198 protein-coding genes, 2 tRNA genes and 1 pseudogene (1 of these 201 cut by a window edge) are annotated in these 225,057 nt (G+C 71.1%); 69 read left to right on the top strand and 132 right to left on the bottom strand.

Annotation, left to right across the window (positions count from 1 at the left end; genetic code table 11):
* Window positions 1–92: 92 nt before the first annotated feature.
* Window positions 93–716 (bottom strand): annotated as a pseudogene (locus ACZ601_RS12820) (helix-turn-helix domain-containing protein); the annotation flags it as partial.
* Between the two features lie 104 nt (window positions 717–820).
* On the opposite strand from ACZ601_RS12820, the gene ACZ601_RS12815 reads away from it, so the two are divergent.
* The gene (locus ACZ601_RS12815; RefSeq protein ID WP_440577552.1) at window positions 821–1,060 is read left to right on the top strand and encodes a hypothetical protein; all 240 of its coding nucleotides are present in this window, start codon (window positions 821–823) and stop codon (window positions 1,058–1,060) included.
* Window positions 1,057–1,209 (top strand): hypothetical protein, encoded by a 153-nt coding sequence (locus ACZ601_RS12810; RefSeq protein WP_469536436.1) that lies wholly within the window; start codon window positions 1,057–1,059, stop codon window positions 1,207–1,209. The genes ACZ601_RS12815 and ACZ601_RS12810 overlap by 4 nt, the downstream gene beginning before the upstream one ends.
* A gap of 489 nt (window positions 1,210–1,698) precedes the next feature.
* Here ACZ601_RS12810 and ACZ601_RS12805 read toward each other — a convergent pair whose 3' ends face one another.
* Entirely contained in the window at window positions 1,699–3,093 is a 1,395-nt protein-coding gene (locus ACZ601_RS12805) for a DUF3616 domain-containing protein (RefSeq protein ID WP_469536433.1), read from the bottom strand.
* Window positions 3,094–3,416: 323 nt separating this feature from the next.
* On the opposite strand from ACZ601_RS12805, the gene ACZ601_RS12800 reads away from it, so the two are divergent.
* The 3 genes from ACZ601_RS12800 to ACZ601_RS12790 all read left to right on the top strand — a co-directional run bounded on the left by ACZ601_RS12800 (window position 3,417) and on the right by ACZ601_RS12790 (window position 6,180).
* Window positions 3,417–3,878, top strand: a complete 462-nt coding sequence (locus ACZ601_RS12800) for a hypothetical protein (protein ID WP_469536431.1) — start codon at window positions 3,417–3,419, stop codon at window positions 3,876–3,878.
* A 9-nt stretch (window positions 3,879–3,887) separates the two neighbouring features.
* A complete protein-coding gene (locus tag ACZ601_RS12795; RefSeq protein ID WP_469536428.1) occupies window positions 3,888–5,684 on the top strand; it encodes an alpha/beta hydrolase in 1,797 nt (598 codons plus the stop codon).
* Between the two features lie 76 nt (window positions 5,685–5,760).
* Entirely contained in the window at window positions 5,761–6,180 is a 420-nt protein-coding gene (locus ACZ601_RS12790; protein ID WP_469536426.1) for a hypothetical protein, read from the top strand.
* Window positions 6,181–6,483: 303 nt separating this feature from the next.
* On the opposite strand, the gene ACZ601_RS12785 is transcribed toward ACZ601_RS12790, so the two are convergent.
* The 8 genes from ACZ601_RS12785 to ACZ601_RS12750 all read right to left on the bottom strand — a co-directional run bounded on the left by ACZ601_RS12785 (window position 6,484) and on the right by ACZ601_RS12750 (window position 13,054).
* On the bottom strand, window positions 6,484–6,822 hold the full coding sequence (locus ACZ601_RS12785; RefSeq protein ID WP_056783575.1) for a metal-sulfur cluster assembly factor: 339 nt from the start codon (window positions 6,820–6,822) through the stop codon (window positions 6,484–6,486).
* A complete protein-coding gene (gene sufU, locus ACZ601_RS12780) occupies window positions 6,819–7,274 on the bottom strand; it encodes a Fe-S cluster assembly sulfur transfer protein SufU (RefSeq protein WP_469536423.1) in 456 nt (151 codons plus the stop codon). The genes ACZ601_RS12785 and sufU overlap by 4 nt, the downstream gene beginning before the upstream one ends.
* Before the next feature lie 20 nt (window positions 7,275–7,294).
* Window positions 7,295–8,563: a cysteine desulfurase gene (locus tag ACZ601_RS12775; RefSeq protein WP_440576220.1), complete on the bottom strand. Its 1,269-nt coding sequence runs from the start codon at window positions 8,561–8,563 to the stop codon at window positions 7,295–7,297.
* Window positions 8,560–9,324, bottom strand: a complete 765-nt coding sequence (gene sufC, locus ACZ601_RS12770) for a Fe-S cluster assembly ATPase SufC (RefSeq protein ID WP_327336326.1) — start codon at window positions 9,322–9,324, stop codon at window positions 8,560–8,562. The genes ACZ601_RS12775 and sufC overlap by 4 nt, the downstream gene beginning before the upstream one ends.
* Window positions 9,325–9,331: 7 nt before the next feature.
* A complete protein-coding gene (locus ACZ601_RS12765) occupies window positions 9,332–9,649 on the bottom strand; it encodes a bifunctional 3-phenylpropionate/cinnamic acid dioxygenase ferredoxin subunit (RefSeq protein WP_024492618.1) in 318 nt (105 codons plus the stop codon).
* A complete protein-coding gene (gene sufD / locus ACZ601_RS12760; protein WP_469536418.1) occupies window positions 9,649–10,830 on the bottom strand; it encodes a Fe-S cluster assembly protein SufD in 1,182 nt (393 codons plus the stop codon). Before sufD ends, ACZ601_RS12765 begins: the two co-directional genes overlap by 1 nt.
* A 65-nt stretch (window positions 10,831–10,895) precedes the next feature.
* Window positions 10,896–12,317: a Fe-S cluster assembly protein SufB gene (gene sufB / locus ACZ601_RS12755; protein ID WP_073735375.1), complete on the bottom strand. Its 1,422-nt coding sequence runs from the start codon at window positions 12,315–12,317 to the stop codon at window positions 10,896–10,898.
* Entirely contained in the window at window positions 12,314–13,054 is a 741-nt protein-coding gene (locus tag ACZ601_RS12750) for a helix-turn-helix transcriptional regulator (protein WP_440576218.1), read from the bottom strand. Before ACZ601_RS12750 ends, sufB begins: the two co-directional genes overlap by 4 nt.
* A gap of 136 nt (window positions 13,055–13,190) precedes the next feature.
* Here ACZ601_RS12750 and ACZ601_RS12745 point away from each other — a divergent pair, with 136 nt between their 5' ends.
* From ACZ601_RS12745 to ACZ601_RS12735, 3 genes are all read left to right on the top strand, one after another.
* Window positions 13,191–14,138 carry an ABC transporter ATP-binding protein gene (locus tag ACZ601_RS12745; protein ID WP_469536415.1) on the top strand — a complete coding sequence of 316 codons (948 nt, stop codon included), beginning with the start codon at window positions 13,191–13,193 and terminating at the stop codon, window positions 14,136–14,138.
* Complete coding sequence (locus ACZ601_RS12740) at window positions 14,135–14,902, top strand: ABC transporter permease (protein WP_440576216.1); 768 nt, start codon at window positions 14,135–14,137, stop codon at window positions 14,900–14,902. The genes ACZ601_RS12745 and ACZ601_RS12740 overlap by 4 nt, the downstream gene beginning before the upstream one ends.
* Before the next feature lie 84 nt (window positions 14,903–14,986).
* Complete coding sequence (locus ACZ601_RS12735) at window positions 14,987–15,997, top strand: COX15/CtaA family protein (protein WP_469536413.1); 1,011 nt, start codon at window positions 14,987–14,989, stop codon at window positions 15,995–15,997.
* Window positions 15,998–16,022: 25 nt separating this feature from the next.
* On the opposite strand, the gene ACZ601_RS12730 is transcribed toward ACZ601_RS12735, so the two are convergent.
* The 14 genes from ACZ601_RS12730 to ACZ601_RS12665 all read right to left on the bottom strand — a co-directional run bounded on the left by ACZ601_RS12730 (window position 16,023) and on the right by ACZ601_RS12665 (window position 31,331).
* Complete coding sequence (locus ACZ601_RS12730) at window positions 16,023–17,018, bottom strand: sugar kinase (protein WP_469536410.1); 996 nt, start codon at window positions 17,016–17,018, stop codon at window positions 16,023–16,025.
* Window positions 17,015–17,884, bottom strand: a complete 870-nt coding sequence (locus ACZ601_RS12725) for an SMP-30/gluconolactonase/LRE family protein (RefSeq protein WP_469536407.1) — start codon at window positions 17,882–17,884, stop codon at window positions 17,015–17,017. The genes ACZ601_RS12730 and ACZ601_RS12725 overlap by 4 nt, the downstream gene beginning before the upstream one ends.
* On the bottom strand, window positions 17,881–18,543 hold the full coding sequence (locus ACZ601_RS12720) for a bifunctional 4-hydroxy-2-oxoglutarate aldolase/2-dehydro-3-deoxy-phosphogluconate aldolase (RefSeq protein ID WP_469536514.1): 663 nt from the start codon (window positions 18,541–18,543) through the stop codon (window positions 17,881–17,883). The genes ACZ601_RS12725 and ACZ601_RS12720 overlap by 4 nt, the downstream gene beginning before the upstream one ends.
* 15 nt (window positions 18,544–18,558) lie before the next feature.
* Window positions 18,559–19,371 (bottom strand): hypothetical protein, encoded by an 813-nt coding sequence (locus ACZ601_RS12715; protein WP_469536404.1) that lies wholly within the window; start codon window positions 19,369–19,371, stop codon window positions 18,559–18,561.
* Window positions 19,365–20,510, bottom strand: a complete 1,146-nt coding sequence (gene dgoD, locus ACZ601_RS12710; protein WP_469536402.1) for a galactonate dehydratase — start codon at window positions 20,508–20,510, stop codon at window positions 19,365–19,367. Before dgoD ends, ACZ601_RS12715 begins: the two co-directional genes overlap by 7 nt.
* Entirely contained in the window at window positions 20,507–21,268 is a 762-nt protein-coding gene (locus ACZ601_RS12705) for a FadR/GntR family transcriptional regulator (RefSeq protein ID WP_469536400.1), read from the bottom strand. The genes dgoD and ACZ601_RS12705 overlap by 4 nt, the downstream gene beginning before the upstream one ends.
* Window positions 21,269–21,324: 56 nt before the next feature.
* Window positions 21,325–22,083, bottom strand: a complete 759-nt coding sequence (locus ACZ601_RS12700; RefSeq protein ID WP_469536397.1) for an SDR family NAD(P)-dependent oxidoreductase — start codon at window positions 22,081–22,083, stop codon at window positions 21,325–21,327.
* A gap of 70 nt (window positions 22,084–22,153) precedes the next feature.
* Window positions 22,154–24,286: an alpha-galactosidase gene (locus tag ACZ601_RS12695; RefSeq protein WP_469536394.1), complete on the bottom strand. Its 2,133-nt coding sequence runs from the start codon at window positions 24,284–24,286 to the stop codon at window positions 22,154–22,156.
* Entirely contained in the window at window positions 24,283–25,149 is an 867-nt protein-coding gene (locus tag ACZ601_RS12690) for a carbohydrate ABC transporter permease (RefSeq protein ID WP_469536392.1), read from the bottom strand. The genes ACZ601_RS12695 and ACZ601_RS12690 overlap by 4 nt, the downstream gene beginning before the upstream one ends.
* The gene (locus ACZ601_RS12685; protein WP_469536390.1) at window positions 25,146–26,084 is read right to left on the bottom strand and encodes a carbohydrate ABC transporter permease; all 939 of its coding nucleotides are present in this window, start codon (window positions 26,082–26,084) and stop codon (window positions 25,146–25,148) included. The genes ACZ601_RS12690 and ACZ601_RS12685 overlap by 4 nt, the downstream gene beginning before the upstream one ends.
* A 1-nt stretch (window position 26,085) precedes the next feature.
* Window positions 26,086–27,375, bottom strand: coding sequence for an ABC transporter substrate-binding protein (locus ACZ601_RS12680; RefSeq protein ID WP_469536388.1), 1,290 nt, complete (start codon window positions 27,373–27,375; stop codon window positions 26,086–26,088).
* Between the two features lie 122 nt (window positions 27,376–27,497).
* A complete protein-coding gene (locus ACZ601_RS12675) occupies window positions 27,498–29,600 on the bottom strand; it encodes a DUF8189 domain-containing protein (RefSeq protein WP_469536386.1) in 2,103 nt (700 codons plus the stop codon).
* A 283-nt stretch (window positions 29,601–29,883) separates the two neighbouring features.
* Window positions 29,884–30,270: a hypothetical protein gene (locus ACZ601_RS12670; RefSeq protein ID WP_469536384.1), complete on the bottom strand. Its 387-nt coding sequence runs from the start codon at window positions 30,268–30,270 to the stop codon at window positions 29,884–29,886.
* 107 nt (window positions 30,271–30,377) lie between these two features.
* Window positions 30,378–31,331, bottom strand: a complete 954-nt coding sequence (locus ACZ601_RS12665; RefSeq protein WP_469536381.1) for a heme o synthase — start codon at window positions 31,329–31,331, stop codon at window positions 30,378–30,380.
* A gap of 434 nt (window positions 31,332–31,765) precedes the next feature.
* Between ACZ601_RS12665 and tkt the strand changes: the two genes are divergently transcribed.
* The 5 genes from tkt to pgl are packed head-to-tail and all read left to right on the top strand — an operon-like array spanning window position 31,766 to window position 38,342.
* The gene (gene tkt, locus ACZ601_RS12660) at window positions 31,766–33,853 is read left to right on the top strand and encodes a transketolase (RefSeq protein ID WP_469536379.1); all 2,088 of its coding nucleotides are present in this window, start codon (window positions 31,766–31,768) and stop codon (window positions 33,851–33,853) included.
* A gap of 34 nt (window positions 33,854–33,887) precedes the next feature.
* Window positions 33,888–35,006 (top strand): transaldolase, encoded by a 1,119-nt coding sequence (gene tal / locus ACZ601_RS12655; protein WP_469536376.1) that lies wholly within the window; start codon window positions 33,888–33,890, stop codon window positions 35,004–35,006.
* Between the two features lie 5 nt (window positions 35,007–35,011).
* Window positions 35,012–36,544: a glucose-6-phosphate dehydrogenase gene (gene zwf / locus ACZ601_RS12650; RefSeq protein WP_440575041.1), complete on the top strand. Its 1,533-nt coding sequence runs from the start codon at window positions 35,012–35,014 to the stop codon at window positions 36,542–36,544.
* Window positions 36,541–37,560 carry a glucose-6-phosphate dehydrogenase assembly protein OpcA gene (gene opcA / locus ACZ601_RS12645; RefSeq protein WP_469536374.1) on the top strand — a complete coding sequence of 340 codons (1,020 nt, stop codon included), beginning with the start codon at window positions 36,541–36,543 and terminating at the stop codon, window positions 37,558–37,560. The genes zwf and opcA overlap by 4 nt, the downstream gene beginning before the upstream one ends.
* Window positions 37,557–38,342, top strand: coding sequence for a 6-phosphogluconolactonase (gene pgl, locus ACZ601_RS12640; RefSeq protein WP_469536372.1), 786 nt, complete (start codon window positions 37,557–37,559; stop codon window positions 38,340–38,342). Before opcA ends, pgl begins: the two co-directional genes overlap by 4 nt.
* Window positions 38,343–38,445: 103 nt before the next feature.
* Here the strand turns inward: pgl and ACZ601_RS12635 are convergent, their stop codons facing one another.
* The 14 genes from ACZ601_RS12635 to ACZ601_RS12570 form a co-directional block, all read right to left on the bottom strand.
* Window positions 38,446–39,993 carry a PH domain-containing protein gene (locus ACZ601_RS12635; RefSeq protein WP_469536370.1) on the bottom strand — a complete coding sequence of 516 codons (1,548 nt, stop codon included), beginning with the start codon at window positions 39,991–39,993 and terminating at the stop codon, window positions 38,446–38,448.
* Window positions 39,990–40,493 carry a PH domain-containing protein gene (locus ACZ601_RS12630; protein ID WP_469536367.1) on the bottom strand — a complete coding sequence of 168 codons (504 nt, stop codon included), beginning with the start codon at window positions 40,491–40,493 and terminating at the stop codon, window positions 39,990–39,992. Before ACZ601_RS12630 ends, ACZ601_RS12635 begins: the two co-directional genes overlap by 4 nt.
* A 4-nt stretch (window positions 40,494–40,497) precedes the next feature.
* Complete coding sequence (gene pgi, locus ACZ601_RS12625; RefSeq protein WP_469536364.1) at window positions 40,498–42,150, bottom strand: glucose-6-phosphate isomerase; 1,653 nt, start codon at window positions 42,148–42,150, stop codon at window positions 40,498–40,500.
* A 150-nt stretch (window positions 42,151–42,300) separates the two neighbouring features.
* The gene (locus ACZ601_RS12620; RefSeq protein ID WP_440575035.1) at window positions 42,301–42,636 is read right to left on the bottom strand and encodes an RNA polymerase-binding protein RbpA; all 336 of its coding nucleotides are present in this window, start codon (window positions 42,634–42,636) and stop codon (window positions 42,301–42,303) included.
* A gap of 108 nt (window positions 42,637–42,744) precedes the next feature.
* Window positions 42,745–42,981, bottom strand: coding sequence for a preprotein translocase subunit SecG (gene secG / locus ACZ601_RS12615; RefSeq protein ID WP_311306347.1), 237 nt, complete (start codon window positions 42,979–42,981; stop codon window positions 42,745–42,747).
* 126 nt (window positions 42,982–43,107) lie between these two features.
* Entirely contained in the window at window positions 43,108–43,884 is a 777-nt protein-coding gene (gene tpiA, locus ACZ601_RS12610; RefSeq protein WP_469536361.1) for a triose-phosphate isomerase, read from the bottom strand.
* A 6-nt stretch (window positions 43,885–43,890) separates the two neighbouring features.
* Window positions 43,891–45,102, bottom strand: a complete 1,212-nt coding sequence (locus tag ACZ601_RS12605; protein ID WP_469536358.1) for a phosphoglycerate kinase — start codon at window positions 45,100–45,102, stop codon at window positions 43,891–43,893.
* 108 nt (window positions 45,103–45,210) lie between these two features.
* Window positions 45,211–46,221 (bottom strand): type I glyceraldehyde-3-phosphate dehydrogenase, encoded by a 1,011-nt coding sequence (gene gap / locus ACZ601_RS12600; RefSeq protein WP_390090689.1) that lies wholly within the window; start codon window positions 46,219–46,221, stop codon window positions 45,211–45,213.
* Window positions 46,222–46,481: 260 nt separating this feature from the next.
* Window positions 46,482–47,471 carry a DNA-binding protein WhiA gene (whiA, locus tag ACZ601_RS12595; RefSeq protein WP_024494235.1) on the bottom strand — a complete coding sequence of 330 codons (990 nt, stop codon included), beginning with the start codon at window positions 47,469–47,471 and terminating at the stop codon, window positions 46,482–46,484.
* Entirely contained in the window at window positions 47,462–48,496 is a 1,035-nt protein-coding gene (locus tag ACZ601_RS12590) for a gluconeogenesis factor YvcK family protein (protein ID WP_469536354.1), read from the bottom strand. Before ACZ601_RS12590 ends, whiA begins: the two co-directional genes overlap by 10 nt.
* Complete coding sequence (gene rapZ, locus ACZ601_RS12585) at window positions 48,493–49,494, bottom strand: RNase adapter RapZ (RefSeq protein WP_469536351.1); 1,002 nt, start codon at window positions 49,492–49,494, stop codon at window positions 48,493–48,495. The genes ACZ601_RS12590 and rapZ overlap by 4 nt, the downstream gene beginning before the upstream one ends.
* The gene (gene uvrC, locus ACZ601_RS12580) at window positions 49,491–51,584 is read right to left on the bottom strand and encodes an excinuclease ABC subunit UvrC (protein WP_469536350.1); all 2,094 of its coding nucleotides are present in this window, start codon (window positions 51,582–51,584) and stop codon (window positions 49,491–49,493) included. The genes rapZ and uvrC overlap by 4 nt, the downstream gene beginning before the upstream one ends.
* Window positions 51,585–51,709: 125 nt before the next feature.
* Window positions 51,710–52,597 carry a hypothetical protein gene (locus ACZ601_RS12575; protein WP_469536347.1) on the bottom strand — a complete coding sequence of 296 codons (888 nt, stop codon included), beginning with the start codon at window positions 52,595–52,597 and terminating at the stop codon, window positions 51,710–51,712.
* 4 nt (window positions 52,598–52,601) lie between these two features.
* On the bottom strand, window positions 52,602–53,234 hold the full coding sequence (locus ACZ601_RS12570) for a papain-like cysteine protease family protein (protein ID WP_469536344.1): 633 nt from the start codon (window positions 53,232–53,234) through the stop codon (window positions 52,602–52,604).
* 225 nt (window positions 53,235–53,459) lie between these two features.
* Between ACZ601_RS12570 and ACZ601_RS12565 the strand changes: the two genes are divergently transcribed.
* Window positions 53,460–54,386 (top strand): hypothetical protein, encoded by a 927-nt coding sequence (locus ACZ601_RS12565; protein WP_469536341.1) that lies wholly within the window; start codon window positions 53,460–53,462, stop codon window positions 54,384–54,386.
* 147 nt (window positions 54,387–54,533) lie between these two features.
* Here ACZ601_RS12565 and ACZ601_RS12560 read toward each other — a convergent pair whose 3' ends face one another.
* Both ACZ601_RS12560 and uvrA read right to left on the bottom strand, forming a co-directional pair.
* The gene (locus ACZ601_RS12560; protein ID WP_390090676.1) at window positions 54,534–54,962 is read right to left on the bottom strand and encodes a Rieske (2Fe-2S) protein; all 429 of its coding nucleotides are present in this window, start codon (window positions 54,960–54,962) and stop codon (window positions 54,534–54,536) included.
* Between the two features lie 269 nt (window positions 54,963–55,231).
* On the bottom strand, window positions 55,232–58,291 hold the full coding sequence (uvrA, locus tag ACZ601_RS12555; RefSeq protein WP_469536338.1) for an excinuclease ABC subunit UvrA: 3,060 nt from the start codon (window positions 58,289–58,291) through the stop codon (window positions 55,232–55,234).
* Window positions 58,292–58,466: 175 nt separating this feature from the next.
* Here uvrA and ACZ601_RS12550 point away from each other — a divergent pair, with 175 nt between their 5' ends.
* Window positions 58,467–59,159, top strand: coding sequence for a maleylpyruvate isomerase family mycothiol-dependent enzyme (locus ACZ601_RS12550; RefSeq protein ID WP_469536335.1), 693 nt, complete (start codon window positions 58,467–58,469; stop codon window positions 59,157–59,159).
* 10 nt (window positions 59,160–59,169) lie between these two features.
* Window positions 59,170–59,826: an MBL fold metallo-hydrolase gene (locus ACZ601_RS12545; RefSeq protein ID WP_469536333.1), complete on the top strand. Its 657-nt coding sequence runs from the start codon at window positions 59,170–59,172 to the stop codon at window positions 59,824–59,826.
* A 78-nt stretch (window positions 59,827–59,904) separates the two neighbouring features.
* Here ACZ601_RS12545 and ACZ601_RS12540 read toward each other — a convergent pair whose 3' ends face one another.
* The 5 genes from ACZ601_RS12540 to ACZ601_RS12520 all read right to left on the bottom strand — a co-directional run bounded on the left by ACZ601_RS12540 (window position 59,905) and on the right by ACZ601_RS12520 (window position 67,060).
* Window positions 59,905–60,906: a TerC family protein gene (locus ACZ601_RS12540; RefSeq protein ID WP_469536331.1), complete on the bottom strand. Its 1,002-nt coding sequence runs from the start codon at window positions 60,904–60,906 to the stop codon at window positions 59,905–59,907.
* Between the two features lie 259 nt (window positions 60,907–61,165).
* On the bottom strand, window positions 61,166–63,151 hold the full coding sequence (locus tag ACZ601_RS12535; protein WP_469536328.1) for a TerD family protein: 1,986 nt from the start codon (window positions 63,149–63,151) through the stop codon (window positions 61,166–61,168).
* Window positions 63,152–63,317: 166 nt separating this feature from the next.
* Window positions 63,318–63,896 carry a TerD family protein gene (locus ACZ601_RS12530; RefSeq protein WP_136328667.1) on the bottom strand — a complete coding sequence of 193 codons (579 nt, stop codon included), beginning with the start codon at window positions 63,894–63,896 and terminating at the stop codon, window positions 63,318–63,320.
* Between the two features lie 132 nt (window positions 63,897–64,028).
* The gene (uvrB, locus tag ACZ601_RS12525; RefSeq protein ID WP_469536326.1) at window positions 64,029–66,146 is read right to left on the bottom strand and encodes an excinuclease ABC subunit UvrB; all 2,118 of its coding nucleotides are present in this window, start codon (window positions 66,144–66,146) and stop codon (window positions 64,029–64,031) included.
* A 38-nt stretch (window positions 66,147–66,184) separates the two neighbouring features.
* Window positions 66,185–67,060, bottom strand: coding sequence for an MHYT domain-containing protein (locus tag ACZ601_RS12520; protein WP_469536323.1), 876 nt, complete (start codon window positions 67,058–67,060; stop codon window positions 66,185–66,187).
* Between the two features lie 362 nt (window positions 67,061–67,422).
* Between ACZ601_RS12520 and ACZ601_RS12515 the strand changes: the two genes are divergently transcribed.
* The 3 genes from ACZ601_RS12515 (at window position 67,423) to ACZ601_RS12505 (ending at window position 70,288) form a co-directional block, all read left to right on the top strand.
* A complete protein-coding gene (locus ACZ601_RS12515) occupies window positions 67,423–68,253 on the top strand; it encodes a glycerophosphodiester phosphodiesterase (RefSeq protein WP_469536511.1) in 831 nt (276 codons plus the stop codon).
* A 121-nt stretch (window positions 68,254–68,374) separates the two neighbouring features.
* Complete coding sequence (locus tag ACZ601_RS12510; protein WP_469536321.1) at window positions 68,375–68,917, top strand: methylated-DNA--[protein]-cysteine S-methyltransferase; 543 nt, start codon at window positions 68,375–68,377, stop codon at window positions 68,915–68,917.
* A 66-nt stretch (window positions 68,918–68,983) separates the two neighbouring features.
* Window positions 68,984–70,288 carry an MFS transporter gene (locus tag ACZ601_RS12505; RefSeq protein ID WP_469536318.1) on the top strand — a complete coding sequence of 435 codons (1,305 nt, stop codon included), beginning with the start codon at window positions 68,984–68,986 and terminating at the stop codon, window positions 70,286–70,288.
* A 98-nt stretch (window positions 70,289–70,386) separates the two neighbouring features.
* Here the strand turns inward: ACZ601_RS12505 and ACZ601_RS12500 are convergent, their stop codons facing one another.
* The 9 genes from ACZ601_RS12500 to ACZ601_RS12460 all read right to left on the bottom strand — a co-directional run bounded on the left by ACZ601_RS12500 (window position 70,387) and on the right by ACZ601_RS12460 (window position 79,961).
* The gene (locus ACZ601_RS12500) at window positions 70,387–70,749 is read right to left on the bottom strand and encodes a cupin domain-containing protein (RefSeq protein ID WP_311306326.1); all 363 of its coding nucleotides are present in this window, start codon (window positions 70,747–70,749) and stop codon (window positions 70,387–70,389) included.
* A gap of 45 nt (window positions 70,750–70,794) precedes the next feature.
* Entirely contained in the window at window positions 70,795–71,439 is a 645-nt protein-coding gene (locus ACZ601_RS12495; RefSeq protein WP_469536315.1) for an SGNH/GDSL hydrolase family protein, read from the bottom strand.
* An 83-nt stretch (window positions 71,440–71,522) separates the two neighbouring features.
* Window positions 71,523–72,311: a sugar phosphate isomerase/epimerase family protein gene (locus tag ACZ601_RS12490; protein WP_469536313.1), complete on the bottom strand. Its 789-nt coding sequence runs from the start codon at window positions 72,309–72,311 to the stop codon at window positions 71,523–71,525.
* Window positions 72,312–72,439: 128 nt separating this feature from the next.
* Window positions 72,440–73,867: a polysaccharide lyase 6 family protein gene (locus ACZ601_RS12485; RefSeq protein ID WP_469536310.1), complete on the bottom strand. Its 1,428-nt coding sequence runs from the start codon at window positions 73,865–73,867 to the stop codon at window positions 72,440–72,442.
* A 32-nt stretch (window positions 73,868–73,899) separates the two neighbouring features.
* Entirely contained in the window at window positions 73,900–75,336 is a 1,437-nt protein-coding gene (locus ACZ601_RS12480) for a polysaccharide lyase 6 family protein (RefSeq protein WP_469536308.1), read from the bottom strand.
* Window positions 75,337–75,433: 97 nt separating this feature from the next.
* Complete coding sequence (locus ACZ601_RS12475; protein ID WP_469536299.1) at window positions 75,434–76,738, bottom strand: alpha-L-fucosidase; 1,305 nt, start codon at window positions 76,736–76,738, stop codon at window positions 75,434–75,436.
* Window positions 76,739–76,795: 57 nt separating this feature from the next.
* On the bottom strand, window positions 76,796–77,662 hold the full coding sequence (locus ACZ601_RS12470; RefSeq protein ID WP_469536296.1) for a carbohydrate ABC transporter permease: 867 nt from the start codon (window positions 77,660–77,662) through the stop codon (window positions 76,796–76,798).
* A complete protein-coding gene (locus ACZ601_RS12465) occupies window positions 77,659–78,630 on the bottom strand; it encodes a carbohydrate ABC transporter permease (protein ID WP_469536293.1) in 972 nt (323 codons plus the stop codon). The genes ACZ601_RS12470 and ACZ601_RS12465 overlap by 4 nt, the downstream gene beginning before the upstream one ends.
* Window positions 78,627–79,961: a sugar ABC transporter substrate-binding protein gene (locus ACZ601_RS12460; RefSeq protein WP_469536291.1), complete on the bottom strand. Its 1,335-nt coding sequence runs from the start codon at window positions 79,959–79,961 to the stop codon at window positions 78,627–78,629. The genes ACZ601_RS12465 and ACZ601_RS12460 overlap by 4 nt, the downstream gene beginning before the upstream one ends.
* A gap of 416 nt (window positions 79,962–80,377) precedes the next feature.
* Here ACZ601_RS12460 and ACZ601_RS12455 point away from each other — a divergent pair, with 416 nt between their 5' ends.
* From ACZ601_RS12455 to ACZ601_RS12445, 3 genes are all read left to right on the top strand, one after another.
* Complete coding sequence (locus ACZ601_RS12455) at window positions 80,378–81,388, top strand: hydroxyacid dehydrogenase (protein WP_469536288.1); 1,011 nt, start codon at window positions 80,378–80,380, stop codon at window positions 81,386–81,388.
* A 456-nt stretch (window positions 81,389–81,844) separates the two neighbouring features.
* Window positions 81,845–82,801, top strand: coding sequence for a pseudouridine-5'-phosphate glycosidase (locus ACZ601_RS12450; RefSeq protein WP_469536286.1), 957 nt, complete (start codon window positions 81,845–81,847; stop codon window positions 82,799–82,801).
* Window positions 82,798–83,703: a carbohydrate kinase family protein gene (locus ACZ601_RS12445; protein WP_469536283.1), complete on the top strand. Its 906-nt coding sequence runs from the start codon at window positions 82,798–82,800 to the stop codon at window positions 83,701–83,703. The genes ACZ601_RS12450 and ACZ601_RS12445 overlap by 4 nt, the downstream gene beginning before the upstream one ends.
* A 5-nt stretch (window positions 83,704–83,708) precedes the next feature.
* On the opposite strand, the gene ACZ601_RS12440 is transcribed toward ACZ601_RS12445, so the two are convergent.
* Both ACZ601_RS12440 and ACZ601_RS12435 read right to left on the bottom strand, forming a co-directional pair.
* Entirely contained in the window at window positions 83,709–84,362 is a 654-nt protein-coding gene (locus tag ACZ601_RS12440) for a nucleoside/nucleotide kinase family protein (protein ID WP_440577917.1), read from the bottom strand.
* Between the two features lie 7 nt (window positions 84,363–84,369).
* On the bottom strand, window positions 84,370–85,059 hold the full coding sequence (locus ACZ601_RS12435; RefSeq protein WP_469536281.1) for a hypothetical protein: 690 nt from the start codon (window positions 85,057–85,059) through the stop codon (window positions 84,370–84,372).
* 41 nt (window positions 85,060–85,100) lie between these two features.
* Here ACZ601_RS12435 and ACZ601_RS12430 point away from each other — a divergent pair, with 41 nt between their 5' ends.
* The gene (locus ACZ601_RS12430) at window positions 85,101–85,466 is read left to right on the top strand and encodes a nuclear transport factor 2 family protein (RefSeq protein ID WP_469536280.1); all 366 of its coding nucleotides are present in this window, start codon (window positions 85,101–85,103) and stop codon (window positions 85,464–85,466) included.
* 23 nt (window positions 85,467–85,489) lie between these two features.
* Here the strand turns inward: ACZ601_RS12430 and ACZ601_RS12425 are convergent, their stop codons facing one another.
* Together ACZ601_RS12425 and ACZ601_RS12420 are read right to left on the bottom strand one after the other, a co-directional pair.
* The gene (locus tag ACZ601_RS12425) at window positions 85,490–85,969 is read right to left on the bottom strand and encodes a cupin domain-containing protein (RefSeq protein ID WP_469536277.1); all 480 of its coding nucleotides are present in this window, start codon (window positions 85,967–85,969) and stop codon (window positions 85,490–85,492) included.
* A 105-nt stretch (window positions 85,970–86,074) separates the two neighbouring features.
* A complete protein-coding gene (locus ACZ601_RS12420) occupies window positions 86,075–86,752 on the bottom strand; it encodes a winged helix-turn-helix transcriptional regulator (protein ID WP_469536274.1) in 678 nt (225 codons plus the stop codon).
* Between the two features lie 85 nt (window positions 86,753–86,837).
* Here ACZ601_RS12420 and ACZ601_RS12415 point away from each other — a divergent pair, with 85 nt between their 5' ends.
* Complete coding sequence (locus tag ACZ601_RS12415; protein ID WP_469536272.1) at window positions 86,838–88,049, top strand: pyridoxal phosphate-dependent aminotransferase; 1,212 nt, start codon at window positions 86,838–86,840, stop codon at window positions 88,047–88,049.
* A 144-nt stretch (window positions 88,050–88,193) separates the two neighbouring features.
* Window positions 88,194–88,826, top strand: coding sequence for a cysteine peptidase family C39 domain-containing protein (locus ACZ601_RS12410; RefSeq protein ID WP_469536269.1), 633 nt, complete (start codon window positions 88,194–88,196; stop codon window positions 88,824–88,826).
* A 314-nt stretch (window positions 88,827–89,140) separates the two neighbouring features.
* Here ACZ601_RS12410 and ACZ601_RS12405 read toward each other — a convergent pair.
* Both ACZ601_RS12405 and ACZ601_RS12400 read right to left on the bottom strand, forming a co-directional pair.
* Window positions 89,141–89,227: transfer RNA gene (locus tag ACZ601_RS12405), tRNA-OTHER, on the bottom strand.
* A gap of 33 nt (window positions 89,228–89,260) precedes the next feature.
* Complete coding sequence (locus ACZ601_RS12400) at window positions 89,261–89,992, bottom strand: DUF7873 family protein (RefSeq protein WP_440578921.1); 732 nt, start codon at window positions 89,990–89,992, stop codon at window positions 89,261–89,263.
* Window positions 89,993–90,226: 234 nt separating this feature from the next.
* Between ACZ601_RS12400 and ACZ601_RS12395 the strand changes: the two genes are divergently transcribed.
* Together ACZ601_RS12395 and ACZ601_RS12390 are read left to right on the top strand one after the other, a co-directional pair.
* Window positions 90,227–90,757, top strand: coding sequence for a DUF3574 domain-containing protein (locus ACZ601_RS12395; protein ID WP_440578920.1), 531 nt, complete (start codon window positions 90,227–90,229; stop codon window positions 90,755–90,757).
* A gap of 110 nt (window positions 90,758–90,867) precedes the next feature.
* Window positions 90,868–91,176, top strand: a complete 309-nt coding sequence (locus ACZ601_RS12390) for a hypothetical protein (protein WP_469536265.1) — start codon at window positions 90,868–90,870, stop codon at window positions 91,174–91,176.
* Between the two features lie 125 nt (window positions 91,177–91,301).
* On the opposite strand, the gene ACZ601_RS12385 is transcribed toward ACZ601_RS12390, so the two are convergent.
* The 3 genes from ACZ601_RS12385 to ACZ601_RS12375 form a co-directional block, all read right to left on the bottom strand.
* Complete coding sequence (locus tag ACZ601_RS12385; RefSeq protein WP_469536264.1) at window positions 91,302–92,615, bottom strand: SWIM zinc finger family protein; 1,314 nt, start codon at window positions 92,613–92,615, stop codon at window positions 91,302–91,304.
* Complete coding sequence (locus ACZ601_RS12380) at window positions 92,612–95,584, bottom strand: DEAD/DEAH box helicase (protein WP_469536262.1); 2,973 nt, start codon at window positions 95,582–95,584, stop codon at window positions 92,612–92,614. Before ACZ601_RS12380 ends, ACZ601_RS12385 begins: the two co-directional genes overlap by 4 nt.
* A gap of 181 nt (window positions 95,585–95,765) precedes the next feature.
* Window positions 95,766–96,776: a slipin family protein gene (locus ACZ601_RS12375; protein ID WP_469536261.1), complete on the bottom strand. Its 1,011-nt coding sequence runs from the start codon at window positions 96,774–96,776 to the stop codon at window positions 95,766–95,768.
* Window positions 96,777–97,052: 276 nt separating this feature from the next.
* Between ACZ601_RS12375 and ACZ601_RS12370 the strand changes: the two genes are divergently transcribed.
* A complete protein-coding gene (locus ACZ601_RS12370) occupies window positions 97,053–97,400 on the top strand; it encodes a hypothetical protein (protein WP_469536259.1) in 348 nt (115 codons plus the stop codon).
* Between the two features lie 51 nt (window positions 97,401–97,451).
* Here the strand turns inward: ACZ601_RS12370 and ACZ601_RS12365 are convergent, their stop codons facing one another.
* Both ACZ601_RS12365 and ACZ601_RS12360 read right to left on the bottom strand, forming a co-directional pair.
* A complete protein-coding gene (locus ACZ601_RS12365; protein ID WP_469536257.1) occupies window positions 97,452–98,147 on the bottom strand; it encodes a class I SAM-dependent methyltransferase in 696 nt (231 codons plus the stop codon).
* A gap of 37 nt (window positions 98,148–98,184) precedes the next feature.
* Window positions 98,185–99,396, bottom strand: a complete 1,212-nt coding sequence (locus ACZ601_RS12360; RefSeq protein ID WP_469536508.1) for a PucR family transcriptional regulator — start codon at window positions 99,394–99,396, stop codon at window positions 98,185–98,187.
* A gap of 187 nt (window positions 99,397–99,583) precedes the next feature.
* Here ACZ601_RS12360 and ACZ601_RS12355 point away from each other — a divergent pair, with 187 nt between their 5' ends.
* From ACZ601_RS12355 to ACZ601_RS12345, 3 genes are read left to right on the top strand one after another with little or no spacing between them, the layout of a single operon-like run.
* A complete protein-coding gene (locus ACZ601_RS12355) occupies window positions 99,584–100,483 on the top strand; it encodes an SGNH/GDSL hydrolase family protein (protein ID WP_469536255.1) in 900 nt (299 codons plus the stop codon).
* 3 nt (window positions 100,484–100,486) lie between these two features.
* Window positions 100,487–102,478 (top strand): hypothetical protein, encoded by a 1,992-nt coding sequence (locus ACZ601_RS12350; RefSeq protein ID WP_469536252.1) that lies wholly within the window; start codon window positions 100,487–100,489, stop codon window positions 102,476–102,478.
* Between the two features lie 41 nt (window positions 102,479–102,519).
* Entirely contained in the window at window positions 102,520–103,602 is a 1,083-nt protein-coding gene (locus ACZ601_RS12345) for a tyrosine-protein phosphatase (protein ID WP_469536249.1), read from the top strand.
* A 13-nt stretch (window positions 103,603–103,615) separates the two neighbouring features.
* Here the strand turns inward: ACZ601_RS12345 and ACZ601_RS12340 are convergent, their stop codons facing one another.
* From ACZ601_RS12340 to ACZ601_RS12320, 5 genes are all read right to left on the bottom strand, one after another.
* A complete protein-coding gene (locus ACZ601_RS12340) occupies window positions 103,616–104,734 on the bottom strand; it encodes an ADP-ribosylglycohydrolase family protein (protein WP_469536246.1) in 1,119 nt (372 codons plus the stop codon).
* Window positions 104,735–104,943: 209 nt separating this feature from the next.
* Window positions 104,944–105,306: a tetratricopeptide repeat protein gene (locus ACZ601_RS12335; RefSeq protein WP_024492382.1), complete on the bottom strand. Its 363-nt coding sequence runs from the start codon at window positions 105,304–105,306 to the stop codon at window positions 104,944–104,946.
* A 107-nt stretch (window positions 105,307–105,413) separates the two neighbouring features.
* Window positions 105,414–106,016, bottom strand: coding sequence for a dephospho-CoA kinase (gene coaE / locus ACZ601_RS12330; protein WP_469536242.1), 603 nt, complete (start codon window positions 106,014–106,016; stop codon window positions 105,414–105,416).
* A 146-nt stretch (window positions 106,017–106,162) separates the two neighbouring features.
* The gene (locus tag ACZ601_RS12325) at window positions 106,163–107,101 is read right to left on the bottom strand and encodes a PAC2 family protein (RefSeq protein ID WP_390090569.1); all 939 of its coding nucleotides are present in this window, start codon (window positions 107,099–107,101) and stop codon (window positions 106,163–106,165) included.
* Between the two features lie 82 nt (window positions 107,102–107,183).
* Window positions 107,184–108,707 (bottom strand): flavin monoamine oxidase family protein, encoded by a 1,524-nt coding sequence (locus ACZ601_RS12320; protein ID WP_469536505.1) that lies wholly within the window; start codon window positions 108,705–108,707, stop codon window positions 107,184–107,186.
* A 368-nt stretch (window positions 108,708–109,075) separates the two neighbouring features.
* On the opposite strand from ACZ601_RS12320, the gene ACZ601_RS12315 reads away from it, so the two are divergent.
* Window positions 109,076–110,038: a right-handed parallel beta-helix repeat-containing protein gene (locus ACZ601_RS12315; RefSeq protein ID WP_469536239.1), complete on the top strand. Its 963-nt coding sequence runs from the start codon at window positions 109,076–109,078 to the stop codon at window positions 110,036–110,038.
* A gap of 95 nt (window positions 110,039–110,133) precedes the next feature.
* Here the strand turns inward: ACZ601_RS12315 and rpsA are convergent, their stop codons facing one another.
* Window positions 110,134–111,654: a 30S ribosomal protein S1 gene (gene rpsA / locus ACZ601_RS12310; protein ID WP_024493912.1), complete on the bottom strand. Its 1,521-nt coding sequence runs from the start codon at window positions 111,652–111,654 to the stop codon at window positions 110,134–110,136.
* A gap of 399 nt (window positions 111,655–112,053) precedes the next feature.
* On the opposite strand from rpsA, the gene ACZ601_RS12305 reads away from it, so the two are divergent.
* Together ACZ601_RS12305 and hrpB are read left to right on the top strand one after the other, a co-directional pair.
* Window positions 112,054–112,908 (top strand): class I SAM-dependent methyltransferase, encoded by an 855-nt coding sequence (locus ACZ601_RS12305; RefSeq protein ID WP_440575426.1) that lies wholly within the window; start codon window positions 112,054–112,056, stop codon window positions 112,906–112,908.
* Window positions 112,909–112,995: 87 nt separating this feature from the next.
* Complete coding sequence (gene hrpB / locus ACZ601_RS12300) at window positions 112,996–115,497, top strand: ATP-dependent helicase HrpB (protein ID WP_469536236.1); 2,502 nt, start codon at window positions 112,996–112,998, stop codon at window positions 115,495–115,497.
* On the opposite strand, the gene pgfA is transcribed toward hrpB, so the two are convergent.
* From pgfA to ACZ601_RS12285, 3 genes are all read right to left on the bottom strand, one after another.
* Window positions 115,484–116,491, bottom strand: coding sequence for a cell envelope lipid trafficking protein PgfA (gene pgfA, locus ACZ601_RS12295; RefSeq protein ID WP_469536233.1), 1,008 nt, complete (start codon window positions 116,489–116,491; stop codon window positions 115,484–115,486). The genes hrpB and pgfA overlap by 14 nt on opposite strands.
* 45 nt (window positions 116,492–116,536) lie before the next feature.
* Window positions 116,537–116,674, bottom strand: a complete 138-nt coding sequence (locus ACZ601_RS12290) for an SPW_0924 family protein (RefSeq protein ID WP_123469382.1) — start codon at window positions 116,672–116,674, stop codon at window positions 116,537–116,539.
* A 217-nt stretch (window positions 116,675–116,891) separates the two neighbouring features.
* Entirely contained in the window at window positions 116,892–118,667 is a 1,776-nt protein-coding gene (locus ACZ601_RS12285) for a lytic transglycosylase domain-containing protein (RefSeq protein ID WP_469536230.1), read from the bottom strand.
* A gap of 185 nt (window positions 118,668–118,852) precedes the next feature.
* On the opposite strand from ACZ601_RS12285, the gene ACZ601_RS12280 reads away from it, so the two are divergent.
* A complete protein-coding gene (locus ACZ601_RS12280) occupies window positions 118,853–119,728 on the top strand; it encodes a DUF4184 family protein (protein WP_469536227.1) in 876 nt (291 codons plus the stop codon).
* 43 nt (window positions 119,729–119,771) lie between these two features.
* Here ACZ601_RS12280 and polA read toward each other — a convergent pair whose 3' ends face one another.
* Entirely contained in the window at window positions 119,772–122,483 is a 2,712-nt protein-coding gene (polA, locus tag ACZ601_RS12275; protein ID WP_469536225.1) for a DNA polymerase I, read from the bottom strand.
* 168 nt (window positions 122,484–122,651) lie between these two features.
* On the opposite strand from polA, the gene ACZ601_RS12270 reads away from it, so the two are divergent.
* From ACZ601_RS12270 to ACZ601_RS12240, 7 genes are all read left to right on the top strand, one after another.
* Window positions 122,652–124,925: an FdhF/YdeP family oxidoreductase gene (locus ACZ601_RS12270; protein WP_469536222.1), complete on the top strand. Its 2,274-nt coding sequence runs from the start codon at window positions 122,652–122,654 to the stop codon at window positions 124,923–124,925.
* A gap of 114 nt (window positions 124,926–125,039) precedes the next feature.
* Window positions 125,040–125,546 carry a PaaI family thioesterase gene (locus tag ACZ601_RS12265; RefSeq protein WP_469536219.1) on the top strand — a complete coding sequence of 169 codons (507 nt, stop codon included), beginning with the start codon at window positions 125,040–125,042 and terminating at the stop codon, window positions 125,544–125,546.
* 646 nt (window positions 125,547–126,192) lie between these two features.
* A complete protein-coding gene (locus ACZ601_RS12260; RefSeq protein WP_440579305.1) occupies window positions 126,193–127,404 on the top strand; it encodes a branched-chain amino acid ABC transporter substrate-binding protein in 1,212 nt (403 codons plus the stop codon).
* 100 nt (window positions 127,405–127,504) lie between these two features.
* Window positions 127,505–128,434, top strand: a complete 930-nt coding sequence (locus ACZ601_RS12255; RefSeq protein WP_024492782.1) for a branched-chain amino acid ABC transporter permease — start codon at window positions 127,505–127,507, stop codon at window positions 128,432–128,434.
* 5 nt (window positions 128,435–128,439) lie between these two features.
* Window positions 128,440–130,236: a branched-chain amino acid ABC transporter permease gene (locus tag ACZ601_RS12250; RefSeq protein ID WP_469536217.1), complete on the top strand. Its 1,797-nt coding sequence runs from the start codon at window positions 128,440–128,442 to the stop codon at window positions 130,234–130,236.
* Between the two features lie 5 nt (window positions 130,237–130,241).
* Window positions 130,242–131,138, top strand: coding sequence for an ABC transporter ATP-binding protein (locus ACZ601_RS12245; protein ID WP_440579210.1), 897 nt, complete (start codon window positions 130,242–130,244; stop codon window positions 131,136–131,138).
* Entirely contained in the window at window positions 131,135–131,851 is a 717-nt protein-coding gene (locus tag ACZ601_RS12240; protein ID WP_469536214.1) for an ABC transporter ATP-binding protein, read from the top strand. Before ACZ601_RS12245 ends, ACZ601_RS12240 begins: the two co-directional genes overlap by 4 nt.
* Window positions 131,852–131,931: 80 nt before the next feature.
* Here the strand turns inward: ACZ601_RS12240 and ACZ601_RS12235 are convergent, their stop codons facing one another.
* Window positions 131,932–132,588, bottom strand: a complete 657-nt coding sequence (locus ACZ601_RS12235) for an ANTAR domain-containing response regulator (RefSeq protein ID WP_024492786.1) — start codon at window positions 132,586–132,588, stop codon at window positions 131,932–131,934.
* A 98-nt stretch (window positions 132,589–132,686) separates the two neighbouring features.
* On the opposite strand from ACZ601_RS12235, the gene ACZ601_RS12230 reads away from it, so the two are divergent.
* A tRNA-Leu gene (locus tag ACZ601_RS12230) sits at window positions 132,687–132,762 on the top strand.
* Window positions 132,763–132,870: 108 nt separating this feature from the next.
* The gene (locus ACZ601_RS12225) at window positions 132,871–133,635 is read left to right on the top strand and encodes a transcriptional regulator (RefSeq protein ID WP_469536211.1); all 765 of its coding nucleotides are present in this window, start codon (window positions 132,871–132,873) and stop codon (window positions 133,633–133,635) included.
* Window positions 133,636–133,643: 8 nt separating this feature from the next.
* Here ACZ601_RS12225 and pyk read toward each other — a convergent pair whose 3' ends face one another.
* Both pyk and ACZ601_RS12215 read right to left on the bottom strand, forming a co-directional pair.
* Window positions 133,644–135,077 (bottom strand): pyruvate kinase, encoded by a 1,434-nt coding sequence (pyk, locus tag ACZ601_RS12220; RefSeq protein ID WP_440579200.1) that lies wholly within the window; start codon window positions 135,075–135,077, stop codon window positions 133,644–133,646.
* A gap of 125 nt (window positions 135,078–135,202) precedes the next feature.
* Window positions 135,203–135,904: an SIMPL domain-containing protein gene (locus ACZ601_RS12215; RefSeq protein WP_469536208.1), complete on the bottom strand. Its 702-nt coding sequence runs from the start codon at window positions 135,902–135,904 to the stop codon at window positions 135,203–135,205.
* A gap of 182 nt (window positions 135,905–136,086) precedes the next feature.
* Between ACZ601_RS12215 and ACZ601_RS12210 the strand changes: the two genes are divergently transcribed.
* On the top strand, window positions 136,087–137,904 hold the full coding sequence (locus ACZ601_RS12210) for a bifunctional metallophosphatase/5'-nucleotidase (protein ID WP_469536205.1): 1,818 nt from the start codon (window positions 136,087–136,089) through the stop codon (window positions 137,902–137,904).
* A gap of 80 nt (window positions 137,905–137,984) precedes the next feature.
* Here the strand turns inward: ACZ601_RS12210 and ACZ601_RS12205 are convergent, their stop codons facing one another.
* The 3 genes from ACZ601_RS12205 to ACZ601_RS12195 all read right to left on the bottom strand — a co-directional run bounded on the left by ACZ601_RS12205 (window position 137,985) and on the right by ACZ601_RS12195 (window position 142,324).
* Entirely contained in the window at window positions 137,985–139,421 is a 1,437-nt protein-coding gene (locus ACZ601_RS12205; protein ID WP_469536202.1) for a lysine N(6)-hydroxylase/L-ornithine N(5)-oxygenase family protein, read from the bottom strand.
* Entirely contained in the window at window positions 139,418–140,893 is a 1,476-nt protein-coding gene (locus tag ACZ601_RS12200) for a pyridoxal phosphate-dependent decarboxylase family protein (RefSeq protein WP_469536501.1), read from the bottom strand. The genes ACZ601_RS12205 and ACZ601_RS12200 overlap by 4 nt, the downstream gene beginning before the upstream one ends.
* Before the next feature lie 312 nt (window positions 140,894–141,205).
* On the bottom strand, window positions 141,206–142,324 hold the full coding sequence (locus ACZ601_RS12195) for a serine hydrolase domain-containing protein (protein WP_469536200.1): 1,119 nt from the start codon (window positions 142,322–142,324) through the stop codon (window positions 141,206–141,208).
* A gap of 192 nt (window positions 142,325–142,516) precedes the next feature.
* On the opposite strand from ACZ601_RS12195, the gene ACZ601_RS12190 reads away from it, so the two are divergent.
* Window positions 142,517–143,179: a TetR/AcrR family transcriptional regulator gene (locus ACZ601_RS12190; RefSeq protein ID WP_469536197.1), complete on the top strand. Its 663-nt coding sequence runs from the start codon at window positions 142,517–142,519 to the stop codon at window positions 143,177–143,179.
* 49 nt (window positions 143,180–143,228) lie between these two features.
* Here the strand turns inward: ACZ601_RS12190 and ACZ601_RS12185 are convergent, their stop codons facing one another.
* From ACZ601_RS12185 to ACZ601_RS12165, 5 genes are all read right to left on the bottom strand, one after another.
* Entirely contained in the window at window positions 143,229–144,266 is a 1,038-nt protein-coding gene (locus tag ACZ601_RS12185; protein WP_469536194.1) for a CU044_5270 family protein, read from the bottom strand.
* Window positions 144,263–144,919, bottom strand: a complete 657-nt coding sequence (locus tag ACZ601_RS12180) for an RNA polymerase sigma factor (protein ID WP_469536191.1) — start codon at window positions 144,917–144,919, stop codon at window positions 144,263–144,265. Before ACZ601_RS12180 ends, ACZ601_RS12185 begins: the two co-directional genes overlap by 4 nt.
* Window positions 144,920–145,085: 166 nt before the next feature.
* Entirely contained in the window at window positions 145,086–147,590 is a 2,505-nt protein-coding gene (pepN, locus tag ACZ601_RS12175; RefSeq protein ID WP_469536188.1) for an aminopeptidase N, read from the bottom strand.
* Between the two features lie 125 nt (window positions 147,591–147,715).
* Entirely contained in the window at window positions 147,716–148,048 is a 333-nt protein-coding gene (locus tag ACZ601_RS12170; protein WP_469536185.1) for a chorismate mutase, read from the bottom strand.
* Between the two features lie 35 nt (window positions 148,049–148,083).
* Entirely contained in the window at window positions 148,084–148,962 is an 879-nt protein-coding gene (locus ACZ601_RS12165) for a helix-turn-helix domain-containing protein (RefSeq protein WP_440574337.1), read from the bottom strand.
* A 243-nt stretch (window positions 148,963–149,205) separates the two neighbouring features.
* Here ACZ601_RS12165 and ACZ601_RS12160 point away from each other — a divergent pair, with 243 nt between their 5' ends.
* The 3 genes from ACZ601_RS12160 to ACZ601_RS12150 are packed head-to-tail and all read left to right on the top strand — an operon-like array spanning window position 149,206 to window position 153,003.
* On the top strand, window positions 149,206–151,017 hold the full coding sequence (locus ACZ601_RS12160) for a beta-galactosidase (RefSeq protein ID WP_469536182.1): 1,812 nt from the start codon (window positions 149,206–149,208) through the stop codon (window positions 151,015–151,017).
* Window positions 151,018–151,068: 51 nt separating this feature from the next.
* Window positions 151,069–151,977 (top strand): hypothetical protein, encoded by a 909-nt coding sequence (locus ACZ601_RS12155; protein ID WP_440574339.1) that lies wholly within the window; start codon window positions 151,069–151,071, stop codon window positions 151,975–151,977.
* A gap of 51 nt (window positions 151,978–152,028) precedes the next feature.
* Complete coding sequence (locus tag ACZ601_RS12150; protein WP_469536179.1) at window positions 152,029–153,003, top strand: ankyrin repeat domain-containing protein; 975 nt, start codon at window positions 152,029–152,031, stop codon at window positions 153,001–153,003.
* A 129-nt stretch (window positions 153,004–153,132) separates the two neighbouring features.
* On the opposite strand, the gene ACZ601_RS12145 is transcribed toward ACZ601_RS12150, so the two are convergent.
* The 5 genes from ACZ601_RS12145 to ACZ601_RS12125 form a co-directional block, all read right to left on the bottom strand.
* Window positions 153,133–154,710: a DEAD/DEAH box helicase gene (locus tag ACZ601_RS12145; RefSeq protein WP_469536176.1), complete on the bottom strand. Its 1,578-nt coding sequence runs from the start codon at window positions 154,708–154,710 to the stop codon at window positions 153,133–153,135.
* A gap of 244 nt (window positions 154,711–154,954) precedes the next feature.
* On the bottom strand, window positions 154,955–155,158 hold the full coding sequence (locus ACZ601_RS12140; RefSeq protein WP_015607926.1) for a cold-shock protein: 204 nt from the start codon (window positions 155,156–155,158) through the stop codon (window positions 154,955–154,957).
* 304 nt (window positions 155,159–155,462) lie between these two features.
* Window positions 155,463–156,074, bottom strand: coding sequence for a TetR/AcrR family transcriptional regulator (locus ACZ601_RS12135; protein ID WP_311306257.1), 612 nt, complete (start codon window positions 156,072–156,074; stop codon window positions 155,463–155,465).
* Between the two features lie 61 nt (window positions 156,075–156,135).
* Entirely contained in the window at window positions 156,136–156,642 is a 507-nt protein-coding gene (locus ACZ601_RS12130; RefSeq protein WP_469536173.1) for a pyridoxamine 5'-phosphate oxidase family protein, read from the bottom strand.
* Between the two features lie 81 nt (window positions 156,643–156,723).
* Window positions 156,724–157,332, bottom strand: a complete 609-nt coding sequence (locus ACZ601_RS12125; protein ID WP_469536170.1) for a HutD/Ves family protein — start codon at window positions 157,330–157,332, stop codon at window positions 156,724–156,726.
* A 144-nt stretch (window positions 157,333–157,476) separates the two neighbouring features.
* Here ACZ601_RS12125 and ACZ601_RS12120 point away from each other — a divergent pair, with 144 nt between their 5' ends.
* Window positions 157,477–158,400 carry a rhomboid family intramembrane serine protease gene (locus ACZ601_RS12120; RefSeq protein ID WP_469536167.1) on the top strand — a complete coding sequence of 308 codons (924 nt, stop codon included), beginning with the start codon at window positions 157,477–157,479 and terminating at the stop codon, window positions 158,398–158,400.
* 144 nt (window positions 158,401–158,544) lie between these two features.
* On the opposite strand, the gene ACZ601_RS12115 is transcribed toward ACZ601_RS12120, so the two are convergent.
* The 3 genes from ACZ601_RS12115 to ACZ601_RS12105 form a co-directional block, all read right to left on the bottom strand.
* Entirely contained in the window at window positions 158,545–160,005 is a 1,461-nt protein-coding gene (locus ACZ601_RS12115) for a glutamate synthase subunit beta (protein ID WP_440574345.1), read from the bottom strand.
* Window positions 159,998–164,557, bottom strand: a complete 4,560-nt coding sequence (gene gltB, locus ACZ601_RS12110) for a glutamate synthase large subunit (RefSeq protein ID WP_469536164.1) — start codon at window positions 164,555–164,557, stop codon at window positions 159,998–160,000. Before gltB ends, ACZ601_RS12115 begins: the two co-directional genes overlap by 8 nt.
* A gap of 413 nt (window positions 164,558–164,970) precedes the next feature.
* Entirely contained in the window at window positions 164,971–165,705 is a 735-nt protein-coding gene (locus ACZ601_RS12105) for a VIT1/CCC1 transporter family protein (protein ID WP_440574347.1), read from the bottom strand.
* Window positions 165,706–166,122: 417 nt separating this feature from the next.
* Between ACZ601_RS12105 and ACZ601_RS12100 the strand changes: the two genes are divergently transcribed.
* The 7 genes from ACZ601_RS12100 to ACZ601_RS12070 are packed head-to-tail and all read left to right on the top strand — an operon-like array spanning window position 166,123 to window position 174,011.
* On the top strand, window positions 166,123–167,385 hold the full coding sequence (locus tag ACZ601_RS12100) for an ADP-ribosylglycohydrolase family protein (RefSeq protein ID WP_469536498.1): 1,263 nt from the start codon (window positions 166,123–166,125) through the stop codon (window positions 167,383–167,385).
* Complete coding sequence (locus tag ACZ601_RS12095) at window positions 167,382–168,602, top strand: ADP-ribosylglycohydrolase family protein (RefSeq protein WP_469536161.1); 1,221 nt, start codon at window positions 167,382–167,384, stop codon at window positions 168,600–168,602. Before ACZ601_RS12100 ends, ACZ601_RS12095 begins: the two co-directional genes overlap by 4 nt.
* Window positions 168,529–169,731 carry an ADP-ribosylglycohydrolase family protein gene (locus ACZ601_RS12090; RefSeq protein WP_469536159.1) on the top strand — a complete coding sequence of 401 codons (1,203 nt, stop codon included), beginning with the start codon at window positions 168,529–168,531 and terminating at the stop codon, window positions 169,729–169,731. Before ACZ601_RS12095 ends, ACZ601_RS12090 begins: the two co-directional genes overlap by 74 nt.
* The gene (locus ACZ601_RS12085; RefSeq protein WP_469536156.1) at window positions 169,728–171,110 is read left to right on the top strand and encodes an ADP-ribosylglycohydrolase family protein; all 1,383 of its coding nucleotides are present in this window, start codon (window positions 169,728–169,730) and stop codon (window positions 171,108–171,110) included. The genes ACZ601_RS12090 and ACZ601_RS12085 overlap by 4 nt, the downstream gene beginning before the upstream one ends.
* Window positions 171,107–171,991, top strand: coding sequence for a ribokinase (gene rbsK / locus ACZ601_RS12080; protein WP_469536155.1), 885 nt, complete (start codon window positions 171,107–171,109; stop codon window positions 171,989–171,991). Before ACZ601_RS12085 ends, rbsK begins: the two co-directional genes overlap by 4 nt.
* On the top strand, window positions 171,988–173,187 hold the full coding sequence (locus ACZ601_RS12075) for a CaiB/BaiF CoA transferase family protein (RefSeq protein ID WP_469536152.1): 1,200 nt from the start codon (window positions 171,988–171,990) through the stop codon (window positions 173,185–173,187). The genes rbsK and ACZ601_RS12075 overlap by 4 nt, the downstream gene beginning before the upstream one ends.
* The gene (locus ACZ601_RS12070) at window positions 173,184–174,011 is read left to right on the top strand and encodes an HpcH/HpaI aldolase/citrate lyase family protein (RefSeq protein ID WP_469536150.1); all 828 of its coding nucleotides are present in this window, start codon (window positions 173,184–173,186) and stop codon (window positions 174,009–174,011) included. The genes ACZ601_RS12075 and ACZ601_RS12070 overlap by 4 nt, the downstream gene beginning before the upstream one ends.
* A 239-nt stretch (window positions 174,012–174,250) precedes the next feature.
* On the opposite strand, the gene lgt is transcribed toward ACZ601_RS12070, so the two are convergent.
* The 11 genes from lgt to hisI form a co-directional block, all read right to left on the bottom strand.
* Entirely contained in the window at window positions 174,251–175,219 is a 969-nt protein-coding gene (gene lgt, locus ACZ601_RS12065) for a prolipoprotein diacylglyceryl transferase (RefSeq protein WP_469536147.1), read from the bottom strand.
* 98 nt (window positions 175,220–175,317) lie between these two features.
* Window positions 175,318–176,145 carry a DsbA family protein gene (locus ACZ601_RS12060; protein WP_469536144.1) on the bottom strand — a complete coding sequence of 276 codons (828 nt, stop codon included), beginning with the start codon at window positions 176,143–176,145 and terminating at the stop codon, window positions 175,318–175,320.
* Between the two features lie 75 nt (window positions 176,146–176,220).
* Window positions 176,221–177,033 (bottom strand): tryptophan synthase subunit alpha, encoded by an 813-nt coding sequence (gene trpA / locus ACZ601_RS12055; RefSeq protein ID WP_469536141.1) that lies wholly within the window; start codon window positions 177,031–177,033, stop codon window positions 176,221–176,223.
* Window positions 177,030–178,316: a tryptophan synthase subunit beta gene (gene trpB, locus ACZ601_RS12050; protein WP_440574357.1), complete on the bottom strand. Its 1,287-nt coding sequence runs from the start codon at window positions 178,314–178,316 to the stop codon at window positions 177,030–177,032. Before trpB ends, trpA begins: the two co-directional genes overlap by 4 nt.
* Before the next feature lie 148 nt (window positions 178,317–178,464).
* Window positions 178,465–178,680, bottom strand: a complete 216-nt coding sequence (gene trpM / locus ACZ601_RS12045; protein ID WP_393614625.1) for a tryptophan biosynthesis modulator TrpM — start codon at window positions 178,678–178,680, stop codon at window positions 178,465–178,467.
* A gap of 8 nt (window positions 178,681–178,688) precedes the next feature.
* Complete coding sequence (gene trpC, locus ACZ601_RS12040) at window positions 178,689–179,498, bottom strand: indole-3-glycerol phosphate synthase TrpC (RefSeq protein ID WP_123526624.1); 810 nt, start codon at window positions 179,496–179,498, stop codon at window positions 178,689–178,691.
* A 138-nt stretch (window positions 179,499–179,636) separates the two neighbouring features.
* Window positions 179,637–180,248, bottom strand: a complete 612-nt coding sequence (locus ACZ601_RS12035) for a DUF2752 domain-containing protein (RefSeq protein ID WP_469536136.1) — start codon at window positions 180,246–180,248, stop codon at window positions 179,637–179,639.
* Window positions 180,249–180,328: 80 nt separating this feature from the next.
* Window positions 180,329–180,577 carry an HGxxPAAW family protein gene (locus tag ACZ601_RS12030; protein WP_469536495.1) on the bottom strand — a complete coding sequence of 83 codons (249 nt, stop codon included), beginning with the start codon at window positions 180,575–180,577 and terminating at the stop codon, window positions 180,329–180,331.
* A gap of 137 nt (window positions 180,578–180,714) precedes the next feature.
* On the bottom strand, window positions 180,715–181,374 hold the full coding sequence (locus ACZ601_RS12025; RefSeq protein WP_469536134.1) for a TIGR02234 family membrane protein: 660 nt from the start codon (window positions 181,372–181,374) through the stop codon (window positions 180,715–180,717).
* Between the two features lie 118 nt (window positions 181,375–181,492).
* Complete coding sequence (locus tag ACZ601_RS12020; RefSeq protein ID WP_440577089.1) at window positions 181,493–182,980, bottom strand: anthranilate synthase component I; 1,488 nt, start codon at window positions 182,978–182,980, stop codon at window positions 181,493–181,495.
* 11 nt (window positions 182,981–182,991) lie between these two features.
* Window positions 182,992–183,375, bottom strand: coding sequence for a phosphoribosyl-AMP cyclohydrolase (hisI, locus tag ACZ601_RS12015; RefSeq protein WP_469536131.1), 384 nt, complete (start codon window positions 183,373–183,375; stop codon window positions 182,992–182,994).
* Window positions 183,376–183,459: 84 nt separating this feature from the next.
* Between hisI and ACZ601_RS12010 the strand changes: the two genes are divergently transcribed.
* Complete coding sequence (locus tag ACZ601_RS12010; RefSeq protein ID WP_440577091.1) at window positions 183,460–184,092, top strand: TIGR03085 family metal-binding protein; 633 nt, start codon at window positions 183,460–183,462, stop codon at window positions 184,090–184,092.
* 15 nt (window positions 184,093–184,107) lie between these two features.
* Here the strand turns inward: ACZ601_RS12010 and ACZ601_RS12005 are convergent, their stop codons facing one another.
* The 10 genes from ACZ601_RS12005 to hisD form a co-directional block, all read right to left on the bottom strand.
* Window positions 184,108–185,358 (bottom strand): MFS transporter, encoded by a 1,251-nt coding sequence (locus tag ACZ601_RS12005; protein ID WP_469536127.1) that lies wholly within the window; start codon window positions 185,356–185,358, stop codon window positions 184,108–184,110.
* 27 nt (window positions 185,359–185,385) lie between these two features.
* Window positions 185,386–185,973, bottom strand: a complete 588-nt coding sequence (locus ACZ601_RS12000) for an ArsR/SmtB family transcription factor (protein WP_469536125.1) — start codon at window positions 185,971–185,973, stop codon at window positions 185,386–185,388.
* A 141-nt stretch (window positions 185,974–186,114) separates the two neighbouring features.
* Window positions 186,115–186,870: an imidazole glycerol phosphate synthase subunit HisF gene (gene hisF / locus ACZ601_RS11995; RefSeq protein WP_469536122.1), complete on the bottom strand. Its 756-nt coding sequence runs from the start codon at window positions 186,868–186,870 to the stop codon at window positions 186,115–186,117.
* A complete protein-coding gene (locus ACZ601_RS11990) occupies window positions 186,867–187,265 on the bottom strand; it encodes a RidA family protein (protein WP_469536119.1) in 399 nt (132 codons plus the stop codon). The genes hisF and ACZ601_RS11990 overlap by 4 nt, the downstream gene beginning before the upstream one ends.
* On the bottom strand, window positions 187,262–187,987 hold the full coding sequence (gene priA / locus ACZ601_RS11985) for a bifunctional 1-(5-phosphoribosyl)-5-((5-phosphoribosylamino)methylideneamino)imidazole-4-carboxamide isomerase/phosphoribosylanthranilate isomerase PriA (protein ID WP_311306229.1): 726 nt from the start codon (window positions 187,985–187,987) through the stop codon (window positions 187,262–187,264). The genes ACZ601_RS11990 and priA overlap by 4 nt, the downstream gene beginning before the upstream one ends.
* A complete protein-coding gene (gene hisH / locus ACZ601_RS11980; protein WP_440577097.1) occupies window positions 187,987–188,628 on the bottom strand; it encodes an imidazole glycerol phosphate synthase subunit HisH in 642 nt (213 codons plus the stop codon). The genes priA and hisH overlap by 1 nt, the downstream gene beginning before the upstream one ends.
* 9 nt (window positions 188,629–188,637) lie before the next feature.
* On the bottom strand, window positions 188,638–188,805 hold the full coding sequence (locus ACZ601_RS11975) for a hypothetical protein (protein ID WP_199884395.1): 168 nt from the start codon (window positions 188,803–188,805) through the stop codon (window positions 188,638–188,640).
* Entirely contained in the window at window positions 188,802–189,404 is a 603-nt protein-coding gene (hisB, locus tag ACZ601_RS11970; protein WP_311306228.1) for an imidazoleglycerol-phosphate dehydratase HisB, read from the bottom strand. Before hisB ends, ACZ601_RS11975 begins: the two co-directional genes overlap by 4 nt.
* Window positions 189,401–190,528, bottom strand: a complete 1,128-nt coding sequence (locus ACZ601_RS11965) for a histidinol-phosphate transaminase (RefSeq protein WP_469536113.1) — start codon at window positions 190,526–190,528, stop codon at window positions 189,401–189,403. The genes hisB and ACZ601_RS11965 overlap by 4 nt, the downstream gene beginning before the upstream one ends.
* Window positions 190,525–191,847, bottom strand: coding sequence for a histidinol dehydrogenase (gene hisD, locus ACZ601_RS11960; protein WP_469536111.1), 1,323 nt, complete (start codon window positions 191,845–191,847; stop codon window positions 190,525–190,527). The genes ACZ601_RS11965 and hisD overlap by 4 nt, the downstream gene beginning before the upstream one ends.
* Before the next feature lie 177 nt (window positions 191,848–192,024).
* Here hisD and ACZ601_RS11955 point away from each other — a divergent pair, with 177 nt between their 5' ends.
* The 4 genes from ACZ601_RS11955 (at window position 192,025) to ybaK (ending at window position 196,197) form a co-directional block, all read left to right on the top strand.
* Window positions 192,025–193,626, top strand: a complete 1,602-nt coding sequence (locus tag ACZ601_RS11955) for an oxidoreductase (protein WP_469536109.1) — start codon at window positions 192,025–192,027, stop codon at window positions 193,624–193,626.
* 255 nt (window positions 193,627–193,881) lie between these two features.
* Complete coding sequence (locus ACZ601_RS11950) at window positions 193,882–194,919, top strand: hypothetical protein (protein ID WP_469536107.1); 1,038 nt, start codon at window positions 193,882–193,884, stop codon at window positions 194,917–194,919.
* A gap of 5 nt (window positions 194,920–194,924) precedes the next feature.
* On the top strand, window positions 194,925–195,668 hold the full coding sequence (locus tag ACZ601_RS11945) for an LON peptidase substrate-binding domain-containing protein (protein WP_469536106.1): 744 nt from the start codon (window positions 194,925–194,927) through the stop codon (window positions 195,666–195,668).
* Window positions 195,669–195,690: 22 nt separating this feature from the next.
* The gene (gene ybaK, locus ACZ601_RS11940; protein ID WP_440578725.1) at window positions 195,691–196,197 is read left to right on the top strand and encodes a Cys-tRNA(Pro) deacylase; all 507 of its coding nucleotides are present in this window, start codon (window positions 195,691–195,693) and stop codon (window positions 196,195–196,197) included.
* A gap of 289 nt (window positions 196,198–196,486) precedes the next feature.
* Here ybaK and ACZ601_RS11935 read toward each other — a convergent pair whose 3' ends face one another.
* The 4 genes from ACZ601_RS11935 to ACZ601_RS11920 all read right to left on the bottom strand — a co-directional run bounded on the left by ACZ601_RS11935 (window position 196,487) and on the right by ACZ601_RS11920 (window position 200,701).
* Complete coding sequence (locus ACZ601_RS11935) at window positions 196,487–197,251, bottom strand: ABC transporter permease (protein WP_469536102.1); 765 nt, start codon at window positions 197,249–197,251, stop codon at window positions 196,487–196,489.
* A gap of 34 nt (window positions 197,252–197,285) precedes the next feature.
* The gene (locus ACZ601_RS11930; protein ID WP_469536100.1) at window positions 197,286–198,155 is read right to left on the bottom strand and encodes an ABC transporter permease; all 870 of its coding nucleotides are present in this window, start codon (window positions 198,153–198,155) and stop codon (window positions 197,286–197,288) included.
* Between the two features lie 85 nt (window positions 198,156–198,240).
* Window positions 198,241–199,215, bottom strand: coding sequence for an ABC transporter ATP-binding protein (locus ACZ601_RS11925; RefSeq protein ID WP_440578728.1), 975 nt, complete (start codon window positions 199,213–199,215; stop codon window positions 198,241–198,243).
* A 154-nt stretch (window positions 199,216–199,369) separates the two neighbouring features.
* Window positions 199,370–200,701 (bottom strand): NYN domain-containing protein, encoded by a 1,332-nt coding sequence (locus tag ACZ601_RS11920; RefSeq protein WP_469536097.1) that lies wholly within the window; start codon window positions 200,699–200,701, stop codon window positions 199,370–199,372.
* Window positions 200,702–200,930: 229 nt separating this feature from the next.
* On the opposite strand from ACZ601_RS11920, the gene ACZ601_RS11915 reads away from it, so the two are divergent.
* Window positions 200,931–201,110, top strand: a complete 180-nt coding sequence (locus ACZ601_RS11915) for a hypothetical protein (RefSeq protein WP_440575570.1) — start codon at window positions 200,931–200,933, stop codon at window positions 201,108–201,110.
* A gap of 146 nt (window positions 201,111–201,256) precedes the next feature.
* Here ACZ601_RS11915 and dnaE read toward each other — a convergent pair whose 3' ends face one another.
* Window positions 201,257–204,793, bottom strand: a complete 3,537-nt coding sequence (gene dnaE, locus ACZ601_RS11910) for a DNA polymerase III subunit alpha (protein ID WP_440575571.1) — start codon at window positions 204,791–204,793, stop codon at window positions 201,257–201,259.
* 181 nt (window positions 204,794–204,974) lie between these two features.
* On the opposite strand from dnaE, the gene ACZ601_RS11905 reads away from it, so the two are divergent.
* The 3 genes from ACZ601_RS11905 to ACZ601_RS11895 are packed head-to-tail and all read left to right on the top strand — an operon-like array spanning window position 204,975 to window position 207,957.
* Window positions 204,975–206,300 (top strand): DUF2252 domain-containing protein, encoded by a 1,326-nt coding sequence (locus ACZ601_RS11905; protein WP_469536092.1) that lies wholly within the window; start codon window positions 204,975–204,977, stop codon window positions 206,298–206,300.
* A gap of 60 nt (window positions 206,301–206,360) precedes the next feature.
* The gene (locus ACZ601_RS11900; RefSeq protein WP_440575573.1) at window positions 206,361–207,092 is read left to right on the top strand and encodes a hypothetical protein; all 732 of its coding nucleotides are present in this window, start codon (window positions 206,361–206,363) and stop codon (window positions 207,090–207,092) included.
* A 49-nt stretch (window positions 207,093–207,141) separates the two neighbouring features.
* Window positions 207,142–207,957, top strand: coding sequence for a DsbA family protein (locus ACZ601_RS11895; protein WP_440575574.1), 816 nt, complete (start codon window positions 207,142–207,144; stop codon window positions 207,955–207,957).
* A gap of 94 nt (window positions 207,958–208,051) precedes the next feature.
* On the opposite strand, the gene ACZ601_RS11890 is transcribed toward ACZ601_RS11895, so the two are convergent.
* Entirely contained in the window at window positions 208,052–208,630 is a 579-nt protein-coding gene (locus ACZ601_RS11890; protein WP_024492661.1) for a dienelactone hydrolase family protein, read from the bottom strand.
* Window positions 208,631–208,667: 37 nt separating this feature from the next.
* Here ACZ601_RS11890 and ACZ601_RS11885 point away from each other — a divergent pair, with 37 nt between their 5' ends.
* Complete coding sequence (locus ACZ601_RS11885; RefSeq protein ID WP_469536492.1) at window positions 208,668–209,792, top strand: mechanosensitive ion channel family protein; 1,125 nt, start codon at window positions 208,668–208,670, stop codon at window positions 209,790–209,792.
* Between the two features lie 110 nt (window positions 209,793–209,902).
* On the opposite strand, the gene ACZ601_RS11880 is transcribed toward ACZ601_RS11885, so the two are convergent.
* Window positions 209,903–211,489, bottom strand: a complete 1,587-nt coding sequence (locus ACZ601_RS11880; RefSeq protein WP_469536088.1) for a Na+/H+ antiporter — start codon at window positions 211,487–211,489, stop codon at window positions 209,903–209,905.
* Between the two features lie 239 nt (window positions 211,490–211,728).
* Between ACZ601_RS11880 and ACZ601_RS11875 the strand changes: the two genes are divergently transcribed.
* A complete protein-coding gene (locus ACZ601_RS11875; protein ID WP_469536086.1) occupies window positions 211,729–214,074 on the top strand; it encodes a glycosyl hydrolase family 95 catalytic domain-containing protein in 2,346 nt (781 codons plus the stop codon).
* A 35-nt stretch (window positions 214,075–214,109) separates the two neighbouring features.
* On the opposite strand, the gene ACZ601_RS11870 is transcribed toward ACZ601_RS11875, so the two are convergent.
* From ACZ601_RS11870 to ACZ601_RS11855, 4 genes are read right to left on the bottom strand one after another with little or no spacing between them, the layout of a single operon-like run.
* Window positions 214,110–214,580, bottom strand: coding sequence for a GNAT family N-acetyltransferase (locus ACZ601_RS11870; protein ID WP_469536083.1), 471 nt, complete (start codon window positions 214,578–214,580; stop codon window positions 214,110–214,112).
* Window positions 214,577–215,518: an RluA family pseudouridine synthase gene (locus tag ACZ601_RS11865; protein WP_073735516.1), complete on the bottom strand. Its 942-nt coding sequence runs from the start codon at window positions 215,516–215,518 to the stop codon at window positions 214,577–214,579. The genes ACZ601_RS11870 and ACZ601_RS11865 overlap by 4 nt, the downstream gene beginning before the upstream one ends.
* Before the next feature lie 23 nt (window positions 215,519–215,541).
* A complete protein-coding gene (gene lspA / locus ACZ601_RS11860) occupies window positions 215,542–216,201 on the bottom strand; it encodes a signal peptidase II (RefSeq protein ID WP_469536080.1) in 660 nt (219 codons plus the stop codon).
* Between the two features lie 57 nt (window positions 216,202–216,258).
* On the bottom strand, window positions 216,259–217,029 hold the full coding sequence (locus ACZ601_RS11855) for a TraR/DksA family transcriptional regulator (RefSeq protein WP_469536077.1): 771 nt from the start codon (window positions 217,027–217,029) through the stop codon (window positions 216,259–216,261).
* 575 nt (window positions 217,030–217,604) lie between these two features.
* Between ACZ601_RS11855 and ileS the strand changes: the two genes are divergently transcribed.
* Window positions 217,605–220,754: an isoleucine--tRNA ligase gene (gene ileS / locus ACZ601_RS11850; protein ID WP_469536075.1), complete on the top strand. Its 3,150-nt coding sequence runs from the start codon at window positions 217,605–217,607 to the stop codon at window positions 220,752–220,754.
* A 249-nt stretch (window positions 220,755–221,003) separates the two neighbouring features.
* Here ileS and ACZ601_RS11845 read toward each other — a convergent pair whose 3' ends face one another.
* From ACZ601_RS11845 to ftsZ, 6 genes are all read right to left on the bottom strand, one after another.
* Window positions 221,004–222,152: a DivIVA domain-containing protein gene (locus ACZ601_RS11845; protein ID WP_469536072.1), complete on the bottom strand. Its 1,149-nt coding sequence runs from the start codon at window positions 222,150–222,152 to the stop codon at window positions 221,004–221,006.
* A 49-nt stretch (window positions 222,153–222,201) separates the two neighbouring features.
* Window positions 222,202–222,486 (bottom strand): YggT family protein, encoded by a 285-nt coding sequence (locus tag ACZ601_RS11840; RefSeq protein ID WP_073735521.1) that lies wholly within the window; start codon window positions 222,484–222,486, stop codon window positions 222,202–222,204.
* A 71-nt stretch (window positions 222,487–222,557) separates the two neighbouring features.
* Entirely contained in the window at window positions 222,558–223,169 is a 612-nt protein-coding gene (locus tag ACZ601_RS11835) for a cell division protein SepF (RefSeq protein ID WP_073735522.1), read from the bottom strand.
* Window positions 223,170–223,294: 125 nt separating this feature from the next.
* Window positions 223,295–224,023 carry a YggS family pyridoxal phosphate-dependent enzyme gene (locus ACZ601_RS11830; protein WP_469536069.1) on the bottom strand — a complete coding sequence of 243 codons (729 nt, stop codon included), beginning with the start codon at window positions 224,021–224,023 and terminating at the stop codon, window positions 223,295–223,297.
* 3 nt (window positions 224,024–224,026) lie between these two features.
* Window positions 224,027–224,767: a peptidoglycan editing factor PgeF gene (gene pgeF, locus ACZ601_RS11825; RefSeq protein ID WP_469536066.1), complete on the bottom strand. Its 741-nt coding sequence runs from the start codon at window positions 224,765–224,767 to the stop codon at window positions 224,027–224,029.
* 17 nt (window positions 224,768–224,784) lie between these two features.
* On the bottom strand, window positions 224,785–225,057 hold the 3' portion of the coding sequence (gene ftsZ / locus ACZ601_RS11820) for a cell division protein FtsZ (RefSeq protein ID WP_311306201.1). The gene runs 942 nt beyond the window's last position; the window shows 273 of its 1,215 coding nt (coding positions 943–1,215); its start codon lies beyond the right edge, outside the window; it ends in the stop codon at window positions 224,785–224,787.

The following is a 225,057-nucleotide window of genomic DNA, read 5'->3' as shown; positions in this document are numbered from 1 at the left end:
GGCATCGCCCGGATGCACAACCTCGCCCTCGCCGGATAAGCAAGGCGGCCGCCATGCCCGAGGCGGCTTCAAGATCTTTGCGGGACAGCCCTTAGGGCGAACGGAGCCACTTGAAAGACGGTGTTCGGTTGTCGAGCGAACTCCACCAAGCGATCCAACTGCGCGTCCATGACCGCAGCGTCCCCGATGGCCCGACGGATGCAGCTCTCGTCCAAGACAACGAACACCAGCGGCAGGGGCATGCGGACAAGAGCAGCCTGCCGATCCACGACCAGCGCCACGCGTTCGTCTGCTTGCTCGGGCGTGATGGCGCCCCGCTTCACCGCGTTAGCGGCCAGGACCGCCGCGTACTCGGGTGTTTGGAGCAGCCCAGGGATGATGCCGACTTCGTACAGCCTGATCTCTGCGGCTCGCCCCTCATGCGCCACGTACTCCGGGAAGCCTTCCAGCAGGCTGCCGTGCCGGATCTCGCGCCACTTGTTTTCGAGTGAATCGTCCCCTCCGACGGTCCCGAAGACCGCATCCGCCTTACGCGAAAACCGGAGGGTTGGCGGTTTGCGACCAGTTTCGACGGCGGAAATGTGCTGGCTGGAATATCCCATGCGCGTGGCCAGGTCTTCCTGACTCCACCCGCGAGCCTCACGCAACCTGCGCACGTGCGCCCCGTAGGCCGCCTGCGGGCTGCTTTCAGGGGCTAACTCCTTGCGATTGACCATGCCGCAGCTGAACCCTTCCTTCGCATCTGCCTAGTTGAAGACACTCAAACCCTAGGCCACGCTGAACGCCCTTGGTAGTGGAACGACTACAGAGAGGTGCGGCGATGCCTGAACAGAAGCGCGCCCAACTCCCGCCCGCCGGGGCAATCCTGGTGGACCGGGGCCGTAACGACCGCGTCGGGGAGTTCCGAGGGGTCTCCGGGCCCTACTGGTCACTGCGGCCGATCGGCGGGGGGCCCGAGTGGGAAGCCCTCCCCGAGTACGTCCGGCCCGCCACCCGCGACGAGCGGCTCCGCGCCCGTACCGCATACGAGAACGCCAGGAGCCGGGGGGAAGTGGCATGAACTCCAACAGCGACGCCGAGTGCCGTGAGTGCCAGGATCTCGATGCGGCCGAGGCCGAGGCCCGGCGCGTGAGGGACGAGAGCCGGGCGACCGACTGTCGGGTGCTGCGTAGGCGGCATCTCGCGGCCGAGCACGGGGAACGGCCGTGATTCCACGCCCGGGTGGGGAGCGTGCCGCGTGACCGGCGCGGGCTATGCGGTGGAGGTCACCGCGACGACGGGGCAGCGCGCGGTGTCGCTCGGCGGGGCCGTGGTGAGGAATCGCCGGCTCGCCCTGCGGTGGATGCGGCGGCAGGCGCACCGGCTCGGGGACTGGGTTGACGCCGCGTGCCCTTCCGTACGGTCCGGCGGCGGTAGGGACGTGCGGACTGCTATCCGTCAGAGCTCCGGTATCCGGGACACGCTCCGGGCCTGGGGCGACGACCTTGGCCAGCAGGATCACGCGATGGCTCGGCTGGAGTCCGGGTGCCCCGACGTGTTCACCGTGGTCGACCCTGCCCTCGGCCTGCTGGTGACGTTCGCCGGGCGGCGCCTGCGGTCGGGGCGCGACGCCGACGGCAGACGAAACGGCCGTGCTCGCCGGGCGGACCGGCGGGCACGGCCGTGTGGAGGGCGGACCCTGGGGTTCGGTGCTCCGGATCAGCCGTTGACGGTGAACCAGGTGGCGCGGGACTTCTTCCACTCGTCGTGGTCGAGGTCCTTGGCCTCCGTGCCGTCGCCGTACAGGTCGGCAGAGCCCGCGTCCGTGATCAGCTGGGCGCGTGCGCCGGGCGTGTTCAGGTCGGGGACGGTGACGACGGCCTCCCAGCCGCCCGGGTCGGCGGTCGGCAGGTCGAGCCGCTTGACCGGTGCGTGGCCCGCGATGCCGTCCCAGGAGTAGAGGGCGTACGGGTCGGAGTTGTCGTCCGCCGCCCAGGAACCGGCCACGATCAGGTACTGGTCGGCGGAGTTCTTGCGGATGTCGCGGATGCTGAGGCCACCGAGGTCCAGCTCGATCGGGGTGCCGATCGTCGCCTTCGCTCCTGAGCCGGCCACCTTGTCGAAGTTGGTGACGGGCACGATCAGCGCCTTGCCGCCGCCCTTCGGCGGGACGAGCGGGGCGCGGAAGCCGATGTAGGCGGTGGTCGTGGAGCCGGGGGCGAACTCCAGGCCCTCGACGTTGAACCCGTCGATCTGCTTGGGGACTTCGCCGTCCTTGGTGCCCGCCGCGAAGCCGTAGCGGTTGTCGTTCGACTTGTCCCAGGCGACCAGGTCGTCGCGGAGCTTCTTGTACTTCCCGCCGACGGTCAGCTGAGTGGCGGCGCCGGAGCCGCTCACCGTGGTCGTGAAGACGGTGTTGCGGTCGGACTTGTACTCGCCGTCCTTGTTGTTGCCCAGCGAACCGGTCCAGTAGATCGTGTTCCCGACCCGGGCCGCGCCCTCGATGTCGACCTCCTTGGAGACGCCCAGCTTCGAGGCGACGTCCCAGGTGCGGACGGGGGCGCCTGACACCGAACTGTCGTAGAGGCGCAGGGTGTTGGTCTCGTCGTCCGCCACCACCACGTAGCCGCCGCCCACGTCGACGGCGGCCGAGGCGTCCGAGGAGCCGGTGAGGTAGCGGGTGTCGGCCGCGTTCTGGACTGCGGCGGACGCCGCGTAGTGCAGGGACTTGGTGGCGGTCTTGCCGCCGAGGCCGGTGACCTTGATCGTGAGGTCGGTGTAGCCGCGGGCGTGCGCGGCGACCCGGAGCTGACGGGTGGCGCCCGTGCCGGTCACCGTCACATCGCCGGTCGCGGCGACGGACGACTTGGAGCTGGCGGATGCCGCCACACCGAGGGCGGACACATCGGCGCCGCTCTGCCCGACCGTGACCGTCACCACGGGGTCGGCGGTCGCGCCGACGGCCCCGGAGAGGTAGCCGGACGACAGCGTGATCGTCGGCGTCCCGTAGCTCGCGGCGTGCGCGGGTGCGCCGAGCCCGAGGGCGGCCAGCGCCAGCGCACCTCCCGCGGCGGCGACGGTCCGGCGGTGAGGGAGGACAAGCTGATGCAGCACGGTGTGCCTCTCGTCGGCGTGGTGTCGAGAAGTAGGTTCCGATTCTCCCGCCAACGGCAGGCGGACGCCGGGGGTACGGCAGGCGAACAACGCCGGACGGCCGTCGGCTCGTGGCGGTGTCTGTCGTGGGGCCGGGGCGTCGTCGTGATGTTGCGTCATATTGCGTTTCAACAAAAGGAGTTGGCGGGTGCGAATGAGCCCGCCCCGAGTAGACATGTGTTTGATTGCGCTCGCCGATCCGGGAATGATGTCGCTCGTTGGTCCCTCGGGCAGCCCTAACGCGGGAACAGGCCCAGGGGATACGGGGACACGGGGAGGACGCAGTGACGACACGGGCCGAGTGGGAGCAGCTCAAGTCCGGTGGGGCAACACCGCCGACGCACATGCAGTTGAACCATCTTCAGGACGGCGTCGGGGGCGGCACGCCCGGAGCCAACACGTCGGCGGACCTGAAGTCGGCCAAGAGGGCATGGACCCAGGCGGGCGACTCCACCAAGGGCCTCGCGGTGCCGGTCGGTTCCGCGCTGACGAAACTTGAGGACGGGCAGGAGGGGCTGGGCGAAGCGGCCGGCTGCCTGAGCGCGGCGGCCCAGCGGGAGCTGTACACCTCCTGGCACAAGTACGTGGCGAATGTGCGCAAGCGCTGCACGTCCCTGGGTGAGCTTCTCGCGTCTTCGGGGCGTGACCTGTCGAAGACCGACGAGTCACTGAAGACTGAGCTGGACGCGCTCAAGAGCAAGTACACGGACACCCCGGCCGTCGGCGGCCAGCCGAAGGGGAAGTGATCCGGGCACATGGACTTTGCGACGCTGAAGGCGCTCAAGCCGTCGGAGTTCGAGGACGCCGCGGACGCGTACCGGGCGACGGACGAGATGGCCAACGCGGCCAAGGACACCGTCGACAACCAGATCTCCGCGGGGATACGAAACCAGCTCGCGGGCGCGACGGCGAAGGCAGCCCTTGGGGAACTGGCCGGGCTGTCCAAGAACTTCCAGTACGTACAGACCGAGTGCGGGCTGGTGAGCACCGCACTGAACGGCTTCGCGTTCGATATGGCTTCGGCCAAACGGAAGCTGGAAGCGGCGATCGAGGACGCGCAGGCTGACCACTGCACGGTGCACGCGGACGGTTCGGTCGGCTTTCCGGCAGGCAGGAAGCCTGGCGAGGAGAAGGACGCCGCGGGCGGCACCGTGACCGGCAGCGCCGGAGGCAATCCGACATCCGACGCCCTGGACCGCCAGGCGGCGAGCATTCACCCGAACCCGCACTACGGTGCGGCCATCGGCTATGCCGACCGGATAGCGGATGCGTTGCAGGAAGCCACGGAAGCGGACGCCAAGTGGGCACCGAAGCTCCGTGCCCTCCAGGCCGACGACGACCTGGTGGTCTCGAACCGGGACTGGACGGACGTGACGTCCGACCGGGGTGGGGTGCTCAAGGCCGCCGACCCTTACCTGGACAGCATCAAGGGCCCGCCGAAGGAGGCCACCCCCGAGGAGAACGCGGAGTGGTGGAAGAACCTCACCCCGGAGCAGCGGGCCGACTATCTGGCCGTCCATCCGAATGCCATCGGGTCGATGAACGGCCTCCCGTCCGACATTCGTGACGACGCGAACAGAATGGTTCTGGACGAGACGACGGCGAAATACCAGCTGGATCTGAACGCCATTCCGAAGGAGCCGGCCAAGTACACCCCCAATACCAGCGGAGGCTACCCCGCTGTCCTCATCAGCCCGGAATGGCAGCGTTGGCACGAAAAATACGCGGACAAGAAGGCCAGGATCGAGGGCGTACTGAAGGGAGCAGTCGCCATCCAGGACCGCTTTGACCGGACGGGGCAGGGCGGGCTTCCCGAGGCGTATCTGCTCGGCTTCGATCCCACCGGCCTCGGGGACGGGAAAATCATTCTCGCCAACGGGAATCCGGACACCGCCGATCATGTGGGCGTCTGGGTGCCCGGTACGAAAGCGAGCCTGGAATCCGTCGAAGGGGACCTCGGTCGTGTCGAACGACTCTGGGCCCAGAGTCACCGCCTCAATCCTGACCAGAACGTCTCCACCGTCTTATGGCTCGACTACAACGTGCCGGACAACGTCATTCCGCAGGCGACACGCGGGGAGTACGCGGCAGAGGGCGGCCCACGACTCCACGACTTCCTGCAGGGGAACGGCGTCGCGCAGCAGGCGGACGACGGCAATCGCGCGCACACCACTGTCGTCGGGCACAGCTACGGCAGCACGGTGGTCGGCGTCTCGGCGCAGTCGGGAAGCTGGGACGACCCCCAGGCCGCCGACGACTACGTCTTCGCGGGCAGTCCCGGTGTCCAGGCGGATCGCGCGGCGGACCTGGGCGCCGGAGCCGACCACGTGTGGGCCATGGGTGCCCCCTGGGACGATCAGATGGTCCGGCAGGGCGGTCGATTTATGGGACTCGGTGACAACGGGATCATTCCCACCGACGAGTCCTTCGGCGGGAAGATCATGGCGAGCGACGCCGGCGGGCACACCGGATTCTACGACGACAACTCCCTCAGCCTGCGTAATCAGGCAGCCGTCATCGCCGGTAAATATGACAAGGTGATACTTGAATAGGCGAATTTCGAAACTTGGATTCATTGTCACCATATGCGCCCTGGCGATGGCGTGTTCGAACGGAAAGGAGGCGGCGGTGAAGACGCGGGACAGCGATACCGTGAAGGCGGACACCGAGAGAACATCCAGCCGGATTCTTGAGATGCTCGACGTCAAGGGGAAGGTCACGGAGACGGGTGCGATGACGTCACCTTGTTCGGACTACGACTCCGCAGAAGAGGTGTACCGCGAAAGTCACCCCTGGAGCATTTACAAGGCATCCTTTGCCGATATGCAAAAGGGCGTGGAACGTCTGCGGGTTGAGCTCCCGAAAGATGGCTGGAAGATCGTGAAGGATGGCAGGGACGGATCTCAGCTCAACAGTCCGCAGATCATCGCGGAGTCCAGGGGGCGTGAATTCGCAGTCGACGTACGACTGCACAAAGCGAGCAAAGTCGGCAACTCCCCGCCCCTGTTGGAGGTCACCGTCGAATCAGCTTGCTATCGACCAAAATAGGTGACCGCCCAGGGCGGGCGAGGCGCGAGAGGCCCTGCTGTGCCGATCGGTTCCGCGCCATGGACAGCGCGGGGACGGTCACGGAGCCGGGGCCGATGACGATGCCCTGCTCGGAGGACTACCACGAGGAAGAAGTCAAGGCCGAAGAGTCCCCGGCCATGCTGGAGGTCACCGTCCAATCGCGTTGCTACCGATTGCCGGCCACCTCGACGGCAACGCAGGACGACCCGCCGGCGTAGCTGTAACTCCGAACGGCCCCCGGCAAATTCGCGCCGGGGGCCGTTCGGGTCGTACGGGTGGGACTCAGACGTTGAAGCCCAGCGCGCGCAGCTGCTCGCGGCCGTCGTCGGTGATCTTGTCCGGGCCCCACGGCGGCATCCAGACCCAGTTGATCCGGAGCTCGTTGACGATGCCGTCGGTGGCGGACTTCGCCTGGTCCTCGATGACGTCGGTCAGCGGGCAGGCCGCGGACGTCAGGGTCATGTCGAGGGTGGCGATGTTGGCGTCGTCCACGTGGATGCCGTAGATCAGGCCCAGGTTGACGACGTCGATGCCCAGCTCGGGGTCGACGACGTCGTACAGCGCCTCGCGGACCTCCTCCTCGGAGGCCGGCTTGGTGGTGAGAGTCTCGTTGTCGCTCATGCCGTCTTCCCTTCGGACAGCGCCTTCGCCGTCGCGTCCTTCCACGCCATCCAGCTGAGCAGCGCGCACTTGACCCGGGCCGGGTACTTGGAGACACCGGCGAACGCGACCGCGTCCTCCAGCACCTCCTCCATCGCGTCGTCCGGCTCCAGCTGTCCCTTGGACTGCATCAGCTCCAGGAACGCGGCCTGGATCTTCTGGGCCTGGCCCAGTTCCTTGCCGACCAGCAGTTCGTTCAGCACGGAGGCGCTGGCCTGGCTGATGGAGCAGCCCTGGCCCTCGTAACTCACATCGGCGATGGTCTCGCCGTCGTACCGCACACGCAGCGTGATCTCGTCACCGCACGTCGGATTGACGTGATGCACCTCGGCGTCGCCGTCCCGCAGGCCGCGCCCGCGGGGGTGCTTGTAGTGGTCCAGGATCACTTCCTGGTACATGGAATCAAGCTTCACCAGTCAACCCTCGCCGCTGTCTAACCGAAAAAGTTCCGGACGTGTTCCAGGCCGTCCACCAGGGCGTCGACCTCGGCGGGCGTGGAGTACAGATAGAACGACGCTCGCGTCGTCGCAGGAATTCCGTACCGCAGGCAGACCGGCCGTGCGCAGTGGTGTCCGACCCGGACGGCGATGCCCTGCTCGTCGAGTACCTGGCCCACGTCGTGCGGGTGGATGTCACCCAGAGTGAAGGAGATCGTGGCCCCGCGGTCCTCCGCGGTGGCCGGACCGATGATCCTGAGGTCCGGGACCTCCAGGAGCCGCTTCACCGCGTACTCGGTGATCGCCTGCTCGTGGCGGTGGATGTTCTCCATGCCGATCGCCGAGAGGTAGTCCACGGCCGCGCCGAGGCCGACGGCCTGGGCGATCGGGGGCGTACCGGCCTCGAACTTGTGCGGCGCGGGGGCGTAGGTCGACGAGTGCATCGACACGGTCTCGATCATCTCGCCGCCGCCGAGGAAGGGCGGCAGGTCCTCCAGGAGCTCCTGCCGTCCCCAGAGCACGCCGATGCCGGTCGGGCCGACCATCTTGTGGCCGGTGAAGGCCACGAAGTCGGCCTGGAGCGCCTGCACGTCGAGCACCATGTGCGGGGCGGCCTGCGAGGCGTCGATGCAGACCAGCGCGCCGACTTCCTGGGCGCGCCGGACGATCTGCTCGACCGGGTTGATCGTGCCCATGATGTTCGAGACCAGCGTGAAGGAGACGATCTTCGTCTTCTCGGTGATGATCTCGTTGATGTTGGACAGGTCGAGCCGGCCGTCGTCGGTGATGCCGAACCACTTCAGCTTCGCGCCGGTGCGCTGCGAGAGCAGCTGCCACGGCACGATGTTGGAGTGGTGCTCCATCTCCGTGGTGACGATCTCGGTCTCGTGGTCGACCCGGTAGGGCTCGTCGGCCCAGCCGAGCATGTTCGCCACGAGGTTGAGCGACTCCGAGGCGTTCTTGGTGAAGATCACCTCGTCGCGGCTGGGTGCGTTGATGAACGCGGCGACCTTGTCACGGGCGCCTTCGTACAGCGCCGTGGCCTCTTCCGCGATCGTGTACACGCCGCGGTGCACATTGGCGTTGTGCCGCTCGTAGTACTCGTTGAGGGCATCGAGCACCTGGCGCGGCTTCTGCGAGGTCGCCGCGCTGTCCAGGTACACGATCTTCTTGCCGTCGTGGACCGTGCGGTCCAGGATCGGGAAGTCCTTGCGGATCGCCTCGGTGTCGAGGAGGCCGGAGAGCCCCTGTCGGGCGTCAGTCACGCGGAAGCGCCACCCTTCGTGTAGGCCTCGTAGCCCTCGTTCTCCAGCTTGTCGGCCAGCTCCGCGCCGCCGGACGCGGCGATGCGGCCGTTGGCGAAGACGTGCACGAAGTCGGGCTTGATGTACTTGAGGATGCGCGTGTAGTGCGTGATCAGCAGCGTGCCGACCTCGCCGGACTCACGGACCCGGTTGACGCCCTCGGAGACGGTCTTCAGCGCGTCGACGTCCAGACCGGAGTCCGTCTCGTCGAGGATCGCCATCTTCGGCTTGAGGAGCTCCAGCTGGAGGATCTCGTGGCGCTTCTTCTCGCCGCCGGAGAAGCCCTCGTTGACGTTGCGCTCGGCGAAGGCGGGGTCCATCTGGAGCTCGGACATGGCCTCCTTGACCTCCTTCACCCAGGTACGCAGCTTGGGCGCCTCGCCGCGGACGGCGGTGGCGGAGGTGCGCAGGAAGTTGGAGACCGAGACGCCGGGGATCTCGACCGGGTACTGCATGGCGAGGAACAGACCGGCGCGGGCGCGCTCGTCGACGGTCATCTCCAGGACGTCCTCGCCGTCCAGGGTCACCGTGCCGCTGGTGACCGTGTACTTGGGGTGGCCTGCGAGGGAGTAGGCGAGGGTGGACTTGCCGGACCCGTTGGGGCCCATGATGGCGTGGGTCTCGCCCTGCTTCACGGTCAGGTCGACGCCCTTGAGGATCTCCTTCGTGGCGTTGTCGGCCTCGACGGTGACGTGCAGGTCGCGGATTTCAAGCGTTGCCATGGGTGACTCAGGTCTCCTGGGTGACGGAGACGAGCACATCGTCCCCTTGGATCTTGACGGGGTATACGGGGACGGGGCGCGTCGCGGGAAGGCCGGACGGCTTGCCGGTGCGCAGGTCGAAGCTCGATCCGTGCAGCCAGCACTCGATCATGCAGTCCTCGACCTCTCCCTCGGACAGTGAGACGTTCGCGTGCGAGCAGATGTCGTTGATCGCGAACACCTCGCCCTCGGTGCGGACGACGGACACCGGCGTGCCGTCGAGCTCCACCCGCTTGGGGGTGTCGTCCTCCAGCTCGCTCAGCGCACAGGCTTTGACGAAGGCCATCAGACCGAAGCCTTCAGCTCGGTCTCGATCTTGTCGAGGAGCCGGGCCTCGACGTCCGGGAGGCCGATCTGCTGCACCAGCTCCGCGAAGAAGCCGCGCACGACGAGGCGGCGGGCCTCTTCTGCGGGGATGCCCCGGGACTGGAGGTAGAACAGCTGCTCGTCGTCGAAGCGGCCGGTCGCGGAGGCGTGGCCGGCGCCGACGATCTCGCCGGTCTCGATCTCCAGGTTCGGCACCGAGTCGACCCGCGCACCGTCGGTGAGAACCAGGTTGCGGTTCATCTCGTAGGTGTCGGTGCCCTCGGCGGCGGCCTGGATCAGGACGTCTCCGATCCACACGGCGTGCGCGCCGTCGCCCTGGAGCGCGCCCTTGTAGGCCACGTTGGACTTGCAGTGCGGGGTGTTGTGGTCGACCAGGAGGCGGTGCTCCTGGTGCTGGCCCTTGTCGGTGAAGTACAGGCCGAAGAGCTCGGCCTCGCCGCCGGGGCCCGCGTAGGCGATCCGCGGGTGGATCCGGACGACGTCGCCGCCGAAGGTCACCACGATGGACTTGAAGGAGGCGTCCCGTCCGACCAGCGCGTTGTGCTGGCCGACGTGGACGGCGCTCTCGTCCCAGTCCTGGACGGAGACGACGGTCAGCTTCGCGCCGTCGCCCAGCACGTAGTCGACGTTGGCGGCGAGCACCGCGTCACCGGTGTGGTCGATGACGACGACGGCCTCGGCGAAGGCGCCCAGCGTGATGACCTGGTGTCCGTAGGCCACCCCGCCCTCGCCGTGCACCGCGATCCGGATCGGCTCGGTGAGCACGGCTTCCTTGTCGACGGTGACGACGGAGGCCTGCTCGAAGGAGGAGTAGGCCTGTGCGGCCACCCGGTCCACCGGCGTACCGGCCTTGCCCAGGCGGGCGTCGTCCCGGCCGACGGTCTCGACCGTGACACCCGAGGGGGCCTCGATGGCGACCTTCACACCGCTGCCGGTGGCGACGGCCGTGCCGTCGTGCAGTCCACGCAGCCGATCCAGCGGCGTGAACCGCCATTCCTCCTCGCGGCCGTGCGGGACCGGGAAGTCCGCGACGTCGAAGGACGGGGGCGCGCTCATGCGCGTGGCGACGGTCGACTCGGCGGCCACCGCGATAGAGCCGGTGGTGGTGGAGCCCACCGGGATGTTCTGAGCCTCAGCCATGGCTGTCGTAGTGCTCGCTTTCTCAGGTCGGACAGATGTCGGGGGTTCGGTTGGTTGCCGGCGTACTAGCCGACCGAACCCTCCATCTGCAGCTCGATCAGCCGGTTGAGCTCAAGGGCGTACTCCATCGGCAGCTCCTTCGCGATCGGCTCCACGAAGCCGCGCACGATCATCGCCATCGCCTCGAACTCGGTCATGCCCCGGCTCATCAGGTAGAAGAGCTGGTCCTCGGAGACCTTGGAGACGGTCGCCTCGTGACCCATCGACACGTCGTCCTCGCGTACGTCGACGTAGGGATAGGTGTCGGAGCGGGAGATCGTGTCGACCAGCAGCGCGTCACACAGGACGTTGGACTTCGCGCCCGGCGCGCCCTCACCGATCTCGATGAGACCTCGGTAGGAGGTACGGCCGCCGCCTCGTGCCACCGACTTGGAGACGATGTTGGACGAGGTGTTCGGGGCCATGTGGACCATCTTGGCGCCGGCGTCCTGGTGCTGGCCCTCGCCCGCGAAGGCGATGGACAGGGTCTCGCCCTTGGCGTGCTCGCCCATCAGGTAGATGGCCGGGTACTTCATGGTGACCTTGGAGCCGATGTTGCCGTCGACCCACTCCATGGTCGCGCCCTCGTAGGCGACGGCGCGCTTGGTCACCAGGTTGTAGACGTTGTTCGACCAGTTCTGGATCGTCGTGTAGCGGCAGCGGCCGCCCTTCTTCACGATGATCTCGACGACCGCGGAGTGCAGCGAGTCCGAGGAGTAGATCGGCGCGGTGCAGCCCTCGACGTAGTGGACGTAGGCGTCCTCGTCGACGATGATCAGCGTCCGCTCGAACTGGCCCATGTTCTCCGTGTTGATACGGAAGTAGGCCTGGAGCGGGATCTCGACGTGCACGCCCTTCGGCACGTAGATGAACGAGCCGCCGGACCACACGGCCGAGTTCAGCGAGGCGAACTTGTTGTCACCGACGGGGATGACGGTGCCGAAGTACTCCTTGAAGAGCTCCGGGTGCTCCTTCAGCGCGGTGTCGGTGTCCATGAAGATGACACCCTGCGCCTCCAGCTCCTCGTTGATCTGGTGGTAGACGACCTCGGACTCGTACTGAGCGGCGACACCGGCGACCAGGCGCTGCTTCTCCGCCTCGGGGATGCCGAGCTTGTCGTAGGTGTTCTTGATGTCCTCGGGCAGGTCCTCCCAGGACTCCGCCTGCTTCTCCGTGGAACGCACGAAGTACTTGATGTTGTCGAAGTCGATGCCCGACAGGTCGGAGCCCCAGTTCGGCATGGGCTTCTTGCCGAAGAGCTTGAGGCCCTTGAGCCGCAGCTTCAGCATCCACTCGGGCTCGTTCTTCTTGTCCGAGATGTCGCGGACGACAGCCTCGGAGAGGCCGCGCTTGGCCGCCGCGCCTGCCGCGTCGGAGTCGGCCCAGCCGAATTCGTACGTGCCCAGGCCATCGAGCTCAGGGTGGGCAGTCTCCGTAGGGAGCGTCATGCGGGGTTCCTCCCGGACTTGCTGGTGGATGCTGAATCAGTGGTTTGCGTGGTGGGGTGACCGCTGCGCGGGATGTAGGTCGTACACACCCCGTCGCCGTGGGCGATCGTGGCGAGACGCTGCACATGGGTCCCCAGGAGGCTGGAGAAGATCTCCGTCTCCGCCTCGCACAGCTGCGGATACTGCTCGGCGACGTGTGCGACCGGGCAGTGGTGCTGGCACAACTGCTCACCCTGCTGCGGGTCCGGCGCGCTGCGCGCCGTAGCAGCGTACCCGTCGGCGGACAAGGCCTTGGCCAGCGCATCCGTACGGGTGCCGGGCTCCGCGGCCTCGATCGCCGCGCGGTAGGCCTCGGACTGGCCGGCCACCCTGGCACGGGCGAACGCCATGACCGCTTCCTCGCCCGCGCTCTCGGCGATCCAGCGCAGGGCGTCCGCGGCCAGCTCGTCGTAGGACTGGTCGAAGGCGTCCCGGCCGCAGTCGGTCAGGGCGAACACCTTGGCCGGGCGGCCACGGGTCCGTGCGCCGTACACCCGCTGCTCGCGGGCCTCGACGACACCGTCGGAGACGAGGGCGTCGAGCTGACGGCGGACAGCCGCCTGGGTGAGGCCCAGGCGCTTCGCGAGATCGGCGGCGGTGGACGGGCCGTGGTCCAGGACGGAGCGCGCGATCCGGTTGCGCGTCGAGCGCTCACCGGTCGCGAGTTCCTCCTGCGGAGCCTCGCCAACGTATTTCACAACGCCATTGTTGCGTAATTCCCTCGGCCCTGACAACCACGGTCCGAAACGATCAAGGGTGGAATCCGTCACTTAGGGTTACCTAATCAAGCCCCGCGGCAGGGGACTGCCGGACGGCTGCCTAGACTTACCGCTCATGAAGAGCGAGCCCGCCCCACCCCCGTCCGGCCCGGCTGTCCAGGTCCGTGGCCTGGTGAAGCGGTACGGCGCGAAGACCGCGGTGGACGGCCTCGACCTGTGCATGGCGGCCGGCGCGGTCACCGCGGTCCTCGGCCCCAACGGCGCGGGCAAGACCACCACGATCGAGACCTGCGAGGGATACCGCCGTCCGGACGAAGGCACGGTCCGGGTCCTCGGTCTGGACCCCGTCACCGACTCGGCGCGCCTGCGCCCCCGGATCGGCGTGATGCTCCAGTCCGGCGGCGTCTACTCCGGCGCCCGCGCCGACGAGATGCTCCGCCACATGGCGAAACTGCACGCCCACCCGCTCGACGTGGACGCCCTGATCGAGCGTCTCGGGCTCGGCGGCTGCGGTCGCACGAGCTACCGGCGGCTCTCCGGCGGCCAGCAGCAGCGGCTCGCCCTCGCGATGGCCGTCGTCGGCCGCCCCGAACTGGTCTTCCTCGACGAGCCGACCGCCGGCCTCGACCCGCAGGCCCGCCGCTCCACCTGGGACCTCGTGAAGGAGCTGCGCACCGACGGCGTGTCGGTCGTGCTCACCACCCACTTCATGGACGAGGCGGAGGAGCTCGCCGACGACGTCGCGATCATCGACGCGGGCCGGATCGTCGCCCAGGGCAGCCCGGAGACGCTCTGTCGCGGCGGCGCCGAGAACACCCTGCGCTTCACCGGCCGCCCCGGCCTCGACCTCGGCTCCCTGCTCAAAGCGCTGCCCGACGGCTCGGAGGCGGTCGAGCTCAGCACGGGCACGTACCGGATCACCGGCGACGTCGACCCGCAGCTGCTGGCCACCGTCACCTCCTGGTGCGCGCAGAACGGTGTGATGCCCTCCGGCATCTCCGTGGAGCGCCACACCCTGGAGGACGTCTTCCTGGAACTGACCGGCAAGGAGCTGCGCGCATGAGCGCCGGTACGTACACCCCCCGGCCGGGCGCCGCCCCGCTGTCCCGGATGATCGCCGCGCAGACCGCGCTGGAGACCCGGATGCTGCTGCGCAACGGCGAACAGCTGCTGCTGACGGTGGTCATCCCGACCCTGCTGCTCGTGCTGTTCAGCGCGGTCGACATCGTGGACACCGGCTCGGGCGAGTCGGTCGACTTCCTGACCCCCGGCATCCTCGCGCTCGCCGTGATGTCCACCGCCTTCACCGGCCAGGCCATCGCCACCGGTTTCGAGCGGCGGTACGGGGTACTCAAGCGGCTCGGCGCGTCCCCGCTCCCCCGCTGGGCGCTGATGACCGCCAAGACCCTGGCCGTGCTGGTCACCGAGGTGCTGCAGGTGGTGCTGCTGACGGTGATCGCCTTCGCGCTGGGCTGGTCGCCGCACGGCAACCCGTTCGCCGTCCTGCTGCTGCTCGTACTCGGCACCGCCGCGTTCTCCGGTCTCGGTCTGCTGATGGCGGGGACACTGAAGGCGGAGGCGACCCTCGCCGCGGCCAACCTGGTCTTCCTGCTGCTGCTGGTCGGCGGCGGGGTCATCGTGCCGCTCGACAAGTTCCCGGACGCGGTCCAGTCGGTGCTGGGGCTGCTGCCGATCGCGGCCCTGTCGGACGGGCTGCGCGACGTGCTCCAGCACGGTGCGGCGATGCCGTGGGGCGACCTCGGGATCCTGGCCGTCTGGGCGGTGCTGGGGCTCGGCGCGGCGGCGCGGTTCTTCCGCTGGGAGTGACCCCGGGCCGCTGGGAGTGACCCCGGACACCCACAGGTCACGATTCGTCCCCCTCGTGAAAGCTTGCACAAGCGGCCGCCTACGATGGTGCGCGTGCCCAAGCTGACCCGAGCCGAAGTCGCTCAAGCCGTGCGGAACCCGCTTCAGTACATCGCCGAACGCTGGACGCCGTCCCCCCGGACCGTCCGGCGCGCCGCCATGACGTCCGTCGTGCTGGCCGTGGTGATCATCGTGGCCGGCGGTGCGGTCCGGCTGACCGGTTCCGGTCTCGGCTGCCCGACCTGGCCCAAGTGCTCCGACGACTCGCTGACGGCGACGAGCGAGATGGGCCTGCACGGCGCCATCGAGTTCGGCAACCGCATGCTCACCTATGTCCTGTGCGCCGTGGTCGGCTGGACGATCATCGCCGCCCGCTCCGCGAAGCCCTGGCGGCGCGGCGTCACCCGGCTCGGCTGGGCGCAGTTCTGGGTGGTGATGGGCAACGCCGTCCTCGGTGGTGTCGTCGTGCTGGTCGGCCTGAACCCGTACACCGTCGCCGCGCACTTCCTGCTGGCCACGGCTCTGCTCACGATCGCCCTGCTGACCTGGCAGCGGATCCGGGAGGGCGACACGGCGCCCCGTCCGCTGGTCGGCAAGGCCGTCTCGCAGCTGACCTGGCTGCTGGTGGTCGCGGCCGGGCTGCTGATCGCCGTCGGCACCGTCGTCACCGGGGCCGGGCGGCACGCCGGGGACTCCAGCGACGTCCACCGCATCCCGATCGACTGGAAGACGATCGCGCAGCTGCACGCCGATCTCGCCTGGGTCGTGGTGGCGCTGACCGTCGCGCTCTGGTTCGTCCTGAAAGCCGTCGACGCGCCCGTCGGACCGCTGCACCGCGCCCGGGACCTCTTCCTGATCCTGATGGCGCAGGGTGTGATCGGCTACGTCCAGTACTTCACCGACACCCCGGAGATCCTGGTCGGGCTGCACATGTTCGGCTCGTGCCTGGTGTGGATCGGCGTGGTGCGCGTCCTGCTCTCGCAGCGCGAGCGGCCGGTGGACATCCCGCAGGTGCCCGGCCCGGCGGCCGAGCAGCCGGAACCCGCCACGGCCTGAGCCCGGCGCCGCGCGTCGTGCCCCGTCATCCTCCCGCGGCCCACTCCTCCTCCCCCGCGTCCAGCAGCGCGGCCAGCCGGTCCGGGTCCGGCAGCGGCCCGTGGTCTCCGGTGACCCGCAGCGCCGCGCCGGCGGTGAGGTGCCCGAGCCGCAGCGCCCGTACGGTGTCCTCGCCGCGCAGCAGCCCGGCGAGGAACCCGGCGGCGAAGGCGTCGCCCGCGCCGACCGGTTCGACGACCGCGACCCTGGGCGCGGGCACGGTGTGCGCCCGGTCGCCCTCGAACGCGGTGGCGGCCCGTCCGCCGTCCTTGACCACCAGGACGCCCGGCTGGGGCAGCAGTGCGCGCACGGCGGCCGCGTCGGTGAGCCCGGCGCCCCACAGGGCCTGCGCCTCGTCCAGGCCGACGAAGGTGATGTCCGCCTGCCGGGCGAAGCCGAGCAGCACCCCGGGCGCCGAGCCGTCCGGCCACAGGGCGGGCCGGTGGTTGACGTCGAAGCTGACCGGCCGTGGCCGTTCCTCGGCGGGGACCTCCAGCAGGGCCGCGACCAGTTCGTGGCAGTCCGGGGAGAGCGCCGGGGTGATGCCGCTGAGGTGGACGAGCCCGGCGGTGCGGACCGCGTCGTCGTCCAGCACGTCAGCGGTCAGGGCGGAGGCCGCCGAGCCGCGCCGGTAGTAGTGGACCCGGGTGGACTCGGTGCCGGGGTCCTTGACCAGCAGCCCGGTCGGACGGTGCGGGTCGGTGCGGACCCCGCTGACGTCGACCCCGGACGCGGCCACCTCGGCGCGGATCCGGCGGCCGAAGGGGTCGTCGCCCAGGGCGGAGACCCAGCGGGCGGGCACCCCGTGGTCCGCGAGGTAGACGGCCACGTTGGACTCGGCGCCCGCGATCCGGACGCCGAGCCGCGCGGCGTCCTCCAGCGGGGCGACGGGGTCCGGGACCAGCGCGGCCATCGTCTCCCCGACGCAGGCCACCGGGGGGCGGGCGGGCTGTCCGGCCCGGATACGGGACGGGGCGCTCATGCGGGGCTCCCCTGCCGGTAGGCGGCGGTGGGCAGGCCCGGGACGTCGACCCGTACGGAGAACACCGCACCGTCCAGCGGACCGGGCGCGGCGAGCCCGGTCCGGGCACTGGTGACGTACAGGGTGTCGCCGTCCAGGCAGAGCCCGGCGGGCTGGACGGCGGGGAGCCGGATCTGCCGGTCCGGAGCGCCGTCGGGGCGCAGCCGGTGAACGGTTCCGGTGCCCCAGACGGCGGTCCACAGGCCGCCCTCCGCGTCGACCGCCATACCGTCCGGGCTGCCCCCGTCGAACACGGCGAAGGTCTCCGGCGCACCGGGCAGCCCGCTGTCCGGGTCCACGGGATAGCGGCGGATGACGCCCTTCGCGCTGTCCGCGAGGTACATCGCGGAGCCGTCCGCCGTGAACGCCGGGCCGTTGGGCACGGTCAGCCCCTCCAGCACCCGGTCCACGGTGCCGTCGTGGCCGACCCGGTAGAGGGAAGCGGCGCCCTCCACCGCGTCGTACGCCATGCTCCCCGCCCAGAACCGGCCGCTCGGATCGGCGGCGGCGTCGTTCATCCGCGTCGCGTGCGCCGCCCCCTCCTCGGGACGGGCCAGCCACTGGGCGGCGCCGTCCGGGGCGATCAGGCAGATGCCGGTTCCGGCGGCGGCGATCCAGTGCCCCGGGCGCCCGTGGACGGGGGCGACCGCGCCGAGCGGTTCGTCGAGCCGGGCCAGCTGGGTCAGCGGCGCGGTGCGGTCTGCGGGGCCGGTCAGCAGCCGGCCGGTCAGGATGTCGACGAGGACGATGCGGCCGTCGACCGCCCGGATGCCCTCGCCGAGCCCGAGCCGGTCGGCCCACTGGACGGCCGGTGTGCCGGCGCTCATCGCCCGGCGTCCGACGGGAGGCGTACCGCGTCCGACGGGAGGCGTACCGCGTCCAGGAAGGCGCGGGTGCGCTCGCGCAGCGCGTCGGTGCTGCCGCCGTCGGCCGCGTCGCCGATCAGCGGGGAGCCGACGCCCACGGCGGTGGCGCCCTGGGCGAGGTAGTCGCGGGCCGCTTCGGCGTCCACTCCGCCGACCGGCACGAACGGCAGGCCGGGGAAGGGGCCGCGCAGCGCCTTCAGGTAGCCGGGGCCGCCGGCCTGCGCGGCCGGGAAGAGCTTGTAGGCGTCGGCGCCGAGCCGCTGGGCGGCGACGACATCGCTCGGGGTCATGACCCCGGCCAGCACCGGCAGTCCGAGGCGCTTGGACTCGGTGACGCCCTCGCAGACGGCCGGGGTGACGACGAAGTCGGCTCCCGCGTCACGGACCGCCTGGGCGTCCTCGGCGGTCAGGACGGTGCCGGCGCCGAGCGGTGCGTCGGGGCCGAGGGCGGCTCGGGCGCGGCGGATGACGCCGAGCGCGTCCTGTCCGCTGAGGGAGACCTCGATGAGCGGGAGTCCCTCCTCTGCCAGGGCGATGACGGTCCTGAGCGCGGCGTCCGCGTCGGCGCCGCGCACGATGGCGACGATCCGGTGGGTGCGCAGTTCGGTCAGCAACTCCACGTGCGGGTTCACTTCCTATCGGTTCTGTTCGGTGGTCGTGGTGTGCGCCGTCACGGTGAGGCGCCAGCGGACCTCGCCGCAGGCCGGTACGACCGCGGCGTCGCCCTCCCCCGCGGCGGCCAGTCCGAAGACCCGGCCGAGCATCGGTTCGACGCCGACCGAGCGGTACGGGTCCCGGTCGGGGAACCCGCCGAGGTTGCGCCACAGCGCGACGGACACCGGCTGGTCCGCCGCCTCGACGGCCAGCCGCAGCACGGCCGTCCCGTCGTGGACGGAGACCTGCCCGGTGCCGACGACCGCGCCGGTGGCCGTCCCGTCGTCCGGACCGATCCGGTCCAGTCCCGAGGGCCAGGCGCGGGTGGTGTACCCGTCGCCACCGTCCGGGTAGTGGCGGACCGGGGTGCCGTCCGCGATCCCGAGGCGGGCGCCCGGCGCCAGGTCGAGCAGGGCGTGGGCGGCCCACAGGAAACGGTAACCGGGCTCTGCGGTGAGCCGGTACTCGGCCACCGCCCGGTCCCCTTCGGCGCGGATCAGCCGGCTGATCCGGAAGTCGGGGCAGTCGGCGGACTCGGTGCCGTCGGCCGCACGGTGCCAGGGCCGGGCCCAGGCGTCACCGTGGTCGGGGGTGCCGCGTACCGTCGGCACGCACTCCTCCAGACCGCCCGCGTCGGCGAAGGCGTCGCCGGGACGGACTCCGGGGCGGCGCGGTTCCGGCCGGTGCCAGAGCCATTCGCGCCCGGCCGCCCACAGGGACGTCCAGCGGCCGCCGTGCGCCGGGTCGGTCTCGATGCGTACCGGGGACGGTGCCGGGGCCGGGGTGCTCACCACTCCGCGAACGATCCGTCGTCGTGCCGCCACACCGGGTTGCGCCATGCGTGGCCGGAGCGGTCGGCCGCCCGGACGGCGTTCTCGTCGACGGTGATGCCGAGCCCCGGCAGGGCGGTGCGCCGGGCGTGGCCCGCATCGAAGCGGAACGGCTCGGTGTCCACCACGTAACTCAGCAGGTCGGCGTCCTTGTTGTAGTGGATGCCCCGGCTCTGCTCCTGGATGAGGAAGTTGGGGGTGGCGAAGGCGATCTGGAGGCTGGCCGCAAGCGCGATGGGGCCGAGCGGGCAGTGCGGGGCGAGCTGCACGCCGAAGGTATCGGCGAGGGAGCCGATGCGGTGGACCTCCGAGATGCCCCCGGCGTGCGACAGGTCCGGCTGGGCGACCGCGATCCCGGCCGTCAGCACGGGCAGGAAGTCGGCCCGCCCGTAGAGCCGTTCGCCGGTGGCGATGGGGACGCAGGTGGCGGCGGTGAGGGCGGGCAGCAGATGCCCCTGCTCGGGCAGGAGGGGTTCCTCCACGAACAGCGGGTGCAGCGGTTCGATGGCGTGCAGCACCCGGCGGGCGCCCGCCGGTCCGAACCGGCCGTGCATGTCGATGGCGACGTCGCGGCCGGGTCCGAGCACATCGCGGACGGCGGCGACCCGTTCGACCACGGCGGCGGTCTCCGCAGGGCTGGCCAGCGGTGAGGTGCGTCCGGCCGCGTTCATCTTGACGGCGGTGAAGCCCGCCTCGACCTGGGCGGTGACCTCCTCCGCGAGGCGGGCGGGTTCGTCGCCGCCGACCCAGGCGTAGACCCGGACCCGGTCGCGCACGGGGCCGCCGAGCAGGGCGTGGACGGGGGCGCCGTACGTCTTCCCGGCAATGTCCCACAGGGCTTGGTCGATTCCGGCGACGGCGCTGGAGAGCACCGGGCCGCCCCGGTAGAAGCCGCCCTTGCTGAGCACCTGCCAGTGGTCCTGGACGCGCAACGGGTCCTGGCCGATCAGGTATTCGGCCAGCACGTCGACGGCGGACCTGACGATCTCCGCGCGGCCCTCGACGACGGGTTCGCCCCAGCCGACGACGCCCTCGTCGGTCTCGATCCGGCAGAAGAGCCAGCGCGGCGGTACGAGAAAGGTCTCGATACGGGTGATCTTCACCGGTTCACGGTCCCTTCGCCGGTGCCGGGCGCGTCCTCCGGGTCCGGGACGGTGCCGTGCACCCGGTCGAGGTCGCGGACGGCCTGGTCGAGCAGGGCGCGCATGGCGTGCTCCGCGGCGGCCGGGTCCCGGTCGCGGACGGCGTCCAGAACGGCCCGGTGGCTCGGGACCGGGTCCTCGCCGGCCTGCGAGCTGTGCACGATCTCGTCCCGGTGGGCGAGGCCGGACTCGATGACCATCTCCAGGCGTTCCAGCAGTTCGTTGTGGGTGGCCGCGAGGAGGGCGCGGTGGAAGGCGAGGTCCGCCTCGACCGCGTGGGCGGGCCCGCCCTCCTGCTCGCCCATCGCAGTGATCGCGGCTTCGAGGACGCCCAGGTCCGCGTCCGTGCGGCGCTCTGCGGCCAGCCGGACGGCGGCCGGTTCGATGATGCCCCGGACCTCCCCGAGGTTGCGCAGGAGTGCCAGGTCGGCGCCCGACTCGGTGCCGCCGGCGAACTGCCAGCGCAGCACGTCCGCGTCGAGCAGGTTCCAGTCCGCGCGGGCCCTGACGAAGGTGCCGCGCTTCTGGCGGGCGTCGACGATCCCCTTGGCCGCGAGGACCTTGAGGGATTCGCGCAGGGCGGTCAGGCTGACGTCAAGCTCGCCCTGCAGCGCCACGAGGTCGAGTGTCGCCCCTTCGGGGATCTCGCCGCTCAGGACCCGGCGCGCGAGAGTCTCCACGGTCTGGCCGTGCACTCCGCGGCGCGCGTATGGCGTCATGTCTGTGTGCCTTTCTGCTGTGCTGTGCTGTGCGACAGGGTGGGGCCGGGCAACGGTCAGGCCGAGGCCTTGACGACGGACCAGCCGCCGTCCACGAGCAGGCTCGATCCGGTGATGTAGGACGCTTCGTCGGCGGCGAGGAACGCGATGGCGGCGGCCGCCTCCGCGGGGGTGCCGAACCGGCGCGCGGCGGTCTCCGCGACGCTCTTGCGGCGGTCCTCCTCGCCCACCCGGTCCCAGGCCCCGGTGAGGATGGGTCCGGGCAGTACGGCGTTGACCCGTACCTCGGGCCCGTACTCCACCGCGAGCTGTCCGCACAGCGAGAGCAGCGCGCCCTTGGACGCGGCGTAGGCGGGGTGTCCGGGGATGCCCTTGTGGGCGTGGACCGAGGAGGTCAGTACGGCGGCACCGTGCTGGGCGCGCAGGTCGGGCAGGACCGCCCGGAAGCCGAGGAAGGCCCCGGTGAGGTTGACCGACAGCTGGCGCTCCCAGGAGGCGACGGTCATCTCGTGGGCGGGGGTGACGTCGACCGTGTAGGCGTTGCTCACCAGGACGCCGACGGGTCCGAAGGTGTGCGCGGCGTCCACCGCCCGCTGCCAGTCGCCCTCGTCCGAGACGTCCGTGCGTACGAAGCGGGCCCGGCCGCCGGCGGCCCGGATGGCTGCGGCGACGCTCTCGCCGGGGCCTTCCGAGATGTCCGCGAGGATCACCGCCGCGCCCTCCGCGGCGAGCCTTTCCGCAGTGGCCGCGCCGATGCCGGAGGCGGCTCCGGTGACCACGGCCACCTTGTCTGCGAAGCGGGGGATTCCGTTCATGGTGCGGGTCGACTCCTCGGGTTCAGCGGTGCTGTCGTGACTCTAGTGACGGTGGCTCGGGCTGGGCGGTTTACTGCCGGACGAGTACGACGAGTTCCGCGTCGTACCGCGCGGTCCAGGCGAACGGCAGTCCGTAGTGCAGCAGATGGGCGCCGCTGTACTCGGCCGCGCTCCGCTGATCCGTGTAGCGGGCCGCCGGGTCCAGTCCGCGCAGCCGGAGCCGGGCGGGACGTCCCGGGACGAGCGGCGCCCCGTCCAGGCGTCCGGTGTTCCAGGCGGTGACGGCGATGCGGGCACCGCTCCCCTCCTCGTACTGGACGCCGCAGGTGGCGTCGGCCGGGGAGCCCAGCAGCCGGATCTCGCCGTGGTGCAGGAGGTCGCGGATCTCCTTGTAGCGGTGCACCCAGCCGGCCGCCTCCGTCCGCTGTTCGGCGGACCAGGTGCGGATGTCGGCGCCGATGCCCAGCACCCCGGACATCGCCAGGACGAAGCGGAAGCCGAGCGAGCGGGGTCGCGGGTCGAAGACGCCGGGCGCGTCCGTGACCCAGGAGCTCATGGTGTGCGGGGCGTGCGCGTGCAGGTAGCCGTACTGGATGGCGAGGCGGTCCAGGGGCGCGGTGTTGTCGCTGGGCCACATCACATCGGTGCGGGCGAGGGTGGCGTGCTCGACGCGGCCGCCGCCCCCGGCGCAGCCCTCGACGGTGACGTGCGGGTGGTGCGCGCGCAGGTGGTCCAGGACCCGCAGGTACCCGGCGACGTGCTCGGCGTCCAGGTCCTGTTCCGTGGGCGGTGCGCCGCCGGGCCGGCCGCGTTCGGTGGGCGGGCGGTTCATGTCCCACTTGAGGTAGCTGATGGCGTGGTCACCGAGCAGCCGGTCGAGGGTGGCGATGACGAAGTCCTGGACGTCCTCGCGGCCGAGGTCGAGGAGGAGTTGTTCGCGCACCAGCGTGGCGGGGCGGCCGTCGATCCGGTAGACCCACTCGGGGTGTTCGGCATACAGCTGGGACGCCGGGCTGACCGCCTCGGGTTCGACCCAGAGGCCGAAGTCCATGCCGGTGGCGCGGATCTCGCCGATGAACGCGTCGAAGCCGTCCGGGAAGTTCGCCGGGTCGGGGTGCCAGTCACCGAGGCCGCCCTTCTCGCCGTGCCGTCCGGTGAACCAGCCGTCGTCCACGACGAAGAGTTCGGCGCCCATGTCCGCGGCGATCCGGGCCAGTTCGAGCTGGGCGGACGCCTCGACGTCGAAGCCGGTCGCCTCCCAGGAGTTGTAGAGGACCTTGCGGGTGCGGTCCATCCGGTCGCCGCTCAGCAGGCGCTCGTAGCGGTGCCAGACCCGGGCCAGGCCCTCCAGACCTTCGGGGCTGAAGGCGCAGGCCAGCCGGGGGGTGGTGAGGGTGGCCCCGGGGGCGAGCCGGACGGCGCCCTCGTGGGGCACCCGGCCGGCCGCGACCCGTACCGCGCCGCCGGGTTCGGCGTCGGCGGTCAGGTGCCAGTTGCCGGACCACTCCAGGGCGACGCCGTACGTCGGGGTGGTGGGCCCGTCCGGCGCTGCGGCGTCCTGGACGGCGAGCCAGGGGGCGTAGGCGTGGCCCGCGACGCCCTGGGTGGAGGCCATCTCGTAGCGGCCCCGGGTCAGTTCGTGCTGGGTGCGGGTGAACTCCTGGGACCACTGCCCGGTGAGGGAGGTGAACCGGGCGCCGCCCGTGACGGGGACGTTGACGGCCGCCGAGTCGAGGCGCTCCAGGCGCAGTTCGTCCTCACCCGTGCAGGTCAGCTCGGTCCAGCGGAGGATCACGTCGGTGCCGGGCACGGTCTCGTAGCACAGGACCGCGCGCAGCCCCTGGAGCTCGTCGGTAAAGGCGAGGCGCAGCGCCCGGTCGCCGTCGGCGGTGGCGGAGTCGAAGGTCCACCAGGTGCCCCGGTCCTGTCCGGCGCGCCGGACGACGAGTTCCGCGCCGGTGAAGGGGCGCATCCCGTACGGGAGGTATTCGGCGGGGGCGGCGTCGGCGGGGGTGAGGAAGTGAGTGCGCAGCGGTCGCTCGAAGGGCGATTCGCCGGTCTCGACGCCGTGCGGGCCCCAGGCGGTGAGTTCGGCCCAGCGGCCCTCGCCGGCGATCCGTACCGCGTAGGTGGTGTGTTCGGTGCGCAGCAGCCAACGGTTGTGCGGGGCCCGGTCTTGCGGGGCCCGGTCGTGCGGGGTCACTTCACTGCTCCCAGGTTGAGGCCGGCCACGAAGTGGCGCTGGAACTTGAGGAAGACGATGACGGTCGGGGCCGCCGCGATGACGGAACCGGCCGCGATGACGTTCCACATGGAGACGTACTGGCCCTGGAGTCCGATGAGGGACGCGGTGATGGGCATCTGGGTGTCGGTGCGCAGCACGGTGATGGCCCACAGCAGATCGTTGAAGATCCAGGTGAACGACAGGGCGCTGAGCGCGGCCATGGCGGGCTTGGCGAGCGGCAGGATGATCCGGGTGTAGATCTGCCAGGGTCCGGCGCCGTCGATGACCGCGGCCTGCTGGATCTCCGGCGGGATGGACCGCATGAAGCCGTGCAGGACGAAGACGTAGAAGCCGATACCGAAGCCGACCTGGACGCCGATGAGGGCGTACAGCGAGTCGTACAGGCCCAGCATCTCGCTGAGTTTGGAGACCGGGACCAGCAGGATCTGCGGGGGCAGCAGGTTGCCGCCGAGCATCAGCAGCAGGAGGGTGCGGCGCAGCGGTACGTCGTAGCGGCTGAGCGCGAACGCGGCCGTCGAGGCGAGCAGCAGCGAGAGCAGCACGGTCGGGATGGTGACCAGGAGGCTGTTGATCAGTGCGCGCTGCTGGCCGCCGTCGACCCAGGCCTGGCGGAATCCGTCCAGGGTGAAGGAGCGCGGCAGGCTGCCGACCCCGTGGGCGGCGACGTCGTCGAAGGACCGGACGCTGGTGACGAGGACCAGGGCGATGGGCAGCAGCCAGAGCACGGAGAGCAGTCCGGCACTGGCGTGGAAGCCGGCGGTGCCCCAGATCCGGCGCCGTCCGGGGCGGGGGCGCGGGGTGGGGGTGTGGGTGGCGGTCATGCGTCGGCCTCCCGGAAGGCGCGGACGAGGTAGGACGCGATCACGCCGAAGGCGAGTACGAAGATCACGACCGCGAGGGCGGAGCCGTAGCCGAGCCGCAGGGACTGGAAGGCGGTGGAGTACATGTAGGTGCTGAGGAGTTCGGAGGAGTGGTACGGGCCGCCTCTGGTGAGCGCCCAGACGACGTCGAAGGAGCGCAGCGAGTCGATGACGATGACCGAGATGACGACGGCGTTGACGCTGCTGAGCTGCGGCACGGTGATGTGGCGGAACTGCTGCCAGCGGCTGGCGCCGTCGACCTTGGCGGCTTCGTAGAGCACCGGGTCGATGCCCTTGAGCCCGGCCAGGTACAGCACCATCACGTAGCCGATCTGGCGCCACAGCGCAGGCACGATCACGGCGTACAGGGCGGTGTCCTGGTCGGCGAGCCAGGCGTGGGTGAGTCCGGAGAGGCCGACCGCTTCGAGGGCCTTGTTGATCAGCCCGTCGGGCTGGTACATCGCCTGCCAGACGAGTGCGGTGGCGACGAGCGAGAACACCACGGGCAGGAAGAGCGCGGCCCGGTAGAAGCCGACGCCGCGGCGCTCCTGCTGGAGCAGCAGCGCCGCGCCGAGCCCGAGTGCGATGGAGAGGCCGCCGAAGAGCAGCAGCCAGATGACGGTGTCCAGGGCGGCGGTCCGGAAGACGGCGTCCCCGAACATCTCGCGGAAGTTGCCCAGTCCGATGAACTCGGGGGCGGAGACCCCGTCCCATTTGGTGAAGGCGAGGTAGAAGCCCTGGAGGGCCGGCCAGAACACCCAGAAGGCCTCGGCGAGCAGCGGCACCAGCACGAAGGCCAGGACGAGGGGCGGGACCCGGGTCGCCCGCTTGCGGGCCGGGGGCCGGTCCGCGTTCCGCTTCCGGGTCTCCTTCCGGGGCGCGGTCAGTACCGCCATGTCACTGGCTCCAGATCTTCTGCGCGTCCCGCTGCCACGTGGTGAGGATCGAGCCGATCTCCTTGGGCTTGGACAGGAAGTGGGTGAGCGCGGTGTCGGCGGTCGGGGAGAGGGCGTCGCTGGAGTCGCGGTTGAAGAACTGCGTGATGTCCGCGGCGCCCTCGATGAGCTTGCGGCCCTTGGTGACCAGCGGGGTCCCGCTGTCCTTGGCGTCGGGGTGGGTGGGCAGCGAGGTGCCGGAGGAACCCTTGAGGTAGATCTCCTGGGCCTCGGCGGTGGCGAGGTAGCGGAGCAGCTCCTTGGTCTCGTCCTTGCGGCCGGTGCGGGCGCTGGCGAAGTAGCCGTCGGTCGGGGCCTCTTCGGCGAGCGGGACCTTCGGGTCGATGACGGGGAACCGGAAGAAGTCGACGTCGTGAAGCTGGTCCTTGGGCGTGGCGTCCGCGAAGAAGGTGCCGATGAGCATCATTCCGGTGCGGCCCTGGAGCAGCGCGGTGGTGGCGTCCTGGAAGGGCAGCGCGGTGGAGTTGGGGTCGAAGAAGGGCAGCGCCTCGCTCCACCGGTCGAAGACCTTGCGGACCTCGGGGTCGTCGAAGCGGTGCTTTCCGGCGAGCAGGTCGCGGTGGTACTTCGCGCCGTTGATCCGGATGTTGAGGTAGTCGAACCAGGAGGAGGCGACCCAGGGGGTGCCGCCGCCCGCGCCGAGACCGATCGGGGCGACGCCCTTGCTCTTGAGCTTGTCGCACAGGTCGAGGAACTCGTCCCATGTCTTGGGCTCCTTGACACCCCACTTGGCGAAGTTGGACTTCCGGTAGAAGACGCCCCACCAGTAGTAGGTGGTGGGTACGAAGACCTTCTTGCCGGCCGAGTCGGTGCAGAGCTTCTTCAGGGCGTCGGAGTAGTTGGAGAGTTCGGGCCCGTCCCAGATGTCGCTGACGTCGAGCAGCAGGTTCTTCTTGGCGTACGACTCCGCCACGGAGCCGGGGTACCAGGTGTAGAGGTCCGGCGGGGTGGCCGAGGTGAGGTAGGTCGGCAGCTGGGTGCGGAAGGTCTCAGAGGCGACGGTGTTCAGCGAACCCTTCGCCCCGCCGCGCTTGTTGAAGGCGTCGATCACTTCCTTCATGGCGGACTTGGCCTGGGGTGCGGAGAGGTTGGACTGGAGGGTGACCGCACCACCCGAGCTCCCCTTCCCGCCGCTGGACGACGAGGCGACGCAGCCGCTCGCGAACGCGGTGGCGCCGACGGCCGCGGCTCCGGCGAGGAAGGTACGGCGGCTCTGTGCTGAGGTGTTCATGGGACTCCCTATGCGCCCACGGAACGGGGCCCGGCCCTCTGACGGCCGGGCCCTCGTTCGGCTGATACAGAGTGACGGTGCGAGTGATCCACCGTCAAGATTAATTACTAATTTATTTTTTATTAAGCCTGGCGGATGGCGCCGGCCACGCTGCGGAAGGCCGTCAGGACTCCGCCGTCGGGCCCGGCCACAGCGGCGAGTTCACCGTCGAAGGAGCCGCTGGGGAAGCTCTTCTCCTGGGACCAGTCGCCCCAGCTCCCGGCCGCGAGGGTGCGCTGCCACAGCGTGTAGTCACCGGCGCGGACGTAGAGCCGCACCTGTCCCCCGGTGGCGACGAGCGTGGGACCGCCGCTCACGGTGCCGCCCAGCGAGGACCAGTCCGACCAGCTCCCGGAGGCGTCCCGGACCCGCAGCCGCACGGAGTCGTCGGCGGCGCGCACCGCCAGCTGGGTGCGCCCTGCCGCGTCGGTGACCGCGGCGGGCCGCCCGTACAGCCCGATCCCGTCCGGCCCCTGGAGGGCGCTCCAGCCGGTCCGCTCGCCGCGCGTGTGGATCCGGCCGTCCGTGCCCCGGGCGTAGAGGGTCCAGTGACCCGAACGGTCGTACGCGGCGGCCGGGCTGTCGGCCAGCGCGCCGCCGAGCTTCTGCCAGCGGCCCCAGCGGCCGCCGGCGTACGAGATCCGGTAGGCCGCGTCATCGGTGCCCCGGGCGAACACGTCGATCCGGCCGTGCCCGGCCGCGTAGGCGGCGGGCTCCCCGGCGATCCGGCCGTGCGTCGGCCCGCCGAGGTCTGTGGCCCGCCCGCTCCAGTGGCCGTCACGCCCGTCGCGCTGCTGGAGCGAGCCGTCGGCGCCCCGGGTGAAGACGCTCAGCCGGTCGCCGTCGCGCACCAGCGCGGGGCTCGCTTCCGAGCGGGTGGACAGCGAGGTGCCCGGCGCCTCGTCCCGGCCGCTGAGACCGAGGAAGGCGGTGCCGTGCGCCGGCACCTTCACGGTGTACGAACCGGAGTGCGTGCCCGCGCTCTTCCTGGCCCGCAGGTCCCGCACCCCGACCGGGCCCGACAGCCCGGCGTCGGCGAAGTCCACCGTGCGCTCGGCGGCCTGCTCGGAACGGTTGAGGAGCACCACGGCCCGCTTGCCGGAGCCCTTGAGGACCTTGCTGTAGACGTCCCCGGTGGCGTCGGAGGCGACGCGCACGCCCTGGATCGCCAGGGGGTCCTGGTCGACCGCGAGGATCTCCGGGTTGCGCAGGGTGTCGATCATCCGCTTCGGCAGGGTGCGCGGGTCGGAGCCGATGACCAGCGGCGAGCCCATCTCGGCCCACAGCACCAGCTGGCTGGTGGACTCCTCCTCGGTCAGCTCCAGCGAGCCGTCGTCGAGCTTGCGCATCGGGATGAGGTAGTCGGGGTCGTTGTAGCGCCCCGGCGCCTGCGCCTCCGGGTGCGCGGCGTTGGCGTCCGCGCTGCGCAGGATGTTGGGCCACTGCCCCGCGGTGGGGGTGCCCCAGGCGATGTCGGTGCCGGTGCGCCAGGAGTCGCCGGTCGTCGGACCGTACACATAGGCGTTGTGGGCGTCCTGCGCCGGCGTGTGCGGCAGCCCCCAGTCGTCGGTCAGCGGGTTGCAGAGGTTGAGCAGCATCCGCCGCCCCGACTTCGCGACGGCGTCGCTGAACTCCTTGAACGCGGGGCCCGGGTCGATCTTCTCGGTGATCCCGCAGAGGAAGTCGACCTTGATCGCGTCGACCTTCCAGCCGGCGAACTGCTCGGCGTCCTGCTGGTAGTGGCCGCGACTGCCGAGGCCGCAGGTCTTGCCGCCGTCATAGGTCCCCGCGTCGGTGTAGATGCCCGCGCGCAGCCCGCGCTTGTGCAGGTAGTCCACCAGGGCGGGGATGCCGGAGGGGAACCGGTCCGGGTGCGCGACCAGCCGCCCCTGGGCGTCCCTCGGCGTGTCGGCCTGCCAGCCGCCGTCCAGCCAGACGATGTCGTAGCCGCTGCCCTTGAGGCCGCTGCTGACCAGATGGTCCGCTACGCCCCTGACCTGGTCCTCCGTCGGGGCGCCGAGCCCGTAGTAGGTGTTCCAGCCCATGTACGGGGTCGGCGCGAGGCCGCTGTCGTAGTACGGCGGAGCGCTCTCGGCGGGCCGCTGTCCGGCGCCCGCGGCCGGGGCCGAGACGGCCACCAGGACGGCGGCGCCCAGCACGGCTGCGGCGCGCCGGGCAGGCGTCATCCTTGCACCTTGCGAAATCAACTGATTCTCCCAGGAGTTGGGGATGTCAGGCGCCCTGCCTCCGGAGATCACGGGGCGGCGCCACGCACAGGACTGTGACGGCTCACCCGACCCCCCGTCAAGATTAATTACTAATTAAGTGAAACTTGGTTCGGCGGTGGACGGGCGAAGCGGACGAGCGGCGGACACGGAAACGGCGGAGGCCGGTCGGACAGGTGTCCGACCGGCCTCCGCCGCTCTGTCGTTCTCCAGGCCTCAGGCCTCAGGCCTCAGGCCCCAGACCTCAGGCCTTGTTGGCCGGGCCGCCGATCTGCATGCCGGCCATCCGCGTCCACTCGTACGGACCGGTGCGCACCTTCGCGGCGAACTCGCCGTCGAAGGACTCGTGCATGGTGATCCCGGACTTCTGGGCGGCGCTCTCCGCGACCGCGTACGACGGGGCGACCAGATCGCCCCAGCCGCCGTCCTCGCCGACCAGGACGATGCGGGTGCCCATCTGCCCGATGTAGGCGAGCTGCCCCTCGGCGCCGCCGTGGGCCTTCGCGAACGCGCCGATCTGCTTGGCCAGCCGCGCCGCCCTGCGCTCCGCGCGCGCCGCCTGCCTGCCGTCCGCCTGCCTGCCGTCCGCCTGCTTGCCGTCCATCTGCTGGGTCTGCGCCGTCTCTGCCATGAACAGGATGCTACCGACGGGTAGATCAACTGGCGACGGGCGGGGCGCGTGGCGTGGGCCACGTACCCCGCCCGTCGGCGGAAGTCGAACGGAGGTCGAAGGGGGGACTACCTCAGGAAGGGGTCCACCGCGACGGCGACGAACAGCAGCGACACATAGGTGATCGACCAGTGGAACAGCCGCATCTCCTTGAGCTTCGCCCCGGCCAGCCCGGCCTTGGCACGGTTCTGCAGTCCGTGCGCCTCCCAGAGCCAGAAGCCGCCGGTGAGCAGGGCCACGGCCGTGTAGAACCAGCCGGTGTAGCCCAGCGGGGTCAGCAGCAGCGAGACGATGACCATGACCCAGCTGTAGAGCACGATCTGGCGGGCCACCACCCGGTTGGTCGCGACGACCGGAAGCATCGGGACACCGACCCGGGCGTAGTCGTCCTTCACCTTCATGGAGAGCGGCCAGTAGTGCGGCGGCGTCCAGAAGAAGATGACGGCGAAGAGGATCACCGCCGCCCAGGACATCGAGTTCGTCACGGCCGACCAGCCGATGAGGACCGGCATGCAGCCCGCGATGCCGCCCCAGACGATGTTCTGCGAGGTCCGGCGCTTCAACAGCATCGTGTACACGACGACGTAGAAGAGCAGCGCCCCGAGCGACAGCGCCGCCGAGAGCCAGTTCACCAGCAGCCCGAACCAGACCGTCGAGATCACCGCGAGGGCGATACCGAAGGCCAGGCACTCGCGCGGGCTCACCGTGCCGGTGACCAGCGGTCGCTGCGACGTACGGTCCATCAACGCGTCGATGTCGCGGTCGATGTACATGTTCAGTGCATTGGCACCACCGGCGGACAGATAGCCGCCGACGGTGGTAGTGAGCACGAGCCACAGGTCGGGTACACCCTGAGCGGCCAGGAACATCACCGGAACAGTGGTGATCAGCAACAGCTCGATGATCCGAGGCTTGGTCAGTGCCACGAATGCCTTGACACGGGCCCCGAATGGGCGATGGCCCCCTGGGCTCGGAGTCAAGGCGACCCCTGCGGGTCGGGACTCGACGGCCGTCACGCACACCCCTGACAGAGAAATCCCAGCAAGCTCCGGGCGTGAGGGCCCGGTGAAGACTTGCGCGAACCAGACCACTGTAGACGTTGGGGACATGCCGTTCTTCGCGGGGGTGGGGTCGTGTTGATGTGGCGTGCGGAGCCGTTGCGGCGGCTGCCCGGAGAGGCTCGCTCATCCGGGTGACAGACCGGGATTCCGGGCGCTCCCCGGTCTCGCTCAGGGGTGCCCCGGCGCGCTCCTCGGAGTGCCTCAGGAGTGGGCCTCCGCGCTCATCGGAGAGGCCCATCGGTGAGCCCGCGCGCTCATACGGGAGGCGAATCCGGCGGGCCGCCCGCACCCTGGGATTACCCGGAAACAGCGGGTGGCGACGGGGGTAGGCTCGACAACGCCCGGTGCGGTCACAGCCACCGGTTTACAACAGTGGAGAGGAGCCCTGACTCAGGGTGAGCACCAAGCCGACCACCACAGACCTCCAGTGGACCGAATTGGACCAGCGGGCCGTGGACACCGTCCGCGTCCTCGCCGCGGACGCCGTACAGAAGGTCGGAAACGGCCACCCGGGTACGGCCATGAGCCTGGCTCCCGCCGCGTACACCCTCTTCCAGAAGGTGATGCGGCACGACCCCGCCGACGCGGAGTGGACCGGCCGCGACCGGTTCGTGCTCTCGGTGGGCCACAGCAGCCTGACCCTCTACATCCAGCTCTACCTGGCCGGCTACGGCCTGGAGCTGGAGGATCTCGAAGCCTTCCGCACCTGGGGTTCGAAGACCCCGGGGCACCCGGAGTACGGCCACACCACGGGCGTCGAGACGACCACGGGCCCGCTGGGCCAGGGTGTCGCCAACGCCGTGGGCATGGCCATGGCCGCCCGCTACGAGCGCGGCCTGTTCGACCCGGACGCGGCCCCCGGCACCTCGCCGTTCGACCACATGATCTGGGCCGTCGCCGGTGACGGCTGCCTCCAGGAGGGCATCTCCGCGGAGGCGTCCTCGCTGGCCGGGCACCAGAAGCTGGGCAACCTGGTCCTCCTGTGGGACGACAACCACATCTCCATCGAGGGCGACACCGAGACCGCGGTCTCCGAGGACACCCTCAAGCGCTACGAGGCGTACGGCTGGCACGTCCAGCGTGTCGCGCAGCTGCCCAGCGGCGACCTGGACCCGGCGGGTCTGTACCAGGCGCTCCAGGCGGCCAAGGCGGAGACCACGCGCCCGTCGTTCATCGCGGCCCGCTCGATCATCGCCTGGCCCGCCCCGAACGCCCAGAACACCGAGGCCGCGCACGGCTCCGCGCTCGGCGCCGACGAGGTCGCCGCGACCAAGACGGTCCTCGGCTTCGACCCGGAGAAGTCCTTCCAGGTCGCCGACGAGGTCATCGCGCACACCCGTGAGGCGCTGGACCGCGGCCGTGAGACCAGGACCGCGTGGGAGAAGACCTTCGCCGCGTGGCGCACCGCCAACCCGGAGCGCGCCGCCGAGTTCGACCGCATCCGTGCGGGCGAGCTGCCCAAGGGCTGGGAGGACAAGCTCCCGGTCTTCGAGCCCGGCAAGGGCGTCGCCACCCGTGCGGCCTCCGGCAAGGTGCTCCAGGCGCTCGGTGAGATCGTGCCCGAGCTGTGGGGCGGCTCCGCCGACCTCGCGGGCTCGAACAACACCACGATCGACAAGACGTCGTCGTTCCTCCCGGCGGGCAACCCGCTGCCGGGCGCCGACCCGTACGGCCGCACGGTGCACTTCGGCATCCGTGAGCACGCCATGGCGGCCGCCATGAACGGCATCGCGCTGCACGGCAACACCCGCATCTACGGCGGCACCTTCCTGGTGTTCTCCGACTACATGCGCAACGCCGTACGGCTGTCCGCGCTGATGCACGCGCCGGTGACCTACGTGTGGACGCACGACTCGATCGGTCTCGGCGAGGACGGCCCGACCCACCAGCCGGTGGAGCACCTGGCCTCCCTGCGCGCGATCCCCGGTCTGAACGTCGTCCGCCCGGCGGACGCCAACGAGACCTCCATCGCCTGGCGCGAGGTCCTGCGCCGCTACACCAAGGTGTTCGGCAAGGGCGCCCCGCACGGTCTGGCGCTGACCCGTCAGGGCGTGCCGACGTACGAGGCGAACGAGAACGCGGCCAAGGGCGGCTACGTCCTGTTCGAGGCCGAGGGCGGCGACGCGGAGGTCCTCCTCATCGGCACCGGTTCCGAGGTCCAGCTCGCCGTCGAGGCGCGCGAGGAGCTGCAGGCGGCCGGCGTTCCGACCCGGGTGGTCTCGATGCCGTGTGTCGAGTGGTTCGAGGAGCAGGACCAGGCGTACAAGGACAGCGTCCTGCCGCCGGCCGTGAAGGCGCGGGTCGCCGTCGAGGCGGGCATCGCCCTGACCTGGTACCGGTACGTCGGGGACGCGGGCCGGATCGTCTCGCTGGAGCACTTCGGTGCCTCGGCCGACGCGAAGGTCCTGTTCCGCGAGTTCGGCTTCACCGCCGAGCACGTCGCCGCCGCCGCCCGGGAATCTCTCGCGGCCGCCGCGCGCTGACGCCGTTATACGACTAGTAGGAGATGCAATTCTCATGACAGACGCACTCAAGCGCCTCTCCGACGAGGGCGTGGCGATCTGGCTCGACGACCTCTCGCGCAAGCGGATCACCTCGGGCAACCTGGCCGAGCTGATCGACCAGAGCCACGTCGTGGGTGTCACGACCAACCCGTCGATCTTCCAGAAGGCGATCTCCTCGGGCGACGGTTACGAGCAGCAGCTCACCGACCTCGCGGCCCGCAAGGTGACCGTCGAGGAAGCCCTCCGGATGATCACGACGGCCGACGTCCGTGACGCCGCCGACATCCTGCGCCCGGTCTTCGACGCGACGGGCGGCCAGGACGGCCGGGTCTCCATCGAGGTCGACCCGCGCCTGGCGCACAACACCCTCGCCACGGTCGCGGAGGCCAAGCAGCTCGCCTGGCTGGTGGACCGGCCGAACACGCTCATCAAGATCCCGGCGACCAAGGCCGGACTGCCCGCGATCACCGAGACCATCGGCCGCGGCATCAGCGTCAACGTCACGCTGATCTTCTCGCTGGAGCGCTACCGCGAGGTCATGGACGCCTACCTGGCGGGCCTGGAGAAGGCGAAGGCCGCGGGCCTGGACCTCTCCAAGATCCACTCGGTGGCCTCCTTCTTCGTGTCCCGGGTGGACACCGAGATCGACAAGCGGCTCGACGCGATCGGCGGCGACGCGGCCAAGGCCGCCAAGGGCAAGTCCGCCCTCGCCAACGCGCGGCTGGCCTACGAGGCGTACGAGGAGGTCTTCGCCGGTGAGCGCTGGGCCGCCCTCGACAAGGCGCAGGCCAATAAGCAGCGTCCGCTGTGGGCCTCGACCGGCGTGAAGGACCCGTCCCTCAAGGACACCCTGTACGTCGACGACCTCGTCGCGCCGAACACGGTCAACACCATGCCGGAGGCGACTCTGGACGCGGTGGCCGATCATGGGGAGATCACCGGCAACACCGTCGCCGGTGGCTACGACCAGGCCCGTGCGGACCTCGACGCGATCAAGGAGCTCGGGGTCAGCTACGACGACGTCGTCCAGGTCCTTGAGGACGAGGGCGTCGACAAGTTCGAGACGGCCTGGAACGACCTGCTCAACTCGACAGAGGCGGAACTCAAGCGCCTCGCCCCTTCGGAGGGCTGACCACTTTGTCTGGTGTTCCCGGAGCCAACCCGCTCCGTGACGCCCAGGACCGACGGCTCCCGCGCATCGCGGGGCCGTCGGGCCTGGTCATCTTTGGCGTCACGGGCGATTTGTCCCGTAAAAAGCTGATGCCCGCCATCTACGACCTGGCCAACCGCGGCCTGCTGCCGCCGGGCTTCTCGCTCATCGGTTTCGCGCGCCGCGACTGGGAGGACGAGGACTTCGCCCAGGTCGTCCACGACGCAGTCAAGGAGCATTCCCGCACGCCCTTCCGCGAGGAGGTCTGGCAGCAGCTCAGCCAGGGCATGCGCTTCGTGCAGGGCAACTTCGACGACGACGTCGCCTTCGAGACCCTCAGGGCCACGATCGAGGAGCTCGACAAGGCACAGGGAACGGGCGGCAACTTCGCCTTCTACCTGTCCGTGCCGCCGAAGTTCTTCCCCAAGGTCGTCCAGCAGCTCAAGAAGCACGGGCTCGCCGACCAGAGCGAGGGTTCCTGGCGCCGGGCCGTCATCGAGAAGCCCTTCGGCCACGACCTGAAGAGCGCGCAGGAGCTCAACCAGCTCGTGCACGACGTCTTCCCGCCGAACGAGGTCTTCCGGATCGACCACTACCTCGGCAAGGAGACGGTCCAGAACATCCTGGCGCTGCGCTTCGCCAACACGATGTGGGAGCCGATCTGGAACAGGTCGTACGTCGACCACGTCCAGATCACGATGGCCGAGGACATCGGCATCGGCGGCCGGGCCGGCTACTACGACGGCATCGGCGCCGCCCGTGACGTCATCCAGAACCACCTGCTCCAGCTGCTGGCGCTGACCGCGATGGAGGAGCCCGGCTCCTTCCACCCCAAGGCCCTGGTCGCGGAGAAGCTCAAGGTGCTCACGGCGGTGGAACTGCCGGAGGACCTCGGCAAGCACACGGTGCGCGGCCAGTACACGCACGCGTGGCAGGGCGGCCAGGAGGTGCCCGGCTACCTGGAGGAAGAGGGCATCGACCCCAAGTCGAAGACCGACACCTTCGCCGCGGTCAAGCTGACGATCAACAACCGCCGCTGGGCGGGCGTGCCGTTCTACCTCCGTACCGGAAAGCGGCTCGGCCGCCGGGTCACGGAGATCGCGGTCGTCTTCAAGCGCGCCCCGTACCTGCCCTTCGAGTCCGGCGCCACGGAGGAGCTGGGCGGCAACGCCCTGGTCATCCGGGTCCAGCCGGACGAGGGAGTGACGGTGCGGTTCGGCTCGAAGGTGCCCGGCACCTCGATGGAGGTACGGGACGTCACGATGGACTTCGCCTACGGCGAGTCCTTCACCGAGTCCAGCCCGGAGGCGTACGAGCGGCTCATCCTCGATGTCCTGCTCGGTGACGCCAACCTCTTCCCGCGCCACCAGGAGGTCGAGCTCTCCTGGAACATCCTCGACCCGATCGAGGAGTACTGGGACAAGCACGGCAAGCCGGCACAGTACCCGGCCGGAACCTGGGGCCCGTCCGAGGCGGACGACATGCTCGCACGAGACGGACGGAGCTGGCGGCGGCCATGAAGATCGATCTCACGGAAACCACGTCCAGCAAGATCAACCAGGCCCTGGTGTCGGCCCGCCGCGCGGTCGGCGCCCCGGCCATCGGGATGGTGCTCACCCTCGTCATCGTCACCGACGAGGAGAACGCCTACGACGCGCTGAAGGCGGCGAGCGACTCCTCGCGGGAGCACCCCTCGCGGATCATCGCCGTGATCAAGCGGGTCAGCCGTTCGCCGCGCGCCCGCCGCGACGCGCGGCTCGACGCCGAGATCCGGGTCGGTTCCGACTCGGGCTCCGGCGAGACCGTCGTGCTGCGTCTGCACGGTGAGCTGGCCAACCACGCCCAGTCGGTCGTCCTGCCGCTGCTGCTGCCGGACGCCCCGGTGGTGCTGTGGTGGCCCCAGGACGCCCCCGCGGACCCGACGAAGGACGCACTGGGCGCCCTCGCCCAGCGGCGCATCACCGACACCTACTCGGCCGAGCGCCCGATCGACGAGCTGGCGGTGCGCGCGGCCTCGTACCAGCCCGGCGACACGGACCTGGCCTGGACCCGCATCACGCCCTGGCGCTCGATGCTGGCGGCGGCGCTCGACCAGCAGCCGGCGGAGGTCATCTCCGCCACGGTCGAGGGCGAGTCCGACAACCCGAGCTGTGAACTGCTGGCCATGTGGCTGGCGGACCGGCTCGGGGTGCCGGTGCAGCGCACCACGTCCGGCGGCCCCGGCCTGACGGCCGTCCGGATGACGACGAAGAGCGGCGACATCGTCCTGGACCGGGCCGACGGCTCGCTCGCCACGCTCTGCATGGTGGGCCAGCCCGACCGCGCGGTGGCGCTCAAGCGCCGGGAGACGGCGGAACTCCTCGCAGAGGAGCTGCGGCGTCTCGACCCGGACAACATCTACGAGTCCACGGTGAAGTTCGGCGTGGAGCGCCTCGAAAAGGCGGCGGAGCCGGTCACGGCGAAGAAGGCCGCACCGTCCGATCCACCCGCTGCCGCGAAGAAGGCCGCACCGGCGAAGAAGGCGGCGGCCAAGTGACCGTCGTCCCCCAGCTCGTCGTGCACCGCGACAAGGAGCTGATGGCGCAGGCCGCGGCGGCCCGGCTGATCACGAAGATCGTGGACGCCCAGGCCGCACGCGGTCACGCCTCCGTGGTGCTCACCGGCGGACGCAACGGCAACGGCCTGCTGGCCGCGCTCGCCGGGGCGCCCGCCCGGGACGCGGTCGACTGGTCGCGGCTCGACCTGTGGTGGGGCGACGAGCGGTTCCTACCGGAGGGCGATCCGGAGCGCAACGTCACGCAGGCCCGTAAGGCGCTGCTGGACTCGGTGGAGCTGGACCCGTCCCGGGTGCACGCGATGCCCGCCTCCGACGGTCCGTACGGCGGGGACGTCGAGGCCGCGGCTGCCGCGTACGCCGCCGAGCTGGCGGCGGCGGCCGGTCCGGAGGACCACGGTCCGGTGCCGGTGTTCGACGTGCTGATGCTGGGCGTCGGCCCGGACACGCATGTCGCCTCGCTCTTCCCCGAGCTGCCCGCGGTACGGGAGACCGAGCGCACCGTCGTCGGTGTGCACGGGGCGCCCAAGCCGCCGCCCGTGCGGGTCACGCTCACGCTGCCCGCCATCCGGGCGGCCCGCGAGGTGTGGCTGCTCGCGGCGGGCGAGGACAAGGCGGAGGCCGCGGCCATCGCCCTGTCCGGCGCCGGGGAGATCCAGGCCCCGGCGGCGGGCGCGTACGGACGCGGCCGCACACTGTGGCTGCTGGACGCGGCGGCGGCATCCCAGCTGCCGCGCGCCCTCTACCCGCCGGCCTCCGCCTGAGCGGTACGCGGTGGCACGACACGCAGGCCCGGCCCGCTCCTCGGAGCGGGCCGGGCCTGCACCGTACGGAGGACGCGTCCCGCCGTACAGAGGACGCGTCGGCTCACTCCCCCGCCGGGACCCGCTCCAGGAAGGGTTCCAGCAGCCCCTGGACCGCCTCGGACGCAAACTCCAGGCCCTCGGCCACATCCGCGTCGTACACCGTGTACGCACCCGCCCCGGCGGCCGTCGTGGCGGTGACGTTCAGCAGCCCGGCCCGTCGCTGGAAGTACGTCTGGCGCACCGTCCAGCCGATCACCCCGGCCCGTTCCAGCGCCGCGGTGGAGCGGCGCAGGGCACCGGAGCGGGTCACCAGGTACTCCCCGCTGAGGGCGTGCCCGAGACCCCGGTAGGCGATCCGGGCCAGCGCCACCCCGACGGGCAGCCCCACCACCGCGCAGCCGAGCGCGATCCACAGTAGGACGGGTGTCAGCAGGGCGCCGAGGAGCGCGAGGAGGAGGACCGGGGCCAGCACCGCCCACAGCACCCGGCGCAGCCGCCGGCCCCTGGCGGCGGTGGGGTGCCTGGTCAGCGCGGCGCCGGTCGGGGAGGTGGTCTCACGCAGCACGGCGGCGGCCACGGTGTCGGCGACCGGCCGGGGCGCGGCGGGCAGCAGTGTGTTGTGGTCGCCGTGCCGTTCCTCTTCGTCCTTGGCCAGCCCGGTGGTGATGGCGTCGAGCCGGGCGGCGCCCAGCAGCCGGACGCCGAGCGGCTCGACGAGGTCGACCCCGCGCAGCCGGGCCTCCTCGATGGTCACGGACCGGGAGGTGAGCAGTCCGCGCCGGATGCGCAGGGTGCCGCCGGGCTCGCGTTCGAGGCGGTAGTTCCACCACATCTCGACCCAGAGGCCCAGTGCGCCGACGACCCCGGCGAGGACCCCGGCGGCGGCGAGGAGCACGATCACGGAGAGCAGCGAGGTGTCCCGGTAGCGGTCACCGACCCACTCGATCACCTCGCCCTGCGCACCGAACCAGTCGCTGACCTGCAACACGGCACCGGCCGCCGCGCCGCCGAGCGCGGGTGCGACGAAGGAGACGGGTGCGTAGCGGATCCAGCGGGGGTCGAGGGTGACGAGCTTGCCCTCGGTATGGCTGCCGGAGACGGCGGTGAGGCCCCGCTCCAGCAGGGCGCGGCGCAGCCGTTCGCCCTCGGCCCGCAGGACCGGGTCGAGCTCAAGGGTCGACTCGCCGCCGGTGTGCTCGCCGGTGCCGATGCGGACCGTCACGAGCCCGAGGACCCGTTGCAGCGGGTGGGCGGTGAGGTCGACGCTGCGGATGCGTGTCCGGGCCAGCGAGCGCTTCTTGACCAGCAGCAGACCGGTGTGGAGTTCGACGCGGTCGGCGCCCACCCGGTAGCGGGTGCGGCGCCACCGCACGTAGTCGGTGCCCGCGCCGAAGGCGATCAGGAGGGCGGCGCCCGTCAGCACCCAGGCGATGGCGGGGCCGTATCCCAGCCGTCCGGAGAGCCCGAGTGTGGTCGGTACGGCGGCGCCCGCGGCCACGCCCGCGGTGAGGAGGGCGGCGAGCAGGACCGCCCGCCGGTCGAGCCGCCGCCAGCCGTCGGGGGCGGGGGCGGCTGTGTCCGCCGCGCCCTTCGTGCCCGCCGTGCTCATGTGGCGTCGCCGGGGGTGTCCTGGGTGATCCGGGTCAGCCGTTCCGCGAGTTCGGCGGCCAGCTCGTGGTCGAGGCCCTCGATCCGGACCGCGCCCTTGGCGGAGGCGGTGGTGACGGTGACCGTGGCGAGCCGGTAGAGCTGTTCGAGGGGGCCACGCACGGTGTCCACGGTCTGGATCCGGGACATCGGTGCGATCCGCCACTCCTGCCACAGTGCCCCCGTACGGACGTACACCGCCTCGTCGGTGACCTCCCAGCGGTGGGTGCGGAACCACCAGAGGGGGAGCAGGACGGCGCAGCCGGCGCCGAGGACCGCCAGGACCGCGGCGCAGAGCAGCAGCCAGAACCGGGCGGACGTGAGGAACACGCCCAGCACGGCCAGGACCACCACCGGACCGGCGGTCAGCAGCAGCCACCGGGTCCGCCACCAGCCGACGACCCGCGGGTCCAGCGTGTGGACCGGCGGCCGCAGCCGTACCGTCCCCTCCCCCCTGGGCATGGGCTCAGCGCCCCCTGCGCTCGCGGTAGGCGGCGACGAGCGCGGCGGTCGAGCTGTCCAGCTGCTCGGCGCCCTTGCCCTCCGTCAGCACCGGCTCGATCTTCTTGGCGAGGACCTTGCCGAGCTCGACGCCCCACTGGTCGAAGGAGTCGATGTTCCAGACGGCGCCCTGGACGAAGACCTTGTGCTCGTACAGCGCGATCAGCTGGCCGAGCACCGAAGGCGTCAGCCGGTCGGCGAGGATCGTCGTCGTCGGGTGGTTGCCCCGGAACGTCTTGTGCGGCACCAGCTCCTCGGGGACTCCCTCGGCGCGCACCTCGTCCGGCGTCTTGCCGAAGGCGAGCGCCTGGGTCTGGGCGAAGAAGTTGGCCATCAGCAGGTCGTGCTGGGCCACCAGTCCCGGCAGCAGTCCGTCGACCGGCTCGGAGAAGCCGATGAAGTCCGCCGGGATCAGCTTCGTGCCCTGGTGGATCAGCTGGTAGTAGGCGTGCTGACCGTTGGTGCCGGGGGTGCCCCAGACGACCGGTCCGGTCTGCCAGTCCACCGGATTGCCGCCCCGGTCCACCGACTTGCCGTTGGACTCCATGTCGAGCTGCTGGAGGTACGCGGTGAACTTGGACAGGTAGTGGCTGTAGGGCAGGACCGCGTGCGACTGGGCGTCGTGGAAGTTGCCGTACCAGACTCCCAGCAGGCCCATCAGGAGCGGGGCGTTCTCCTCGGCGGGGGCGGTGCGGAAGTGCTCGTCGACGAGGTGGAAACCGTCGAGCATCTCGCGGAACCGGTCCGGGCCGATGGCGATCATCAGCGAGAGGCCGATGGCGGAGTCGTACGAGTAGCGGCCGCCGACCCAGTCCCAGAACTCGAACATGTTCGCGGTGTCGATACCGAAGTCCGCGACCTTCTCGCCGTTGGTCGAGAGCGCCACGAAGTGCTTGGCCACCGCGTCCTGACCGGCCCTCAGGCCGGTCAGCAGCCAGTCGCGGGCGGAGGTGGCGTTGGTGATCGTCTCGATCGTGGTGAAGGTCTTCGACGCGATGATGAACAGCGTCTCGGCCGGGTCGAGGCCGTGCAGGGCCTCGTGGAGGTCGGCGCCGTCGACGTTGGAGACGAAGCGGAAGGTGAGCGAGCGGTCCGTGAAGGAGCGCAGCGCCTCGTACGCCATCGCGGGGCCGAGGTCGGAGCCGCCGATGCCGATGTTGACGATGTTCTTGATCGGCTTGCCGGTGTGACCGGTCCACTCGCCCGACCTGACGCGCTCCGAGAAGGCGGCCATCTTGTCGAGCACCGCGTGCACGGCCGGCACCACGTTCTCGCCGTCGACCTCGATCACGGCGCCCCGCGGGGCGCGCAGCGCGGTGTGCAGGACGGCGCGGTCCTCGGTGGTGTTGATCTTGTCGCCGCGGAACATGGCGTCCCGCAGGGCAGCCACTCCGGTGGCTCCGGCGAGCTCGCGCAGCAGCCGGAGCGTCTCGTCGGTGACGAGCTGCTTGGAGTAGTCGATGTACAGGTCACCGACCCGCAGTGTGTATCCGGTGCCGCGCTCCGGATCGTCCGCGAACAGTTCGCGCAGGTGGGTCGCCCCGAGCTGCTCACGGTGCTTTCCCAGCGCGGTCCATTCCGGCGTCTGGTTGAGCCTGGTTCGGCTTTGTGCGTTCATCCCGGACATCAGCCCATTTCTCCTCGTCACCGCAGTTCCCCGCTGCCCCTCCAACCTAATTGATCAGAGGGGAGGACGGGACGGCGGCGGGCTGCGGCACGGCGGAAGCATTCCGGCCGGACACCCGTGGGGTGTCCGGCCGGTGAACCATCAGATCTCGCCGCGGAGTTTCGCGAGGGCCTCGGCGAGGATCGCCTCGCCGTCCTCGTCGCTGCGCCGCTCGCGCACGTACGCGAGGTGCGTCTTGTACGGCTCGGTGCGCGGCGGGTCCGGCGGGCTGTCGCGGTCCTGGCCGGCCGGGAAACCACAGCGCGGGCAGTCCCAGGTCTCCGGTAGTTGCGCGTCATGGGCGAAGCTCGGCTGCGTCTCGTGCCCGTTGGAGCACCAGAAGGAGATGCGGGCCCGTGGCGCGGACTCGCCGCGCTCGGCCTCCCCCATCGGCCCCGCTCCGACCCGGCTTCCCCGGATCGCGTTGCCACTTGCCACGGTCGTAACTCCCTGCGTGATGGTGCTCGAAGATGCCCCAGTCTACGTAAGGCCCAACGCGCGTCCAGTGAAAGGAGTTACACCCTCACAGGAATCACGTACGACGGGTCAGCTGTCCAGCTTGATGAGCAGACCAAGCACCACAATGCATGCGAACCAGGCAAGACCGACCACGACGGTGATCCGGTCGAGGTTGCGCTCGGCGACCGAGGAGCCACCGACGGACGACTGCATGCCGCCACCGAACATGTCGGAGAGACCGCCGCCCTTTCCCTTGTGCATCAGCACCAGCAGCATCATCAGCAGGCTGAAGACGATCAGGGCGATCTCGAACGCCAAAATCACGGCTGGTCCCTACTTTCCGGAAATTCCTGGACTGCTATACGAAGACTGCTATGCGAACAACGGGGGCCGGGAGGCTCAGCCTCCTCGGCCCCCGCAAGGGTACGACGGATCCGCGCTACCGCATACTCACTGCTCGCGGAAGCGGACGATCTTGACGAACTCGTCGGCGTCCAGTGCGGCGCCGCCGATCAGCGCGCCGTCCACATCGGGCTGCGCCATGATCGCGGCGACGTTGCCGGACTTGACCGAGCCGCCGTACTGGATACGGACCGCGTCGGCCAGCTCCTGCGAGTACAGCTCCGCGAGGCGGCCGCGGATCGCACCGCAGACCTCCTGCGCGTCGTCCGGGGTGGCGACCTCGCCGGTGCCGATGGCCCAGACCGGCTCGTAGGCGATCACGATGGACTCGGCCTGCTCGGCCGGGACGTCCTTGAGCGCGCCGTCGAGCTGGGCGAGCGTGTAGGAGACCTGGTCACCGGCCTTGCGGATGTCCAGGCCCTCGCCGACGCAGAGGATCGGGGTCAGTCCGTGCTTGTACGCGGCCTTCACCTTGGCGTTGCAGACCTCGTCGGTCTCCGCGTGGTACTGGCGGCGCTCGCTGTGGCCCACGGCGACGTAGGTGCACTTCAGCTTGGCGAGCATGGGACCGGAGATCTCACCGGTGTACGCGCCGGAGTCGTGCGCCGAGATGTCCTGGGCGCCGTACTTGATCTTCAACTTGTCGCCGTCGACCAGCGTCTGCACGGAGCGCAGGTCGGTGAAGGGCGGCAGGACGGCGACCTCGACGGCGTCGTAGTCCTTGTCGGCCAGGGCGAAGGAGAGCTTCTGGACGTGCGCGATGGCCTCAAGGTGGTTGAGGTTCATCTTCCAGTTGCCCGCCATCAGCGGGGTGCGGGTGGTCATGAAAGGTCAGTCCTCCAGTGCGGCGAGGCCGGGAAGCGTCTTGCCCTCAAGGTATTCGAGGCTGGCGCCGCCACCGGTCGAGATGTGTCCGAACGCGTTCTCGTCGAAGCCCAGGATGCGGACGGCCGCGGCGGAGTCGCCACCGCCGACCACGCTGAAGCCGGACGAGTCGACGAGGGCCTGGGCGACCGCCCGGGTGCCCTCGGCGAAATCGGGGTGCTCGAAGACGCCCATGGGACCGTTCCAGAAGACGGTGGCCGCGTCGGCGAGCTTCGATGCGTAGAGCTGGTTGGTCTCCGGACCGTTGTCCAGACCCATCTGACCGGCCGGCATGGCGTCGGCGGCGACGGTGCTGGCCTGGGCCGGGGCCTTGGTCTTGAGGTCGGGGAACGCCGGGGCGACCACGACGTCGACGGGGAGCACGAACTCCACGCCCTTCTCCTCGGCGCGCTTGAGGTACTCCAGCACCACCGGGATCTGGTCCTCCTGCAGCAGCGAGCTGCCGACCTCGTGGCCCTGGGCCTTGAGGAAGGTGTACGCCATACCGCCGCCGATGAGGATGCGGTCGGCCCGCTCCAGCAGGTGGTCGATGACGCCGAGCTTGTCGGAGACCTTGGCGCCGCCGAGGACGACCGCGTACGGCCGCTGGACGTCGTCGGTGAGCTTCTTCAAAACGCCGACCTCGGTGGCAATGAGGTAGCCCGCGTAGTGCGGGAGCCGCGCCGGGAGGTCGAAGACCGAGGCGTGCTTGCGGTGCACGGCGCCGAAGCCGTCACCCACGTACACGTCGGCGAGCTCGGCCAGCTGGTCGGCGAACGCGCCGCGCTCGGCGTCGTCCTTCGACGTCTCGCCGGGGTTGAAGCGGAGGTTCTCGATGACGGCGACCTTGCCGTCGGTGAGGGCGGCGACCGTGGCGCGGGCGGACTCACCGACCGTGTCGGTCGCGAACGCCACGCCGGTCCCGAGCAGCTCACCGAGCCGGGTGGCCGCGGGCGCCAGCGAGAACGCCGGGTCCGGGGCGCCCTTGGGGCGGCCCAGGTGCGAGGCGACGACGACCCGGGCACCGGCGGCGGCCAGCTTCTCCACGGTCGGCTGGACGGCGCGGATGCGGCCGTCGTCGGTGATGGTGGTGCCGCTGAGCGGCACGTTGAGGTCGGCGCGGACGAATACGCGCTTGCCGGTGACCCCTTCGGCGAGAAGTTCGTCGATCGTCTTCATCTTCTGCACTCCTTGGAAGGACGAGAGAGCATGCAACGGGGCTCGAACGGCGCTTCGTTGCGCTGTTCGAGCCCCGTGCTCACATCGAGGTGCCTGCCGATTCGAGGGTCAGAGCTGGCTGCCGACGAAGACGGTCAGGTCGACGAGGCGGTTGGAGTAGCCCCACTCGTTGTCGTACCAGCCGAGGATCTTCACCGTGTTGCCCTCCTGGACCATGGTCAGGGAGGAGTCGAAGGTGCAGGACGACGGGTCACTGACGATGTCGGAGGACACGATCGGGTCCTCGGTGTACGTCAGGAAGCCCTTGAGGTCGCCGTCGTCGGACGCCTTCTTGAACGCGGCGTTGACCTCGTCCTTGGTGACCTCGCGCTGCAGGGTCACGACCAGGTCGGTGGCGGAACCGGTCGGGACCGGGACACGCATCGCGATGCCGTCGAGCTTGCCCTTGAGCTGCGGGAGGACCAGAGCGGTCGCCTTGGCGGCGCCGGTCGTGGTGGGGATGATGTTCTCGGCGGCGGCGCGGGCGCGACGCAGGTCCGAGTGCGGGAAGTCCAGGATCCGCTGGTCGTTCGTGTACGCGTGGACCGTCGTCATCAGGCCCTTGACGATGCCGAAGTTCTCGTCGAGAACCTTGGCCATCGGCGCCACACAGTTGGTGGTGCAGGACGCGTTGGAGATGACGTGGTGGTTGGCCGCGTCGTACTTGTCCTGGTTGACGCCCATCACGATGGTGATGTCCTCGTCCTTGGCCGGAGCCGAGATGAGGACCTTCTTCGCGCCGCCCGCGATGTGCTTGGCGGCGTCGGCCTTCTTGGTGAAGATGCCGGTCGACTCGATGACGATGTCGACGCCCAGCTCACCCCAGGGGATGTCCGCCGGGTTGCGCTCCGAGAGCACCTTGATGGTGTGACCGTCGACGGTGATGGTGTCGGCGGTGTGGCTGACCTCTGCCTTGAGCCGACCCAGAATGGTGTCGTACTTCAGCAGGTGAGCCGTGGTCGCAGTGTCACCCAGGTCGTTGACAGCCACGATCTCGATGTCCGCACCCTGCTCCAGCAGCGCGCGGAAGTAGTTACGACCGATGCGGCCAAAGCCGTTGATGCCTACGCGGATCGTCACGAACCGATCTCCTCGTTAGGGACGCCGGTTTTAGACGCCGGCGAGTGTGTATGGGATGTCCCCGACCGCCTACGACCCTACCTCTCCGAGGCGGCCGGGGTGACATCGAGCAGGGCCGGAAGAACCACGAAGACCCGTACTCCTCGGTAGGAGTACGGGCCTCCGGTTGTCCGGCCCGGTCCGCTGCGACGATTACGCGGTGTCAACGTCCCCGGGACCGTGGCGCGTTCCCGCGCCGCCCGACGGGGGACACGCCCTGATCAGCCGACCAGCCCGTCGGCCAGCTCTTCACTGAGGGTGGACTCCGTGCTCGGGATGCCCAGGTCCTGGGCCCGCTTGTCGGCCATCGCGAGGAGCCGGCGGATGCGGCCCGCGACGGCGTCCTTGGTCAGCGGCGGATCGGCCAGCGCGCCCAGCTCCTCCAGGGAGGCCTGCTTGTGCTCCATGCGCAGCCGTCCGGCCGCCGCGAGGTGCTCCGGCACCTCCTCGCCCAGGATCTCCAGGGCGCGTCCCACCCGGGCCCCCGCGGCCACGGCGGCCCTGGCCGAGCGGCGCAGGTTCGCGTCGTCGAAGTTGGCGAGGCGGTTGGCGGTGGCGCGGACCTCGCGCCGCATCCGCCGCTCCTCCCAGGCCAGCACCGACTCATGGGCGCCGAGCCGGGTGAGCAGGGCGCCGATCGCGTCGCCGTCGCGGACGACGACCCGGTCCACGCCGCGCACCTCGCGGGCCTTGGCCGCGATGGAGAGCCGGCGGGCGGCGCCGACCAGCGCGAGGGCCGCCTCCGGCCCCGGGCAGGTCACCTCCAGTGACGAGGAGCGACCGGGCTCGGTGAGCGAGCCGTGTGCCAGGAACGCCCCGCGCCAGGCGGCCTCCGCATCGCAGGTGGCCCCCGAGACCACCTGCGGGGGAAGGCCGCGGATGGGACGGCCGCGGCCGTCCACCAGACCCGTCTGCCGGGCCAGCTGGTCGCCGCCCGCCACCACGCGTACGACGTAGCGGGAGCCGCGCCGCAGCCCGCCGGGGGCCATCACGATCAGCTCCGAGCTGTGCCCGAAGATTTCGAGGATGTCCCGCTTCAGCCGGCGCGCCGCCATCGCGGTGTCCAGCTCCGCCTCGATCACAATCCGGCCGCTCACCAGGTGCAGCCCACCCGCGAACCGAAGAATCGCCGAGACCTCTGCCTTCCTGCAGCAGGTCCGGGTTACGGGAAGCCGAGAGATTTCGTCCTTCACCGCTGGCGTCATCGCCATGGGCCGATCCTTCCATGCATCCGAAAAATACGGTCGTACGCGGCGGCCAACAGCTCCGGATCATGAATCGGAACGCCGTCGGGTGAGGCCACCGGCGCCAGCTCGACCGCGGCACCGAGCCGTTTTGCGGCATCGGCGAGGGACTCGCGGTCGGGCACGGCGGCCTGGTCGGCCAGCACCACGTCCAAGGCGAGTTTAGGGGCGTGTCGTCCCAAAACCTCCAAATGACGCTGCGGAGAGAAGCCATCTGTTTCACCGGGTTGCGGCGCGAGGTTCAGCGAGAGGACCTTCCGGGCCTTCGTTTCGATCAGCGCGTCCAGCAGATCGGGGACGAGCAGATGGGGGATGACGGAGGAGAACCAGGACCCCGGGCCGAGCACCACCCAGTCCGCGTCCAGGACCGCCGCGACGGCTTCCGGGACGGCCGGCGGGTCGGCCGGGACGACGTGCACGGACTGCACCTCGCCCGGGGTCAGCGCCACGGTGGCCTGGCCCCGGACCGTGTCCACCTCGTCCGGGCGCTCCGGGTCGTGTCCCCGTACGAGCGCCTGGAGCTCCAGCGGCACGGCGGACATCGGGAGCACCCGGCCGTGCGCCCCGAGGAGCCTGCCGACCAGGTCCAGGGCCTGGACGTGGTCACCGAGCTGCTCCCACAGGGCGACGATCAGCAGATTGCCGACGGCGTGCTCGTGCAGATCGCCCTTGGACTGGAAGCGGTGCTGGATGACCTGGGCCCAGGTCTGGCCCCAGTCGTCGTCGCCGCACAGGGCGGCCAGCGCCTTGCGCAGGTCGCCCGGCGGCAGGACGCCCAGCTCCTCGCGGAGCCGGCCGCTGGAGCCGCCGTCGTCCGCGACGGTGACCACGGCGGTCAGATCACCGGTGATCCGCCGCAGCGCGGCCAGCGAGGCGGACAGCCCCATGCCGCCGCCGAGCGCGACGACCTTGGGCTGTGCGCCGCGCTTGCGGCCGGACAGCGCGGAGGTGGCCCTGCTCAGCCGGCGCAGACGCAGATTGCGACTGGTCACTCGCGCCCCATGTCCCGGTGGACGAGCACGGTCTCGATCCCCTCGGTGGCGAGCCGGGCCGCCAGCTTCTCCGACATGGCCACCGAGCGGTGCTTGCCGCCCGTGCAGCCCACGGCGATGGTCACGTACCGCTTGCCCTCGCGGCGGTATCCGGCGGCGATGAGCTGGAGCAGCTCCGTGTACTGGTTGAGGAACTCCTTGGCGCCCGGCTGGTCGAAGACGTACGCGGAGACCTCCTCGTTGAGCCCGGTGAAGGGGCGCAGCTCGGGGACCCAGTGCGGATTGGGCAGGAACCGGCAGTCCACCACGAGGTCGGCGTCGACCGGGAGCCCGTACTTGTAGCCGAAGGACATCACCGTGGCCCGGAGCTCCGGCTCCTCGTCACCGGCGAACTGGGCGTCCATCTTGGCGCGCAGCTCGTGCACGTTGAGGCTGGAGGTGTCGATCACCAGGTCGGCGTCGCCGCGCAGCTCGCGCAGCAGGTCGCGCTCCGCGGCGATGCCGTCGACGATGCGGCCGTCGCCCTGGAGGGGGTGCGGGCGGCGGACCGACTCGAAGCGGCGGACCAGGGCGTCGTCGGAGGACTCCAGGAAGACGATCCGCCGGGTGACGCCCTTGGCCTCCAGGTCCGCGAGGGACTCCCGGAGGTTGTCGAAGAAGCGGCGGCCGCGCACGTCCACGACCACGGCGATCCGGGCGACGTTGCCCTGGGACCTGGCGCCGAGCTCCACCATGGTGGGGATCAGCGCGGGCGGCAGGTTGTCCACGACGAACCAGCCGAGGTCCTCCAGGCACTTGGCCGCGGTGCTGCGCCCGGCGCCCGACATGCCGGAGATGATCACCAGCTCGGGGATGGCGGCGGCGCTGTCGGCCGTCTCGGCCGGGGTGCCCGCCGAGGTGCCCGCCGAGGTGCCCGCCGGGGTGCCCGTACTCACGTGTCCTGCTCCGTCTGCTCGGTCTGCGCGGTCGTGCCCTTGTTCGTGTTCGCGCTCAGTCATGTCGTACTGCCCCCGTCGTCCTCTTCGATGATCTCTCCTGTGGCCGTGTTCACGGCGGGCGCGGCCGGGGTGGTCGAGGCGAGCGCGACGGCCACTGACTCCGCCGTTCTGCGGCCTATCCCCGGAACCTCGCAGATCTCGTCGATTGTCGCCTGCCGCAGCTTCTTCACGGAGCCGAAATGCTTGATCAGCGCCTGCTTCCGGGTGTCGCCGAGCCCGGCCACGTCGTCCAGGGGGCTGGAGCGGACCCGCTTGGCCCGTTTGGCGCGCTGGTAGGTGATGGCGAACCGGTGCGCCTCGTCGCGGATGCGCTGGAGGAGGTAGAGGCCCTCGCTGGAGCGGGGCAGCACCACCGGGTCGTCGTCGTCGGGCAGCCAGACCTCTTCGAGGCGCTTGGCGAGGCCGCAGACCGCGATGTCGTCGATCCCCAGCTCGTCGAGCGCCCGCTTGGCCGCGGCGACCTGGGGCTGGCCGCCGTCGACCACGAGGAGCTGCGGCGGGTAGGCGAACCGCTTGGGCCGGCCGTCGTCCTCGCGGGGCTCGGCCGAGGAATCCGGGACGGGCCCGGTGGGCGCGGGGCCGGTGGGAACGGGGGCGGTGGGAACGGGGCCGGTGGGCGCGGGGGCGGGGGCGGGCCCGGACGGCTGTTCGGGCGTCTGCGCGGGGGGCTCCTCCCACTCCCCCGTGTGCTCCTTCTCGTGCAGGTAGCGGCGGAAGCGCCGGCCGATCACCTCGTGCATCGAGCGGACGTCGTCCTGTCCCTCGAAGCTCTTGATCTGGAAGCGGCGGTACTCGCCCTTGCGGGCCAGTCCGTCCTCGAAGACCACCATCGACGCCACCACGTCGTCGCCCTGGAGGTGGGAGATGTCGAAGCACTCGATGCGCAGCGGGGCCGTGTCCAGGCCGAGGGCCTCGGAGATCTCCTCCAGGGCCCGGGAGCGGGTGGTCAGGTCGGAGGCGCGCTTGGTCTTGTGCAGCCCCAGGGCCTGCTGGGCGTTGCGCTGGACCGTGGCCATCAGGTCCTTCTTGTCGCCGCGCTGCGGGATGCGCAGGCTGACCTGGGAGCCCCGGCGCTCCGCCAGCCACTGGGAGACCGCGTCCGGGTCCTCGGGGAGGGCCGGGACGAGGACCTCCTTGGGGACCGCGTCCCCGGCCTCCTCGCCGTACAGCTGCTGGAGCGCGTGCTCGACGAGCCCGGAGGTGTCGACGTTCTCCACCTTGTCGGTGACCCAGCCGCGCTGGCCGCGCACCCGGCCGCCCCGGACGTGGAAGATCTGGACGGCGGCCTCCAGCTCGTCCTCCGCGACCGCGATGAGGTCGGCGTCGGTGGCGTCGGCGAGCACGACGGCGCTCTTCTCCATCGCGCGCTTGAGCGCCTCCGCGTCGTCCCGGAGCCGGGCCGCCCGCTCGTACTCCATCTCCTCCGCCGCCGCCGTCATGTCCTTCTCCAGGCGGCGGATGTAGGCGCCGGTGCGGCCGGCCATGAAGTCGCAGAAATCGTCGGCCAGTTCGCGGTGCTCCTCGGGGGTGACCCGGCCGACGCAGGGGGCCGAGCACTTGCCGATGTAGCCGAGGAGGCAGGGGCGGCCGGTCCTGGCGGCGTTCTTGAAGACGCCGGCGGAGCAGGTGCGGACGGGGAAGACCCGCAGCATCAGGTCGACCGTCTCGCGGATCGCCCAGGCGTGGCCGTACGGACCGAAGTAGCGCACGCCCTTCTTCTTCGCCCCGCGCATCACCTGCACGCGCGGGAACTCCTCGTTGAGCGTGACGGCGAGGTACGGATAGCTCTTGTCGTCGCGGTACTTGACGTTGAACCTGGGGTCGTACTCCTTGATCCAGGAGTACTCCAGCTGGAGCGCCTCCACCTCCGTGGAGACGACGGTCCACTCCACGGACGCGGCGGTGGTCACCATCGTGCGCGTACGCGGATGGAGGCCCGCCAGGTCCTGGAAGTAGTTGGCCAGGCGCTGGCGCAGGTTCTTCGCCTTCCCGACGTAGATCACCCGGCGGTGTTCGTCGCGGAATTTGTAGACCCCCGGGGAGTCGGGGATCTGTCCCGGCTTGGGGCGGTAGCTGGAGGGGTCTGCCATGTCTCCCACCCTACTTGCGGGCGGTGACAACGCGGCGTGCGCACGGGTGGCGCCGGGCTCCGGGACACGGGTTGGGGGCACGTGTCCCGGAGCCCGGGGTCTTCGGGGGCGGGCGGGATCCGCCGTCACCCCCGGCTGCGGCGACGTCGCCTGTTGCGCAGGGCGGTGACCCCGCACAGGGCGAGTACGAGAGCGGCGCCCGCGGCCGCCGCCCCAGAAGTGGCGGTCAGGGCGGTGGCCTCTCCGGTGTCCGCGGCGGTCGCCGGACCGGAGTGCCCGGCGGGGGCCGGGGGCCGTCCGGCGGCGGGCTGCGATCCGGCGGGCCCGTAGCCGCCCGCCCGGCCCGAGCGGGCGTACCCGGAGCCGGGGAGCTTGTCCGCGTACGCGGCCCGTACCCGGGTGCGGTAGGCGGCCAGGGTGGTGCCGTCCTTGCCGACCGCGCCCGCCGCGTCCCGGTCCAGCGGGAGCACCCGGCCGCCCTTCTGGACGTACCAGGCGTCGATCTGGGGCTCCCGGAAGACGGTGCCGCCGGGCAGCTTGCGGGCGCCCGCGGCGGTGTAGCGGGTCTCGTCGTCGCCGGTGGCGATGTTCACCACCTGCCAGTGCCCGTCCTTGCCCGGTTCCGGCAGCGTCCACAGGGAGGCCTTCTGGCCGTCGGAGGAGACGGCGGTGCTGGCCAGGTAGTCGAGCGCGGCGACGGGCGCCCCCGGTTCACCTGCGACGAAACCGGCGGACAGGGTGCGGACCGGCACGGCCGCGCCCTCGATCCGTGGGGCGGCCGCCGCCCTGGTGACGGCGCCCTCCCGGGCGAAGAACCGGGACAGGGTGTCCAGGGTCGTGGCATCGGTGGCCGCCTCATGGGCCGCCGCCAGGGATGCCGGGGTGGCCGAGGGGCCGGTGGCGGCCGAGGCCTGCGGGGCGGCGGTGAGCAGGGCGGCGCCCGCCAGCACCCCGCTCGCGGCGAGGGCGGCGGCGAAGGGACGAGCGCCGCACGCGGTACGGGTGGAGGTCATGCCGTCACGCCCCGATCCGGTAGAGCGAGTGGGTCCAGGAGAACTCGCTGTTGTTCACGTACCAGGCGTGCGAGGCCCAGTTGTAGCGGTTGTTGGAGGGCCAGGGATCGCCCCAGTAGACCCAGCTGTTCGCGTCGTCGTAGCCGTACAGGACGTGCATGTGGCCGCCGCCGGAGGACCACTGGATGCGGGTCTCCACCGGCCGTCCTGCGCTGATCTCGGCCTGCACGGTGGGGTAGCGCAGCCAGCCGGTGACGTACGAACCGGGGTTGATGCCCGCCCAGTAGAGACCGTCCTGGACGTTGCCGAGCGAGGCCTGCGAGTTGGGGCACTCGTAGCCCTGGGCCCGGCCGAACGCGGCGTTGCAGAACTCGTTCTGGGTGTGGTTGCGGCCGAACCACGCGGCGACGGTGTTGCCGGCTGCGGCCCAGCACCAGTTGGTCTTCTGCTGGGCCTGCATGGTGATGTTCAGCCGCTGGGCGGCGGCGAGGGTGGCGGCGGGCGCGGAGCGGCTCTGCTCCGCCGCGGTGGCGGTCGCGGTCGTGGCGGTGGCGGTCGCGGCGGGTACGGCGAGCAGTACGGCTGCGAACAGGGCTGTGACCGACAGCCTTCCGTGCCTGACTCTTCGGTTGCGCATGGTGGCCTCCCGGGGCGGGGGGTGGGGTTCCAAGGAGCGCGTCCGGACGCTGTCGAGGAGCATCAACCGTTGTCGGGAACGGGTCAACACGCTTCAATGCGGGGGAACATCGCGGTGTGAACGCCCGGGGCGGCTGCGTGAACGCCTCCCCCCGGCCACCTGCGGACCGGCATCCACCGGCGCGGACCCGCCCCCGCGCGACGTGAACGTTCACCTGGAGGACCCATGCAGCACACCGAGGCCGAACTGGCGCAGGTGCTGCACACCGGACCGTTCCATCTGGCGCTGCGCACCGCGCTCTCGGTGCGCGGGCTGCCGCTCCAGCGGGTGCAGCACCATCTCGCGCACCGCGGGGTGAAGGTCGGTGTGACCAGCCTGAGTTACTGGCAGCAGGGCGCCAGGCGTCCGCAGCGCCCGGAGTCCCTGCGGGCCGTGAAAGCACTGGAGGAGGTGCTGGAGCTGCCGGGGAACTCCCTGCTCGGGCTGCTGGGCCCCGGGGAGCCCCGCCCGGAGGCCGACCGCCCGCAGGGCCGCTCGTACCGCTCCCTGGTGGACGCGTCCGGCGCGGTGGAGCGGCTGCTCACCGCGATGGAGTCACCCTCGGACGGCGGGCTGCACACGGTGGGGCACCAGGAACGGGTACGGATCGGGCCCGGCCGCCGGTTGCAGCGGCGCAGCTCCCAGCACGTGGTGCGCGCCCACCGCGACGGCATCGACCGCTATCTCGCCGTGTACCGGGGCGATCCGGGCTGCGATCCGGCCCGGGTCGGGGTGAGCGCGCGGGAGAACTGCCGGACGGGGCGGGTCCGCTGGGACGCGGCGGCGGGGGTGCTGGTCGCAGAGCTGCTCTTCGACACCCGGCTGCGGGCGGGCGACACGTACCTCTTCGGCTACGGCTTCGAGGACGGTACGGGCGGGCCCTGCGGCGAGTACGTGCGCGGTTTCAGCTTCGGCGGCGGGCAGTACGTGCTCCAGGTCCGGTTCGACGAGGAGGCGCTGCCGGTCCGGTGCCGGCGCTTCGTCCAGGTCTCCGCGGGGGCGCCGCGCGGCGCCCGGACCGACCTCACGCTCACCGGCCGCCACCGGACGGTGCACCTGGTGGAGCAGGGGGTGCGGCCGGGCCTGGTCGGCATCGACTGGGACTGGGAGTGAGCAGCGGGCCGGTCCGGGCTCGCGCGGGCCCAGGCGGGGCCGGTTCGGGCTCGCGCGGGCCCAGGCGGGGCCGGTTCGGGCTCGCGGCGGGTTCGGGCGGGGCCGGTTCGGGCTCGCGGCGGGTTCGGGCGTGGGCGTGGGCCGGGTTCAGGCTTCGGGGCCCGCGACCAGCCGGCCGCCCTCGACCCTGACCGGGACGGAGGGCAGCGGCACGGTCGCCGGTCCGTGCACGGCCTTGCCGGTGGTGGTGTCGAAGCGGCTGCCGTGACAGGGGCAGTGCCCCTCGTTCTCCTCGACCTTGTCCAGCAGGCAGCCCGCGTGGGTGCACTGGGCGCTGAACGCCTTGTACTGGCCCTTGGCCGGGCAGCTGACGATGACGCGCTGCTCGCGGAAGAGCTTGGACTCGCCCACCGCCACCTCGTCCGGGGCGCCGAGCTCGACGGGCGCGGTGGGGGTCGGCGTCTGGGCGTGCCCGAGCTTCGAGTCGGTCGAGCAGGCGGCCGTTCCCAGCCCGGCGACGCCCACGAGAGCGGCGCCCTTCAGCACGGTACGGCGGGCGGCGGGCTGGCCGGGCATGCGGTCTCCACTGGTCTGAGGGATTCGTTGCGGTGCCAGAGGTGCCTGGGACAGCAGCGGCAGCGGAGGCATCGGTGACGTAACCGACGATACCGGCGGAGACGGATGCCCCGGCGCCCGGGGGCGGTGCGGCAAGGTCGCGGCGGGGCGGCTGTGGTGGAGCGGCTGCCGTACATACGGCGAGGCGGCGGTACATACGGCGAGGCGGCGGCCCCCGTAACCGGTAACCGCCGCCTCGCCTGGTGTCAGGCCCTGCGCGCGTGGGGCTGTCAGGCCTTGCGCGCGCGGGTCGCCTTCTTGGCGGCGGGCTTCTTCGCCGCGGGCTTCTTCGCCGCTGCCGTGCCGGTGGCCTTCGCCGTGGCACTCCGGCCCGTCTTGGCCGTCGCCGTCTTCCTGGCGGGGGCCGACTTCGCGGCGACCGCCTTCTTCGCGGCCGTCTTCCGGACCGGCTTACGGGCTGCAGGAACCGCCGCCTCGCTGACCCGGTCCGCGTCCAGGATGCCCTGGAGGAACTTTCCGGTGTGGCTGGCGGGGACTCCGGCCACGTACTCCGGGGTGCCCTCCGCGATGACCAGTCCGCCGCCGTTGCCGCCCTCGGGGCCCATGTCGATGACCCAGTCGGCGGTCTTGACGACATCGAGGTTGTGCTCGATGACGATCACCGTGTTGCCCTTGTCGACCAGTCCGGAGAGCACCTTGATGAGCTTGGAGATGTCCTCGAAGTGCAGACCGGTGGTCGGCTCGTCCAGCACGTAGACCGTGCGGCCGGTCGAGCGCTTCTGGAGCTCGCTGGCCAGCTTCACGCGCTGTGCCTCACCGCCGGAGAGCGTCGGCGCGGACTGGCCGAGCCTGACGTATCCGAGACCGACCTCGTTGAGCGTGCGCAGGTGGCGCGCGATGGTCGGCACGGCCTCGAAGAACTCCAGGCCCTCCTCGATGGGCATGTCCAGCACCTCTGCGATGGACTTGCCCTTGTAGTGGACCTCCAGGGTCTCCCGGTTGTAGCGCGCTCCGTGGCAGACCTCGCACGGGACGTACACGTCCGGCAGGAAGTTCATCTCGATCTTGATGGTGCCGTCACCGGAGCAGTTCTCGCAGCGGCCGCCCTTGACGTTGAAGGAGAACCGGCCCGGCAGATAGCCGCGGACCTTGGCCTCCATCGTCTCCGCGAACAGCCTGCGGACGTGGTCGAAGACGCCGGTGTAGGTGGCCGGGTTGGAGCGGGGCGTACGGCCGATGGGCGACTGGTCGACGTGCACGACCTTGTCGACGAGATCGTCCCCGTCGACCCGGGTGTGCCGGCCGGGGACCGACTTGGCGCCGTTCAGCTCGCGCGCCAGGTGGGTGTAGAGGATGTCGTTGACCAGCGTCGACTTGCCGGAGCCGGAGACACCGGTCACGGCGGTCAGCACTCCGAGCGGGAAGGACACGTCGATGTCCTGGAGGTTGTTCTCCCGGGCGCCGTGCACCGTGAGCAGGCGCGAGGGGTCGACGGGACGCCGGACGTCGGGCGTCGCGATCGCCCGCTTGCCGGTCAGGTACTGACCGGTGATCGACTTCTCGTTGGCCAGCAGCTCCTTGAGCGATCCGGAGTGGACCACCTTGCCGCCGTGCTCACCGGCGCCGGGGCCGATGTCGACGACCCAGTCCGCGACCTTGATGGTGTCCTCGTCGTGCTCGACGACGATGAGGGTGTTGCCCATGTCGCGGAGCCGGACCAGGGTCTCGATCAGCCGGTGGTTGTCACGCTGGTGCAGGCCGATGGACGGCTCGTCCAGCACGTAGAGCACGCCGACCAGGCCGGAGCCGATCTGGGTGGCGAGCCGGATCCGCTGGGCCTCGCCGCCGGACAGGGTGCCGGCCGCGCGGTTCAGCGAGAGGTAGTCCAGGCCCACGTCGACCAGGAACTTCAGCCGCTCGTTGACCTCCTTGAGCACCCGCTCCGCGATCTTCTTGTCGCGGGCGTTCAGCTTCATCCGGCCGAGGAACTCGGCGCACTCGCTGATCGACATCGCGGAGACCTCGGCGATGGACTTCTCCATCACCGTCACCGCCAGGACGATCGGCTTGAGGCGGGTGCCCTCACAGGTCGGGCAGGGCACCTCGCGCATGTAGCCCTCGAAGCGCTCCCGGCTGGAGTCGCTCTCCGCCTCGGAGTGCCGCCTCTTGACGAACTGGACCGCACCTTCGAAGGAGGGCGTGGTGTAGGCGCGCTCGCGCCCGTACCGGTTGCGGTAGCGGACCTCGGTCTGGATCTTGTGGCCGTGCAGCAGGGCCTTCTTGGCGCGCTGCGGCAGCCCGGCCCAGGGGATGTCCGTACGGAAGCCGAGGGCTTCGGCCAGCGCGTTGATCTGGCGGCCGAAGTACTCCTTGGTGTGGCCGTGCGACCAGGGGTGGATCGCGCCCTCGTCGAGGGACTTCTCCTCGTCGGGGACGATCAGCTCCGGGTCGACCTCCATCCGGGTGCCGATGCCCGTGCAGTCGGGGCAGGCGCCGAAGGGCGAGTTGAAGGAGAAGGAGCGCGGCTCCAGCTCCTCGAAGGAGAGGTCGTCGTACGGGCAGTAGAGGTGCTCGGAGTACATCCGCTCGCGCTCGGGGTCGTCCTCGGGGAGGTCGACGAAGTCGAGCACGACCATGCCGCCGGCGAGGCCCAGCGCGGTCTCGACCGAGTCGGTCAGCCGGCGCTTGGCGCTGTCCTTGACGGTGAGGCGGTCGATGACCACCTCGATGGTGTGCTTCTCCTGCTTCTTGAGCGTGGGCGGCTCGGAGAGCTGGATGGTCTCGCCGTCGACCCTGGCCCTGCTGTAGCCCTTGGTCTGCAGATCGGCGAAGAGGTCGACGAACTCGCCCTTGCGCTCGCGCACCAGCGGCGAGAGCACCTGGAAGCGGCTGCCCTCGGGCAGGCCGAGCACCTTGTCCACGATGGCCTGCGGCGACTGGCGCGAGATGGGCCGGCGGCACTCGGGGCAGTGCGGCTTGCCGATCCTGGCGAAGAGCAGCCGGAGGTAGTCGTAGACCTCCGTGATGGTGCCGACCGTCGAGCGCGGGTTGCGCGAGGTCGACTTCTGGTCGATGGAGACGGCGGGCGACAGGCCCTCGATGAAGTCGACGTCCGGCTTGTCCATCTGGCCGAGGAACTGCCGGGCGTACGAGGAGAGCGACTCCACGTAACGGCGCTGCCCCTCGGCGAAGATCGTGTCGAACGCGAGCGACGACTTGCCCGACCCGGAGAGCCCGGTGAAGACGATGAGGGAGTCGCGGGGAAGGTCGAGCGAGACGTTCTTGAGGTTGTGCTCGCGAGCGCCACGGACGATGAGACGGTCGGCCACGCCGGTCCGCACCTTTCTAGAGAGAAGCGGGGGAACTGAGCCCCTGCCCCAGGGTATGGGGGGTGCCACAGCGATGTACGAAGCTTTCGACTCCGAGCGTATAGCACGCGCATTCGATTTACGGACGGCTGATGACTCCTTCACCCGAATGAGTGGCGGGGCTACTCTCGGCCCCATGACTGATCACGTGCATGACCTGGACGCACTGCGTGAAGCGACCGCCCGGCTGCTCAGCGCCACGGAGAAATTGGATGACTCCGAGCTCGCCCGGCCGTCGCGGCTGCCCGGCTGGAGCCGGGGTCATGTCGTCGCGCACCTTTCACGTAACGCCGACGCGCTGGTAAATGTTCTCCAGGGCCGGCCGATGTACGCAGACAGCGAAACCCGCGACCGCGACATCGAGCGCGACGCCCCCCGGCCGCAGGCCGAACAGCTGGCCGACCTGGCGGAGAGCGCGGCCGGTTTCGTGGCGGCGGCCGCCGCCCCGGCCGACTGGTCACGCACGGTCGCGATGCGCAACGGTGTGACGGACTCGGCCTCCCGGATCCCCTTCCGCCGCCGTATCGAGGTCGAGCTGCACCACGTCGACCTGGGGGTCGGCTACGAGCTGGAGGATCTGCCGGACGACTTCACCGCCCGGGAGATCGACTTCCTGGCCGAGCGGTTCGCCGGGCACCCGGAGATCGTGTCCACGCACCTGGCCGACGAGGCGGGCCGGTCCTGGACGACGGGCGGCGGGGCCGAGGGAGCCCTCGTCACCGTCCGGGGTACGGCCCCCGAGCTGCTCGGCTGGCTCTGCGGGCGCCGCGACGGGTCCGCGCTGACCGTCGTGGGCGGAGGCTCCCTGCCCGCACTGCCCCCGCTATAGGCTGAGACGCATGACGTACAGCGGAGTGGTCAAGGTCGGCGGGCGGGCGGACGTGCACGAGCTGACGGATCTGATGATCTCCAAGGTCGCCGTCGGCCCGATGAACAACAACGCCTATCTGCTGCGCTGCCGGGCCACCGGCGAGCAGCTCCTGATCGACGCGGCGAACGAGGCCGGAACCCTGCTGCGGCTGATCGGTGACGACTCGATCGCCTCGGTCGTCACCACCCACCGGCATGGCGACCACTGGCAGGCGCTGGGCGAGGTCGTGGCGGCCACCGGCGCGCGTACGTACGCCGGGCGTTACGACGCCGAGGGGATCGAGGTCCCCACCGATGTGCTGGTCGAGGACGACGACACGATCCGGGTCGGACAGGTCGCCCTGACCGCCCGCCATCTGACCGGGCACACACCGGGGTCGATCGCGCTCCTCTACGACGACCCGCACGGCGCCCCGCACCTGTTCACCGGGGACTGCCTCTTCCCGGGCGGGGTCGGCAACACTTTCGGGGACGCCGAGGCGTTCGTGAACCTGCTGGACGATGTGGAGACCAAGCTCTTCGCCCCGCTGCCGGACGAGACCTGGGTCTACCCGGGCCACGGCAACGACACCGCGCTGGGCGACGAGCGCCCGCGACTGCCCGAGTGGCGGGCCCGCGGCTGGTGAGAGGACGGCCCCGGTGCCCCCCGTACAAGCGGGAGGGCACCGGGGCCGCGCCGCGGGCGTCACCGCCCCGCGGCCCTGTCAGGCGTCTATTCCGGCGCCCTTGTCCGCGCCGTCCTCGGCCTTCGCGCCCTCCGCGGCGGCCTGCTTCCTGGTGGCCAGGAGGCTGGTGATCGTGGTGATCACCAGCACGCCGCAGATGACGCCGAGCGAGACCGGGATGGAGATCTCCGGGACGTGCACCCCGGACTCGTGCAGGGCGTGCAGCACCAGCTTGACGCCGATGAAGCCGAGGATCACCGAGAGCCCGTAGCTGAGGTGGACCAGCTTCTTCAGCAGACCGCCGATCAGGAAGTACAGCTGCCGCAGGCCCATCAGGGCGAAGGCGTTGGCGGTGAAGACGATGTACGGGTCCTGGGTCAGCCCGAAGATCGCCGGGATCGAGTCCAGCGCGAACAGCACATCGGTGGTGCCGATGGCGAGCATGACGACCATCAGGGGCGTCAGGACGCGCTTGCCGTTGTTCCGGATGAAGAGCTTGGTGCCGTGGTACCTGTCGGCGACCCCGAAGCGGCGCTCGATCGTCTTCAGGAGGCGGTTCTCCTCGAACTCCTCTTCCTCCTCGTCGGCCCGCGCCTCCTGGATGAGCTTCCAGGCGGTGAAGATCAGGAACGCGCCGAAGATGTAGAAGACCCACGAGAAGTTGGCGATGACCGCCGCGCCCGCGGCGATGAAGATCGCCCGCAGCACCAGCGCTATCAGCACACCGAAGAGCAGCACCCGCTGCTGCAGGTGCGAGGGCACCGAGAACTTCGCCATGATCAGCACGAAGACGAAGAGGTTGTCGACGCTGAGCGACTTCTCGGTGATGAATCCGGCGAAGAACTCGCCGGAGGCCTGGGTCTCGCCGGAGACGAGCAGGCCGAGCCCGAAGAGGGCGGCCAGGGCGATCCAGACGACCGTCCAGATTCCGGCTTCCTTGGTCGACACGTCATGGGGCTTGCGCCCGATGAAGAAGTCGACGGCGATGAGGGCGCTGAGACCAAGGATGGTCAGCGCCCAGAGGGTCCATGAAACGTCCACTGCGCCTCCGGCAGTTCGCTACGGCTACTGATCAGCGTCGTCGCTGCCGGAGGTCTCTTCCACCTGGGCGCGCGGGCTGCGCGCCTGGCCGGCGCCCCGGGACCGGTCACAGTCCGTACTGACGGGAACGCCGCGATCGGGAGTACTCCCCTCCGCCCAAGGAACAGTACAGGAATTACCAAGGAAAGGTAAAGAGCAAGCTAAAGAAGGATCAAAGCTCCAGGTCAGAGGGGTGGTGACAGAACAGCGGCGGAGCAGGTCAGCGGGGGCCGCCGCTGCGGGCGGCCGCCACCCGGTCGAGCACCAGATCGAGGACGCGGCTGCCCGGAGGCACCGTCAGCGGCTCGTACGTCCAGGCGTGGCCCACCCAGGGGTCGGCCAGATGGTCGTCGGCAACCGGGGTGATCCGGAGCAGCGACCGCCACAGCGGATCGAGTACCGGCCCGAAGGAGGAGGCGTCCTCCCGGTCCGCGACCATCAGCAGATGCACGCCGACGGACGGCCCCTCGTCGGCGAGGTAGCGCAGCTGGTTGACGGCCCGGTCGTCGAAGCCGTGCGGGAAGTCGTTGACGATCAGCAGCTGCTCGGCCGGGTCCAGATCGGGCGGCAGGGAATCCGCGGCACCGGCCCTGATCGCCATCTGCACCAGGTCGACCCGCCGGGTGAGCTGCGCGAGGACCGAGGACACTCCCCCGGCACCGGACGCGGGCGGCCCCGCGAGCACCCCGGAGCGGACCAGCGGGGCGAGCGCGGCCGAGCCGGAGCCGGCCGGGTCGATGACGTGGACCGAGAACTCGCCCGCCGGGTAGACGGCGAGCAGCCGGGCGGCGTGCAGCACCGCGCTCTCCATGGCCGGCCGGTGCGACTGGTCGTCGTCCGTCGGGGCGGCGGCCTCCGAGCCCGTGCGCCCGCTGTCGATCCAGATCCCGCGCTCCAGCGGCAGCCGCACCAGCAGCGGGATGCGCAGGGCGGCGCTCTCGGGCAGGTGGAGGTCACCGATCCGCAGCGCCATCGGGATCTCCATCGGCACCCGGTAGGCGTGCCAGACGGGGTTGTCCCAGCCCGCATAGGGGGCGGGCAGCGCGGGTTCCACGACGGCGGACTCCGCGGCCAGCTGGCCGAGGTCGCGGTCCAGCGCCTCGCGGGCCCGGCCGGTCAGCTCGTCGCGTTTTGCGCGGGCCTGCTCACGGGCGAGGTCGCCCGTACCGCCGATCCGGCTGCGGGGGTCCGACAGGGTCCGCTCCAGCTCCTGGTCCATCCGGGACTCCGCGAAGTCGACCGCGCTGCGGTAGGCGGCCGTGGCCCTGGCCAGGTCCTCGAACATCCCCCATATCTGGTTGTAGAGGCGCTCGTCCATGGACCAGCCGGTCGCGTCCCCGGCAACGGGCTGCGCCGGCTGTCCGGGCCCGGCGGGCGGCGCGGCGGGAGGGGGCGGCGGGGGCGCGGCGGACTGGCGGCGCGGGTGGGCGTAGTCGATGGGGCCGGACGGGACGGCGGCCGGGGCCTCGGACTGCCGGTCGGCCGGCGCCCCGACGGGGGGCTGTCCGGCCGGGGACTGTCCGGCCGGAGGCTGTCCCGCTGGGGGCTGTCCGGCCTGGGGCTGCCCGCCGCCCTGGGTGGGTGCCGGGCGCGCCGGATGCCGGACCCGGTCGCCCTCCGGGGTGCGGGGCGGCGGCGGTGACACGGAGCGGGCCAGGCCGCGGGCGACGGCCTCCTGGATCGAACCGGCCAGTTCGGCGGCCCGGTCCACGCCCTGGTCGGCGAGCATGGCGGCGAGACCGCCCGCGTAACCCTGGCCGACCGCGCGGACCTTCCAGGCGCCGTTCCTGCGGTAGAGCTCCAGGGCGGCGACCGCGGACTCGCTGTCCAGGCCGGTCAGGGTGAAGGTGGCGATCTCCGTGCCTTCGGGGCCGGTGACGGCGACGAAGGGCGCGGCCACGGCTCCGAACCGGGCCGGGCCGCCCGCCTCCAACGGCAGGGCGAGCAGCACGGTGACCCGGTGCACCCCCTCGGGCAGGGCGTCGAGGTCGACGGCGAGCCGGTGGTCTGCGGCCGCCTGCCTGGAGACCTCCAGCCCCGGCAGCTGCGGCGAGCCGGGGTGGGCGATCCGCTCCATGCCGTGCACGATGCCGTGCTCGTCCCCGAGTGTGGCTCCGGCGACGACCGGCGCCTCCGCCGAAATCCGGATCTCCAGACGGGTCTGGGGCAAGACGTGGTTCTGCCCCCGGACCAGCTCGGCCGTCATTGCCCTGTCCCCTCGACGAGTTGCCGCCGCGCGGCGCGGTACCGCGGTGGTGGTGATGCGCTGGTGGTGATGCGGTGCATGGTGATGCGGTGCAGCTCCCGGCGGCCGTTGCCTCCGGGAGCTGCGCGTTACCGATGCGGACCGGCCGGGGCCTGTCCGGCTCCGCCTACAGGTGCGGCAGGATCGCCGGCATGAGGTCCTGGAAGGTGCGGCCGTTGGCCGGGGTGCCGATGGCGGTCATCTGCCATCCGTTGCCCGAGCGGTGCACCTTCGCCATGATCTGGGCGGTGTACTGCCCGCCGCCGTCCAGGGTGTAGCGGGCGAGCTCCTGGCCATTGGTCTCGTCGACGATGCGGCAGAAGGCGTTCTGTACTTCCTGGAACGTCTGGCCGGTGAAGGAGTTCACCGTGAAGACGATCTGGTCGATGTGGACCGGCACCCGCTGGAGGTCGACCAGGATCGCCTCGTCGTCGCCGCCCGAGCCGGCGCCGCCGACCAGGTTGTCCCCGGTGTGCTTGACCGAGCCGTCGTCGCTGACGAGGTGCCGGAAGAAGACGACGTCGACCGGCTGCTTGTCGGCGAACAGGACCGCAGAGGCGTCCAGGTCGATCTCCCGGGTGCGCGAACCGAACAGGCCGCGGCGCGGCGCCGCCTGCCAGCCGAGCCCCATCCGTACCGCGGTCAGGGTCCCCCCGTCGCTCTTCTGCAGGCTGATGGCCTGGCCCTTGGTCATGTTGACCGTCACGCGCTGTCCCCTCTCCGCTTCCCCGCAAACCGTCCTTGCGCGGTTTCCAGCACCCTACGCATTCGCTCCACCGGCGCATCGGGTCCGGGCCGTTTTGTGTCGTTCCTGCAACACACCCCCCGCACCGAGGGGTCAGGCCAGGCCCGCCTCCCGCATCTGGCGCAACTCCTTCTTCAATTCCCCCACCTCGTCGCGCAGTCGGGCGGCCACCTCGAACTGGAGGTCCGCGGCGGCCGCGCGCATCCGGTCGGTCATCTCCTCGATGATTCCGGCGAGCTCGGTGGCCGGGCGGTCGGTGACCGCCGCCCCGTCCCCCTTGCTCTTCGCGGAACCGGCCTTGATGCCCAGCGTGGGCACGGGTGCCTTGGTGCCCTTCGTCTGGCGGTAGCCGGTGCCGAGCAGCTGCTCGGTGTCGACCTCCTCGCGGGCGATGGACGCGACGATGTCGTTGATCTTCTTGCGCAGCGGCTGGGGGTCGACTCCCCGCTCGGTGTTGTAGGCGATCTGCTTCTCGCGGCGCCGGTTGGTCTCGTCGATCGCCTGCGCCATCGCCGGGGTGACCTTGTCCGCGTACATATGGACCTGGCCCGACACGTTACGAGCGGCACGGCCGATGGTCTGGATCAGCGAGGTGCCCGACCGCAGGAAGCCCTGCTTGTCGGCGTCGAGGATCGCCACGAGCGACACCTCCGGCAGGTCGAGGCCCTCACGCAGGAGGTTGATGCCGACCAGGACGTCGTACTCGCCGGAGCGCAGCTCGCGCAGCAGCTCGATGCGGCGCAGGGTGTCGACGTCGCTGTGCAGATAGCGGACCTGGATGCCCAGCTCCAGGAAGTAGTCGGTGAGGTCCTCCGACATCTTCTTGGTCAGGGTGGTGACCAGGACGCGCTCGTCCTTCTCGGTGCGCTCGCGGATCTCGTGCACCAGGTCGTCGATCTGGCCCTCGGTGGGCTTGACGACGATCTCCGGGTCGACGAGACCGGTGGGCCGGATGATCTGCTCCACGAAGCCGTCGCCGCGGGAGAGCTCGTACTTGCCGGGGGTGGCGGAGAGGTAGACCGTCTGGTTGATCCGTCCGAGGAACTCCTCCCACTTCAGCGGGCGGTTGTCCAGGGCGGACGGCAGCCGGAAGCCGTGGTCGACGAGGGTCCGCTTGCGGGAGGCGTCGCCCTCGTACATCGCACCGATCTGCGGCACGGTGACGTGCGATTCGTCCAGGACGAGCAGGAAGTCCTCGGGGAAGTAGTCCAGGAGGGTGTTGGGCGCGGTGCCGGGGGTGCGGCCGTCGAAGTGCATCGAGTAGTTCTCGACACCCGAGCAGGTGCCGATCTGGCGAAGCATCTCGATGTCGTACGTGGTGCGCATCCGCAGCCGCTGGGCCTCCAGCATCTTGCCCTGCTTCTCCAGCTCGGCCAGCCGCCCCTCCAGCTCCTGCTCGATCCCGACGACGGCCTTCTCCAGGCGCTCGGGACCCGCCACGTAGTGGGTGGCGGGGAAGATGTGGAGGGCTTCGTCCTCGCTGATGACCTCGCCGGTGAGCGGGTGGAGGGTGGAGAGCGCCTCGATCTCGTCACCGAACATCTCGATGCGGACGGCGAGCTCCTCGTAGACCGGGAAGATCTCGATGGTGTCGCCCCGCACCCGGAAACTGCCCCGGGTGAACGCCAGGTCGTTGCGGCTGTACTGGATCTCGACGAAGCGGCGCAGCAGCTGGTCGCGGTCGATCTCGTCGCCCACCTTGAGCTGGACCATCCGGTCCACGTACTCCTGCGGCGTGCCGAGGCCGTAGATGCAGGAGACGGAGGCGACCACGACGACGTCACGCCGGGTGAGCAGGGAGTTCGTCGCGGAGTGGCGCAGCCGCTCGACCTCCTCGTTGATCGAGGAGTCCTTCTCGATGTAGGTGTCCGACTGCGGGACGTACGCCTCGGGCTGGTAGTAGTCGTAGTACGAGACGAAGTACTCGACGGCGTTGTTGGGCAGGAGCTCGCGGAATTCGTTGGCGAGCTGGGCCGCGAGCGTCTTGTTCGGCGCCATCACCAGGGTGGGGCGCTGGAGCTTCTCGATCATCCAGGCGGTGGTCGCCGACTTTCCGGTGCCGGTCGCGCCGAGCAGCACGACATCCTTCTCACCTGCCCTGACACGCCGCTCCAGCTCGGCGATGGCCGTCGGCTGGTCGCCGCTGGGCTGGTAGGGACTGACGACCTCGAAAGGCGCCACCGAACGTTCGATATTCGAAACGGGCCGCATGCAACCACCGTACGACCCCCCACTGACAACGGGGCGGGTCAGCGGTCGTGGTGCTCCACGGGGTCGCGCCGCTGCGAGTGGAAGGACGCCGGGTCGGCGTGCGTGCCGAACCGGGGCACCTGGCGCTGGGCGGGGATGCCGAGGGCCCGTCCGGGTGGGGCGTCCTCCCAGTCCGGGGTGCCCATCACCACCAGCGGGTCGAACATCACGACGACCCCGGCGACCAGCAGGAAGCAGGCCGGGCCGATCAGCATGGGCACGAGGAGGCCGGTCGGGGTGTCGCCCCCGGCGGTGCCGGGGAGGGCGGCGGCGTGCAGGTGGACCCGGAGCGCCGCCATGCCCGTGTAGTGCATTCCGCTGACCGCGACGCCCATGACGACGGCGGCACCGAGGCTGGGCAGGAAGCCGTGGATCGAGACGGCGGCCCAGAGCGCGGCGGTCGAGGCCGACACGGCGATGATCACGGAGAGCGTCACGGTGATCGTGTCGTACTCGAACTGCCCATCAAGTCGCATCCCGGCCATGCCGAGGTAATGCATGGTGGCCACGCCGAGACCGGTGATCGTGCCGCCCGTCACCAGTGCCATCGGGGTGGCGCCCCGGTACCCGACCAGGAAGATGCCGACACCGACCATGACGATCGCGACGGCGAGGCTGGCGAAGGTGATCGCCTTGTCGTAGCCGATCGGCGCCTCCTCGACGGAGAAACCCATCATCGCTATGAAGTGCATCGTCCAGATTCCGGAGCCTATGGAAGTCGCACCGAGAGCCAGCCAGCCGGCCTTGAAGGAACGTTCCGTGCGCAGGGACCGGGTGGTGCAGCGCAGGCCGAGTGCCGCGCCGAGGCAGGCCATGAGGAACGCCGCGACGGGGGTCACCGCCCCATAGCTGAAACCGTCGATTGTGCCCTGCATACACACGTCCTTCGCAGAAGCCCGGGTGCGGACGACCCTAAGGCGCGAGGCCCGGCAAACAAACAGAAGAACTGCACTTTATCGACAGGGTCACCGGTCCATGACGCGGTCCCCGGGGGCCGTTCACATGGTGGCCACCCTTCGACTCTCCCCTGTTCGGCGGCGGCTGCGACGCTCGGGCCGTCCGCAACTCCGACGCTCCGTACCCCACGCAAGGAGTCCACGTGCACGCAGGCACCGCTACCGCTACCGCCTCCGTCGCTGCCGCCGCCCTGCTGGCCGCCGGCACGTTCCTGCTGTCGAACACCGACGCCCCCGTCCCGGACACCACCACCGCTGCCACCGCTGCCGCCGGGCACACCGTGCCGGTGACCCGCGCGGACGCCGCCCCGGCCGGCGCCCCGCTCGTCATCTCCCACCGGGGCGCGTCGGCCTACGCCCCCGAGAACACCCTCGCGGCCGTGGACAGGGCCCACGCGCTCGGCTTCGACTGGGTGGAGAACGACATCCAGCTGACCAAGGACGGCGTTCTCGTCGTCATCCACGACACCGGTCTGAAGCGGACCACCGACGCCGAGAAGGTCTTCCCGGACCGCGCGCCGTGGGCGGTCAAGGACTTCACGGCCGCCGAGATCGCCCGGCTGGACGCGGGGAGCTGGTTCGGTGCGCGGTACGCCGGTACCCGGGTGCCCACGCTCCGGCAGTACCTGGAACGCATCGAGCACAACCACCAGAGCCTGCTCATGGAGATCAAGAGCCCCGAGACCTACCCCGGGATCGAGCGGGCGGCCCTTCAGGTGCTGGACCAGGAGGGGTGGCTGGACACCGGTCATGTCCGCGACCGCCTCGTGATCCAGAGCTTCGGCGCGGACAGCGTGCGCACGGTGCACCAGAAGCGTCCGGACGTCATCACGGGTCTCCTGGGCACCCCGGCAGTCGCGAAGCTGCCCGCGTACGCCGAGTTCACCGACCGGATCAACCCGGAGTACACCTCGGTCTCCAGCGAGTACGTCGCGGCGGTGCACGCGCTGAAGGGACCGCACGGCAAAAAGCTCCAGGTCGACACGTGGACGGTCAACGACGCGGCACACGCGCTCCGGGTGACCGGCTACGGCGTGGACGGCATCATCACCAACGCGCCGGACGTGGTCCGCGCGGCCACCGGGGCGCGCGAGGCCGCCGGGGGTATGTAAGGCGGGGCGCGAGGCCGCCGGGGTCTGTGAGGCGGCGCGCGAGGCCGCCGGCTGACCGTCCGGGGCCGTTGGTCCGGTCGGCCGCCGACCGTTGTCAGTGGCCGGCCGTACGGTGGGTGCCATGAACAACAACGGGGTTGTCGAGTGGGCCGTCGTGGAGAGCGACATCGGTCCACTGCTGCTGGCCGCGACCGGTGCCGGGCTGGTGAGCGTGGTCTTCCACGCCCGTCCGGCGGTACGGGACAGGGCGCTGGAGCAGTTGCGGAGCCGGCTCGGCGCGGAGCTGATCGAAGCACCGGACTCCGCCCGGCTGGCCGAGCCGATACGCCAGTTCGCGGCGTATTTCGCGGGCACCCTGCGGGATTTCTCGCTCGATCTCGACTGGTCGCTGACGGGCGGTTTCAACCGCCAGGTGCTCCGTGAGCTGGCGGCCGGCGTGCCGTACGGCGCCGTCGCCGGTTACGGGGAGCTGGCGGAGCGGGTCGGACAGCCCGGGGCGGCCCAGGCGGTCGGGGCGGCCATGGGGTCCAATCCCCTGCCGGTCGTGGTGCCCTGCCACCGGGTGGTGGAGCGCGACGGCGGGATCGGTGGCTTCGGCGGCGGTCTGGAGACGAAGCGGCAATTGCTGGCGCTGGAGGGCGTGCTGCCGCAGCCGCTGTTCTGAGCCGGCGCGGCACCCGGCACCCCATACTCGTTTTAGTACGCACGTTCGGGCTGGCACACTGCCTCGGTGACCAACACCCTCGACGCATCCGACGCCCCCGGCGGGCCCCCTCCCACCGGCCGAGTCACCGCGGCCGAACTGCCGGGGCTCCGGCGCAGGACGACCGCCGTGCTGATCGCCGGCCAGATACTCGGCGGCCTCGGCGTGCCCGTCGGCATCGCCCTGGCCCCCGTGCTGGCGACGCAGGTCAGCGGCTCGGAGGCGCTGTCGGGCCTCGCGCCCACCGCGTCGGTGACCGGCACGGCCCTGCTGTCACTGCCGCTGGCCGCGCTGATGACCTCGCGCGGCCGCCGCCCCGGTCTCGTACTCGCGTATCTGATCGGGGCGCTCGGAGCCGGGCTGGTGGTGCTGGCCACCCTGGTGGAGAGCTTCCCGCTGCTGCTCCTCGGCATGGCCGCGTTCGGCGCGGGCTCCTCCGCCAATCTGCAGGCGCGGTTCGCCGCGGCGGATCTGGCCGAGCCGGAGCGGCGCGGCCGGGCGATCTCGACCGTCATCTGGGCCACCACCATCGGCTCGGTCGCGGGGCCCAACATCGCGGCTCCGGCCGGCCGGGTCTTCCGCGGCACCTCCGTCTCCGAGACGGCCGGCCCCTTCGTCTGGGCAGCCGGCATCTTCCTCCTCGCCGCCCTCGTGATCGCGGTCCTGCTGCGGCCCGACCCGCTGCTCACGGCACGCGCGCTGGCCCCCCAGGGGAGCGAGTCGGCCGGGCACCGTTCGCTGCGTGCCGGCGTCGCGGCCGTGCGGGCTTCACCGATGGCCCGGCTGGCCCTGGTGACCGTCACCGTCTCGCACACCGCGATGGTCTCGATCATGGTGATGACCCCGGTCGACCTCGGTCACCACGGCGCGGACCTCCAGCTGGTCGGCCTGGTGATCAGCGGCCACATCGCGGGGATGTACGCGTTCTCGCCGGTGATGGGCTGGCTGTCGGACCGCTTCGGGCGGCTCGCCGTCATCGGCCTGGCCGTCGGGCTGCTCTCCCTGGCCGCGCTGCTGGCGGGCACCGCGGGCGCCGCTCACGGCAGGACCGCGGCCGGTCTCTTCGTACTCGGGCTCGGCTGGTCCGCAGGGCTGGTCGCCGGTTCCGCGCTGCTCACCGACTCCGTGCCGCAGGCCGCGCGCGCCGCCGTACAGGGCCTCTCCGACCTGACCATGAACGCCTCCGCGGGCATCGGCGGCGCGGTCGCCGGGGTCATCGTCTCCCGGGCGAGCTACGGCTGGCTGAACCTCACCGGCGCCTGCCTGCTGCTGCCGATGGCCGCGCTGGCCCTGCGCCGGTCCCTCAGCCGCCCCGCCTCGGCCCGCCCCTGACCCCGCCGCCCGAAGGCGCGGAATCCTCAGGGCTTCGCCGCCCGAACGCGCGAGATCCTCAGGGCTTCGCCGCGCGAACGCGCGAGATCCTCAGGGCATCAGAGGGTGATGTGGTAGGCCTTGCGCAGCGTCTCGTGCACGGTCCACGTCGTACGGTCGCCCTCGCGCAGCACGCAGGCGTCGCCCGGTCCGATCTCCAGGGTCGCGCCGCCCTCGACCGCCACCGTCGCGCGTCCGCTGACCACCACGAACAGCTCGTTGGCCTCGGTGTCCGTGACCACGCCGGGCGTGATCTGCCAGATCCCGCGCAACTGCTTGCCGTCGGCCGACTCCCACAGCACCTTGCCGGTGACCTGCGGATCGCCCGACACGATCTGGGCGGGATCGAGCGGTTCCGGTTCGAGCACGGCGTCCGGAATGTGCACGGCAAAAGAGGCGGGAGCTTGATCAATTGTGGTCATGGGCGGTCACTTTAGCGACCGCCCATGAGCGTCCCGTGCTACCCCCTACCCCTGTGGACCGGCGGTGGGGTCGACCACGGCCAGCCACGCGTCGGCGATCAGCCGGTGCCCGAGCGGGGTCGGGTGGACGCCGTCCCTCGCCAGCTCCGCCGGCGTGCGGTCCCGTACCGCGCGGGCCATGACGTGGTCGGCGCGGACCACCTGGGCCCCGTTGCCGGCGGCTGCCCGCAGGACGGCGTCGGTGCGCGGCGCCAGGTCCTCGAACCAGCTCTCCTGCTCCGGCTCGACCGGGAGCAGGAACGGGGTGATGACGACCAGCCGCGCGGGCAGCCCGCGCGCGGTGTCCGCGAGCAGGCCGTCGAGGCAGGCCTCGAACTCGTCGACGGGGCTGGCCAGTCCGCTGTCGTAGTGCCGCCAGGTGTCGTTGATGCCGATCTTCACGGTGACCACGCTGGGCCGGTGATCGATGACATCGGTGGTCCAGCGGGTTTCGAGGTCGTAGACGCGATTGCCGCTGATCCCCCGGTTGATGACACGGGGCCCGGGTCCCTCGGCTGCCCGGTCGCGCAGGGTCCGCGCGATCTCGTGGACGTAACCCGCACCGAGCGATGCGGCGTCCGCGCGGTCGCGGCCCGCGTCGGTGATGGAGTCTCCGATGAACAGGAGTGTGTCGTCGTGTCTGATGCGCATGTCTGCCATTCTGACGTCGGGGGCGTCCAGACGCCCCTCGCGGTCTTCGGGGTTCAGCCGACCATGTCCGACCATGTTCGGCCCTACGCGGTCCGGCCCGCGAATCCCCTCAGTGCCGCGGCCTCCCGCGCGAGCACCTCGGGGTCGTCGCCGGGCACGAACTCGATGAGCGCCTCGACGCCCCGGCCCGCCAACAGGCCGAGTGCGGCGTCCCACAGCCGCGAACGGTCCGCCAGAGGCAGCCGGTTGTTGCCCGGCCACCACGAGAAGGCGTGCACCGCGCAGACCCGGTCCGCCAGCTCGGCGAGCCCCGCCAGCGCCTCCTCGTCCGGGGCGTCCTGCGGCGGCTGCCAGTACGTGCGGACGTTGTCCGCGCCCACCTCGTCCAGCAGCCGGGCGGTCGAGGCGACGGTGTCGGTGAGCGTTCCCCCGTGGAACTCGGGCGCCAGCAGCAGTCCGTGGTCCGCGGCGATCCGCGCCGCCTCCCGCAGACAGCGCACGGTCTCCCGCCGCTCCCCGGGCAGCGCGGACCGCGATCCGGCCGCGCCCGCCCACACCCGTATCCGGGGTGCCCCGAGAAGCACCGCGGCGCGGGCGACGGCGGGGAATCCCGCCAGTTCGCCCGGGGTGGCGCGGAAGTACGAGCCGTACGAGCAACAGGCCATCCCGTACCGCTCGGTGGCCTCGCGGACCGCGCGGACGGTGTCGGGCCGGGCCTCGGGCGCGTGCACATCGGCCCCCCACTCGATCATCTCCAGGCCCGCCTGCGCCGCGCGGCGCGCGACCTCGGCTGCGGGCAGCCGGCGGAAGGTGACCGAACACAGCCCGAGCCCGACTCTTCCCGCCGCGTTCCGGCTGCTCTCGTCGGTCATGTCACTGCCTTCCCGCGATGGGTGTGCTCTTCGTGCGGCCCGCCCGGACGGGGCGGACGGACCGCACGAACTGGACTGGGCCGAACTGGACTGGGCAGGGCTGGGGCGGCCACCGTCACCGCCGTCGTTCAGGCGGCGTTCGGGCCCACGTCGGCGGCCGTGAGCGGGTGCCGGAGCGCGGGCGCTGTCGCGTACTCGTCGGCGCCGATGTCCCGTACGCTGCCGCGCTGGTCCCCGTCGATGTCGTCGGCGACGGCGGCCCCCGCCAGGGTGGCGGCGCCGATCGCCGGGCTGCCCGAGGACAGCCGCAGGATGCCGTCCGCGCCCTGGCTGAGCAGCGGGTCGGCCCGGGTGAAGCCCCCGGCGGGGATGTTGCCGTCTCCGGCCGCGCCCCACAGCAGGTTGCTCTGCCAGGTGAAGCCGGTGGTGGCCCCCATCGCGACGAGGCTGCCGGCGTCACCGACCAGCAGGTTGTCGGCCACGGTCACGTCCTGCGGCTCGTACGCCCGGGTCTCGCCGGAGAGCGAGCCGGCGTTGCCGATCAGGGAGTTGTGCACGATCACCGCGCGGTCGCAGGCGTCGTTCCCCGTCCGCTGGTCCGGTGTCTCGCCGGAGTTGTGGTCACGGGTGGTGCCGCTGCCGATCACCAGCGCCCTGCCGGACAGCCCGCTGAGGTAGTTGTTGACGATCCGGTGGTCGTTGCCGTAGATCCGCACCCCGTCGATGCCGTCGATCAGGTAATTGCCCTCCACCACGGAACGGTTGCCGTGGCGCAGCACGATGCCGCCTCGGCTGTCGCGGATGGTGTTGTACCTGATGGTGTTCTTCGACGACTTCACCGAGATCGCCTCTGGATCGCCGTCGCAGCGCTCGAACAGGTTGTACTCCACGACCGCGTTGGCCTCCGACAGGGCCCGGCCGCTGACGCCGAGGCGGATCGGCTCGCCGCCGTTGGCGCCGGTGAAGCTGTGGTCGGAGAAGTGGTTGCGGAAGATGTGCAGGTTCTGGGCCATGGCGGTCTTGCCCGTGCCGTCGACGACGATGAAGATGCCGGCGGTGGTCTTGTTGTGGAAGTGGTTCCGGTCGATCTTCGAGTCGTCCGCCCGCACGACGAGCCAGTACGGGTCGCCGTTGTCCGCGAGCTGGAAGTCGTTGCGGGTCAGCCGGATCGACGAGCAGTCCGCCGGGATCTCCATCGTGGTGCTCTGCCGGAAGGAGAAGCCGCTGAGGGTGATGTTGCTCGAATCGCTGAGCACGAAGCCGCGTTCGCCGCGCAGCACGGCGCCGCCGCGGGTCTTCGAGACGATGGTGATCTGTGCGGCGGCGGTGCCGTTCTTGCCGGAGATGTTGATCGCGCTGCCCGAGGGGACCGTGTAGGTGCCGTCGGCGACGACGATCCGGTCCCCGGGTGCGGCGCTGTTGATGGCGCTCTGGAGCTGGGCGAGGGTGGCGACCGGGATGTCGGCGGCCGAGGCGCTGCCCGACAGTGAGGTGGTCAGCGGTACGGCGGCGAGGGCGGCCACGGCGGTGCTTCTGAGGAATGTGCGGCGTTGCATGGTGCCTCCTGTGTCGATGCGGACGGGTTCGCTCAGCCGGCGTGCGGGCCGACGTCGGCCGGGGTCAGGGGGGCGCGCCCGGAGGACCGGCGGGAGTATTCGTCGGCGCCCACGTCACGGGTACGGCCGCGCGGCTGCCCGTCGATGTCGTGGGTGACGGGCGGCCACCGCAGCGTTCCCGCGCCGATCGCCGGGCTGTCGGCGGCGGGCCGGGCGATGCCGTACGGGTCCGTCACCAGGCGGGGGTCGACGCGGGTGCCGCCACCGGCCGGGATGTTGCCGTCGGCGGCGGCGCCCCACAGGAGGTTGCCCGACCAGGTGAAGCGCACGGTGTCCGCCATCTCGACGAGGCTGCCGGTGTCACCGACGAGCAGGTTGTCCGCGACGGTGACGTCCCTCGGCTCGTGCGGGCGCTGGCTCTCGCCGGAGAGCGTGCCGTGGTTGCCGACCAGGGTGTTGTACGCGATGAGGACCCGGTCCGGGGCGTCGTTGCCGGTGCGCGACGCGGGCGGCTCGCCGGGCAGGTGGTCGCGCTCGGAGCCGCTGCCGATCACCAGGGCGCGCCCGGACAGGCCGGCCAGGTAGTTGTTGACGATCACGTGGTCGTTGCCGTAGATCCGTACCCCCTCCTGGCCGTCGACGAGGTGGTTGGCCTCCACCCGGTTGCGGTTGCCGTGCCGCAGGACGATGCCGCCCAGGCTGTCGCGGATGGTGTTGTACCGGATGGTGTTGTCGGAGCTCTTCACCGAGATCGCCTCGGGGTCACCGTTCGCGCGCTCGAACAGGTTGTACTCCACGACCGCGTGGGCGCCGGACAGGGCGCGGGGGCTGACGCCGAGCCGGATCGGTTCGCCGCCGTTGGAGCCGGCGAAGGTGTGGTCGGAGAAGTGGTTGCGGTACACGTGGACGCGCTGGGCCATCTCGTCCGTGCCGGCGCCCTCGATGCCGAGGTAGATGCCGAGGGTGCTCTTGCCGTGGAAGTGGTTGTGGTCGACGGTGCTGTCGTCCGCGCGCACCATCACCCAGTGCAGGCCCTCGATGTCGGCCAGTTGGAGGTCGTTGCGGGTGAGCCTGATGTGCGAGCAGTCCGGGGGGACGTCGAGGGTGCTGCTCTGCCGGAAGGAGAAGCCGCTGAGGGTGATGTGGTGGGACGCCGCGAAGACGAAGCTGTGCTCGCCCTCCAGGATGACGCCGCCCCGGCTCTGCGCGGCGATGGTCACGGGCGCCCGGCCGGTGCCCCGCTTGTTCCGGATGGTGAGGGGGCTGTCCGGCGGGACGGTGTAGGTGCCGTCGGCGAGGACGATCCGGGCGCCGGGCCGGGCCCGGTCGATCGCGGACCGGAGCTCGTCGAGTGTGCGGACGGTCGCCGGGGCCGGAGCCGCGCTCGCGGTCAGCGGTCCGCCGACGGGGGCGGCGGCGGCCAGGGCCACCCCTGCCGCGGTGCTCATGAGGAACGTGCGGCGTTGCATGGTGCCTCCGTGAGTGAGTGGTGGATCGGGGCCCGAGGCCTCTTGTGGATCAGGCCGGGGTGTCTCTCGTGGATCAGGCCGGGGTGTCTCTCGTGGATCAGGCCGGGGTGTCCAGGAACAGTTCGATGACGGGGACGGGGGTGTCGGGGCGGCGCACCGGGATCTGGAGCGTGAGCGTGCCGGCGGGCTGTCCGCCCATCTCGGTGTTGACGGCGGGCCGGTCGGGGTCGATGTGGACCGGGATGATCTCGGACGCGTCGTTCAGCAGCTGGGCGTACCGCACCCGGCCCGCGAGGCCCGGCAGGTGCAGGTGGCGCGGCGGCCAGGCGAACAGGTGGACGTAGAGCCGGTCGCCGCGCTGGGTGTACCGGCATTCGGCGGGGGCGGTGTACGGGGACGGGCCGCAACCGCGGAGCGAGCGCTCGTGCAGCTCCGTCCAGCGGCCGATCCCGTCGAGGATCGCCAGGTCGCGCGGGTCGAGTTCGCCGCGGCCGTTGGGTCCCACGTTGAGCAGCAGGTTGCCGCCCTTGGACACCCCGTCGACGAGCATCCGGATCAGCAGGTCCGCGCTCTTGTGGTCGAGGTTGTCGCGGTCGTAGCCCCAGCTCCCGTTGAGGGTCTGGCAGGCCTCCCAGAGCACCGGGCGCCCGTCCTGCGTCATCGGCCCCGAGGGCTGGTACTGCTCGGGGGTCACGAAGTCCCCGGGCAGTCCGGTCCGGTCGTTGACCAGGACGTGCGGCTGGAGTTCCCGGATCGTCTCCAGGAGCTTCGGGGAGTCCCAGTCGTCCGGCCCCTTGCCGCCCCACCAGGTGCGTCCGGCGTAGGAGAAGTCGAAGAAGAGGTAGTCGACGCGCCCGAACGACGTCAGCAGTTCGCGGACCTGGCCGTGCAGGTAGCGCTGGTAGTCGCGGATGTCCCGGTCGGCGTTGGCGGCCTTGAACTCCTCGTCGTCGCGCTGCGGGTGGGTGCCGTCCACGGGGAAGGACGGGTGGTGCCAGTCGATCAGCGAGTAGTAGAGGCCGACCTTGAGCCCTTCGTCGCGGCACGCCCGGACGAACGGGCCGACGAGGTCGCGGCCGTGCGGGGTGTTGGTGACCTTGTACTCGGTGAGGGCGCTGTCCCACAGGCAGAAGCCGTCGTGGTGCTTGGTGGTCAGGACGACGTAGCGCATGCCGGCCGCCTTGGCGGCCCTGGCCCACTGGACCGGGTCGTGGCGGTCGGGGGCGAAGTGGTCGAAGTAGACCTGGTACTGCTCGTCGGTCAGCTTCTCCCGGTTCTTGACCCACTCGTGCCGCGCGGCGAGGGAGTACAGGCCCCAGTGGACGAACATGCCGAACCGGGCTTCGGTGAACCAGGTCGTCTCCGGGGCTCCTGCGGGAGCCGGGGTCGCGGACGGGGTCATGGGGATGTGCTCCTTGCGGGGACGGTGGTGGGGGCGGGGCGGAGGAGGCGGCGGGGGTCAGCCCTTCAGCGCGCCGGAGGACAGACCGCTCACGAAGGACCGCTGGAAGAACAGGAAGACGATCACGGAGGGCAGCAGGGCCAGCAGCGAGGCGGCCATCACCACTCCGGGGGTGACCGAAGGGTCGATCCGCAGGGTCCGCAGCGCCAGCGGGAGCGTGTACGAGGAGGAGTCGGTGGAGACCAGGAGGGGCAGCAGGTACTGGTCCCAGATCATGGTGAAGCCGAAGACCCCGATGACGCCGAGCGCGGGCTTGCACATCGGCAGGATGATCTGGGCGAAGATCCGCAGGTCTCCGGCCCCGTCGATGCGGGCGGCCTCTTCGAGTTCGCGCGGCACGTCCTTCATGAACTCGGTCATCACCAGGATGGAGAACCCCCAGGCGCCCAGCGGGACGATCATTCCGGCCAGCGTGCCGATGAGGTTGAAGTGGACGACCGGCAGGTCGGAGAGGATCAGGGACAGCGGGAGGGCCAGGATCTCCTCGGGCAGCATCAGCGTCGCCAGGACGGCGACGAGCACCAGCGTCATCCCGGGGAAGACCTTCCTGGCCAGCGCGTACCCGGCCAGTACGGAGACGGCCACCTGGAGCAGCAGCCCGCCGCCGACCACGAAGAACGAGTTCAGCAGGTACGTGAGCACCCCCTGGTCGAAGGCGATCCGGAAGTTGTCCAGGGTGACGCCGGAGGGGATGACGCTCAGCTGCGTCGGGTCCTTGACGTGTCCGAAGGCGCTGACGAGCAGGGCGAGCAGGGGCCCCGCGAAGACGATCAGGACCAGCAGGTGGACGGCGTTCCGCAGGATCCGGCCGCCGGCGCTCCGGCTCTCGGTCAGGCCGAGCGCGGTTTCGGTCCGCTCACTCACTTGCTTTCCCTCCGCCGCAGCAGTTGGACGACGACGGTCAGGATCAGCGTCGCGACGAACAGCAGGACCGCTCCCGCCGCTCCGACACCGAGCCGGTTCTGTTCGAGGCCGAGCTTGTAGATGAGGGTCATGACGACCTCGGTGGAACCGTCGGGCCCGCCGTTGGTGAGCAGGAACACCTCGGTGAACACCCGCAGTCCGCGGATCGCGGCGAGGATGAAGAGGATCGAGAACACCGACCGCAGTCCGGGTACGGCCACGTGCCACACCCGCTGCCACCTGGACGCGCCGTCGACCTTCGCGGCCTCGTACAGGCCTCGGTCCACGCTCGTCAGACCGGCGAGAATGATCATCATGTCGTAGGGGGCGCCCCGCCAGATGCCGGTGAGCATGATGGAGGCCATCGACGTGTCGGGGTCGTTGATGAACCCCGAGGGCCCCATCCCCACCATCCCGAGCAGCGAGTTGAGCATGCCGTCGCCGGTCGGGTGGTACATGATCCGCCACAGTTCGGCGACGACCGCGAGCGGCACCACCACCGGGAGGAACGCCGCGGAGCGCACGAACTTCAGCCGGCGGCTCTGCCCCTCCATCAGCAGGGCGAGGACGAGACCCAGCGCCATCGATCCGGCGGTCTGCCCGGCGGCCAGTACGACCGTGTGCCACGCGGCCTCACGGAATCCGTGGGACTGGAGCACCGCGGCGTAGTTCTCCGTGCCGACCCACTTGTTCCCCAGGTAGGGCTGAACCTCCTGGAAGGACATGGTCAGCGCGTTGGCCATGGGGATGAACTTGAAGTACAGGAAGAGAATCAGCGCGGGGGCGAGGAACAGCCAGGGCGTCCACCACCGGCCCGATCTGCGGCTGCGTCCCGGGTGGCCGGTGGCCCCGCCGTCCCGGCGGCCCGGTTTCCGCGGGGAGGGGCCGGCCGCCGCGGGGGCGGCCGGTTCCGCCTGGTCGAGGCTCATGACGCGGCGATCCCCTGCTCCTTGAGGATCTCGGCGAGCTGCTTGTCGAGCTCACGGAGCTTGGCCCCGGTGTCGAGGCCGCAGTCGGCCATGAGCGCGTTCACCGTGTCCGCCGTCGCCTGCCGCACCGGGGTCCAGTTCGGGATGGACGGCGCGTACCGGCCGGAGTCCTGGTACGCCTGGGCGTAGGTCTTCCAGCGGGGGTCGGGCCGTACCTGGGTGATGTCCACGGTCTTGTTGACGGGGAGCTGCACGATGGAGCCGGTGTCGCCCGCCATCGCCGTCTTCTGGCCCTCGGCGGATACGGCGAAGCCCGCGAAGGCGTCCTGGCCGGCCTGGTTGGCGGAGCCGGCCATCAGGTAGACGGAGCCGCCCTCCGCGAGAACGGTGGCGTCCTTCGGGCCCTTGGGCATCGGCACGACCTCGTACTTGTCCTTGCCGAGGGTCTCGTCGAAGCGCGGCAGCAGGTACGGGCCGACGACGAACATGCCGGTCCGGCCCGCCTCGAACGTCTCGTTCGTCGGCGGGGTGTCCATGGTCACGGCGCCGGGCTGGATGGCCTTGGCCTTGCAGCCCAGGTCGCGGAACCACTGCATGGCCCCGACCGATGCCTTCGTGGACGAGGCCGGCTTGTACGTGCCCGAGCCCTTGCCGGTCTCGGTGATGAAGTCGCCGCCCGCGGCCCACAGGAAGTTGGAGAAGTACCAGGAGGCGTAGCCGCGTTTGGTGGAGAGCGGGGCGGCGAGTCCGGCGGTGTTGTTCTTGCCGTCGCCGTCCGGGTCCCGGGTGGTGAAGGCCTTGGCCATCGCGGCGAAGTCGTCCCAGTTCCGGGGGGTGTCGAGCTTCAGCTTCTGCCGCCAGTCCTTGCGGATGAGCAGCGCGGACGCCTGTGCCGAGTACGGCAGTCCGTACTGCTTGCCGTCCACGGCCTTTCCGGAGTCCAGCCCCTGGCCGATGATCTGCCCACTGTTCTTGATCTTGTCCAGGTCGATCTCCCGGAGCAGGCCCTGGCTGTGCATGGCCCCGAGCTGGGTCACGTCGTTCATGACGATGTCGGGGAGGTTCTTCTGGGCGGCCCGCTGCTGGAGCTTGGTCTCGAAGTCATCGAAGATGGCCGTGACCTTGACCTTGTAGCCCGTCTTCTTCTCGAAGGCGGTGGCGAGCGCGATCGCGCCCTGCTCCCCAGGGCCGCCCGGTGTCGTCCTGGTCCAGAGCTCCAGAGGCGCCTTGGGGTCCTGCTTGGCATCGACTCCCGCAGGCCCGGACGAACAGCTGGTGAGGACCAGTGTCGAGGCGAGGACACCCGCACCGATCCATCGCGATCTCTGCATCACAACTCCTGTTTTCGCCGCATCACAGTTGGGCCTGGAAAGCGCTTTCTGGGACGTTAACGGGGTGAGATTCAGCGGTCAATACTCCGATGAATACAAAAAGTTTCCACGGACCGGCACGGCACCCGCCGGACGACCTTCCGGGTACGCCTCCGGCAATCCGGAACGCGCGAGGGGGATATCACCTTCAGAAATCGCCTAGTATCCGGCCTGATGCCTGGCCAGTTGAGCGATCAATGTGCACGACTGCCCCGATCCGGGGCAAGCGCGGGCCGTGACAGAAACTGCCGGACGGCAGGGTCTGGACATCCGACCTGCACCCAAGGACATTCCAGTGATCCGATGTATCGTCCCTGCGAACCATCCGACCTGAGAACCGAACAAGCCACCCGACAGGCCGAGGAGCCAGACCCGATATGAACGAACCGGCCACCGCACCGACAGCCCTGTTGGTCATGGAGGAAGAACGCCGGGCGGACGTCTACCCGCCCGAGGTGCTGGCCGGGATCGGCCGGCTCGCGCACTGGCAGGGGCCGCCCCGCACCCGGCAGCAGCTCGACGCGGACCCCGAGGTCCTGAGGGACGTCGACATCCTGCTCACGGGCTGGGGTGCGCCCGTCCTCGACACCGCCTTCCTGTCCCGGGCCCCCCGGCTGCGGGCCGTTCTCGTCGCGGCGGGGTCCGTCCGGCACCTGACCACGCCCGCCTTCTGGGAGCGCGGTATCCCGATCGTCTCCGCCGCCTCGGCCAACGCGGTCCCGGTCGCGGAGTTCACCCTCGCCCAGGTCCTCCTCGGCCTGAAGCAGGCACACCGCATCGCGCGGGAGGTCGCGAGCAGCCGCCGCTTCCCGTACGACCCCGACGTCCCGGGCGCCTACCGGTCACGGGTGGGCCTGCTGGGGCTCGGCCACATCGGCCGGCTCGTCGCCGCCCACCTCAGCCGCTTCGACGTCGAGGTCCTGGCCACCGACCCCGTCGCCTCCCCGGAAGCCGCCCGGCAGGCGGGCGTCCGGCTGGTCCCCGTCGAGGAGCTCTTCGCCACCTGCCACGTCGTCAGCCTCCACGCACCGCTCCTGCCCGAGACCCAAGGCACGATCGGGGCGCGGCTGCTGAACTCGATGAGGCCCGGCGCGACGCTGGTCAACACCGCACGGGGCGCGCTGATCGACGAGCCGGCCGCGGCTCGGACCCTGCTTGCCAGGCCCGATCTCACCGCCGTGCTCGACGTAACGCATCCCGAGCCCCCGGCTCATGACTCGCCACTCTTCACCCTTCCCAACGTCGTCCTGACACCGCACCTCGGCGGCGCCCTGGGTGCCGAACGCCGGCGCCTCGGGCAGCTCGTGCTCGACGAACTCCACCGGTTCACACAGGACCGGCCGCTGCGCCATGCCATCGATCCCGCGCACGCCGCTTCACTGGCCTGACGGCCGGCACCGAACAGCCGGACGCGAGGCGGCCATGCTGTACCGAATTCCCGGGACCGGGCAAGCCCGGCCGGCAACCCATTCCACGATTCCGCAGCCCAGGGGCGTCACGTCAGTGAAACGTTAGCGAAACGCTAGTGAGACGTAAGCGGGAGGAGCCATAGTTCAGGGCAGGACGAAGTCCCGGCCCCGGGCTGTCGCTCCGTCTATTCGTCCGGACCGAATTCGTGACTGATATCGGGGACTTCACGCGCGGCCAGATATTCGTACCCGCATCCCCGTACAGATCTTCGCGCCCGCACGGAAATCGGCACGGCGAAATTACGAGCATTCGCTTTCCGCTCCTGCGCGTCCTCGTAGGCAATGGCGAGTAATCGCGCACGGCCGGGCCCGATTCCCGCACGGCCGCCGCCCGGGAACGTTTGAGCCCACCCCTGCCGCGACAGGGATGTGGACATGTCACAGACTGCGCCGATCGGCGCCGCTCCCCAGCCGCCCGCTCCGCACGCGCCCGTGCTCTCCGCAGAGGTGCGGGCCGCCCTCGCCGCGCACCGGCCCGTCGTCGCGCTGGAGTCGACGATCATCGCCCACGGCCTGCCCCGCCCCCGCAACCTTCGGGTGGCCGAGGAGCTGGAGGGGCTCGTGCGGTCAGGCGGCGCCGTGCCCGCCACCATCGCCGTGCTGGACGGCAGGGCCAGGATCGGCCTGGACAAGGACCAGTTGGAGCGGGTCGCCCAGGACCCGGCGATGCGCAAGTTCGGCCACCGGGACCTCGCCCCGGCCCTGGCGGCCGGTGCGAGCGGGGCGACGACGGTCTCCGCGACGGCGTTCCTGGCCGCATGCGCCGGCCTGCGCGTCTTCGCGACCGGTGGGCTCGGCGGGGTGCACCGGGGCTGGGCCGAGACCCAGGACGAGTCGGCGGACCTGCGGCTGCTGGCCGGGACCGGGATCACCGTGGTCTGCGCGGGCGTGAAGTCGATCCTGGACGTGCCCGCCACGCTCCAGCGGCTGGAGACGCTCGGCGTGGGGGTGCTCGGATACGGCACCGACCGGTTCCCCGGGTTCTATCTGAGCAGTTCGGGCGAACCGGTCGACTGGACCGTGAACTCCCCCGAGGAGGTCGCAGAGGTGATGGCCGCCCAGGATGCGCTCGGCGGCCCGGACACCGCGCTGATCGTCGCCCATCCCGTACCACGGGCGGAGCAGTTGGATCCCGCCCTGCACGACCGGGTGCTCGCCGAGGCGCTGGACGCCTGCCGGGAGCACGGCATCGTGGGGCAGGCCGTCACTCCGTACCTGCTGGACCAGCTGACCCGGCGGACCGGCGGCGCCTCGCTGGAGGCCAACCTCGCGGCGGTCCGCGGCAATGTGGCGCTCGCCGCCCGGATCGCCACGGCCTGGACCGCCCGGTGACCGGTGGCCTTCTCGTCGTCGGGGACGTGGTCACGGACGTGGTGGCCCGGCACGCGACGGCGCTGGTCCACGGTACGGACACCAAGGCCGGCATCCGGACCCTGCCGGGCGGGGCCGGAGCCAACGTGGCCTGCTGGGCGGTGCGTTCCGGCTGCCCGGAGGTGCGGCTGCTGGCCCGGGTCGGCGCCGACTCCGCCGACTGGCACCGGGACCGACTGCGCCGGGCGGGCGTACGCGGTCTGCTGGCCGTGGACGACGGGGCCCCGACGGCGACGGTCGTCGCCCTGGTCGACTCCGCCGCAGAGCGCACCTTCCTCACGGACAGCGGCGCGGCCCTGCGCCTCGCCCCGGAGGACTGGTCACCGTCGATGCTCGACGGGATCGGCCGCCTCCACCTCTCCGGCTACCTGCTCTTCGCCGAGAGGAGCCGCGCGACGGCTCTGCTCGCGCTGCGGGAGGCCGGGCGGCGGAACATCCCGGTGAGCGTCGACCCGGCCTCCGCGGGGTTCCTGGCCGAGCTGGGTGTCGACCGGTTCCTGGAACTCGTCGGGGAGGTGGACCTGCTGCTGCCCAACGCGGACGAGGCCCGACTGCTCACCGGCCTCCCCGGGCCTGCCGACGCCGCGGCAAAGCTGAGCCTGCTGGTCCGCCAGGTCGTCGTCACCCTGGGCCGGGACGGCGCTCTGCTCGCCACCGGGGGCGCGGTGACCGGGCGGGTCCCGGCAGAGCCGGTGCGGGACCCGGTGGACTCCACCGGAGCGGGCGACGCCTTCACCGGCGGCTTCCTCGCGGCGCTGCTGGCGGGCGAGGACCCCGCGACGGCCGCCTCTGCGGGATGCCGCTCGGGAGCACGCGCCGTCATGGCGGTGGGCGGACGGCCGCCGCCGCCCGGGGACCGGTAGGGCCGCTACCCGTCCGCGTCCCGCCGCAGCCCCGTCCAGGCAGGGTGGCGCGGGTCGTCGGCCCGGACGACCGCGTCCGCGCTCCCGGCGGGCGCCACCTCGTCCTCGTACCGTGCGAAGGCGGGCAGCGTCCACTGCTCGGCCTCCTCCGTGCGCCGCCGCAGCGCGCCCGGCGACAGCCGCAGGTGGACGCTCAGGTCGAACGGGAACCAGTGCCCCAGCAGCAACGGCCCGTGCACCACCAGCACCCCGCCCTCCGGAAGGAGCCGGTAGGGGCTCCGGGTGGCCCGGTCCGTCGCCGGGTCCCAGAGATCGGGCAGCACCCGCCCGTTGCCGCCCGCCTCCAGCGGCCCGAACACCTCACGCCACAGCGCTCCGGTGTCGAACCAGCTGCCGTAGTACGAGTCGGGGTCCCGCTTTCCGTACTCGTACCGCAGGCTGGCGGGCCGCAGGAACCCCGCCGTGGACACGGGGAGCACGGACCGGCCGCGCAGCCGCAGCGCCTGGGCGAGCGACTCGGCCAGCTCGCCGGTACGGGCGGCCGGGGCCCCGTCGACGGCGACCTTGAGCCAGGGCCCGCCGTCGGACGGCTCCAGCGCGTCGGCGTGCGCGGCGAGGGCTTCCGCCAGCCGTTCCCAGGTGATCGCTTCGAATCGCACGGCACCATCATCGCCCCGGCCGGCCCAGCTCCGTCCGGCCGAGCTCCGTCCGGTGCTCCGCCGCCAGCCGCACGACGCGTGCGGCGAGCGGGCCCCTGGCCGGTTCGATCGCGGCGGCGGCCTCCGCGAGGCGGGTGATGTCGGTGAACCAGTCGCCGGAGAGCGTGTCCGCCACCCCGATACGGGCGAAGCCGCGTTCCAGCAGGCCCCTGGCGGTCTCCGGGCGGCCGCGCAGCAGCGCCTTCACGGCGGCGACGGCGTTGGCGAGCGCGCTGGCGGGCCTCGACCAGTCGTCGCTGCGCGCCGCCGGGTTGTCCTGGTCATTGCCGGGCCGGTTCGCGACGGACAGCGCCACGATCTCCAGATCCAGCCGCCAGAAGAGGGGCAGCCCGTCGAAGTCGACGAAGAGCAGCCGCCTGCTCCGGGAGTTCCCCAGCTCGGGGTCGACCCGTAGCGAGGCGACGTGCCGGACCGTGCCGAGCAGCTCCGGAACGGCGGCCACGCAGTCCGCGAACCTGCCGTCGGGCACGATCCAGCGGAGGTCGATATCGCTGTACGCGTCGGCGGTTCCCCTCGCGAGCGACCCCCTCGGTTCCGCCCGTGACCCGGCGCGGTGGGAGCGGAGCGCGCCCAGGAGCTGCCTCGCCAGCGCGGCCCGGCGCGCCGGATCGAGGTCGCCGGGGCCCGCTTCACTCACTGCCTGCCACCCTTCCGGCGCCGCCTCGTACGATCTTCCCCATGGATCTCGAATTCGCCCGCACGTTCGCCTCGCAGTGGCAGGACGACTGGAACTCCCACGACCTGGAACGCATCCTGACGCATTATCACGAAAACGTGACGTTCAGCTCCCCCATGATCGCCCGGTTCACCGGCGACCCCTCCGGCACCGTGCGCGGCAAGGACCAGCTGCGTGCGTACTGGGCGCGCGGCCTCGATCTCATCCCGGACCTGGAGTTCGAGGTGATGGACGTCCGGGTGAGCGTCGACACCCTGGTGATCGACTACCGCAACCAGATCGGCGGCCGGGTGTACGAGGTGCTGACGTTCCGGGACGGGCTGGTGATCGGCGGCCTCGGCGCGTACGGGGAGACGCTCGCCCGCTGACCGGGGGCGAGCGTCTCCCCGCCTCACTTCTTCCCGTCGCAGTCCACCGCGTCTGCGTCGTCGGAGAGTTCACTGCCCTCGGGCAGCAGATAGGTCACCCAGAGGACGACGGGCTCGGTCCCCAGGTTGCGCCCGATGTGGCGGTGCTTGGCGCCGGACGGCTCGATGAAGGACGTTCCGGCGGGCGTCACCTCGACCGAGCAGTCGTCCAGGGTGCGGGTCAGCGTCCCCTTCTTGACGACCGCGATCAGCTGGCCGCGGTGGGTGTGCCAGCCGGTGGAACCGCCGGGCTCGACGGTGATCTTCCGGAAGGTGACGTCGGTACGGCCCTTCGGCGTCTTCACCTTCAGTTTGCCCGGCGATGTGCCCTCCGCGACGACGGTGCCGCTCACCCCGCTGCCCGGAGTCGCGACGGCCGCCGACGGTACGAAGCAGAGCGCTGCCACACAGCCCCCGATGACAAGCGCCTTGACCGGCCGCCCCTGGTGTCCGCCACGTCTCATGGGCCACTCCTCCGCGTCAGTGCCCCGGGCATCATCCGGTGCCCCTGGCATCCCAAATGCCCCGACGCTACCCAGGAGCCGCCCTGGCGAACCGTCCCGCCGCCGTCATTCACCGCGCAGCCGGACGGCCAGCGGTCCTTCGCCGGACACCTCGATCTGCCCGTCCCTGACCGCCTCCGTGAAGGTCACCTCGCCGCGCCCGAGGGCGAGGCAGAGGGCGGCGTCGAGCACGATGCGCGCGTCGGCCCGCTCTGCGGGGCCGTCCCCGTAGACCGCGCCGCCGGGCTCCCGTACCCCCGTACGGACGTGGAACTCGCCCTCGTCCAGCTGGACATCGAGCACGCCGTCACCGGCCGGTCCGCCGGGCCCGTCCAGGGCGCGCAGCAGCGGCAGCGCGAACCAGTGCGCCCGGACCGCGTCCGTGGGCCGCCGCTCCGCGAGGGCGGGCGCTCCCCATTCGGCGAGTGCGGCCAGGACGGGCAGCAGGCCGTGGCCGCGTTCGGTGAGTTCGTACACCGAGGCGGCGGCGGGCGGCGGCAGCCTGCGCCGGGTGGCCAGTCCGCCCTGCTCCATGTCCCTGAGCCGGGAGGCCAGGACGTCCGTGCTGACGCCGGGCAGGTCCGCGTGCAGATCGGTGTACCGGCGCGGACCGGCCAGCAGTTCACGGACGATCAGCAGGGTCCACCGGTCACCGACGGCGTCCAGGGCGCGTGCGCCGGCGCAGAACTGGTCGTAACTCCGGCGGCGGGCCGGGCGGGTTGCGGGCTGTTGCTCACGTGGCATGCGACGCAGTCTAGACATGTTGTTGGACTTTCCAAGCTCAAGCTTGGTAAAACCAAGTATCACAGTCGGGTCGGGGAGGCACCGCATGGAATTCCGCCAGTCCAGCAAGCTCAACGAGGTCTGCTACGAGATCCGGGGCCCGGTCATCGAACACGCCAACGCCCTGGAGGAGGCGGGCCACAGCGTGCTCCGGCTCAACACGGGCAACCCGGCGCAGTTCGGCTTCGAGGCGCCGGAGGAGATCGTCCAGGACATGATCCGGATGCTCCCGCAGGCCCACGGCTACACCGATTCGCGCGGCATCCTCTCCGCCCGCCGGGCCGTGGCGCAGCGCTACCAGGCGATGGGGCTCACCGAGGTCGGCGTGGACGACATCTTCCTCGGCAACGGGGTCTCCGAGCTGATCTCGATGGCCGTGCAGGGCCTGCTGGAGGACGGCGACGAGGTGCTGATCCCGTCCCCGGACTACCCGCTGTGGACCGCGGTGACCACGCTGGCCGGCGGCAAGGCCGTGCACTACACGTGCGACGAGACCTCGGACTGGAACCCCGACCTGGCCGACATGGCATCGAAGATCACCGACCGGACCAGGGCCGTCGTGATCATCAACCCGAACAACCCGACCGGCGCCGTGTATCCGCGCGAGGTCCTCGAAGCCATCCTCGACCTGGCCCGCAGGCACGGACTGATGGTGTTCGCCGACGAGATCTACGACCAGATCCTCTACGACGACGCCGAGCACCACAGCGTGGCGGTCCTCGCCCCTGACCTGGTCTGCCTCACCTTCAGCGGCCTCTCCAAGACGTACCGGGTGGCCGGCTTCCGCTCGGGCTGGATGGTGGTGTCCGGTCCGAAGCAGCACGCGCGCAGTTACCTGGAGGGGCTGACCATGCTCGCCTCCATGCGGCTGTGCCCCAACGCCCCCGCGCAGTACGCCATTCAGGCCGCGCTCGGCGGCCGGCAGTCGATCCGGGAGCTGGTGGTGCCGGGCGGCAGGCTGTACGAGCAGCGCAACCGTGCCTGGGAGAAGCTGAACGAGATACCCGGGGTGTCGTGTGTGAAGCCGAAGGGCGCGCTGTACGCCTTCCCGCGCATCGACCCGAAGGTGCACCCCCTCGTCGACGACGAGAAGTTCGTCCTGGACCTGCTGCTGCGGGAGAAGATCCAGGTCGTGCAGGGCACCGGCTTCAACTGGCCCCGGCCCGACCACTTCCGGATTCTGACCCTCCCGTACGCTGACGATCTTGAAGCGGCCATCAGCCGGATCGGCCGCTTCCTGACCGGATACCGGCAGTGACCCTGCCCGGACACGGGCAGTGACCCGGTCAGAGACCGGCCGTGACCCCGACCGGAGACCGGCAGTGACCCGACCGGAGACCGGCAGTGACCCCGACCCGGCTACCTGCTGTGACCGGACGCCGGAGATGAACGGATACCGATCGTGAGCCCAAGCCCCTCCACCTGCGCCACCTGCCGGGTCCCCGTGCACACCCAGTTCGCCTCGTTCGAACTGGTCGGACCGATCGTCGAGGGCGGGCTCGATCCGGCCTCCGATCCCGCGTGGGCCGAGTCCGGCGCGAAGTCGCCCGCGGAGTACGCGCGCTGGGCGGGGCACCTGTGCGGCGTGACCTGTCTGCGCATGGCACTCGGCGCCGACGCCCCGCCCCTCTTCGCGCTGCGCGACGGAGCGCTCGGGTACGGCGCGTACACCGAGGATCCGGACGGCGCGATCCACGGCCTGGTCTACGCCCCCTTCGCCGACTACGTACGCGAGAGCCACGGCCTCGACGCCACCGTCCACCGGCACCTCGCGCCGGAGGAGATCCCGGACCTGCTGGACGCGGGCCGGTCCGTCATGGCGTCGGTGCACTACGCGATCCGTCATCCGGACCGGCCGGCGCCGGGACGGGGCGGGCACCTGGTGCTCCTGACCTCGCGGACGGCCGACGGCGCGGGCGTGCACTTCCACAATCCTTCGGGCACGCGCGCGGAGACCCGGGCGGCTGAGCTTCCGCTGACCGAGTTCGCACGCTTCTTCGCCGGGCGCGGGGTGTCGCTGTCCGCGCGGGTGTGACGCGCCGGGCCCGGACGCAGGAGCGGGCCCGGGGGTGTAGCCGACCCCCGAGCCCTGTGATGCCGCCTGTCTTGCACGCCGACACGTTTAAGGTCCCGTATCAGTTTTATGTCGTCGCATCCTGCCTTTAGACGACCGTGGATCGAAGCTCCACGGGCCGGAGTCGAACCGGCATCTCGACGCACACGGGCACGGGCCCGGTCGATTCGGCGATAGGCGGCGCATGCTGAGTCTGGAGCAAGAGTCTGAGATTGATCGCGGTCTGCCTCTGCCAGTTGGGCCACCCCGGCCCGCGTCCGCAGGAGCTGCGGAAGTGCCGGGGGGAGGACTCGAACCTCCACCGTAACCGCGTCGTCACGACAAACTTCAGTTTCAGCTTTGCGCTCCTCGCGCACCCCAGCGGCTTCGACCGCCGCCGGGGATTCCTTGGCCGGTCACCCGAAGAGGTAACCGAAGACCGCATCACCCACCCGCTGGTCCGTGACGTCCACGCCGTTGGCCTCCTCGCGGGCGAACTTGACGGCCTGCTGGAGCTTTTCGACCCGGTCGGTCAGCTCGTTGATCCGCCGCGCGGGCAGCGCCCCGGAGAACTTCACGGTCGTCCAGTAACCGACCGGGACGTCCTCGTAGTACACCTCGACCTGCGCCGGGTGCTTCTCGGTGGCCTCCGCCTTCACGTGGTTGCGGGGAACCTTCTTGGTCCGCAGGGTCCGCACCGGCTCGGTCTTCCAGGAGTCGGTGGACGGGTCCTGGGCCCACGCCTCGGAGGCCTCCAGCACCGGCAGCTTGCGGATGAAGGTGGTGATGTCGGTGAGCTGCTTCTCCAGGAAGAGCAGATACGACACCGGCACCCCGGCCACCAGCACCCGGCCGTCGACCGAGATGTCGGCGCGGGCGTCACAGTTCGCCCAGTCCTTGGTGGCGGTCACGTCGAACAGCCGGGTGAGCGTCCGCGCCGTCTCGCGCAGCACGTCCTCGGCCTTGATCTGCACCGGCGTCGACTCGGGCGGCAACTGCTCGCCCTCCTCGTCCTTCGGCTGGTACGTCCGGGAGATCCCGGCCAGCAGACCGGCCTTCTGGAGGCCGTGATGCGCCGCCGTCAGGTCCTGGTGAGCCTTGGACTTGACGCCCTTCTCCACTGCGATGATCTGATTGAGTTTCGCCACACCCAGGAAGCTAGCAACACCAACACCGCCTGCACCAGCGCTTTTTGCCCGCCCCGGGGCCCTGTAAGCGCCGCGTGCTTCGGGTGCGCCGTCCGGTGCGCCCGTGCGCGGCGGTCCGTTCGAGTGGATTCCCGGCGGCGTACCTGTTCCGGAGCCTTGCGGCGGGGGCCGGTTGCCACAGTGAGGACCGCGCGTTCGCGCTCCCTCCCCCGCATCCGGAACGAAGGGTCCCGCATGCCTCTCCCCAAGCCCCGCCCCTCCTGCCTCGCCCCTGATTCCCCGGACGCGCGGCGGCGCCCGCGACGGCGTGCCGCGCTCGCCGCCGCGGGCGCCGGACTCGCCGTCCTGGCCGTGGGCACCCCCGTCGCATACGCCACGCTGGGCACCGGCGCCTCACCCGAACCTCGGCCGGCGACTTCGACTGCTTCGCGGGGCAAGGCCTATATCGAGACCCGGCTGTTCTTCGGCACCGAACGGCCGGACGGCGGAGCCGAGGTGACCGACCGGCAGTTCCTCGCCTTCATCGACAGGGAGGTGACCCCTCGGTTCCCGGACGGACTGACCATCCAGGACGGGCGGGGACAGTGGAAGGACTCCAACGGGGTGATCGAACGGGAGCGCAGTTACGAACTCACCCTGCTCTACCCGGCGACCGAGGCGCGGCAGCGCGATCCGCAGATCGAGCGGATCCGTGCCGCCTACGAGAAGGCGTACGCGCAGGACTCGGTGGCGCGGCTGGAAGAACGCACCACCGCCGACTTCTGAGCCCGCGCCCCAGCAGCCGCCGCCCGCTCCGCACCGGCCCCGGACGTTCGGGTACTGTGCCGCCGCCGGGTGCCGGAGCACCGGACAACGATCAGCAGGGGGCAGACCGCATGGGCGCCGCGATACGTCATTTCACCGCCACGACCGGGCAGGGACAGGTCTTCACGGTCAACATCGAGCGGGACTTCCGCTACGACCCGTACCGGGACTTCCTGGTGTGCGCGCACTGCGACTGGCGGCCGTCGCTCCTGACCACGGAGCGGATCGTCGACATGGCGGGAGAGCACCTGGCCACCGCGCACGGGGCGACCCGCGGGCTGGCGCAGCAGGAGGACGAGTCGTTCCGCAAGGCACGGATGGTCGTACTCCCGGTCGTCGCCGTCCTGCTGATCGGCCTGCTGTTCCTGTTGAAGAGCTGATGTTGCTGTTGCAGGGCTGATGTTGCTGTTGAAGAGCTGATGTTGCTGTTGCAGGGCTGATGTTCCTGCTCAGGGGCTGATGTTCCTGCTCAGGGGCTGATGCTCGTCCTCATGGGGCTGAGCGGTCAGCCGCCGCTGAGCTCCAGGAGCGCGCCCACCGGGTCGGTGTCCGGTGCGGCGCGCGGCCACCACTCGTCCTGGCCCGGGTCCGACTCGTAGCCGTACCAGCGGCCGTCGTGGCCGAAGCGGAGCTGGAGGGTGCCGCCGGGGTGGGTGAGGTGGTTGCGCCAGGGCTGGAAGCGGGGGAATCCGGCGGCGGCGAGAGCCGGGCGGGCCCGGTCGAACGGGCCCGCCGGGGGATCCCACTGCGATTCCAGGACGTCCAGCCCCTCGGCCCCGCCCTGGCGCCAGGCGGCGACGGCGCGGGCCAGGTCGGTGATGTTGCGGCCGGTCGCGGAGGCCAGCTCGCGGTAGAGGGCGCGGGTGGTGGCGGTCAGCCCGGCGGTGGGGCGGGCGGCGGCCAGCCGGACGGCGTCCTGCCAGGGGGTGAGCCCGGCGAGCGGGTCGCGGCCGGTGGTGAGCAGGGCGTGGGCGCGGGCGGCCGCGTCCGTGGCGAGCTGGTCGAGGGCGAGCGGGTCGCGGCTGCCGGGCAGGCTCGGGTACGAGGGCGGCTGCCCCGGGTGCGGCGCCACCGGGAACGGGGCGGGCAGCGGTGGCAGGAAGCGGTCCGCCAGCGCGTCCTTCGCCGGTACGGAGGGAGCGGCGGGGGCCTCGGGCCGCTCCCGTGCGGAGTGTGCGGCGTTGCGGTGGCCCAGGTCCTCCAGGAGTTCGCGCTCGCCCCGGCCGCGCAGCAGCAGGAGGACGAACGGGTCGGCGTCCAGGAGCCGGGCCATCTGGTAGCAGAGCGCGGAGACGTGCTTGCAGGGCCAGCCGTGGTCGGGGCAGGAGCAGCTGGGGTCCAGGTCGTTCGCGCCGGGGAGCAGCGTGACCCCGGAGGCGGCCGCCGTGTCCACCAGGGAGTGCGGCATCTCCTTGGTGAGGAGCGCGGCCAGGTGGTCCGGGCGGGCGGCGACCGCGTCGAGGAAGGTGTCCCAGTCGGCGTCGGTGAAGGTGCGCAGCCGGAGTTCGGCGCGGTAGGGCCGGGGCCGGCTGCCGTGCACGTAGGCGACGACGCGGCCGGGGGTGACGGTGACCGCGGCGACGTGCCCGCCGTCCGCGTACGCCCGGCCCCTGGCGAGTCTCGCCGCGTCCATCGAGAGGTCTTCGAGCGCCGCCACCCAGGCCCGGCCCCACCAGCTGTCCGCGAACGGCTCGTCGTCGCCGGACGTCCGCGCGGGTACCGCCTCGAAGGTCCGCCGCAGGTCGTCGGGGCCCGGCCGGGACCGGGCGCCGGGCCTCGCCCCGCGGGCCGGCGGGAGGGAGTCGGGGCGGGGGCTCATGACGGCCTCCGCAGGGAGACGAGGTCGGCGAGATCGCGGTCGCTGAGCTCGGTCAGCGCGGTCTCCCCGGTGCCGAGCACGGCGTCGGCCAGGGCGCGCTTGGCGAGCAGCATCTCGCCGATCCGGTCCTCGACCGTGCCCTCCGCGATCAGCCGGTGCACCTGGACCGGCTGGGTCTGCCCGATGCGGTAGGCGCGGTCCGTGGCCTGTTCCTCCACGGCCGGGTTCCACCAGCGGTCGTAGTGGATGACATGGGCGGCCCTGGTGAGGTTCAGGCCGGTGCCGGCCGCCTTGAGCGAGAGCAGGAACACCGGTACCTCGCCGGACTGGAAGCGGTCCACCATCCGTTCCCGCTCGGCCACCGGGGTGCCGCCGTGCAGGAGTTGGGAGGGGATCGCCCGCGAGGTGAGGTGTGCGGAGAGCAGCCGGGCCATCGTCACGTACTGGGTGAAGACGAGGACGGAGCCGTCCTCCGCGAGGATCGTGTCGAGGAGCTCGTCGAGCAGGGCGAGCTTTCCGGAGCGGCCGGTGAGCCGGGTCGGCTCCTCCTTCAGGTACTGCGCGGGGTGGTTGCAGATCTGCTTGAGCGAGGCCAGTAGCTTCATGATGAGGCCGCGCCGGGCGATGCCCTCCGACGCCTCGATGTACGCCATGGTCTCGCGCACCGTGGCCTCGTAGAGCGTGGCCTGTTCGCGGGTGAGGAAGACGGGGTGGTCGGTCTCCGTCTTGGGCGGCAGCTCGGGGGCGATGCCCGGGTCCGACTTCTTGCGGCGCAGCAGGAACGGGCGGACCAGCCGGGAGAGCCGCTCGACCGCCTCGTCGTTGCCGATCCCGGCGGCCGTGCCGGTGTTCTCCACGATCCGGGCGTGCCGGGCCCGGAACGCCTTGAGGGGGCCGAGCAGTCCGGGTGTCGTCCAGTCGAGCAGCGCCCACAGCTCGGAGAGGTTGTTCTCGACGGGGGTGCCGGTCAGGGCGACCCGGGCCGGGGACGGGATGGTGCGCAGCGCCTTCGCCGTCGAGGAGTGCGGGTTCTTCACGTGCTGCGCCTCGTCGGCCACGACCAGTCCCCAGCTGTGCGCGGCCAGTTCGGCGGCGCTGGAGCGCATCGTGCCGTACGTGGTGAGGACGAAGCCGCCGTCGGGCTCTGCCAGGCTGCGGTCCGTGCCGTGGAACCGGCGCACGGGCACGCCGGGGGCGAAGCGGTTGATCTCCCGGTGCCAGTTGCCCAGCAGCGAGGCGGGGCAGATCACCAGGGTCGGCGCGGGGTGGGCGCGGTGCAGGTGGAGGGCGATGAGGGTGATCGTCTTGCCGAGGCCCATGTCGTCGGCCAGACAGCCGCCGAGGCCCAGCGCGGTCATCCGGTCCAGCCAGGCGAGGCCGCGCAGCTGGTAGTCGCGGAGGGTCGCGTCGAGGCCGGGCGGCGGTGCGATCGTGGTGTCTTCGTCGATGATGCGGCTGCGGAGGGCGGCGAGCGCGCCGACCGGCACGGCGTCGACCTGTTCGCCGTCCACCTCGGCGCTGCCGGTCAGGGCGACGGCGAGGGCGTCCACCGGGTCGAGCAGGCCGAGCTCCCGCTTGCGCGCCTTGCGCACGAGCGCGGGGTCGACGACGACCCACTGGTCGCGCAGCCGCACGACGGGCCGGTGGGCCTCGGCCAGCACGTCCATCTCGGCCTCTGTGAGCTGGTGGTCGCCCAGTGAGAGCTGCCAGTTGAAGGCGAAGAGCTGTTCGGCGTCGAAGAACGCCGTGCCGTCGGTGGCGGTGCCCGGCGCGGGCCGCACGACGGCGGCGGCGGTGAGCGAGCGGGCCAGCTCCCGGGGCCAGTGCACGCTCACCCCGGCGGCCGAGAGCCGGGCCCCGGCGTCGCTCAGCAGCTCGTACAGCTCGTCCTCTGCGAGGGCCAGTACATCGGGGACGGGCTGGTCGAGGAGCCGTTCCAGCGGGGCCCAGACGCGGGCGGCGCGGCGCAGCGCGAGGACGGCGTCGATCCGGGCACGCGGGCCGAAGGGCTCGCCCGCCCCGCCGTTCCACAGGGCGGCGGCGTCGACGACGTAGGTCGGGTCCGCGAGGCTGTGCACCTGGGTGACGGCCGCAGCGGCATGCCGTGCGGCGGCGTCCTGGCGGCCGGGAGCGGCCGAGCCGTCGGCCGCGTCCGGCAGCCCGTCGGACTCCGCCACACCGTCCGCGTCCGGGGCGCCGCCGGAGTCCGTCGTGTCGAAGAGTTCGTACGCGGAGAGGTCCAGGCGCAGGGACACCCGTACGCCCGCGTCGAGCCCGGCCGCGACCGCCACCGCCCACTCCCGGGCGCCGGGCAGGTGCTGGGCCTCGGTGGCGGCGAAGGGCGCTCCCATGGCGAACGCCGCCGCAGGGGTGCGGGGCAGGGTGTCGGCCACCGCATCGAGGAAGGAGGCGATGAGCGGCTCGGGCTCGGGGAGCTGGAGGGGTGTGCGGTCGGGGAACGGCACCGCGTACCCCTCGGGCGGCATGGCCGCGGCGACCGCACGCAGATGCGCGACGTCCTCCGCGGCGCGCGGCCCGGCCCGCCAGGCGTCGTGGTCCTCGGGCGTCAGCCCGGGGAGCATCCGGCCGCCGGCCACCAGATGGAGCGCGTGCAGCGCGGCGGCGCCCCAGCACCGGGTGGCGGGGTGGGCGGACTGCTGGTGCCGGGCACGGGCCAGCAGGGGTACGGCCTCGGCCAGGGGCAGCACGAGGGCCGGCACGGTCCGCCGGCGGACGTCACCCCGATCGCCGTGCCGTCGGACGACGGTGATCTCGGAGACCTGACCGTCCCCGATCCCGGAGACCCGGTCGTCCGCGCCGGGGGCGGTGCCGAGGCCGGGGAGCGAGGCTCCCTCCGGGTCCCAGAACGCGACGCGTCCCTCTCTCGGCAGCGGTGCAGGAAGGAAGACGGCCGCACAGCGGAGCAGACGGCCGACAGCCGCGTCCTGCGTCGTAGATGCGGTAGCCACCGGCCCCTCCCCTCACGTCCAAGGCCCTGGTCAAGGGCTCGGGTCCCGGTCCCCGGCGCCCTCGCAGCACCGGATCCCTCTGACTGGCGAGTCTAGGCGGGGGGTCTGACAGCGGACCACGGGCCCACCGCCGCCCCCGCTGTCCTGGCGGGGTACGGCGGCGGGCCCGTGGGCGGTGTCGTCAGTGCCTGGCGAGCGGCTTCGAGCCGGTGGGTGCGGGACGGGGCCGGGGGCTCGCTGCGGCCGGCGCCTGCTTCGGCGCTGGGGCCGTCCTCGCCGGGCCAGGCGAGGGAGACGTGGACGAAGACGCGGCCTCGGCCGACTCCGCCGGCTGTACGGGCTCCACGGGCTCCGCCGAGTCCACCGGCGGCGCCGTGCCGGCCGGGGCCTTCGGCACCTGCGGCGGGGACTCCACGCCCTCCGGCGTTGTCGGCTGCTGGGCCCGTTCCAGGAAGCGGAGCAGCTCCACCGGGAACGGCAGCACCAGGGTGGAGTTCTTCTCCGCGGCCACCGCCACCACGGTCTGGAGCAGCCTCAGCTGCAGCGCCGCGGGCTGGGAGGACATCTCGGCTGCCGCCTGGGACAGCTTCTTCGACGCCTGGAGCTCCGCGTCGGCGTTGATGACCCGGGCACGCCTCTCCCGGTCCGCCTCCGCCTGACGCGCCATGGAGCGTTTCATCGTCTCCGGCAGCGAGACGTCCTTGATCTCCACCCGGTCGATCTGCACGCCCCAGCCGACCGCCGGGCTGTCGATCATCAGCTCCAGGCCCTGGTTCAGCTTCTCCCGGTTGGACAGCAGATCGTCCAGATCGCTCTTGCCGATGATCGAACGCAGGGACGTCTGCGCCATCTGCGAGACGGCGAACCGGTAGTCCTCCACCTCGACGATCGCGCTCGACGCGTCGACGACCTTGAAGTAGATGACCGCGTCCACCCGTACGGTGACGTTGTCCCGGGTAATGCCGTCCTGGGCCGGCACCGGCATCGTCACGATCTGCATGTTGACCTTGCGCAGCCGGTCGACGCCGGGGAGCACCATGGTGAATCCGGGGCCTCGCACGTCGTTGCGGAGCCGGCCGAATCTGAGCACCACACCCCGCTCGTACTGCTTGACGACCCGTGCGGCGGCCACCGTGTAGGCGACACCCGCCAGGGCCACCACAACCAAAGCGGTCAAGAGCACCTGGACCATGACGGCCCCCTGCCAGCCGGAAACACCGAACACTCACTCCGCGCCGAATAAGACGCTAATACCACCGTATGCCCTGATTCGACAGCAGGCGAACCTCCGCCCCGCCGTTCTCGTGCGGCGCGTTCCGCGCACCGGTAGCCCGCCCGGCGGTCTCCCGGATGCCGGGCGGACGGCGAGCGGGCAAGGTGACCAGCGTCAGCACGTACCCCCGTGGCGTACGGGGCCGCGCGACGGAGCGCGTACGGATGAGCCGGACGAGACAGACGAGGACCTGCCATGCCCGTGATCGACAACCGACGACGCCGCCTCGGCGCCGCAGCCGGGACCGCCCTCCTGACCCTCACCGTCGCGGGCTGTTCGGGCCTCGGCCGGACCGCGGTCGGTCCGGTCACCTACACGACCGAGCGGGAGGCCGTGATCCAGGTGAACAGCCCCTCGGTACGGGGCTGCCACCCGCTGGCCCCCGCGGGCGCCAAGGAAGTGGAGAACGGCACCCTGATCGACATCGTCCTGTACCGCACCCGCGACTGCACCGGGCCCGGTACGACCTATCTGGCCACCAGGTTCACCGACCAGAAGGCGCCCGACTCGCTGCCCTGGCGCAGCTTCAGCACGGTGCACTGACCCGGACTCCCGCGCCGGGCCCCGCATCCGGTGCGGTGCCCGGCGTCCCGGCTACTCGGGCACGGCCCGCACCCATTCCCCGTCGTCGGTGAGGTAGCGGTCCACGCGCAGACCGGCCGCGGCCAGATATCCCTCGAACCGCTCCTTGGACAGCGGCCGCGACAGGAACGTCTGCGTCCAGCGCGCATCGTCGAAGTCGTACTGGGCGTGCACCGAATGCACCCCGTCGCCGACCGGCTCCGAGGAGACGATGCGGACCGTGTACCCGGACGGGTCGACCCGCTCGCGGGGCAGGTCGGCGTGGCGGCCCTTCCCTTCGCGCTGGATGAGCACCGCCCCGCCGTCGCGCACATATCTCCGGCAGGTCCGCAGCAGCCCGTCCCGCACCTGGTGGTCACCCGAGTGCACCAGGAACGACGCCAGCATCACCACGTCGAAGGTCTCGTCACCCAGGTCCAGGGACTCGATGGGGCTCCGCACCGTACGCGCGCCCCGCACCTGCTCCAGCATCTGCGCCGACTCGTCCACCGCGGTGACCGCGAAGCCACGCCGGAGCAGGGGGTGCGTCACCCGGCCCGCCCCGCAGCCCAGTTCCAGAATGCTCGATCCGGCGGGGACCGCCCCGGCGATCACATCGGGTTCGTCACCTGCCGGCAGCCGGGTGTACACCTCGACCGCACAGCCGTCCGGGGTGATATCGCCGGGTCCCGTTCCTGAATACCCCTCACGTACCAGTCGTCCGCTCATACCTCCCCGAACGAACTGTCCGCAGCCGCGGTTCCCTTCACACCGAGCGGCGCGCGACCAGCGCGGCGCTGAGGTACTGGAGGTCGGCCGGGCGGGCCGGGGAGAGGCCGGTCAGCCGGTCGATGCGGCGGATGCGGTAGTCGACGGTGTTGGGGTGGACGTGCAGCGCCGCCGCGGCGGCCCGCCGGTCCAGGCCGTGCCCGAGGTAGGTCTCCAGCGTGCGCAGCAGCTCCGGTTTGGCCTCCAGCGGGTGCAGCAGCCGGGCGAGTCCGTGCAGCGCCTCGCTGGGCCTGCTCAGCTGGTACTCCAGCAGCACGTCGGCCAGCCGGTACAGCCCGGCGGGCCGTCCGGTCCGGGCGACCAGGCCGACGATCTCGGCGTTACGGGCCACGGCGGCCGGGACCGCCGCCGGCTCCGCGGTCTCGGCGGCCGCCGTGACGGGCACCCCGGCCGCCGCGGTGGCCTCCGCGATCAGCTCACGCAGCCCGCCGGGCCCGTCCCACCGCGGCGGCTCCGCGACGGGCAGCAGGACGGTGCCGCCGGAGGCGTCGAGCGCGGTCAGCGCGGGCGTGCCGGCGAACCGGTCCAGGGCCGTGCGGATGCGGCGGATCTTCCGGCGGGCGGCCACCCCGGTGCCGGGTCCGGGCGCCTGGCCCACCTCGTCGGGGTGCGGGGCGAGCGCGAGGGTCATCGTCAGATAGCCGGCCGCCGGACGCAGCCCGGTGCGCTGGGTGAGGAGCTCCAGGGACTCACCGGTCAGCAGGGCGGCCATCAGGGCGTGCCGGCCGCCGTGTTCCTGGCTGTCCAGGATCTGCCGGGCCTCCAGATAGGCGCCGCTCACCGCTGAGGTCAGCTGCTGCTGGAGGACCATGATGCGGTCCATGATCTCCAGGACGGCCGGCAGGTCTGCGGGGCCCGCGTCCCGGGCGGTCTCCTGCCAGCACATCGCGATGCCGACCTGGTACGCGGTGAGGATGGCGTCCAGCGGCACGCCCTCCTCCGCGCGCTGGGCCGCCGAGTCGCGCTGCTGGGCCAGTTCGGCGTCGGTGGCGGGACGGCGGTGCTCGACGACGTCGGCGAAGAGCCGCAGGTTGTGCTGGACGATGTCCGCGATATCGCCCGCGATCTCCTCGTGGGGCAGTTCCGCGTAGACCGGCAGATCACTGAGCAGCCGGTCGACGACACGGCTGGTCAGGGCGGGTGCGCGGGCGCGCAGCTGGGCGGCGACCGGCCGTCCGCCGATGCACAGCGGCGGCGGCCCGCAGGCCCCCGGTCCGGCGCCCGCACCCCTCACGACGGACCGCTCTTTGTCACGCGTCACAAAAGCCCCCGCGGAAGTCTGCGTTACCCACCAGTTAAACGACGGCGTTCGAGTCTGCATGATGACCGGCGACACCCGCCATGCCCCCGCCTCGCCCCCACCACCGGAGGTCGCCGTGAACTCGTCCCGGAACAAGGCATTCTGCCGGACCGTCAGAAATTCGCTCGGTGTACTAGCGCTGACCGGACTGGCCGTCGGTACCGGCGCGTCCGGCGCCTGGGCGGCCGCAGACGACACCACCTCGTACGTCGCGCTCGGGGACTCGATGGCCTCCGGGCCGCTCATCCCGGGCATCACCGGGCCGCTGGCCTGCGGGCGCTCCACGCACAACTACCCGCACGAGCTGGCGGCGAGCCTGGGCGCCACGCTGACCGACGTCACCTGCAGCGGCGCCGCGTCCAAGCACATGACGGAGAAGCAGTCGCTCTCCCTGCTCGACGTCCCCATGGGCTCGGCACCGCCCCAGTTCGACGCGCTGCGCGCGGACACCGATCTGGTGACCCTGACCATCGGCGGCAACGACGCCGGCCTGGTCGGCATCGCGCAGGACTGCACCAACCTCGACCCGTCCGCCACCCCCTGCAAGGACAAGTACAACGAGGGCGGGGTGGACCAGGTGGGGCAGCGGATCGCGGAGTTCGTCCCCCGGATGGCCGCCGTACTGGACGGGATCCACCAGCGTTCGCCGCAGGCCAGGGTGATCGTCACGGGCTACGGGCTGTACATCAAGCCCGGCGGCTGCTGGCCGCTCCAGCCGGTGCTGCCGGTGGACGCCGACTTCCTCCAGGGCAGCGTCGACCGGATGAACACGGTGATCGCGCAGCAGAGCGCCGCGCACGGCGCCGAGTACATCGACCTCGCCACGCCCAGCAAGGGCCACGACTCCTGCCAGGCCCCCTCGGACAAGTGGGTCGAGGGGTATGTGCCGACGGCCGCCGCCGCGCCCCTGCACCCGAACCGGCAGGGCGAGGCGAACTACGCCCGCGTCATCGGCGCCCACCTCCAGGGGAGCTGACGCGTGCGGCAGCGGCTGCTCAACGGCCTGCTCGCGGCGGCGCTCGGCGCCGCCGCGCTGCTCGCCCCGCCCGCCCACGCGGCTCCGGCGGGCCCCGCCCCAGGGGGAGGCTGCGACCCGCTGGCACCCGCCGAGTGCCTGCTGCCGTTCCCCAACGACTGGTACACCCGGCCGGACCCGGGCAGCGGTACGGGCCGCCGGGTGGCCTTCGACACCGCGGTGCTCCCCCGCCCCGCGACCGGCCTCCCGGTCGACCCGGCTGCCTGGAACCGGTCCGACGGCTTCTCCCCCGGCTCCGCCCTGATCGCCCAGGTGCCGGGGCTCGACCTGGCCGCGACCGGTGCGGCCCCGCTCACCGACATCGGCCGCTCCCTGGACCGGGACGCCCCCGTGGTCCTCCTGGACACCACGACGGGTGAGCGGTGGCCGTACTGGGCCGAACTCGACGCCAACGCCACAGAGCCCGCCCGGCAGGCGCTGCTGATCCACCCGGCCCGCAACTTCCACGACGGCCACCACTACGCCGTGGCCCTGCGCCGCCTCAAGGACGCCACGGGCCGTACGATCCCGGCGGCCGCCCCGTTCGCCGCCGTATCGGGCCGACGGCTTCCCGCCCACGATCCGCTGCGCGACCGGCAGGACCGGCTCCGCCCCTCGCTCACGGCCCTGCGCGGGGCCGGGGTCACGGCCGAAGGGCTCTATCTGGCCTGGGACTTCACCGTCGCGTCCACCCGGAGTCTCAGCGGTGATCTCTTCTCCATCCGCGACGACGCGTTCCGCCGGCTCGGCAACCGGTCGCCCGGCTTCGCTGTCACCGGGGTCACCGACCTCACCCCCGCCCAGGACGCCCGGATCGCCCGCGAGGTCACCGGGCGGATCACCGTACCCAGCTATCTGAACCTGCCCGGCGGCCCGCCGGGTTCCGTACTGAACCGGGGCCGGGACGGCACCCCGCGCGCCCTGCCCGGCAACACCCAGACCGCGGAGTTCCGCTGCGAGATCCCGCGCGCGGCCTTCCGTACCCCGTCCCGCCCGTCCCTCTACGGGCACGGGCTGCTGGGCCGCCGCTCAGAGGTGGGCGCCGGCAACGTCAAGGACATGGCGGCCGAGCACGACTTCACGTTCTGCGCGACGGACTGGATCGGGATGGCGCAGGAGGACATCCCCGCCGTGCTGGGCGGACTCGCGGACCCGAGCCTCTTCCCGGCCGTCCCCGAACGCAGCGAACAGGGCATGCTGAACGCCCTGTTCCTCGGCCGCGCCCTGATCCACGCCAAGGGGCTGACCACCGACGCCGCCTTCCGTACCGCCGACGGCCGCCCGCTGCTCGACACCCGGCACGGCCTCGCGTACGACGGAAACAGCCAGGGCGGCATCCTCGGCGGCGCACTCGTCGCCGCCTCGCCCGACATCCGGCGCGGGGTGCTGGGCGTCACCGCCATGAACTACGGGCTGCTCCTCAACCGGAGCGCCGACTTCGCACCGTTCCAACAGGTCCTGGACGGGTCCTACCCGGACAAGCTGCACCAGCAGCTCGTCCTCCAGCTGTTCCAGATGGTGTGGGACCGGGGCGAGACGAACGCGTACGCGAACCACCTCACCGACCACCACGAGGTACTGCTGCACATCGCCTACGGCGACCACCAGGTCGCGAACGCGGCGGCCGAGGTGGAGGCGCGCACGATCGGCGCCCGCGTCCTGTCGCCCGCGCTCGTCCCCGGACGGAGCCCGGACACCGTCCCGTACTGGGGCATCCGCCGGATCGGACCGGGTCAACAGCCCTACCGGGGCTCGGCCATGACCGTATGGGACAGCGGCACCCCGACGCCGCCGCTCACCAACACCCCGCCCGCCGGGCCCGAGTACGGCCACGACCCGCACGAGGATCCCCGCAACTCGCCAGCCGCACGTCAGCAGAAGGCCACCTTCCTGACCACCGGCCGTGTCATCAATGTCTGCGGCACCACCCCGTGCACCGCCACCCCCACCTCCTGACACCTCCCCCGCACGCCTGCGGGCACAGACAAGGAGCACCCATGCGCACGCACCGCATAGCCGGAGCCGCCGTCGCGGCCGCCCTCCTCGCCGGTACGGCACTGGCCCCGTCCGCGCTCGCGGCCCCACCCGCCGCGACGGCGACGGCCACGGCGCAGTCCGCCGTGCCGTTCACCTCCGCCAACGCCGCCCGCACGGCCGACGGCGGCCACACCCTCTCCTGGGCCTCCCCCGCCACCTCTGTGACCGTCACCGCCGTCACCTCCCCCGACGCCACCACCGGCGTCCCCGTCGGCACGGCCCCGGGCACCGGCTCGCTGACCGTGCCCGCCGGGACGCTGACGGAATCCGGGCGCTGGTACTTCCGGCTGGTACCGGACGGCGGAAGCCCCCTGGTCGTCGCGGACCGCTCCCTCGGCCTGGAGTCCGCCCGCAACTTCCGCGACATCGGCGGCTACCGCACCACCGACGGGCGCTGGGTCCGCTCCGGACTGGTCTACCGCTCCGGCAAACTGAACAGCCTCACCGACGCCGAGCAGCAGCGGCTGGTCTCCCAGCACCTCACTCTCGATGTCGACCTGCGCAACGCCATGGAGCGCCACGACGACCCAGACCGGCTGCCGGCCGGTGTCGCCTACCAGGTCGCGGACGTCGTCTCACTCAGCCACGGCGTCCGCTTCCACGACTCCGCCCTGATGACCCTGGCCCAGGCCGTCGCCGCCGGACTCTTCTCCGGCTCGTCCGACCTGGGCCAGTCCATCGGCTACCCGTTCATGGTCAACTTCGTGGGCGGCGACTACGCCTTCCACGACCTGGTCACGGCCGTCGCCACGAACACCTCGGGCGCCACGGTGTTCCACTGCAGCGCCGGCAAGGACCGGACCGGCTGGGGCACCGCCGTCCTGCTCACCCTGCTCGGCGTCCCGCGCGCCACGGTCGAGGCGGACTTCCTCGCCAGCAACCAGTACACCGGCAACCCGGAAGCCGTCGAACTGAGCTGGCTGCGCGCCGCGTTCAGTGAGGCGGACCACCTGTACGGCGACTTCGACACCTACGTACGCGAGGGGCTGAAGCTCGACGCGGCGACCGTGGCGGCCCTGCGCGCCAAGCTCCTGACCGGCTGACGCGCGGCCCTGATCAGCACCCCGGATAGCGCTCGCCCGGCCAGTCCACCGGGTGCTCGAACTCCAGGGACAGGTCGTCGGCCACCTCGGCGATCACCGCCCGCCCCTCTGTGCGCACCAGCCAGGACGGCGGAAGGTGTACGTCGCCGTGGTGGGCGCCGAGCAGGTTGCCGCAGACGGCGCCGGTGGAGTCGCTGTCGCCCGAGTGGTTGACCGAGAGCAGCAGGGCCTCGCCCACCTGATCCGCGCCCGGCAGGACCAGCGCGCAGTACACGGCGATGGCGAGCGCCTCCTCCGCCACCCAGCCCGCGCCGAGCGACTCCACCTTCTCCGCGCTCGGCGCGCCCCGGCCGGCCAGCTCGAAGGCCGCCCGGAGCGCGGCGGACGTCTCCTGGTGGCCGGGGTGGCGGGCCAGCAGCTCCATGGCCCGCAGCACCGCGCCGGGCAGCGAGTCGCCCTCCATGAGGTGAGCGACGACCGCCGCGAGCGCACCGGCCGCGTAGGCGCCGGTGAGGTGGCCGTGGGTGATCCGCGCACACCGGGCGGCCAGCCCGAAGTTCTCCTCCACGGACCCGCCGGTCAGCCCGAAGGGGGCGGAGCGCATCACCGTGCCGCAGCCCTTGGAGTCGGTGTTGACCGGGCCGGGACTGCCGAGCGGGGACCTCGGGTCTGGGGTGTGGCCGGCCGTGAGCCCGGTCAGGCAGGCATTGCCGGGGGCCCGCCGCGCGTACAGCCAGGGCTGCTCCCTGAGCCAGCCGGTACGGACCAGGTCTTCGCCGACGCGAGCGGGGGGCGCGGGGTGGTTCTGGGTGTCGAGCCAGCGCAGGTAGGCGTGCCTGATGACCGCGGTCTCGGCGCCGCCGATGCCCTTGGCCATGGCCCGGGAGTGGGCCCTGATCAGGCCTTCCGCGGTGAAGAGCGTCATCTGGGTGTCGTCCGTGACACGCCCGATGACCCCGTCCTCGTCGGCCGTCAGACCGCGTACGCCCTGTTCACCGTGGGCCCGCCGGATACCCGCGAGCGACAGGAACTCCACCGGATTGCCCAGCGCGTCCCCTATCGCCCCGCCCAGCAGACATCCCCGGACCCGGGCCCTCCGCACGGAACCGTTCCCCCATGCCGCACCGCTCATCGCCGGCACCCCACACTCTCTCGTCGGTTCGCCGCGTTCCGCCGTCGCGGGTCCATGCTGGTAGGAGAGGCGATGCCATGCGTACCGGTAAGTGAACCGACGACCGCGCGCAGTTCGCTGCGACTGCGGCTCCGGCTGAGTCTATGGGGCCTGGCCGGGTCGTCTCCGGTCAGGCGAGGGCCTGATCACGGCCTGACGGCGGTCACGCGTCAGCCGTCGAAGCGAGCGGCCCTCAGATACTCCGGGTTGGGGTCGAGAGCCGCCGCGAGCCTGAAGTGCCGGGTGGCCCGTTCCGGATGGCCGGCCCGCTCGAAGGTGCGGGCCAGCGCGAAGTGCGCGAAGGCGTTGTCCGGCTCGCGTTCCAGGACGAGTTCGAATTCGAGCTCGGCGGGGCGCAGTTGGGCGGCCGCGAAGAAGGCGCGGGCGCGCAGCAGCCGGGCCGCTGTGTTCTCCGGGTGCGAGGCGATCACCGAGTCGAGCAGCTTCACGGCGCCCCGGGGATCGCGCGCCGCGAGCAGCTGCTCGGCCGCGCGGAAGTCTATGACGTGGGTTTCCGGGTTCCTCTCGGGCACAGTCGCATCCTTCCCTCGGCCACCTGGGTGTGAACGTCGCTTCGGGGCACCGTATTCCGGTCCGGGTCAGTTCCGGGTCGGTCCGGGCCGGTCCGGGTCAGTTCCGGTCAGCCCGCCTCGGCCCGCCGCACCAGCTGCGACCAGACCTCGCGGACCTGCGGTGCCAGGGCCTCGACTGGTCCGTCGTTGTCGATGACCAGGTCCGCGACGGCGAGCCGTTCCTCCCGGGTGGCCTGGGCCGCCATCCGGGCCCGCGCGTCCGCCTCCGTCATCCCGCGCAGTCGCACGAGCCGGTCGAGCTGGGTCCCGGGAGCGGCGTCCACGACGACGACCAGGTCGTACAGGGGGGCGAGGCCGTTCTCCGTGAGGAGGGGGACGTCGTGGACGACCACGGAGCCGGCGCCCGCGGCTCGCTCCAGCTCGGCGGAGCGGGCGCCGACCAGCGGGTGGACGATCGCGTTGAGGGCGGCCAGCCGATCGGCGTCGGAGAAGACGATCGAGCCGAGCTTCGGCCGGTCCAGGGTGCCTTCCGGGGTGAGGACCCCGGTGCCGAACTCCTCGACGAGAGCGGCGAGCCCGGGGGTGCCGGGTTCGACGACCTCGCGGGCGATCCGGTCGGCGTCGACCAGGACGGCTCCGTGGCCGACGAGCAGCGCGGACACTTCGCTCTTGCCGGCGCCGATTCCACCGGTCAGGCCCACTTTCAGCATGGCGGCAGCCTAAGGCCTGGCGTCGGACCGCCGCCTGCCGGGCCCGCGGGACCGGAGCGGCCGCCCCGCGTCGCCGCAATAGAGCACCCGCCTCGCGTCGCCGCGATGGAGCGGCGGCCTGGCGCGGGACGGCCGTGCACCGGCGGTCAGCTGTCGCCTTCCCGCTCGGCCAGGAAGCGTTCGAATTCGAGGCCGATCTCGTCGGCGGACGGCAGGTCCACCGGCTCCGCGACCAGATTGCCCCGGGTCTCCGCACCCGCCACCGCGTCGTACTGGTGCTCAAGGCCCTCGACCAGCGAGACGAGTTCCTCGTCGCCCTGCCCGATCTGGCGGTCGATCTCCGTCTGGGTGCGGTGCGCCTCCGTGCGCAGGGCGTGGGCGACGGCCGGCAGGACCAGTCCGGTCGCGGCCGTGATCGACTCCAGCGCGGTGAGCGCGGCGTCAGGGTAGGCGGAGCGGGCGACGTAGTGCGGTACGTGGGTGGCGACACCCAGCACGTCGTGTCCGGCCTCCATCAGCCGGTACTCGACCAGGGCCTCTGCGGAACCGGGCACCTGGGCCTCGTCGAACGGGCTGCGGTGGCCAGGCATGAGGTCGGTGCGGTTGCCGTGCGGGGTGATGCCGACGGGGCGGGTGTGCGGGACGCCCATCGGGATGCCGTGGAAGTTGACCGCGAGGCGGACACCGAGCCGTTCGACGATCTGCTCGACGGCGGCGGCGAACCTCTCCCACTCCACGTCGGGCTCCGGCCCGGACAGCAGCAGGAACGGCGCCCCGGTGGCGTCCTGGACCACCCGGACGTCCAGCGTCGGGGTCTCGTACGACGTCCAGCGGTCACGCCGGAAGGTCAGCAGGGGACGCCGTGCGCGGTAGTCCACGAGGCGGTCGTGGTCGAAGCGGGCCACCACCTGGTGCGGCAGCGATTCGAGCAGACCGTCGACGATCTGCTCACCGGTCTCACCCGCGTCGATGTACCCCTCGAAGTGGTAGAGCATGACCAGGCCGGCCGACTCCTGGGCCAGCGCCATGTCGACGACGGCCAGGCCCTTCGGGTCCCATTCGTACAAACTCTGCGGATCAGCCACGGTTACCGCTCCTCCTTGTGTTCCTGAAGAAGAACGCCCCGAGGGGCACGGGCATTCCCTCCCGTGCCCCTTCACATGGTGTTTACCCAAGTACCCGCGCGTGCAGTGCGGTGACCGCCTTCCGCGCCGAGGTGAACGCCCCGTGCTGCCAGGCGTCCGCGTAGCTCAGGTAGTCACCGGCGAAGTAGACGCGCCCGGCAGCCCGGTTGAGCGGTGCGAAGACGGGGGCGTCGGGGCCGCCAGAGAGTGAGTGCCAGGACGCCTCCAGGTACGGGGTCTGGCGCCAGTGGTGGGAGAACGACGTGGCGAGTTCGGTCCGGTACTTGTCGCCGTGGATCTTCACGCCCTGGGCCACGGCCCGCGCCTCCCGCCGCTCCGGGGTGAGGGCGGCGTACGCGTCCGCGTCCGCGCCGGTGTTGTAGTACCCGATGAGGGTGCCGCGCCTGCCCTGGTGGCCGTAGGACGGGTACCAGATGTGGGCGAGGTCCATGTCGGTCTCGGTGATGCCGCCGTAGATGTGGTGGTCGCTCTCCCACCAGCGGCTGCGGTACTCCAGGCCGATCTTCCCGGCCGAGGACGGCTTGCAGGCCTCCAGCGCGGTCTGGACGGCCGGGCCCAGGTTGTGGGCGGTCCTGGCCAGGATGTTGGGCGGCAGCGCGGCGACGCAGTAGTCCGCCTCGATGCTGCGGGTGCGGCCGGACCGGGTGTAGGTGACGGTGACGCCGTGCGAGGTGTCGGTGATCTTCGTGACGGCCGCGCCGGTACGGATCCTGCGCTCCCCTATCGCCCGGGTGAGCGCGGCGGGTATCCGGTCCATGCCGCCGACCGGCTGGAACATCAGCATCGCCTGGTCGTACTCGAACTCGAAGGCGAAGTACCGCCCGACGCCGCTGGCGAAGACCTCGGACGCGGAGGGTACGGACCCCAGCTCCTCGCCCGGGGTCCCGGCGGCCGCGGGGTCGACGCGGTAGCCGCGCCGGGGGCTTCCGGTGTAGTCGAGCGTCTCTCCGATGTCGCCGAAGTCCTTCAGGAACTCCATGAGCCGTTCCTGGTCGTCGGCGGTGATCTGCCGGTCGAGCGCTCCCTTGTCGGTTGCCTTGGAGAGGAGTTCGGCGACATAGCCGTACACGTCGGCCTTGGCGGTGCGGTAGCGCACCGGGGCCTTCATGCCCGCCTTCTCGTTGTAGATATACGCGTTGGCGTTCACGTTGGTGAACATCTCGATGGGTACGCCGAGTTCGCGACAGTAGTCGAGGGTGACCATCCACTGCGGGATCCGGCCGGGCCCGCAGTTCATGTACTGGCCGTCGCTGAACCGGGCCGTCTGCCGGACACCGTGGATGTCGGTGGTGGAATCCCCGCCGCGCACGGTGAAGTTCCGGCCGCCCGTGCGGCCGCGGGCCTCCAGGACCGTCACGTCGTAGCCCGCCTTGCCCAGCTCGTAGGCGGTGGCGAGACCGGCGATACCGCCGCCCACGACGACCACCTTGGCCGCGGCCTTCCCCTTCAGGTGGAAGTCACCGGTGCTGGGCGCGCGGTAGGCGGGTTCACGGCTTGCCGCCTGGGCGGTGGGGGCGAGGCCGAGGGCCCCCATGGTGGCGAACATGGCGCCCGCACCGCCGGTGATGCCGACGTTGCGCAGAAAGGTGCGGCGGCTGTCGCCGGGCGTCACGGAGGAAGGGTGCGAAGACTGGGTCATGGGGCGGCTCCTGTCCGGATCCTGAGGTTGCCGGGATCCTGGCAAGGGCGTGTTACGTGCCGTCAGTTACTCGTGTATCCCGCACGTTTCTCTCTGTTCACCCCGCTCGCACCCCCACGGGCCACGCACCCCCCACAGCCCCCACAGCCCCCACAGCATTGGTCCAGACCTTGACATGGCGTCACCTCGTCCCTACCGTCACTGGGCAGCACGTTCAGAAACTCGCCCCACATTCACGTACGAGAACCCTGAACCTCTGACGGGAAGGCACCCCCATGCGCACCCGCACACTGCTCCCCGCCCTGCTCTCCACCGCTCTGGCCACCGGCGGCCTGCTCCTCGCCTCGGCCGCCACCGCCGGAGCCGCGACGGTCATCCAGGTGAGCACCGCGGCCCAGCTCAAGTCGGCCCTCACCGCGGCCGCTCCCGGCGACACGATCCAGCTCGCGGACGGCACGTACACCGGCAATTTCAAGGCGACCGTCCCCGGCACCGCCGCCGCACGGATCACCCTGACCGGCTCCGCGGGAGCGGTCCTGACGGCCGGCGGCGGCTACGGGCTGCACCTCAACGGCGCCTCGTACTGGACCGTGAAGGGCATCACCGTCTCCGGCGGCCAGAAGGGCATCATGGCCGACAGCGCCGACGGCGTCGTCATCGACTCGGTCACCGTGCACGACCTCGACATGGAGGGCGTCCACTTCCGCAAGTCCAGCAGCGACGGCGTCATCAGGAACTCACGGATCTACGACACCGGGCACGACGGCCGAGGCATGGGTGAGGGCGTCTACGTGGGCACGGCGGGCGACCTCTCCGACAACAGCGACCGGGTCCAGATCCTGGACAACACGATCGGCCCGGATGTCGGCGGCGAGAACATCGACATCAAGGAGGGCACCACGGGCACCCGGATCACCGGCAACACCTTCGACGGAAGCGGGCTGACCGGCGCCAACTACGACGACTCCTGGGTCGACGTGAAGGGCAACGACGTGCTGGTCGAGGGCAACCGGGGATCCCGCACGACCAACAACGGCTACGAGACGCACACCCAGCAGAGCGGCTGGGGCTGCGGAACCGTCTTCCGGGACAACACCTCGGACCTGTCCGGTTCGACGGGCGACAAGCGGATCGCGTTCAACGTGACCAACTACAGCGCGAGTTGCCCGACGACGGTCTACGCGAGCAACACCGTGACGGGCGGCAACGGCCTGACCAACATCGCCGTCACCCCGTAGTCCGTGTCCGGACCACGCATGAGGCCCGCCCCCCGAAGGGGACGGGCCTCATGCGTCATCTACTGCGACCGATGACCGGCCGGAGGGTCAGAGCGTCAGCTCTGGCCGCCCGCCAGCTTCTCGCGCAGGGCAGCCAGGGCCTCGTCCGACGCCAGGGCGCCGGAGTTGTCCGCGGACTCCGAGGAGTACGAACCGCCACCGCCGCCACCGCTGCCGCCGGAGGCAGCCGGAGCCGCGCCGGCCGGGGCGGCAGCGCCCTCGGCAGCAGCGGCCTCGTCGGCCTCGCGGGACTTGATGACCTGGGCCTGGTGCTGCTCGAAGCGCGTCTGCGCCTCGGCGTACTGGGTCTCCCAGACCTCGCGCTGAGCCTCGAAGCCCTCGAGCCAGTCGTTGGTCTCGGGGTCGAAGCCCTCGGGGTAGATGTAGTTGCCCTGGTCGTCGTACGACGCGGCCATGCCGTACAGCGTCGGGTCGAACTCGACCGAGGCCGGGTCGCCACCGAAGGACTCGTTGGCCTGCTTCAGCGAGAGGCTGATCCGACGACGCTCAAGGTCGATGTCGATGACCTTGACGAAGATCTCGTCGTTGACCTGGACGACCTGCTCCGGGATCTCCACGTGGCGCTCGGCCAGCTCGGAGATGTGGACCAGGCCCTCGATGCCCTCGTCGACGCGCACGAACGCACCGAACGGAACGAGCTTGGTGACCTTACCGGGAACAACCTGCCCGATCTGGTGCGTCCGGGCGAACTGCTGCCACGGGTCTTCCTGCGTCGCCTTGAGCGACAGCGACACGCGCTCGCGGTCCATGTCCACGTCGAGAACCTCGACGGTGACCTCCTGGCCGACCTCGACAACCTCGGAGGGGTGGTCGATGTGCTTCCAGGACAGCTCGGAGACGTGCACGAGACCGTCGACGCCACCCAGGTCCACGAAGGCACCGAAGTTGACGATCGAGGAGACGACGCCGGAGCGGACCTGACCCTTCTGCAGGGTCGTGAGGAACGTCTGGCGAACCTCGGACTGGGTCTGCTCGAGCCAGGCACGGCGGGACAGGACCACGTTGTTGCGGTTCTTGTCCAGCTCGATGATCTTGGCTTCGAGCTCCTTGCCCACGTACGGCTGGAGGTCGCGGACGCGGCGCATCTCGACCAGCGACGCCGGCAGGAAGCCGCGGAGGCCGATGTCGAGGATGAGACCACCCTTGACGACCTCGATGACGGTACCGGTGACGATGCCGTCTTCTTCCTTGATCTTCTCGATGGTGCCCCAGGCACGCTCGTACTGAGCGCGCTTCTTCGAGAGGATCAGGCGGCCTTCCTTGTCCTCCTTCTGGAGAACCAGGGCCTCGATCTCGTCGCCGACCTTGACGACCTCATTGGGGTCGACGTCGTGCTTGATCGAGAGCTCGCGGCTCGGGATGACACCTTCGGTCTTGTAACCGATGTCGAGGAGAACCTCGTCGCGGTCAACCTTGACGATGACACCATCAACGATGTCGCCGTCGTTGAAGTACTTGATCGTCTCGTCGATGGCCGCGAGGAACGCGTCCGCGTCGCCGATGTCGTTGACCGCAACCTGCGGAGTGGTGGCGGTGGTCTCGGTGCTGCTCGTCATGTGGGAAAGGGCTCCGGTACGGACAGTGAGTCGAAGTTACTGCTACGCCGTGAGCCCGTATCGCCTCTGCAGAAGCCGGACAGCCCGGGAGGCGCCCGATCCCGCGAGCGGGAGGCGCCTCGTGAACCGAGGGGACATACAACAGATGCGAGCGCGGCCTGCTAGGTCTGAGGCGCGCAGGCTCGCAGCGCAACTTGTAGCATACGGGGGCAGCAGGGCAGGGTCAATGCGCGAAGGCGCACACCAGGGGCGGAAGACCCCATACCCGGCACAACTCGTGTTCACCGAGGCCACATCGGTCCCGATGATGTCCCGGACACACGGGTCGCCCACCCACAGATCCCCCCTTGGTACGTACCGCGTACGACGGGGTGAAGGCAAACTACAGCGACGGGCACGATGAGCCAAGAGATTCCCCCTGCCGAACCCTCCGGACGCTCCCTCACCTCGGAGCTCCCCGGACTCTCCGAGCCCGAGGTGACACGCCGCAGCGCGGACGTGGCCGAGAGCAGCCGGGCCAGCCGGGGCTGGTGGGACCGCAACGCCGACGAGTACCAGAACGAGCACGGCACCTTCCTCGGCGACGACAGGTTCGTCTGGGGCCCCGAAGGCCTCGACGAGACGGAGGCCGGGCTGCTCGGCCCCCTGGACGACCTGGCGGGCCTGGACATCCTGGAGATCGGGGCGGGCGCGGCGCAGTGCTCCCGCTGGCTGGCCGCCCAGGGCGCCCGTCCGGTCGCGCTCGACCTCTCGCACCGCCAGCTCCAGCACGGGCTGCGGATCGGCGGCGTCCCGCTGGTCCAGGCCGACGCCGGGGTGCTGCCGTTCCGCGACGGCAGCTTCGACCTGGCCTGCTCCGCCTACGGCGCGGTGCCGTTCGTCGCCGACCCGGTCCAGGTGTTCCGCGAGGTGCGCCGGGTGCTGCGCCCCGGCGGGCGCTGGGTCTTCTCCGTGACGCACCCGGTCCGCTGGGCCTTCCCCGACGAGCCGGGGCCCGAGGGGCTGTCCGTCGCCGCCTCGTACTTCGACCGCACCCCCTACGTCGAGCAGGACGAGAACGGCGACGCGGTGTACGTGGAGCACCACCGCACGCTCGGTGACCGGGTGCGGGACGTGGTCGCGGGCGGATTCCGCCTGGTCGACCTGGTGGAACCGGAGTGGCCGGAGTGGAACAGCCAGGAGTGGGGCGGCTGGTCGCCGCTGCGCGGCAACCTGATCCCCGGCACCGCCATCTTCGTCTGCGAGCGCGACTGAACCGAGAGGCTGTCCGGAGGTCACCCGGCGGCCGCTGAGGCACCGGCCGGTGCGGGGCACGGCGGCGGACCGTACGAGACTGGGGCCGTGATCCGCACCGACGCCCTGGACCAGCTGCCCGTCCGCACCGCCGTGCCCGCGCTGCGGCGGGCCCTCGACGACCGGGGTGTCGCCGTGCTGTGCGCACCGCCCGGCACCGGCAAGACCACCCTCGTCCCGCTGGTCCTGGCCGGGCTGACCGGCGACGGACCGCCGCGCCGGGTCGTGGTCGCGGAGCCCCGGCGGATCGCGGCCCGCGCGGCGGCGCGGCGGATGGCCTGGCTGCTCGGTGAGCGGACCGGCGAACGGGTCGGGTTCACCGTGCGCGGGGAGCGGGTGGTGGGTCCGGACACCGTGGTGGAGGTGGTCACCACCGGGGTGCTGCTCCAGCGGCTCCAGCGCGACCAGGAGCTGTCCGGCACCGACGTGGTGATCATCGACGAGTGCCACGAACGCCATCTGGACGCCGACACGGTGGCCGCGTTCCTCCTGGACGTACGGGCGGCGATCCGGCCCGATCTGCGGCTGCTGGCCGCGTCCGCGACGACGGACGCGCAGGGCTGGGCCCGGCTGCTCGGGGACGCCCCGGTGGTCGAGGCGCAGGGCGTCTCCTACCCGGTGGAGGTGGTGTGGGCGCCGCCGGTCCGGCCGGTGCGGCCGCCGCACGGGATGAGGGTGGATCCGGCGCTGCTGAGCCATGTCGCCTCCGTGGTGCGGCGGGCGCTGGCCGAGCGGGACGGCGACGTGCTGTGTTTCCTGCCCGGGGCCGGCGAGATCGCCCGGGTGGCGGGGCAGCTGTCCGGCGTCGCGGCCGAGGTGCTCCAGGTGCACGGGCGGGCCCCGGCGGCGGTGCAGGACGCGGTGCTGGCCGGTTCGTCCGAGGGGCGCCGGGTGGTGCTGGCGACCTCGGTGGCGGAGTCCTCGCTGACCGTGCCGGGGGTGCGGACCGTCGTCGACTCGGGGCTGGCCAGGGAGCCGCGCACCGATCACGCCCGGGGCCTGAGCGCGCTGACCACGGTGCGGGCCTCGCAGGCGGCGGGCCGGCAGCGGGCGGGCCGGGCCGGCCGCGAGGCGCCCGGCACGGTCTACCGCTGCTGGGAACAGGCGGAGGACGGGCGGCTCGCCCGGTTCCCCTCCCCCGAGATCAAGGTGGCCGACCTCGCGGCGTTCGCCCTCCAGGCGGCCTGCTGGGGCGACCCGGAGGCGACCGGGCTCGCGCTGCTCGACGCCCCTCCGGCCGGCGCGATGGGCGCGGCCCGCGAAGTACTGACGGCCATCGGCGCGGTGGACGCCGACGGGCGGGTGACAGAGCGCGGCGTACGGATGTCCTGGCTGGGGCTGCACCCGCGGCTGGCCAGGGCACTGCTGGACGGGGCGGCCTCGGTCGGCGGACGCCGGGCGGCGGAGGTGGTGGCGCTGCTGAGCGAGGAGCCGCCCCGGGAGTACGGGGACGACCTGGCCGCCGCGTTGCGCACCGCCCGCCAGGGCAAGGACGCCTACGCGGCCCGCTGGCGCCAGGAGGTGCGGCGGCTGTCCTCCTCGTCCAAGGGCTCCGGTGTCGGCGGTTCCGGTCCGGACGACGCGGCGGTGGGCCTGGTGGCGGCCCTGGCCTTCCCCGAGCGGGTGGCGCGGGCCCGGGGCGAGGGGACGTTCCTGATGGCGTCCGGCACCGGCGCGGAGCTGCGGGAGGGCTCACGGCTGCGCAGTGCGGGGTGGCTGGCGGTCGCGGTCGCGGACCGCCCGGCACATGCCGCGTCCGCACGGGTCCGGCTCGCCGCCGTCATCGACGAGGACACGGCACGCCTGGCGGCCGGACATCTGCGGTTCTCGGGCGAGGAGGTCCGCTGGGACGGCACCGACGTGGTGGCCCGCCGGGTGGAACGCCTGGGCGCCGTCGAACTCTCTGCACGCCCCCTGAAGCAGCCAGAGCCCGCCCTCGTCCGCGAGGCCCTGGTGGAAGGGCTGCGACGGGAGGGGCTCTCCCTGCTGCGCTGGACCCGGGACACCGGACAGCTCCGGGAGCGGCTGGCCTTTCTCCACCGGGAGCTGGGCGAGCCCTGGCCGGACGTCTCTGACGAGGCGCTGCTGAGCCGTACCGAGGATTGGCTGGAGCCGGAGCTGTCGCGGGCCCGGCGCCGCTCGGCGCTGGCCGGGATCGACGCCGGGCAGGCGCTGCGCCGGCTGCTGCCCTGGGCGACCGGCGAGGGGGCCCGGCTGGACGAGCTGGCCCCGGAACGGATCGAGGTGCCGAGCGGTTCGCGGATCAGGGTGGAGTACGACGGGGCGCAGCCGGTGCTCGCGGTGAAGCTCCAGGAGCTGTTCGGGCTCCAGGAGACCCCGAGGGTGGCCGGGGTGCCGGTGCTGGTGCACCTGCTCTCCCCGGCCGGCCGGCCCGCCGCGGTGACGGCGGACCTGGCGTCGTTCTGGCGGGAGGGCTACAAGGCGGTGCGCGCGGAGCTGCGCGGCCGCTACCCGAAGCACCCGTGGCCGGAGGATCCGACGACGATGGAGGCGACCCGGTTCACGAAGGCCCGGCTCAAGCGGGAGTAGGTTCCGGGTCGGGTACGGGTTCGGGCGCGGCGTGCGGGCTCGGTGTGCCGGGCCGCCGCGAACGGGCCTCCAGCCAGAGCGACAGCGCCAGCAGCGCGGCGCCGAGGAAGAGGAAGCCCCAGGGCAGGTACGAGGTCAGCAGCAGGACCAGCACCCGCTGGGACTTGACCTGGTCGACGATCGAGGCGATGTAGTCCTCGCGCATCTTCACGTGCCCGGCGAACACGGTGACGGTGTCCTTGGGCATGCCCATCGCCTTGGCGTTCCGCATCTCCTCCTTGTGGATCTCCTCGCCGTTGACCGGCGCCCCGGTGACGGGATCGACCCAGAACATCCGCTTGGTGGTGTACCAGCGGGTCATCCCGGTCTTGGCGATCTGCGCCGGGGTGATCCCCTTGATCGGCATCGTCTTGGGCATCGGGACCTTGGTCCACGGGACGGTCTGCTCGAAGTAGTAGACCTTCAGGCCACGGAAGGTCTGGGTGCCCTTGTAGTGGATGGGCGAGCTCGTGCGGGTCTGGGCGTCGAAGTACTCGTAGTCCCGCTTCTCGGTGAGGAAGGGCCACTTGTACTCGATGCCCTCGCGGCTGACCCGGTCGCCGTCGACCATCTCTCCGGTGGCGTGGACCGGGGCCTGGCTGTGCGCGTCGAAGATGTAGCGCTCGGGGATCTTGGAGACCATCTTGCCGTCGGGGCCCTGGACGTAGGAGAGCGCGTCCCAGACGACGACGTCGCGGCCCGCGCTGCGCTCGATCTTCTCCGACGCCTCCACATCGCCCTTGAGGGTCTGCACGATGGTGATCTTGTCGACCTTCTTGGCCGTGAGGGTGCTGTAGTCGAGCAGGGTCGCGGGCTTCGCCTCCAGCACCGTCTCCTGGTACTGGTTCGGCGGGATCTTCGCCAGCCGGGGGAAGGCGTACCAGCGCAGCAGCGGCGACATGGCTGCGAAGAAGACGGCGAAGGCCAGGAGTACGAGGCTGGCTCGGCGGCGCATGGGGTGTCCTCCCTCTGCATTCCGTGGTGCGTTCCGTGGTGACTGCTAGTTCTTGGGGCCCGGGACAGTGGTCAGCAGGGGTTTGGGCGAGGTCTCGCCGGGTGGCGCGCCCACCGCGCTGATGGTGAGCACGAGGGCGAGGGCGGCGGCCAGTCCGATGGCGGCGGCGACTAGGGCACGCATGCTCGGCCTCCCGGGGCGCGGAACTGATGGGGCGTCAGGGCTGGGGCACCGTAGCAACCGGGGCGCGAGATGAGAACACCTGGTGTGCTCCGCACCCCGGTTCGCCGTCGCGGCGGCCCGTCGCCGGGCCGCTGAGCGCGCCTGACCCCCGCAGCACAGCGGACAGCCCCTCCGCCGGGTTCGGCGGAGGGGCTGTTGTGGTCGTGGTGCGTCCGGGTCAGGCGCCCGCTTCGGTCCCGGCCTCGGTTCCGGCCTCGGTTCCGGCCTCGGTTCCGCCTTCGGTACCGGTCCCCGTCCCGGCTTCTGTCGCCGCTTCGACCGTCAGCTCGATGTCGACGGTGGCGCCGCCCTCGGTGGTGAGGCGCAGCTTGTACGTGCCCGGGGTGTCACCGGCGTGGATCTTCGAGAGGACGAGCTTCCCGTCGGCGTCGGTGCTCAGGTCCGTCAGGGTGCGGACCTGCTTGCCGTCCTTCTCCTCGAAGTACGGGCCCTTGTCGTTCTCGACCGGCTTCTCGTCGTCGGTGATCATGGTGGCGGTGACGGCGACGCCATGGGCGGCCGCCTTCTTGTACATCGCCTCGAACGCGATGTCGTCGAAGGTGGCGCCGGTCTTCGCGGTCAGCTTCTCGGTGCCGGTCCTGGCGATCGTGTCGGCCTGCCGGGCGGTGACCTTCGCGGCGTAGCTCACGGCGGGCAGCGAGGTGCCGGTGGCCGTCGCGCGCACGGCGAAGTCGCCTGTCTTCTCGCCCGCCTTCAGCACCGGGGCGGTGACCGTGCCGTCGGCGCCGGTGGTGAGGATGACGGTGCGCTTCCCACCGGTGAACGCGGCGTCCGTGTCACCGGTGACGGCGAAGGTCACGGACACCTTGGCGAGGGGGCCGCCGAGGCCGTTCTGTGCCCGCACCTTGATCCGCTCGGTGAAGGCGTCGCCCGCCATGGCGGTCAGCGGGCCGGTGCCCGCGTTCTTCACCCCGGCGAGGGTCTGGGACGGCGTGGGGTCCGGCGTGGGCGGCGGGGACGACGGCTCGCCGGTCTGGCCACCCGGGTCCGACGGGGTGGGGCTCGGCTTCGAAGGAGGCTTCGGGGTCGCAGAGCCGTGCGGCGAGGGCGACGGTGACGGCGTGGGTGACGTCGAGGCGCCGGGGTGCCCGGAGGACGGGTTCCGGTCCGTGCCGCTGCCGAGCCCGGAGGGCAGGACGCCGCTGCCGTCCGGCACCTCGTGGGTGCCGCGCTTGTAGTACTCGAACCAGGAGCGGACGGTGCGCAGGTACTCGTCCGAGTGGTTGTAACTCAGGACCGCCTGGTCCAGGTTGGTCGCGAGCGACAGGTCGCGGGAGCCGGCGCAGAGGTAGCGTCCGGCGGCGAGGGCCGCGTCGTAGATGTTGTTGGGGTCCTTGCGGCCGTCGCCGTTGCCGTCCTGGCCCCAGGTCTCCCAGGTGGACGGGATGAACTGCATCGGGCCGACCGCGCGGTCGTGCGTCGAGTCCCCGTCGTAGGCACCGTTGTCGGTGTCCTTGATCAGGGCGAAGCCCTGGCCGTTGAGGGCCGGGCCGAGGATCGGGGAGAGCGTGGTGCCCTGCGCGTCGACGCGGCCGCCGCGGGCCTGGCCGGACTCGACCTTGCCGATCGCGGCGAGGAGCTGCCACGGCAGCCGGCAGGCGGCGTCCGTGCCCGCGACGGTCTGCTGGGTCTTCTTGTACGCCGCCAGGATCGACGCCGGTATGCCCGATTCCGCACTGCCGGTCACCGGCAGGTCGACGGAAGTGCCGGGCTTGTCCGGCGTGTTCAGCGGCGGCAGGTCCGTGAAGTAGGGCGAGTTGCCGGAGGCCGCGCTGTCGTCCGACGGCGTCGCGCCGGCGGCCGGCTGGTCGTCCTCGGACGCGACCAGGGGCGAACCGGGGCCCTGCGAGGCGGAAAGCGCGGCGACGGCGGCAGCGGCCACAGCAGTGGTGGTCGCCCCTCTGCGCAGTCGGCGACCGAATTGCACTGCCATAACGTGTGGGCCCTCCCCGTCGTCGGCGTCCGCGCTCCCCTGCGCCTGGACTCAGGCGACCCTACGGCAAGTTGTGCCGACCGGACACAGCGGCCTTACCGCTTCTCACCGCTTTCTCACGTTCCGGATCACCAGGTGTACAGGGGGCGGCGCTCCGGTGACGGCGGCTCGCCCATACTTCCACCATGCCGTTCACCCTCAGCCATGCCGCAGCCGTCCTGCCGGGACTCCACCGCGACGGAACGGGGCGCGGCCCACTCGTCGCCTCCGCCCTCGTCGCCGGTTCGTTCGCCCCCGACATCACCTACTACGCGGACACCGCCATCCCCGGCGCCATGGAGTTCGGCGAGGTCACCCACGCGGTGTGGGGGGTGTTCACGGTGGATGTCCTGATCACCGCGGCGACCGTCGCCCTGTGGCTGCTGCTGCGCGAACCACTGGTGGCGCTGGCGCCGAGGAGGCATCAGGGACGGGTGTACGCACTGGCACGGGGAGCCCGGCGGGCACCCGGCCAGGGGCCGTGGGGAGTCCGGGACGGTGCGTGGTTCGTGGCCTCTGCGGTCATCGGCGCCGCTACCCATGTGGTCTGGGACGCGTTCACCCACCACGACCGGTGGGGGGTGCGGCTGGTGCCGGTGCTCAGCCGGGACGCGGGCGGATACCCGGTGTTCCAGCTGGTGCAGTACGGCACTTCGGCTGTGGCGCTGACCGTGCTCGCCTGGTTCACGGTCACCGCGCTGCGGCGCAGCGGCGGGCAGCCCGCGCCCATGGCCGTACCGGTGCTGGGCCGACGCGCGCGGTGGTACGCGGCCGGCTTCATCGGCCTGTGCGTGGTGCTGGGCACCGTTCACCGGTGCGCCCGCTGGTACGCGTACTTCGGGCACATCGACACCCCGCTCGACATCATCCCGACCGCGTGCTTCGGCGCGGGCGCCGGACTCGCGGTGGGGCTGGTGCTCTACGGGGTGTGGATGCGGCTCCCGGGGCGCGGCGGCCCACCGCTGCACCCGGTCACCGGACGGGCTCGCGGAACGAGCCCGTCCGACAGCCGAGGGCGCTGACCGCCCAGGCGGCTCAGGGAGCGCCTCGCGGCAGCCCCGGCCGTCAGTGCGCCGCGGACTCCCAGTCCGTGCCGACACCGACCGACACGTCGAGCGGCGCCCGCAGCCGCACCGCGGTCGACATCTCGTGACGCAGGATGCCCTCGACCTGCTCCCGCTCACCCGCGGCGATCTCCAGCACGATTTCGTCATGCACCTGGAGGAGCATCCGGGAGGTCAGCTCCGCCTCGGTGAGCGCCTTGTCGACCTTGAGCATCGCGACCTTGACGATGTCCGCCGCCGTGCCCTGGATCGGTGCGTTGAGCGCCATCCGCTCGGCCGTCTCCCTGCGCTGACGGTTGTCGCTGTTCAGGTCCGGCAGGTAGCGGCGGCGGCCGAAGACCGTCTCCGTGTAACCGGTGGCGCGGGCCTCCTCCACCACCCGGTGCAGATAGTCGCGGACCCCGCCGAACCGCTCGAAGTAGGTGTCCATCAGGATCCGGGCCTCGCCCGCCTCGATGTTCAGCTGCTGGGAGAGGCCGAACGCGGAGAGACCGTAGGCCAGCCCGTAGCTCATGGCCTTGATCTTGCGCCGCATCTCCGGGTCGACGGCGGTCTTCTCGACTCCGAAGACCTGCGAGGCGACCGTGGTGTGCAGGTCCTCACCGGAGGTGAACGCCTCGATCAGGCCCGCGTCCTCGGAGAGGTGGGCCATCACCCGCAGTTCGATCTGGCTGTAGTCCGCCGTCATCAGCGTCTCGAAACCCTCGCCGACGACGAAGCCGCGACGGATCGCCCGGCCCTCGTCCGTACGGACGGGGATGTTCTGCAGATTCGGGTCGGTGGAGGAGAGCCGGCCGGTCGCCGCCACCGTCTGGTTGAACGTGGTGTGGATCCGGCCGTCCTCACCGATCGTCTTGACCAGGCCCTCGACCGTCACCCGCAGCTTCGCCTGCTCGCGGTGGCGCAGCATGATGACGGGCAGCTCGTGCTCCGTCTGCGCCGCCAGCCACGCCAGCGCGTCGGCATCCGTGGTGAAACCGGTCTTCGTCTTCTTCGTCTTCGGCAGACCCAGCTCACCGAACAGCACTTCCTGGAGCTGCTTGGGCGAACCGAGGTTGAACTCCCGGCCCACCGCCGCGTGCGCCTCCTTCACCGCCTGCTGCACGGCGCCCGCGAACTGCTGCTCCATGCCCTCCAGATGGGCCCGGTCGGCCGCGATGCCGTGCCGCTCCAGGCGGGCCAGCAGGATCGACGTCGGCAGCTCCATGTCGTGGAGCAGCTCGGCGGCGCCCACCTCCCCCAGCCGGGTGGTGAACGCGTCCCCGAGATCCAGGACCGCACGGGCCTGCGCCATCAGCGCGTCGGCCTCCGCCCGGTCGTCCGCGCCGAAGGCCAGCTGCCCGTCGGAGGCGGCCGCCGGGGCCAGCTCACGGCCCAGGTACTCCACCGCGAGGGCGTCCAGCGCGAAGGAACGCCGGCCGGGCTTGACCAGGTAGGCGGCGAGCGCGGTGTCCATCGAGACGCCCTCGATCCGCCAGCCGTGCTCCGGGAAGACCCGCATGGCGCTCTTCGCGTTGTGCATGACCTTCGGCCTGGCGGCGTCCGCGATCCAGGCCGCGAACGCCTGCTCGTCGGCCTCGTCCAGCTGCGTGGGGTCGAACCAGGCGGCGGCCCCGCCCGCCGCGGCGAGCGCGACCTCGGTGACCGTGCCGCTGCCGAGCGCCCAGGTGTCGACCGTCGCGACGCCGAGCGGCTGCCCGCCGTGCTCGGCCAGCCACGGAGCGACCTCGCCCGCGCCCAGCACCGCGCCGTCCAGCTCGACGCCCGCGGCGGGCGCCGGCGCCTCGTCCTCCGTCTTGCCCGGGTCCACCGCGAGCAGCCGCTCACGCAGGCTCGGATTGCGGATCTCCAGCACATCCAGCACCCCGGTGACCGCGGTGCGGTCGTAGGGGGCGCGCTCCAGATCGCCGGGGGTCTTCGGCAACGCGACGTCCCGGACCATCTCGGTCAGCCGCCGGTTCATCCGCACCGCGTCCAGGTGGTCGCGGAAATTCTGCCCGGCCTTGCCCTTGACCTCCTCGGCCCGCTCCACCAGCTCGTCGAACGAACCGAACTGGTTGATCCACTTCGCGGCCGTCTTCTCACCGACCCCGGGGATGCCCGGAAGGTTGTCCGACGGGTCACCGCGCAGCGCCGCGAAATCCGGGTACTGCCGCGGGGTGAGCCCGTACTTCTCCTCGACCTTCGCCGGGGTGAAGCGGGTCAGCTCGGAGACGCCCTTCGTCGGGTACAGCACCGTGACGTTGTCCGTGATCAGCTGGAACGAATCCCGGTCACCGGTGACGATCAGCACTTCAAAACCCGCCGCCTCCGCCTGGGTGGCCAGCGTCGCGATCACGTCGTCCGCCTCGAAGCCGTCGACCGCGAAACGGTCGGCGCGCATCGCGTCGAGCAGCTCCCCGATCAGCTCGACCTGCCCCTTGAACTCGTCCGGCGTCTTCGACCGGTTCGCCTTGTACTCGGGGAACTCCTGCGCACGCCACGTCTTGCGGGACACGTCGAACGCCACCGCGAAATGCGTCGGCGCCTCGTCACGCAGCGTGTTCGCCAGCATCGACGCGAAGCCGTACACCGCGTTCGTCGGCTGCCCCGCCCCGGTCGTGAAATTCTCCGCAGGCAGCGCAAAGAACGCCCGGTACGCCAGGGAGTGCCCGTCCATCAGGAGCAGGCGCGGTCGGTTGTCTGCCGTCTTCTTCGATGCCGTCTCAGCCACACCCCGATCCTGCCACGTACCACTGACAATCCGGACCGGCGACCGCCCCGGACCGCCCGGGGACCGCTCGCCGGGCCGCCGCACCGCGCCGCGTGCCAGGATCGGTGGAGAAGGAAACACGCACAGCGGACCCCACCCGGTCCGCAGCCGGCTCAAAGGGGAAAGACGATGGCCACCAAGCCGCCCGCAGGTGATCCGGTCCAGGACGCGCCGCAGGTCGAACCGGCCAAACACGCCGCCGCCGGACTGCCCGCCGTCGCCCACAGCCTGCGCATCGCCCAACAGCAGATGGGGGTCAGCCGCACCGCGCGGACCCTCCTCAAGGTCAACCAGAAGGACGGCTTCGACTGCCCCGGCTGCGCCTGGCCCGAGGGCGACAAGCGGCACACCGCCGAGTTCTGCGAGAACGGCGCCAAGGCCGTCGCGGAGGAGGCGACACTGCGCCGCGTCACCCCGGACTTCTTCGCCGCCCACTCCGTCCCGGACCTCGCCACCCGCAGCGGCTACTGGCTCGGCCAGCAGGGACGCATCACCCAGCCCGTGTACCTGCCCGAAGGGGCAGACCACTACCAGGCCGTGACCTGGGAGCGCGCCTTCGCCATCATCGCCGAGGAGCTCACCGCCCTCGGCTCCCCCGACGAAGCCCTCTTCTACACCTCCGGACGCACCAGCAACGAGGCCGCGTTCCTGCTCCAGCTGTTCGCCCGCGAATTCGGCACCAACAACCTGCCCGACTGCTCCAACATGTGCCACGAGTCGTCCGGCTCCGCGCTCACGGAGACCATCGGCGTCGGCAAGGGCTCCGTCTCCCTGGAGGACCTGCACCACGCCGACCTGATCATCGTCGCCGGACAGAACCCCGGCACCAACCACCCCCGGATGCTCTCCGCCCTGGAGAAGGCCAAATCCGCCGGAGCGAAGATCATCTCGGTGAACCCGCTGCCCGAGGCCGGCCTCGAACGGTTCAAGAACCCCCAGACCCCCCTCGGCATGGTCAAGGGCGCCGCCCTCAACGACCTCTTCCTCCAGATCCGCATCGGCGGCGACCAGGCCCTCTTCCGCCTGCTCAACAAACTGATCCTGCAGACGGAGGGCGCCGTCGACGAGACCTTCGTCGCGGAACACACCCACGGCTACCAGGCGTTCGCCGAAGCCGCCGCAGAGGCCGACTGGGACGAGACCCTCACCGCCACCGGCCTCGACCGCGCCACCATCGAAGAGGCCCTCGCGATGGTCCTCGCCTCCAAGCGCACCATCGTGTGCTGGGCCATGGGCCTCACCCAGCACAAGCACTCCGTGCCGACCATCCGCGAAGTAGTCAACTTCCTTCTCCTGCGCGGCAACATCGGCCGCACCGGCGCCGGCGTCTGCCCCGTGCGCGGCCACTCCAACGTCCAGGGCGACCGCACCATGGGCATCTTCGAACGCCCCGCGCCCGCGTTCCTCGACGCCCTCGACAAGGAATTCTCCATCACCTCACCGCGCCACCACGGCTACGACGTGGTCCGCTCCATCCAGGCCCTGCGCGACGGCGACGCCAAGGTCTTCTTCGCCATGGGCGGCAACTTCGTCGCCGCCACCCCCGACACCGACGTCACAGAGGCCGCCATGCGCAGCGCCCGCCTCACCGTGCACGTCTCCACCAAGGTCAACCGCTCGCACGCCGTCACCGGCACCCGCGCCCTGATCCTGCCCACCCTGGGCCGCACCGACAAGGACGTCCAGGCCGGCGGCAAGCAGTTCGTCACCGTCGAGGACTCCATGAGCATGGTGCACGCCTCCCGGGGCAACCTCACCCCCGCCAGCCCCCACCTGCTCTCCGAACCCGCCATCGTCGCCCGCCTCGCCCGCGCCGTCCTCGGACCCGCCTCCGCCACCCCCTGGGAGGAGTTCGAGAAGGACTACGGCACGATCCGCGACCGCATCTCCCGCGTCGTCCCCGGCTTCGAGAACTTCAACGCACGCGTCGCCCACCCCGGCGGATTCACCCTCCCGCACGGCCCCCGCGACTCCCGCCGCTTCCCCACCGCCACCGGCAGGGCCAACTTCACCGCCGCCCCCGTCGAGTTCCCCGAACTCCCCCAAGGACGGCTGCTGTTGCAGACGCTGCGCTCCCACGACCAGTACAACACCACCATCTACGGCCTCGACGACCGTTACCGGGGCATCAAGGGCGGCCGACGCGTCGTCCTCGTCAACCCCGACGACGCCACCTCCCTCGGCCTCACCGACGGCGCCTACGCCGACCTCGTCAGCGAGTGGAAGGACGGAACCGAACGACGCGCCCCCGGCTTCCGCGTCGTCCACTACCCCACCGCCCGGGGCTGCGCCGCCGCCTACTACCCCGAGACCAACGTCCTGGTCCCCCTCGGCTCCACCGCCGACACCAGCAACACCCCCGCCAGCAAATCCGTCGTGATCCGCTTCGAGAACGTCCACTGATATCCCGGGACCGCCCTCACTGCACAGGCACACTAAGCGTCCGCTCAGCCGTCTGATAAGAACGACGGACACCACACGCAGCAGGCACCACCGCAGAGAGACGGAGCCGGACCCATGGGCGAGCACACCGCACCCAAGTTCCCCCAGGAGATCATCGACGAGTACGCCGCCCTCGGCGTCGACCTCCCGGCCCTGTTCTCCGCCGGGCACCTCGGCGAACGCATGGGCGTGCGGATCATCGAGGCCGCCGCGGACCGCGTCGTCGGCACCATGCCCGTCGAGGGCAACACCCAGCCCTACGGACTCCTGCACGGCGGCGCCTCCGCCGTCCTCGCCGAGACCCTCGGCTCCGTCGGCGCCATGCTGCACGGCGGCGCCGCCAAGCTCGCCGTCGGCGTCGACCTGAACTGCACCCACCACCGAGGGGCGCGCAGCGGCCTCGTCACCGGCGTCGCCACCCCCGTACACCGTGGCCGCACCACCGCCACGTACGAGATCGTCATCACCGACGAACACGACAAGCGCGTCTGCACCGCCCGCCTCACCTGCCTCCTGCGTGACGTACCGAAGAACGCACCGGAGAACGCACCGGGGAACGCGCCCACAGGCGAAGCCGCCTGACCGCCCAACACTCCGCACCCCACTGCTGCCCGGCCGGACCGCAATCCGGCCGGGCAGCGCCATATCCCCCCACAACCACCGCCCCGCACACCGCGATTGCCCGCCTGCACGCATCAACACCCTTGACCGCGGACGCCGTTCTGTGGCCCACTCAGCAGCCACGCCCGCCCGCGCACCCGCCACCCCGCGTCGACCACACCGCCCCCGATGTAACACTGCGTAACATTCGCGCAATGTTCACCCACCCCGACGCAGCCCGAAGAACCCGGCCCGCAGGCACCGGGCACTTTTGCGCGCGCTGAAGCGCCCTCCCGCACCCCCACCACGCGACAGCAGCAAGATCGGTTCAAGCCCCTTAGCAGAGCTGCGCGTTCTCAGAATGCGGTCACTTCACGGTCCAGTAAAAAGCCGTACATGTCAGCACAGCCACCTCAAGCCTTCCTCAAAGGCATAACAAGACAGTCACATCATTCGGCTGACCCATCCCCGACCCCCGCCCCTGCCCTTAGAGTCACCGCCAGTCACCGCGCCGCCGGGCGCGACTACGGCACGGCCCTGTACCAACCAGTACGGCCCGGCGAACGACACGGCACCTCAAGCAGAGGAGGCCGCGCCAGGGAAAGGACTTTTCGTGCGACACCGTTCTTTGCTCATCCTCACCACAGTGCTCACCACAGGAGCACTGACACTCACCGCCTGCGGGTCGCGCGACGACGACAAGAAGAGCAGCGACAGCGGCGGCACCCAGACCGTCGTCATCGGCGTCGACGCACCCATCACCGGTGACCTCTCCGCGCTCGGCCTCGGCATCAAGAACTCCGCCGACCTCGCCGCCAAGACGGCGAACAAGGCCAAGACCGTCCCCGGCATCAACTTCGTCGTCAAGCCCCTCGACGACCAGGCCCAGCCGTCCGTCGGCCAGCAGAACGCCCAGAAGTTCATCGACGACGACACCGTCCTCGGCGTCGTCGGCCCCCTGAACTCCGGCGTCTCCCAGTCGATGCAGAAGCCGCTCAACGACGCCAGCCTCACCCAGATCTCCCCCGCCAACACGGGCACCGAACTGACCCAGGGCGAGAACTGGAAGACCGGCGACAAGAAGCGCCCCTTCAAGACCTTCTTCCGCACCGCCACCACGGACCAGATCCAGGGCGCCTTCGCGGCGAAGTACCTCTACAACAACGCGAAGATCAAGCAGGTCTACCTGATCGACGACCAGAAGCCCTACGGCGCCGGTCTCGCGGCCTCCTTCAAGGCGACCTTCACCAAGCTCGGCGGCAAGATCTCCGGCGCGGACCACGTCAACCCCGACGACCGCGACTTCAACGCCGTCGTCACCAAGGTCAAGAAGTCCGGCGCCAAGGCCGTCTACTACGGCGGTGAGTACCCCGCCGGCGCACCCCTGAGCCAGCAGCTCAAGGACAGCGTCAAGATCCCCCTCATGGGCGGCGACGGCATGTACAGCGCCGACTTCATCAAGCTCAACAAGAAGGCCCAGGGCGACATCGCCACCTCCGTCGGCAAGCCCGTCGAGGAGCTCGACTCCGCCAAGGACTTCATCGCGAACTACAAGACCGCCGGATACAAGGACGCCTACGAGGCCTACGGCGGCGGCACCTACGACGCCACCTGGTCCATCATCGAGGCCGTCAAGATCGCCGTCGCCGACAACGACGGCAAGCTCCCCGACAACGCCCGCGAGAAGGTCCTCGCCGCCATGGACAAGGTCAAGTTCGACGGCGTCACCGGCCCCGTCTCGTTCGACGAGTTCGGCGACACCACCAACACCATGATGACCGCCTACCAGGTCGACGGCGGCAAGTGGGCCTCCAAGCTCAGCGAGGTCTACAAGCCGTAACCAGCTCCCCGGTCACCACTGACTGACACCAGACCGCGCGGGAGCGCCAGGAGCGCTCCCGCGCGGTGCCATATCCGAACCACTCCACGGAGGCCCTGCGGTGCACGAACTGCCGCAACAGCTGGCCAATGGACTCATCCTCGGCGCGATGTACGGTCTCATCGCGATCGGTTACACGATGGTCTACGGAATCATCCAGCTCATCAACTTCGCCCACGGCGAGATCTTCATGATCGGAGGCTTCGGGGCCCTCACCGTCTACCTCTGGATGCCGGCCGGCGCCAACCTCCTCGCAATCATCCCCCTCATGATCATCGGCGGCGTCATCTGCTCCGTCGCCATCAGCGCCGCCGCCGAACGCTTCGCCTACCGGCCCCTGCGCAACGCACCACGACTGGCCCCGCTCATCACGGCCATCGGCCTCTCCCTCGCCCTCCAGCAGGCCATCTGGAAGTGGTACCCGGACGCCAAGAAGGACCGTTCCTTCCCGCAGTTCAAGGGCGACGCCCTCGACATCTTCGGCGCCCACATCCAGCGCGGCGACCTCTTCGTCCTGATCAGCGCACCCGTCTGCATGATCGCCCTCGGCCTCTTCGTCTCCAAGACCCGCGCCGGCCGCGGCATGCAGGCCACCAGCCAGGACCCCGACACCGCCAAGCTCATGGGCATCAACACCGACCGCATCATCGTCATGGCCTTCGCCATCGGTGCCGCGTTCGCCGCCGTCGCCGCCGTCGCCTACGGGCTCAAGAACGGCCAGATCGGCTTCAAAATGGGCTTCATCATGGGCCTCAAAGCCTTCACCGCAGCCGTACTCGGCGGAATCGGCAACATCTACGGCGCCATGCTCGGCGGCGTCGTACTCGGCATCGCCGAATCACTCGCCACCGGCTACATGAGCGACGTTCCCGGCATGGAACTCTTCGGCGGCGGCGCCTGGAAGGACGTATGGGCCTTCGTCCTCCTCATCATCGTCCTGCTGCTCCGTCCCCAGGGCCTGCTCGGCGAACGCGTCGCGGATCGGGCGTGATACGGATGACCACCCACACCACCACGCCCCCCGCCGCCGCCCTGATCCCGATGCCCGCCCCCGCGGCCCGCATCGCCACCACGGCAGGCGCCGCCATCACCCTCGCGGGCACCTTCCTCGCCTGGACCTGGACCGACCAGTTCCCCGGCGACCTCACCGTCACCGGCTATCCCGGCGGCCTCCAGGTCCTCACCCTCATCGGCGCCGCACTCACCCTGCTCCTCGCCCTCTCCGGGTACGGCATCCGAGGACTGGGCTGGCTCACCCCCGGCGGCACCAACAGCCCCGTACGCCTCCTGGCACTCGGGACCTTCGGCACCACCGCCTACACCATCGGCGCCATCACCTACGACCTCGGCGGCGTCGTCAACCTCGAACCCGGCGCCTGGGTCAGCGGCATCGGCTCACTCCTCGCCGTCCTCGCCGCCCACGGACTCCCCGCCGACCAGCCACTCCCCGACACCGGAAACCCGGCCGCCGGCTGGCAGCGCTTCCGCAACGGCCTCGCCGCACCATCGGCCCGCCGCGCCGCACCCCTGCCCGCCTGGGCCGAAATCCTCATCATCGTCATAGCCTTCGGTATCGGCCTCTACGTCTTCGCCTACGGCATCGACACCGACTACACCGAACTCTTCATCGGCTTCCTCATCACCGCCGCCTTCGCCTTCACCGCGCTGACCCGCGCCGGACTCATCTCCCGCATCACCGCGCTGACCTCGAAGCACCGCAACATCACCCTCACCGCCGCCCTCGTCGCAGCAGTCTGCTTCCCCTTCACCCAGCAGAAAGAGGAATACGCGCTCATCGGCGCCAACATCCTCATCTTCGCGACCGTGGCACTCGGCCTGAACGTCGTCGTCGGCCTCGCCGGCCTCCTCGACCTCGGATACGTCGCCTTCCTCGGCGTCGGCGCCTACGCCGCCGCCCTGGTCTCCGGCTCCACCATGTCGGCCATCGGCGTCGAATTCCCCTTCTGGGCCGCCGTCCTCACCGGCGCCGGAGCCTCACTGATCTTCGGCGTCCTCATCGGCGCCCCCACCCTGCGACTACGCGGCGACTACCTCGCCATCGTCACGCTCGGCTTCGGTGAAATCTTCCGCCTCACCGTGAACAACCTCAACGGCAACAGCGGACCCGACCTCACCAACGGCTCCCAGGGCATCCCGAGCATCCCCGACCTCAACCTCTTCGGGATCGACTTCGGACTCAAGCACGACATCGGCGGCTTCACCCTCGGCAGGTCCGCCAACTACTACCTGCTCATGCTCGTCTTCACCGCCGTCGTCGTCCTCGTCTTCCGCCGCTCCGGAGAATCCCGCATCGGCCGCGCCTGGGTCGCCATCCGCGAGGACGAGACCGCCGCCACCGCCATGGGCATCAACGCCTTCCGGCTCAAGCTGCTCGCCTTCGCCCTCGGCGCCACCCTCGCCGGACTCGCCGGAACCGTGCAGTCGCACGTCAACTACACGGTGACACCCGAGCAGTACCAGTTCGCCGGCTCCGTACCCCCGAACTCCGCGTTCCTCCTCGCCGCCGTCATCCTCGGCGGCATGGGAACCCTCAGCGGACCCCTCGTCGGCGCCGCACTGCTCTACCTCATCCCGGCCAAGCTCCAGTTCATGCAGGACTACCAGCTCTTCCTCTTCGGCATCGCACTCATCCTCCTGATGCGCCTGCGCCCCGAAGGACTGGTCGCCGACCGCAGGAAGCAGCTCGAATTCCACGAGACCGACCAGCTCGACGTACCGGAACCGCGGAAGTCCGACGACGTCGACGCCGGCATCGCCAAGGCGGGGGCGTGACCACCATGACCACCACCACGAAGACCGGCACCCCCGTGCTCGACGCCAGCGGCGTCACCATGCGGTTCGGCGGCCTCACCGCCGTCCACAACGTCGACCTCACCGTCAACGCAGGTGAGATCGTCGGCCTCATCGGCCCCAACGGCGCCGGGAAGACCACCTTCTTCAACTGCCTCACCGGCCTCTACGTCCCCACCGAGGGCAAGGTCAGCTACAAGGGCACCGTCCTGCCGCCCAAGCCCCACCTCGTCACCCAGGCAGGCATCGCCCGCACCTTCCAGAACATCCGGCTCTTCGCCAACATGACCGTCCTGGAGAACGTCCTCGTCGGACGCCACACCAGGACCAAGGAAGGCCTCTGGTCCGCACTCCTGCGCCTCCCCGGCTTCACCAAGGCCGAGAACGCCAGCCGGGAACGAGCCATGGAACTCCTGGAGTTCATCGGCCTCCAGGACAAGGCCGACCACCTCGCGCGCAACCTCCCCTACGGAGACCAGCGCAAGCTGGAAATCGCCCGCGCACTCGCCAGCGACCCCGGCCTCCTCCTCCTGGACGAGCCCACCGCCGGCATGAACCCGCAGGAAACCCGGGTCACCGAAGAGCTCATCTTCGCCATCCGCGACCAGGGCATCGCCGTACTCGTCATCGAGCACGACATGCGCTTCATCTTCAACCTCTGCGACCGCGTCACCGTGCTCGTCCAGGGCGAGAAGCTCGTCGAAGGCACCTCCGACGTCGTCCAGAGCGACGAACGCGTCGTCGCCGCCTACCTCGGCACCCCCTTCGAAGGCGCCCCCGGCGCCGAGGAGATCGCCGAGGTCGAAGCCGCAGAGGCCGTCGCCACCAAGAGCGCCGCAACCACCACCGACACCACCAGCACCGAGGAGGAGGACACCCGATGACCGCACTGCTAGAGGTCGAGGACCTCCGCGTCGCCTACGGCAAGATCGAAGCCGTCAAGGGCATCTCCTTCAGCGTCGAGGCCGGCCAGGTCGTCACCCTGATCGGCACCAACGGTGCGGGCAAGACCACCACCCTGCGCACCCTCTCCGGGCTGCTCAAGCCCGTCGACGGCCGCGTCCTGTTCGAGGGCAAGCCGCTGACCGGCATCCCCGCGCACAAGATCGTCGCCCTGGGCCTCGCCCACTCCCCCGAGGGCCGCCACATCTTCCCCCGGCTGACGATCACCGAGAACCTCCAGCTCGGCGCCTACCTCCGTAACGACAAGGCAGGCATCGAGAAGGACATCCAGCGCGCCTACGACCTCTTCCCCATCCTCGGGGAACGCCGGAAGCAGGCCGCCGGAACCCTCTCGGGCGGCGAACAGCAGATGCTCGCCATGGGCAGGGCCCTGATGTGCCAGCCCAAGCTCCTGATGCTCGACGAGCCCTCCATGGGCCTCTCCCCGATCATGATGCAGAAGATCATGGAGACCATCGTCGAGCTCAAGTCCCAGGGCACCACGATCCTGCTCGTCGAGCAGAACGCCCAGGCCGCGCTCTCCCTGGCCGACCAGGGCCACGTCATGGAGGTCGGCAAGATCGTCCTCTCCGGCACCGGCTCGGACCTCCTCCACGACGAATCGGTCCGCAAGGCCTACCTCGGCGAGGACTGAACCCGTACGCGCACGGAGAAGGCCCGCGCCCCGGACTGCATCCCGGGCGCGGGCCTTCTCGATGTCCTGGTCCTGCGGAGCTACTCCGCGGCCTTCTTCTTCTCCTCGGCGTCCTCGATCAACGCCTCTGCCAGCTGCTGCATCGACAGCCGCCGGTCCATCGACGTCTTCTGGATCCAGCGGAACGCGGCGGGCTCGGAGAGCCCGTAGTCCGTCTGCAGGATGCTCTTCGCCCGGTCCACCAGCTTCCGGGTCTCCAGCCGCTGCGACAGGTCCGCGACCTCGCCCTCCAGCGCCTTCAGCTCCGCGAACCGCGACACCGCCATCTCGATGGCCGGCACCACGTCGCTCTTGCTGAACGGCTTCACCAGGTACGCCATCGCCCCGGCGTCCCGGGCCCGCTCCACGAGGTCGCGCTGCGAGAACGCGGTGAGCATCAGGACCGGCGCGATGGACTCCTCCGCGATCTTCTCGGCGGCGGAGATCCCGTCGAGGACCGGCATCTTCACATCGAGGATGACCAGGTCCGGCTTGTGCTCCCGGGCCAGCTCGACAGCCTGCTGCCCGTCCCCGGCCTCACCGACGACGGAGTACCCCTCTTCCTCCAGCATCTCTTTCAGGTCGAGGCGGATGAGCGCCTCGTCCTCAGCGATGACGACGCGGGTCGTCAGCGGCGGGACGTGCGACTTGTCGTCGTCGGACGCGTCTACGGGCTGGGGCGACTCGGGGGTGGTCACGGGGGCTCCTTGTTCCAGGGCAGGTACAGCTCCCACGAGCGTACCTAGCTACGATATGGTGGCACTACGCAGGGCAGGGGACACCCTTCCTTTCTAAGGCCCCAGTACTCCAACTTGGTTAGAGAGGCCGCTCTCAAACAGCGGACAGTGTGGGTTCGAATCCCACCTGGGGCACTTTCCTTAGATTCCAAGGTCGCACGGAAATAGCGCGGATTCACGTGATCGTGTGACTGCAGCACCATTCCTCCCCTTGAGCGCAGAGAACCCTCCAGGCTCGGGCACGTGTACGACCTTGAAACACGTAAGCATGTGCTGGCCCTCCTCGATCAGGGCTTCAGTCAGAACTCCGTAAGCAAGCAGAGCGGCGTTTCCCGAGCGGCCATCCGTTCCTGGCTCACACGAATAGAGCCGCTCGGATACGACCGCGGCCGGGAATGCCCTCGATGTGGTGATACGCCCAGGCCTCCAGACGCCCCAGCCGCATACTCGTACCTGCTCGGCCTCTACCTCGGCGACGGCTGCATCAGCGCGACCAAACGAGGCGTATACAGCCTGCGCATCGCATGCGCCGATGCCTGGCCCGGTCTCATCCAAGCCTGCGTCGAAGCCGTACAGATCGCGCGACCGGCCAACAAGGTGTGCTTGGTGCCAAGTCCGGGCTGTCAGTACGTCACATGTTTCAGCAAACACTGGCCCTGCCTCTTTCCTCAGCACGGTCCCGGAAAGAAGCACGAACGCGAAATCTCTCTCGTTGCCTGGCAGCAGGACATCGTCGCCGCCCACCCGTGGGAGTTCATCCGAGGTCTGATCCACTCCGACGGCTGCCGGATTACCAATTGGACAAGTCGACTCGTCAGCGGTCAGGCAAAGCGCTACGAGTACCCCCGCTACTTCTTCACCAACCTGTCGGCCGACATCCTGAGTCTCTTCACGAGCACACTGGACCAGGTGGGAGTGGAGTGGAAGCAGCCGAACAGCAAGAACATCTCCGTAGCCCGACGGGCGTCCGTCGCCCTCATGGACGCTCACGTCGGGCCGAAATACTGAGCGGCCCGCTACTTCGGGCTGTCGTCCTCGCCGATGTGGTGCACGCGCACCAGGTTCGTCGAGCCCGCGACGCCGGGCGGGGAGCCGGCCGTGATGACGACGACGTCGCCCTTCCGGCAGCGGCCGATCTTCAACAGCTCCTCGTCGACCTGGGCGACCATCGCGTCCGTCGAGTCCACGTGCGGGCCCAGAAACGTCTCCACGCCCCAGGTGAGGTTCAGCTGGGAGCGGGTGGCCGGGTCCGGGGTGAAGGCCAGGAGCGGGATGGGTGAGCGGTAGCGGGAGAGGCGCTTGACCGTGTCGCCGCTCTGGGTGAAGGCCACCAGGAACTTCGCGCCGAGGAAGTCGCCCATCTCCGCCGCAGCGCGGGCGACCGCGCCGCCCTGGGTGCGGGGCTTGTTGCGGTCGGTGAGCGGGGGGAGGCCCTTGGCGAGGATGTCCTCCTCCGCGGCTTCGACGATGCGGGACATCGTGCGGACCGTCTCGATGGGGTATTTGCCGACGCTGGTCTCGCCGGAGAGCATGACCGCGTCCGTGCCGTCGATGACGGCGTTGGCGACGTCGGAGGCCTCTGCGCGGGTGGGGCGGGAGTTGTCGATCATCGAGTCGAGCATCTGGGTGGCGACGATGACCGGCTTGGCGTTGCGCTTGGCGAGCTTGATGGCGCGCTTCTGGACGATCGGCACCTGCTCCAGGGGCATTTCGACGCCGAGGTCGCCTCGGGCGACCATGATGCCGTCGAAGGCGGCGACGATGTCGTCGATGTTCTCGACGGCCTGGGGCTTCTCGACCTTGGCGATGACGGGGAGGCGGCGGCCTTCCTCGTCCATGACGCGGTGGACGGGTTCGATGTCGCGTCCGCTGCGTACGAAGGAGAGGGCGATGACGTCCGCGCCGGTGCGCAGGGCCCAGCGGAGGTCGTCGATGTCCTTCTCGGAGAGGGCGGGGACGGAGACCGCGACGCCGGGGAGGTTGAGTCCCTTGTGGTCGGAGACCATGCCGCCCTCGATGACGGTGGTGTGGACGCGGGGTCCGTCGACTCCGGTGACTTCGAGGGTGACGCGTCCGTCGTCGATGAGGATGCGTTCGCCGGGGGTGACGTCGGCGTTGAGGCCTTCGTAGGTGGTGCCGCAGGTGTGGCGGTCACCTTCCATGGGTTCGACGGTGATGGTGAAGTCATCGCCGCGTTCAAGGAGTACGGGTCCTTCGCGGAAGCGTCCGAGGCGGATCTTCGGGCCTTGAAGGTCTGCGAGGATTCCGACGCTGCGTCCGGCTTCGTCGGATGCTTTGCGTACTCGGTGGTAGCGCTCTTCGTGTTCGGCGTAGGTGCCGTGGCTGAGGTTGAGGCGGGCGATGTCCATACCCGCCTCGACCAGGGCCTTGATCTGGTCATATGTGTCGGTGGCGGGTCCTAGGGTGCATACGATTTTTGCTCGGCGCATGGTTTGAGCCTAAACCTTACCTACGGGTAGGGAATTGGCTCCGGATGACTCCTCAACATCCTTTGGGTGAAGGCTTTTTGACAAGTGTTGAATTGTGCGGCGGGGTGCTCGGATGAGCATTCCGCTCAGAGGTTCGGTGGGGTCATGATGAAGCGGGCGTTCACCTGGGCACGGACGGTCTGGCGTTGTGGTTCGAGGTCGAGTGCGGGGGCCGCTTCGGCCGACGCGCCGGCGAATCCGCGGGGGGCGCCGCCGTAGCCGCCGGGGGCCGGGGGCAGGGCGGGGGCGGCGTTCTCGGCGCCGAGGTCGGCCAGTTCGACGAGGGCGGCGAGCTGGGCGCCGACGGCGTCGGCGTATTCGCGGGCACGCTGGACCGCTTCGCGTACGGCCTGGCGGCGGGCTTCGCCGTGGGCGGGCGAGTTGGGGCGCAGGGCCCACCAGGGGCCGTCGATGCGGGTCATGTCGAGGTCGGCGATGCGGGTGGTGAATTCGCCGAGTGCGGTGAAGTCGCCGAGTACGGCGGTGATGTGGACGCGTCCGTGGTAGGCGCGGATCTTCTCGTCGCGGCCGCGTTGGGTGAGTTCGGGGGTGATGGAGAAGGCGCCGGTTTCGAGTTTCTCGACGGCTTCTCCGTAGGTGCGCGCGAGTTCGAGGACGGTGGTGTTGCGTCGGGTGAGGTCTTCGAGGGCGGCGCGGCGGTCTTTCCCCCGGGCGCTGACGGTGATGCCGACGCGGGCGATCTCGGGGTCGATCTCCAGTCGGGCTTCGCCTCGGACGGCAAGGCGGGGGTGGTCGGGGGTGCCGTAGGAGTACGGGGTGTCGGTCATGGGTCCACTGTCGCACTCGGGTACGACAGCCGGTGGTCATCGAAACGAAACCTGCTGGGGGTGTTGCCGGGTGCGGTGCGTGGGTGATTATCTACGCGCGTTGTTCACGCGTGTGCGAGGTCTACGCGCGTTGTGCGGCGAGAGCACTGGGTACGGACGAGAACTGAGATGTGGGAGACGAGATGCCGCTGAACCGAAGGACGTTCCTGGGCACAACGGCCGCGGCGGGTGCCGGTGCCGCGATCGTGGGCGGTGGAGCGGTTCCTGCCGAGGCACACGGTCACGGGCATGGGCACGGACACGGTCATGGGCGTCCGCAGAAGCGGTACTCGTTCACGGTGATGGGCACGACGGATCTGCACGGGAACGTCTTCAACTGGGACTACTTCACGGACCAGGAGTTCGACGACAAGGATCACAACGATGTCGGCCTGGCGAAGATCTCGACGCTGGTGGAGCAGGTGCGGCGGGAGAAGGGCCGTCACAACACCCTGATGATCGATGCGGGTGACACGATCCAGGGCACGCAGTTGTCGTACTACTACGCGAAGATCGATCCGATCACCGCGAAGCGTGGTCCGGTGCATCCGATGGCGCAGGCGATGAACGTGATCGGCTATGACGCTGCGGCGCTGGGCAACCACGAGTTCAACTACGGCATTCCGGTGCTGCGCAAGTTCGAGGAGCAGTGTGACTTCCCGCTGCTGGGTGCGAACGCGCTGGACGCGAAGACGCTGAAGCCGGCGTTCGCGCCGTATGTGATCAAGAAGCTGCGTACGCCGCACGGCCGGGATGTGAAGGTGGCGATCCTGGGGCTGACGAATCCGGGTATCGCGATCTGGGACAAGGTGAACGTCGGCGGGAAGATGGTGTTCCCGGGGCTTGAGGAGCAGGCGGCGAAGTTCGTGCCCCGGCTGCGCTCCATGGGTGCGGATGTGGTGATCGTGTCGGCGCATTCGGGGAACAGCGGGACGTCGTCGTACGGGGATCAGATTCCGTACGTGGAGAATGCCGCGGGTCTGGTGGCGGAGCAGGTGCCGGGGATCGACGCGATTCTGGTGGGTCACGCGCATCTGGAGATCCCCGAGTACTTCGTGGAGAACAAGGAGACCGGTAAGAAGGTCGTGCTCTCGGAGCCGTTGAAGTGGGGGCAGCGGCTGACGCTGTTCGATTTCGATCTGGTGTGGGAGAAGGGCCGCTGGGTCGTCGAGAAGGCCGGTTCGCAGGTGCTGAACTCCAACACGGCGGCGGAGGACAAGCGGATCACGAGGCTGCTGGCGGACGAGCACAAGAAGGTCGTGGCGTACGTCAACCAGGTGATCGGTACGTCGACGGCGGCGATGACGACGGCTGAGGCGGCGTGGAAGGACGAGCCGATCATCGACCTGATCAACGTGGTTCAGGCGGAGACGGTGAAGGAGGCGCTGGCGGGCGGCGAGTACGCGTCGCTTCCGGTGCTGTCGCAGGCGTCCTGCTTCTCGCGTACGGCGCAGATCCCGGCCGGTGATGTGACGATCAAGGACGCGGCGGGTCTGTATCCGTTCGAGAACACCCTAGAGGCGCGGTTGGTGACGGGTGCGCAGGTCAAGGATTATCTGGAGTTCTCGGCGCGGTATTACGTGCAGACGGCTGCCGGTGCTCCGGTGGATACGGCGAAGCTGACGAACGCGGACAACACGCCGGATTACAACTATGACGCGGTGTCGGGTCTGACGTATGAGATCGACATCGCGAAGCCGAACGGTTCGCGAATTGTCGGCCTCTCGTTCGAGGGCAAGGCGATTGATCCGGCGGCGCAGTTCGTGCTGGCGGTGAACAACTACCGGGCGAGTGGCGGGGGCAACTTCCCGCATGTGCCGGGTGCGAAGCAGTTGTGGGCGAATTCGGAGGAGATCCGGAACACCATTATCGCCTGGGTGCAGGCGAAGGGTTCGGTGGACGGTGCGCAGTTCGCTTCGGTGGACTGGCGGCTGACGCGGGACGGTACGCCGGTGTTCTAGGTCTTTGGTGGGGCGGCCGTCTCCTTTCCTTTCGGGGTGGGGGCGGCCGCTTTTCTGTGTGCCGGGGTGGGGCGGGGGTGTCAGTTGCTCTGGACGAGTGGGGTGAGGGTGGGGGCTTGGGTGGGGATGTTCGGGGTGTGGGGGGTGAGGCCGAAGGTGGTGAAGGCGGTGCGTTGCGGCAGGTGGTAAGCGGAGGTGCCGGTGAGGCTGTTGAGGATGGTGGCGCTGCGCCAGGCGGCGAGGCCGAGGTCGGGGGCGCCGACGCCGTGGGTGTGGCGTTCGGCGTTCTGTACGTAGATGTTGCCGGTGATGGCGGGGTCCAGTTCGAGGCGGAACTGCTCGTCGATGCGGGGGCGCCCTGAGCTGTCGCGGCGCAGGCGGGTGCGGAGGCCGTCGAGCATCTGGTCGAGGGGGCGTTCGCGGTAGCCGGTGGCGAGGACGACGGCGTCGGTGGTGAGGCGGGAGCGGGTGCCTTGCTGGGTGTGTTCGAGGTGGAGTTCGACGCGGGTGGTGGCGACGCGGCCCGCGGTGCGGACCCGGACGCCGGGGGTGAGGGTGGCGTCGGGCCAGCCGCCGTGGAGGGTGCGGCGGTAGAGCTCTTCGTGGATGGCGGTGATGGTGTCGTGGTCGATGCCCTTGTGGAGCTGCCATTGGTGGGGGACGAGTTCGTCGCGTACGGGTTCGGGGAGGGCGTGGAAGTAGCGGGTGTAGTCGGGGGTGAAGTGTTCGAGGCCGAGTTTGGAGTACTCCATGGGTGCGAAGGCGGGGGTGCGGGCGAGCCAGTGGAGTTTTTCCTGTCCGGCGGGGCGGGCGCGCAGCAGGTCGAGGAAGATCTCGGCGCCGGACTGGCCGGAGCCGATGACGGTGATGTGTTCGGCGTTGAGGAGTTGTTCGCGGTGGTGGAGGTAGTCGGCGGAGTGGATGACGGGGACTGATCCGGCTCCGGCGAGGGGTTTGAGGGGTTCGGGGATGTGGGGTTCGGTGCCGACGCCGAGGGCGATGTGGCGGGTGTGGGCGCGGCCGAGGGCTTCGGCTTCGCCGTGGGCGTCGAGTTGGGTGAAGTCGACTTCGAAGAGGGAGCGTTCGTCGTTCCAGCGGATGGCGTCGACCTGGTGGCCGAAGTGGAGGCCGGGGAGTTGTTCGGTGACCCAGCGGCAGTAGGCGTCGTATTCGGCGCGTTGGATGTGGAAGCGCTCGGCGAAGTAGAAGGGGAAGAGCCGGTCGCGGGTGCGTAGGTAGTTGAGGAAGGTCCAGGGGCTGGTGGGGTCCGCGAGGGTGACGAGGTCTGCGAGGAAGGGGACTTGGAGGCTGGCGCCGTCGATGAGGAGGCCGGGGTGCCAGTGGAAGGCGGGGCGTTGTTCGTAGAAGGTGGCGGCGAGGGGGCGGGGGGTGCCGGTGATGCCGTGGGCGAGGGCGGCGAGGGAGAGGTTGAAGGGGCCGATGCCGATGCCGACGAGGTCGTGGGGCTGGTCGGTGTCGGGCGCGGGCCGGTGGGGCCTGGGTGGCCGGGCTGTCATCGGGGGGTGCTGCCTTCCGTGGTCTCTGCGGTCTCTGTGGTTCCTGCGGTCTCTGCGGTCTCTGTGGTTCCTGCGGTCTCTGCGATCTCTGTGGCGAGGTGGGTGACGAGGTCGAGCAGTCTGCTGAGGTCGTGGGGGGTGGTGTGGGGGTTGAGGAGGGTGGCTTTGAGCCAGAGGCGGCCGTGCGCGTGGGTGCGGCCGAGTACTGCGTGGCCGCGGGTGAGGAGGGTGCGGCGGATGGTGGCGACGGTGTGGTCGGTGGCGTCGGTGGGGCGGAAGAGGACGGTGGAGATGGTGGGGTGGTCGTAGAGGTCGAGGGTGGGGGTTTTGGTGATGAGGTCGGCGAGGTGGTGGGCGGCGGCGCAGGTGCGGTCGATGAGGTCGGCCAGTCCGGTGCGGCCGAGTGCCTGGAGGGTGACGGCGATCTTGAGTGCGTCGGGGCGGCGGGTGGTGCGCAGGGAGCGGCCGAGGAGGTCGGGGAGGCCGGCTTCGGTGTCGTCGCCGGCGTTGAGGTAGGGGGCGTGGTGGTGGAGGGCGTCGAGGTGGTGGTGGTCCGGGACGGCGAGGATGCCTGCGGAGGCGGGTTGCCAGCCGAGTTTGTGCAGGTCGAGGGTGACGCTGTGGGCGCGCTCGATGCCGTGGAGCTTGTTGCGGTGGGTGGGGCTGAAGAGGAGGGGGCCGCCGTAGGCGGCGTCGATGTGGAGTTCGGCGCCGTGGGTGGTGCAGAGGGCCGCGATTTCGGCGAGGGGGTCGATCTGGCCGGTGTCGGTGGTGCCTGCGGTGGCGGTGACGAGGATGGGGGTGCCGGGCCGCTCGCGGAGGCGTGTGAGGGTGTCGTCGAGGGCGGTGAGGTCCATGACGCCGGTGGGGGCGGGGATGGGGAGGGGTGTGGGGAGGCCGAGGAGCCAGGCGGCGCGGGTGATGCTGTGGTGGGCGTTGGCGCCGCTGACGGTCTGGACGGGGCCGTGGCGTTCGCGGGCGAGGAGCAGGGCGAGTTGGTTGGCTTCGGTGCCGCCGGTGGTGACGAGGGCGTCGGGTGCGGTGCGGTGGGGGTAGACCTCGGCGGCGAGCGCGGTAGTGAGGTCGGCTTCGAGGGCGGAGGCGGCGGGGGCCTGGTCCCAGGAGTCCATGGAGGGGTTGAGGGCCGAGGCGGCGAGGTCGGCCGCTGCGGCGAGTGCGAGGGGCGGGGTGTGGAGGTGTGCCGCGCAGAGTGGGTCGGCGGGGTCCGCCGCGCCTTCGGTGAGGGCGGTGATGAGGGTGGCGAGTGCGTGGTGGGCGCCGGTGCCCCGGTCCGGGATGACGGGGTGCAGGGCGGTGCGGAGTTGGGGGGTGACGGTGTCGGGGCCGCCTGCGGGGAGGGGGCCGTCGCGTCGGCGGGCGCCGTCGTGGAGTGCGGTGAGCACGGTGTCGATGAGGGGGCGCAGGTCGGCGGGGCCGGTGGTGCCTCCGGCGAGGGGCGGCGGGGTGGGCATGGAGGTGGTGGGCCCTTCGGAGCGCATGGGTGGACATCCCAGCTTGTCCGGGTTTTGGGTGGCGTGGCCGGTGAGCGGGGTGATGTGAACCCGAAAGGGGGATGGGTGCGCGAGGGGGGCGGGGTGGTGGCGGTTGGGGTGGTATGGGTGCGTGCGTACGGCTGTGGGCCCGGCCGTTCGCGGGCTGCTGGAGGCGGTCCGGGGTTGGTGGCCGTGGCGGGGTTGGTGGCCGGAACGCCGTCGATCGGGCGCCCGGTGGTGTTCGCCGGGGCCCGATCGGGTCTGCGGGGCGGGTGTGTTCCGCCGGTTGGGTCAGCCGTACATCGCCAGGCGGCAGAAGGCCGCGAGTGCGGCGTCGATGGGGTGGGGCTGCGGCTTTCCGGAGGGGTCGAGGGTGTTCCACCTCTGGAGGTTCAGCGCGACGGACATCTGCCGGTTGCCGTCGGCACGGGTCATGGCCAGGGCTCCGGCTCCCCAGGCCGAGCCGCCGTGGCCCCAGAAGGTAGGCTGGTCAGGGGCTTGTGTCGGGTACAGGCCGAGGCCGTATTCGATGGTCTTTCCGTCCTGGGCGATGACCGGGACGGTGCGTCGCATCTGGGTCAGTGATGGCTGGCTGACGATCTCGCCGGCCAGGAGCAGTCCGTAGAAGCGGTTGAGGTCGGTGACGGTCGATATCAGTCCGGCCGCCGGTCCCACCCATGACATGTCGAAGACGCTGTAGTCGCGCGGCGGGTCGATCATGCCGAACCATGCCTCGTAGAGCTGTGAGTGCGGTCCTTCGATGTGGGGTCCGGTGGGGAGTTCGGTGTTGCGGAGTCCGGCGCGTTCGATGACGTCGCGGGTGATGCACTGCTGGGCCGTGGTGCCGGTGATGTGTTCCAGGAGTTCGCCGAGGAGCAGGTAGTTGGTGTTGGAGTAGATGCCCGGTGTGCTGCCCGGGGCGCCGGTGGCGGGTGCGCCGACTCCCATCGCGATGAGTTCGGCGGCGTGGAACCGGGTGAACCGGTTGTCGTCCAGGCTCTCCGGCCGGGTGTCCGCGGCGTTGGGGAATCCCTTGAGGGAGGGATAGGCGTAGGGGAGGTACTCCGCGAGTCCGCTGGTGTGGTTGATCAGCATCCGGACGGTGATCGTCTCGCCGCGTTCGCCGGGGACCAACTCCGGGAGGTACTGGCCGATCGGTGTGTCGAGGCCGATCCGGCCGCTGTCGACCTGTTGCAGCACGGCGGCGGCGGTGAAGGTCTTGGTGATGCTGCCGACGCGGTGGCGCATGTCTGCGGTGACGGGGCGTCCGGTGGTGGTGTCGGCGACCCCGGCGGCGCCGCGCCAGATCTGGTCGCCGTCGCGTACTTCGGCGAACAGGCCCGGAATTCCGGCGCGGTGGACGTGTTCGATGGCGGTTTCCAGCTGGGCGGGATCCAGTGCGTTCCTCACGATGTGCGTCCTTTCGTGGTCCCGGGGGTGACCGTTCACATCGGTCGTGCGGTCCGGGCGCGGGTGGCGGGGCACGAGGGCAGGCCGGCGGTCCGCTTGCCGACGGTTCGGCATGCCCATGTACTCATTATGCACGCGGTGCGTGCAACACCAAGTGCGTACGTTAGGCTGGGAGCCGACGAGAGGAACGGGATGGCAGGGAGAAGGCGCTGGTCGACCGAGGAGATCCTGGACGCGGCGGCGGAGCTGCTGCGCACGGGCGATGCCGAGTCGTTCAGCGTGCGCAAGCTGGCCGCGGTCCTCGGGACCGATTCCTCCAGCCTCTACCGGCATTTCCGCAGCAAGACCGAACTGCTGCGGGCGGTCGCGGACCGGATCCTGCTGGCCGCCATGGACGGCTACCGCCCCGAGGGTGACTGGAAGCAGCGCATCACCGCCCTGGGCCTGCGGCTGCGGGAGGCCTTCGGCCGGCAGCCGCAGCTCGCCGCCGTCTGGGGGCGCTACGCGTCGAGCGGCGCCGGTTCCCGGCTGGTGATGGAAGCCGTGCTGCAGGACCTGCGGGCTTCGGGCCTGCCCGACGAGGAGATCCCGGCGCACTATCACCGGATCGCGGTCCTCATCTCCGCACTGGTCGCCTCGGAGGCCGGGGTCAGCACGATCACCCCCCAGGAGTACGACCAGGGCATGGAGCTGTTCCGGGTCGCGGTGCTCGGCGCGGACCCCGAGCGCTTCCCCGCCCTGTCGCACTTCGCCCGTGACGTCCGTCCCCTCGGGGTGGACCGCCGCGAGGCGTTCGTGGAGCTGCTGGCCGCTCAGCTCGCCCAGGTGGAGGCCTCGGCGGTCCGTCCGGGCTGAGGGCCGTCCCGCAGGGCGCGCGGGACGGCCGTGACCGGGCTGTGCGGCCTCAGTTCAGGTAGGCGTCGTACTGCTCGACGTCACCGGGTTCGAGCCGTGTCTTCGGGTCGGTCCTGATGCTGGAGAGCTCCGTGCCCAGGACGCGGCCGGTGTGCTCGTCGAGGATGATCGTCCAGCGCACCGTCCTCTTGAAGTCCGCTGCGTACGCCTGGCCCTGGCGCCCCGCGCGGTCCCTGACCGGGCCGATGGCACGCAGGCCGGGCTGCTCGGCGAGCAGTCCGTCGATCGCGGCCGTCTGGGCGGGGCCCGGCGTCCACTCACGCAGCAGCGCCTCCAGGGAGTCCACCGTCCAGTACGCGCTGCCTCGGGTGTCTGGGTTCTCCTTCGCCAGGTAGTCGGCGAGGCCGCCGACGGTGACCGGGGGGGTGTTCACGTAGGAGGCGGTCTCCTCCCACGAACCTGCGGGCAGCCGCGTGCGGTGGACGACCCGGCCGTCCTCGATGTCCTGGGCCTCCCCGCTGCCGTCGGCGTTGTAGCGGTCGCGGGACTCGGTCACCGGCACCTGCTCCGGCTCGTGCTTTCCGTCGTCCCACATCCCCATGGCCCACTCCCGGCGATGGGTCCCCCGGCGCGCGGCGCCGTCGGAGCCGGCGAGGGCGGCGGCCCGCTTCGCGACGGTGGCGAGCGGCACGGTGGCCCGGGAGCTCTCCACCTTGAGCGGGGCGGGCGCGGCGACGGCCGTCTGACCGCTGCTGCCGGTGACGGCGAACCCCGCCACGGTCGCCGCGACGACGGCGGCGGCCACCCCGAGGGACATCGACCGGCCGGGCGTCAGCCGGGCGAAGCCCGACGGGCGCCCCAGGGCGGAGCGGGACTTGACGGGCTTCACGGTGCCGGACGTGGCGGCCGTGTCGCTGACCGCGTTCATCAGATGCGCTTCGAGCTCCGCGTGGCGGGCGGGCGAGAGCCGGGGGGCACCGGGCCGAGGGGCCATCTCGCGCAGTGCGGCGAGTTCGGCGCGGTCTTCGGCCGCCGGACGGGAGGACGGGGCAGCGGCGCCGGAACGGTGCCGGAACAGGGCGTTCATGCGGGGTTCTCCTGGGTGGTTCGGGCCAGAATGCTGTCTACGTGCTGTACTTGTCCGCTGCCTCCGGGGAGTTCCCGGCCGGATGTACTCCGTGTGCCGTCGCGCCGGGTGGCCGGATGCTTCACCGCGTCGCGCAGCTTGGCGCGGGCGCGGGACAGCCGGGAGCGCACGGTGCCGACGGGTATGCCCAGGGCCTCGGCGGCGGAGGCGTAGTCCAGTCCGCCCCAGACGCACAGGGTGAACACCTCGCGCTCGGTGCGCCGCAGCCCCTCCAGCGCCGCCTTGGCCGCCGCCAGCTGTTCGGCGTCCGCCAGCCGACCGGTCACCTCCTCCGCGAGGTCCGGGACGGTGTCCGGGCGCTCCATGCGGGCCAGGGCTCTGCGGTGCCGTCGGGCCGAACGTGCCGTGTTGCGCAGCACGTTGGTGGCGATGCCCAGCAGCCAGGGGCGCAGGCTGTCGGTCTCCTCTGGACGCAGCCGCTCGCGCGAGCGCCACGCCTCCAGGTAGGTGAGGGAGACGACGTCCTCGGCCGTGGACCAGTTGCCGGTGGTCCACAGGGCGTGGCGGTACACGGCGTCCGCGTGCTCCCGGAACGCCTCGGCCAGCGCGGCCGGGTCACCATCGCGGAGACGGGCGGGGATTGAATGAGTCACGTGGATTAATGTCCGGCCGGTCCGGCGGGTTCCTGTGACGTGTGTCACCGGATGAGGTCGCGCGGGCGTGGCTCCGGCAGTCTGCCCGGCGCATCACGGGCTGTGCCCGGTCCGCCCTCGGGGTGAGGGCGGACCGGGCACGGGTGGTGCGGGTTCGCCGGTCCGGTCAGTGGGCGTCGCGGACGGCGAGGGCGCGGCGCAGGTCGTCGATCTGGTCGGCGAGTTTGCGGCGCAGGGCGGGGATCAGGGCCTGGTCGGTGAGTGCCTGTTCGCCGAGGTGGAGGCTGTGGGCGTCGATGGCGTAGGCGGGGAAGGCGTAGCGTCCGGCGGCCTCGGCGATGGCGGGTCCGCGGCGGACGGCGAGCTGGGTGGCCTCGGGGTAGTAGCGGGGTACGTAGGGGCTGACGAGTTCGGCCTGTTCTGGCTGCCAGAAGCCCTGGGCGACGGCGGTGAAGAGGTAGTTGGAGAGGCTGTCGTCGGTGAACATGGCCTGCCAGGCCGCGGCCTTGGCCTCTGGGGTGGGCTGGGCGGCGCGGCAGCGGGCGGCGCCTTCCTGGCCGGTGGCGCTGGGGTCCTGGTCGAGTTCGGCGGCGATGGCGGTCTCGTCGACGGCGCCGAGGACGGCGAGGCGGGTGAGGACGCGCCAGCGCAGTTCGGCGTCGAGTTCGGGTCCGCCGGGGACGGTGCCTTCGGTGAGCCAGTCCTGGATGGCGTCGGGCTGGGTGGCGGCGTCGATGAGGTGGCGGACGGCGATGAGGCGCAGGCCCGGGTTGCTGCCGTCCTCGGTGCGGCGGATGAGGTCGCGGCACAGGGCGGTGAGGGTGGTGAGGGCGGCGGGGCGGTCCTCCGGGCTGAGGTAGCGTCCGGCGATCTGGGTGGTGGCGAAGGTGAGGACGCCCTGGTGGAGTGCGAGGTCGGTTTCGTGCGGGAGGTGGGTGCGGGCGGCCTCGATGTAGGTGGTGGGGGCGAGTTCGCCGTCGCGGACCATGTCGCGGGCGGTGTTCCAGATGACGGCTCGGGTGAGGGCGTCGGGGATGCCGGAGAGGCTGCGCAGGGCGGTGTTCCAGGAGTCCGGGTCGAGGCGGACCTTGGCGTAGGTGAGGTCGCCGTCGTTGGGGACGACGAGGGCGGGGCGGCGGCCGGGCCGGGTGGTGGGGGCGTCGTCCTGCGGGATCCCGATGTCGAAGCGGTCGCGCGGGACGAGCCGTTCGGGGCCGGACTGGGTGTCGATGGCGTGGTCGTAGGTGCCGACGGTGATGCGGTGGGGGCGGGTGCCTTGGTGGTCGACGGTGAGGGACCAGGTGGTGTCGGCTTCGGTGATGTGCGGGGTGAGGGTGTCGACTCCGGTGGTGCGCAGCCACTGGTCGGCCCAGGCGTGGACGTCGCGGTCTGTGGCGGAGGCCAGGTTGTCGATGAAGTCGGCCAGGGTGGCGTTGCCGAACTTGTGGCGGGCGAAGTGGGTGTTGATGCCGGCGAGGAAGTCCTTCTCGCCGAGCCAGGCGACGAGCTGGCGGAGGGCGGAGGCGCCCTTGGCGTAGGAGATGCCGTCGAAGTTGAGCATCGCGGAGGCGGTGTCGGGGACGGCGGCGGCGTCGGGGGCGACGGGGTGGGTGGAGGGGCGCTGGTCGGCGTCGTAGCCCCAGCTCTTGCGGGCGACGCCGAAGTCGACCCAGGTGTCGGTGTAGGAGGTGGCTTCGGAGAGGGTCTGGTAGCCCATGTACTCGGCGAAGGACTCGTTGAGCCAGATGTCGTCCCACCAGGTGAGGGTGACGAGGTCTCCGAACCACATGTGGGCCATCTCGTGGGCGATGACCATGCCGCGGGTCTGGCGCTCGGTGTCGGTGACGGCGGAGCGGTAGACGAATTCGTCGCGGAAGGTGACGAGGCCGGGGTTCTCCATGGCGCCCGCGTTGAACTCGGGGACGAAGGCCTGGTCGTAGGAGTCGAACGGGTAGGGCTCGTCGAACTTCTCCTGGAACCGGTCGAAGCAGGCCCGGGTGATGTCGAGGATCTCGTCGGCGTCGGCGTCGAGGTGGGGGGCGAGGGAGGCGCGGCAGTGGATGCCGAAGGGCAGTCCGGCGTGTTCGGTGGTCACGGAGTGCCAGGGGCCCGCGGCGACGGCGACGAGGTAGGTGGAGATCGGCGGCGTGGGGGCGATGGTCCAGCGGCCGTCCCCGGTGTGTTCGGTGATGCCGTTGCCGAGGACGGTCCAGCCTTCGGGGGCGGTGACGGTGAGCGCGAAGACGGATTTGAGGTCGGGCTGGTCGAACGCGGCGAAGACGCGCTGGACGTCTTCCATGAAGAGCTGGGTGTAGACGTAGGTCTCGTTGTCGGTGGGGTCGGTGAAGCGGTGCATGCCTTCGCCGGTCCGGGAGTAGCGCATGGCGGCGTCGACGCGGAGTTCGTGTTCGCCGCTGGTCAGGGCGGTGAGCGGGAAGCGGTTGCCGTCGAGGTCTGCGGGGTCGAGCGGCTGCCCGTCGAGGCTGATCGAGCGCAGGGTGGCGGGCTTGATCTCGACGAAGGTGTCACCGTCCGCGCGGGCGGTGAACCGGATGAGGGTACGGGAGTCGAAGGTCTCCTCCCCCGCGGTGAGATCGAGTTCGATCGTGTACCGCTGTACGTCGAGGAACTGGGCTCGGGTCTGCGCTTCGTCGCGCATCAGTACGGACATGACCCCATGCTGCCGTATGCGGTGTGCGGGACGCAGTCGGGTTCGCGGCGGGCTGAGAGGGCCGGCGGGGGCGGGGCGACGGGGCGACGGGGCGGGCGCCGGGGCGGCGGGCCCCGGCGGCGCGCTCAGGTACCGGCGTTCGCGCCGTGCGCCGATTCCTCCGCGATGCGCTCGTGGTGGCGGATGACCTCGGCCACGATGAAGTTCAGCAGTTTCTCGGCGAACGCCGGGTCCAGGTGGGCGCTCTCCGCCAGTTGCCGCAGCCGGGCGATCTGGCGGGACTCTCTGGCCGGATCGGCGGGGGGAAGCTGGTGGGCGGCCTTGAGGTGACCAACCTGCTGGGTGCATTTGAAGCGCTCGGCCAGCATGTGGACGACGGCCGCGTCGATGTTGTCGATGCTCTCTCGCAGCCGGTTCAGCTCGGCGCCTACGGAATCGTCGATGTTGCTCGTGGTCATGGTCGTCGAGCTTAGAGCCTGTCCGGCGGGGCGTGCTACGGGGTGATCGTCGGCGGGTGGTCGGGGTCCGGCACCCGGTCGCTCCAGCCGCCCGGCACACTGCGGCCCTGCTGCTCACGGAAGCGGACGGGCGCGGTGCCGACGCGGCGGGCGAACAGCCGGGAGAAGTACGCCGGATCGTCGTATCCGACGCGGCGGGCGACGGCCGCGACGGGCAGGTCGCTGGTGGCGAGGAGCTCCTTGGCGCGGCCGAGCCGGATGCCGAGGAGGTAGTCCTTGGGGCTGCACCCCGCACCGCGCCGGACGGCCGTGCGCAGCTCTGCGGCGGTCATCCCGTGCCGTGCGGCGTGCTCGGCGACGGAGAGCGGCTGGAAGGCGTCCCGGGCCATGGTCTGGAGCACCGGGTCCCCGTCGGGGCTGACATCGGCGCGGGCCCGGCGCAGGGCGACGAGCAGCTCGTGGACGGCGGCGCCGGTCTCCACCTCCAGCAGGGGGTTGCCGCGCCGGGCCGCCCGGACCATCCGGCCGATGGCGGCGCGGGGTGCCGCCGTGTCGGAGAGCGGGACGAGGGGGCGGTCCGGCTCGATGTAGCCGAGTTCGGTGTACGTGGTGGTGGCGGGGCCGGTGAAGTCGACGAAGCTCTCGTCCCAGCCGGTGGCGGGGTCGGCGCCGTAGTGGTGGGGGGTGCCGGGGGTGAGCCAGATCAGGCTGGGTCCGGTGACCGGGGTTCGCCGGCCGTCGGGCCCGGCGAACCATCCGCTGCCCGAGTTGATGACGACGGCGACGTGGTGGTCCAGGGTGCGGGGGCCGACGGTGGGCAGTGCGCCGTGCTGGAGGCCCACCCCGAGGCAGACCAGGCCGAGGCGGTGGTGGAGCGGGCTCGGGGTGAAGAAGCGCATCCAGGTGTGGTACATCGGCGTTCGCTCCCCCGGTTCTCGCGTCGTGCGGCGGCTGCAGCGGTGTTGTGTCATCCGGTCGAGTGCTGCGTCCAAACAGCAATGATCTTTGTCCATGGACCGGCCGCACGCCAGGGGGTGAGGCTGGGTCGCGACATTCCTCCCGGGTTCGCCCGCTCCGTCACACGTGCCGTGTTCCGGCCGTAACCGGTCGCGGAGCACGGGGTTCCGGGACCGCCCGCACAGGAGAGAACGAGCACGATGGCTGATTTCACGGTGGGCGACGACGACCACTTCCGGTTCGACGGGCGGCCCGTACGGCTGCTGTCGGGTGCCCTGCACTACTTCCGGGTGCACGAGGCGCAGTGGGATCACCGGTTGTCGATGCTGCGGGCGATGGGGCTGAACTGCGTCGAGACGTATGTGCCGTGGAATCTCCACGAGCCGGGGCCCGGCCGGTTCCGGGACGTTGCGGCGCTGGGCCGGTTCCTGGACGCGGCCCGGCGGGCCGGCCTCTGGGCGATCGTCCGCCCGGGACCGTACATCTGTGCGGAGTGGGAGAACGGCGGTCTGCCGGTGTGGGTGACCGGGCGGTACGGCCGGCGGGTGCGGACCCGCGACGCGGGATATCTGGAGGCGGTACGGCGGTGGTTCGCCGAGCTGCTGCCCCAGGTCGTGGAGCGGCAGATCGACCGGGGCGGCCCGGTGATCATGGTTCAGGCGGAGAACGAATACGGCAGTTACGGCAGCGATCAGGACTATCTGCGGCAGCTGGCCGCGATGCTCGTCGAGTACGGCGTGAGCGTGCCGCTGTTCACCTCCGACGGGCCGGAGGACCACATGCTCACGGGCGGCTCCGTGCCCGGTCTGCTCGCCACGGCGAACTTCGGCTCGGGGGCGCGCGAGGCGTTCCGGGTGCTCCGGCGCCATCAGGACAAGGGCCCGCTGATGTGTATGGAGTTCTGGTGCGGCTGGTTCGAGCACTGGGGCGCCCCCTCCGTCGTACGCGATCCGGCGCAGGCCGCGGAGGCGTTGCGGGAGATCCTGGAGTGCGGGGCGTCGGTCAACATCTACATGGCGCACGGCGGGACGAACTTCGGCGGCTGGGCGGGCGCCAACCGCGCGGGCCCGCTCCAGGACCAGGAGCTCCAGCCGACGGTGACGTCGTACGACTACGACGCGCCGGTCGACGAGTACGGGCGGCCGACGGAGAAGTTCTGGCTGTTCCGGAAGATCCTCGCCGAGTACGCGGACGGGCCGCTGCCGGAGCCGCCGCCGGAGCCCGCCGGGCTCGCGGAACCGCTGCGGGCGGCGCTGACCGGCTGGGCGCCGCTGCGGGAGGTGATGGAGGCGCTCGGGGACGAGGAGCAGCCGGAGTCCGGTGTTCCGCCCACCTTCGAGGAGTTGGGTGTCGATCGCGGCCTGGTGCGCTACCGGGTCGGCGTGCCGGGTCCCCGACGGCCTTATGCCCTGGGGGTGTCGGGCCTCCGGGACCGGGCGGTGGTGTACGTGGACGGTGTCCGCAGGGGCGTCCTGAGCGAGGAGGACAGCACGCTGGAGGAGCCGGTGGCCGGTCCCGCAGAGGTCGAACTGTGGGTCGAGTCGCTGGGCCGGGTCAACTACGGTCCGCGCCTCGGCGAGGCCAAGGGGATCACCGGGGGCGTGCTGCACGAACGGCAGTTCCTGCACGGTGTACGGGCGCGGGCGCTGCGGCTCGACGCGTTCGAGGACGCGGCGGCGGTGGCCGGTGTCCCGTTCGTCCCGCTCGACGGGTCGGGGCGCGGCGGCCTGTACCGGGGCTCCTTCGAGCTCGCGGACGCGGCCGGCACCGGACACGCCGGGCTCGAACTGCCGGGCTGGACGCGCGGGTTCGTCTGGGTGAACGGGTTCTGCCTCGGCCGGTACTGGTCGGCGGGCCCGCAGCACACGCTGTACGTACCGGGTCCGGTGCTCCGGGAGGGACAGAACGAGGTGTGGGTGCTGGAGCTGGAGGACGCGGGCGCGCCGTACGCGGAGCTGGGCCCGGGGCTGCCGTCCCGGAGTGCGGCGGACGCGCCCCGGGGTGTTTCCTGAAAGTCCCGCTACTGTGGGCGGGAGCCGAGTGGTACGGACGGGGGTGCGGGTGTGAGCGACAGCCCTCACGGCAGCCCGGTGGTGCACGGCTTCCCGCACCTGGACACCGTCCGGTCCGCGATCACCGCGCTGTACCGGCGGCTGAGTCGCGACGGTGTCCACCGTTTCGCGCCGAGCCTGCTGCCCGTGGACGCCGCCTTCGCGGACGCGGACGATCTGCATCTCGGCGCGCAGCGCGTGGCGCGGGCGATGGTGCGGCACCTGCGGCTGCCGGACGCCCGGATGGTCGTGGCGTTCCGTGCGATGGAGCATGCGGGGAGTGTCGAACTCGCGGCGGGGCCTGAGTACTTCATCGAGCTGAACGACCGGTTCCGCACCCACCGCAGGGACATCGGGGCCGCGTTGTCGCACGAGGTCACGCATGTGCTGCTGCACCGGCTCGGCCTGGAGTTCCCGGGGACCCGTGACAACGAGATCCTCACCGACACCGCGGCCGCCTATCTGGGGGCGGGCTGGCTGCTGCTGGACGCGTTCCGGGAGGACGCCACCTCCAGTCAGAAGCTCGGCTACCTCACCCCGGAGGAGTTCGGGTACGTGCTGGCCAAGCGGGCACTCGCCTTCGACGAGGACCCCTCGCCCTGGTTCACCAGCCCGCAGGCCTACACCGCGTACACGAAGGGCCGGGCGCAGGCGCTTCGCGAGAACCTTCGGCCGCCGCTGACGGCGGCCGGCTGGGCGGGCCGGCGCCGGTACGCCAAGGACCGGCGGTACGCCCAGGACCATCCCGGTGCGGCCGCGGCCCCGGGCCCCGAGCCTCCGTACGCCTTCGAGACCGGCCCGGACGGGCTGCGGGTCGCTTTCGCGTGCCCGACCTGCCATCAGCGCAACCGGGTGCCGGTGCGCGGCCGGGTGCGGGCCAGGTGTGCGCTGTGCCGCACGGTGCTGGACTGCACGACCTGAGCCGCCGACACCCCTAACAGGCCTTGGCGCGAAAGGTATTACAGTCGAAATGTGACAGAACATCCGATGACGCGGGCGGACGTGGCGGTGGACGGGCAGAGCCTGTTCGACGCCGTGTACGAGGGCGAGGACGCCGTCGTGCGGCTGCTCCGCGCCGGGGTGCCCGTGGAGTCGTCCGACGTGGACGGCGCGAGCCCGCTGTACCTGGCCTCGGTCTCGGACCGGCCGGGTGTGGTGCGGCTGCTCCTCGCCGCGGGCGCAGAGCCGGACCGGGCCTGCGGTCCGGAATCGGGCGACCTGCCGATCTGCGGGGCGGCGTGCGGCGGTCACACCGAGGTGGTCGAGGCACTGCTGTCTGCGGGCGCCCGGCCGGATCTGCGCGAGCAGTTCGGGTTCACGGCGCTGCGCTGGGCGGTGGGGCTCGGCCACGCGGGGACCGCGCGCACCCTGCTCGCTTATGGCGCCGACCCGTGCCTGCCGGGGCCGGAGGGCGAGGCTCCGCTCTTCCTGGCCGCCCGCAGGGGCTCCCTGGAAACCGTACGGGCGCTGCTGCACCACGGTGCGGGAGCACCGGAGGGGGCGTTGGAGGAGGCGCTGGACGAGGCACGCCGGATGCTGGACGTGGACCTGGAGCAGGAGATGCGCGGCGGACTGCTGGAGGCGTACGGGGACACGGACGCGCACCAGGTAGTGGTGCGCCGTGCCGTGGTCGACGGCGGGGAGACGCTGACGGTCGAGCTGGTGCGCGGGGACGGGGAGCCGTTCGCGGGCCAGGACCAGCAGACGGGGCACGGCGCGATCGCCACGCTCCTGGAGCACGAGCTGGGGCGGCCGGCCCCGTTCGAGGAGCTGGCCCGGCGGGCGCTGCGCTCCGGTGGCCCGGAGCTGGACAACTGGCACGCCTGCGCGGAGGCGCTGCGCGAGCGCGGCGACGAGGAGACCCGGCAGGCGGCGACGGCGTGGTGCGCGGCGGACGACCCGCTGCGCCGGGCGTTCGGCGCGGATGTCCTGTCCCGGCTGGGTTGAGCTCACGCTGCCGCACCCGAACAAGTCCGCCGGGCACAGACAAGCCCGTCCGGCGATTGAGGACGAAGCGTCGCCCGGGTGCTCCCGGTCATCGCTTCCGTCCCCCGTCGCCGGACGGGCTGAATTCCGCTAGGCCGCGCGGCGCCCGCGCGCAGGCGCACCGCTGCGGCCGGTACCGCCGGAGCGACCCGCGCCCCCGGTACCGGCAGATCCGGCGCCACCGGCTCCGGATCCGCGCCGGCCACGCCCACGCGTGCCCGAGCGGAAGCCGCCGCCGGTGCCGGACCCGGTGGAACCGGACCGGGTGCGCGGCTTGGGCTGGGTCGGCTGCGGGATCTCGACCACGATGGCGATGCCGGAGGGCTCACGCGCGCCGGTGATCCGGGTCAGCTCCTCGTCGGTGGACTTGATCCGGGTGGTACGCGGCGCGATGCCCGCGTCCTGCATCAGCCGGGTCATCTCCCGCTTCTCCTCGGGCAGCACCAGCGTGACGACGCTGCCGGACTCCCCGGCGCGCGCCGTGCGCCCGCCGCGGTGGAGGTAGTCCTTGTGGTCGGTGGGCGGGTCCACGTTGACGACCAGATCGAGGTCGTCGACGTGGATGCCGCGCGCCGCCACGTTCGTCGCGACGAGCGCCGTGACCTGGCCGTTCTTGAACTGGTCCAGGGTCCGGTTGCGCTGCGGCTGCGAGCGGCCGCCGTGCAGGGCGGCGGCACGGACACCGCTGGCGAGCAGCCGCTTGGCGAAGCGGTCGGCGGCGCGCTTGGTGTCGACGAACATGATCACCCGGCCCTCGCGGGCGGCGATCTTCGTGGCGACGGCCTTCTTGTCGGTCTCGTCGAGCACGTGGAGCACGTGGTGCTCCATGGTGGTGACGGCACCGGCGGACGGGTCGACCGAGTGCACGACGGGGTCGGTCAGGAACATCTTGACCAGCCGGTCGATGTTCTTGTCCAGGGTCGCGGAGAAGAGCATCCGCTGCCCGTCCGGCTCGACCTGCTTGAGCAGGGCGACGACCTGCGGCATGAAGCCCATGTCGGCCATCTGGTCGGCCTCGTCGAGGACGGTGATGGCGACCTGGTCGAGGCGGCAGTCGCCGCGTTCGATGAGGTCCTTGAGCCGGCCGGGCGTGGCGACGAGCATCTCGGCGCCGCGGCGCAGGGTGCCGGACTGCTTGCTGATCGACATCCCGCCGACGACGGTGGCCATCCGCAGGTTGACCGAGGTGGCGTAGGGCGTCAGCGCGTCGGTGACCTGCTGGGCGAGCTCGCGGGTCGGGACGAGGACGAGGACGAGCGGCGCCTTCGGCTCTGCGCGCCGTCCGGCGGTGCGGGCCAGCGCCGCGAGGCCGAAGGCGAGGGTCTTACCGGAGCCGGTGCGGCCCCGGCCGAGGATGTCCCGGCCGGCCAGCGAGTTCGGCAGGGTGGCGCCCTGGATCGGGAAGGGGTCGGTGACGCCCTGCGCGGCAAGGGTTTTCAGCAGGGCGGCGGGCATGTCCAGCTCGGCGAACGCCTCGACGGCGGGCAGTGCGGGGGTCATGGTTTCGGGCAGGGCGAACTCACCCTGCGGCGGCGTTGCCTTGCGACGCGGCGACGCCTTGCCGGATCCCTTGCCGGAACCCTGTGCGGTTGCCTTTGCCTGGGCCGTGCCACGCCCCCTCGACGGGCGATTGCGGGCGGGACGGTCCTGACGTTCGGAGCGGGTCATACGGAATTGCCCTCCTGGGGATTCCTGGGAACTACGTGGGACTGCTGGGACATTGCCGGGGCCCGCGCGCGGAATGCGGACTGCCGCACGCGGTGCGCGGGGGCCCGGGACACCCGGGGTGCTTCGTCGCACCCGGTGCGGGGCGCCCGAGGACGCCCGGAACGTACGTATTCCCAGGGACAGCACAAGCCGGGACCCGCACCTTCACGGTGCGGGCCCCGGCTGCGAGGTACGCGTCCGGCAATTAGGCCGGGACGATGTTCTCCGCCTGCGGGCCCTTCTGGCCCTGCGTGACGTCGAAGGAGACCTTCTGGCCCTCCTGGAGCTCACGGAAGCCCTGGGTGGCGATGTTGGAGTAGTGGGCGAAGACGTCAGCGCCGCCGCCGTCCTGCTCGATGAAGCCGAAGCCCTTTTCCGAGTTGAACCACTTCACGGTTCCAGTAGCCATGTCATTCTCCTAAAACAGGTGCAGTGCCGGAAATCCGCACTTTACGAATTCCAAGTCGCCGCATTGAGCCCCACCCGGAGAAAGCCGGAAAACAATAAAGCGCCTGAGGAAGCATTCCCGTCAGGCGCACATAAAGTTCATGGGTACCAAAACTGCAACCGGACCACCGTAGCACGATCTGCCGACCAGCGGTGGGACACGCCACGCCGCCGGCCGGCTGTTCTCCGGGTGAACCCATGGGGCGCAAGGGCCGGAGCCGATCGAAGATCGCCGAAGAGAGGACCGCAGAGGTATCCGGACCGCCTCAGCCGCGCAGCGCGATCCCGTCCAGGACCATCGACAGGTACTGGCGGGCGATCTCCTCCGGGCTGTGCTGTCCGCCCGGCCGGTACCAGGAGGCGGCGACCCAGACGGTGTCGCGGACGAACCGGTAGGTGAGGCGGACGTCGAGGTCGGCACGGAAGACCCGGTCCGCGACGCCTCGCTCCAGGGTGCCGAGCCAGGCCTTCTCGAACTTCTGCTGGGAGTCGACGAGGTACTGGAACCTCGGCCGGTCCGCCAGGTGCTGGGACTCCTTCTGGTAGATGGCGACGGCGGCACGGTGCCGGTCGATCTCACGGAAGGACTCGGTGACGAGCGCCTCGATGGTCTCCCTGGGGCCGAGTCCGGCGGCGAGCACCGCGTCGTACCCCTCCCACAGCTCGTTCAGGAAGGTGGAGAGGATCTCGTCGACCATCGATTCCTTGGAATCGAAGTGGTAGTAGAGGCTGCCCGCGAGCATTCCGGCCGCGTCCGCGATCCGGCGGACGGTCGTGGCGTTGTATCCCTGCGCGGCGAACACCTCCGCGGCGGTGGCGAGCAGCTCGCCGCGCCGCTCGGGGGAAGGCGTCGCCTGTGGCTTCTTCTTGGTAGGCACCCGTCCATTCTCCGCCCGGGGAGCGGTGACACGGCCACCGCGTCACCCCTCCCCCGGCCGGTCAGGGCGCTGTCGTCGTCGAGCCGTCGTCATTGCCCCTGCGGATCGTGCGTACTGGGCGGCCGGGGCGCCAGGACTGGATGACCATGGTGTCGCCGCCCTCAAGTCCGACGCGTACCACCTCGGTGAGCTCCACCCGGAAGAGGTGGAAGGGCTCCGGCGGTGTCACCGCGTCGACGAACCGGGCCAGCACCTCGGGGTCCGTCACCTCCACGGCCCGGCCGGAGATCCGGGCGTCCCCGTCGGTCATCTCGGCGTCGGGGCCGGGGTTGGCGTGCACGGCGAAGCGGGGGTCGCGGAGCAGGTCCAGCGCCTTGCGGGAGTTCGGCATCATGCCGAGGAACGGCTCGTCCAGCCGGAACTCCACTTCGAGTCCGGTCACCCGGGGGGAACCGTCCTTGCGGAGGGTCGCCAGGACATGGTGCTTGTACTGCTCGAAGCGTCGGCGCACGGTGTCGGCGAATTCGGGTTCCGCGGTCCGGAAGTCTGCCCAGGAGTTCGATGTCATGAGTGCATCGAACTCCGTAATCCCGACAGCTTCTGTCTGGATTCCGCCGCCGGTTGTCCCGGACCACCCGTTCGGCTGCCGTCAGGCGACCTCGCCCGCTGTCCGCGCGCCGTGTCCGTGTCCGTGTCCCGACAGCGTGATCAGCGCCGCGTACCCGTACGTCCGCAGCACGCACGACGCGCGGCCGTGCAGCGACACCGCGTCGTAGCGGCCGAGCCCGGTGTCCGTACCGTCGATGACGGCGCCGTCCTCCAGCGCCACGACCAGCACCGCCCCGCCCTCGGGCGCCGCCGGCCGCAGGGTGCCGCGTACGACCGCCACCTCGGCCCGTACGCGGTCCCTGCGGTGCATCACGTTGAGGTTGACGACCGGGCCCGCGAGCAGCCGTCCACCGGTCGCCACGTCGCCCGGGAAGTCGTGGGGCCAGTACGGCTCGTCGACGATGTGGTGCTCACCGTCCACCATGAGGTCCATCCCGGCGCCCTCCACCACGGTCAGGACGCGGTCCACGCCGGGGAAGGCGGAGAACGGCCCGTCCTGCGTGACGTCCGCGAGGCTGACCCGCCAGTCGAAGCCGTCGCCCGCCGGACCCGGGGACGCGGCGATCTCGCGGGTGACTCCCCCGCCGTTCTTCCAGGGGGCCGGAGCCCGGCCCGCCGCGCGCAGGATTCGGAACGCCTCAGAGGTCATGCGGATACTCCGGGTTCGACGGGGCAGGGACGACGAGCCTACGGTCCGGGGCCGGTCGGTCCCGGCTCCCCGGGGGTTCGCTATCTTGATCGCCGCCGCCCCCCACCGGCCGCTCTCGCCCGTTCACCGATGAAGGAGCCGGCCATGGAGGCCGCCATCACCACGTGCTACCGCCATCCCTCGTACGAGACGTATGTGAGCTGTACCCGCTGCGAGCGCTTCATCTGCCCCGACTGCATGCGTGAGGCAGCGGTCGGCCACCACTGCGTGGAGTGCGTGAAGGAGGGGCGGCGTTCGGTCCGGCAGGCGCGGACGGTGTTCGGCGGAGCGGTGGCCAGGAGCGCGGTTCCGCTCGTCACCTATGTACTGATGGGCCTGAACATCCTGGTGTACCTGGCCGAGCTGGTGCACCCGGGGATCGTGGACCGGTTCGGCATGACGGGCGCGGAGCTGACCGGTCCGGACGGCGTCAGGTACGTCTACGAGAGCCGCGGCATCCCCGGCTTCGACGTGACCGGGGTGCTGGGCGGTGAGTGGTACCGGCTGCTGACCGGGACCTTCCTGCACCTGCCGCCCGGCGACTCCGCCCTCGGTTCGGTGCCGTTCGGGGTACTGCACATCGTCTTCAACATGTACGCGCTGTGGAACCTGGGCCGGGTCGTGGAGGAGCAGCTGGGGCGGGTCCGCTTCCTCGCGCTGTACCTGCTGTCCGCGCTGGGCGGTTCGGTACTGGTGTACCTGGTCGCGCCGCTGAACACCTCGGTGGGCGCCTCCGGGGCGGTCTTCGGGCTCGCGGCGGCCTTCTACGTGATCAGCCGACGGCTGGGCCAGGACATGCACGCGGTGAACAGGTTCCTGGCCGGGTTCCTGGTGTGGATGGTGGTCTCGGCCGGGTTCACCTCGTGGCAGGGCCATCTGGGCGGGCTGCTGACCGGTGCGCTGGTGACGGTGGTCTACGCGTACGCCCCGGCGGAGCGGCGTACCTCGGTCCAGGCCGCCGGGTGTGTGGTGCTGTCCGCGGTGCTGGTGCTGCTGGTGGTCCTCAAGACGTCGGCGCTGACGGGCTGAGCGTGACCGGCCCGTCGGCGCTGACGGGCCGAGCGTGCCCCGGCCCGGGATGCGCCACGGCGCCTGCCGAATCGTCCGGTCGGGGACGGGCAGGCGCCGCGTTCAGTTCCGTACGCCGTTGTACGGGACGTCTGTGTGCCGTGATCAGACCATCATGGAACGGTCCGTCGGGCGGATCGGGGCCGGCAGTGCGCTGGCCCCGGTGAGGAAGCGGTCCACGCCGCGTGCCGCGGAGCGGCCCTCGGCGATGGCCCACACGATGAGGGACTGGCCTCGGCCGGCGTCACCGGCGACGAAGACGCCGTCGATGTTCGTAGCGTAGTGCTTGTCGCGGGCGACGTTGCCACGGGCATCGAGTTCGACGCCGAACTGCTGGACGAGGCCGTTGGCCTGGTCGGTGCCGGTGAAGCCCATGGCGAGGGTGACCAGCTGCGCCGGGATGACCCGCTCGGTGCCGGTCTTCTGCTCCAGCTTGCCGTCCTTGAACTCCACCTCGATGAGGTGCAGCTCCTGGACGTTGCCGTCCTCGTCGCCCTCGAAGTGGGTGGTCGAGACGGAGTAGATGCGCTCGCCGCCCTCCTCGTGCGCGGAGGTGACCTTGTAGAGCATGGGGAAGGTCGGCCAGGGCTGGTTGGGGTTCCGGTCCTCGCCCGGCCTGGGCATGATCTCCAGCTGGGTGACGGAGAGGGCGCCCTGCCGGTGGGCGGTGCCGACGCAGTCGGCGCCGGTGTCGCCGCCGCCGATGACGACGACGTGCTTGCCCTCCGCGGTGATCGGGGAGACCGTCAGGTCGCCCTCCTGCACCTTGTTGGCGAGCGGCAGGTACTCCATCGCGAAGTGCACGCCGTTCAGCTCCCGGCCCGGAACGGGCAGGTCGCGGGAGACGGTGGCACCGGCGGCGATGACGACGGCGTCGTAGCGGCGGCGCAGCTTGGCCGCGTCGACGTCCTTGCCGACCTCGACCTCGGTGCGGAACTTGGTGCCCTCCGCGCGCATCTGCTCGATGCGGCGGTTGATGTGCGACTTCTCCATCTTGAACTCGGGGATGCCGTACCGGAGGAGTCCCCCGATGCGGTCCGCGCGCTCGTAGACCGCGACCGTGTGACCGGCCCGGGTCAGTTGCTGGGCGGCGGCGAGTCCGGCCGGGCCGGAGCCGATGACGGCCACGGTCTTGCCGGAGAGGCGCTCGGGCGGCACCGGGGTGACGTCGCCCCGGTCCCAGGCCTGGTCGATGATGGAGACTTCGACGTTCTTGATGGTGACGGCCGGCTGGTTGATGCCGAGCACGCACGCCGACTCGCACGGGGCGGGGCAGAGCCGCCCGGTGAACTCCGGGAAGTTGTTCGTGGCGTGCAGGCGCTCGGACGCGGCCGTCCAGTCCTCGCGGTAGGCGTAGTCGTTCCACTCGGGGATCAGGTTTCCGAGCGGGCAGCCCTGGTGGCAGAACGGGATGCCGCAGTCCATGCAGCGGCCGGCCTGCTTGCTGATGATCGGGAGCAGCGAGCCCGGAACGTAGACCTCGTTCCAGTCCTTGACGCGCTCATCCACGGGGCGGGTCTTGGCGACCTCGCGGCCGGTGGTCAGGAAGCCCTTGGGGTCAGCCATTGGTCGCCGCCTCCATCATCTTCTCGGTGGTCTCCTGCTCGGAGAGACCGGCGAGCTCAGCGGCGTCCTTGGCGGCGAGCACTGCCTTGTAGGTGGACGGGATGATCTTGCTGAAGCGGGACACGGCGGTGTCCCACTCGGCGAGGAGCTTCTCCGCGACCGTGGATCCGGTCTCCTCCTGGTGGCGGCGCACGACGTCGTGCAGCCACTGCCTGTCGGTGTCCGAGAGCTCCTCGACCGCGCCGAGGTTCCCGACGTTGACGTGGTCGCGCTGGAGGTCGATGACGTAGGCGACGCCGCCGGACATGCCGGCCGCGAAGTTGCGTCCGGTCTCACCGAGGACGACGGCGTGTCCGCCGGTCATGTACTCGCAGCCGTGGTCGCCCACGCCTTCGGAGACGACGGTGGCGCCGGAGTTGCGGACGCAGAAGCGCTCGCCGGTGCGGCCGCGCAGAAACAGTTCGCCGCCGGTGGCGCCGTAGCCGATGGTGTTGCCCGCGATGGTGGAGTACTCCGCGAGGTGGTCGGCGCCCCGGTCCGGGCGGACGATGACGCGGCCGCCGGAGAGGCCCTTGCCGACGTAGTCGTTGGCGTCGCCCTCCAGGCGCAGGGTCACACCGCTGGGGAGGAAGGCGCCGAAGGACTGGCCGGCGGAGCCGGTGAAGGTGATGTCGATGGTGTCCTCGGGCAGGCCCGCACCGCCGAACTTCTTCGTGACCTCGTGGCCGAGCATGGTGCCGACGGTCCGGTTGATGTTGCGGATCGCGATCTGCGCGCGGACCGGCTGGGCGGCCTCCGCGCTGTCGGCCTTCAGGGCGTCGTCGGCGAGCTTGATCAGCTCGTTGTCCAGTGCCTTGTCCAGTCCGTGGTCCTGCTCCGCGATCTGGTGGCGGACGGCGCCGTCGGCCAGCTCGGGGACGTGGAACAGCGGGGCGAGGTCGAGGCCCTGGGCCTTCCAGTGCGTGACCGCCCGGTCGGTGTCGAGCAGCTCGGCGTGGCCGACGGCCTCCTCGATCGTCCGGAAGCCGAGCTCTGCGAGGATCTCGCGGACTTCCTGGGCGATGAACTCGAAGAAGTTGACGATGTACTCGGCCTTGCCGGAGAAGCGGTCCCGCAGGACCGGGTTCTGGGTGGCGATGCCGACGGGGCAGGTGTCCAGGTGGCAGACGCGCATCATGACGCAGCCGGAGACGACGAGCGGCGCGGTCGCGAAACCGAACTCCTCAGCGCCCAGCAGTGCGGCGATGACGACGTCGCGGCCGGTCTTGAGCTGGCCGTCGGTCTGTACGACGATGCGGTCGCGCAGTCCGTTGAGCAGCAGCGTCTGCTGGGTCTCGGCGAGGCCGAGCTCCCAGGGGCCGCCCGCGTGCTTCAGCGAGGTCAGCGGGGAGGCGCCCGTTCCGCCGTCGTGTCCCGAGATGAGGACGACGTCCGCGTGGGCCTTGGAGACACCGGCGGCGACCGTGCCGACGCCGACCTCGGAGACCAGCTTCACGTGGATGCGGGCCGCCGGGTTGGCGTTCTTGAGGTCGTGGATCAGCTGAGCCAGGTCCTCGATGGAGTAGATGTCGTGGTGCGGCGGGGGCGAGATCAGGCCGACGCCGGGGGTGGAGTGCCGGGTCTTGGCGACCCACGGGTAGACCTTGTGGCCGGGCAGCTGGCCGCCCTCGCCGGGCTTGGCGCCCTGGGCCATCTTGATCTGGATGTCGTCCGCGTTGACCAGGTACTCGCTGGTGACGCCGAAGCGGCCGGAGGCGACCTGCTTGATGGAGGAGCGGCGCGCCGGGTCGTAGAGCCGGTCGGCGTCCTCGCCGCCCTCGCCGGTGTTGGACTTGCCGCCCAGCTGGTTCATGGCGATGGCGAGGGTCTCGTGCGCCTCGCGGGAGATCGAGCCGTAGGACATGGCGCCGGTCGAGAAGCGCTTGACGAGGTCCGAGACGGACTCGACCTCTTCGATGTCGATGGCCTCGCGGTCCGAGGTGAAGCCGAACAGGCCGCGGAGCGTCATCAGCCGCTCGGACTGCTCGTTCACCCGGTCCGTGTACTGCTTGAAGATGTCGTAGCGGCGGTTGCGGGTGGCGTGCTGGAGGCGGAAGACCGTGTCCGGGTCGAACAGGTGCGGTTCGCCCTCGCGGCGCCATTGGTACTCGCCGCCGATCTCCAGCGCGCGGTGCGAGGCGGAGATGCCGGTGGCCGGGTAGCCCTTGGCGTGCCGGGCGGCGACCTCCTTGGCGACGACGTCGAGTCCGGCGCCGCCGATCTTGGTGGCGGTGCCGTTGAAGTACTGGTCGACGAAGGACTGGTCGAGGCCGACGGCCTCGAAGACCTGGGCGCCCCGGTAGGAGGCGACGGTGGAGATGCCCATCTTGGACATCACCTTGAGGACGCCCTTGCCCAGTGCGTAGATGAGGTTGCGGATGGCCTGCTCGGCCTCGATGCCCTCGATGAAGGTGCCGGCCCGGACCAGGTCCTCGACGGACTCCATGGCCAGGTACGGGTTGACCGCGGCGGCGCCGAAGCCGATCAGCAGCGCGACGTGGTGGACCTCGCGGACGTCACCGGCCTCGACCAGCAGCCCCACCTGGGTGCGCTGCTTGGTGCGGATGAGGTGGTGGTGGACGGCCGAGGTGAGCAGCAGCGAGGGGATCGGCGCGTGCTCGGCGTCGGAGTGCCGGTCGGACAGGACGATCAGTCGGGCGCCGTCCTCTATGGCGGCGTCGACCTCGGTACAGATCTCCTCGATCCGTGCGGCCAGTGCCTCGCCGCCGCCGCCGACCCGGTAGAGGCCGGAGAGCGTGGCGGCCTTCATGCCCGGCATGTCGCCGTCGGCGTTGATGTGTATGAGCTTGGCCAGCTCGTCGTTGTCGATCACCGGGAAGGGCAGCGTGACGCTGCGGCAGGCCGCTGCGGTCGGCTCCAGGATGTTGCCGGCCGGGCCGAGCGTGGAGCGCAGCGAGGTGACGAGCTCCTCGCGGATGGCGTCCAGCGGCGGGTTGGTGACCTGGGCGAACAGTTGGGTGAAGTAGTCGAAGAGCAGCCGGGGCCGGGCGGACAGCGCGGCGATCGGGGAGTCCGTGCCCATCGAGCCGAGCGGTTCGCCGGCGGTGCGGGCCATCGGGGCGAGGATGACGCGGAGCTCTTCCTCGGTGTAGCCGAAGGTCTGCTGGCGGCGGGTGACGGAGGCGTGCGTGTGGACGATGTGCTCCCGCTCGGGGAGGTCCTCCAGCTCGATCTCGCCGGTTTCCAGCCACTCCTGGTAGGGCTGCTCGGCGGCGAGGGACGCCTTGATCTCGTCGTCCTCGATGATGCGGTGCTCGGCGGTGTCGACGAGGAACATCTTGCCGGGCTGGAGGCGGCCCTTGCGGACGACCTTGGCGGGGTCGATGTCCAGGACGCCGACCTCGGAGGAGAGGACGACGAGTCCGTCGTCGGTGACCCAGTAGCGTCCGGGGCGCAGTCCGTTGCGGTCGAGGACCGCGCCGACCTGGACGCCGTCGGTGAAGGTGACGCAGGCCGGGCCGTCCCAGGGCTCCATCATCGTGGAGTGGTACTGGTAGAAGGCGCGCCGGGCAGGGTCCATGGAGGCGTGGTTCTCCCACGCCTCGGGGACCATCATCAGCACGGAGTGCGGCAGCGAGCGGCCGCCGAGGTGGAGCAGCTCCAGGACCTCGTCGAAGGAGGCGGAGTCGGAGGCGTCCGGGGTGCAGACGGGGAAGATCCGGTCCAGCTGCTCCGTGCCGAAGAGGCTGGAGGCGAGCTGGGACTCGCGGGCCTTCATCCAGTTGCGGTTGCCCTTGACCGTGTTGATCTCGCCGTTGTGCGCGACGAAGCGGTACGGGTGGGCGAGCGGCCAGCTCGGGAAGGTGTTGGTGGAGAAGCGGGAGTGGACCAGCGCGACCGTGGTGGCGAAGCGGGCGTCGGAGAGGTCCGGGAAGAACGGCTCCAGCTGCCCGGTGGTGAGCATGCCCTTGTAGACGACCGTGCGGGCGGAGAGCGACGGGAAGTAGACCCCGGTCTCACGCTCGGCGCGCTTGCGCAGTACGAAGGCCTTGCGGTCCAGGACGATGCCGGTGCTCTCACCGTCCGCGACGAAGAGCTGACGGAACTCGGGCATGGTGGCGCGGGCGCCCTTGCCGAGGATGTCGGGGGTGACCGGGACGTCACGCCAGCCGAGGACCTTGAGGCCCTCTTCGGCGGCGATCTTCTCCAGGCCCTTGACGGCCGCGGTGGAGTCGTCCGCGGGCAGGAATGCGATGCCGACGGCGTAGGCACCGGCCTCGGGGAGGTCGAAGGGGACCTCTGCGCGCAGGAAGGCGTCCGGTACCTGGAGCAGGATTCCGGCTCCGTCACCGGAGTCGGGCTCGGATCCGGTGGCGCCGCGGTGTTCGAGGTTGCGCAGTACGGTCAGCGCCTGCTCTACCAGCTCGTGGCCGGCCACACCGGTCAGAGTGGCCACGAACCCGACACCACAGGCGTCGTGCTCGTTGCGGGGGTCGTACATCCCCTGCTGGGCGGGGCGACCGTCCATGGGCGACCAGGCGTCGGTGCGCATCGGCTCTCCCGTCGTCGTCGTGGCATATGTACAGCCGAGGGACGACTCTGGCCCTCTGCGAAATTTCGTGCAGATTACATGATGGGACGCTTCTCAAGAAGCGGATAGCTCGTTCCAACATACGGACACCGCTGATGGCGGTGGAGGGGGTCGCAGTCGGAGGATCGGCGCCCGGGAGACCGCAGAGAGCAGGCGTCGTTGCCTGCGGTGTCTACGGCTCATGCCCGGCGGAAGCGCAAACGAAACCGCCGGGTAACGACTACTTATGTGTAGCCCTGCATAGAGTCTCATTTTACGTCGCGTGAACACCTTCCGCCCAGTGGCGGTGATCAGGACGTACGTCACACGGATGACGCACACGTTACGGGCCGGGACCGTGGTTCCGGTCCCGGCCCGTAACGTGTGCGAGCGGCTCAGCCGCCGACCGCGACGCCGAACAGCATGCCCAGGCCGTAGGTGACCGCGGCCGCCGCGCCACCGAGCACCAGCTGACGCAGTCCGCTGAACCACCAGCTGCGGGCCGTGACCCGGGCGACCACCGCACCACACCCGAAGAGGCCGACCAGGGCCAGCAGCACGGCCGGCCACAGCGCGTCCGCGCCGAGCAGGTACGGCAGCAGGGGCAGCAGGGCGCCCAGCGCGAAGGCGCCGAACGAGGAGACGGCGGCGACGAGCGGCGAGGGCAGGTCGCCCGGGTCGATGCCGAGCTCCTCGCGGGCGTGGATCTCCAGGGCCTGCTCCGGGTCGCGCGACAGCTGCCGGGCGACCTCGCGGGCGAGGCCGGAGTCGACGCCCCGGGATTCGTAGAGCTCCGCGAGCTCCCGCTCCTCGTCCAGCGGGTGCTTGCGCAACTCCCGCCGCTCGACGTCGAGTTCGGCCTCCACCAGCTCACGCTGCGAGGCGACGGAGGTGTACTCGCCGGCCGCCATCGAGAAGGCACCGGCGGCCAGACCGGCAAGTCCGGTGATCACGATCGTGCGGTGCGAGACGTCACCGCCCGCGACGCCGGTCATCAGGGCGAGGTTCGAGACGAGACCGTCCATGGCACCGAAGACCGCAGGCCGCAGCCAGCCACCGTTCACGTCGCGGTGGGTGTGGTTGTCCCGGTGCGCCTCGTGCAGTACGGCGTCGGTCTCGATGATGGACACAGCTCTCCCCTTCTCCCGGAGCGGCGTTCAGCCGCTCCGACCCCGTTCGACACACTCGAAAATACGCACGAAAAACGGCTCCCGCCAGCAAGGAAGGCCGTACTTACCACTGTCCGTGACCAGGTAGGTACGCCTTGCCTTGCTGTCCGAAGGCCGTCATCCGAGTGGCCCTTTTGTGGTGATTACCGGCCTCTGTCCCGGCTCCGCGTGGCACAGATCCCACAGGTACGAGAACTGGCTCGGTACGAGCGAAGGGTCGACGCGATGGAGCTGATGGCGGGAAATGCGGCAGCGCCGCGGACGGACGGCACGCGGGCAGCGGTACGAGGAGCGCCGGCCCCCGGCGATACGGTCCGGGGCGGAACGGTCCACGGCGATGTCCTCCGGGGCGGTCCGGCCGACCGGGCCAGGGGCTCGCTGCTCGGCCTCGCGGTCGGCGACGCGCTGGGCGCCCCCGCGGAGAACATGCGGCCCTCCGAGATCCGCCGCCGCTGGGGCCGGATCGAGGGCTTCGTGAGCGACGACCCGGCGGGCACCGACGACACGGAGTACGCGATCTTCTCCGGGCTGCTGCTGGCCCGGCACGGCTCTGCGCTGACCGTGACCCATGTCGAGCGGGCGTGGCGGCTGTGGATCGCGGACCTGGACGAGGGACCGTTCCGGGGTGCCGGTTTCAGCGAGCGCGGCACGCTGGAGAACCTGCGCCGGGGGCTGGCCGCCCCGATCTCCGCCCAGCACCGGCACGCCTGGAGCGACGGTCTGGCGATGCGGGCGGCGCCGTTCGGCGTCTTCGCGGCGGGCCGGCCCGCCGAGGCGGCCCGGCTGGTCGCGGTGGACGGCCGGGTCAGCCACGAGGGCGAGGGCATCTACGGCGGCCAGGCGGTGGCGGCCGGGGTGGCGGCCGCGATGACGGGGTCCGGAGTCACCTCCGTGATCGCGGCCGCGCTCTCCGTCGTCCCGATGGACTCCTGGACGGCGCGTTCGCTGCGCCGCGCGGTGACCGCCGCCCAGCGCCCGTACCCGGACCGGCTCACGATGGAGCGCGCGGTGCGCTCGGCCGTGGTCGTCGGCGGCTACCCGTGGACGGACCTGGCGCCGGAGGCGGTCGGGCTGGCCTTCGGGGCGTTCGCCGCGGCGCGCGGCGACTTCCGTACGGCGGTGCTGACCGCGGTCAACATGGGCCGCGACGCCGACACCACGGCCGCGGTGGCGGGCGCGCTGGCCGGGGCGCTGCACGGGGCCTCGGCCATTCCGGCGCACTGGGCGGCGGCGATCGGCCCGGTCCGGGGCAGCTGCCTGCCCTCGATGCGCGGCTACCACGTACTGGACATCGCGGAACTCCTCACCCCGGCGGAGGCCGAGGCGGACGAACGGGCCGGGCAACGGCCCCCGGACCCCGGATCCGGCGGTGGGGCGCCCCCTCCCGGCGAAGGCACCGGCCAGGGCCACCGCGAGGCCGTCCCCGATGCGGCTGCCGGCCCCAACCGCCGCGAGGTCCTCCCCGGCGAGGCCGCCGGCCCGGACCACCGCGAGGCCGTCCCCGGCGCAGCGGCCGACCCCAACCGCCGGGAGTCCCGCCCTGGTGCGACCGCCAGTTCCGACCACCGCGAGGCCGTCCCCGATGCGGCCGGCCCCGGCCACCTCCAGGCCCGTGACGGCGCACCGGTGGTGCGCCCATGACCGGCACCGGCCGCCGCGCCCGGATCGAGGGGCTGCTCCTCGGGCTGGCCGCCGGGGACGCCGCCGGATGGCCGGCCGCGCGGCACCGGGCGGCCCGGATGCCGGAGTGGACCCGGCGCCTCACCCGCGAGCTGGACACCTTCGCGGAGCAGAACGCGACCACCACGCTGCCCGTCCCCATCGCCCTCAACCAGCCGCCAGAGCCCCTGCGGCTGGGCCCCTCCGACGACGCCGAATGGGCGGCGTTCGCGGCCGGGACCGTGCTGACCTCCGCGGCGGGCCCGCTGCACGGCCTCTCCCCCGGCCGCCGGACGCGGGCCGCGGTGGACGTCGCCTGGAACGCGCTGGCCGCCGAGGTCGCCGCGGCCGCCGCACGGGCACCGGAGGTCGAGTCGGCGGTCCTGCCGCTGCGGGCCCGCATCTCGGTACGGGCCGGGCTCGGCAACCTCGCCGCCGGACTGCGCCCGCCCGCCACCGGCCACGACAACCCGCACTACTTCGACGACGCGGCGTGCGTGCGGGCCGCCGTGCTGGCCGTCGTCCACCCCGGCGACCCGGCGGCCGCGGCCGATCTCGCGGAGTTCGACGCGCGCTACACCCAGGACGGCGACGGGGTGCACGGCGCGCGGGCGATGGCCGCCGCGATCGCGCAGGCGCTCGGCGGGGCGGACGTGGACACGGCGGTGAACGCCGCGCTGGACCAGCTCCCGGAAGGCACCGAGATCGCCCGCAACGCCGCCCACGCGGTCCGGATCGCCCGCGACTTCGCCGGTGAGGCGGCCGGCGCCTTCGCCCTCGTACCGGTGCTGGAGCACCAGATCGTGGACCACGTCTACAGCTACGGGATCGCCGCGGCCGAGACCGTCCCGGTCGCCCTCGCCCTGGCCACCGCCGCCCGGGGCGAGATCGCGCAGGCCGTACCGTCCGCCGCCTGCCTGTCCCGGGTCGCCGATTCGGCACCGGCCCTGGCCGGTGCGCTCACGGGCGCGCTCGGTGGCATCGCCACCGTGCCGGACGGCTGGCGCGAGGCCTGCCGCACTCTCGCGGGGTGCGCGCTGCCCCGATTCGCGGGCACCGATCTGCTGGAACTCGCCGGGCTGCTGGCAGACACGGAACCAGCACTCCCGGGTGGACAATTCGGACATGACATCCACCGCGCCCCCGGCGCCCACGAGGTCCGCACCGTCCACGACAACCACGGCGCTCACGCTCGATGAAAGGATCGCGGGCGCGCTCGTAGGCGCCGCCGTCGGTGACGCGCTCGGCGGTCCGGTCGAAGGGCGGCCCCCCGAGCAGATCGTGGCCCGGCACGGCGGGCGGATCACCGGCGTCGTCGGCCCCTGGGACGGCGACGACTGGCGGACCGCCCGTCCCATCGCCCCGTACCACAAGGGCGACGGACACGTCACCGACGACACCTTGATGACCCATGCCCTGGTCCGGGTGTACGGCAGGGTGCGCGGCCATCTCGACGCGTACTCGGTCGCCGAGCACCTGGTACCGGAGCTGATCTCGAACCCCCGCTGGATTCCGGAGCTGGAGGCCGAGGCGCTGCCGCTCCAGCGGGTCTTCCTCGCCGAGAAGTGGATCGTCGCCCGGCTGCACTACGGCCACGTCGACCCGCGCGAGGCGGGCTCCGGAAACATCGTCAACTGCGGTGCCGCGATGTACATGGCTCCGGTCGGCCTGGTGAACGCGGCCCATCCGCAGGCCGCCTACGCCGAGGCGCTGGATGTCGCGGGCGCCCACCAGTCCTCGTACGGCAGGGAGGCCGCCGGAGTGTTCGCGGCCGCCGTCGCCGCAGCCTGCGTCCCGGGGGCGACGCCCACGAGCGTCATCGAGACGTGTCTCTCGCTCGCCAAGGACGGCACCCGGGCGGCGATCGACGCGGTCTGCGAAACGGCCGTCGGGTACCAGGACTTCGAGTCCGCGCTGGCCCCGCTGCGGGAGGCGGTCGCCCCCTTCGACACCGTGGGGCCCGACTACCGCGCCCCCTCGCTCGGCGCCCGCCGCCCCTCCCGGCTGCACGCCATCGAGGAACTCCCCATCGCGCTCGGCATGCTGCTCGTCGGGGACGGGGACTACCGGCGCACGGTCCTGGGCTCCGTCAACTACGGGCGGGACTGCGACTCGATCGCCACCATGAGCGGCGCCGTCGCGGGCGCCCTGCACGGCGAGGGCGCGATCCCCGCCGACTGGGTGAGCACCGTCGCCGGGGCCAGCCGCCTCGATCTGCACGCCCCGGCCCGGACCCTGGCGGAGGTCGCCCGCGAGGTGTTCGCACACGACACGGCCCGCCGCCGCGCCCACGAGAGCGCCTTCACCGCGCTGGCGGGCACCCCATGACCAAGAGCGTGCGGGCCACCTGGGTGCAGCCGGAGGACCTGGTCGGACACGAACTGCGGCAGGCCGCGCAGGACGGGCGGGACGCCCGGGACATCGAGCGCCGGTGGTACGAGGCCGGCGGATCGCCCGCCCCGGAGCGCGCGGGCGCCTCCGAGCACCCCGCACCGCCCGGACTGCGCGCGGTCGCCGGCCGGCTGCTGGACGAACTCGCGCTGCTGGAATCTCCGTTGGCCGACGACGAGCCGACCGCCCTGGACGCGATCCGGGCCGCCTGCCCGCGCTGGCCGCTGCCCCGCACGGCGCCGTCCGGTGTGGACTGCGAGCGGCTGCACGCGGCCTGGCTCGGGCGGGCGGCGGGCTGCCTGCTCGGGAAGCCGGTCGAGAAGCTGCCGCTGGAGGGCATCCGCGCACTGGCCCGCGCCACCGGGAACTGGCCGCTGAACACCTGGTTCACCGCCAAGGGGCTGTCCCCTGGGCTGGCCGCCACCTACCCCTGGAACCGGCGCTCCGCGGCCACCTCGCTCGCGGAGAACATCGACGGGATGCCGGAGGACGACGACCTCAACCACCCGCTGCTCACCCTGTTGCTGCTCCGGCGTCACGGCCGCTCGTTCACCACCGCGGACCTCGCCCGGCTCTGGCTGGACGAGCTTCCGGCGGGCCGGACGTTCACCGCGGAGCGGGTCGCGTACCGCAATCTGCTGGACGGCATCGAGCCGCCGGACACCGCCTCGTACCGCAACCCGTTCCGGGAGTGGATCGGTGCGCAGATCCGGGCCGACGTGCACGGCTGGACCCACCCCGGCGACCCGGCAGCAGCGGCGGAGCAGGCCCACCGGGACGCGGTCCTCACCCACACCGGGAACGGGGTGTACGGCGCCATGTTCACCGCCGCCGCGCTGGCGGAGGCGGCGGGCGGCGAGGCCGATGTGCACGGCTGCCTGGCCGCCGGGCTCAGGGTCGTCCCCCCGCGTTCGCGGTTCGCACGGGCGGTACGGGACGGAGTCGCGGCGGCCCATGGTGCCGCCGACTTCGACACCGTCGTCGACCACCTCCACGACCTGTACGGCCACTGCCACTGGGTGCACGTGCTGCCCAACGCGGCGCTGCTCGCCGCCGCGCTCACGCACGCCGACGGCGACTTCTCCGGCTCCATCTGCCGCGCGGTGTCCGGCGGCTGGGACACCGACTCCAACGGGGCGACCGCCGGTTCGCTCGCCGGACTGCTGGCCGGCCGGCCGGAGGCGCTGCCCGACCGGTGGACCACCCCGCTGAAGAACCGGCTCGCCACGTCCGTACCCGGTTTCGACTCGGTCGGCTTCGACACGCTCGCAGACCTGACCCACCGGCTCACCCACCAGGAGGTACTCCGCCCATGACCAGAGTCGCGGTGCTCGGCAGCACCAATATGGACCTCGTGGCCTACACCGACCGAGCCCCGGAGCGCGGAGAGACAGTCACCGGACGGGAGTTCCGCACCGTTCCCGGCGGCAAGGGCGCCAACCAGGCGGTCGCCGCCGCCCGCGCCGGGGGCGACGTCATGATGATCGGCGCCGTCGGCAACGACGAGTACGGTCTCCGGCTGCGGAAGAACCTGGAGCACTCGGGCGTCGACACCGATCTGCTGCACACCGCGGAGGGGCCCAGCGGTACCGCGCACATCGTGGTGGACGCCAAGGGCTCCAACGCCATCGTCGTCATCCCCGGCGCCAACGGGGTGGTCACCGCGCTCGGTCCGGGCGAGATCGCCGCCGTCGCGGAGGCCGATCTGCTGCTGCTCCAGCTGGAGCTGCCGATGTCCGCCGTGATCGAGGGCGCGCGGGCCGGTCACGCCCAGGGGGTGCGGGTGCTCCTCACCCCGCCGCCCGTGCAGGAGCTGCCCGACGAACTCCTGGACTGCGTCGACCTGCTGATCCCCAATGAGCACGAGGCGGCCGAACTGTCCGGGCACACGGAGCCGCACGCGGCGGCGGAGGTCCTGCTCGCCCACGTACCGGCGGTCCTCATCACGCTCGGCTCGAAGGGCTGCCTGTACGCGGCCCGGGGCACCACCGCTGTCCACTTCCCCGCCCCCGATGTCAGCGCCGTCGACACCACGGGCGCCGGCGACACCTTCGTCGGCGCGCTCGCGGTGGCCATCGGTGAGGGCCGACCGGTTCCGCAGGCCGTCGCCTGGGCCTCGGCGGCCGCCGCGCTCTGCGTCCAGAAGCACGGCGCCTCCACGTCCATGCCGTACCGCAGCGAAATCGACACCGCGTGACCGGGCCCGCGGCAGCGCCGCTGACCGGACTGCGGGTCATCGACCTGGCCACGCTCTTCGCCGGGCCGCTGTGCGCCACCATGCTCGGTGACTACGGCGCCGAGGTGATCAAGGTCGAGCATCCGGGCCGCCCCGACCCGTCCCGGGGCCACGGCCCCACGAAGGACGGCATCGGGCTGTGGTGGAAGCTCCTCGGCCGCAACAAGCGCACCATGACCCTCGATCTGTCCGGGGCCGGCGGGCGCGACATCCTGCTGCGGCTCGCCGCGGAGACCGATGTGATCATCGAGAACTTCCGGCCGGGCACCCTGGAGCGCTGGGGTCTCGGCTGGGAGGAGCTGCACGCCGTCAACCCCCGGCTGGTGCTGGCCCGGGTCACCGGCTTCGGACAGTTCGGCCCGTACGCGCACCGGCCCGGCTTCGGGACGCTCGCGGAGGCGATGAGCGGGTTCGCGGCGATCACCGGGGAGCCGGACGGGCCGCCGACGCTGCCGCCCTTCGGGCTCGCCGACTCGATCGCGGCGATCGCCACGGCGTTCGCGGTGACGACCGCGCTGGCCGCGCGGGAACGCACCGGGGAGGGGCAGGTCGTCGACCTGGCGATCATCGAACCGCTCCTGACCGTGCTCGGCCCGCAGCCCCTCTGGTACGACCAGCTCGGCTACGTGCAGCCGCGCACCGGCAACCGCTCGCGCAACAACGCCCCGCGCAACACCTACCGCACCTCGGACGGTCAGTGGGTGGCCGTCTCCACCTCCGCGCAGTCCATCGCGGAGCGGGTGATGCGTCTGGTGGGGCGGGCGGAGCTGATCGACGAGCCGTGGTTCGGCTCCGGCACCACCCGCGCCGAGCACTGCGAGGAGCTCGACGAGGCGGTCGGCAACTGGATCGCCCGGCACACCCGGGACGACGCGATCTCCGCGTTCGAGAAGGCGGAGGCCGCCATCGCGCCCATCCACGACGTCCGCGACGTGATGGAGGACCCGCAGTACCGGGCGCTGGACTCCGTCACCGAGGTCGACGACCCCGAGCTGGGTCCGCTGCGGATGCAGAACGTCCTGTTCCGGCTCTCCGCGACCCCCGGGGCGATCCGCTGGGCGGGGCGGCCGCACGGCGCGGACACCGAGGAGATCCTCACCGGGCTCGGGCTGAGCGGCGCGGAGATCTCGGCGCTGCGGGCGGAGCGTGTCCTGTGACCGCGACGATCCCCCTCAGCTGGCTGTACGTCCCCGGGGACCGGCCGGACGTGGTGCGCAAGGCCCGTGCGTCGGGGGCGGACGTGGTGATCGTGGACCTGGAGGACGCGGTCGCCCCGGACCGCAAGGAGTACGCGCGGGCGGCGACCGCGGAGCTCCTCTCCGATCCTGCGGACGCCGGCGCGGCGCCGCTCCACGTCCGGGTCCACACCGAGGCCGACGTCACGACCCTGGCCGGGCTGCCGGGCCTCGCGGAACTGCGGCTGCCGAAGATCACCCACGCGGCCTCCGTCCATCACATCGCGGCGCTGGCCCCCGGGGTCGCGCTCTGCCCGCTGCTGGAGTCGGCGCTCGGCATCGAGCACGCGTACTCGGTGGCGGCCGCCCATCCGCAGGTCCGGTCCATCGCACTGGGCGAGGCGGATCTCCGGGCCGATCTGGGGGTGCACGACGACACGGGGCTCGACTGGTCGCGCAGCCGGGCGGTGGTCGCGTGCCGGGCCGCCGGCCTTGCCCCGCCGACCCAGTCGGTGTTCCCGGACGTCCGGGACCTGGACGGGCTGTGGGCGTCCTGCGCGCACGGGCGGGCGCTGGGCTTCCTGGGGCGGGCGGCGATCCATCCCCGGCAGCTTCCGGTGATCGAGCGGGCGTTCCGGCCGACGCCGCAGGAGATCGAGGCGGCACAGGAGATCGTCGAGGCGGCCCGCGCGGAGGCGGGGGCGCTGGCCCTGCCGGACGGGCGCTTCGTGGACGCGGCGGTGGTGGCCTCGGCCCACCGCACGCTTGCCCTGGCCGGGCGCACGGTGGTGACGGGCCCACGCTGAGCCGGGGCCCCGGCCGTAACGCTTCCGTCCTCAATCGCCGGACGGGCTGGGTTCGCCCCCGCCCAACAAATCCAAGCCGTCCGGCGATTGAGGACACCACGGCCCGCAGAGACACGATCACGGCGAGCGAATTCAAGCCCGTCCGGCGATTGAGGACAAGACCCGGCGCCACGCTCGCGGCGCGCAGAACGAGGAGGGGCCGCCGGATCGCCCGGCGGCCCCTCCTCGTTCTCGCGGCGTCAGCCCTTGGCCGTCTCCGCCGCATCCTTCGTCTCCGAAGCCTCGGACGGACCGGACGCGTCCACCGCATCGGACTCGACCACGGCGTCGTCAGACTTCGCGTCGTCGGACTTCGCCTCACCGGCCTCCGCGTCCCCGGCCTCAACCGCGTCCGGCGCCCCCGGCTCGACGATCTCCTCGCGGCCCGGCCGCACCTTCGCCGAGATCACCATGTAGACCACCGCCAGCACGAACACGATCAGCGCGGTCCACACGTTCAGGCGCAGGCCCAGGATGTGGTGGGCCTCGTCGACGCGCATGTACTCGATCCACGCGCGACCGGCGCAGTAGGACGCGACGTACAGCGCGAACGCCCGCCCGTGCCCGAGCTTGAACCGGCGGTCCGCCCAGATCACCAGAAGGGCCACGCCGATGCACCACAGCGACTCGTACAGGAACGTCGGGTGGTACGTGCCGGCCGCCCGGTTGGGGCCCTCGCTGATCTTCAGCGCCCACGGAACGTCGGTCTCCCGGCCGTACAGCTCCTGGTTGAACCAGTTGCCCCAGCGACCGCAGGCCTGGGCCACGGCGATACCGGGAGCGAGCGCGTCGGCCCAGGCGGGCAGCGGGATCCCCCGGCGGCGGCAGCCGATCCAGGCACCGACCGCGCCGAGCGCGATCGCACCCCAGATCCCGAGGCCGCCCTGCCAGATCTTGAAGGCGTCGACCCAGTCCTCACCGTCGCTGAAGTACAGCTGGTAGTCGGTGATGACGTGGTAGAGCCTCCCGCCGACGAGGCCGAAGGGCACCGCCCAGACGGCGATGTCGGCAACCGTGCCGGCTCTGCCCCCTCGGGCGATCCAGCGCTTGTTGCCTAGCCAGACGGCGACAAACACACCGATGATGATGCAGAACGCGTAGCCGCGAAGCGGGATCGGGCCGAGATCGATCACGCCGGTCGACGGGCTGGGAATGTAGGCAAGGTCCATGACAGGGTCGACGCTACCTTGCCGGGCGGGAGGTGCGGCAACCCGCCCGACAACTTCTGGGTAACGAGCCGGTCATCGATTCCCCGGGAATCCGCCGTTCAGGACCCCGACGGGGCGGGGGTGGCCGTGGCTTTCCCCTTGCCCTTGTTGGCCTCCGCGACCCACTTCTTCAGGTTGGCGACGGTGATCGGCTCGTTCCCCTTCTTGGGGAAGATCGACTGACCGTTGAGCAGCGCCGTCGGCGTGCCCTGGAAGCCGCCGTCGCGGAACGCCTTGTCGGACTTCTGGACCCAGCTGTCGTGCGTGCCGTCCTCGACACAGCTACGGAAGGCGGGCGTGTCGAGCCCGTCGACCTTCTTGGACAGGTCGATCAGCTTGCTGTTGTCACCGAAGGCGTCGTCGGCCTCCTGCGGCTGATTGCGGTACAGGATGTCGTGGTACGCGGAGAACTTGCCCACGTCCTGGGCGCAGGCCGCCGCGTTTGCGGCCTTGAGGGAGCCGCTGCCGCCGAGATTGCCGTCGATCAGCGTGGCGAGGTGGTACTCGACCTTGAGCTGCTTGCTCTGCTCCAGCTGGTGGATCGTGTCCCGGAACGCGTTCTCGAACTGGGCGCAGACGGGGCAGCGGAAGTCCTCCCAGATCGTGAGGGTGGACGGGGCGTCGTCCGCTCCCACCTGGATGGCGAGGCTGTCCTTGCCGGTCGCGCCCGACGGTGCGACGGCGGGACCCGACGCCTTGTTCTTACTGCCCTTCCCGCCGCTGTTGGCGGCGATCACACCGACGACGGCGGCCAGGGCGAGGACACCCACCACGGCGGTCGAGACGATCAGCGTGCGGCGACGGCGCTCTCGCGCCTTCAGCTGCTCACGCTGCTGGATCAGCCGGTCTCGCGCGGCCCTTTTTCCCTCTTGGTTCTTCTCGCTCACACCGCAGCAACGAACCGGGGAGGCACTCGCGTGCCTCCCCGGTCCCAGGTCCACCCATTCGGGTGACGTCCGGTATCAGCGCTTTCGAACACCTTCGGCCAGATCGGCCGCCAGTGAGCGGACGGCCGCCAGGCCGGCCTCCTCGTCGGGCGCGTCCAGCATGCACTTGACGAAGGCGGTACCGACGATGACCCCGTCCGCGAACCCGGCGACCTCGGCGGCCTGGTCCGCGTTGGAGACGCCGAGCCCGACGCAGACCGGGACGGAGGTGGTGGCGCGGGTGCGCCGCACCAGGTCCTCGGCCTGTTCCCCGACCGAGACGCGGGTGCCGGTGACCCCCATCAGCGAAGCGGCGTAGACGAAGCCGGAACCGGCCGCCGTGATGGTGGCGAGGCGCTCGTCCTTGCTGCTGGGCGCGACGACGAAGACGGTCGCGAGTCCGTGCTTGGCCGCGTGCTCGCGCCACAGGGCGGACTCCTGGACCGGCAGGTCGGGCAGGATGCACCCGGCGCCGCCCGCCTCCGCCAGCTCGGCGGTGAAGCGCTCGACGCCGTACCGGTCGATCGGGTTCCAGTACGTCATGACCAGGATCGGGATCCCGGTGGCCTCGTACGCCTCGCGGACCGTGCGCATCACGTCGGCGATCTTCACGCCGCCGCGCAGCGCGATGTCGTCGGCGGTCTGGATGACCGGGCCGTCGAGCACCGGGTCGCTGTGCGGCAGGCCCACCTCGATGACGTCGGCGCCGCCGGCGGCCGCCGCCTTGATGGCCGCGATCCCGCCGTCGACGGTCGGGAACCCGGCGGGCAGGTACGCGATCAGCGCCGCCCGGTCCTCGGCCTTGGCCGCGGCGAGGGTGGTGTCCAACAGCTCGATGTTGCCGCTCACTTGGCGTCCCCCTCGATCTCGGCACCGCGGCCGGACGCGTCCGCCTCGACGGCCGCGTCGGTCTCGTACAGCCCGAAGTACCGGGCCGCCGTGTCCATGTCCTTGTCGCCCCGGCCGGACAGGTTGACCAGGATCAGGCCGTCCTTGCCGAGCTCCTTGCCGACCTCCAGGGCACCGGCCAGCGCGTGCGCGCTCTCGATGGCCGGGATGATTCCCTCGGTGCGGGAGAGCAGCCGCAGCGCCTGCATGGCCGCGTCGTCGGTGACCGCGCGGTACTCGCCTCGGCCGATGTCCTTCAGGTAGGCGTGCTCCGGGCCGATTCCCGGGTAGTCCAGACCGGCCGAGATGGAGTACGGCTCGGTGATCTGGCCCTCCTCGTCCTGGAGGACGTAGCTGCGCGAACCGTGCAGGATGCCGGGCTCGCCCTCGGTCAGGGTCGCCGCGTGCTCGCCCGTCTCCACGCCGTGCCCGGCCGGCTCGCAGCCGATGAGGCGGACGTCCGCGTCCGGGATGAGGGCGTGGAAGAGGCCGATGGCGTTGGAGCCGCCGCCGACGCAGGCGACCGCCGCGTCCGGGAGGCGGCCCGCGCGCTCCAGGATCTGCCGCCTGGCCTCGACACCGATGACGCGATGGAAGTCGCGGACCATGGCGGGGAAGGGGTGCGGGCCCGCGACCGTGCCGAAGAGGTAGTGCGTGCGGTCCACGTTGGCGACCCAGTCACGGAACGCCTCGTTGATGGCGTCCTTGAGGGTGCGGGAGCCGGACTTCACGGCGATGACCTCGGCGCCGAGCATCCGCATCCGCGCCACGTTGAGCGCCTGGCGCTCGGTGTCGATCTCGCCCATGTAGATGGTGCATTCGAGGCCGAAGAGCGCGCAGGCGGTCGCGGTGGCGACGCCGTGCTGGCCGGCCCCGGTCTCCGCGATGACCCGGGTCTTGCCCATGCGCCGGGTGAGGAGCGCCTGGCCCAGCACGTTGTTGATCTTGTGCGAGCCGGTGTGGTTGAGGTCCTCGCGCTTGAGGAAGATCCGGGCGCCCCCGGCGTGTTCCGCGAAGCGCGGCACCTCGGTGAGCGCGCTGGGGCGGCCGGTGTAGTTGACCATGAGCTCGTTGAGCTCGGCGGCGAACGCCGGGTCGGCCTTCGCCTTGTCGTACTCGACGGCGACCTCGTCCACGGCGGCGACGAGCGCCTCCGGGATGAACTTTCCGCCGTACGCGCCGAAGTACCCCTCGGCGCTGGGGATCAGACCCTGCGGGTCCGGAATGAAGAAGTCGGACGACATCTCGACGTGCTCCTCGGCATGGCATGGGGTGGATGCGTGGATTCACCGTATTGCGCCGTGAGCGAGGCGCCGCCTCGGCCGGGGGCCGGGCGGTGCGGGCCGTGCGGTACCGCTGGAGGGCGGTGGGTGCGACGGGCCGGGGTTCGCTCTACTGCGCGGACCCCGTGCGCCATCGCATGCCGTTGACCTGGCCGGGTTCGTCACCGATCACGTACCGCACCCGCCGTCCGTGCACGCGGCGGGCGGGGGCACGGCAGCCGCGGGGGCGGCAGCCGCGCGCCAGCGGCGCGTGCGGGTCCCGGCCGGTGGCCGCGGCGGGGCGCAGGCCCGGCCGGACACGGGGCGCGGAACGGTCGGCGGACACGGGTGAGGTCAGCCCCGTCCGTGCCGGAGGGCCGGGTGGGCGCCGGCGGCGACCAGGTCCGCGACGGCGACCCGCGGGTCGCGGCCGGTGACCAGGGACTCGCCGACCAGTACGGCGTCCGCGCCGGCGTTGGCGTAGGCGATTAGGTCGTGCGGGCCCCGGACACCGGACTCCGCGACCTTGACGATGCGGTCGGGGATCTCGGGTGCGACCCGCTCGAAGGTGGAGCGGTCGACCTTGAGGTCCTTCAGGTTGCGCGCGTTGACGCCGATGATCCGTGCGCCGGCGTCGACCGCGCGCTCGGCCTCCTCCTCGTCGTGCGCCTCGACCAGCGGCGTCAGGCCGATGGACTCGGCGCGCTCGATCAGGGAGACCAGCGCCTCCTGGTCGAGGGCGGCGACGATCAGCAGGGCGAGGTCGGCGCCGTACGCCCGTGCCTCCCACAGCTGGTAGGAGGTGACGATGAAGTCCTTGCGCAGGACCGGGATGTCGACCTTGGCGCGGACGGCCTCCAGGTCGGCGAGCGAACCGCCGAAGCGGCGCTCCTCGGTGAGGACCGAGATGACGGAGGCGCCGCCCGCCTCGTAGTCCGCGGCCAGTGCGGCCGGGTCGGCGATGGCGGCCAGGGCCCCCTTGGAGGGGCTGGAGCGCTTTACCTCGCAGATGACGGTCACACCCTCGCCGCGCAGGGCGGCGACTCCGTCCTTCGCCTGGGGAGCGCGCGCCGCGCGTTCCTTCAGCTCATCGAGGCTGACGCGCGCCTGCCGCTCTGCGAGGTCGGCGCGTACGCCGTCGATGATCTCGTCGAGCACACTCACGCGATCGGCCCCCTTCCGGGACGGTGACAAGACAACAGGATCAGCTATGCCGATGGTATCCGCAGGAGGCCGATGGGCCCGCATCCAGCCGACGAATGTCCCACTACCTGGGCATTCACGTGGCCCACCGCTGGGTGTTCACGGCGCCAGCGCCGATCCGAACGGCAGGTTCCGAACGACGGTGAAGATCAGCAGGACGGCTCCGATCGCCCACCAGTGGACGGGCCGCAGCGCGAACCGCGCGGGCTTCCCGGCGGCCGCGCGGACCATCCAGAGGACCCAGACCACGGCGAAGACCCCGTAGCCGATGACGGCGGGGGCGTTGGAGCCGAACGCCGTCCCGAGGTCGCCGTGGGCGACCGCGTAGGCGCTGCGCAGCCCGCCGCAGCCGGGGCAGTAGACGCCGGTGAGGCGGAGCAGCGGGCAGACCGGGTAGTGGCCCGGCTCGTTGGGGTCGACGGAGCCGACGAGGACGAAGGCCCCGAGGACACCCGCCATGACACCGGCCGGGGCGGCGATCCGCCGCAGCCGTGAGGCAGGGACGGGCGCCGGCCGGAAGACCGGCGGGAACGGTCCCGGCTGCCCTGCGGGCGGGCCGGGCGCGGGTGGGTGGCCGCCGGGCGCCGGGGGCGGGCCGGACGGCGGCCGGTGGCCGTCCGGAGCGGGCAGGTGGCCGGGGGCCGCGGCGGCGCCGGGCGCGGGGTGGTGGCCCGGCGTCGGCGGGGCGGCTGGAGAGGGCGAAGCGTCCACCCGGTGATTGTCGCCGCTGACGCGGAAAGGCGCAGCCCGATCCGGGCTGCGCCTCGCGTGCGTACGTCCTGCGGAGGGGGTCAGGAGGTCTGCGCCTGTCCGGCGCGGGCCCTGGCCTGGGCCAGCTCCGTCGACTCCTTCGGCATGCCGAGGCCGGCGGCCTTCATCGCGAGCCCGACGATCCCGCCGATGACGGTGACGGCGATACCGGCCCAGAAGCCGAGCGGGTTCGCCGCGACCATGAAGACGCCTGCGATGCAGAAGCCGATGAACGAGATGATGACACCGGTCCAGGCGGCCGGGGTGTGTCCGTGGCTGCTGCCCGCCATGAGTTGCTCCTCGTTGGTGTTGCGCTGTTGGTATCGCTCGGTGTCGCTGTGCGCAGAGCCGGTGCCGCTGTGGGTGCCGCTGTGCTGTGAGCTCGGACCATTGTCCCGTACGTGCGGAGTGGACGTGAGCTGGGGGGTCATGCCTCGCGCGTCGGGTCCTCGCCTCGGTCCAGGGCCTTCCACAGGTCCTCGGGCCGGTCGGGATCCATCGCCTTGCGGGGGGCCTTGCGGGGGCGCGGGGTGCCGTCGCGCTCGTACCGCCCGGACATGGTGGGCCAGCGCCTGCCGTAGCGCAGGGCGAGCAGCCCGGCGAGCAGGATCAGGAGCCCGCCGGCCGCGGTCACGTAGGGCCAGGCGGTGTGGCTGAGGGCGCCGATGGTGGCGGCGCTGTCGCCGGTGCTCCGGGCGGCCCGTTCGTCGAGCGCGGCGCTGTCGGAGGCGCCGAGGAAGGCGCTCAGCGCGGCGCCGAGTCCGCTGAGTGCCAGCAGCCCCGCGACGAGGAGCCGGCCGCCGCTGCGGACGGCGAAGACGGCGACGAGGGCGGCCAGGCCGACGATGGCGAGGGCGGCCGGGACACCGGTGACGTCCTGTCCGTCGGCGCTCAGCGGCAGGGCGCCGCCGCCGACCGAGGCCCGGCCCCGGGCCCAGGTCTGCCCGGACGCGAGGAGGACGACGGTGGCGCCGGCTGCCCCGAGGAGCAGGCCGGCGGCCAGGCTTCGGCGGCTTCCCGCACTGTCGGGCGCGGAGGCGGCTTCGGCACGGGGCTGGGGTACGGGGACAGCGCTCACACACCCCACTATCCCCTACCGCCCCGGAGTTACGGGCACACGGGGGGTGTGAGATGGAGCCCCCGCCCGCGCGGGGCTCCGGGTGCGCCGTCAGGCCCGCGCGGGGCCCCGGGTGCGCGTCAGGCCCTCACGCGCCGCCGAGCCGGTTGGCCGTGTGGACGGCGCGCAGCACCGCCGCGGCCTTGTTGCGGCACTCGGTGTCCTCCGCGACCGGGTCGGAGTCCGCGACGACCCCCGCGCCGGCCTGGACGTACGCCGTTCCGTCGCGCAGCAGGGCGGTGCGGATGGCGATGGCCGTGTCGGAGTCGCCGGCGAAGTCGAGGTAGCCGACGCAGCCGCCGTACAGCCCTCTGCGGGTGGGTTCGAGCTCCTCGATGATCTGCATGGCGCGCGGTTTCGGGGCTCCGGAGAGGGTGCCCGCCGGGAAGCAGGAGGTGAGGACGTCGAAGGCGGTGTGGCCCTCTGCGACACGGCCGGTGACGGTGGAGACGATGTGCATCACGTGCGAGTACTTCTCGACCGACATGAAGTCGACGACCTCGACGCTGCCGGGCTCGCAGACCCGTCCCAGGTCGTTGCGGCCGAGGTCGACGAGCATCAGGTGCTCGGCGCGCTCCTTCGGGTCGGCCAGCAGCTCCTCTGCGAGGGCCTGGTCCTCCTGCGGGGTGGCGCCCCGGTGCCGGGTCCCGGCGATCGGGTGGACCATCGCGCGGCCGTCCTCGACCTTGACGAGCGCCTCCGGGCTGGAGCCCGCGACGTCGAAGCCGTCGAACCGGAAGAGGTACATGTACGGCGAGGGGTTGGTGGCGCGCAGCACCCGGTAGACGTCCAGCGCGCTTGCCGTGCAGGGCGTTTCGAAGCGCTGGGAGGGGACGACCTGGAAGGCCTCGCCGGCCCTGATCCGCTCCTTCACGTCCTCGACGGCGTCCTGGTAGGCCTTGCCGCCCCACAGCGCGGTGTACGGCGGGAGCTCGGAGGGCGGCAGGGCGGCGGGGGCGTTCTCGACCGGGCGGCGCAGGTCCCGCTCCATGGCGTCGAGCCGGGCCACCGCGTCGGTGTAGGCCTCGTCGACGCCGGTGGCCAGGTCGTTGTGGTTGATGGCGTTGGCGATGAGCAGGACGCTGCCGTCCCAGTGGTCGAGGACGGCGAGGTCGGAGGTGAGCAGCATGGTCAGCTCGGGGAGCTTGAGGTCGTCGCCCCCGCTCTCGCCGATCTTCTCCAGTCGGCGCACGATGTCGTAGCCGAGGTAGCCGACCATGCCGCCGGTGAAGGGCGGCAGTCCGGGCTCCTGCTCGTGCGGGGTGTGCAGGGTCTCGATGGTGGCGCGCAGGGCCTGGAGCGGGTCGCCGTCGACCGGGACGCCGACCGGCGGGGTGCCCAGCCAGTGGGCCTCGCCGTCGCGGGCGGTGAGCGTGGCGGCGCTGCGGACCCCGATGAAGGAGTAGCGCGACCAGGTGCGGCCGTTCTCCGCGGATTCCAGGAGGAAGGTGCCGGTGCGCTCGCCCGCGAGCTTGCGGTAGAGGCCGACGGGCGTGTCACCGTCCGCGAGGAGCCGGCGGGTGACGGGGATGACGCGCCGGTCGATGGCCAGCTTCCGGAAGGTGTCGAAGTCCATGGCGGCTGACCCTACTGTCCGAGGAAGAGGACGTCGGCGTCGAAACAGGTGCGGTCGCCGGTGTGGCAGGCGGCACCCGTCTGGTCGACCCGGACGAGGACGGTGTCGGCGTCGCAGTCCAGCGCGACGGACTTGACCTGCTGGATGTGGCCGGAGGTGTCGCCCTTGACCCAGTACTCCTGGCGGCTGCGCGACCAGTAGGTGCAGCGGCCGGTGGTCAGGGTGCGGTGCAGTGCCTCGTCGTCCATCCAGCCGAGCATCAGCACCTCGCCGGTGTCGTACTGCTGGGCGATGGCCGGGACGAGTCCGTCGGCGCCGCGCTTGAGACGGGCGGCGATGGCGGGGTCGAGTCCGCCGGCGGGCGCTGGGGTGCCGGGCGTGGGCGAGCTGGTCATCTCCCCATTGTGCCGTGGCCGGGAGGGCCGTCCGGGCGTGCGTCCACTGGGCGGACGCTGGACACCGGTCGTACGCTGGCGGACATGTCGACCCATGCGAAGCGCGAACGACTTCTGCTTGCGGACCTGTTGGAGGGGGCGGGCCCGGAGGCCCCGACCCTCTGCCACGGCTGGACGGCCCGGGATCTGGCGGCCCATGTGGTGGTGCGGGAGCGCAGGCCCGACGCGGCGGCCGGACTGGTGATCGGCCCGCTGAAGAGCCGGAGCGAGCGGATCAGAGACGAGTTCACCTCGAAGCCGTACGAGGAGCTGATCCAGCTCATCCGTACGGGTCCGCCGCGGATGTCCCCGTTCGGCGTGAAGCAGCTGGACGAGGCCGCGAACACCGTGGAGTTCTACGTCCATACGGAGGACGTGCGCCGGGCCCAGCCGGACTGGACCCCGCGGGAGCTGGACCCGGTCTTCGCCGATGTCCTGTGGTCGCGCACCGAGAAGGCGGCGCGGATGCTGGGGCGCAAGGCGCCGGTCGGCCTGGTGCTGCGCCGCCCCAACGGTCAGACCGCGGTCGCGCACAAGGGCGCCCCGGTGGTGACGGTGACCGGTGAGCCGGGCGAGCTGCTGCTGTTCGCGTTCGGGCGGCAGGACGCGGCGCGGGTGGAGCTGGAGGGCGACCAGGACGCGATCGCAAGGGTGACGACGGCGAAGCTCGGGATGTAGCGGCGTTCGGCGCGGTCAGCGCGGGAGTTCCGCGCGGCGCAGCGCGCGGGGCAGGAGGCCCATCACCGCCCCCGCCCCGCACAGCGAGGCGCTGGCGACGAAGACCGGGCCGGTGCCCCAGAGCGCCACGGCCGCGCCGGTGACCGGGTAGCTGAGCGGCGAGAGCGCGTGGGTGAAGAGCGTCGAGACCGAGGTGACGCGGCCCAGGTAGGCGGGGTCGGCGGCGGTCTGGATGAGGGCTCCGCACAGGGCGCCGCCCAGACCCGCGAAGAGCCCGACGAGGAGCGCGACACCGGCCGCGAGGGGTACGGAGGGCGCGTACGCCAGGGCGGCGATGGCGGCCGCGCCGATGAGCACGGTCAGGCACATGGTGAGCCCGGCCCTGGGGACCCGGCCGCGCACGGCGAGCAGCAGGGCGGAGGCGCCCGCGCCGATGCCGAAGGCGGCGACGATCCAGCCCATCCCGGAGGCGCCCCAGCCGCGTTCCTCGCTGAGCAGGATCAGGCCCAGGTTGAGCGGTCCGACGAAGCCGAGTTCGCTGACCGCCACGACGAGCATCAGCGGGCGGAGCAGCGGGTGGCGGCGGATGTGGCGCAGCCCGTCGACGAGTTCGCGCCAGGCGGTGCCGGGGGGCGCGGTCCCGGCCGTGTCCGCCACCGGCAGCGGACGCATCCGTACGGCGAGCAGCAGCGGCAGCGAGAGGGCGAAGAGCACACCGGCCACGGCGAAGCCGAGGACCGGGCCGCCGAGTGCGACGGCGACGCCGCCGAGCGGGGCGCCGACGACGGTCGCGGTCCGGGTGGCGAGGCCGCGCATCCCCTGGACCCGGGCGAGCTGGCCGGCCGAGGTGATCCGGGGCGGCAGGGCGCCGACGGCCGGGAGGAAGAGGGCGTCGGCCGCGCCGAAGACCAGGGCGACGACGAGCAGCATCCACACCGTGGGCGAGGTGAGCAGCAGCGCCCCGGCCAGGCCGAGGATGACCAGGCAGCGGACGGTGTCGCTCACGACCACGACCCGGCGCGGCCCGAACCGGTCCGCGAGCACTCCCCCGCCGAGCAGCAGCAGGGCCCTGGGTATCGCGCCGACGGCCAGCACGAGGCCGGTCTGGGAGGCGCTCCCGGTGCGGGCGGCGGCCCAGGCGAGGGCCATGTAATAGAGGTTGTCCCCGATCGTGGACGCGGTGTAGGCGCCGAGCCAGCGCAGCACGTTGCCGTCGCGGTGGGCGGGGCGTTCCGGGGCCTCTTGGGGCGTGAGCGTGGCGGTCACGGGGGCGTGTCCTCTCGGGTGGCCGGGTCAGGTCCGGAACGGGAATCCGTACAGGTGCAGCGCGACGTTCTCGCGGTTGTCCGTGTCACCGGCCTCTTCACGGGCACGGCCCTGTTCCTCGTACCGGTTGATGACCCCGTCCAGCTCGCGTTCGAGCGAGGCGAGCTCCTCGGGGTTCAGCCGGGCCAGGTACTCCGAGGCGAAGGAGCTCTTGCGCCACGGGGGCGTCCAGCTCCGGTACGCGTCCAGGAAGCGGCGGTACAGCTCGATGTGCTGGTCGAACGAGAGCCGGCTGACGGCGGTGTGGGTGGCGGCCTTCTCCGGCGCGTCGCTGAAGTCCTCGTCGTGGAAGCGCAGCCCCTTGGAGGCGGGCTGCCACCAGCGTTCGCGGCCGTCCCTGCCCGGACCTTCTGCCGCTTCGATCAGGCCGTGGTCTGCGAGCTTGCGCAGGTGGTAACTGACCAGGGAGACCTGCTCGTCGACCTGCTCCGCGAGCTGGGAGGCGGTGGCCTGACGGGCGATGTAGAGCGCCCGGTAGAGCTTCATCCGCAGCGGGTGCCCGAACGCCTTGAGTGTCCCGAGGTCGGACACCCTGCGTGATTCCTTGCTTGCCATGCCTCCACCGTAGATAGAAAAGAAAACTTGCGCAATATCTGTTGCGCAATAAATATTGCGGAACCCGGGCCCGTCACGGCAGCGGAAACGACGACGTCACCGGCCTTCACGGCCGGTGACGTCGTCGGAAACGGAGGAGGTTCAGCGGACCGGGTGACCGGCCTCCCGGAGGGCGCCCTTGACCTCGGAGATCCGCAGATCACCGAAGTGGAAGACGGACGCGGCGAGGACCGCGTCGGCTCCCGCGCCGACGGCCGGTGCGAAGTCCGCGAGCCGGCCCGCGCCGCCGGAGGCGATGACGGGGACGCTCACGTGTCCGCGTACGGCCGCGATCATCTCGGTGTCGTAGCCGTCCTTGGTGCCGTCGGCGTCCATCGAGTTGAGCAGGATCTCGCCCGCGCCCAGCTCGGCGGCTCGGTGCGCCCACTCGACGGCGTCGATGCCGGTGCCCTTGCGGCCGCCGTGCGTGGTGACCTCGAAGGTGCCCGCGGGGGTGCGCCTGGCGTCCACGGAGAGCACCAGGACCTGGCGGCCGAAGCGCTCCGCGATCTCCCGGATCAGCTCCGGCCGGGCGATGGCCGCGGTGTTGACGCCGACCTTGTCCGCGCCGGCCCGCAGCAGCTTGTCCACGTCCTCCGTGGTGCGGACGCCGCCGCCGACGGTGAGCGGGATGAAGACCTGCTCCGCGGTGCGGCGCACCACGTCGTAGGTCGTCTCGCGGTCGCCGCTGGAGGCGGTGATGTCGAGGAAGGTCAGCTCGTCGGCGCCCTCGGCGTCGTACAGCTTCGCCATCTCCACGGGGTCACCGGCGTCGCGCAGGTTCTGGAAGTTGACGCCCTTGACGACGCGGCCGTTGTCCACGTCGAGGCAGGGGATCACCCGTACCGCGAGGGTCATCGCGCACCTGCCCGGTAGGCCTCGACCTCGACCTCGACGACCAGGCTCGGGTCGATGAAGCCGGACACGATGATCATGGAGGCGGCGGGCCGCACGTCGTCGAACAGCTCCTTGTGCGCACGGCCGATCTCCTCCACGTCCCGGGCGTGGGTGAGGTACATGCGGGTACGGACGACGTCCTCGCGGCCCAGGCCCAGCTCCTTCAGCGCCTCGAAGGCGACCCCGAAGGAGGTGATGGCCTGCTCGTAGGGGCCGCCGGCGGAGATCTGGCCGCCGACCACGGAGGTGCATCCGGCCACCAGGACCAGCCCGTTCGGCAGCTCGACGGCGCGGGAGTAGCCGATCTTCTCCTCCCAGGGGCCGCCGGAGGAGACGCGCTTGACGGAGTCGGTCATGCGGCGACCGCCTTCAGGGCCTCTTCCAGCGTGAACGCCTCGGCGTACAGCGCCTTGCCGACGATCGCGCCCTCGACGCCTTCGGGGACGAGCAGGGAGATCGCCCGCAGGTCATCGAGGGAGGAGACGCCGCCCGAGGCGACGACGGGGCGCTCCGTGGCCGCGCAGACGTCCCTCAGCAGGCCCAGGTTGGGGCCCTGGAGCGTGCCGTCCTTGGCGATGTCGGTGACGACGTAGCGGGCGCAGCCCTCGGCGTCGAGGCGGGCGAGGGTCTCGTAGAGGTCGCCGCCGTCGCGGGTCCAGCCCCGGCCGCGCAGCGTGGTGCCGCGTACGTCGAGGCCGACGGCGATCTTGTCGCCGTGCTCCGCGATGACCTTGGCGACCCACTCGGGGGTCTCCAGGGCCGCGGTGCCGAGGTTGACGCGGCGGCAGCCGGTGGCGAGGGCGGCGGCGAGCGTGGCGTCGTCGCGGATGCCGCCCGACAGCTCGACCTTGATGTCCATGGCGCCGGCCACCTCCGCGATGAGGGCGCGGTTGTCGCCGGTGCCGAAGGCGGCGTCCAGGTCGACGAGGTGCAGCCACTCGGCGCCGGAGCGCTGCCAGGCGAGCGCGGCCTCCAGCGGGGAGCCGTAGGAGGTCTCGGAGCCGGACTCGCCGTGCACCAGGCGGACCGCCTGGCCGTCGCGTACGTCTACGGCGGGGAGCAGTTCAAGCTTCGGCATTACAGCGTCTCGATCCAGTTGGTCAGCAGCTGGGCGCCGGCGTCGCCGGACTTCTCGGGGTGGAACTGGGTGGCCCACAGCGCGCCGTTCTCCACGGCCGCCACGAACCGTTCGCCGTGCGTGGCCCAGGTGACCCTGGGGGCGCGGATGTTGGCGTTGGTGACTTCGAGGGACCAGTCGTGCGCGGCGTACGAGTGCACGAAGTAGTACCGGGCCTCGGCGTCGAGTCCGGCGAACAGCCGGGAGTCCTCCGGGGACTCGACGGTGTTCCAGCCCATGTGCGGGACGACGTCGGCCTTGAGCGGGCCCACGGTGCCCGGCCACTCGTCGAGCCCCTCGGTCTCCACGCCGTGCTCGATGCCGCGCTCGAAGAGGATCTGCATGCCGACGCAGATGCCCATGACGGGGCGTCCGCCGGCCAGCCTGCGGCCGATGATCCATTCGCCGCGCGCCTTCTTCAGCCCCTCCATGCAGGCGGAGAACGCGCCGACGCCGGGCACCAGCAGCCCGTCGGCGTTCATGGCCGTGTCGAAGTCGCGGGTGATCTCGACCTCCGCGCCGACCCGGGCGAGGGCGCGCTCCGCGGAGCGGATGTTACCGAAGCCGTAGTCGAAGACGACGACCTTCTTCTTGCTGTCCACGCGGCGCCCCTAGTCCCAGAGTCCCTGGATCCGCATGACGCCCGCGACCAGGCACATCAGGGATCCGATGGAGAGCAGCACGATGACGCCCTTGGGCATGCCCTGCTTCGAGAAGGAGTAGACCCCGCCGGCCAGGAAGAGGCCGACCAGGATCAGGATGGTGTTGAGGCCGGTCACAGCGCGCCCTTCGTGGAGGGGAGGATTCCGGCCGCACGCGGGTCGTGCTCGCTCGCGTAACGCAGGGCACGCGCGAGCGCCTTGAACTGGCACTCCACGATGTGGTGGGCGTTGCGCCCGTACGGGACGTGGACGTGCAGGGCGATCTGCGCCTGGGCGACGAACGACTCCAGGATGTGCCGGGTCATCGTCGTGTCGTACTCACCGATCATCGGCGCCATGTTCTCCGGCTCGGTGTGCACCAGGTACGGGCGGCCGGAGAGGTCGACGGTGACCTGGGCGAGCGACTCGTCCAGCGGGACGGTGCAGTTGCCGAAGCGGTAGATGCCGACCTTGTCGCCGAGGGCCTGCTTGAAGGCGGCGCCGAGCGCGAGGGCGGTGTCCTCGATGGTGTGGTGCGAGTCGATGTGCAGGTCGCCGTCGGTCTTGACCGTGAGGTCGAACAGTCCGTGGCGGCCGAGCTGGTCGAGCATGTGGTCGTAGAAGCCGACCCCGGTCGCGACATCGACCTTGCCGGTGCCGTCGAGGTTGATCTCGACGAGCACGGAGGTTTCCTTGGTGGTCCGCTCCACTCTTCCTACGCGGGCCTCGCGAGTCATGCGTCGTGCTCCTTCTTCAGTTCGCGTACCGCATCGAGGAACGCGTCGTTCTCTGCCGGGGTCCCTGCGGAGACCCGCAGCCATCCCGGTACGCCGTTGTCCCGGACCAGGACGCCCCGGTCGAGGATGTGCTGCCAGGCGGTGTGGCTGTCGGCGAAGCGGCCGAACTGGACGAAGTTGGCGTCCGAGTCGGTGACGTCGAAGCCCTGGGCGCGCAGCCCGGTGACGATCCGGTCGCGTTCGCTCTTGAGCCGGTCCACGTACCCGAGGAGCGTATCGGTGTGCTCCAGGGCGGCGAGCGCGGTGGCCTGGGTGACGGAGGACAGGTGGTACGGGAGCCGGACCAGCTGGACCGCGTCCACGACGGCGGGGTCGGCAGCGAGGTAGCCGAGCCGCAGTCCGGCGGCGCCGAACGCCTTGGACATGGTGCGCGAGAGCACCATGCGGGGGCGGCCCTCGATCAGCGGGAGCAGCGAGGCGTGGTGGCTGAACTCGCCGTACGCCTCGTCGACCACGACCATCGACGGCTTCGCGGCCTGCGCGGCCTCGTACAGCGCGAGGACGGTCGCGGCGTCGACGGCGGTGCCGGTGGGGTTGTTGGGCGAGGTGATGAAGACGACGTCGGGACGCTCCCGGGCGATGACCGCGCGGGCCGCGTCCACGTCGATGGTGAAGTCCTCGTTGCGCGGCCCGGAGATCCAGCCGGTTCCGGTGCCCCGGGCGATGAGGGCGTGCATGGAGTACGAGGGCTCGAAGCCGATCGCGGTGCGGCCCGGCCCGCCGAAGGTCTGCAGCAGCTGCTGGAGCACCTCGTTGGAGCCGTTGGCCGCCCACACGTTGGCGGCCTCGACCTGGTGCCCGGCGGTGCGGCTGAGGTAGCGGGCCAGCTCGGTGCGGAGCTCGACGGCTTCCCGGTCGGGGTAGCGGTTGAGGTCACGGGCGGCCTCGCGGACCCGCTCCGCGATCCGGTCGACCAGTGCCTCGGGGAGCGGGTACGGATTCTCGTTGGTGTTCAGCCGGACCGGTACGTCGAGCTGGGGGGCGCCGTACGGGGACTGGCCGCGCAGTTCGTCCCGGATGGGGAGGTCGTCCCAGGCGTTGCGCGTGGTGCTGTCGTTCGTCACTGCTGCGGAACCTTCCAGCCGAACCGTGCCTTGAGCGCGGCGCCGTGGGCGGGGAGGTCCTCCGCCTCCGCGAGCGTCACGACGTGGTGGGTGACCTCGGCCAGGGCGTCGCGGGTGTAGTCGACGATGTGGATGCCGCGCAGGAAGGACTGCACGGACAGTCCGGAGGAGTGGCAGGCACAGCCGCCGGTGGGCAGTACGTGGTTGGAGCCGGCGCAGTAGTCACCGAGCGAGACCGGGGACCAGGGGCCGACGAAGACCGCTCCGGCGTTGCGGACCCGGTCCGCGACGGCCGAGGCGTCGGCGGTCTGGATCTCCAGGTGCTCCGCGGCGTACGCGTCGACGACCTTGAGGCCGTCCTCCAGGTCGTTGACCAGGACGATCGCGGACTGGCGGCCGGCCAGCGCGGGTTCGATCCGGTCCGTGACGTGCTTGGTCGCGGCGACCTGCGGCTTCAGCTCGGCCTCCGTGGCGGCGGCGAGCTCCGCCGAGTCGGTCACCAGCACCGCGGCGGCCATCGGGTCGTGCTCGGCCTGGCTGATCAGGTCGGCGGCGACGTGCACCGGGTCGGCGGTGGAGTCCGCGAGGATCGCGATCTCGGTGGGGCCGGCCTCCGCGTCGATGCCGATGCGGCCCTTGAGGAGACGCTTGGCGGCGGCGACGTAGATGTTGCCGGGGCCCGTGACCAGGTCGACGGGCAGGCAGTCCTCGGTGCCGTAGGCGAACATCGCGACGGCCTGGGCGCCGCCCGCCGCGTAGACCTCGTCCACGCCGAGCAGGGCGCAGGCTGCCAGGATCGTGGGGTGCGGCAGTCCGCCGAACTCCTTCTGCGGCGGGGACGCGACGGCGATGCCCTCGACGCCCGCCTCCTGGGCCGGGACCACGTTCATCACGACGGAGGACGGGTAGACCGAGCGTCCACCCGGCACGTACAGCCCGACGCGCTCGACCGGCACCCACTTCTCGGTGACGGTGCCGCCGGGGACGACCTGGGTGGTGTGTGTGGTGCGGCGCTGCTCGCGGTGGACGAGGCGGGCGCGGCGGATCGACTCCTCCAGAGCGGCGCGCACGGCGGGGTCGAGCCGCTCCAGCGCATCGGCGATCGCCTCGGCGGGGACCCGGATCGAGCCGATCCGCACCCCGTCGAATTTCGCCCCCCAGTCGATCACTGCCGCAGAGCCACGATGGCGTACGTCCTCGCAGATGGGCCGCACCGTCTCCAGAGCGGCTTCCACGTCGAACTCGGCACGGGGCAGCAGGTCGCGCAGGGCGCCGCCCTCGGGGAGGGCATCGCCGCGCAGATCGATTCGAGAGATCACCCCCCAATTCTCTCAGACCGCCCCAGAGGCCCGGACGCCCGTATCACTGGCTGATACATGCCCTCGCTGTCACGGCTGACTATTAGCGTTCATTCGGTCACTCAGAGGGAATAACGGGACTACGGACCGACCCCCGATGTGCTGGTCGGCCCAAGGCTCCGAGTGAAAGGGGCGTCGGTGACCGAACCGCACGACGGGGATTTTCCGGACGACCTCAGCGCGGCCGAGCTGGGCATGTGGCAGTCGTTCAGGAACGGGACCACCTACGATCTGCGCGCCCGTGACGCGGCCCTCAACGATCCGTTCGCCCCGCTCGCCTGGGGCCTGGAACGCAGTGTGGACGCCCGGGTCGTCGCCCGGCTGCTGCTGAGCGGTCCCAAGGCCAGACCCGGCCGGGTGGCCGCGCTGAAGCTCCGGGGCGTACGGATCACCGGGAAGCTGGATCTCGCGGGCGGCCGGGTGGAGCCGTACGTGGAGCTGACCGACTGCCGGTTCGAGCAGGAGGTGGTGCTCCCCGAGTGCCACTTCACGACCTTGCGGATGGTCGGGTGCGCGATCCCCCGGCTGGACGCGGCCCGGCTGCGCACCGAGGGCGATCTCCATCTGCCGCGCTGCCGGGTCGAACGCGGCATCCGGCTCACGGACGCGCAGATCGGCACGGATCTGCTGATCAACCAGATCGGCGTCGGCCCCGACCGGCAGGGCCGGGCGTTCATCGGTGACGGGCTCACCGTCGCCCAGGACCTCCAGGCCGAGATGATCGAGACGCTCGGCGAGCTGAGCCTGCGCGGGGCCAAGGTGGGCGGTTCGCTGAGTCTGCGCGGCAGCCGGCTCCGGGCCACCCAGGGGCTCCGCGCGCTGAACGCCCCGCAGCTCAGCGTGGAGCGGACGCTGTACATGAGCGAGGCCTGGGTCAGCGTGGACACCGGGAACCAGGGCAACACTCCCCCGTACGGCATCACGCTGTCCCCGACGCCCGCGCACGGCACCCGGGCGCAGGTCTTCCGGTGCCGGGGCGGGGTGCGGCTGGACGACGGGCGGTTCGGGGACGCCGTCGATCTGCACAAGGCCGTCTTCGTCCTGATCGGTCACGAGGAGCTGTCGCTGCGCCGGATAGTGGCTCCGGAGCTGAGGTTCAACCCGGAGCGCCCGGCCCAGGGCCGGGTGGTGCTGAACGGGGCGAAGATCGTCACGCTGATCGACGTGTCGACCAGCTGGCCGGGCCCCGGCGGTCTGGCGATGGGCGGGTTCGTCTACGAGAACCTCGTCCCGTACGGGCACTTCCCGCTCTCCCGGCGCCTGGAGTGGGTGGCGGCGGCGACCCCGGAGTACGTGCCGGAGCCGTACGAGCGGCTGGCCGCGGTGCTCCGCAACAGCGGCGAGGACTCGGACGCCCGCGAGGTGCTGCTCGCCAAGCAGCGGCGGCGCCGGGAGACCCTGCCGCCCGCCGCGAAGCTCTGGGGGTACCTCCAGGACTGGACGGTGGCGTACGGCTACCGGCCGGGGCGGGCCGCGGTGTGGATGGCGGTGCTGTGGGCGGCCGGAGCGGTGGCCTTCTCGCGCTACCAGCCCGTGTCGATCAAGGGGAGCGAGCATCCGGAGTGGAACCCGTCCCTGTACGCGCTGGATCTGCTGGTGCCGGTGATCAATCTCGGCCAGGACGGCTACTGGCTGATGAAGGGCGGCTGGCAGTGGGTGGCGGCCGCGCTGATCATGCTGGGTTGGATACTGGCCACCACCGTCGCGGCCGGGGCCTCCCGGCTGCTGAGCCGGAACTGACCGCAGAGCGGCTCCGCCGCCCCGCCCACCTGCCCCTCCACCTGCTCCACGAACGGGTGGAGGGGCGCCTGAACACACCCCCGCGGCCGCGCCCACACCCGGCGACCGCTCCCACAGGACACTCCCGGAACAGCAGGAACAGGCCAGATTCCGCATTTTCCTTTACTCTTTCTTGGCCATCTGCCGGGCAACCCTTTCACTCGCCACCAAAGTTTCACAGCGCCCCTCTGGCGCCGCTCCCACCAGCGCTTTTCAATGGTCTGCACCATGCCTTTCCTCCGCGCTCTGCTCCGTACCGCGCGCATGGTCCGGCACACCCCGGAACTGTCGACCGGGTTGCCCGCGGACCATGCGGTGATGCTCGACGCCCCCGACGACCGGCTGTCGCCCGCGCTGGTCGCCGCCGCGCTCGGGGAGTACGAACCGGCCGCGAAGCTGCTCGCCACCACCAGGGACGCGGGCGAGTGGGAGAGCCGGGACCGCTACCTGAAGCGGCTCGTGGCGTTCGCCCGCAACCGGGACGGCTGGCTGGGCGACTGGCTGGCCGTCACCCCGCACGACCCCGACGCGCTGCTCGTCAAGGCCCAGCTCGCCCTGTTGCGCGCCTGGGAGTCGCCCGCCCGCGCGGAACAGCTGCGCGAGGTGGGGCCGATGATCACGGCCGCCGCGGAGTGCGACCCGCGCGATCCGGTGCCCTGGCGCCTCGCGCTCGACCACGCCCGCGGCACCCGGGCCACGCACACCACGTTCGAGGCGCTGTGGGAGCAGGCCGTACAGCGCTCCACGCACCACTACGGCTGCCACGTCGCCGCCCTCCAGTACCTCTCCGCCGCCTGGTACGGCTCGCACCGGGAGTGCTTCGACTTCGCCGAGCGGGCCGCGGAGGACTCGCTGTCCAGCTCCCTGGTGCAGGCGCTGCCGCTGCGGGCGGCCTTCGCCGTGCTGACCGAGGGGCCGGACGTGCGGACCACCTCGGTGCAGGTCGAGCGGATCGACCGGGCCGCGGATCTGGCGATCTCGCTCTCCACCGCGTTCGCTCCGGGCGATCCGTGGCCGGCCGAGGTCCGCAACCTGCTCGCGTACGTGCTGGTGGCGCGGGGGCGGTGGGACGAGGCGCTGGAACAGTTCCGGCAGATCGGACCGCACGCGGCGTCGTTCCCGTGGTCCTCCGTGTCCGACGATCCGCTCGGCCGGTTCCTCGACGCACGCGACGGCACCAGGCTCCAGGTGGCGTCTGTGACGCCCTTGCGACACCGGGCCGACCGAGGACGGGCCCACGGCCATTACGCTTGACCGTTGTGACCACCGCTCGCCTGCCTCTGTTCCCGCTGAACGCGGTGCTGTTCCCCGGCCTCGTGCTGCCGCTGAACGTCTTCGAGGAGCGTTATCGCGCCATGATGCGCGAACTCCTGAAGGCCGATGAGGACGAACCGCGCCGCTTCGCCGTGGTCGCCATCCGCGACGGCCGCGAAACCGCTCCGACGGCCACCGGAATGCCCGACCCCGGCCGCGTTCCGGTCGAGCGCGGTCCGGCGGACGGCTTCGGCCCCGATCCCGTCCAGACGTTCCACCGGGTGGGCTGTATCGCCGACGCGGCGAAGATCCGGGAGCGCTCCGACGGCAGCTTCGAGGTCCTGGCGACCGGCACCACCCGGGTCCGGCTGCTCTCCGTGGACGCCGGCGGCCCGTACCTGACGGCTGAGCTCGAAGAGCTGGAGGAGGATCCGGGCGAGGACGCGGGCGCGCTCGCCGAGGGCGTCCTGCGGGCCTTCCGGAGCTACCAGAAGCGGCTGGCGGGCGCGAGCGAACGCTCCCTCACCACCGGCGCGGACCTGCCCGACGACCCGGCCGTCATCTCGTACCTGGTCGCCGCGGCGGCCGTACTGGACATCCCCGCCAAGCAGCGCCTGCTCCAGGCCCCGGACACCGCGACCCGGCTCCGCGAGGAGCTGACGCTGCTGCGTTCGGAGACCGCCGTCATCCGCCACCTGCCGTCGCTGCCCGCGGTGGACCTGACCCGGGCCCCGACCCACCCCAACTGAGCGACCGGAGGGCCACTCCCCCGTGGCGAAGAAGCCGAAGAAGCAGCCCCAGACCGGCTCCACCCCCGCCACGGTCGCGCTGACCGCGGCCGGCACGCCCTTCACGGTGCACGCCTACGAGCACGACCCGGCGGCCGCCTCCTACGGCGAGGAGGCGGCAGAGGCGCTGGGCGTCTCCCCGGACCGGGTGTTCAAGACCCTGGTGGCCGACGTGGACGGCCGGCTGACCGTCGCGGTCGTCCCGGTCGCCGGCTCCCTGGACCTCAAGGCCCTGGCGACGGCCGTCGGCGGCAAGCGGGCGGCCATGGCGGACCCGGCGGCGGCGGAGCGGACCACGGGCTACGTCCTGGGCGGCATCTCCCCGCTGGGCCAGCGCAAGCGGCTGCCCACGGTGCTGGACGCGTCGGCACGGGCCCACGGCACGGTCTGCGTCTCCGCGGGGCGCCGCGGCCTGGAGGTCGAACTGTCCCCGGAGGATCTGGCAACCCTGACGGACGCGGTGTTCGCACCGATCGGCCGGGGCGCGTAGGCGCTCGTAGGGACGCGCCTTCCCGGGCGAACCGGTTCCGTCCTCAAACGGGTCGGGCCACATCCAGCCCCTCCGGCGATTAAGGAGCGGGGCCGGGCCACATCCAGCCCCTCCGGCGATTAAGGAGCGGGGTCCAGCCACATCCAGCCCCTCCGGCGATTGAGGAGCGGGGGCCGGCCACCTCAAGCCCCTCCGGCGATTGAGGAGCGGGGTCCGGGGCGGAGCCCCGGTTACGGGAAGGGGCGGGTAGGGGACAAGCCCCGCGCAGCGGCCGGCACCCGCCTCGCCGCTACGAGCCCGAAGGCGGCGCGGGCGGCTCGGGCGACGGCGGCCCGGACGGCGCGGGACCGGCAGACGGCGCCGGACCGGCAGACGGCGAGGGCGACGGCCCCGCCCCGTACACCGGCGCGCCCCCCGGCCCGTGGTAGACCCCCCACTCCGGCTCGGGATCCCGCGGCCCGAACATCGCCGTCAGCCCCAGATGCACGGCCATCGCCGCCAGCGACCACGCCAGCAGCGCCCCCTTCGCGTGCAGCTCCAGCGGCGCGTCGAAGATCACGCCCTTGCCCACCTCGCGCGCGTGGGCGACCACGTCGTCGGTCGGTCCGAGCCGGGTCCCCAGCTGCCACGCCAGCACCGAGCCGAGCACGCCGCCCACCGCGAGGCCCACGACGAGCACGACCCCGCCCCGCCGGTGGAAGAGGAAGGCCAGCCCCGCGGAGACCGCGCCGAACGCCAGCGCGAGCAGCGCGAACGTTCCGTCGGCCCCGATCGCCTCCTCGCCCTCGCTGTCGCTCAGGAAGACGGCGGTGTTGTCGGAGATCAGCGGCACCCGGGGCGCCAGCCACAGCCACAGCAGTCCGAGCGCGACCCCGGCGACCGTCACGGCCGCGCAGACGATCCCGGCGCGGCGCAGATCCGTACGGAGATCCCGTTCCTCCGGCGACTCCAGCAGGTTCCTGGGATGGGAGCCGCCGGGGCCGCCCCCTTTCTGCGGCGTCTGCCACGGCTCGTGGGGCGAGGGCTGGTGCGGCGGCGTCAGAGGTGCTGTCACCGTGCCATCGTGCCAGGCGTCCCCGCGCCGCGCCTCACCGGACCGCTGCCCTGCGGTACGCCCAGGCCGCCACGGCCAGCGAGAGCACGCCCACGACGGCGCAGACGGCCAGGTCGAGGGTGACGACGGCCCAGTCGGGGTGGGCGTCGAAGGAGCGGGCGAGCGCCTCGACCCCGTAGGTGGAAGGCAGCAGATCGCGCGCCCAGCCGATCGGCTCCGGCAGCCGGTTCGCCGGGAGCACGCCCAGCAGCAGGGCAGCGGACATGCCCAGCTGTCCCAGCAGTGTGGCCAGCTCCTGCCGGGGCGCGAGCAGCCCGAGCGCGGCGCCGAGCCCGGAGAGGGCCGCGCCGGAGAGCGGGATGACGGCGACGAGCACCCACAGATGGGTCATCGGCAGACCGAAGAGCACACTGCCGGTCACCGCCGTGACGATGGTGCCGGGCACGGTGAAGGAGGCGTACGCCCCGGCCGCCCCGAGCACCACGGCGGCGGGCGGCACGGGCAGCGTCGCGTAGTGGTCGAGCCCTCCGCCGGCCCGGAGCTGCCCGAAGTACTGGGCGAGCAGGTTCAGCGCGACGAAGGCGACGACCAGGACGCTGGACCCGGCGACGACGGCCCGCGCCTCCGAGCCGCCGTCGACGACCCCGCGCATCAGGACCATGATCCCGACGGACTGGAAGGTCGCCACGAAGAGCAGCGGGATGCGGGCGACCCTGGCCCGGGAGAGCTGGGCCCGGTAGACCGCCGCGAGCGAGGGGAAGAGCCTGGCCCTCGGGGCGAGCTCCGCGGCCTGCGTGCTCCGGCCGTCGGCGGAAGCGTCCCGGTCTGCCCTGCCCGACGGTGCGGAGCGGGCCGGCTGCCCGGACTGCCCGGACACCGCCTCCGCGCGAACGATGCTCGTCACCTGGCGCTGCTCCTGTTCGGTCCCTGCCCGGCCGCACGCCCGCACCGGTCCGTTCCGGCCGCGCCGCTCGTCGCACGCGTCGCGGTCATGACTTCACCAGTCCCCTGGTCGCGCCGCCGCCGAGCGCCAGATAGACATCCTCCAGGCTGGGCGTCGCCAGGGTGAAGTCGTCGAGCGCGGCGAAGGCCGCCCCGCCGGTCACCGCGGCGACCGCCGCCCGTGCCTCGTCGGGCCCGAGCCGCAGCACCCAGCGGCGTCCTGATTCCTGCGCGGACCCCCGCAGCGCGGCGACCTCCGGCACGTCCAGCGGGGCCCGTTCGCGCCACACCAGCTCCACCCTGACCTCACCGGCGACCTGCTCCTTGAGCCCGGCCGGGGTGTCGCAGGCGATGACCTTGCCCCGGTCGATGACGGCGACCCGGTCCAGGACGGTCTCGGCCTCGATGACGTTGTGGGTGACCAGCAGCACCGTCGCGCCGCGCTCGGCCCGCCGCCGGTCGACGGCCGCCCAGACGGCACGCCGGGCGACGGGGTCCATGCCGGTCGTCGGCTCGTCGAGGATGAGCACCGGCCGCTCCCCGACCAGCGCGGCGGCGACGCAGGCGAGCCGCCGCTGCCCGCCGGAGAGCTTCTTCAGGGGCCGGCCCGCGAGTTCGGCGAGGCCGAGTTCTTCGAGTACGGCGTCGCGCTCGGCGCGGGCGTCCCGTACCGGCAGTCCGCGCAGCCGTCCGGTGGTCTCGGCGGCGAGCGCCACCGTCAGCTCGTCCAGCGCGGTCGACTCCTGGCCGAGGTAGCCGAGCAGCCGGGAGGCCCGCTCGGGATGACGCACGAGATCGTGGCCGAGCATCTCGACACTGCCGGAATCGGGCCGCATCAGCCCGGTGAGCTGCCGTACGAGGGTGGACTTGCCGGCGCCGTTGGGCCCGAGCAGTCCGAAGATCTCACCGCGCCGGACGTCCAGGCTGATGCCGTCGGTGGCGCGTACCTCGGGGGTGGCGGGTCTGCCGCGCCTGCCCCGGGCCGCCGGGTAGGTCTTGACCAGGTCCCGCACCGCGCACACGGTGCCGCTCGCCGTCTGCGCCTGTGCTGTGCCCGTACTCACGAGGTACGAGGGTACGGGGTCCGGGCGCCCCCATGACGCCCGGGGCCGCGCCGACGGGACATCAACGCGGCAATCCGCGGAAGGGTTGAGCGCCCCGGCCCCCGATGCGGTCTCAGTCTCCGGCCGGTGCCGCTTTCTCCGTGCGGGCCACCGGCGGAGCGTGCTTCTCGGGCAGCGGCGGAACGTGCTCCGCGGCTGCCCGTACGTCGATCTCGCGCCAGAACCCGGCCCGGATCGCGTACCGGTCGTGCTCGTCGATCTGGTCGTCCTTGTGCGCGAGGAGGCCGAACCGGGCTGCGTACCGGAGCAGTTCGCCGTCGATGCGGTGCGGGACGCGGGGGTACATGGTGGACAGCTTCTGGAGGTGGAGGGTCTCCGGCAGCCGTTCCATCCAGCGCCGGGCGAAGACCTGGCCCACCTCGAAGGGGTCACCGCCGACCGTGGTGATGTCCTCCTCGCGGTCCGCCCAGCGCTGCTCCGCGCTGGTGACCTGGGCCAGCGTCGGGAGGGACGCGGTCTCCGGGGGCTCACCGAGGGGGCCGCCGCGCTCGACCCAGCCCCGGTCGGAGGACCAGCGCAGGGTAGCGCCGGCGGGCGGCGGGGCGGGCTGCTGGGCGGGCTGGGCGCCGGGGCCGGGGCCGCGCAGAGTGCCGGCGAGATCCTTCGGGGTGGGGACGCCCCGGCCCGGGTGGCCGTGCGGGGCGTGCGGGGCGTGCGGGGCGGCATCCTCCGACGGCTCCGGGGCACCGCTGCGGGCGGCCTCCTCCTGGGCCTCCGTGGCCCGCTCCGCGGAGGCCGCGAGGGCGGACTCGGGCAGCGGGGCGGAGAGGATCGCGGCGATCTCGGAGTTCCGCGCGGCGGGCGGCGGCGCGCACGGGCCGCCGGTCTCCTTGGCGCGTACGGCGCGGGTGATCCAGGCCCGGTCGAGCACGCGCCGCTCGTCGGCCTCCGCGACGAGGTCCTCCGACTGGTTGTAGTCGCCGTCGGCGGCCTGGACCGCCCAGAGGTGGACGGCCACGCCGTGTTCCTTGGCGGACATCAGTCCGGGCAGCAGATCGCCGTCGCCGGTCACCAGGACCACGTCGGAGCAGGCGCGGTTGCGCGCGAGCTCGGTGAGCTCCGCGTGCATCGCCGCGTCGACCCCCTTCTGCGCCCAGCGCCCGTCACTGCGGGTGAGGGCGCCCAGTCGAACCGTCACCCGTGGCATGACGCGCAGTCTGCGGTGCTCGGGCTGCGGTACCCGGTCGGGGGCGCCGTCGAACCAGTAGATCCGCAGCAGCGGCTGTTCCGTATCGGCCTCCGCCCGCTCCCTCAGCCCCTGGATCAGGGCGGCGTGGTCGACGGTGATGCGGGAACGGGCGGGCTCTCCGGCCAGCAGGCTGGCGGCCGCGCCCAGCAGGTAACCGGCGTCCACCAGGACGACGCAACGGTCCACGCGTTCCACCCTCTTCCAGGAATTCGGGAACGGGTCCACTCAGGTCAGGGGTTTTCTTCGAGTCTGCCCGACCACGCGGGGGTTAACGGGTGGAACTCGATCATCGGCGTGGCGGATCCGGAAAACGGCGCATCATACCCCCTCACTACGCACGGTAATGATCCAACATGCGATGTTTATCCGATTATGTGAATTTGATTGTGGTCCTGGCCCCGAGAGTCCCCCAAGGAGGAACACCATGGCCAAGAACAAGAACCGCAAGCAGGGCAGCCAGCAGGACCGCGCTACCGAGTCGGAGCGCGGTGCTCAGGAGGCACGGTCCACGGCCTTCGAGTCGCAGAACCAGCCTCAGTCCCAGTCCCAGGGCAGCCCTGCCGATGTTGCGCGTAAGCATCAGCGGCGCTTCGGCCACAACTGACCGGACTCCCCCGGTACGGCCACAGGCCGGTAGCCGAGAGGGGCGCTCCCGCATTCGCGGGGCGCCCCTCTCGTGCGTGTGCGACGGGTCCGGTCCGTACGTGTGCGGCGGGTCCGGTCCGGCGCGTGTGTGCCGGGTCCGGCGGCTCAGCCGGCCAGGCAGGACGGGCCGAGCAGCACCTTCAGGTCTCCGAAGAGCGCCGGGTCGGCCTTCACCCGGTGCCGGTCGAGCCGGAGCACCGTGGTCTTGCGGGGGCCCTGGAGCCTGATCCGCACCTCCGTGTCGCCGCGGTGGCTGCTGAGCACCTCGCCGAGCCGGCTGACCATGGGCGGGGTGATCTTGACCGTGGGGATGGTCAGGATCACGGGGGCGTTGGTGCCCGCGTTGGAGATGTCGGGGACCTGCATCTCCATGGCGACGAGCCGGGGCACGTCCTCCCGCTTGTCGAGCCGTCCCTTGACGAAGACGACGGTGTCCTCGACGAGCTGGGTGGAGACCAGCTGGTAGGTGGCGGGGAAGAACATGCACTCGATGGAGCCGGCCAGGTCCTCGACGGTGGCGATGGCCCAGGCGTTGCCCTGCTTGGTCATCTTGCGCTGGAGGCCGGAGATGATGCCGCCCACGGTGACGATCGCGCCGTCGCTGTGCTCGCCGCCCATGAGCTGGGCGATCGCGGCGTCGGCCTTGTCGCTCAGCACGTGCTCGATGCCGAAGAGCGGGTGGTCGGAGACGTACAGCCCGAGCATCTCGCGCTCCTGGGCCAGCAGGTAGGACTTCTCCCACTCGATGTCGGAGAACTCCACGTCGAGCCCGAAGCCGGGCTCGCCGCTGTCCTCCTCGCCGCCGCCGAAGAGGTCGAACTGCCCCTCGGCCTCCTTGCGCTTGACCTGGACCACGTTGTCGATCATGGGTTCGTGGTGGGCGACGAGCCCCTTGCGGGTGTGGCCCATCTCGTCGAAGGCGCCGGCCTTGATGAGGGACTCCACGGTCCGCTTGTTGCAGACGACCGCCTCGACCTTGTCGAGGAAGTCGGGGAAACTGCTGTACTTCCCCTTCGTCTTGCGGCACCGGATGATCGAGTCGACGACGTTCTGGCCGACGTTGCGGATGGCCGTGAGCCCGAACAGGATGACGTCGTCACCCTGGGCGGCGAAGTTCGACTCCGACTCGTTGACGTTCGGCGGGAGCACCTTGATGCCCATGCGGCGGCACTCGTTGAGGTAGACCGCCGACTTGTCCTTGTCGTCCTTGACCGAGGTCAGCAGCGCCGCCATGTACTCGGCGGGGTAGTTGGCCTTCAGATAGCCGGTCCAGTAGGTGACCAGTCCGTACGCGGAGGAGTGCGCCTTGTTGAAGGCGTATCCGGCGAACGGGACCAGCACGTCCCAGAGCGCCTTGATCGCGGCGTCGGAGAAGCCGTTCTTCTTGGCGCCGGCCTCGAACAGGACGAAGTTCTTCGCCAGCTCGTCGGCCTTCTTCTTGCCCATCACGCGGCGCAGGATGTCGGCCTCGCCGAGCGAGTACCCGGCGACGATCTGGGCGGCCTTCTGGACCTGCTCCTGGTAGACGATCAGGCCGTAGGTGAGACCGAGGACCTCCTTGAGCGGCTCCTCCAGCTCCGGGTGGATCGGAGTGATCTCCTGGCGGGCGTTCTTGCGCTCGGCGTAGTTCGTGTGCGAGTTCATGCCCATCGGGCCCGGCCGGTACAGGGCCGAGACGGCGGAGATGTCCTCGAAGTTGTCGGGCTGCATCTGGCGCAGCAGCGAACGCATCGGCCCGCCGTCGAACTGGAACACCCCGAGCGTGTCGCCCCGGCAGAGCAGCTCGTACGTCTTGGGGTCGTCCAGCGGGAGGGCCAGCATCTCCAGGTCGATGCCCTTGTTGGACTTCACCATCTTGATGGCGTCGTCCATGATCGTCAGGTTGCGCAGCCCCAGGAAGTCCATCTTGAGCAGGCCGAGCGACTCGCACTGCGGGTAGTCCCACTGCGTGATGGTGACGCCGTCGGAGTGCCGCGTCCAGAGCGGGGCGTGGTCGACGATCGGCTCGCTGGACATGATGACGCCCGCGGCGTGCACGCCCATCTGCCGGACCAGCCCCTCGACGCCCTTCGCGGTGTCGATGACCTTCTGGACGTCCGGCTCGTTCTCGTACATCCCCCGGATCTCGCCCGCCTCGCTGTAGCGCGGGTGCTTGGGGTCGGTGATGCCGTTGAGGTCGATGCCCTTGCCGAGGACGTCGGCGGGCATGGCCTTGGTGAGGCGGTCGCCCATCGCGTACGGGTAGCCGAGGACGCGGGCGGAGTCCTTGATCGCGTTCTTGGCCTTGATCTTGCCGTAGGTGCCGATCATGGCGACCTTGTCGGCGCCGTACTTCTCGGTCACGTACCTGATCACCTCGACGCGCCTGCGCTCGTCGAAGTCGATGTCGACGTCGGGCATGGAGACGCGCTCGGGGTTGAGGAACCGCTCGAAGATCAGCCCGTGCTCGATCGGGTCGAGGTCGGTGATGCCCATCGCGTAGGAGACGATCGAACCGGCGGCGGAACCACGGCCGGGGCCGACCGCGATGCCGTTGTTCTTCGCCCACATGATGAAGTCCGCGACGACCAGGAAGTACCCCGGGAACCCCATCTGGATGATGATGTCCATCTCGTACTCGACCTGCTTCTGCCGGTCGTCGGGGACGCCGTTCGGGAAGCGGCGCGCCATCCCGACCCGGACCTCCTCCTGGAACCAGGTGATCTCCGTGAAGCCCTCGGGGATGTCGAACTTCGGCATCAGGTCGCGCTTCTCGAACATCCCGGTGGTGTCGATCTGCTGCGCGACCAGCAGGGTGTTGGCGCAGCCCTGCTGCCAGGCGTCCGAGGAGTCGACGGCGTACATCTCGTCCGTCGTCTTCAGGTAGTAGCCGGTGCCGTCGAAGCGGAAGCGGTCCGGGTCGGAGAGGTTCTTGCCGGTCTGGATGCACAGCAGCGCGTCGTGCGCGGTCGCCTCGTTGGCGTAGGTGTAGTGCGAGTCGTTCGTGACCAGCGGCGGGATGTCCAGCTTCCGGCCGATCTCCAGGAGCCCGTCGCGGACCCGGCGCTCGATCTCGATGCCGTGGTCCATCAGCTCCAGGAAGTACTTGTCCGCGCCGAAGATGTCCTTGTAGTCGGAGGCCGCCTGCACCGCCTCGTCGAACTGGCCGAGCCGGAGCCGGGTCTGCACCTCACCGGAGGGGCAGCCGGTAGAGGCGATCAGACCCTCCGACCACTGGGAGATCGTCTCCTTGTCCATCCGCGGCCACTTCTGCAGCCAGCCCTCGGCGTAGGCGTCGGAGGACAGCTTGAAGAGGTTGTGCAGGCCCTTGGCGTTGGACGCCCAGATCGTCTTGTGGGTGTACCCACCGGAGCCGGAGACGTCGTCACGCTTCTGGTGCGGCTGGCCCCACTGGATCTTCCGCTTGTGCTTGCGCGACTCCGGGGCGACGTACGCCTCGATCCCGATGATGGGCGTCACATTCGCCTTCTTGGCCGAATGGAAGAAGTCGTAGGCGCCGTGCAGGTTGCCGTGGTCGGTCATCGCGATGTGCGACATGCCCATCGTGTTCGCCGCCTCGAACATGTCCTTGAGCCGCGCGGCACCGTCCAGCAGCGAGTACTGGGTGTGGACGTGAAGGTGCGTGAAAGGCGGCTTGGTCACGGCGCTGTGCCTCCGGGAAAACTGAGGATGTCGGCTTGGGGGGACAGCGTGGAAGTCTACGTCTCCCGGGTCACGAGTGACGGGCACTCCGGGATACGGTCGCGCGTTGGAAGAGCTGGGACGCCCGTCCCATTTGTCATGTACGTCGTCACGCAGGCCAGGTACCAGGAGGCACCCAGAGATGTCGGAAACGCAGACCGGCGCAGCGCAGCGCGGGGAGCAGATCCTTGAGGTTTTCGACACCGCCTTCGGTGAGCTGCTGGCCGCCGATCCGGCCGCCTTCCGGGTCAAGTTCCGCAAGATGGCGGGCTCGGCCTTCGCGTTCTACCGGGGTACGGCGTGCCTGTTCTACGGCGATCTGGAGCGGGAGCGGCACGGCGGCCCGTACCTCGACGAGCGCACCGGCCGGGTGTGGATCCACGGCGATCTGCACGCGGAGAACTTCGGCACGTACATGGACGCCAACGGCCGGCTGGTCTTCAACGTCAACGACTTCGACGAGGCCTATGTGGGCCCGTTCACCTGGGACCTCAAGCGCTTCGCCGCCTCCGTCGCCCTGATCGGTTACGCGAAGGCGCTGGGCGACGAGCAGATCACCGAGCTCGTCCGGATCTTCGCGGCGGCCTACCGCGAGCGGATCCACGCGCTGGCGACGGGCGCGAAGAGCGACGAGCTGCCGCCCTTCACGCTGGACACCGCGGAGGGCCCGCTGCTGGGCGCCCTGCGTGACGCCCGCGCGCTGACCCGGTTCTCGCTGCTGGACTCGATGACCGTGATCCGTGACTTCGAGCGCCGCTTCGCGGACGGCGGCGGCGCGATCGATCTGGACGCGGCGACGCGCTACAAGGTGCTCGCGGCGTTCGACGGCTATCTGGAGACGCTGCCGGAGTCGAGCCTGACCCGGCCCGACTCCTACCGGGTCAAGGACGTCGTCGGCAGGCGCGGGATCGGCATCGGATCGGCCGGGCTGCCCTCGTACAACATCCTTCTGGAGGGCAACAGCGACGCCCTGGAGAACGATGTGGTGATCTACCTCAAGCAGGCGCAGACCCCCGCGGTCTCCCGGCACATCACGGACGCCGCGGTGCGCGACTACTTCCAGCACGAGGGGCACCGCACGGTGATCTCGCAGCGCGCCCTCCAGGCGCACGCCGACCCGTGGCTGGGCTGGACCGAGCTGGACGGCTCAGGACAGCTGGTCGCGGAGGTCTCGCCGTACGCCGTCGATCTGGACTGGTCCGACATCGACGAGCCCGACGAGATCGCGGCGGTGGTGGCCGACCTCGGCCGGGCGACGGCGACGATGCACTCCGCGGCGGACGACGAGAGCGGCCACTCGCTGGTGCCGTTCTCCACCGAGCGGGCCATCGACGCGGCGATCGCGGCGGACGAGGAGGGCTTCGGGGACCTGCTGGTGGACTTCGCCCACAGCTACGGCGCACGGGCCCGCGCCGACCACCAGATCTTCGTGGACCTGTTCCGCAACGGCCGGATCCCGGGGTTGTGAGCGCACCGAGCCTGCGGCTTTAGGGCTCGCTTACAGGTTGGCGTGCGACACTCCTCGACGATGGACATATCCGGGACGCAGCTCAGACTCGTGCGCGCGGCGCTCTTCACGGCGCTCGTCGTGACGCTGTCGGCTGCGTCCCATGTGCTGCTCTCCCAGGTCCCGCTGCCGCTGCCGCTCCTGGCGGTGCTGGCCGGCGGGGTCTTCGCCGTCGCGTACGCGCTGGCCGGCCGGGAGCGCGGCTTCGGGGCGATCGCCGGGCTGCTGGTGCCGCTGGAGCTGGTCGCCGACACCGTCTTCACCACCGGTCAGCACCTCTGTTACGGCGCCGCGGGCGGCCCGATCACCGGCCCGCTGCGTTCGGTGGGCGTCGATGTGTTCTGCGGCGGCGGTGACGTCGGCGCGGGCGCGACGGCGTTCGCCGGGGTCGGCGGGGTGGGCACCCCGCTCGCCTCCGTGACCGGTTCCGGGCACGGCGCCGCCGCGCTGCTCGCCTCCCCGGGGCCCCTGGTGCCGTGGCTGCTGCTGGCCGCCCATGTCACCGTCGGGCTGCTCGCCGCTGCCTGGCTGCACCGCGGTGAGCTGGCGCTCGCCGGTCTGCTGGGCGCGTTCGCGCTGCTGGCGTTCCGGCCGCTGCTGGTCGCGGTCGCCGTGGCGGGGACGGCCCGTCACCGGGTACGCCGCCCGGTGAGGCCTTCGCCGCGCGGCCCGCACGCGCACGCACCGGCCCGCCTCCTCGTGCACTCCGTGGGACGGAGGGGACCGCCGCGCTCGGCCTGCGCCACCGCCTGAGCAGGAGTCCCCGACCACGCACGACCACGCATCCCACGGAGAACAGACCATGAGCAACCGCAACAGCCAGGCCAACAAGTCCGCCGCCCGCGAGCGGCTGCGCGCCGAGCGCGAGCGCCAGGCCAAGAAGGACAAGACCCGCCGGCAGGTCGTCGTAGGCGTCTCGATCGTCGCCGTCCTCGCGATCGCCGCGGGCGTCAGCTACGGCGTGATGCAGCTGAACAAGCCGGACCACTGGGACGACGTGGCCGACGCGAAGAACGTCACCGTGCCGAAGAACACCTCGGGCAAGGACGGCACGACCGTCGTCGTCGGCAAGTCGACCGCCAAGAAGACCCTGGAGCTGTACGAGGACTCCCGCTGCCCGATCTGCGCCACGTTCGAGCAGACGGTCGGTGAGACCGTCCACAAGGACGTCGACGCCGGCAAGTACAAGATCAAGTACGTCGGTGCCACGTTCATCGACAACAGCGACAACGGTGAGGGCTCGAAGAACGCGCTGAGCGCGCTGGGCGCCGCCCTCGATGTGAGCCCCGAGGCCTTCCTCGACTACAAGTACGCGCTCTACTCGGCGAAGTACCACCCCTCGGAGACCGAGGACAAGTTCAAGGACGACTCGTACCTGCTCAAGGTCGCCGACACGGTGGACGCGCTGAAGGGCAACAGCGGGTTCGAGAAGAGCGTCAAGGACGGCAAGTTCGACACCTGGGCGATGAAGATGTCCGCGACCTTCGACAAGAGCGGCGTCCAGGGCACCCCGACGCTCAAGATGGACGGCAAGACGCTGACCGGCGCGGACAACAAGAACGCGCCGATGAGCGTGGCGGACTTCAACACCGCGATCACCGCGGCGCTGAAGGGCTGACCCACCCCGCGATCCGCACCGCCGAAGGGCCCCGCGCAGTGTTCCGCGCGGGGCCCTTCGGGGTATTCACGGCGTACCCGTCACAACGCGGCCGTCACAGCGTGGCGAGGAAACCGATCGCGACCTTCCAGGCCAGCTCGGCGGAGGCCTGGTCGAAGTCCGGCAGCTCGGCATCGGTGAACAGGTGCCCCGCGCCGGGGTAGCGGTAGATCTCGACGTCGGCGCCGGTCCGCCGCATCTGGAGGTACCAGGAGTTCAGCCAGTCGTGCGTCTCGTACGGGTCCGGGTCCGCGACATGCAGCTGTACCGGCAGCTCGTCCACCGAGGCGCTCTCGGCGATGTCCGACGTACCGTGGAACATCAGCAGCCCGCGCGCCTTCGCGTCCCCGAGGGCCAGCGTCTGGGCGACGGACGCGCCGAACGAGAATCCGGCGTAGACCAGCCCGGAGTCGGAGTAGGGCGCGGCGGCCAGCACGGCCCGCTTGAGCAGCTCCTCCTTGCCCGTCTCCTGCTGGAAGGCCAGTCCTTCCTCGACGGTTTCGAAGGTGTGCCCCGCGAAGATATCGGGAACGCGCACCTCGTGCCCGGCTGCACGCAGCCGGTCGGCGGCCGCGTGCACCGCGGGGCGCAGACCGTATGTCGAGTGGAAAAGCATGATGTTCATGAGGCCCATGGTGCCATTTACCGTCGAAAGCTTGGAGAACGACAGGATGGAGAACCTGCTGCGTCCGCTGATCACCATCGGCGGTTCGGTAGCGATCGCGCTGCTGGTCGGCTGGCTGGTGGACCTGCTGCTCAGGCGGGCCGACGGGCGCCATCACGAGACCCCGCTGTGGGGTCTGCTGCGGCGCTGCGGCATACCGTTCCAGCTCACGTTGTGCACCGCGCTGCTGCGGGCCGGCTACGCCCACACCGGGCTCGACCTGATCACCGACCACCGCAAGGGCATCGGCCAGGCACTGACGCTGGTGATGATCGGCGCCTCGGCCTGGCTGGTGCTGCGCATCGCCATCGCGGTGGTGGACTCGGTGTACGCGCGCTACGCGGCGAACACCCAGGACCCGGCGCGGGTGCGGCGGGTCCGGACGCAGGTGACGCTGATCCAGCGCGTGGTCACCGCGGTCGTGACGACGATCGCGGTCGCCGCGATGCTGCTGACGTTCCCCGCCATGCGCACGGTCGGCACCTCGATGCTGGCCTCCGCCGGTGTGCTCGGCATCGTCGCCGGTGTCGCCGCCCAGTCCACGCTCGGCAACCTCTTCGCGGGCCTGCAGATCGCCTTCGGCGACATGGTCCGGATCGGGGACACCGTGGTGGTGGACGAGGAGTGGGGCACGATCGAGGAGATCACGCTGACCTTCCTCGCGGTACGGACCTGGGACGAGCGGCGGATCACGATGCCGGTCTCGTACTTCACCAGCCAGCCCTTCGAGAACTGGTCGCGCGGCGGGGCCCAGATGACCGGTTCGGTCTTCTTCCACCTGGACCACTCGGCGCCGGTCGCCGCGATGCGTGAGCAGCTGCGGGACATCCTGGGCGAGTGCGCCGCGTGGGACGGCCGGAACTGGTCGCTGGCCGTCACCGACACCACCCCGTCGACCGTCGTGGTGCGCGCGGTGGTCACGGCCAAGGACGCGGACGACATCTGGACGGTGCGCTGCGCGGTCCGGGAGCAGCTGATCGGCTGGCTGCGCGATCACCATCCGTACGCCCTGCCGCGCATCGCGACGGCGCCCGCGGCGCTGCCGCCGGAGGACGGGTGGCCGGTCAGGACCCACCACCGGAACGGGAAGCCGGTGGCCCGCGACAGGGCGCCGCGCACCGGGCGCGGCTGACCGGGCCCGTCCGGGTCGCGGGTCAGCGGCGGGCCCGTCCGGGCCAGCGGCGGGCCCGTCCAGGGAACGGATCAGCGGCCCGGGGCGCGGGTCAGCGGCCCGGGGCGCGGTCAACGCAGGCTGCGTACGTCCAGCTGGCGCAGCACCCGGTCGACGATCTCGGGGTCGGCCCCGGCCTCGCTGCGGGCGGCGAGCACCGCGTGGCGGGCGGCCGACATCATCTCGCGCTGGATGCGGCTGACGGCCTTGAACCGCTCGGCGCGTTTCGCGTACGCCTCGCGGCGCTCGTCGTCGACCATGTCGGGGCTGATCCGGGCCCCCACGTCGTAGGCGAGGCGCTGGAGCCGTTCCACGACGTCCTCGGGGAACTCCTCGACCTCCTGGATCTCCTTGAGACGCTGCCTGGCTGCCCTGGCGGCCCGGATCGCGAGGTCCTTCTCCAGCGCCTCCTCCGCGTCCGTGTCCGCCTTGACGCGGAGCTTGCGCACCAGCCACGGCAGAGTCAGGCCCTGGAAGACCAGGGTGACCATGATCACGGCGAAGGCGATGAACACGATCTCGTCGCGGCCCGGGAACGGCTTTCCGTCGTCCGTCTTCAGCGGGATCGCGAGGGCCAGCGCGACCGACGCCACCCCGCGCATCCCGGCCCACCACATGACGACGGTCTCCCGCCAGCCGGTGGGGATCTCCTCGCTGACGTCGCGACGGGTGTGCAGCCGCTTGGCCAGCCAGGTCGCCGGCAGCAGATAGAGCAGCCGGACCCCGACGACGACCGCGACGACGGCCAGCCCCCAGCCGGTCATCTTCAGCAGCCGCCCGTCCGCGGTCCCGAACACGCTGTGCAGTTCGAGGCCGATCAGTCCGAACGCGACCCCGGTGACGAGGGTGTCGACGATCTCCCAGAAGGTGCGGCCGGTGAGCCGGCCCAGGACGTCGTCGGCGTCGGCGGTGTGCTCGGCGAGGAAGAGCGCCGTGGTGAGTACGGCGAGGACGCCGGAGCCCTTCAGCTCCTCGGCGAGCACATAGCTGACGAACGGCACCAGGAGGGTCAGCCCGACCTGGAGCGTCGCGTCCCCCAGCAGGCCCATGAGCTTGATGGTGAGCCAGCCCAGCACGAGGCCCACGGCCACGGCGACGACCGCCGAGAGGATCAGCAGTCCGAACGCCTCCGGGAGCGAGAAGGTGCCGCTCACCGCGGCCGCGATCGCCACGTGGTAGAGCACGATCGCGGTCACGTCGTTGAACAGCCCCTCGCCCTCCAGGATGGAGACGAGCCTGCGGGGCAGCCCGACCGAACCGGCGACAGCGGTCGCCGCGACCGGGTCGGGCGGTGCGACGAGCGCGCCGAGTGCGACGGCGGCGGCGATGGGCAGGCCGGGGACGATCGCGTTGGCGACGGCGGCCACAGCCGCCGTCGTCAGGAAGACGAGCGCCACGGCCAGCAGAAAGATCGGTCGTTTATTGGCGGCGAACTGCCGCCAGGAGGTGCGCTGCACCGAGGCGTAGAGCAGCGGCGGAAGCAGCGCGGGAAGGATGATCTCGGGCGGAATATCCACATTCGGCACGAAGCTGAGGAAGGCCATCCCGACGCCCGCGAGCGTCATCAGCACCGGCGCGGGCAGCCCCAGCTTGTCCCCCAGCGGCACAGTGACCACCGCTCCGAGCAACAGCAGGAGCAACAGGGCCATTTGGTCCACGAGGTGCCTTCCGAGCGCGGCGAACCGGCCTCGGTGATCGGCCGATACGGGGTTCCAGCCTGCCATGCAAGGCGCACAATCCCGGCAACACCCCCTCCACACAGCCCTCCTGACCGATCATTCCTCCGATGTTTCTGCTGTCAGCCCTCTTCCGCCGCCCTCCGCGGGAGGGCAGTATGCGGCGTGCGTATTCAGGGACGAGAACTCTCACCACATACATGACTGGCAGGAGAGACCACGTGACCGCGTTCTCCCGAAGGCATTTCGTCGGCACGGCCGCAGCCGGCACCTCCGCGTTCTGGCTCGCCGGCTCCCCCACCGGATGGGCCGCGACCACCTCCGCGCCCGCCGGCCGGCCGGGCCCCGGCGCCCACGAGAAGACCGTCCACGAGGAAACCGTCCACGAGAAGACCGCCCGGGACGCCGCCATGACCTGGCGCACCCTTCCCACCGGCTGGCAGGAGGCCCCGTTCCTGGCCAACGGCTACCTCGGCGCCCAGCTCTACGCGGGCGAGTCGGCCAACACCCTGAAGCTGATGCTCAGTCACAGCCAGGTGCAGGACCAGCGCGGCCAGTGGCGCGGCGGCATCGGCTTCTCCCGGCTGCCCATCGGGTACTTCACCCTGACCCTGGCCGGGGAGATCACCGGCGTCGACTGGACCCTGGACCCGTACGACGCCGAGCTGCGCGGAACCGTCACCACCACCCGTGGCTCCGTGGCCTTCTCCGCCCTCGTCCAGAACGACACGAGCGCCCTGCTGGTCTCCACCCGGCCCAGCCCCGGCGAGGAGTCCTCGGCCTGGTCCTTCCAGTGGCTGCGGGCCGCCACCACCCGCAACAGCGGTAAGCCGGAGGACTACACGCCCAACCCGGACCCCCGGACCGGTGACGGCTACGTCGAACAGCCGCTGCTCGCCGGCGGCGGCTGGACCACCGCCTGGCGCGAGCGGCGCGAGGGCACCGGCCGGCTGCTCGCCGCCCACCTGGTGTACCGCTTCCCCGGCCAGGTGTCACAGGCGACGGCGGACGCGCTGCGGGCCGTGGACCGCACCCTGGCCACGGACCCGGACCGGCTGGTGGACCGTCACCGCCACTGGTGGCACGCCTACTACCGGCGCGGCTTCCTCTCCGTACCGGACAAGCGGCTGCAGAGCTTCTACGTCCTCCAGCTCTACAAGCTCGCCGCCTCGACCAGGGCCGGGGGACCGACGATCTCCGAGTGGGGCCCCTGGTTCCCCGAGGTCGGCAACAACTGGACGGCGGTCTGGTGGAATCTCAACGTCCAGATCGGCATGGCGCCGGTCCACGGTTCCAACCACCCCGAACTCGACTCGGTCACCAGCACCTTCCGCCGCTTCGAGCACAACCTCCCGGCCTCCGTCCCGGCCGCCTACCGCGACGGCGAGAGCTACGCGCTGGGCCACCCCTCCGACTGGCAGCTGCGCGCGGGCGACACGTACGACGTCGGCGCCCCCGGCTCCGACCACGTCTCCGACAACTTCGGCAACCTCATCTGGGCGCTGCACAACGTCTGGCAGTCCTACCGGCACTCGATGGACCTGTCCGTCCTGCGCGACGTCGTGCACCCGGTCCTCGCCAAGGCCGTCAACTTCTACGCGCACTTCCTGCACGAGGGCCCGGACGGCAGGCTGCACCTGCTGGAGACCCGCTCCCCCGAGTACGCCAACGCCGAGGACTGCACCTACGACCTCTCGCTCATCCGCTGGGGCGTGCGCACCCTCATCGCGTCCTCGAAGCTGCTGCGGAACAACGACCCCCGGCTCGCGCGCTGGCAGGACATCGAGCGCCGCCTCACCCCGTACGCCGAGGACCCGGCAGCCGGCGTCATGATCGGCAGGGACGTCCCGCTGGCCGATTCGCACCGCCACCACTCACACCTGCTCTGGCTGTACCCGCTGCGCGAGCGGAGCTGGGACCGGGCCGGGGACCGCGACGTCATGCGGCGCTCCATGGACCACTGGGTCTCGATGCGGGAGCTGTGGCACGGCTACAGCTACGCGACCGCCTCTTCGATGTACTCGGTGATGGACGAACCGGAGAAGGCGCTCGACTTCCTGACCTTCTTCACCGATCTGAAGGTGGTCGCGGACTGTCAGCTGACCGTCAACACGATGTACCGGGAGGGCAAGAACCTGGCCCTGGAGAGCCCGCTGTCCGCCGCGCAGTCGATGCTCGACATGGTGGTGCAGGGACACGAGGGCGTGGTGAAGGTCTTCCCGTCCGTCTCGGACCGCTGGGCCGACGCGTCGTTCGCGTCCCTGCGCGCACAGGGCGCCTTCCTGGTGGACGCCGACCGCTCGGACGGTGCCACGCGCTGGGTACGGGTGCACAGCGAGGCGGGCGCCCCGCTCACCCTGGACCACTCGATCAAGGGCCCGGTCGAGGTACGGGACAGCCGCAGCCGCCCGCTGCACTGGCGGGAGAGCGGGCCGGGCCGGATCACGGTCGCCCTGCCGCGCGGCTCCACCGCGCTGATCACCCCGAGGGGCGCACGCAAGGGCCCGACGGACCCGCGCGACGTGCCGTCGAACGGGGCGTGGACGGGCTGGGGCCTGCCGGGCTGACCGTGACCGGTGACCGCAGCCGGTGGCCGACGGACTCAGTCGTTCAGCTTGCGGCGCATCGCCCGGTGCGCGATGCCCGCGTCCGGGAACTCGGGGCCGTACGCGACGTAGCCGAGCCGCTCGTAGAAGCCGAGCGCGTGGGTCTGGGCGTGCAGGTCGACGGCGGCCAGGCCCAGCTCACGGCCCGCGTCCTCGATGGCCCGCACCAGCGCCGCGCCGACCCCGAGGCCGCGCGCCCCGCTGGTCACCGCGAGCCGGCCGAGCGAGCCGACCGTGAGGTCACCGCCGGTCTTCGCCTCCGTGCCGGGGCCGTGCAGCAGCCGCCCGGTGCCGAGCGCCGTGCCGTCCGCCGCCACGGCGATGACATGCACCGCGACCGCGTCGTAGGCGTCGTACTCGATCTCCTCCGGCACGTTCTGCTCACCGACGAAGACGTCCTTGCGGACCTGGAAGCAGGCGGCGCGGTCCTGCTCCCCGGTGACCGTGCGCGTGGTGAAGGTGATCATTCGCTCTCCGCCGCGATCCGGTCCAGGGCCTGCTGGAGGTCGTCCGGGTAGGTGCTGGAGAACTCCACCCAGCGGCCGTCGGAGGGGTGCTCGAAGCCGAGCCGGACGGCGTGCAGCCACTGCCGGGTCAGGCCGAGGCGCTTGGCCATCGTCGGGTCGGCGCCATAGGTCAGGTCACCGACGCAGGGGTGGCGGTGGGCGGACATGTGCACCCGGATCTGGTGCGTACGGCCGGTCTCCAGCTTGATGTCCAGGAGGCTGGCGGCGCGGTACGCCTCGATCAGGTCGTAGTGCGTGACCGACGGCTTGCCCTCCGCGACGACCGCCCACTTGTAGTCGTGGGTGGGGTGGCGCCCGATGGGGGCGTCGATGGTGCCGCTCATCGGGTCCGGGTGCCCCTGGACCAGCGCGTGGTACTTCTTCTCGACGACCCGGTCGCGGAACTGGGCCTTCAGCAGCGTGTAGGCCCGCTCGGACTTGGCGACGACCATCAGCCCCGAGGTGCCGACGTCGAGCCGGTGCACGATGCCCTGGCGCTCGGCGGCGCCTGAGGTGGAGATCCGGTACCCGGCCGCGGCGAGACCGCCGATGACGGTGGTGCCGGTCCAGCCGGGGCTCGGGTGCGCGGCGACGCCGACCGGCTTCATGATCACGACGATGTCGTCGTCGTCATGGACGATCTCCATGCCCTCGACGGGCTCCGCGACGATCTGGACCGGTGCGGGAGCCTGCGGCATCTCCACTTCCAGCCAGGCACCGCCGTGCACCCGCTCGGACTTCCCGGCCACCGAACCGTCCACCTGCACCTTCCCGGCGGCGGCCAGCTCTGCGGCCTTGGTGCGGGAGAAACCGAACATGCGGGAAATGGCGGCGTCGACCCGCTCGCCTTCCAGGCCATCGGGTACGGGCAGGGTTCGGATCTCGGGATGCGTACTCACCTGTCGAGTATGCCTTGCATGGCTCAGTCCTTGTGCACGGTGCCGTCGGGGTCCAGGCCCCTGAAGGAAAGGATCACGATCAGGATGCCGCCGCAGACGATCGCGGAGTCCGCCAGGTTGAAGACAGCGAAGTGGGCGGGGGCGATGAAGTCCACCACCGCGCCCTGGAAGGTGCCCGGCGCCCGGAAGATGCGGTCGGTCAGGTTGCCCAGCGCACCGCCGAGCAGCAGCCCGAGCGCGACGGCCCACGGCAGGCTGTAGAGCTTGCGCGCGAGGCGCGCGATCACCACGATGACGGTCGCCGCGATGATCGTGAAGATGATCGTGAAGGCCTCACCGATACCGAACGCGGCGCCCGCGTTGCGGATCGCGTCCAGCCTGAGCCAGCTGCCGAAGATCTCGACCGGCTCCTGGTGCTCCAGCTTCGCCACCACGAGCATCTTGCTGCCCAGGTCGAGCAGGTACGCCAGGACGGCGACGCAGAAGAGCAGGATGATCCGGCGCCGCCGGGTGGCCGCCGAACGGTCGACCACCGCCTCGCCGTCCCCGTCCTCCGCGGCGGTGGGGTCCACGGACTGCCCGTCCGGGGACCCGGCCGCCTCGCCCCGCTCCGGCTCGGCTCCTTCGCGCCCCTCGGCCTCAGGGATGTCCGGCGTACCGATGATGCTCTCCGCCTCTGCCACGTGAGTCCCTCAACCTAGTTCCCGACTGAGGACGAGGGTACGACACGGTGGCGGGGATCAGCCTCGTCGCTCCTGCTTCTGTTTGTCCTCGACACACAGGGTGGCCCGGGGGAACGCCTGCATCCGCGCCTTGCCGATCGGATTGCCGCAGATCTCGCAGAGCCCGTACGTCCCGGCGTCGAGCCGGGCCAGCGCCCGCTCGGTCTGCTCCAGCGTCTCCTGGGCGTGCGCGGCCAGCGACATCTCGTGCTCGCGGGTGATGTTCTTGGTACCGGTGTCCGCCTCGTCGTCACCCGCCCCGTCGCCGGAGTCCCGCATCAGCCCGGCCAGCGCCGCGCCCGAGGTCTCCAGCTCGCTGCGGAGCCGGGCGATCTCGCCGGTCAGCTCGGACCGGGCGGCTGAGACCTCCTCCGGCGTCCAGGGGTCCTCGCCCGGCCGTACGGCCAGCTCCCCCGGCGTGGTCGCGGCGGCGCGGGCCGGCGGCACGGGCGCCGCGCTCCGGCCGGCGGTCCGGGTCCTGGCCGCGCTCTTCTTGGCTACCACCGTGTGGGCTCCCGTCTGCTCGGCGGCCTCGGCCGCCCCCGTGGCCGCAGCGGCGGCCTTCTTCGAAGCCTTCTCGGCCGCGGTCCTCGCGGCCGCGGCCTTCTTCGGAGCGGCCTTCTTCGCCGCCGCCTTCTTGGTCGCCGTCTTCCTGGGCGCCGCCTTCTTGGTCGCCGATTTCCCGGGCGCCGCCTTCTCTGCGGCCTTCTTCGTCGCCTTCTCCCCGGCCGCCGCGCCCGTGGATTCCGCTGACGCCGTCTTCTTCGCGGCGGTCTTCTTCGCCACCATGGCCGCGGCCCCTTCACACATTGTGATCTTGCTCGCGAGTCGTGCTGGGACGATAAGTCGACCCCAGCCCCGCGGCAACGGGGCACGCCGCCGGTTCGCCCCTCCCCGCGTCCGGATCACAGCCCGCCTGAGTCCGTTGTGCCCAGCTCTACGCCGGGTAATCCGCCCTCGCCCCCCTCGCCGGACGGCGCCGGTACTCCGGACGCCGGGTCTGGCCATTCGGGTCACGCCGGGGCCCGCCGCTAAACCGGTCGGCCCCCGCACTCCGGGCCCCGTACACTGGCCGCAGCGAGAGGCGTGGATGGGACGAGTAGCGTCGTACGCAGCCAGGAGCGACCCGGGGACGGTGGAAGCCCGGGGGCGAGCGCGTCGTGAAGATCACCCGGAGCCGTCGGAGGAAAGCTCTGGACCGCGGGCCGTGCCCACGTGGACAGAGTGAGTAGAACCGGCTTCGCACCCCTAATGAGGGGGCCACGGGCAGCCGTCCGGGGCCAAGGAGGGTGGTACCGCGGGGACCCGACCGGTTCTCGTCCCTCCGACGGAAGTGGAAAACGTCCGCCGGAGGAAGCCCGCACATGACATCGCCGCAGTACCGCCAGGTACCCGCCCAGGTAGACCTGCCCGCGCTGGAGCACGCCGTGCTCGACTTCTGGCGCGAGAACAAGGTCTTCACCAAGAGCCTCGACCAGTCGGAGGGCCGCCCGGAGTGGGTCTTCTACGAGGGCCCGCCGACCGCCAACGGCATGCCCGGCGCCCACCACATCGAGGCCCGCGTCTTCAAGGACGTCTTCCCGCGCTTCCGCACCATGCAGGGCTACCACGTCGGCCGCAAGGCCGGCTGGGACTGCCACGGCCTGCCGGTCGAGCTCGCGGTCGAGAAGGAGCTGGGCTTCAACGGCAAGAAGGACATCGAGGCGTACGGCATCGCCGAGTTCAACGCCAAGTGCCGTGAGTCCGTCACCCGGCACACCGACGCCTTCACCGAGCTCACGACCCGGATGGGCTACTGGGTCGACCTCGACGACGCCTACCGCACGATGGACCCCGAGTACGTCGAGTCGGTCTGGTGGTCGCTGAAGGAGATCTTCAACAAGGACCTGCTGGTCCAGGACCACCGCGTCGCCCCTTGGTGCCCGCGCTGCGGCACCGGCCTCTCCGACCACGAGCTGGCCCAGGGCTACGAGACGGTCGTCGACCCCTCGGTCTTCGTCCGCTTCCCGCTCACCTCCGGCCCGCTGGCCGGCGAGGCGGCCCTGCTGGTCTGGACGACGACCCCCTGGACCCTGGTCTCCAACACGGCCGTCGCCGCGCACCCCGAGGTCGAGTACGTCGTCGCGACGAACGGCGAGGAGAAGCTCGTCGTCGCCCGCCCGCTCGTCGAGAAGGCGCTGGGTGAGGGCTGGGAGCTCACCGGGCAGTCGTTCACCGGCCGCGAGATGGAGCGCTGGACGTACGAGCGCCCGTTCGCCCTGATCGACTTCCCCGCGGAGGCGCACTACGTCGTCAACGCCGAGTACGTGACGACGGAGGACGGTACGGGTCTGGTCCACCAGTCCCCCGCCTTCGGCGCGGAGGACCTCCTGGTCTGCAAGGCGTACGGCCTGCCGGTGGTCAACCCGGTGCGCCCCGACGGCACCTTCGAGGAGGACGTGCCGCTGGTCGGCGGCGTCTTCTTCAAGAAGGCCGACGAGGCGCTCACCGAGGACCTCGCGGACCGAGGCCTGCTCTTCCGGCACGTCCCGTACGAGCACAGCTACCCGCACTGCTGGCGCTGCCACACCGCGCTGCTGTACTACGCGCAGCCGTCCTGGTACATCCGCACGACGGCCGTCAAGGACCGCCTCCTGGAGGAGAACCAGAAGACGAACTGGTTCCCCGAGTCGGTCAAGAACGGCCGCTACGGCGACTGGCTGAACAACAACATCGACTGGGCGCTGTCCCGCAACCGCTACTGGGGCACCCCGCTGCCGATCTGGCGCTGCGAGGACGAGCACCTCACCGTCATCGGCTCGCGCGCCGAGCTGAGCGAGCTGACCGGCACCGACCTCTCCGGGCTCGACCCGCACCGGCCGTTCATCGACGAGATCACCTTCACCTGCTCGCACGAGAGCTGCCAGCTGGAGACGTACCGCGTCCCCGAGGTCATCGACGCCTGGTACGACTCGGGCTCGATGCCGTTCGCGCAGTGGGGCTACCCGCACAAGAACAAGGAGATCTTCGAGAGCCGCTACCCGGCGCAGTTCATCTCGGAGGCCATCGACCAGACGCGCGGCTGGTTCTACACGCTGATGGCGATCGGCACCCTGGTCTTCGACAAGTCGTCCTACGAGAACGTGGTCTGCCTGGGCCACATCCTCGCAGAGGACGGCCGCAAGATGTCCAAGCACCTGGGCAACACCCTCGAACCGGTCCCGCTGATGGACCAGCACGGCGCCGACGCCGTGCGCTGGTTCATGGCGGCCGGCGGCTCCCCGTGGGCGGCCCGGCGCGTCGGCCACGGCACGATCCAGGAAGTCGTCCGCAAGACGCTCCTGACGTACTGGAACACGGTCGCCTTCCAGGCGCTGTACGCCCGTACGTCGAACTGGGCGCCGTCCGAGGCCGATCCGGCACCGGCCGACCGCACGGTCCTGGACCGCTGGCTGCTGAGCGAGCTGAACGCCTTGGTGGACCAGGTCACCCAGGCGCTGGAGGGCTACGACACCCAGCGGGCCGGAAAGCTGCTCTCGGGGTTCGTCGACGACCTGTCCAACTGGTACGTACGCCGCTCCCGCCGCCGCTTCTGGCAGGGCGACAAGTCGGCGCTGCGCACCCTGCACGAGGTCATCGAGACGGTGACCCGGCTGATGGCCCCGCTGACCCCGTTCATCACCGAGCGGGTCTGGCAGGACCTGATCGTGCCGGTCACCCCGGACGCCCCGGAGTCGGTCCACCTCTCCGACTGGCCGAAGGCGGAGCCGACGGCGATCGACCCCACACTCTCGACCCAGATGGCGCTGGTGCGCCGGCTGGTCGAGCTGGGCCGGGCGACGCGTGCCGAGTCGGGCGTCAAGACCCGCCAGCCGCTGTCCCGGGCGCTGGTCGCGGCCTCGGGCTTCGAGAGCCTCTCCCCCGCGTTGCAGGCGCAGATCACCGAGGAGTTGAACGTCTCCTCCGTGGCCTCCCTGTCCGCAGGAGGGGGTTCGCTGGTCGACACGACGGCGAAGGCCAACTTCCGGGCGCTGGGCAAGCGGTTCGGCAAGGGCGTCCAGGCGGTGGCCAAGGCCGTCGCGAACGCCGACGCCGCCGCACTGTCGCTGGCCCTGCGCGAGGGCACGGCCTCGGTCGAGGTCGACGGCGAGACGGTGTCGCTGGCCCCGGACGAGGTCATCATCACCGAGACCCCGCGCGAGGGCTGGTCGGTCGCCTCCGACTCGGGCGCCACGGTCGCCCTCGACCTGGAGATCACCCCGGAGCTGCGGCGTGCGGGCCTGGCCCGTGACGCGATCCGCCTCATCCAGGAGGCCCGCAAGAACAGCGGCCTGGACGTGGCGGACCGTATCGCCGTCCGCTGGACGTCCACGTCGCCCGCGACGGCCGAGGCGCTGGCCGAGCACGCGTCCCTGATCGCGGACGAGGTGCTGGCCCTGGACTACGCCGAGGGCGAGGCGGACGCGGCGTACGGCGAGCCGTTCGAGGACGAGGGCCTGTCCCTCACGTTCCGCCTCCGCAAGACGCAGGCGTAACCCGCACCCTGGGGCCCGGCCGGACACGCTCCGGCCGGGCCCTTCGCTGTCCCCCCACGGGGGCTCCGCCACTTCCAGCCTCGCCGGCGTTTGAGGCGCGGGGTCCGGGGCGGAGCCCCGGTTCGGGAAGGGGCGGGGTGGGGAACAAGCCCCGCGCAGCGGCCACGCAAAAGGGCCGGGCCCCGGGGAAAACCCCGGGGCCCGGCCCTCAGCCTGCCGACGGCTACGCGCTCAGCGAGCGCGAGCCGCTCAGTTGTCGTCCTCGTCGATCAGGAACCCACGCATCGGCGAAGGCGCCTGCTGCATCGGCTGCGGCGCCTGCGGCCGCACCGGTGCCATCGGCTGGGTCATCGCCGGCGACATCTGCTGCTGGCCACCGTAGGAGGGCGCGCTGCCCATGGACGGGCTGCCGCCCATCTGCGGGCCGCCGTGACCGCCGTGGCTGCCGCCCATGGTGTTGTGGCCCATGGCACCCGCACCGGCCGGAGCCAGCGAGGGCGACGGCGGCAGCGAAGCGGTCGCCGGGGTCCGCGGCGGAGCCAGCGAGTCGTCCGCCTGGGTCTCCAGCTGACGCAGCTGGCTCTCCAGGTAGGACTTCAGACGCGTCCGGTACTCGCGCTCGAAGCCACGCAGGTCCTCGACCTTGCGCTCAAGGGTCGCGCGGGCCGACTCCAGGGAGCCCATCGCCACGCGGTGCTTCTCCTGCGCGTCCCGCTCCAGGGCGTCCGCCTTGGCACGGGCGTCGCGCTCCAGGCCCTCGGCGCGGCTGCGCGCCTCGCCGACGATCTTGTTGGCCTCGGAACGGGCCTCCGCGATCGCCTGGTCGGCGGTCTGCTGCGCCAGGGAGAGGACACGGGCGGCACTGTCGCCGCCGGGGCCCTGCTGCTGCATCTGCGGCGGCTGCTGCTGCTGCATCTGCTGCATCTGCTGCTGCTGGGGGTTGTGACCACCCATGGGGCCGCCCATCGGGCCACCCATGGGACCGCCCTGCATCGGGCCGGGGCCGTGCGGGCCCTGCGGACCGGGGCCGTGCGGACCCTGGGGTCCGTGGCCGCTGGGACCGGCGGGCAGCTGCGGAGCGCCACCGGGCAGCTGGGGGGGACCCATCTGCGGGGGCTGCTGCTGCTGGACCGGCGGACCAGATATGGCGGCGGGCACCGGTGCACCGGGCCGTTCCTGCTGCTCCGGCTTGCGCATGCCTTGCTGCTGCTGGTTCTGCGCGGCGGCACGCGTGGCGGCGGCCAGCTTGGCGCGCAGGTCCTCGTTCTCACGGAGCAGGCGGGTCAGCTCCGATTCGACCTCGTCGAGGAAGGCGTCAACCTCGTCCTCGTCATAGCCTTCTCGGAGGCGGACCGTCGTGAACTGCTTGTTCCGCACGTCCTCGGGGGTCAGCGGCATCTCTTCTTCACCTCTACGTAGTCGTCGGCAGTCGGCAAGACCGTATCGCTCACAACCTGATCACGACGCTGATCAGGATGGAAACGATGATCATCAGAACGAAGAAGGACAGGTCGAGTGCCACGCCCCCGAGACGCAGCGGCGGAATGAACCGCCGCAGGAGCTTGAGCGGTGGATCGGTGACCGTGTAAGTGGCCTCAAGGACGACCACCATCGGCTTGCCCGGCTGCCATGAACGTGCGAACTGGAAGACGTAGTCCATGACCAGCCGGAAGATCAGCACGATGAGGAAACACATCAACGCGATGTAGACAACACTTTGAGCGACGCCCATCCTCGCGCTTCCCTCTCCCCTGGCTCTCGTAGCTCCGGCCTCTCGGCCGGGTTGTTCCCGGTGTCGTGTTCTCAGCTCTGGTTGAAGAATCCGCCCTCTGCGATGCGGGCCTTGTCCTCCGCCGTGACATCGACGTTAGCAGGCGACAACAGAAAGACCTTCTGCGTCACGCGCTCAATGCTGCCATGAAGACCGAAGACGAGTCCCGCGGCAAAGTCGACAAGTCGCTTCGCGTCCGTGTCGTCCATCTCCGTGAGATTCATGATCACCGGAGTGCCCTCACGGAAGTGTTCCCCGATGGTACGGGCCTCGTTGTAGGTCCTGGGGTGCAGCGTGGTGATGCGGTAGGGCTCCCGCTCGGACACAACCTTGGGCATGATCACCGGTGCGTTCTTCTCCAAGTTCGAGCGTTCAGGTGTGATGGATGCCACGGGGGCGATCCGGGCGGGTCGCTCTCGCTCGGCCGGGATCTGAACCGGCTCCCGCTGCGCCGGAGGTTGCACCGCTCGTACCGGTTCGTCCCGTTCCCGCTCCACCTGATGCGCGGGCTGGTGCCGGCGCCGGTCCCGCTCGGGCTCCGGCTCGGGTTCGAATTCGTCGTCGGGGTCGAACCCCGGACCGTCGTACCCATCGTCCTCCACGAGGCCGAGGTAGACCGCCATCTTGCGCATCGCGCCGGCCATGCTCTGAGTCCTCCGCTCTGTGGTGGATCGGCATCTGTCACCAAGTGCCCGCGATCCACTGTGGTCTGTCCGCCGTGAGCGGTAATGACCATATTTTCTGCTGTGGTCCGACTTGCTTGGCGACGTTACCCGAGCCCGGGTCGGACTCCGAGTACCGCAGTACCGACGCGCACATGTGTCGCACCGGCCGCAACCGCGTCCTCAAGGTCCGCACTCATTCCCGCAGAGACCATGTTCGCAGCCGGATGGTTCCCGCGCAGCCGGGATGAGATTTCCATCAGCCGGTCGAACGCGGCCCGTTGCCTTCCGGCGAACGGTCCGGCGAGCGGCGCCACGGTCATCAGACCGGCCAGCCGCAGCCCCGGGGCGGATTCGACCGCGGCGGCCAACTCCTCGACCCCGTCCGGGGCGACGCCGCCCCGCTCACCCCGCTCACCGCTCTCCGCGTCGAGCGCGACCTGGATGAGACACCCGAGTTCACGCCCGTCGCGCTCGTCGCGACCGACCGCCGCGGAGAGCGCCGTCACCAGCTTGGTGCGATCCACCGACTGCACGGTATCGGCATAACTCACCACAGAACGAACCTTGTTCGTCTGCAATTGACCGACAAAATGCCATGTGAGGGACAGATCCGCACATGCGGCGGCCTTGGGCGCCGCGTCCTGGTCGCGGTTCTCCGCGACCTGGCGCACGCCGAGTTCGTGCAGGATCCGCACATCCGTCGCCGGGTAGGTCTTGGTGACCACGATGAGGGTCACCTCCTCCCGCTTGCGGCCGGCGGCGGCGCAGGCGGATGCGATGCGTTCCTCCACCTGTGCGAGATTCGCTGCGAGTTGATCCTTACGGTCCGTCATGCCCTATCCGTCCAGCCAGACATATCCGGCGAGCCGCCCGGTGGTGCGGTCGCGTCGGTACGAGAAATGGTCACCCGATTCGAGAGTGCAAACGGGCGACATGTGCCGGTCGGTGATTCCGAGGGCGTCGAGCTGGGCATGGACCCCAGCGGCGACATCCACGGCGGGTGTTCCCCAGCTGGTCTCGGACCAGGAGGCGGGGACGCTCTTCGCGACCTCGTCCCGCATCGCGGCCGGGACCTCGTAGCACCGTCCGCAGACGGCCGGCCCGGTGCGGGCGATGATCCGGGACGGGGCCGCGCCGAGCCGGACCATGGCCCCGACGGCGGCGGGTACCACTCCGGCGACGAGACCCGGGCGGCCCGCGTGTGCCGCCGCGACGATCCCGGCGACCGGATCCGCGAGGAGTACGGGGGTGCAGTCCGCGGTGAGGACGGCGAGCGGGAGTCCCCGCCGCGCGGTCACCACCGCGTCCACGGCGGGAATCTCGGGGGCATCGCCCCACGGCCCGTCGACCACGGCGACGTCCCGGCCGTGGACCTGGTTCATCCAGACGACCCGCGCCGGGTCGAACCCGCGAACGCGGGCGGCGCGCTCCCGGTTGGCGAGAACGGCGGCGGGGTCGTCACCGACCGCGCCGCCGAGATTGAGCTCCGCATACGGAGCGGCGCTCACCCCTCCCCACCTGTCGGTGAAGGAGAAGTGGGCGCCGCCGCCCGGAGAACCGGAATCCGTGGAGCTCACGGTGTGGTGCGGACCTATCACTTCAAGAAATCCGGAACGTCCAGCTCTTCGGCCTGGGAGTCCTGGTAGGGACGGGCCGGCGGGACGTGCGGCGGAGCGACCGGCGGGAGGTGGCTCTCGTTGGCCACCGGAACCGGCTCGGCCTGGACCGGGGTCTCCTCGCGCGGGGGCACGGAGCCCAGTCCGCTCGACTGGCGCACGGGCTCCGCGGCCCGGACCGGCGGGGCGGACTCCTCACGCTTGGTGGAGTTCGCGCCCAGGACGTTCTCGCGACGGGCCGGCGGCTGTCC

The sequence above is a fragment of the Streptomyces sp. NPDC104307 genome (assembly GCF_055584045.1).
This window is presented reverse-complemented; position numbering and strand designations above follow the sequence as displayed.

What these genes read in the sequence shown, in the direction of transcription:
- trpB (WP_440574357.1), bottom strand. Translation starts at nt 178,316, where the DNA reads ATGTCGTCCGACTTCTTCATTCCGGACCCGCAGGGTCTGATCCCCAGC.
- ACZ601_RS11840 (WP_073735521.1), bottom strand. Translation starts at nt 222,486, where the DNA reads ATGGGCGTCGCTCAAAGTGTTGTCTACATCGCGTTGATGTGTTTCCTC.
- ACZ601_RS11885 (WP_469536492.1), top strand. Translation starts at nt 208,668, where the DNA reads ATGGAGAACCTGCTGCGTCCGCTGATCACCATCGGCGGTTCGGTAGCG.
- ACZ601_RS12520 (WP_469536323.1), bottom strand. Translation starts at nt 67,060, where the DNA reads ATGCAGGGCACAATCGACGGTTTCAGCTATGGGGCGGTGACCCCCGTC.
- tpiA (WP_469536361.1), bottom strand. Translation starts at nt 43,884, where the DNA reads ATGACCACCCGCACCCCGCTGATGGCGGGCAACTGGAAGATGAACCTC.
- ACZ601_RS11855 (WP_469536077.1), bottom strand. Translation starts at nt 217,029, where the DNA reads ATGGTGGCGAAGAAGACCGCCGCGAAGAAGACGGCGTCAGCGGAATCC.
- ACZ601_RS12510 (WP_469536321.1), top strand. Translation starts at nt 68,375, where the DNA reads ATGAACAACAACGGGGTTGTCGAGTGGGCCGTCGTGGAGAGCGACATC.
- ACZ601_RS12605 (WP_469536358.1), bottom strand. Translation starts at nt 45,102, where the DNA reads ATGAAGACGATCGACGAACTTCTCGCCGAAGGGGTCACCGGCAAGCGC.
- ACZ601_RS12145 (WP_469536176.1), bottom strand. Translation starts at nt 154,710, where the DNA reads ATGACCCGCTCCGAACGTCAGGACCGTCCCGCCCGCAATCGCCCGTCG.
- ACZ601_RS12205 (WP_469536202.1), bottom strand. Translation starts at nt 139,421, where the DNA reads ATGACAGCCCGGCCACCCAGGCCCCACCGGCCCGCGCCCGACACCGAC.
- ACZ601_RS12500 (WP_311306326.1), bottom strand. Translation starts at nt 70,749, where the DNA reads ATGACCACAATTGATCAAGCTCCCGCCTCTTTTGCCGTGCACATTCCG.
- ACZ601_RS12565 (WP_469536341.1), top strand. Translation starts at nt 53,460, where the DNA reads ATGCAGCACACCGAGGCCGAACTGGCGCAGGTGCTGCACACCGGACCG.
- ACZ601_RS12425 (WP_469536277.1), bottom strand. Translation starts at nt 85,969, where the DNA reads ATGAGACGTGGCGGACACCAGGGGCGGCCGGTCAAGGCGCTTGTCATC.
- ACZ601_RS12485 (WP_469536310.1), bottom strand. Translation starts at nt 73,867, where the DNA reads ATGCAACGCCGCACATTCCTCAGAAGCACCGCCGTGGCCGCCCTCGCC.
- rpsA (WP_024493912.1), bottom strand. Translation starts at nt 111,654, where the DNA reads ATGACGAGCAGCACCGAGACCACCGCCACCACTCCGCAGGTTGCGGTC.
- ACZ601_RS11870 (WP_469536083.1), bottom strand. Translation starts at nt 214,580, where the DNA reads ATGATCACCTTCACCACGCGCACGGTCACCGGGGAGCAGGACCGCGCC.
- ACZ601_RS12245 (WP_440579210.1), top strand. Translation starts at nt 130,242, where the DNA reads ATGACCACCACCACGAAGACCGGCACCCCCGTGCTCGACGCCAGCGGC.
- ACZ601_RS12315 (WP_469536239.1), top strand. Translation starts at nt 109,076, where the DNA reads ATGCGCACCCGCACACTGCTCCCCGCCCTGCTCTCCACCGCTCTGGCC.
- ACZ601_RS12010 (WP_440577091.1), top strand. Translation starts at nt 183,460, where the DNA reads ATGTCGACCCATGCGAAGCGCGAACGACTTCTGCTTGCGGACCTGTTG.
- ACZ601_RS12090 (WP_469536159.1), top strand. Translation starts at nt 168,529, where the DNA reads ATGACATCCACCGCGCCCCCGGCGCCCACGAGGTCCGCACCGTCCACG.
- ACZ601_RS12130 (WP_469536173.1), bottom strand. Translation starts at nt 156,642, where the DNA reads ATGACATCGAACTCCTGGGCAGACTTCCGGACCGCGGAACCCGAATTC.
- uvrC (WP_469536350.1), bottom strand. Translation starts at nt 51,584, where the DNA reads ATGGCAGACCCCTCCAGCTACCGCCCCAAGCCGGGACAGATCCCCGAC.
- ACZ601_RS12740 (WP_440576216.1), top strand. Translation starts at nt 14,135, where the DNA reads ATGAGCGCCGGTACGTACACCCCCCGGCCGGGCGCCGCCCCGCTGTCC.
- pyk (WP_440579200.1), bottom strand. Translation starts at nt 135,077, where the DNA reads ATGCGCCGAGCAAAAATCGTATGCACCCTAGGACCCGCCACCGACACA.
- ACZ601_RS12730 (WP_469536410.1), bottom strand. Translation starts at nt 17,018, where the DNA reads ATGAGCGCCCCGTCCCGTATCCGGGCCGGACAGCCCGCCCGCCCCCCG.
- ACZ601_RS12250 (WP_469536217.1), top strand. Translation starts at nt 128,440, where the DNA reads ATGACCACCCACACCACCACGCCCCCCGCCGCCGCCCTGATCCCGATG.
- ACZ601_RS12095 (WP_469536161.1), top strand. Translation starts at nt 167,382, where the DNA reads ATGACCGGCACCGGCCGCCGCGCCCGGATCGAGGGGCTGCTCCTCGGG.
- ACZ601_RS12190 (WP_469536197.1), top strand. Translation starts at nt 142,517, where the DNA reads ATGGCAGGGAGAAGGCGCTGGTCGACCGAGGAGATCCTGGACGCGGCG.
- ACZ601_RS12635 (WP_469536370.1), bottom strand. Translation starts at nt 39,993, where the DNA reads ATGAGCACGGCGGGCACGAAGGGCGCGGCGGACACAGCCGCCCCCGCC.
- hisF (WP_469536122.1), bottom strand. Translation starts at nt 186,870, where the DNA reads ATGACCCTCGCGGTACGGGTGATCCCCTGCCTCGACGTGGACAACGGC.
- ACZ601_RS11895 (WP_440575574.1), top strand. Translation starts at nt 207,142, where the DNA reads ATGAGCAACCGCAACAGCCAGGCCAACAAGTCCGCCGCCCGCGAGCGG.
- sufB (WP_073735375.1), bottom strand. Translation starts at nt 12,317, where the DNA reads ATGACGCTCCCTACGGAGACTGCCCACCCTGAGCTCGATGGCCTGGGC.
- whiA (WP_024494235.1), bottom strand. Translation starts at nt 47,471, where the DNA reads ATGGCGATGACGCCAGCGGTGAAGGACGAAATCTCTCGGCTTCCCGTA.
- ACZ601_RS12465 (WP_469536293.1), bottom strand. Translation starts at nt 78,630, where the DNA reads ATGAGCCTCGACCAGGCGGAACCGGCCGCCCCCGCGGCGGCCGGCCCC.
- ACZ601_RS12725 (WP_469536407.1), bottom strand. Translation starts at nt 17,884, where the DNA reads ATGAGCGCCGGCACACCGGCCGTCCAGTGGGCCGACCGGCTCGGGCTC.
- ACZ601_RS12455 (WP_469536288.1), top strand. Translation starts at nt 80,378, where the DNA reads ATGAACGAACCGGCCACCGCACCGACAGCCCTGTTGGTCATGGAGGAA.
- ACZ601_RS12765 (WP_024492618.1), bottom strand. Translation starts at nt 9,649, where the DNA reads ATGGCCTTCGTCAAAGCCTGTGCGCTGAGCGAGCTGGAGGACGACACC.
- ACZ601_RS12125 (WP_469536170.1), bottom strand. Translation starts at nt 157,332, where the DNA reads ATGACCTCTGAGGCGTTCCGAATCCTGCGCGCGGCGGGCCGGGCTCCG.
- ACZ601_RS12495 (WP_469536315.1), bottom strand. Translation starts at nt 71,439, where the DNA reads ATGCGCATCAGACACGACGACACACTCCTGTTCATCGGAGACTCCATC.
- ACZ601_RS12115 (WP_440574345.1), bottom strand. Translation starts at nt 160,005, where the DNA reads ATGGCTGACCCCAAGGGCTTCCTGACCACCGGCCGCGAGGTCGCCAAG.
- ACZ601_RS12545 (WP_469536333.1), top strand. Translation starts at nt 59,170, where the DNA reads ATGACGTACAGCGGAGTGGTCAAGGTCGGCGGGCGGGCGGACGTGCAC.
- ACZ601_RS12420 (WP_469536274.1), bottom strand. Translation starts at nt 86,752, where the DNA reads ATGCCACGTGAGCAACAGCCCGCAACCCGCCCGGCCCGCCGCCGGAGT.
- ACZ601_RS12785 (WP_056783575.1), bottom strand. Translation starts at nt 6,822, where the DNA reads ATGAGCGACAACGAGACTCTCACCACCAAGCCGGCCTCCGAGGAGGAG.
- ACZ601_RS12745 (WP_469536415.1), top strand. Translation starts at nt 13,191, where the DNA reads ATGAAGAGCGAGCCCGCCCCACCCCCGTCCGGCCCGGCTGTCCAGGTC.
- ACZ601_RS12415 (WP_469536272.1), top strand. Translation starts at nt 86,838, where the DNA reads ATGGAATTCCGCCAGTCCAGCAAGCTCAACGAGGTCTGCTACGAGATC.
- ACZ601_RS12810 (WP_469536436.1), top strand. Translation starts at nt 1,057, where the DNA reads ATGAACTCCAACAGCGACGCCGAGTGCCGTGAGTGCCAGGATCTCGAT.
- ACZ601_RS12020 (WP_440577089.1), bottom strand. Translation starts at nt 182,980, where the DNA reads ATGGACTTCGACACCTTCCGGAAGCTGGCCATCGACCGGCGCGTCATC.
- rbsK (WP_469536155.1), top strand. Translation starts at nt 171,107, where the DNA reads ATGACCAGAGTCGCGGTGCTCGGCAGCACCAATATGGACCTCGTGGCC.
- ACZ601_RS11915 (WP_440575570.1), top strand. Translation starts at nt 200,931, where the DNA reads ATGGCCAAGAACAAGAACCGCAAGCAGGGCAGCCAGCAGGACCGCGCT.
- ACZ601_RS12085 (WP_469536156.1), top strand. Translation starts at nt 169,728, where the DNA reads ATGACCAAGAGCGTGCGGGCCACCTGGGTGCAGCCGGAGGACCTGGTC.
- ACZ601_RS12385 (WP_469536264.1), bottom strand. Translation starts at nt 92,615, where the DNA reads ATGAGCCCCCGCCCCGACTCCCTCCCGCCGGCCCGCGGGGCGAGGCCC.
- ACZ601_RS12630 (WP_469536367.1), bottom strand. Translation starts at nt 40,493, where the DNA reads ATGCCCAGGGGGGAGGGGACGGTACGGCTGCGGCCGCCGGTCCACACG.
- coaE (WP_469536242.1), bottom strand. Translation starts at nt 106,016, where the DNA reads ATGCTGAAAGTGGGCCTGACCGGTGGAATCGGCGCCGGCAAGAGCGAA.
- ACZ601_RS12450 (WP_469536286.1), top strand. Translation starts at nt 81,845, where the DNA reads ATGTCACAGACTGCGCCGATCGGCGCCGCTCCCCAGCCGCCCGCTCCG.
- ACZ601_RS12365 (WP_469536257.1), bottom strand. Translation starts at nt 98,147, where the DNA reads ATGAGCGGACGACTGGTACGTGAGGGGTATTCAGGAACGGGACCCGGC.
- sufD (WP_469536418.1), bottom strand. Translation starts at nt 10,830, where the DNA reads ATGGCTGAGGCTCAGAACATCCCGGTGGGCTCCACCACCACCGGCTCT.
- gltB (WP_469536164.1), bottom strand. Translation starts at nt 164,557, where the DNA reads ATGCGCACCGACGCCTGGTCGCCCATGGACGGTCGCCCCGCCCAGCAG.
- ACZ601_RS12700 (WP_469536397.1), bottom strand. Translation starts at nt 22,083, where the DNA reads ATGAACGGAATCCCCCGCTTCGCAGACAAGGTGGCCGTGGTCACCGGA.
- ACZ601_RS12490 (WP_469536313.1), bottom strand. Translation starts at nt 72,311, where the DNA reads ATGACCGACGAGAGCAGCCGGAACGCGGCGGGAAGAGTCGGGCTCGGG.
- ACZ601_RS12285 (WP_469536230.1), bottom strand. Translation starts at nt 118,667, where the DNA reads ATGGCAGTGCAATTCGGTCGCCGACTGCGCAGAGGGGCGACCACCACT.
- ACZ601_RS11890 (WP_024492661.1), bottom strand. Translation starts at nt 208,630, where the DNA reads ATGGGCCTCATGAACATCATGCTTTTCCACTCGACATACGGTCTGCGC.
- ACZ601_RS11845 (WP_469536072.1), bottom strand. Translation starts at nt 222,152, where the DNA reads ATGCCGCTGACCCCCGAGGACGTGCGGAACAAGCAGTTCACGACGGTC.
- ACZ601_RS12390 (WP_469536265.1), top strand. Translation starts at nt 90,868, where the DNA reads ATGGGCGCCGCGATACGTCATTTCACCGCCACGACCGGGCAGGGACAG.
- ACZ601_RS12575 (WP_469536347.1), bottom strand. Translation starts at nt 52,597, where the DNA reads ATGACCTCCACCCGTACCGCGTGCGGCGCTCGTCCCTTCGCCGCCGCC.
- ACZ601_RS12305 (WP_440575426.1), top strand. Translation starts at nt 112,054, where the DNA reads ATGAGCCAAGAGATTCCCCCTGCCGAACCCTCCGGACGCTCCCTCACC.
- ACZ601_RS12395 (WP_440578920.1), top strand. Translation starts at nt 90,227, where the DNA reads ATGCCTCTCCCCAAGCCCCGCCCCTCCTGCCTCGCCCCTGATTCCCCG.
- ACZ601_RS12170 (WP_469536185.1), bottom strand. Translation starts at nt 148,048, where the DNA reads ATGACCACGAGCAACATCGACGATTCCGTAGGCGCCGAGCTGAACCGG.
- ACZ601_RS11835 (WP_073735522.1), bottom strand. Translation starts at nt 223,169, where the DNA reads ATGGCCGGCGCGATGCGCAAGATGGCGGTCTACCTCGGCCTCGTGGAG.
- ACZ601_RS12550 (WP_469536335.1), top strand. Translation starts at nt 58,467, where the DNA reads ATGACTGATCACGTGCATGACCTGGACGCACTGCGTGAAGCGACCGCC.
- ACZ601_RS12280 (WP_469536227.1), top strand. Translation starts at nt 118,853, where the DNA reads ATGCCGTTCACCCTCAGCCATGCCGCAGCCGTCCTGCCGGGACTCCAC.
- ACZ601_RS12705 (WP_469536400.1), bottom strand. Translation starts at nt 21,268, where the DNA reads ATGACGCCATACGCGCGCCGCGGAGTGCACGGCCAGACCGTGGAGACT.
- ACZ601_RS12030 (WP_469536495.1), bottom strand. Translation starts at nt 180,577, where the DNA reads ATGGCGGGCAGCAGCCACGGACACACCCCGGCCGCCTGGACCGGTGTC.
- ACZ601_RS12165 (WP_440574337.1), bottom strand. Translation starts at nt 148,962, where the DNA reads ATGTACCACACCTGGATGCGCTTCTTCACCCCGAGCCCGCTCCACCAC.
- ACZ601_RS12345 (WP_469536249.1), top strand. Translation starts at nt 102,520, where the DNA reads ATGCGCACGCACCGCATAGCCGGAGCCGCCGTCGCGGCCGCCCTCCTC.
- ACZ601_RS12680 (WP_469536388.1), bottom strand. Translation starts at nt 27,375, where the DNA reads ATGAACACCTCAGCACAGAGCCGCCGTACCTTCCTCGCCGGAGCCGCG.
- ACZ601_RS12370 (WP_469536259.1), top strand. Translation starts at nt 97,053, where the DNA reads ATGCCCGTGATCGACAACCGACGACGCCGCCTCGGCGCCGCAGCCGGG.
- ACZ601_RS11900 (WP_440575573.1), top strand. Translation starts at nt 206,361, where the DNA reads ATGGACATATCCGGGACGCAGCTCAGACTCGTGCGCGCGGCGCTCTTC.
- ACZ601_RS12340 (WP_469536246.1), bottom strand. Translation starts at nt 104,734, where the DNA reads ATGAGCGGTGCGGCATGGGGGAACGGTTCCGTGCGGAGGGCCCGGGTC.
- ACZ601_RS12185 (WP_469536194.1), bottom strand. Translation starts at nt 144,266, where the DNA reads ATGAACGCCCTGTTCCGGCACCGTTCCGGCGCCGCTGCCCCGTCCTCC.
- ACZ601_RS12200 (WP_469536501.1), bottom strand. Translation starts at nt 140,893, where the DNA reads ATGCCCACCCCGCCGCCCCTCGCCGGAGGCACCACCGGCCCCGCCGAC.
- ACZ601_RS12120 (WP_469536167.1), top strand. Translation starts at nt 157,477, where the DNA reads ATGGAGGCCGCCATCACCACGTGCTACCGCCATCCCTCGTACGAGACG.
- ACZ601_RS12000 (WP_469536125.1), bottom strand. Translation starts at nt 185,973, where the DNA reads ATGGCAAGCAAGGAATCACGCAGGGTGTCCGACCTCGGGACACTCAAG.
- ACZ601_RS12290 (WP_123469382.1), bottom strand. Translation starts at nt 116,674, where the DNA reads ATGCGTGCCCTAGTCGCCGCCGCCATCGGACTGGCCGCCGCCCTCGCC.
- ACZ601_RS12160 (WP_469536182.1), top strand. Translation starts at nt 149,206, where the DNA reads ATGGCTGATTTCACGGTGGGCGACGACGACCACTTCCGGTTCGACGGG.
- uvrB (WP_469536326.1), bottom strand. Translation starts at nt 66,146, where the DNA reads ATGCGGCCCGTTTCGAATATCGAACGTTCGGTGGCGCCTTTCGAGGTC.
- ACZ601_RS12675 (WP_469536386.1), bottom strand. Translation starts at nt 29,600, where the DNA reads ATGACGCCTGCCCGGCGCGCCGCAGCCGTGCTGGGCGCCGCCGTCCTG.
- ACZ601_RS12570 (WP_469536344.1), bottom strand. Translation starts at nt 53,234, where the DNA reads ATGCGCAACCGAAGAGTCAGGCACGGAAGGCTGTCGGTCACAGCCCTG.
- tal (WP_469536376.1), top strand. Translation starts at nt 33,888, where the DNA reads ATGACAGACGCACTCAAGCGCCTCTCCGACGAGGGCGTGGCGATCTGG.
- pgfA (WP_469536233.1), bottom strand. Translation starts at nt 116,491, where the DNA reads ATGCGCCGCCGAGCCAGCCTCGTACTCCTGGCCTTCGCCGTCTTCTTC.
- ACZ601_RS12735 (WP_469536413.1), top strand. Translation starts at nt 14,987, where the DNA reads ATGGTGCGCGTGCCCAAGCTGACCCGAGCCGAAGTCGCTCAAGCCGTG.
- ACZ601_RS12240 (WP_469536214.1), top strand. Translation starts at nt 131,135, where the DNA reads ATGACCGCACTGCTAGAGGTCGAGGACCTCCGCGTCGCCTACGGCAAG.
- pgi (WP_469536364.1), bottom strand. Translation starts at nt 42,150, where the DNA reads ATGAACGCACAAAGCCGAACCAGGCTCAACCAGACGCCGGAATGGACC.
- ACZ601_RS12475 (WP_469536299.1), bottom strand. Translation starts at nt 76,738, where the DNA reads ATGACCCCGTCCGCGACCCCGGCTCCCGCAGGAGCCCCGGAGACGACC.
- ACZ601_RS12560 (WP_390090676.1), bottom strand. Translation starts at nt 54,962, where the DNA reads ATGCCCGGCCAGCCCGCCGCCCGCCGTACCGTGCTGAAGGGCGCCGCT.
- ACZ601_RS12210 (WP_469536205.1), top strand. Translation starts at nt 136,087, where the DNA reads ATGCCGCTGAACCGAAGGACGTTCCTGGGCACAACGGCCGCGGCGGGT.
- ACZ601_RS12270 (WP_469536222.1), top strand. Translation starts at nt 122,652, where the DNA reads ATGGCCACCAAGCCGCCCGCAGGTGATCCGGTCCAGGACGCGCCGCAG.
- hisI (WP_469536131.1), bottom strand. Translation starts at nt 183,375, where the DNA reads ATGACCAGCTCGCCCACGCCCGGCACCCCAGCGCCCGCCGGCGGACTC.
- pepN (WP_469536188.1), bottom strand. Translation starts at nt 147,590, where the DNA reads ATGTCCGTACTGATGCGCGACGAAGCGCAGACCCGAGCCCAGTTCCTC.
- ACZ601_RS11990 (WP_469536119.1), bottom strand. Translation starts at nt 187,265, where the DNA reads ATGACCGACTCCGTCAAGCGCGTCTCCTCCGGCGGCCCCTGGGAGGAG.
- rapZ (WP_469536351.1), bottom strand. Translation starts at nt 49,494, where the DNA reads ATGACTGAGCGCGAACACGAACAAGGGCACGACCGCGCAGACCGAGCA.
- ACZ601_RS11830 (WP_469536069.1), bottom strand. Translation starts at nt 224,023, where the DNA reads ATGACGGACCGTAAGGATCAACTCGCAGCGAATCTCGCACAGGTGGAG.
- ileS (WP_469536075.1), top strand. Translation starts at nt 217,605, where the DNA reads ATGACATCGCCGCAGTACCGCCAGGTACCCGCCCAGGTAGACCTGCCC.
- ACZ601_RS12430 (WP_469536280.1), top strand. Translation starts at nt 85,101, where the DNA reads ATGGATCTCGAATTCGCCCGCACGTTCGCCTCGCAGTGGCAGGACGAC.
- ACZ601_RS12320 (WP_469536505.1), bottom strand. Translation starts at nt 108,707, where the DNA reads ATGTTCGCCACCATGGGGGCCCTCGGCCTCGCCCCCACCGCCCAGGCG.
- ACZ601_RS12140 (WP_015607926.1), bottom strand. Translation starts at nt 155,158, where the DNA reads ATGGCTACTGGAACCGTGAAGTGGTTCAACTCGGAAAAGGGCTTCGGC.
- ACZ601_RS11905 (WP_469536092.1), top strand. Translation starts at nt 204,975, where the DNA reads ATGTCGGAAACGCAGACCGGCGCAGCGCAGCGCGGGGAGCAGATCCTT.
- ACZ601_RS12795 (WP_469536428.1), top strand. Translation starts at nt 3,888, where the DNA reads ATGGACTTTGCGACGCTGAAGGCGCTCAAGCCGTCGGAGTTCGAGGAC.
- opcA (WP_469536374.1), top strand. Translation starts at nt 36,541, where the DNA reads ATGAAGATCGATCTCACGGAAACCACGTCCAGCAAGATCAACCAGGCC.
- ACZ601_RS12460 (WP_469536291.1), bottom strand. Translation starts at nt 79,961, where the DNA reads ATGCAGAGATCGCGATGGATCGGTGCGGGTGTCCTCGCCTCGACACTG.
- ACZ601_RS12480 (WP_469536308.1), bottom strand. Translation starts at nt 75,336, where the DNA reads ATGCAACGCCGCACGTTCCTCATGAGCACCGCGGCAGGGGTGGCCCTG.
- ACZ601_RS12685 (WP_469536390.1), bottom strand. Translation starts at nt 26,084, where the DNA reads ATGGCGGTACTGACCGCGCCCCGGAAGGAGACCCGGAAGCGGAACGCG.
- ACZ601_RS12690 (WP_469536392.1), bottom strand. Translation starts at nt 25,149, where the DNA reads ATGACCGCCACCCACACCCCCACCCCGCGCCCCCGCCCCGGACGGCGC.
- ACZ601_RS12265 (WP_469536219.1), top strand. Translation starts at nt 125,040, where the DNA reads ATGGGCGAGCACACCGCACCCAAGTTCCCCCAGGAGATCATCGACGAG.
- ACZ601_RS12670 (WP_469536384.1), bottom strand. Translation starts at nt 30,270, where the DNA reads ATGGCAGAGACGGCGCAGACCCAGCAGATGGACGGCAAGCAGGCGGAC.
- hisB (WP_311306228.1), bottom strand. Translation starts at nt 189,404, where the DNA reads ATGACTCGCGAGGCCCGCGTAGGAAGAGTGGAGCGGACCACCAAGGAA.
- ACZ601_RS12375 (WP_469536261.1), bottom strand. Translation starts at nt 96,776, where the DNA reads ATGGTCCAGGTGCTCTTGACCGCTTTGGTTGTGGTGGCCCTGGCGGGT.
- ACZ601_RS11950 (WP_469536107.1), top strand. Translation starts at nt 193,882, where the DNA reads ATGGTCTGCACCATGCCTTTCCTCCGCGCTCTGCTCCGTACCGCGCGC.
- ACZ601_RS12815 (WP_440577552.1), top strand. Translation starts at nt 821, where the DNA reads ATGCCTGAACAGAAGCGCGCCCAACTCCCGCCCGCCGGGGCAATCCTG.
- lgt (WP_469536147.1), bottom strand. Translation starts at nt 175,219, where the DNA reads ATGGACCTTGCCTACATTCCCAGCCCGTCGACCGGCGTGATCGATCTC.
- ACZ601_RS12535 (WP_469536328.1), bottom strand. Translation starts at nt 63,151, where the DNA reads ATGACGGCCGAGCTGGTCCGGGGGCAGAACCACGTCTTGCCCCAGACC.
- ACZ601_RS12215 (WP_469536208.1), bottom strand. Translation starts at nt 135,904, where the DNA reads ATGACCGACACCCCGTACTCCTACGGCACCCCCGACCACCCCCGCCTT.
- sufC (WP_327336326.1), bottom strand. Translation starts at nt 9,324, where the DNA reads ATGGCAACGCTTGAAATCCGCGACCTGCACGTCACCGTCGAGGCCGAC.
- priA (WP_311306229.1), bottom strand. Translation starts at nt 187,987, where the DNA reads ATGCCGAAGCTTGAACTGCTCCCCGCCGTAGACGTACGCGACGGCCAG.